Genomic DNA, 230,686 nt, shown 5'->3' with positions numbered 1-230,686 from the left:
ATCGGCGGCGTACGTCGCCAGTGGCGCAACGGCATTCGAGGGCGTTTCGACGAGCTGATCGAGCAGACCCGCGGGCGGTGGTCGCGCAGCGGTGAGATCGCGCACCGCGCCGAACCCGATCTCAAGAGCGGTCGCGGGGGACTGCGCGACGTTCAGTTGCTCGACGCCCTCTCCATCGCGCAGTTGACCGACGGTATGCCCGGGCTCGGACCCGAATCGCCGGGTGGCGGTTTGGCATTCGCACACGGACGCCTGCTGGACGTGCGCACCGAACTGCATCGCGTCGCCGGTCGAGCACGGGATCAACTGCGGGCACAGGACGCCGACGAGATCGGTGCCGCGCTGCGAATCGGTGACCGTTTCGATCTTGCTCGCGTACTGAGCGATTCGGCCCGCACCATCAGCTACTCGGTCGACGTCGGACTGCGTACCGCCGGCAATTCGCTTCCCCGAAAGGGTCTTTCACGCCTTCGTCGAGTCCCGGTCAGGCGGCCGCTGGACGAGGGGGTCGTCGAACACGGCGGCGAGGTCGTTCTCGCCCGCGACGCGCGGCCGAACAAGGATCCCGGTCTGATCATGCGCGTCGCCGCGGCATCGGCGCAGACCGGAATGCCGATGTCTGCCTCGACCCTGAACCGACTGTCCGACAGTGCGCCCGAGCTCCGGGAACCCTGGCCGAAGGAAGCCCTCAACGATCTGCTCGTGTTGCTCGGATCGGGTCGCAAAGCCATTGCGGCCATCGAAGCTCTCGATCGAACCGGACTGTGGGGCAGGCTTATTCCGGAGTGGGGTGCGGTACGCGATCTGCCGCCGCGAGATGCCGTGCACACGTGGACAGTCGATCGGCATCTAGTCGAAACTGCTGCCTACGCAAGCGCATTGACCACCCGAGTTGCGCGTCCGGACCTGTTGGTGCTCGGCGCGCTGATCCACGACATCGGCAAAGGACGCGGCGGCGACCACAGCGTCGTCGGAGCCGATCTGGCCATCCAGATCGGCAACAGGCTCGGACTGTGGCCGTCCGACGTGGCACTGCTGACGTCGATGGTGAGATACCACCTGCTGCTGCCGGAGACCGCCACCAGACGCGACCTCGACGACCCAGCAACCGTGCAAACCGTCGTCGACGCACTCGGTGCCGACACCATCCTGCTCGAGCTGCTTCACGCACTGGCCGAGGCGGATTCGCTCGCCACCGGACCCGGGGTGTGGGGCGATTGGAAGGCATCGCTCATCCGCGAGCTCGTGCGTCGCTGCCGATTGGTGATGGCGGGGGAGAGTCTGCCCTCCCCGGATCCACTCGACCCCGCCCACATCGAACTCGCAGCGAGGGGAGGCGTCCATGTCGACATCTCGCCGACCGACGGGCTGCACACCTTCGTCGTCACCGTCATCGCCCCCGACACGCCCGGGCTGCTCTCCGACGCTGCGGGAGTCCTCGCACTCCATTCGCTTCGTGTGCTCTCGGCCTCCCTCGGAAGTCACGAGGGGTCGGCGATCAACTCGTTCGACGTTGCGCCGCTCTTCGGATCTCCGCCACAGGCGGGTCTGTTGCGGCAGGAGATAATCCGCGCCCAGGCAGGCGAACTCGACCTCGTCGCCGTGCTCGACGCCAAGGAACGCGACGCCAGAGCCGAAACCGTCGAGGACGACGCCGAGGATTCGGCAGTCCCGGTTCTGTACGCCCAAGCTCCGCCTCGGGTGCTGTGGTTCGACGACAACGAACCAGGTCAGGTGGTGCTCGAACTACGAGCGGAGGACCGGCTCGGTCTGCTGTGCCGATTGGCCAGCGCGATCGAACAGCAGGGACTCGACATCCGATGGGCCCGCGTCTCGACCCTTGGCAGCTCGGTGGTCGACTCCTTCTGCATCGACCTGGCGGGAGCGGACAGCAGGGCGGTCCGCGAAGACCTCGAGCGTGCGATCCTCGCGGTCGTACCTGCCCCGGAACCGCCCAAGCCCCCGGAGAAGCCGGAAGGCACCTGACCGCGGGTCGGAAAGCGACAGCAGACCGACCCGCGCTGGTGACTATTCACGAACTTCCGGCCGACGGGTATGCCGCCGATGCCGATTTGTTACATTCGTCCCCGACGCAGAAACGACACTCTCAATCGTTCCTGCAGGCTCCACTCTGCTCGAACCACGTCGTTCCTGCAGGCTCCACTCCTGATCATTCGAGAGGCACGAACTGTGGGATCCCACCGACGGTCGACCGTCCACGTACCGACCGACATCGCAGCGCGTCCGACGCGCGGCAGACACCGCGCCGTTCAGGACACCCCCGACCTCGGTCGACGCGCGGCAACGATCGTCGCCGCGACCGGCGCGATCGTCGTCGGAGCGACGTCGATGGGTGCCGCAACTGCAGGGGCCGCGCCGATCCAGGAGGCACCAGCAGCCGGACTCCCGTTCGCGGTGCCCGAGGGTCTGCTCCCCGCGGGATTCGAGCTGCCCCAGTTCGAGCTTCCGCAGTTCGTACCCCCACAGTTCGCGCCCCCGCCCGCACCGTCACAGCCCGCACCGCCCGAGGCTGCACCTGCACCGGCACCGGCACCGGCTGCCGAGCCACTGGCCGCGTTCGGAGTCACCGATCCCGCTGCCGCCGCCCAGCAGTGGCTCGACGATGTGGGCTTGGGGCAGTTGGGTGCGCAGTCACCCCTCGACAGCCTGCGCTCGCTGAAGAAGGGCACAGTGCAGCCAGTGGCGGGGGTGTTGACGTCCAACTTCGGCTCGCGATGGGGCACTCAACACAGCGGCCTCGACATCGCGGCACCCATCGGGACGCCCATCCACGCCGCTGCCGACGGCACCGTGTCCGACGCAGGACCGGCATCCGGCTTCGGTCTCTGGGTCAAGGTGCGGCACGACGACGGCACCGAGACGGTCTACGGACACGTCAACGACTTCTCCGTCCAGCCAGGCCAGCGCGTGTCGGCCGGTGAGCAGATCGCCACCGTGGGCAACCGTGGCCAGTCGACGGGCCCACATCTGCACTTCGAGGTACACGACCCCTCCGGCATCAAGGTCGACCCCGCGCAGTGGCTCGCGACGCGGGGCGTGGCAGTGACGTGGAACGACTCCGCGCGCCTGGCCTGACCGCTCGACATCGCCGCGTTCGACACGACAGTCGAACGCCCCAGCGACGACGCGGCGTGCTGCCGCTAGTGTGGTGACCGTGCCGGATTCGGCTCGTTTTCGGTGATCGGCTAGCTCAGGAGTGCAATCGGTGTTCGAATCCCTTTCAGACAGGTTGACCGGGACTCTCAAGGACCTGCGTGGCAAAGGTCGACTGTCCGGCGCGGATATCGACGCCACCGCCCGTGAGATCCGTCTGGCCCTGCTCGAAGCGGACGTGGCACTGCCCGTCGTACGTGAGTTCATCAACCGCATCAAGGTCCGGGCCAAGGGTGCCGAGGTCTCCGGCGCGCTCAACCCTGCCCAGCAGGTAGTCAAGATCGTCAACGAGGAACTGGTCGGCATCCTCGGCGGCGAGACTCGCAGGCTCGTCTTCGCCAAGAACCCGCCCACGGTGATCATGCTCGCCGGTCTGCAGGGTTCGGGTAAGACGACGCTCGCGGGCAAGCTCGCGAAATGGCTCAAGGGCCAGGGCCACACCCCGCTGCTCGTCGCGTGCGACCTCCAGCGTCCCGGTGCCGTGAGCCAGCTGCAGATCGTGGGCGAGCGCGCCGGTGCCGCCGTCTTCGCGCCGCATCCGGGCACGTCCATCGGCGGCGGCGACAACGCGCTCGGCGTCTCGGCCGCGGATCCCGTCGAGGTCGCCCGGGCCGGCATCGCCGAGGCTCGGAGCAAGCAGTACGACGTGGTCATCGTCGACACCGCCGGTCGCCTCGGCATCGACACCGAGCTGATGAGTCAGGCCGCGGGAATTCGTGACGCGGTCCAGCCGGACGAGACACTGTTCGTTCTCGACGCGATGGTCGGCCAGGATGCCGTCAGCACCGCCGAGGCGTTCCGCGACGGAGTCGGCTTCACCGGCGTTGTGCTCACCAAGCTCGACGGCGACGCGCGTGGCGGCGCAGCACTCAGTGTCCGCGAGGTGACCGGACAGCCCATCATGTTCGCGTCGACCGGCGAGAAGCTCGAAGATTTCGACGTCTTCCACCCCGATCGTATGGCCAGCCGCATCCTCGGCATGGGCGACGTGCTGAGCCTGATCGAGCAGGCCGAACAGCACTTCGATGCCGAGCAGGCCGAGGCGACGGCCAACAAGATCGGATCGGGACAGCTCACGCTCGACGACTTCCTCGAGCAGATGATGGCCGTCCGCAAGATGGGGCCGATCGGAAACCTGCTGGGCATGCTGCCCGGTGCCGGCCAGATGAAGGAACTCGCCAACGTCGACGAGAAGCAGCTCGATCGCGTTCAGGCGATCATCCGCGGCATGACGCCGCAGGAGCGTACCGACCCGAAGATCATCAACGCATCACGTCGGTTGCGTATCGCGAACGGTTCGGGCGTGAAGGTCTCCGACGTCAATCAGCTGGTAGATCGGTTCTTCGAGGCTCGCAAGATGATGTCGGCCATGGCCGGTCGAATGGGCATGCCCGGTGCGCGCAAGCAGGTGCGGAACAACAAGAAGGGCAAGAAAGGCAAGAAGGGCGCTCGCGGTCCGACGCAGCCGAAGATCCGCGGTGGATTCCCCGGCATGCCGGGCGGAATGCCCGCAGGTATGCCCGACCTGTCGTCCATGCCCAAGGGTCTCGACCAGTTGCCGCCGGGGCTCGAAGGCATCGATCTGTCGCAGCTGAAACTGCCCAAGAAGTAAGCGCGTACACGTGTCGGCCATGCGGGTGCGGGGCCGCGGGCTGCCGGACGGGACCGAGATCGATCTCTGGATCGACGGCGGCGTTCTGTCGACCGAGCCGATCTCGGATGCAGAATTCGTGCACGACGGCGGCTGGATTCTGCCCGGTCTCGTGGACGCCCACTGCCATGTCGGAATCGAATACGGCGGGGGACACACCGACCTGAGCGGGTCGATCCGGCAGGCCGAGACCGAGCGAGGCGTCGGCGCTCTGCTGTTGCGCGACGCCGGGTCCCCGGTCGACACGCGCGCCCTGGACGAGTACGAGGACCTTCCTCGGATCATCCGAGCGGGCCGCCACATCGCATCACCCAAGCGATACATCCCGGGTCTGGCGATCGACATCGAGGACGAATCGCAACTGCCGGAGGCGGTGGCTCAGCAGGCTCGATTCGGAGATGGCTGGGTCAAGCTCGTCGGCGACTGGATCGACCGCTCGGTGGGAGATCTCCGCCCGCTGTGGAACGATTCGATCCTCGTCGACGCCATCGCGGCTGCCCACGCCGAGGGCGCGCGAGTGACCGCCCACGTATTCGGCGAGGATGCCCTGCCCGGACTGATCGCGGCGGGAATCGACTGCATAGAACACGGCACCGGCCTGACCGACGAGACCGTCGAGATGATGGTCGATCACGGCACCGCCCTGGTACCGACGCTCATCAACATCGAGACGTTTCCCGGAATCGCGGATTCGGCCACCCGATACCCCGTGTACGCCCGGCACATGCGGGCGCTGCACGAACGCGTCGCCGATACCGTCGGACGTGCTCACGACGCAGGCATTCCCATCTACGCGGGCACCGATGCAGGTGGTTCGATCGCGCACGGCCGCATCGCCGACGAGGTCGCCGCGCTCGCTGCCGTCGGACTCTCACCGACCGACGCGCTCGGTGCTGCCTGCTGGGACGCCCGGTCGTGGCTGGGTCGACGGGGGCTCGAGCGCGGCGCGCCCGCAGATCTCGTCGTCTACGCCGAAGATCCGCGCGGGGGACCGGATGTGCTGTCGAACCCGGAGCTGGTCATCCTGCGCGGACGCGTGACCGACCGGCGCGGTCGCACGAGGAGTGGAGCGGCGGCCCGAGGGTGACCGATCCGAGAAGCGCTGCAGGACAATCCGATCCGGACCGCCCCAGCTGGGCGGGAATGGCACCGATGAATCACGTTCAGCAGCAAGGATCGGGATTGTCCGAAACCTACTGGCGGGCCGAGCAGGCCGCGCTCGAACGCACGAGCGGTCAACGGTGGGGACTACCGGCCGCGGCGCTGGTGCTGGGGCTCAATCTCGCGGGATTCCTGATGCTCGGCGTCGTCGTGTCGTCGGACGCGTCGGCCGTCTTCGTGGTGGGCATCATGATTCCGAGCTTGCTCGCTGCCGGACTGGCGGTGGCCATCTCGAAGGCGCGGGGCAACGGACCCGTCGTCGACTTCGGCCTCCCCAGATCCACCCCCGAATTCCTCGGTCACCTCCGATCCGGGTTGGCGTGGGGTGGCGTCGCGGTGGTCGGTGGCATCGTGCTGGCTCTGATTCTGTTGTCCCGTATCGATTTCGACGACCCGACGCCGCTGGGCAACGTCACCGATACGGCCGTCGGATGGAAGATCGTTCTGGCACTATGGATCTGGATCGGTGCACCGATCTGCGAGGAAACGATGTTCCGCGGCATGCTGTGGGGAGCGCTCGAGAAACGCACCAGCCCCATGCCCATGGCCTGGTTGGGCAATAGATGGGTCGTGCTGGCGATCACCGCGGTGTTGTTCGCGATCTGGCACCGCGAGTGGTGGCGCTTCGTGGTACTGCTGTGGGGAGGGTTCGCGATCGGCATCGCTCGAATGCGCTCCGGTTCTATCGTCGCGTCGACCACGGCCCACTCGCTGAACAACACTCTCCCTGCCCTGGTGATTCTGCTGGCCTGACGGGAGCGGTTCTGCGGGCCCGATTCACCGATCGTGCTATCCGTCTGGCACAATGAACAGCTGTTCGCCCGTCATCCGGTTACGTACCGAGCGGCGGTCACAACAACCCTCAACGCAAAACCGGGTTCGCATGCCGTGCGGACCGCTGAATTGCGCCGTGACCAACTTTCGAAAGGCTTCACCAGAACATGGCTGTCAAGATCAAGCTCATGCGTATCGGCAAGATCCGCACCCCGCACTACCGCGTCGTCATCTCCGATGCCCGCACCCGTCGTAACGGCCGTGCGATCGAGACCATCGGCACGTACGAGCCCAAGCAGGACCCCAGCATCATCGAGATCAACTCCGAGCGGGCGCAGTACTGGCTGAGCGTCGGCGCACAGCCCACCGAGCCTGTCGAGGCACTGCTCAAGATCACCGGTGACTGGCAGAAGTTCAAGGGCCTCCCCGGCGCCGAGGGAACCCTCCGCCTCGCCGAGCCCAAGCCGTCCAAGCTCGACCTGTTCAACGCCGCACTGGCGCAGGCCGACTCCGAGCCCCAGGGCGAGGCCACCACCGCCAAGAAGAAGAAGGCTCCGAAGGCCGACGACGCCGCTGCGGAGACCACCGACGCTGCAGCAACCGAGACGGCAGACGCGCCGGCCGCCGAGGCTGCTGAGAAGTGAGTGCCGTTGTCGCCGATGCCGTCGAACATCTCGTTCGCGGCATCGTCGCCAATCCCGATGACGTTCGCGTCGAGATGATCACCGGCCGTCGTGGCCGCACCGTGGAAGTCCACGTGCACCCCGACGATCTGGGCAAGGTCATCGGCCGTGGCGGTCGCACCGCCACGGCACTGCGCACGCTCGTCTCGGGTATCGGTGGTCGCGGCATCCGTGTCGACGTGGTCGACACGGACCAGTAGGTCACACACCCATCATGGAGCTGGTCATCGGCCGTGTTGCGAAGTCGCACGGCATCAAAGGCGAAGTCGTCGTCGAGGTTCGCACCGACAACCCCGACGATCGCTTTGCCGAAGGAACCGTTCTCTCGGGCCGCAAGCCTCGATCGAACGCCGAACCAGCCTCGTACACAGTGGACGCCGTCCGGGAACACTCCGGGCGGCTTCTGCTGCGTCTGAACGGTATCGACGACAAGACGGCCGCCGACCAACTTCGGGGCATTCTGTTCGTCGTCGAATCCACCGACCTTCCGCCGTCCGACGACCCGGACGAGTACTACGACCACGAACTCGAAGGCCTCACGGTGATCCTGACCGACGGCACAGTCGTGGGAACGGTCCGCGAAGTCCTCCACTCCGCAGCGGGGGAGCTGCTCTCCATCACGCCGAGTCCGGGCTCCGGCGAAGCCACACGCACCGAGATTCTCGTGCCGTTCGTGGCGGCCATCGTGACGTCGGTGTCGTTGGCAGACAAGACGATCGAGATCGATCCGCCCGAGGGTCTGCTGGATCCGGAGTAGATCGTGCGCCTCGACGTCGTCACCATCTTCCCCGAATACCTCACGCCGCTCCGAACTGCGTTGCTGGGCAAAGCAATCGACCGCGGCCTCGTCTCGGTCGATGTCCACGATCTGCGGTCGTGGACGCACGACGTGCACAAGGCCGTCGACGATTCGCCCTACGGCGGCGGACCGGGAATGGTCATGAAACCGACTGTCTGGGGAGACGCACTCGACGACGTGCTGACAGACGATTCTCTCCTCGTCGTGCCGACGCCGGCCGGAGTGCCGTTCACCCAGCGGACGGCCGAGCGATGGTCCTCCGAGCAGCATCTCGTCTTCGCCTGCGGCCGATACGAAGGCATCGACCAACGCGTGTTCGACGACGCCGCACGTCGCGTCCGGGTCGAGGAAGTCAGCATCGGCGACTACGTGCTCATCGGCGGCGAGGCGGCCGTCCTCGTCATGGCCGAGGCCGTGGTGCGATTGATGCCGGGTGTCCTGGGCAATCAGCAGTCGCATCAGGAGGACTCGTTCTCCGACGGTCTGCTCGAAGGACCGAGTTACACGCGCCCCGCACAGTGGCGTGATCTCGACGTTCCGCAGGTACTTCTCTCGGGTGATCACGCCAAGATCGCTGCGTGGCGTCGACAGCAATCACTGGACAGGACCGCCGAGCGTCGTCCGGACCTGTTGCAGGACTGACGAATTCAGCTGACGGTGCCGGCGGGGAAGAGCATCGAGACGAAGCCGGTGAGAGTTTCCCGCGCATGCAGGGCGCTGGCGTCGTCGCTGACGTCGACGACGGCGGTGTCCGGATAGCGTTCCATGTCGTCTGCGTAGAAGATGTCCTCGCGTGACGACAGAGCCAGAACGTAGCGGTTGTCGACGCCGATCGTGCCTGTCGACAGGTGTACCCACCGATCGGACACACAGCACATCCAGCCCTGTTTCACAGCGTGCACGCTCTCGCCTGGCAGACCGTCGACGATCCCGAAATGCTGTTTGTAGCCGTCCGCGGCAATCGGTGCCGAACGCCGCAGCATGTCGATCACGACGTCCGTCGAGGCAGTCGTCAGACCGCCGCTACCGTTGAGCAACCCCGCGTAGTAACCGACCAGGTCGCTGGGCGTGGTCTCGGTGTTGTACCACTGGTCGTCACCGGGAGCCGTGGTGTTCGTCAAGCCGTAGCGAGCCGCGACCGTCCGCACGATCTCGGACGAGCCGTAGCGGTACCAGAGCGTGTATGCGGCGTTGTCGTCGGACAACTCGAGCATGCTGGTCATGGTGTCCAGGTCATCGGCGGAGACCGGACGGTTCTCCGACTGCGCGCGGAACAACACCTCGTCGGCGATGAAGAGTTTGGACACCGACGCGGTTTCGACCTGAACATCGGCATTGCTGCTGTAGAAAGAGCCCGTCTGACGATCCAACAGCGCGAAATCGACATCGGCACCACGGGACTCGGCCGACGCGATCGCCATCGGGATACGAGCTTCGAGAGCTACACCGTCGACCTTCTCCATATCGGGAAAGGGCGATGCCGACGTCTCTGCGGTTTCCTTCGAGGCGGAGTCACCGATCTGATCGTCGGGAGGAACCGAGCACCCGGCCAGAATCAGTGAGGCGCAGGCTGCAGCCAGGAACCGAGACCCCCTGACCATCCGCGTATCTCTCCCACACGTTGAACCGCTGACCGACTTGTCCCACAGTAGCGGTAGGGTCCATCGCCGTGACCACTGCTCTGAAATCTGTGAACAAGCGCATAGCCGAAGAACTCGACGTTCGTGAAGAACAGGTTCGTGCCGCCGTGGAACTACTCGACGGCGGGTCGACGGTCCCGTTCATCGCGCGCTACCGCAAGGAAGTCACCGGCACCCTCGACGACGCACAACTGCGTCAGCTCGACGAGCGGCTGCGGTACCTGCGCGAGCTCGACGAGCGCAGAGACGCCGTCATCGAGTCCATCCGCTCGCAGGGCAAGCTCGACGACGCGCTCGAGCAGTCGCTGATGCTGGCCGACACCAAGGCGCGCGTCGAGGACATCTATCTGCCGTTCAAGCCCAAGCGTCGCACCAAGGCTCAGATCGCGCGTGAGGCCGGGCACGAGCCCGTCGCCGACGCCCTGTTCTCCGACCCGAGCACCGACCCGGCCCAGTTCGATCAGGAGCAACTCGACGGCGCGCGGGCGATTCTCGTCGAGCGCTTCGCCGAGGACGCGGACCTGGTGGGCGAGCTGCGCGAACTGATGTGGACATCCGGCAAGCTCGTCGCGTCGGTTCGCAAGGGCAAGGAGGAGGAGGGTGCCAAGTTCTCCGATTACTTCGAGTTCTCGGAACCGTTCACGAGCCTGCCTTCGCACCGCATTCTCGCCACGCTCAGAGGCGAGAAGGAAGAGGTGCTCTCGCTCGGTTTCGAGCCCGAGCGCGACGAACCGACCCCCGGGGTGCCGAGCGTCTACGAGGGTCGGATCGCCACCAAGTTCGGAATAGCGAATCGTGGACGGCCGGCCGACAAATGGCTGCTCGACACCGTCCGATGGGCGTGGCGCACCAAGATGCTGGTGACCGTCTCCCTCGATACCAGGATGCGCCTGCGTCAGTCGGCCGAGAAGGACGCCGTCGACGTGTTCGCCAGCAACCTCAAGGACCTGCTGCTCGCCGCTCCGGCGGGCAACCGCACCACGATGGGCCTGGACCCGGGTTTCCGTACCGGCACCAAGGTCGCCATCGTCGACGCCACCGGCAAGGTCGTCGACTACGACACCATCTACCCGCACAAGCCGCAGGGCAAGTGGGATCAGGCGGTGGCCACCCTCGCGGGCCTGGCTGCCAAGCACAACGTCGAACTGATCGCCATCGGCAACGGCACCGCATCGCGTGAAACCGACTCGCTGGCAGCAGAATTGATCGCCAAGTTCCCTGCCGCCAACCTGACGAAGGTCGTGGTGTCCGAGGCCGGAGCGTCGGTGTACTCCGCGTCCGCGTACGCCTCGAGCGAGCTGCCCGAACTCGACGTCTCGATCCGCGGTGCCGTCTCGATCGCCCGCAGGTTGCAGGATCCGCTGGCCGAACTGGTCAAGATCGATCCCAAGTCGATCGGCGTCGGTCAGTACCAGCACGACATCTCCGAAACCCTGCTGGCCCGTTCCCTCGGGGCCGTCGTGGAGGACGCGGTGAACGCCGTCGGCGTCGACGTCAACACCGCGTCGGTACCGTTGCTCTCACGGGTCTCCGGTATCGCCGGCTCTCTTGCCGAGAGCATCGTTGCGCACCGCGATCAGAACGGTCCGTTCTCCAGCCGCAGCACACTCAAGGACGTACCGCGTCTGGGCCCCAAGGCTTTCGAGCAGTGCGCCGGATTCCTCCGCATCTCCGGGGGCGAGGATCCACTGGACCGGTCGAGTGTTCACCCGGAGGCATATCCCGTCGTGCGGCGCATCGTCGGCAAGGCCGGCGTCGGAGTGCGGGAGGTCATCGGCAACACGGCGCTGTTGCGCGGACTCGACCCCGCCGAATTCGCCGACGAGCGATTCGGTCTGCCCACCGTCACGGACATCATCTCCGAACTCGAGAAGCCGGGACGCGACCCTCGTCCGGAGTTCAAGACCGCGACCTTCGCCGCCGGAATCGAGAAGGTCGCCGACCTGAAGCCGGGCATGACGCTCGAGGGAGTCGTGACCAACGTGGCGGCGTTCGGGGCATTCGTCGACGTCGGTGTGCACCAGGACGGGCTCGTGCACGTCTCGGCGATGTCGCACAACTTCGTCAAGGACCCCCGCGAGGTCGTCAAGTCCGGGGACGTCGTGCGCGTCAAAGTGATGGAGGTCGACATCCCCCGTCAGCGCATCGGTCTGAGTCTGCGGCTGGACGACGACCCCGGTGCCGGTGGTGGCAAGGACGCCGCCCGCGGACAGCAGGATCGGCCTCGAGGTCAGGGACGGGCCCCGGGCGCGAACCAGGGTGGCCGCGGTCGAGACGCACGCCCGCAACGGGATCGCCGAACGGCCGGGGGCGCTGGCGCGGCGACACCGGCTGCCGGTTCGATGGCCGACGCGTTACGGAAGGCAGGATTCGGAAAATAGCGAGCGGTTCCTCGGTCGATGCTGCCGTGGGCGGTCCCGGACGCGAATAGTGTGAAACGCGTTCACCGGTCGTTCGGCCGTTCGGCAGGAAGGACGTGAGGCACACGTGAGGTGGTTGCAACACGGGGTCATCGATCACGGCCGCCTGCCGCTGCTGTGTTTCCTACTGGGACTGTTGGTGGGCTTCCTGCTGATCCGACTCAGCGTCAGGATGATTCGCGCAGATGTGAAGTGGTGGCCGGGAAACATCACGCCCGGTGGTCAGCACATCCACCATGTCGTGTTCGGAATCGTGCTGATGCTGCTGGCGGGTATCGGCTTGATCGCGGTGTACGTCGACGGTTCCGAGTCGGTCGGCGCGGTGCTGGCGGCGATCTTCGGTATCGGCGCCGCTCTCGTCCTCGACGAGTTCGCGTTGATCTTCTATCTCCGCGATGTCTACTGGTCCGAACAGGGGCGAACGTCGGTGGACGCCGTGTTCGCGGCAGTGGGCTTCACCGGCCTGCTGCTGCTCGGCTTCCATCCTCTGGAGTTGCTGAGCCCGGCCGGTTTCCGCGCCGATCCCGACCCGTGGGTGCGCGGCACCGTGGCGGTGTTGGCCCTTGCCAATCTTGCGCTCGGTGTCGTCGTGCTGCTCAAGGGAAAGATCTGGACCGGGCTGCTCGGGCTGTTCGTCCTGCCGATCCTCGTCCTGGCCGCAGTGCGGTTGAGCAGGCCGAGCGCCCCGTGGGCGAGGTGGCGCTACACCACCAGGCCGAAGAAGATGGAACGCGCTCTGCGCCGGGAGAAGCGGTGGCGACGGCCGATCATCCGGGCCAAGATCTATCTCCAGGACGCGATCGCAGGCAAGCCGAGCATCGTGCACGCACGTGAGGCCACCGAGCAGGAACTGGCGCGGACGGTACTACCTGCGCCGATGCCGAGCGGGACGGCTCCAAGCCGGGAAGCGCCGATTTCGTCGAACGCCTGATGGTCTGGCACAATGGTCGGGTTGCCTCTAGCAGGCACGGACCTCACTCGGAGTACGAACCAGTCGAGCCGTTGCATCAGCGAGCCGCTCGGTTCCTCTACTCATGCGCAGAACGCAAGGATGGCACAACCGATGAACACACTGGACTTTCTCGACAATCAGTCGCTGCGTGGCGACATCCCCGATTTCCGCCCCGGCGACACACTGAACGTGCACGTCAAGGTCATCGAAGGCTCGAAGGAGCGCATTCAGATCTTCAAGGGCGTCGTCATCCGACGTCAGGGCGGTGGCGTTCGCGAAACGTTCACGGTCCGCAAGGTCTCGTTCGGCGTCGGCGTCGAGCGCACCTTCCCGGTGCACAGCCCCAACATTGCGCAGTTCGAGGTCCTCACCCGTGGTGACGTCCGTCGCGCCAAGCTCTACTACCTCCGCGATCTGCGTGGCAAGGCCGCCAAGATCAAGGAAAAGCGCTGACCGGTTCCGCCCGGACACATCAGTTCACATCATGCCGCGTCGCCCGTCAGGGCGACGCGGCATGATGCGTTCTGCCCGCGATCGTCCCGCGTTCCACCCTGCCGACGGGCGGATCGAGAGCCGTGAACCGCCGATGCGCAGACCGTCCGGCCGTGTGGTCGACGGTTCCGGCTAACCTGATCACGTGACGCAGTCCCCACTGGATCCAACCGACGAGCCCGACGACGAGTCTTCACGGAAGAAGCGTCGGGAACGCAAGCCCCGATCGTTCTGGCGCGAGCTTCCCATTCTGATTCTGGTAGCGCTGGTGCTGAGTTTTCTGCTCCAGACATTCGTCGCTCGGGTGTATCTGATCCCGTCCGAATCGATGGAGCCGACCTTGCACGGCTGCACCGGCTGCACCGGTGACCGCATCGTGGTGGAGAAGATCGGATACAGATTCGGCGACCCGAAGCCCGGTGACATCGTCGTCTTCCGTGGCCCGGATTCGTGGAACGACGAGTTCGTGTCACAGCGGTCCGACAATTCGGTGATTCGTGGGGCACAGGAAGTCGGTTCGTTGATCGGAGTTGTCGCTCCCGACGAGAACGATCTGGTCAAGCGCGTCATCGCCACCGGCGGTCAGACGGTCGAATGCTGCGACGACCAGGGTCGAGTTCTCGTCGACGGACAGCCGTTGGACGAGCCGTACATACAGATGGACTTCCCCTTCACTCCCGGCACCATGACGTGCGACACCGAATTGAAGTCCGGGCGATGCTTCGATCCCATCACGGTGCCGGAGGGCAACATCTGGGTGATGGGCGACAACCGAAGTAATTCACGGGATTCCCGGTACCACATCGAGGACGAGTTCAAGGGCACCGTCCCGCTCGACAACGTGATCGGCAAGGCCGTGTTCATCGCGCTTCCACCGTCACGAACCGGCCTCCTGGATTCTCCCGGCATCCAGGGTCGATGACGGTATCCGGTCGCCGCGCGCCGCGCGCACGCGCCTCTCTGAAGCGGTCGTCGTGGCCGCCGCGTCCGATCATCCGACGAGCGGCCGGCTTGCGAACGATGGAATCGGCGCTGGAGCGGGGTGGTCTCGGGCCGGTCGCGGGAGTCGACGAAGCGGGACGAGGAGCATGCGCCGGTCCGTTGACGGTCGCGGCGTGTGTGCTCGGTGCGCGGGCTCATGCGGCTCTCGCGGACCTGGACGACTCGAAGAAGCTGACCGAGCGACGACGCGAGGAGCTCTTCCCCACGATTCAGAGGCTGGCACTGGCATGGAGCGTGGTGTCCATCGATGCGGCCGAGGTCGACCGCATCGGAGTCCACGTGGCGAACATCGAAGGAATGCGACGCGCGGTTGCCGGGCTCGGCATGACCCCGGGTTACGTACTCACCGACGGCTTCCGAGTACCCGGTCTTCCGGTTCCGTCGTTGCCGGTGATCGGCGGCGACGCCACCGCGGCGTGCATCGCCGCGGCGAGCGTGCTGGCGAAGGTCTCCCGGGACCGATGGATGGTGCAGCTGGACGAGACGATTCCCGGCTACGGGTTCGCCGTGCACAAGGGGTACAGCACGCGCGCGCATTCCGCCGCGATGACGGCACTCGGCCCGAGTAGGGAACATCGCATGTCGTACGCCAACGTCGCGGCAGCGGCGGCAGGCATGTCACGCGATTTGTCTGTGGGTCGTTCCGCAGGCTCCACTCCCGGGGTCGACGCCCTGGGGCGAATGGACTGCCCGGACGCACGTGCGCGATGATTGCCTCTCACGCCCGACTGGAGGATGAAAGAGACCGATGAGTGCCGAAGATCTCGAAAAGTACGAAACCGAGATGGAGCTCTCGCTGTATCGCGAGTACCGGGACATCGTGGGTCAGTTCAACTACGTCGTCGAAACCGAGCGTCGGTTCTATCTGGCGAACTCCGTCGAACTCATTCCGCACAACGCCGACGGTGAAATCTACTTCGAATTGCGAATGTCCGACTCGTGGGTGTGGGACATGTATCGCCCCGCCCGTTTCGTCAAGCATGTCCGGGTGATCACCTTCAAGGACGTCAACATCGAAGAGTTGGACAAACCAGATCTTCGTCTGCCGGAATAGCTCTCCTCGTCCGACGGTCCGGCGTGACGGAGTCGCCCGAGCGTCGGACGTCGGAGCAGCGAGCTGTGAACCGCCTGATTCGATGCGATCGCTGTTGTTCCGAGCGTAATGCCGCACGAAAAACTGGACACCCGGCCAAATCGGTCCGCATGTCCTGTTTTCGTGTCCGGTGTCACGGAAAAGCTGTGCTCGGTCGAATGATGCACGCGGGCTACGCGCGTGAAACCGACTGCGCAACAGCGATATTCGAATTCAGAGATTAGTCACCCGAAAAGCTGATCAATTTCTGCACCGATATTCGTCGATTCGACACGATGCGAAACGCCTGCAGTTCTTTGCGTGGATACGAGAATGGGTGGTAGAACTTGAATATCACATCCCCCAGACGTGTAAGAGGTACGAGATGGCACGCAAGACACTTGTGCAGATGATCGACGATGTGGACGGATCGGTCATCAAAGACGGCCAAGGTGAATCCATCGAATTCGGCATCGGTGGAAACCAGTACCGCATCGATTTGAATCTCAAGCATGCCAACGAATTGCACGAACAGTTGGCATTCTGGATCGAGCATGCCGAGAAGATTTCCGGACGCCGTACCCGTAAGGGCGGTGCTGCAGCAGCACCGGTTCGCGGCAAGGTCGATCTGCAGGACATTCGAGCATGGGCACGCGAGAACGGCCACGAGGTCAGTGCCCGCGGCCGCATCAGTCAGGATGTGCAGGCGGCCTACGAGGCTGCTCACTGACAGTCCTTCAAAACCGAGGCATGAAGTCTCGGCAGACGTTCTACGTATCGGTACTTTCGGGTTTCGGTACCGATACACCGCATCAGCTCCGTCCGATTTCATGAATCCGGACGGAGCTTTTTGCGTATCGGGTCTGCTCTCACCCGGCCGCTCGAACACGCTCGGGCCGTAGCACGGCGGTCCGACACAGCGGACCGATCGCCGCCGACAATCGGACCGTCGGTCCACAGTCGAGTAGTTGTCCACAGGGCAATTTCCCACCTGCACTTTCTTCGTTTCTCCTCTTTCGGGTCGTGCCACCGTCGAGACGACCGAATCGGCCGCAATACACGGTCGGAGAGTGGAGGAATGGCGGACATGGCAACCAACCAGGAGCTCGGTGCGCGCGGTGAGGAACTCGCGGTGCGCCATCTCGAGGACATCGGCCTGGATGTGATCGAGCGGAATTGGCGGCATCGGTCCGGAGAACTCGACATCATCGCGCGCGACGGCGACACCATGGTTTTCGTCGAAGTGAAGACTCGCTCGGGAATCGGTTACGGAACACCGGCCGAAGCGGTGACGTACGCGAAGCAGACGCGAATCAGAGGTCTCGCGCTGCGGTGGCTTTCGCTGCAGCAGGGACCGTGGGTACAGATCAGGTTCGATGTGATCGCAATAGTGGTCGGTCGTCACGAAGAACCGGTCATCACGCACGTTCGGTCCGCGTTCTGATGCCACTCGGAAGAGCGCATTCGGTTGCGGTCAACGGGGTCGACGGTGTGTTGGTGGAGATCGAAGCGGACATCGGGCAGGGCTTGCCCGGTACGCATCTGGTCGGGTTGCCCGATACTGCTCTGAACGAATCGCGTGATCGAGTCAAGGCTGCGGTGAAGAACTCGGGCGGAACGTGGCCGGACAGCCGGGTGATTCTCGCTCTGTCGCCCGCGACCCTGCCGAAGGGCGGATCGGTGTACGACTTGGCATTGGCGCTGTCGGTTCTCGACGCTGCCAAAGCGATTCCGCGTGGATGCCTGTCCGACACCGTGTTTCTGGGTGAGTTGGCACTCGATGGCAGGCTGCGCGCAGTTCGTGGGGTCCTGCCCGGGGTGCTCGCGGTCAAGAGTGCTGGCTGGCAGCGGGTGGTCGTTCCGCTGCAGTGTCTGCCCGAAGCGGGGCTGGTGGACGGGATCGAGGTGCTGGGTGCGGGTTCGCTCGGGGACGTGGTGGCCTGGCTACGTGGTGAGGAGGCCCTCGAATCACCCATCCCGACCGAATGGCACGAGGAGATCTACCCGGACCTCAGTGACGTTGCGGGACAGGCGGATGCGCGATGGGCTCTGGAGGTCGCCGCCGCAGGCGCACATCACATCATGCTGACCGGGCCACCGGGCATCGGAAAAACGATGCTCGCGCAACGTCTTCCGGGGATTCTGCCCCCGCTGACCGAATCGGAAGCGCTCGAAGTGACAGCGATCCACTCGGTGGCGGGCCTGTTGACCACGGCGCGGCCGCTCATCACGTCGCCGCCGTTCATCGCTCCACACCATTCGACCTCGGTGAGCGCCTTGGTAGGGGGCGGAACCGGAATGGCCAAACCGGGAGCGGTCAGTCGCGCACATCGAGGAGTCCTGTTTCTGGACGAGTGCGCCGAGATGAGCGTTCGGGTACTCGAGGCGTTGCGTACTCCGTTGGAGGACGGCGAGATTCGCATTGCTCGTCGCGACGGTGTCGCCAGGTATCCGGCCAGATTTCAGTTGGTTCTCGCAGCCAATCCGTGCCCGTGTGCGCCGGCGCGGCAGGTGGACTGCGTCTGCCCGCCCACAGCGCGACGCAAATATCTCGGCAAGCTGTCCGGGCCGTTGCTGGATCGCGTCGATCTGCGCATTCAGATGATGGGTGTCGCGACAGGTGCACTGGTCGACGAGGTGGGGGAGGGTACGAGCGAGATTCGCGCACGCGTGACCGGGGCCAGGGACGCCGCCGCGCAGCGGTGGCGGGAGTTCGGCTGGAGGACCAACGCGGAGGTTCCAGGACCCGCTCTGCGCCAACGATTTCGATTGGCGCGCTCGACGCTCGCTCCGGTCGAGCGCGCGTTGCGCAACGGATCGCTGACCGCGCGCGGCGCAGACCGCGCCATTCGGGTGGCGTGGACGCTGAACGATCTGGCCGGTGGTTCGGTCCCCGGTGCCGACGAGGTCGGAGCCGCGTTGGACTTCCGTGACAGGGGCGTGGCATGACGCACGACACGCGCCGACTCGCCTGGGCGTATCTCTCTCGCGTGGCGCAAGGCCCGCATCGGCCGGTGGTCGATCATGCTGCAGCTCACGGTCCCGAATCGACGGCAGACGCAGTGCGGGCGGGCAGGTTGGGGGAGAGGCTCGCGGTCCGCGCCCACATCGATACCGCGGCCGCGGATCTCGACCACATCGCTGCGCTCGGTGGCCGGTTGATCACGCCGGACGACGACGAATGGCCGGCGTGGCGCTTTCTCGGATTCGACGGACCGGGAATGACCGCAGGGGTGGACACCTGTCCGCCGATTGCGTTGTGGGCGCTGGGAACTCGACAGGTGGCAACCATCACCGAGCGATCGGTGTCGATCGTCGGGACTCGTGCATCGAGTCCTTACGGCGATCATGTGACGGCGGAGATATCCGCCGATCTGGCGCTCGACGGCTGGACCATCATCTCGGGAGCGGCTTTCGGCATCGACGCCGCGGCACATCGGGCGGCCCTCGGAGTCGAGGGTACGACGATGGCGGTGCTCGCCTGTGGCGTCGATCGTGCGTATCCGGCGGGCCATTCGCGGCTACTGCGGCAGATCGCTGCTCACGGGCTGGTTCTCAGTGAGTACGCGCCGGGCACGACGCCGGCGAAGCATCGTTTCCTCGCTCGCAACAGGCTCGTCGCGGCACTCGGATCGGCTGTGGTGGTCGTCGAGGCCGGGTGGCGCAGCGGTGCTCGCAACACGGCGGCATGGGCAGCGAAACTGGGTCGGCCGGTGCTGGCGGTCCCTGGGCCGGTCACGTCGCCTTCGTCCACCGGCTGTCACCGCATGATCCGGGACGGCGAGGCCGTGCTGGTGTCGAGCTCTCACGACGTGGTCGCCGAGGCGGGCGCTCTCGGGTCCTCGGAGGAGTCTCGGCCCGATCTCTTTCGTGAAACCGATGCGCTCTCGGACACGGCACTGTTGATCTACGACGCGTTGCCGGCATCCGGATCACTGTCGAGTCGAGAATTGTCCGAGCACTCCGGTGTGCCGTTGAGCAAGGTGCGCGCATCCCTGCCGGTAATGGAGATGGACGGATTCGTGGCCAGCGACGAGACCGGATGGTTCCGCGTGGTGCGTGGGTGAGCGCACTATCGTTCACGAGCTCGGACGGTAGGGTGTTAGGTAATGCTTAGTCGATGCATCGGGTATCGGCGTCGTTCGCTCGAAGAGGGGTCCGAAGTGCCACGCAAGAAAACCACCTTGTCCGTCCTGCGCACCGAAGCGCTCACCCCGCACATGCACCGGGTCTACCTGGGTGGGGCCAACTTCGACGACTTCGATGCGATCGACGAGACCGACGCCTACGTCAAGTTGTTCCTCGGTACCGAGGACGAACCGATCATGCGCACGTACACCGTTCGCTCGGTCGACACCGGCGCGCGGGAGATAGCCATCGACTTCGTGGTGCACGGAGACGAGGGAGTAGCCGGGCCGTGGGCCACCCGCGCGAAGCCGGGAGACGAGATGTCGTTCTTCGGCCCCTCCGGTGGGTACGCCCCGCGCCCCGACGCCGACTGGCACCTGTTCGCCGGCGACGAATCGGCGATTCCGGCGATCTCGGCTGCCGTCGAGGCGCTCCCGGAAGACGCCATCGCCAAGGTCTTCATCGAAGTCGCCGACCGGCACGACGAGATCTACATGGAGACGCTCGCCGTCGTCGATGTGACCTGGGTCCACCGGGGTGCCTCCTCGAACGAGGTCGGGGACGACCGGGCGGGAGACAACGCGCCGTTGATCGCAGCGGTGAAGGGAACCGAATGGCTGCCGGGGCAAGCGCAGGTCTTCGTACACGGGGAAGCGCAGGCGGTCATGCACAACATCCGGCCCTACATCCGCAAGGAGCGCGGGGTCGGTGCCGAGTGGGCCTCGATTTCGGGGTACTGGCGTCGCGGCCGAACCGAGGAGACGTTCCGCGTGTGGAAGCGCGAACTCGCACAGGCCGAATCCGGAGTCGATGCCTGATCCGGCGACAACCCAGCTCGGACGGCGTGTCCGGTTGTCGCGCGGCCGGCCAGCGCTCAAGCTGAGCCGATGACCGATTCGCTGCCGCCTCACCTCGGCGTTCACGTCGAGGAGTTCGCCGAGCATCTTCGACTCGGTCGAGAGCGATCCGAGCACACCATCCGGGCCTACGTCTCCGATGCTCGTTCACTGCTCGCGCACTTCGCCGAGTCCTCGCCGGATGCCACGATCGCCGACCTCGACCTCCGGGCAGTGCGTTCGTGGTTGGCCACGCACTCGGCGGCCGGATCGGCCAGAACGTCGATGGCGAGGCGAACCTCGTCGGCGAGGACGTTCGGGAAGTGGCTCGAGCGGGTGGGAGCAGTGACGGCGGCACCGGCAGAACGCCTGGCCGGTCCGGCCGGCCACCGCACGCTGCCCGGTGTTCTTCGCCACAGCCAGGCGGCACAGGCGTTGGCCGCTGCCGAATCGGGTGCCGCCGAGCTCGACCCCATCGCGCTGCGGGACAGGCTCATCGTCGAGTTGCTGTACGCGACCGGGGTGCGCGTGGGGGAGTTGTGTGGACTCGACATCGACGACGTGGACACCGAGCGCCGCCTGGTCCGCGTCATCGGCAAGGGAAACAAGGAACGCTCGGCTCCGTACGGTGGACCGGCAGCCCACGCGGTCGAGAACTGGCTGGTCAGCGGCAGACCCGAACTGGTCTCGGATCGATCCGGTGCGGCATTGCTGCTGGGACGTCGAGGTGGACGGCTCGACCAACGGCAGGCGAGAACGGCGGTACACGCCGTACTCGACACCGTCCCCGGTGGTCCCAGCCTCGGCCCACACGGCCTGCGTCATACAGCGGCAACTCACTTGCTCGAAGGTGGAGCCGATCTGAGGGTGGTGCAGGAGTTGCTCGGCCACGCCTCTCTGGCGACCACCCAGATCTACACACACGTGTCGGTGGAGCGGCTGCGTGCCGTGCACGATCAGGCTCATCCCCGAGCGTGAGCCGAGCGTCGGCAGCACAACGTTTGGTAGCGTCGTGTACCGACTGACAACACCGAATACGGGGGACCGTGGACCGCGACCGACCGCAAGGTACTTCGGAGACGTGGTCCATGCATGTCCGGAACGGCTCCGCCGCCGATCATCAGAGCTCCTCTGGTCGGTCGGACAGCGCACGCGACACTGCCGGCGGGCCCGTATCGTCGAATTCGATGTCCACTCCCCGCTCGACGCCTCGGCAGCCGCCACCCTGGCAGACACCCGACTCGGGCGACCGACAGCCGATGCCGCCGCGGTACAACCCGCCGGTGCCGGTCGAGCCCGGGCCTCCGGCCGTGCAGCCGGACCGATACCAGCCGGACCGATACCAGCCGGACCGATACCTGCCGGTGCCGCCGCACACCGAGGATTCTCGGACGCACCCCGATCGATGGTCGCCACAACCCTGGTCGGGGGCACCCAACGCCTATCGACCCAACAGTCAGGATCTGGGCGCGGACTCGCTGCTCAAGCGTCCCAAGCGAGCGTCGAACTCGGGCTGGCGGCGAGGCGTGCACCGGCTCACCGGCGGCGTCATCAACCCAGGCGAATCGACGGCCGAAGAGCGGTACCGAAACCAGGTCGAACGCATTCGGCAGCCGGTGCTCGGCGACTACCGGATCGCCTTCCTGTCGCTCAAGGGTGGCGTCGGTAAGACGACGACCACGCTGGGCCTCGGTTCGACTTTCGCATCGCTGCGCGGAGATTGCGTCATCGCGGTGGACGCAAATCCCGACTTCGGCACCCTGGGGGAGCGAGTTCCGCGTCAGACGGCGTCGACCGTGCGCGATCTGCTGGCCGCCGCACCCAACATTCGTCGCTACTCCGACATCCGCGAGCACACCTCGCAGGCGCCGAGTCGACTCGAAGTGTTGGCCGGCGAGCGCGACCCCGCCGCGTCGGAGATGTTCGGTGAAGAGGACTACCGCGCCGTCATCGACATGCTGCAGGTGTACTACAACCTGATCCTGACCGACTGCGGCACCGGGATCATGCACTCGGCGATGAACGGGGTGCTGCAACTGGCGAACGCGCTGGTTCTGGTCAGCTCGCCGGCAGTCGACGGTGCGCGCAGTGCTGCGGCGACGCTGGACTGGCTGGAGCTGCACGGCTACGGCCATCTGGTCGAACGGACCGTGGTGGTGATCAGCTCTGTCCGCCCGGGTTCGTCGGCGGTGGACATGAACTTGCTGCAACAGCACTTCCTCGAGCGCTGTCGCGCCGTGCTGGTGGTTCCGTTCGACGAGCACCTCGCCGAGGGTGCCGTGGTCGATCTCGACTTGTTGCGTCCCCAGACTCGAAGTGCGTTCGTCGAACTCGCGGCGATGGTCGCCGACGATTTTCCCGCGGCGTCCGGCAGACACTCCGGCCCACAGCGCTGACGATCATCTGCCGCCTTCGTCGAGGGGTTTCAACCTGATCGGAGTCGCGCGCACCGACGCCGTGGGATCGAGATAGTCGCGGCCACGTCTGATGCCCCAGTGCAGGCACGTTGACGTGCAGCTCTCGTGCCCCGAGGTCAACGAACCCAGCACGGTCCCTCGACGAACTCGCGCGCCGGCGGCAACCGAGGCCAGCACAGGTTCGTACGTCGATCTCAGTCCGCCCGGATGATCCACCGATACGACGGGCTTTCCCGCGACCGACCCAGAGAACACCACGGTGCCGTCGGCGACGGCCAGAACCGACTGGCCCTCCTGTGCGGCCAGGTCCACACCACGGTGGCCGGGCAGCCAGTTCTGCTCGGGACGGTCGAACGGGGTGACGACCTGCGGCCGCGGCTGCAGCGGCCAGGCGAACGTGCCTGGCTGCGCCGATGCGACCGGCGTCGAGAGAGCTACCGCCGTCGCGAGGCACACGGCGAGTGTGCGGCGCATGGGAGAGGTGTTCACCCGTCGACCATCTCCTGGATCGGAGCGATCGAACGGACCCGAGGGTGATTTGTGGACAAGTGATTTCTTTGTCCACAGGCCCCGGAATCTCTTGACAGTCGGGCCTGGTTATGACGGGGGCGGTGGCAGGTCTACACTCGTCACTTGCGGCCTGTGCGTGCACGGGTCGACTTCGCGCGTCCGCGTCATCGCATCGTCTGCTTCGATCAGAATCACCGATACGAGAACCGGTTGTCGGCGGTCCTGAGATCTTCGTGATGTCAGGTCCGGCAACTTCAGCGGGCGCCAGGGCAGAGGTCACCGACACTCTGCGTCAACCGCACCATCGAAAGAGAGTTCTTCAGCCATGGCTGTAGTAACAATGAAGCAGCTGCTCGACAGCGGCACACACTTCGGACACCAGACCCGTCGCTGGAACCCGAAGATGAAGCGATTCATCTTCACCGACCGCAACGGCATCTACATCATCGACTTGCAGCAGACTCTGACCTTCATCGACAGGGCCTACGAGTTCGTCAAGGAGACCGTTGCCCACAATGGCACGGTTCTGTTCGTCGGCACCAAGAAGCAGGCGCAGGAGTCCATCGCCGCTGAGGCAACCCGCGTGGGCATGCCCTACGTGAACCAGCGCTGGCTCGGTGGCATGCTCACCAACTTCCAGACGGTGCACAAGCGTCTGCTCCGCCTCAAGGAGCTCGAGGCCATGGAGCAGACCGGTGGCTTCGAGGGACGCACCAAGAAGGAAATCCTCATGCTCACGCGTGAGATGACCAAGCTCGACCGCACCCTCGGTGGCATCCGGGACATGTCCAAGGTTCCGTCGGCCATCTGGATCGTCGACACCAACAAGGAGCACCTCGCGGTTGCCGAGGCTCGCAAGCTGAACATCCCGGTCATCGCGATCCTCGACACCAACTGCGATCCCGACGTGGTCGACTACCCGATCCCGGGTAACGACGACGCGATCCGTTCCGCTGCGCTGCTGACCAAAGTCGTCGCATCCGCAGTCGCCGAGGGCGTGCAGGCGCGAGCGGGTCAGAACACTGCATCCGACGCCAAGCCCGAGGTCGGCGCAGGCGAGCCCCTCGCCGAGTGGGAGCTCGAGCAGCTCGCTCAGGCTTCACCGGCAGCAGAGGCTCCCGCAGCAGAGGCCCCCGCGGCGGACGCTCCGGCAGCAGAGGCTCCCGCAGCGGACGCTCCGGCAGCAGAAGAAGCACCGGCCGCTCAGGCTTGATCGAATTCGGTCCCGGTTCACCCTCAGGGGTGGGCCGGGGCCGCTTCGGTATGTCAGGGTTGTGGTCGTTACGGCTCCGCAGTGAGCCCGTCGATCCCGCCCTGTGAACAGCATTTTTCGTCAACGCCCGTACCCAGACTTTTGAGGAGGCTCGCCCACGATGGCGAACTACACTGCCGCCGACGTCAAGCGGCTCCGTGAGCTCACCGGCTCCGGAATGATGGACTGCAAGAACGCGCTCGCCGAGAACGACGGAGACTACGACAAGGCCGTCGAGTACCTGCGTATCAAGGGTGCCAAGGACGTCGGCAAGCGCGCCGAGCGCAACACCGCCGAAGGCCTCGTCGTCGCCGAGGGTGGAGTGCTCGTGGAGATCAACTCCGAAACCGACTTCGTGGCCAAGAACGACGAGTTCCAGACGTTCGCCGCGTCCGTCGCGGCGACGGCTGCAGCAGGCAAGCCGGCCGACGTCGATGCCCTCAAGGCGCTCGACCTGAACGGCAAGACGGTCGAAACGGCTCTGAACGAGCTGTCGGCGAAGATCGGCGAGAAGCTCGAACTGCGTCGCGTCGTGTCCTACGACGGCAACACCGCCACGTACCTGCACAAGCGCAGCGCGGACCTGCCGCCTGCCGTCGGCGTGCTGGTCGAGTACACCGGTGACGGCGATGCCGCAGGAGATGCCGCACGCGCAGCTGCGATGCAGATCGCAGCCCTCAAGGCCAAGTACGTCACGCGCGACGAGGTCCCCGAGGACCTCGTGGCCGCCGAGCGTCGCATCGCCGAGGAGACCGCTCGCGAAGAAGGCAAGCCGGAGCAGGCACTGCCGAAGATCGTCGAAGGTCGCGTGAACGGATTCTTCAAGGACGTCGTTCTCACCGAACAGAAGTCGGTGCAGGACGGCAACAAGACCGTCAAGGCCATTCTCGACGAGGCCGGCGTCACCATCACCCGCTTCTCTCGGTTCGAGGTCGGCGCCAGCTAGTCTGCGCACCGGTTCGGTCGAGGCGATGCCGTTCATTCGATTCCATCGAGTGGGCGGCATCGCTCGTGCGCGGGGCAGGTGGGTGTGCAGGACGGAGCCCTGTCCACCACCCGGGCATCGATAGGGCAGGATGATCCAAGAAGAAACCGTAGTGTTCGACGAGTACCGAGGAGAGCTATGACCGATCCGGCCCCTGACCGTCCCGGGTTCCGACGCGTGATGCTCAAACTGGGTGGGGAGATGTTCGGAGGCGGCCAGGTCGGTCTCGATCCGGATGTCGTGAACAACGTTGCCGAACAGATCGCCGAGGTGGTGGCCACCGGGGTTCAGGTCGCGGTGGTGATCGGCGGTGGCAATTTCTTCCGTGGTGCCGAACTGCAGCAGCGCGGCATGGACAGGTCTCGCTCGGACTACATGGGCATGCTGGGTACCGTGATGAACTGTCTTGCGCTGCAAGACTTTCTGGAGAAGCAAGGCGTTGCCACCAGGGTGCAGACCGCGATCACGATGGGTCAGGTCGCAGAGCCGTACCTCCCGCTGCGTGCGCGACGGCACCTGGAGAAGGGGCGCGTCGTGATCTTCGGAGCCGGCATGGGCATGCCGTATTTCTCCACCGACACCACGGCTGCCCAGCGCGCGCTGGAAATCGGTGCCGAGGTGTTGTTGATGGCCAAGGCGGTCGACGGCGTGTACTCGGCCGATCCGCGCCTCGACCCCGATGCCACGATGTTCGACACCATCACGCACCGCGAAGCCATCGAACAGGGACTCAAGGTTGCCGACGCGACGGCCTTCAGCCTGTGCATGGACAATCAGATGCCGATGCTGGTGTTCAATTTGCTGATTCAGGGAAATATCGCTCGCGCTGTGTCCGGTGAGAAGATCGGCACGCTGGTCACGTCGTGATCGTCGCCGACAGTGACGTGAGCGAATCGAAGACGAAGACGATGGAGGACAGATCGTGATTGACGAAGCTCTCTTCGATGCCGAAGAGAAGATGGAAAAGGCCGTATCGGTTGCACGTGACGATCTGTCCTCGATTCGCACCGGACGTGCCAACCCCGGAATGTTCTCCCGCATCGTCATCGAGTACTACGGTGCCCTGACGCCGATCACCCAGCTCGCCAGTATCAGCGTCCCCGAAGCGCGCCTCGTGGTCATCAAGCCGTACGAGTCCAATCAGCTCGGGCCCATCGAAACCGCCATTCGCAACTCCGACCTCGGTGTCAATCCCACCAACGACGGCAACCTCATTCGAATCGGAGTTCCGCAGCTCACCGAGGAACGGCGCCGCGAATTCGTCAAGCAGGCCAAGGGCAAGGGCGAGGACGCGAAGGTGTCGATTCGCAACGTCCGCCGGAAGACGATGGAAGAGCTCAAGCGAATCCAGAAGGACGGCGAAGCAGGCGAGGACGAGGTCGTCCGCGCCGAGAACGATCTCGACAAGACCACTGCGAAGTACACCGCCTCCGTCGACGAACTCGTCAAGCGCAAAGAGGGCGAGCTGATGGAGGTCTGACCCGACCTCGACAGCTGCTTTTCACGACGGACGACGATGAAATTCGAGGAGATGACGACAGTGGTGGGACCGGATCGGCAGGAGGGCAGCGGTACGCCCGCTGCCTCGTCCGGGGTCGCCGCAGCGAAGTCGACGGGCAAGGCAGGCCGTAATCTGCCCGCCGCGATCGGAGTCGGCGGGTCGTTGGGCATCGGTCTGATTCTCGTCCTCGTCTTCGTGCCGCTGGTGTGGATCGGGGTGGTGGCCGTCGCGCTGGCCGTTGCCACCTACGAGGTGTCGAAGCGCCTGCGCGAGGGTGGGGTACTGGTGCCCCGCATTCCCCTGATCCTCGGCGGTCAGGCGATGATCTGGCTCGGCTGGCCGTTCGGGGCGGTCGGTGTGCTCAGCGCTGCGGTGGGCACTGTCCTGGTGTGCATGGTGTGGCTGCTGCTGCGGCAGGGATTCGGCACCGCTCCGAAGAACTACCTCGAAGAACTTTCCGTCACCGTCCTCGTGGCATGTTGGTTGCCGCTGCTGGCCTCGTTCACCGTCCTGATGGTGCTGCAGGACAACGGCGCAGGCCGCATCCTGGTGTTCGTCATCGGCGTCGTGTGCTCGGACATCGGCGGTTACATCGCGGGTGTGTTGTTCGGAAAGCACCCGATGGCACCTGCCATCAGCCCGAAGAAGTCCTGGGAGGGGCTCGCCGGGTCACTCATCTTCTGCATCATCGGATGTCTGCTGACGGTCACGCTCATCCTCGAGGCCAACTCGATGATCGGCATCCTTCTCGGCGTGGTGCTGGTGGTGACCGGCACGTTGGGCGATCTGATCGAGTCGCAGGTCAAGCGTGATCTCCGCATCAAGGACATGGGCACCCTGCTGCCCGGCCACGGCGGCATCATGGACAGGCTCGACTCGCTGCTGCCCTCGGCTTTCGTGGCATGGCTCGTCTTCACCGTTCTCCTCTGAGCAGACTGCTCTCGGGCGTGCGCAGTGATGTCACCGGGGTGATTCCCAGCCCCAACATCTGGAACTGGCCACACCTGTACGAGGCGGAGAACCGCGCTCAGGACGTCGACGGTGCACTGTTCGATGCGATCCGGTCGGTTGCGGGCTGGTCGGCGAAGACTGTCGTCGACGTCGGCTGCGGAAGCGGCTTCCATCTTCCGATCTTCGCGGCCGACGCCGAACGAGTACTGGGAATCGAACCGCACGAACCACTCGCTGCCTCGGCGAGAGCACGAGTCGCGAACCTGCCGAACGTCGAGGTGAGGACGGCGCAGGCGGATTCCCTCCCGATCGGCGACGGCACCGTGGACGTCGTCCATGCGCGCACCGCGTACTTCTTCGGACCGGGCTGCGGGCCGGGAATCGTCGACGCCATGCGCGTGCTCGGGCCGGGCGGAGCGTTGGTCGTCGTGGATCTGGACGCCACCGCGTCGCCGTACGGGGATTGGATGCGGGCCGATCTACCGCACTACGACCCGTTCACGGTCGAGGCGTTCTTCGAGGCACAGGGTTTTGCACTGACCCGCGTCGACACGAGGTGGTCGTTCCCGAATCGACGCCTGATGCGCGATGTGCTGGGAATCGAGTTCGGCCCACGCGTTGCGCGTGATGCCATGAAGTCGGTGGACAGGGTGTCGTTCGATGTCCGGTATCGAGTCCACGTCCGATACAAGCCGACCGGAATCGAGTTGCGTTAGCGAGCCGGTGGGCCACGGCCGACGCACCTCGACTGCGGGGCTGTGTCAGGAGGCGGCAGAGATCCCGAAGATCTCCGCCAGTTCGTTGATCTTGAGTGCTTTCGCCAGACGAGGCAGATCGCTTCCGTCCTTGACGTGTGCTCCGTCGGCACCGAGGGCATCGATGACGTCACGGGCCCACGACACATCCGTGGGTGACGGGGCGAGCTCGCGGTTGACGATGGCAGCCTGCTCCGAATGCATGCACAGCTTGCCCGTCATGCCCATCGACAGGGTCAGAGCTGCATCGCGTCCGAGGATGCTGTCGTTGGCCGTCAGTGTCGGTCCGTCGATCGGCCCCGGGATGCGCGCTGCGCGTGAGGACACGACGAGGCGCGAGCGGGGGTATGCCATCGCCAGGGGGTCGTCGCTCATGCCCGTGTCGCGGCGGAAGTCGCCACTGCCGAAGGCGAGACGGAACGTCGAATCCGCGCGGGCGATCTCCGTAGCGGCTTCGAGGCCCATCGCCGACTCCACCAGTGCCAGGATCGGGGTGCCGGGTGCCAGGCGAGCAGCTGTTGCCTCGACCTGGCCGCCGCTCTCGGTCTTCGCGAGCATGACACCGACCAGTCCGGGTAGGCCGGACAGAGCGGCGAGGTCATCGGCCCAGTACGGGGTCGTTGCGTCGTTGATGCGGACCCATGCAGAGTTTCCTTCGCCGAGCCACCGCACGACGGCCTCGCGCGCGGCCGGCTTCTTGGCCGGCGCGACTGCGTCTTCGATGTCGAGGATGACGGCATCGACTCCCGACGCGACGGCGTCGCCGAAGGTTTCGGGCTTGGTGGCCGGTACCAGCAGCCAGGACCGTGCTCGGTCGGGGGCTACGCCGGATGCCACGGGTGTCTCCATGAAAGTTGTCACGTCATGCTCCTCGAGTGAAGTGGGGCACCCCAAGCCTGATCGATTCAGTCGATGCGCGCCACCTTCTGTACATAGTGTTCACGATCTGTGCTGCTGCTACTTCGTCTTCGCTGCGCGCCGGACCTGGAGGATTCGAGCTCCGCCGACCATTGCCATGACCAGTGCACCTGCGATCGCGGCCAGCAGCATGCTGATGCCCAGAGGCAGATCGAGCTGCCAGGCGAAGATCTGTACGGTGACGGAGTCGAGATTCTGCACGATGAACACGAGCAGAACGACCAGGACCACGGCCCCGACCACCAGGCCGGTCCACAGCGCAGCGGTGCGGGTGTGGGCGATGTCGGTCGAGCTGCCTGCCTGGGGATCCGGGACGAACTCGGGATCCGGCGCGGAATGACCGTCCGAATCCGGAGTCGTGATGGGAGCGAGGTCACCCGAGGCGCTGTGATCGCCGGGGTGAACCGCACCTGATGTGTCCAGCGATGTCTCGTGACTGTCGTCAGCTCTGGTGGCCATGTCGATGATCCTTCCGCACGTGAAGGCCGAATGCACGTGCATCCGGCCACGACCTCGATACCCATCGGGTAACGGACGGAAACCGGCGCGAATAGGACTGCGAGGCAATGAGGTGGACAATGGAAACATGCAGCGTCAGCGAAAGATGGGGGGTGGAGCATGAGTGACTCCGCCGAGGCAACGAACACGTCGACCGAGCAGAAGAGGCCCAATCTTCCCTTGGTCTTCACTGCGCCGCGTCGCGGCATGCCGTCGCGTCACCTCGCCGACCTGGACAAAGAGGGTCTGCGGGATGCGGTGAAGGCGCTCGGTCTCCCTGCGTTTCGCGCCGATCAGCTGGCCCGGCACTACTACGGGCGTCTGGAGGCCGACACCACCAAGATGACCGACCTTCCGGCCGAGGCCCGCGAGAAGGTCGGCGCCGATCTCTTTCCCACGTTGCTGACGCCGATCAAGCACCTGGCATGTGACGACGGTGACACTCGAAAGACCCTGTGGAAGGCCAACGACGGAACACTTCTCGAAAGTGTCCTGATGCGGTACCCGGATCGGGCGACTCTGTGCATCTCGAGTCAGGCCGGCTGCGGAATGGCCTGTCCCTTCTGTGCGACCGGCCAGGCCGGTCTGACGAGGAACCTGTCGACGGCCGAGATCGTCGACCAGGTCCGTTCGGCTGCAGCCGATCTGCGTGACGGCGTGGTTCACGGGGGCGAAGGACGACTGTCGAACGTGGTCTTCATGGGGATGGGCGAGCCCCTGGCGAACTACAAGAGGGTCGTCTCCGCGGTGCGCAAGATCGTCTCGCCCGCACCCGACGGACTCGGCCTCTCACAGCGATCGGTGACGGTGTCGACGGTCGGACTGGCACCGGCCATTCGGAAGCTGGCCGACGAGGGACTGTCGGTGACGCTGGCGGTGTCGTTGCACACGCCCGACGACGAGCTCCGCGACACGCTGGTTCCGGTCAACAATCGCTGGTCGGTGGCCGAAGTACTGTCGGCGGCCAGGTACTACGCCGATCAGACCGGTCGGCGTGTGTCGATCGAGTACGCGATGATCCGGGACGTGAACGATCAGCCGTGGCGAGCGGACATGTTGGGCAAGAAGCTGCACAAGGCGCTCGGCTCGCGGGTCCACGTGAACCTGATCCCACTCAATCCGACTCCGGGTAGCGAATGGGACGCCAGCCCGAAGCCGGTGGAGAGAGAATTCGTTCGTCGGGTGATCGCGCAGGGTGTCTCGTGCACCGTCCGTGACACCCGCGGTCAGGAGATCGCCGCGGCGTGCGGTCAGCTGGCAGCCGAGAACTGAATCGGTTGCTAGCGGGGCTTGCGGCGGACGATCACGTCTCGCACGACGAGCCCGACCAGCGTCGCCGCGAATCCGATCAACCACAGATCCTCGACCTTGCCGGTGTGGTTGCCGATCATCATGAACAGCAGGAACACGGCGACGACGATGGCGGCCACCCGCATCGCGCGATTCGACTCACCACTCCACCCCCACTCGGCGGACGGCACGTCCGGCACCTCGTGGCGGGTATCGACGACCTGGTCGTACGAAGCGGATTCCAGTTCGGTATTGGCCACCGGTCGGTCCTCTCGGGTGATGAATTCTCGAAGTCGTCCTTCACGGGGCGTCGAGCCTGCCGCGTTCGGACAATATTGGCATACGACCGCCCGTCGTAGCCATCAGGGTTGTGTGCTCATCCGGCGCGACAGCCGACTTCGATGAGAGACTGCGGCGGTGACGTCCGAGCGCCTTCCGCATCCGCTGACCCAGTTTCCGTTGAGCTACCCCCGAGACATGGTGGGGTACGGCCGCACGCCGCCGCATGCCCAGTGGCCGGGTGAGGCCAACATCGCTGTTCAGTTCGTCCTCAACTACGAGGAGGGTGCGGAGAACAACGTCCTCGACGGTGACACCAAATCCGAGACGTTCCTCTCGGAAATGATCGGGGCACAAGCCTTTCCGAACCGCCACATGAGCATGGAGTCGCTGTACGAGTACGGCTCGAGGGCCGGCGTGTGGCGGGTGCTGCGGGCGTTCGAGAAACGCGACCTACCCCTGACGGTGTTCGCTGTCGCGAAAGCCATGGAACGAAACCCGGAAGTGGTTGCCGCACTGGCGGAATTGGGCCACGAGATCGCCTGCCACGGTCTGCGGTGGCTGTCCTACCAGCAGATCGACGAGAACGTCGAGCGCGAGCACATGGCCGAGGCCGTGGCCATCCTTCAGGGCCTCACCGGCTCGGCCCCGCTCGGGTGGTACACCGGACGTGACTCTCCGAACACCCGGTCGCTCGTCGTCGAGCACGGCGGATTCGTGTACGACTCGGATTCCTACGCCGACGATCTTCCCTACTGGGAGAAGGTCTCTCGCGGCTCCGAGGTGGTCGATCATCTGGTGGTGCCGTACACCCTCGACACGAACGACATGAGATTCGCCTCGCCGGGCGGCTTCTCGACCGGGGACGAGTTCTATGCGCATCTGCGGGACGCGTTCGACGTGCTGTACGCCGAGGGGGAGAACGGCAGCCCCAAGATGCTCTCGGTCGGACTGCACTGCAGGCTGGTCGGCAGGCCGGCTCGCATCGCCGCCCTCGAACGTTTTCTCGATCACGTTCAGTCTCACGAGAAGGTGTGGGTGGCGAAGCGAATCGACATCGCCGAGCACTGGCGCGCCGTACACCCGCCCTCCTCCTGACTCAGCGCGGCGACCGGCACGCAGACTCCAGCGCGGCCAGATAGCGATCGGTGAACAGGGCCTGGACCCGCTTGCCCACCGGACCACCGAGCCTGGTGTACCAGCGGCCGGGGTTCGAGAACGCGGTGATGTGCGCGGAGACCGTCCCGTCCTCGGGGGAGTAGTCGACGTAGAACAGTTCCTCGCCGGACTCGGGATGGCCGTCGAGCGTGCCGTAGGCGAAGCCCTGTCGGTTGGCTTCGTCGATGACGTAGACGACCCGGCACGGGATGCGGACGGGCCCGAGGGTGAGCACGACCACGGCGTCGGGGACGGCGTTGTCGTTGCTGGAATGAACCTTCAGCCCGGTGCCGCGATGCATGTCCCAGCGCATCAGTGCGTCGGCTGCGGCAACGAAGTCGTCGACTCCGGATCCGATGACGCGCGACTTCTCGACGTGGTGGTAACCGGTCGGGAGCCTGCCGCTCGTTGCCCCTACGTCGGCGTAGTTGAACGATGCTGCGGTGTACTTCGAGACGTCCATGTCTTCCACCCTGCCAGCATCGGCGGAGCGCATAGGGGTTTCTCAGGCTCGGTAGGCAACAATGGACCGGTGTCAGACCATCGTGAGCGAACGACCACCTCGGATCGCCCCGAGCCGATTCGCGTGCTGCTGCTGGGGAGCACCGGCTCGATCGGAACCCAAGCGCTCGACGTCATCGCAGCAAACCCGGATCGCTTCGTCGTCGTGGGTCTTGCGGCCGGCGGCGGAAACATCGACCTTCTTCGTCGTCAGATCGCCGAGACCGGCGTTCGGCGTGTCGCTGTGGCCGACCCCGCCGCTGCCGCCGAGCTCGACCTTCCCGGGGTTCTGAGCGGGCCCCGTGCGGTGACCGAGCTCGTCGAATCGACGCAGGCCGACGTGGTGCTCAACGCGCTGGTGGGCTCGCTCGGTCTCGAACCGACGTTGGCGGCGCTGAAGACCGGAGCCCGGCTGGCGTTGGCCAACAAGGAATCGCTGGTGGCAGGCGGCGAACTCGTACTCGCTGCCGCCGCGCCAGGACAGATCGTTCCGGTGGACTCGGAGCATTCGGCGCTGGCGCAATGCCTGCGCAGTGGCCACCGAAGCGAGGTGGATCGACTGATCCTCACCGCATCGGGTGGACCGTTCCGAGGCTGGAGCGAAACGGAACTGAAGTCGGTGACGCCTACCCAGGCCGCGGCTCATCCCACCTGGTCGATGGGTCCGATGAACACGTTGAACTCGGCGACGCTGGTCAACAAGGGCCTCGAGCTCATCGAAGCGCATCTGCTGTTCGGGGTGCCGTACGAGAAGATCGACGTCACCGTGCACCGGCAATCCATCGTTCATTCGATGGTCACGTTCGTGGACGGATCCACCATTGCGCAGGCCAGCCCGCCGGACATGAAGCTGCCGATCGGGTTGGCGCTCGGGTGGCCGGAGCGAGTGCCCGACGTCGCGCGTGCACTCGATTTCACTGCAGCGTTCTCCTGGGACTTCGAACCACTCGACGATCGAGTGTTCCCCGCCGTTCAGCTGGCCCGCGAGGCCGGAATCATGGGCGGGTGCATGACGGCGGTGTACAACGCGTCCAACGAGATCGCTGCCGAGGCGTTCCTGGCCGGCAGCATCGAATTCCCCGAGATCGTGCACACGGTGCGGGCCGTTGTCAGCGACGGCGGAGGGGACTGGTCGGCGGTGCCGACTACCGTGGACGACGTCCTCGCGGCGGATTCCTGGGCTCGCGCACATGCGCGTGAGCTACTGAAACAGAAGGGCCTTTAGACTCACATGCTGTTCGCTCTGGGCGTGGTGCTGTTTGCCGTCGGCATCGGTGTGTCGATCGCACTGCACGAGGCAGGACACATGTGGACCGCGAAAGCGCTCGGCATGAAGGTTCGCCGGTACTACATCGGGTTCGGTCCCAAGATTTTCTCCTTCCGGCGCGGCGAGACCGAATACGGCCTCAAGGCGATCCCGGCCGGTGGCTTCTGCGATATCGCCGGAATGACGGCGATCGACGAACTCGCACCCGACGAGGTCGAGCGCGCGATGTACCGCCAGAAGACGTGGAAGCGGATCGTCGTCATGGTCGGCGGCATCGCGATGAACTTCGTACTCGGCATCGTGCTGGTCTATGCGCTGGTCCTCGGCTGGGGAACGGTCGACCGTGAGACACCGACGACGACGGTTCAGGGTGTCGTCTGTGTCGGGACGACGCAAACGGTCGACGGGGAGATCGCGGAGTGCACGGGTGACGGTCCGGCCGCGGCGGCAGGTCTGCGGCAGGGCGACATCATCACCGCGGTGGACGGCAAGCCCACGGAGGTCTGGTCCGACGCCGTGCTCGCCATCCAGGCGTCGTCGGGCTCGGTCGACCTGACAGTCGACCGTGACGGTGCTTCGCAGACGATCACGGTCCCGGTCACACAGGTTCAGCGATACGTCATCGATCCCGACACCGGCGCGAAGGAATCGACGACGGTCGGGGCGGTGGGTGTCACCGGAGGTCCGCCGCCGAACATCACGTACAACCCGATCGAAGCGGTGCCCGAGACGTTCGTCTTCACCGGAGAGATCTTCGTGCAGACCGGCAAAGCTCTCGTGCAGCTACCGACCAAGGTGCAGGCGCTGTGGGAGTCGATCTTCGGCGGCGAACGTGGCCTCGACACTCCGATGAGCGTCGTGGGTGCCAGCGTCATCGGTGGTCAGGCCGCAGAGACGAACAACTGGGCGACGTTCGTCGGACTGCTCGCGTCCTTGAACTTCTTCCTCGGAGCGTTCAACATCGTGCCGTTGTTGCCGTTGGACGGCGGCCATATCGCCGTGACCATCTACGAGCGGATCAGGAACATCTTCCGCAACCGTCGCGGCCTGCCCGACGGTGCGCCGGTGGACTACATGAAGCTGATGCCGGTCACCTACGTGGTCATCGTCGTTTTCATCGGGTTCTCCTTGTTGACACTCACGGCGGACATCGTCAACCCGATTCAATTGTTCTAAGTAGACTCGTCAGTCGTAGCTAGGAAAGAAGGCCACTGTGTCCGTGTCAGTCGGATTGGGAATGCCGGCACCGCCGGTGCCAGTACTCGCGCCGCGTCGAAAGACCAGGCAGCTCCAGGTCGGGTCCGTGGGGGTGGGCAGCGACAGCCCCATCTCGGTGCAGTCCATGTGCACCACCAAGACCCACGACATCAACGCCACGCTGCAGCAGATCGCCGAACTCACGGCATCGGGCTGCGACATCGTGCGTGTGGCATGCCCCACACAGGACGACGCGGATGCATTGTCGATCATCGCCAAGAAGAGTCAGATTCCGGTGATCGCCGACATCCACTTCCAGCCCAAGTACATTTTCGCCGCGATCGACGCAGGCTGCGCCGCGGTACGAGTGAACCCGGGCAACATCAAGGAATTCGACGGCCGGGTCAAGGAAGTCGCCAAAGCTGCCGGTGACGCGAACATCCCGATCCGCATCGGCGTCAACGCCGGATCGCTCGACCCTCGCCTGATGAAGAAGTACGGCAAGGCGACACCGGAGGCCCTGGTGGAGTCCGCGCTGTGGGAGGCGGGTCTGTTCGAGGAGCACGGGTTCGGCGACATCAAGATCTCCGTCAAGCACAACGACCCGGTCGTCATGGTCGCCGCGTACGAGCAACTCGCTGCGCAGTGCGACTACCCGCTGCACCTCGGCGTCACAGAAGCCGGTCCCGCGTTCCAGGGGACCATCAAGTCCGCGGTCGCCTTCGGCGCGTTGCTGTCCAAGGGGATCGGCGACACCATTCGCGTCTCCCTGTCGGCCCCGCCTGCGGAGGAGATCAAGGTCGGCAACCAGATTCTGCAGTCCTTCAATCTCCGCCCCCGCAAGCTCGAGATCGTCTCCTGCCCGTCCTGTGGACGGGCGCAGGTCGACGTGTACACCCTGGCCGACGAGGTCACCGCGGGACTGGAGGGCATGGAGATTCCGCTTCGCGTCGCCGTGATGGGATGTGTCGTCAACGGACCGGGCGAGGCGCGCGACGCCGACCTCGGCGTGGCGTCGGGCAACGGCAAGGGCCAGATCTTCGTCAAGGGCAAGGTCATCAAGACCGTGCCCGAGGCTCAGATCGTGGAGACCTTGATCGAGGAAGCAATGCGCATCGCCGAGGAATTCGACAAGGATGAGACTGCAGACGGTGGCGCACCGGTCGTGACGGTCAGCTGAGCAGGTTCGACCGGTTCGGTGTCCGGTTTGCCGCTCTGCCACCGGCGGAACAGGTTCTCTGGAATGATGCGGTACACGCTCGGTCGGTGTGTATGCGGTAGGTGGGTCAGGAGGTCGGTAGGTGCTCAAGCTCCTCGGTGCGAAGCCCCTCGGTAATCGGGACGTGGCGCACGTCCTGCGGGTGCTCGACGCCGACCCGGTCGCCACCTGCATGGTCGCCGCTCGGGTGCAGGAATCCGGACTGGATCCGAGATCGTTTCACGGTGAGATGTGGAGCCGAGGCGGCCCCGACGAGTCGTTGTGTTTCTACGGAGCCAACCTCGTTCCTCTGCTCGGATCCAGCGACGATCTGCGATCCTTCGCCGATCGCGCATGCCGCGGACCACGGCTGTGTTCCTCACTGGTCGGTCGAGCCGAACTGACGCTTCCGCTGTGGGAGATGCTCGAGACCGACTGGGGTCCCGCCCGCGAGGTCCGCGGTGAGCAGCCGCTGCTGGCCACGTCCGTTCGGTCGTCCATCACGCCCGATCCACACGTCCGCCTCGTTCGCCCCGAGGAGCTGGACGTGTATCTGACTGCGGCAGTGGCGATGTTCATCGAGGAAGTCGGTGTCGACCCGAGACAGAACGACGGCGGCCGCGGATATCGGCGACGGATCTCGAGTCTGATTGCCGCGCAGCGCGCGTGGGCTCGATTCGAGGACGGGCGCGTGGTGTTCAAGGCCGAGATCGGGTCGCAGTCGGCGACGGTGGGGCAGATCCAGGGGGTGTGGGTTCACCCCGATCGGCGCGGGCACGGTCTCGGCGCGTCCGGTACCGCCGCGGTGGTGAACTCGGTGGTCCGCCAGGGCCGCACCGCGAGCCTGTACGTCAACAGTTTCAACTACGTCGCCCGACGGGCCTACGCGAAAATCGGCCTGGCCCAGGTGGCGACCTTCACGACGGTGCTCCTCGACTAGTTCGAACGTCTCTCGATCGGGTTGTGGCGAACCGCGATTCGTTGCCGCAGCCGGAGGCAGCGCCCTATTACGATGGGGCGCAATGAGATCACGTGGTGCAACCGAAGTGCGGTATCGGGTCGGAGCGGTATCGGTGGTCGCAGCCGTCATTGCTGCCGCCCTCACCGGATGTACCCCCAAGCCCGACGGGCCCGAGCCGGCCGCCCAGGCATTTCTTGCCGCGTTCGAGTCCAACGACATCGCCGCCGCGGCGGCGGACACCGACAAGCCCGACGCGGCGGCCACGGCACTGACCGAGGCGTGGACCAATCTTCAGGCCGAAACCCTGGATGCCGAGACGACGTCGGTGCAGGTCGACGGCGACACCGCCACAGTCGGCTACACCTACACGTGGCGGCTGCCGAAGGATCGCGTGTGGACGTACGACGGCCAGCTGAACATGGGGCGCAGCGAGGGCGAGTGGGTGGTGCGCTGGACGGCGTCGGACATCCATCCCAAGCTCGGCGACACCCAGACGATGTCCCTGCGATCCACGGCGGCTCCGCGCGCACGAGTCAACGAGCGCTCCGGGACCGACGTGTTGGTGCCGGGCGTGGTGCACCGAATCAAGTTCGACGCGGCGAATGCGAACAACGTGGTGGCCTCGGCGACGGCGCTGTCGACGTTGCTGACGCCGTTCGATGCGTCCATCACCGCGCAGTCCATCGTCGAGTCCGCCACCTCGGTCGACGGCGACTACCCGGTGGCGTTGCTTCGAGACAGTGACTACCAGCCGATCTCGGCCGCACTGACCGAGATCCCGGGAGTCACCGCGTCCGACGAATCGGATCTCGTGTCCACCGACCCCACGTTCGCACCGGACCTCGTCGGCCAGGTCAAGAAGGCCGTCATCGACGAGGTCGACGGCAAGGCGGGGTGGAGTGTGGTGACCACGAACCGCAACGGCGTCGACATCGATGTCCTCACCGACACCCCGCCGGAGCCCTCTCCGTCGTTCTCGATCAGTCTCGATCGCAACATTCAGGTCGCGGCTCAGCGAGCGGTGAACGCGCGCACCGAGCAGGCGATGACGGTGGTCATCCAGCCGTCCACCGGTGCCATCCTGGCGGTGGCACAGAACCCGGCTGCCGATCGGGACGGACCGGTCGCGTCCGCCGGCCTCTATCCGCCGGGGTCCACGTTCAAGATCATCACTGCAGGTGCCGCGATCTCCAGCGGACTTGCGACTCCGGGCAGCACAGTCCCGTGTCCGGGTCGCATCGTGATCGGTGAGCGCAGCGTGCCCAACTACAACGAGTTCGCGCTCGGTGACGTGACGATGAGTACTGCGTTCACCCGATCGTGCAACACCTCGTTCGCCAAGCTGGCCAGCGAGATGTCGCCCGACGCGTTGACCGTCGCGGCGTCCCAGTTCGGCGTCGGCCCGGACTACGACGTCGTCGGACTGCCGACCGACTCCGGTTCGGTGCCACCGGCCGAGGAGCTCGTCCAACGCACCGAGGACGGCTTCGGTCAGGGCAGAGTGGTCGTGTCGACGTTCGGTATGGCCCTGGCCGCCGCGACTGTGGCTCATGGCTCGACGCCGGTGCCGAACCTCCTGGTCGGACGCGACACCGTGATCACCGGAGACCATCCGCCGATCGAGCCTGCGATGGTCGACGGGCTGCGCGGAATGATGCGTTCGGTGGTCACCAGCGGTACGGCCGAGCGCATCGCAGACCAGGGCGAGGTCTACGGCAAGACCGGTGAAGCAGAGGTCGACGGCGGCTCGCACTCATGGTTCGTCGGCTACCGCGGAGACATTGCGTTCGCCACCCTCGTGGTGCGGGGCGGCAGCTCGGACAACGCCGTCGCGGTCACCCGAGAGATGTTCGAGCAACTGCCGCCCGGGTACTGACCGCGCTGCGGTGTCCCTGGTTCAGGAGGGCAGCACGCCGAGTCGACGGCACGCGACCACGGCTTCGTACCGGGTGTGCGACTCGGTTTTGCGCATCACACTGCGCAGGTACGACTTGACCGTCTCGGCACCGATCGACAGTCGCGTAGCGACCTCGATGTTGGTGCAGCCCAAGGCAACCTGCGAGATCACGTCGATCTCGCGTGGTGTCAACGACTGCGACACCTCCTGGGCCCGTATGTCGTGGGGTATGTCCTGACCGAACGATGCGGCCACCCGCGCTGCGACTGCGTCGAGTCTGCGCCGGATCGTTGCGTCCCCGATCGACCGGGCGAGATCGGACAGTTCCTCGTGGACGCTGCGCAGTTCGGCCGTACGCGAGACATCCGAGTCGAGCATCGAACGGGTGGTGGCCAGCAGACGGACCCTGCGGTCGACCTCGTCACGCACGGAGATCTCCTGACCGAGACGCCTGGCGGCGGTCGTCATGATGTCGCCGACACGGTCTCCGAGGGGGCCGCGTTCGCGTAGCGCCGCGTACATCACTATTCGCGCGACACCCGCCACGACCACCGGCACCGCCAGTATCGATTTGAGGCCCTCGCCGAGCACCGGGCGATCGAAGTGATGGGTGATCGACATCGAGGCACCGTAATCGCTCACTGCCGCGGGCCTGCGCTGTTCCATGACCCGTCCGCCGAGGCCGGATCTGGGTGGGATGGCGAGTCCGTCCAGGCCGCGGGTTCTGGTCCCGTGGAACTCACTCAGGTGCAGGGTCTCCGACGAGACCTCACCGCCGAACACGACCGGCACGTCGGACATCGCTGCCACCTGGCGCAGTTCGGCGCGCAGAGCATCACCGTCACGGGGCCGCAACAGATTCGAATGGACCACGGTGCTTCCTTTCTCGTGTCGGCTGCACGAGCGACGAACGTGATCCGGATCATATCCGCAACGGCGTGCGCTGTTTCGACTGGTACGGGCACTGCGCTGCGGTTCGGAGCCGAATACGAGCCGACTACTGTGGACGCCATGTCTGTGACCGCCGAGAGCAAGCCCCGTCAGCCCCTCGTACCAGGCGTCGTATCGCCCGTCCTCGCGGTACCCAAGTCGATCGAGCGCCCCGAATACGCGTGGAAGTCGACCGTCGCCGAAGGTAGTGAGCCCTGGGTTCAGACCCCCGAGGTCATCGAGAAGATGCGGGTGGCGTCGAAGATCGCGGCCAGGGCGCTGCAGGAAGCGGGCCGGGCAGTGGCACCGGGAGTCACCACCGACGAGCTGGACCGAATTGCCCACGAGTACATGATCGATCACGGCGCGTACCCGTCAACGTTGGGCTACAAGGGCTTTCCGAAGTCCTGCTGCACCTCCCTCAACGAGGTCATCTGCCACGGCATCCCGGATTCCACGGTGATCGAAGACGGTGACATCGTCAACATCGACGTCACCGCGTACATTGACGGCGTCCACGGTGATACCAACGCAACCTTCTTGGCCGGCAACGTCTCCGAGGAAGCCCGCCTGCTGGTCGAGCGCACGCACGAGGCCACCATGCGTGCCATCAAGGCCGTCAAGCCGGGGCGCGCGCTGAACGTGATCGGCCGCGTCATCGAGTCGTATGCGCACCGGTTCGGGTACGGCGTGGTGGAGGATTTCACCGGACACGGCATCGGTACCACCTTTCACAACGGTCTCGTCGTTCTCCACTACGACCAGCCGTCGGTGGACACCGTCATCGAACCGGGAATGACGTTCACGATCGAGCCGATGATCAACCTGGGCACGATCAACGCCGAGATGTGGGACGACGGCTGGACGGTGGTCACGCACGACAAGAAGTGGACCGCGCAGTTCGAGCACACCCTGGTGGTCACCGAGACGGGCAGCGAGATTCTGACCCTGCCGTGAGCGGAGCCTGCGGAGTGAACAGAAATATGATGCCGTGAGTCCGAAAGGTGCCCTGCTGGTTGCGGGGACGACGTCGGATGCGGGCAAGAGTGTGTTGGTCGCCGGGCTCTGCCGGATGCTGGCGCGCCGCGGGGTGCGGGTGGCTCCGTTCAAGGCGCAGAACATGTCCAACAATTCGGTGGTCACGCTCGACGGCGGTGAGATCGGCCGAGCGCAGGCGATGCAGGCGGCGGCCTGTGGCCTCGAGCCGAGTGTGCGCTTCAATCCCGTGTTGCTGAAACCGGGAAGTGACCGGACCTCGCAGTTGGTGGTGCGCGGGCGTGCCGTGGCGCAGGTGAGTGCGAGCAACTACATCGAGCATCGGCAGTCGTTGCGCGCTGTGGTGGCAGACGAATTGGCCTCTCTGCGGACGGAATTCGATGTGGTGATCTGCGAGGGCGCAGGCTCGCCCGCCGAGATCAATCTGCGCGCAACGGACTTGGCCAACATGGGGTTGGCGACGGCGGCGTCTCTTCCGGTGATCGTGGTGGGGGATATCGATCGCGGGGGAGTGCTGGCTCATCTGTTCGGCACCGTGGCGGTGCTGTCTTCGGAGGATCAGGCGCTCGTCGCCGGGTTCGTGATCAACAAGTTCCGCGGTGATCCTGCTCTGCTGGCACCCGGTCTCGACCAGTTGCGCGCGTTGACGGGACGTCCGACGTACGGTGTCGTTCCGTTCGCCGACGGATTGTGGATGGACGCCGAGGACTCACTCGGAACCGTTCCCGATGCTCCGGTGGGGCGACCGCGTGCACCGCACGGCTCGCAGTGGCTGCGCGTCGCGGCGGTGCGTTTGCCGAGAATCTCCAACACCACCGATGTCGAGGCGTTGGCCTGCGAGCCCGGGGTGTCGGTGCATTGGGTCACCGAGCCGTCCCGGCTCGAGGACGTGGACCTGGTGGTCGTCCCGGGCAGCAAGTCCACCGTGTCTGATCTGGAGTGGTTGCGGCGCAACGGTCTTGCCGATGCGATCGCGGCACGCGGGGCTGCGGGCCTCCCGGTTCTGGGGATCTGCGGTGGATATCAGATGTTGGGCCGAACGATCGACGACACCGTCGAATCCGGAGCCGGTGCAGTCCGGGGTCTCGGTCTGCTCGATCTCTCGGTCGAGTTCGCGGCCGACAAAGTGCTCGCGCAGGTGGCGGGGCGATCGGTGCAGTTCGGCACGCATTCCGTGTCGGGCTACGAGATTCACCATGGGCAGGTTGTGCAGAACGGCGACGACGCGTTGTCGACCTCCGCGTCGGGTATCTCCGAAGGCAGCCTGCGCGGCAGCGTTCTCGGTACCCACTGGCACGGACTGCTCGAGTCCGACGATTTCCGTCGGTCGCTGCTCACCTGGGTGGCGGAGAAGTCGGGTCGCACGGGATTCGAGGTGGCATCCGACACGTCGGTTGCGGCGTTGCGCGAGCAGCAGTTGGACTTGCTGGCCGATCTGGTGGAGGACAACATGGACATCGACGCCGTCCTCGATCTCATCGAGCACGGCGTCGATCCGGGCCTCGACACGATCGTCAGCCGCGTGTCGTGAAAGGCCGGCGACTCACCGGTATGCCGACCAGGTCTTCGGTTCGTGAGTCGGTCGGTCGGGGGCCTGCTCTTCCTCCGCCTCGACCGCAGGCAGTACCGTCGTCCCCATGGAGTTCACGCATGTGAGTGCTGCGGGTGGGCAATGTTCGGTGCGAGTGGCAGGCCCGGACAGCAGGCACGCCGTTCTCTTGCTTCCCGATGCAGGCGATCCGGTGGATGTGTACGACGCCGTCAGTGAACGGCTGCACAATTCGGATCTGAAAACCGTTGCGCTGGAAAGCATCGACGGCGTCAGCGACGACGCGATCCTCACGGTTCTCGACGAGCTGAAACTGTCGTGGGTGCATCTGGTCGGCAGCGGAGCGGGTGCGGAGTCGGCATGGACGTTGGCTGCCAAGACCTTCGGGCGCTTCGCCAGTCTGATCGCGGTGAACCGTTGTCACCCCGCGATCGCGGACGAGCAGGGCACCGTGCGTGCCGCGGACTGCCCCCCGGTCGAGTTGCCGACGACACTGGTCGTCGGGTCCTCGCTGGGCCGCGCATCCGCCGACGCGAGCGGAAGGTTCGTCTACTCGGACTTCCGGGTGGTCCAACTCGACGGCGGCGCGAATGTCGTCGCCGACGAGCCGGCTGCGCTGGCCACCGAGATCGTGCTCCGCACCAGCCCCTGGTAGTCGGAACTACAGTTCGAGCCCCAGCAGGGCGTTCTCGACCACCTCGGGCAAGCCGGGGTGAATCCAGTACTGGCCACGTGCCATGTCCTGGGCCGACAACCCGAAGCTCATCGCCTGGATGAGGGGCTGAATCAGGGTCGGGGCCTGCGCACCGATGATGTGCGCGCCGAGGATCTTTCCGGTGCCCTTCTCGGCGATGATCTTGCACAGACCTTCGCTGTCCTCCATGGCCCAGCCGTAGGCGACATCTCCGTAGTTCTGGACCTTGACGGTGATGTCCAGGCCGGCGTCGCGGGCTTGCTCTTCGGTCATGCCCACCTCGGCGATCTGGGGATCGGTGAACACCGCCGCGGGAACGAACCGATGGTCGTTGGTTCGTAGGGCCGAGGTATCGCCGTGCCACGCGTCCTGCAGCAGGTTGTACTGGACGACCCGAGCTTCCTGGTTGGCCACGTGCTTGAGCTGGTACGGAGACGAGACGTCGCCGAGCGCGAACACACCCTCGGCCGTGGTGCGTCCGAATTCGTCCACCACGATGCGGCCGTCGTCGTCGAGCTCGATGCCTGCGGTGCCGAGATCCAGACGGTCACCGTTGGGCTCGCGGCCCACGGCGACGAGGAAGGCGTCGCCGAGAACCCTGGTGCCGTCGGCCAGTTCGACGCCGTGCAGCGCGCCCTCGGACACTGCGCGGGTATCACCGGAGTCGAGATGGACGTCCCACTTGGCGCGGGCGAGATCGGTGAACCGCTTCGAGATGTCGGCGTCCAATGCGCGGAGCAAGGTGTCCTTGCGAGCGACGAGCGAGACCTTCGAGCCGAGTGCCGAGAACACGTGCGCGAATTCTGCTGCGATGTAACCGGATCCGAGAATCACCAGATGCTCGGGGAGCTCGGGCAGACGCATCACATCGCTGTTGGTGTGGTACGTGACGCCCGAATCGGCGATGGACTGCGGCACCACCGGCCGCGATCCGGCGGCGATGACGACCTGGTCGGCGGTGATGACGGAACCGGTGCCGGTGTCGATGGTGCGTGGGCCGACGAAGGTGGCATGCCCCTCGAACAGGGTGACGTTGGGGCTGCCTTCGGCGCGGTAGCGCTTGCCGCCCTCCGAGATGGGGTCGATGCGGCCGAAGACGCGGTCGACGATGTCGGGCCAGCGCACGCCGTCCACGTGGGCGTCGACGCCGTATTTCGCGGAATCGCGCACCGTGCGAGCGACTTCGGCGGCGTAGACGAACATCTTCGTGGGAATGCACCCGACGTTGAGGCAGGTGCCGCCGAAGGTGGAATTCTCTTCGAGCAGAGCGATCTTCTTGTCCTCGAAGCGCGAATCGGCGATGGAGTTGCCCGATCCGGAGCCGATGATCGCGATGTCGAAATGCTCGGTCATGAAATGTGCCCGCTCTCGGTATGGTCTTTGCCCGACGCGTGGTCGGTGCTTTCGCTTCGATGCAACCACTCGATCCACTCGTCCATTTCCTCGAAGGCCCGCGCGCGCGGAGCCTCGGTGGACAGGAAGACGTCGTGCCGGGCTCCCTCGATGGGCACGATCGTGGTGCGGTCGCCCAGGCAGCCGGCCCACCGGGCGATCTGACGGACGTCCAGTACGGCGTCTGCGGCGTCGACTGCGGAACTGTACCGGCGTGAGAAGTGCGTCACTTTCGAGCGCAGAATCAGTGCCGGGATACCGATGTCGAGGCCGCGATGGAGTTCGGCATGACCGTGGCGCACGGCGCGGATCCAGCCGAAGGTGATGGGGAAGCCGGCGAGTGGTTTCCAGTCGAGGTCGTAGTCCCATTCGCCGTTCTCGGACGCAGCGAGCGACAGTCCGTAGGTGTCGAGGCCGCCGCCGGGGACCTGTGTCTTGGACCTGAATCGGCCGATGACGTCGATCGCTGCGGTGCCGACGCTGCGAATGGCGGGTGGGCCCTGCAGGTCGAACCAGGGGCTGTTAAGGACCACGCCTGCCAGGCCGAGACCGGCCGACCCGCCTTCCCGGCGGTTGAGACGGTTGAGCCACAGCGGCAACACGAGACCGCCGGTCGAGTGCGCCATGAGCAGCACCGGGGCACCTGCGCGTTCTGCGCGGACAAGGGCGAGAGCCTCGTTCAGCTCGGTGTCGTACATCGCCAGATCGGTCACGAAGTGTGCGGTCTGCCCTTCGCGGCGCGAGCGTCCGCACTTACGCAGGTCCAGTGCGTAGAACGCGTACCCCTTCGCGGCGAAGTGCTCGGCGATGTGTCGCTGGAAGAAGTAGTCGGTGAAACCGTGGACGTAGATCACCGCGCGGTCGAAATTCGCGGCACCCGACGGTTGATATCGCACGAGAGTGGCCTCGACCTGCCCCTCGCCGTCCGGATCGTCACCGAGTGGAATGGTCGTCTGTTCGTAGCCGTCGCCGAGGACATCGGGCACCCAGGTAGTCACAGATCACAACTGTAGTGGGCGCCGCGGACGGCGTCCGAGGAGCACAATCGAGACCGGGTTGACGTGGTGTCCGATGGGGTAGGCCCAGCTAGTAACCTGACCGCATCGGGTGAGTAGCCCTCTACAGCAGAGTTCTCCGGTCGATACCGCCACCGGCCGAGACCTCCACAGACAAGGAAGTCGATTCTCCAGTGTCCAAAGATGAGCAGGGTAAGCGGATCAAGACCGACGTCGTTCTGGTCGGTGCCGGAATCATGAGCGCCACCCTCGGTGCGTTGCTCCGTCAGCTCGAACCGAACTGGTCGATCGACGTCTACGAGCGGCTCGATGCGGCCGCGGCCGAGAGCAGCGACGCGTGGAACAACGCGGGCACCGGCCACTCGGCACTGTGCGAACTGAACTACACGCCGCAGAACAAGGACGGCAGCGTCGATATCGCCAAGGCGCTCAACGTCAACGAGCAGTTCCAGGTCTCGCGTCAGTTCTGGGCGCACGGCATCGAGACCGGCGTGCTCTCCGACGCCAAGAACTTCATCAACCCCATTCCGCACGTGAGCTTCGTGCACGGGGCCGAGAACGTGAAGTACCTGCGGGCGCGGTACGAAGCGCTCGTGGGCAACCCACTGTTCGCAGGCATGGAGTACATCGACTCCAAGGACGAGTTCTCGGCGCGACTGCCGTTGATGGCCAAGGGCCGTGACTTCTCCGACCCCGTGGCACTGAACTGGAGTCAGGAGGGCACCGACGTCGACTTCGGTGCGCTCACCAAGCAGCTGCTGAACTACCTGTCGTCCGCGGGCGGCACCGTGCACTTCGGACACGATGTGCGCAACATCACCAAGCAGTCCGACGGCAGCTGGGACGTGAAGGTCGCCAACCAGCGCACCGGCGTCAAGAAGACCGTCAACGCCAAGTTCGTGTTCGTCGGCGCAGGCGGCGGCGCACTGCACCTGCTGCAGAAGTCCGGGATCGCGGAGATCAAGGGATTCGGCGGCTTCCCGGTCAGTGGCGAGTGGTTGCGGTGCACCGATCCCGCACTGATCGAGCAGCACTCGGCCAAGGTGTACGGCAAGGCCTCTGTCGGCGCTCCTCCCATGTCGGTGCCGCACCTCGACACCCGCGTGATCAACGGCCAGCAGGGTCTGTTGTTCGGCCCGTACGCAGGCTGGTCGCCCAAGTTCCTCAAGCAGGGCAAGATCACCGACCTGCCCTCCTCGGTCAAGCCCGGCAACCTGATGTCGATGCTCGGAGTCGGCGTGACCGAGCTCGGACTCGTCAAGTATCTGGTCAGTGAGCTGGCTCAGTCGCAGGCGGATCGTGTCGAGACGCTGCGCGAGTTCGCGCCCTCGGTGCTCGGCGAGAACTGGGAGCTCGTCACCGCGGGTCAGCGCGTCCAGGTGATCCGCAAGAAGGGTCGCGGCGGCGTGCTCGAGTTCGGTACCGCCGTGGTCAATGCTGCGGACGGCACGATCGCAGGTCTGCTCGGTGCCTCTCCCGGCGCATCCACCGCCGTTCCGGCCATGCTGGACGTGCTGCAACGGTGCTTCGGAGACAAGTACGACGCCTGGCAGCCCAAGCTCAAGGAAATGGTCCCGTCGCTCGGTGTCAAGCTGGCTCAGAACAGCTCGTTGTTCGACGAGGTCTGGGGCTGGACGTCCAAGACTCTGGAACTCGAAAATGCTCGTGAGCTCGCACAGCCCACGGGTGTGTGATAGCAAAAGGTATGAATACGCAAGCAGCAGCTCTCAAACGATCATGGGCACTAGACCTGTCCAACAGCACGTTGTACGACCTGTTGAAGCTGCGTGTCGAGGTGTTCGTGGTCGAGCAGGCATGTGCGTACCCGGAGTTGGACGGGCGTGACCTGCTGACCGAGACACGGCACTTCTGGCTCGAACGGGACGGCGAAGTGGTGTGCACACTCCGCCTGCTCGAGGAGCACGACGACGGTGAGAAGGCGTTCCGTATCGGCCGGCTCTGCACGCAGCGCTCGGCCAGGGGACAAGGCCACACCACGCGGATTCTGCGAGCCGCGCTTGCCGAGGTCGGTTCGGCTCCATGTCGGATCAACGCTCAGAGCTACCTCGTCGACATGTACGCCAAGCACGGCTTCCTGCCCGACGGCGAAGAAGTTCTCGAGGACGGCATTCCGCACACGCCGATGCGTCGGGGCGGCGGCACTGCCTGGAGCGAGGCCTGACCTTCCGCAGTACTCGATCGACGAATGCCACACCCGGTCCATACCGTGTGTGGCATTCGTTCGTTCGGCGGTAGTGTTCGGTTCGAAGTCGGTCGCGGAGAAGTCCTGTGTCAATCAGGCGCGGTCCCGCCACTGTGTTCAGGGGATTCTTCGAGCAGAAGATTCCCCTGTCAGCCAGATCGCCGCTCGGCTTCGCGTATCTCGACCGAACGTCCGGCGCGGAACTCCGGGCACGAAGGGAATTGGCTGTGCAGCGAAGTGGGAGTGTTCCCGAACCGGGATATCCGTTCAGTGCGATCGTCGGTCAGGATCAGCTGAGGTTGTCGTTGATCCTGTGTGCCGTGCACCCCGGTATCGGCGGTGTACTGGTGCGAGGGGAAAAGGGCACCGCGAAATCGACGGTGGTGCGTGCCCTCGCGACACTGCTGCCCGCCGTGGAGGACGAGGACGGGTCGCGCCCGGCGAAGCTCGTCGAACTTCCGGTGGGAGCGACCGAGGATCGAGTGGTGGGGTCCATCGACCTCGAGAAGGTTCTGCGCGACGGCGAACGTGCGTTTCAACCCGGTCTCCTCGCGGCTGCGCACCGTGGTGTTCTCTACGTCGACGAAGTGAACCTACTGCACGATCATCTGGTCGACGTGCTGCTCGACGCGGCCGCGATGGGTCGTGTTCACGTCGAGCGTGACGGTGTATCTCATTCACACCCAGCGCAATTCGTCTTGGTCGGCACGATGAATCCCGAGGAGGGCGAGCTTCGTCCGCAGCTGCTCGACCGGTTCGGTCTCGCAGTGGAGGTGACGGCGTCCCGCGATGTGGACGTCCGCATGAACGTCGTGCGCCGCCGGATGAACTACGAGCGTGATCCGCATGCGTTCGCCGCCCGGTTCCGCGACGACGATATCGCTGTGGCCGAGCAGATTCTGGCCGCTCGGAAAATTCTCGACGACGTGGTGTTGAGCGACAAGGAACTTCGGCGTATTGCTGCCCTTTGTGCGTCGTTCGACGTCGACGGTATGCGCGCCGATCTGGTGCTGGCTCGTACCGCCTCCGCGCACGCCGCGTGGCGGGGCGCGAGCGAGGTGACCGAGGAAGACGTGCGGGTTGCCGCCGAACTGGCTCTGCCGCACCGGCGTCGGCGCGATCCCTTCGACGAGCCGGGCATCGACGACAAGCAGTTGGACGAGGCCATGCGGGACGCGGCCGAGCAGGCCGAGCAACAACCCGACCCGGAGCCCGACCCCGACGGCGGCGGGGGAGCGCCCGATCCCGAGGCTCCCGACGACGCCTCCCAGTCCCAGTCCCCGTCCTCCGACACGCAGTCCTCCGATTCGCACGACGAGTCGGCGCAACCACCGCCGTCCTCGGGGGCCGGCAGCGAGAAGCAGGCAGGTGGTCCAGGAGCGCAGTTCAGAGCACGATTGCTCGAGGTTCCCGGAGTGGGCGAGGGCGCGCCGGGTCGCCGCTCGCGGTCACGGTCCTCGCACGGACGGTCGGTACGGCCCACCGTCGAGGCAGGCAAGGGTCTGCACCTGGTGGGCACTCTGTTCGCCGCGGCCGAGCACCAGGTCGTCCGCGGCCGCACCTCCGGCCGGTTGAAGCTCGAGCCTGCGGATCTGCGGGGCGCGATCAAGGAGGGCCGCGAGGGCAACTTGATCGTGTTCGTCGTCGACGCCTCGGGTTCGATGGCTGCGCGAGATCGACTGTCCGCGGTGACCGGTGCGGTGCTGTCGCTGCTGCGCGATGCGTATCAGCGCCGCGACAAGGTCGCCGTGATCACCGTGCGCGGCACGGAAGCCGAGACGGTATTGCCGCCGACGTCCTCGGTTGACGTGGCCGTGACGCGATTGCGGAAGATGAAGACCGGTGGCAGATCGCCACTGGCGCAGGGCTTTCTGCAGGCACGTGAACTCGTTCTGCGAGAGCGTGTTCGGGACCCGCTGCGGCGCGCGCTGGTGGTCGCGCTGACCGATGGACGGGCCACCGGAGGTACCGACCCTGTCGGCCGGGCCCGGATCGCCGCGGGACGCATCGCGTCGGACAAGATCGCCTCCGTGGTCGTCGACTGCGAATCGGGAATGGTCCGCCTCGGACTCGCCGCAGATTTCGCGGCGTGCCTCGGCGGCGGTTACGTGGCCCTCGCGGATCTGTCGGCGGAGCAGGTCGCTGCCGTCGTTCGCGCAGCGGCGTAGGGGGTACGCGATGCCTCAGGGTGTACCGGCTCCCGGAACCGTTCCGCAGGACGGCCTCACGACGCGTCAGCGTCGCAATCTGCCCGTGCTCGCCGTGCACACCGGCCCGGGCAAGGGGAAATCGACCGCCGCATTCGGCATGGCGTTGCGGGCCTGGAATCAGGGTTTCGACGTCGGAGTGTTCCAGTTCGTCAAGAGCGCCAAGTGGAAAGTCGGCGAGGAAGCGGCATTTCGCACCCTCGGCGAATTGCACGAGAGCACCGGGGTCGGCGGAGCCGTCGAATGGCACAAGATGGGCGAGGGCTGGTCGTGGACTCGAAAGAAGGGCAGCGACGTCGATCATGCCGAGGCCGCGGCGGAGGGCTGGCAGGAGATCGCTCGACGAATCCAGCAGCAGTCGCACCGGTTCTACGTGCTGGACGAGTTCACCTATCCACTCAAGTGGGGGTGGGTCGACGTCGCCGAGGTGGTCGACGTCCTGACCCACCGACCGGGCAATCAGCATGTCGTCATCACCGGACGCGACGCGCCCCGTGAACTGATCGAGGCGGCGGACCTGGTCACCGAGATGGCCAAGGTCAAGCATCCGATGGACGCGGGACGCAAGGGTCAGCGAGGCATCGAATGGTGAACGCGTCCTGTCCCGCAGTGGTGATCGCGGCCCCCGCGTCGGGCAGCGGAAAGACGACGGTGGCCACCGGACTGATGGGTGCGCTGCGCAATGCCGGTCGCACCGTCGCACCGTTCAAAGTGGGGCCGGACTACATCGACCCCGGATATCACTCGCTCGCGGCCGGGCTCCCGGGCCGCAACCTCGACGCCGTGATGGTCGGTGCCGACCGCATCGGGCCCCTGTTCCGACACGGCAGTCGAGGATGCGACATCGCGGTCGTCGAGGGCGTCATGGGACTGTTCGACGGCAAGATCGACATGACCGGACCGGGGGAGGCCTCCGCCGAGGGATCGACCGCACGAGTGGCCGCGATGCTCGGTGCCCCGGTGATCCTGGTGGTCGATGCCCGCGGACACAGTCAATCGCTTGCCGCTGTGCTGCACGGCTTCTCGACGTTCGACGCCAGCGTCCGCATCGGCGGAGTGATTCTCAATCGCGTCGGCAGTCAGCGGCACGAGGACGTGTTGCGCCAAGCGTGCGAACGGGTGGGTGTTCCGGTACTCGGCGCGTTGCCGCGCATGAGCGAACTGGTCGTCCCGTCACGGCATCTGGGGCTGATCACCGCAGTCGAACACGGTGGTGCCGCAACCGATGCCGTCGACGCGATGAGCGCCCTCGTCTCCCGGTTCGTCGACATCGAGGCAGTGAGTGCCCTAGCGCGATCGTCGGTGACAGCACCGCAGTGGTCCCCGGAGAACGAGGTACACAGCTCCGATGGATCGCCCGTCGTCGCGGTTGCCGGTGGCCCCGCATTCACCTTCGGATACACCGAACACGTCGAACTGCTCCGCGCAGCCGGAGCCGACGTGGCCGTGTTCGATCCGCTGCGTGACGGATTGCCGCCCGGCACAGCAGGAGTCGTTCTTCCCGGTGGATTCCCGGAGGAGCATGCGGCCGCACTGTCGGCGAACGAACTACTGCTCGCGGACGTTCGAGCAGCGGCGGCCCAGGGATTGCCGATCCACGCCGAATGCGCCGGATTGCTGTATCTGGCACGGCGATTGGACGGTCATGCCATGGCCGGGGTCGTCGACGTGGACGCGGAATTCGGGAACACCCTCACTCTGGGATATCGCGACGCGGTTGCCCTCGAATCGTCGACACTGTTCGACGCGGGCACCCGCGTCACCGGCCACGAGTTCCACCGAACGAAGCTCGTCGCAGTGCGCGAGGCGGCGTCGGCTGCCTGGGGCTGGCACAAGCAGAGCCCCGACGGCAGAACCGCGGCGCGCGAGGGCTTCGTACAGGGCGGCGTCCACGCGTCGTACCTGCACACCCATGCCGCGGGCAATCCCGAGTCGATCACCCGATTCGTCTCCGCTGCCATCGACTACGCGCGCGTGTAGAGCCGGCCCAGAATGCGGGTGGTCGTCGGAATAGGTGCCCGAGCCGGCGTCGCTGCCACCGACGTCGTGGTCGCGATCTCCACAGTGCTGCAACCGGACTGGCATGTCGAGGCCATCGCCTCGATCGACCGAAAAGCAGAACTGGTGGCCGCGGTGGCGTCGAGCATGGGGGTTCGGGGCGTGACCTACTCGGCGAGTGAACTGTCGACCGTCGTCACGCCCACCGTGTCGGTCCGGGTTCTCCGTGCCGTCGGAAGTGCCAGCGTCGCCGAAGCAGCGGCGCTGCTGGCCGGTCGTTCGACGGAGTTGGCGGTACCCAGGTTCGGTCTGGACGGTGTCACCGTTGCCGTTGTCGCGCTCTGCCTTGACGGTGGACCGGGGGTTCGGGCCATCCTGTAGGTATGACCGAGACGATGAAAGCCGTTGCCTACACCCGCTCGCTTCCGATCGACGATCCCGCCAGCCTCACCGATGTGGTCATCGACGTGCCCACCGCGGGGCCGCGAGACCTGCTGGTCGACGTGAGAGCGGTGTCGGTGAACCCGGTGGACGTCAAGGTCCGTGCCGGCAGCGACCCGCAGGGCGTCCCGAAGGTCCTCGGGTTCGACGCCGCTGGTGTGGTGCGCGCCGTCGGTGCCGACGTCACCATGTTCGCACCGGGGGACGAGGTCTACTACGCGGGAGACATCGGCAGACCCGGGACCGACTCGCAGTTCCATGCGGTGGACGAACGCATCGTGGCGAAGAAGCCGACGACCCTCGATTTCGCACAGGCCGCGGCGTTGCCGCTCACCGTGATCACCGCCTGGGAAGGACTGTTCGACAAGCTCCGCATCACTGCCGAGACCACCGGAACATTACTGATGGTGGGAGCCACCGGAGGTGTGGGATCTGTTGTGCTGCAGCTTCTTCGGACCCTCGTTCCCGGCGTACGCGTGATCGCGACGGCAGCGGACGAGGACGCCGTGGAGTGGGTCCGTTCTCTCGGTGCAGCCGACGTCGTGAATCACCGCCGCGATCTTCGCGACGAAGTACGTCGAGTGGCACCGGACGGCATCGACTACGTGTTCACCGCCCATTCCTCCGGGCAGGTCGAGATCTACGCCGACCTGTTGACGCCGTTCGGACAGATAGTCGCGATCGACGATCCCGAGACGCTCGACGTTCTCCCGCTGAAGACGAAGGCGATCTCGTGGCACTGGGAGTTCATGTTCGCGCGTCCGATGCACGACACACCGGATCTGATTCGCCAGCACGAGCTGCTGACCAGGGTGGCCGAGCTCGTCGATGCGGGTTCGGTGCGCACCACCGCCACGACGGTTCTGTCTCCGATCGACGCCGAGCAGCTACGCGAAGCGCATCGGTTGGTCGAGGCCGGGCACGTACGGGGCAAGGTCGTGGTCGCTGCCCGCTCGTGAGAACCGATCCGCGCCACTGACTGGCGAAAGCGGGCCGACGCGGGCAATGTGGAACCAATGACTTCCGACAGCACCGTCCTACTCGGCCCGATCGTTCGGTACGTCGGTACCGAGACGGCGACCCTGTGGTTCGAGATGGCCGAATCGGCGACGATTTCGGTCGTCACCGACGCCGGCGTCCGGGGTTCCGAGCGGACGTGGGGAGTGCACGGCCACCACTACGCGCTGGTGCCGCTCGAGGGACTACCGGCCAACGCCACGGTGACCTACGAGGTGTTCGTCGAGGACCGTCGCGTGTGGCCGCCGGAGGGTCGGACGGCCGCCATCCACACCGTCGACGCCGAGGGACCTGTCACCCTCGCCTTCGGATCGTGTCGACGGGGCGACAACTACAGCGACGAATCCTTGAAGCAGATCGGGGCCGACGCCTTGGCCGGGCTGGGGAACGCGCTGATCGAGCAGGATCCGAGTCGGTGGCCGCAGGCGTTGCTGCTCCTCGGTGACCAGGTCTACGCCGACGACCCGTCGCCGGAGATCGTCGAACGGCTCCAGGCGCGCCGACGCTCGGGCGAGGGTCCCTCCAGTGCGATCGGGACCGACGCCGAGAACGAGATCTGCGATTTCGAGGAGTACTCCTGGCTGTACCGGGAATCGTGGGGACTCGAGCCGGTACGGACCCTGATGGCGAGTATCCCGTCGTGCATGATCCTCGACGACCACGATCTGCGCGACGACTGGAACTCGTCCGCTTCGTGGCGTCGCGACATCGTGACACGGCCGTGGTGGAACGATCGCGTGGTCGGCGCATATTCGTCGTACTGGGTGTACCAGCACCTGGGCAACCTCTCGCCCAAGGAGTTGGCGCAGGACGAGATGTACGCCGCGGTTCGGTCGGCCGACACCGACGCCGAACGAGAGAAGTTGTTGTCCGACTTCGCGATACGGGTCGACCGCAAGCCCGAAACCGGACGCTGGAGCTTCTATCGCGACTTCGGCGACACGCGGCTGATCATGATCGATTCGCGCTGCTCTCGAAACCTGGATCCGGACAACAGAGAAATGGTCGACGAGAAGGAGTGGGCGTGGGTACGCGACCGCGCACTCGAAGCCAGCCCCCGGCACCTGCTGTTCGGGTCGTCGTTGCCCTACCTCATGCTGCCCGCCCTGCATTACCTCGAACAGTGGAACGAGGCTGTGGCGCAGGGCAGTTGGGGGTCGATGCCGGCCAAGGTGGCCGAGAAGATGCGAATCGGCCTGGACCTGGAACACTGGGCTGCCTTCACCAACTCGTTCAACGACATGGCGGCGTTGACGCGTGAGCTCTCCCGCGGCGAGAACACACCCGCCTCGATCATGTGGCTCTCGGGCGACGTCCACTGCTCCTACGTGGCGAACGCGGACTTCGGGGTCGGCGGGCGCGCGGTACCGGCCACGTATCAGCTCACCATGTCGCCGTTCCGCAATCCGCTCGATCTGCCGATTCGTGCGGTCAACAAGTTGGCCATCAAGCGTCCCGCCGCCCGAATTCTGTCCAAGCTCGCGCGCGCGGCCCACGTGGGCCCGTCCGGTGTCGAATGGGAGGCCGAGGCCGGTCCGTGGTTCGCCAACGGCGTCATGCTGCTGACCCTGCACGGCGACTCCGCGCGGTTGCGGGTGCACCACGCCCACGTCGACGATGCGGGCAAGCAGGTGCTCACCGAGACGTCGACCCTGGCCCTCGCCTAGTGGTCGAGTAAACGATTGGCCATCGCCGGGCCGATGAGGTTGGCTGGTTCGTTGTGGCCCACCTCGAACTGAACGACATCGTCTACTTCCTGCCCGACGGACGGCAGCTGCTCAACGGTGTCGGGTTTCGGGTCGGCGACGGTGCCAAGACCGCCCTGATCGGGCCCAACGGAACCGGCAAGACGACGCTGACGCGGATCATCGCGGGTGACGAGACCCCGGACGAGGGGGCGGTGTCGAGCTCCGGTTCGCTCGGGGTGATGCGGCAGTTCGTCGGCCAGCTGCGCGACGACTCGACCGTGCGTGATCTGTTGCTGTCGGTCGCGTCCCCGGCCGTGCGAACGGCCGCGGCGGCATTGGACGCAGCCGAGAACACGATGATCGAGGTCGACGACGAGAAGACCCAGATGAAATACGCACAGGCCCTGTCGGATTGGGGCGATGTCGGCGGTTACGACCTCGAGCCGTTCTGGGACAAGGTCACCACGGCAGCACTCGGAATGCCGTTCGACCGCGCGAAGTGGCGCGCTGCGTCGACCCTCAGTGGCGGTGAGCAGAAACGCCTCGTACTCGAAGCGTTGTTCGCCGGCACCGACAATCTGTTGCTTCTCGACGAGCCGGACAACTACCTCGATGTGCCGGGCAAGCGCTGGCTCGAAGCGACCATTCGCGATTCCGACAAGTCCGTCCTGTTCATCAGCCACGACCGGGAGCTCATCGCCAACGCCGCGAATCGGATCGTGACGCTGGAACCGGGCGTCAGCGGTGCCACCTCGTGGGTGCACGGCGGCGGGTTCGCGACGTATCACGCTGCGCGTGAGGACCGGAATGCTCGGCTCGACGAACTGCGACGCCGGTGGGACGAGGAACTGGTCAAACTCCGGGCACTGGTGCTGCGCCTGCGGGAGAAGGCCAAGTTCAACGACGGGGTCGCTGCTCGCTACCACGCGTCCCAGACTCGGTTGGCCAAGTTCGAGGAGGCCGGACCGCCGGAAGCGGTGCCGTTGAAGCAGCACGTCACCGTTCGTCTGCGTGGCGGCCGAACAGCCAAGCGCGCATTGGTGTGTACGGCTCTGGAACTGACCGGACTGATGAAGCCCTTCGACACCGAGATCTGGTACGGAGACCGCGTTGCGGTGCTGGGTTCCAACGGTTCCGGCAAATCGCACTTCCTGCGGTTGCTCGCCAACGGTGGTACGGATCCGGAGAAGGAACACGAGCCGGTTCAGGAACTGGCCCTCGATCCGGTTCCACACACCGGCACCGCGGTGCTCGGCGCTCGTGTTCGGCCCGGCCTGTTCGCGCAGACCCACACTCGGCCGGATCTCGCGGGCAACACGCTCCTCGACATCTTGCACATGGGCAACGAACACCGCGACGGCATGGGCCGAGAGGCTGCCGGCCGGGCACTGGACCGCTACGGTCTGGCCCGCGCCGCCGAACAGTCGTACGACAATCTCTCCGGAGGCCAGCAAGCGCGCGTCCAGATTCTGCTGCTCGAACTCTCCGGTGCCACCCTGTTGCTGCTCGACGAGCCGACCGACAACCTCGACCTGATGTCCGCAGACGCACTCGAAGACGCGATCGCAGCGTTCGACGGCACCGTCATCGCCGTGACCCACGACCGGTGGTTCGCTCGCAGCTTCGACCGATTCCTCGTGTTCGGCAGCACCGGTCAGGCCTACGAATCCGATGAGCCCGTATGGGACGAAAAGCGGGTGCAGCGCGCGCGGTAGCGTTTCCTCTCGTGAACGCGACTGACTCTCCCTATCTGGTCGGCCTCAATCTGGAAGGTCGACGCGTCGTCGTGGTCGGTGGCGGCACCGTCGCGCAGCGTCGATTGCCGTTGCTGATCTCCTGCGGTGCAGAGGTACACGTCATCACCCGGGAGGCAACGCCCGCTGTGGAGGCGATGGCGACGGCCGGTCAGGTGAGCATGGAGTTGCGCGACTATCGCGAGGGCGACCTCGCCGACGCCTGGTACGCCGTCGCGTGCACCGACGAGGCCGAGACCAACATCGCCATCGTCGCCGAGGCCACCGCGTCCAAGATCTTCTGCGTGCGAGCCGACATCGCCAAGGACGGCACCGCGGTCACCCCGGCGTCGGCCGAATGGGACGGGCTGACCCTCGGTGTCCTCGCGGGCGGCGAACACCGTCGATCGGCCGCGGTACGCAATGCCGTCGTCGAAGCCCTGCAGTCCGGTGTGGTTGCCGACTCGGCCCATGCGCCGTTGACGGGCGTCGCGCTGGTCGGTGGCGGACCCGGCGATCCGGACCTCATCACGGTCCGCGGGCGCAGGCTGCTCGCCTACGCCGACGTCGTGGTGGCCGATCGGCTCGCACCGCCCGAACTGTTGGCCGAACTGGGTCCGCACGTGGAGGTCATCGATGCCTCGAAGATTCCGTACGGCCGCGCGATGGCGCAGGAAGCGATCAACCAGGCGCTGATCGACGGCGCGAAGGCAGGCAAATTCGTCGTCCGGCTCAAGGGCGGCGATCCCTACGTGTTCGGGCGGGGATACGAGGAGCTCGAAGCGCTGGCTGCCGAGGGAATCCCGGTGACCGTGGTGCCCGGTATCACCAGCGCCATCTCGGTGCCCTCGTCCGCAGGCATCCCGGTGACGCATCGCGCCGTGACTCACGAGTTCGTCGTCGTCAGCGGCCACGTGGCACCCGACCATCCCGATTCGCTCGTCGACTGGAACGCGCTCGCCAAGCTCAAGGGCACCATCGTGTTGCTGATGGCCGTCGAACGCATCGGGAAGTTCGCCGACGTTCTCATCGCCGGTGGCCGGCCGTCCGACACCCCGGTGATCGTCGTTCAGGAAGGCACCATGCGCACCCAGCGTGAAGTTCGCGCGACTCTGAGCACCGTCGCCGATGCGGTTCGCGATGCGGAGATCAGGCCTCCGGCGATCGTGGTCATCGGAACCGTTGCCGGTTTCTCTGTACACGCCGGTAACGTGAACGCCCGTGCCTGAATCATCGATGTCCGATACCTCCAGTACCGAGGTCAAGTACCCGGTGACGACCCGAGCGTTCGGGTTGGCGATCATCGTCCTGAGCGGCCTGCAGTTGATGGTGGTGCTCGACGGCACGGTCGCCAACCTCGCTCTGGCACCGTTGCAGGCCGATCTTGGTCTGTCCGATGCCGGACGCAACTGGGTGCTCACGTCGTATGCCCTCGCCTTCGGTGGGCTGATGCTCCTCGGCGGCAGACTCGGTGACGCCTTCGGCCGAAAGAAGATGTTCCTGGCCGGCGTTGTGCTGTTCACCGTCGCATCCCTGCTGTGCGGGCTCGCGGTCAACGAGGCGACGTTGGTAGCGGCGCGCGCTCTCCAGGGTGTAGGTGCCGCGGTGGCGTCGCCGACGGCGTTCGCGCTGGTGGCGACCACCTTCGCGCCGGGCCCGGTACGAAACCAGGCCATCGCGATCTACGCGGCCATGACCGGTGTCGGCTCCATCGCCGGGCTCATCATCGGCGGTGCGTTGACCGAGGTGTCGTGGCGGTGGATCTTCCTGATCAACGTGCCGATCGGTGTCGTCATCGTGGTGCTCGCGGTCGTGTCGCTGCAGGAGACGGTGGGGGCGAAGCTACCGCTCGACGTGCCGGGAGCGATTCTGGCGACGCTCGGCTGCACCGGCGTGGTGCTGGCATTGAGCGAGGGCACCGAACTGGGCTGGACCAATCCGATCGTCATCGTCTCGCTGATCGCCGGCCTGCTCTTCCTCGGGCTGTTCCTGATGGTGGAGCGACGCGCCGACAACCCGCTGCTCCCGTTCTCGCTGTTCGGCAGCCGAGACCGAGTGGCGACGTTCGTGGCCATCTTCTTCGCCGGTGGCGTGATGTTCTGCCTCGCCGCGTACGTGGCTCTGTTCGTTCAGGACATCCTGGGATACAGCCCCTTGCACGCGGGCCTGGCGTTCGTGCCGTTCGCCTTCGGGCTCGGTGCCGCCGCATTCCTGGCCTCGCAGCTGGTGACCCGCATCGCCCCACGGTGGCTGATTCTGAGCGGTGCCGTGATCATGGTCGGGTGGCTGATGGTGTCGGTCGCGACGATGAACGCGGATTCGTCGTACTTCCCCGGACTGTTCTTCCCCGTCATCGGCATCGGATTCGGCGTCGGCCTGACGGTCGTGCCACTCCCGCTGTGCGCCATCGCCGGAGTGAGCCCCACCGAGATCGGCCCGTTGACCGCTATCGCCCTGGTTGCTCAGACCCTCGGCGGGCCGCTCGCGCTGGCCGTCATCGGCGCGCTGGTGACCTCGCGCACCCTGTCCCTGGGCGGCATCTCGGGACCGGCGACGCTGATGAACGACACCCAACTCGATGCGTTGAGCTCGGGCTACATGTTCGCGTTGTTCTGCTGCGCCGTCTGCGCCGTGGTCGCGGGAATCGCTGCGGTGTTCATTCGTTTCACCCCGCAGCAGGTCGCTCAGGCCCAGGCTGCGCAGGAAAGCGCCCAGAAAGGCTGACGAGCAGGGCTGATCACACGCCCAGTACGGCCTTCGCGATGAGGAAGTAGACGATCAACCCCGTCGCATCGCAAAAGGTGGAGATGAAAGGCGTCGAGAAGACCGCCGGATCCACCCCGATCTTCTTCGCGATCAGCGGCATCGCGCCGCCGACCGTCGCCGCGAGCGTGCAGATCGACAGCAGCGTCGTTCCGATGACGACCCCGAGGTGCCAGTCGTAGACGAGCCCGGCGATGACGAAGCCCAAGGTGCCGAGCATCGCACCCATCGTCGCTCCGACCCGAACCTCGCGAAAGAGCACCGCGGCGATGTCCCGCGGTCGCACGTCACCCAGCGCGAGCGCCCGCGTGACAGTGGTCGCGGCCTGCGAGCCGGTGTTGCCGCCGGTTCCGGTCAGCAGCGGAATGAACAGCGCGAGAGTGACGACTGCGGCGAGCGCGTGCTCGAAGATCTCGAGAACCTGCACCGTGAGGATGGCCGACACCGCGAGCACCAGCAACCACACCACGCGAGAGCGAACGATGGACAGCACCGGCGTCGACAGATACGGCCGACGCAGCGGCTCGGAGCCACCCGCGCGAGCAGCGTCCTCGTCCTCGGCTTCTTCCAGGATTCGAGAGGACTGCTCGAGCGTGAGAATGCCGATCAGCCGTTGCTCGGAATCGACCACCACCACCGCAGGACTACGGTGCTCGAAGCACAGCCGTGCAGCCTCCTCCGCCGACGAATCGGCCTCGACCACCGGATGATCCGAGTACAGATCGCCGACCGGAGTGCTCGGTGCCGCTGTCGCCAGATCGGCGAGCGTCACCACCCCCAACAGAGTGCGGTGATCGTCGGTGATCGGCAACAGGTACACCGACTCGGCGTCCGAGCCGGTACGACGCACGGCATCGAGGGCGTCGCCGGCGGTCGCAGCGGTCCGTAGCCGAACGAACTCCGGACTCATGCGGCGGCCGACCGATCTGCGGTCGTATCCCAGCATGGGGGCGGTGAGTGCGCGTTCGTCGGGGGACAAGCCCACCAACAGTCGATGCGCGACGTTGGAGGGGAGTTCGTCGAGCAATTCGACACGGTCGTCCGGGTCGAGTTCCTCGAACAGAGCGATCACATCGTAGCTGCGAAGACTCTCGAACAACTCACCGCGAACGGTGGCGTCGAAGCGCTCGAAGACCGCCACCGCCTCGTCCTTGGGCAGAAGGCGAAACAACACCGCGCGTCGGGACGAGTCGACACGCTCGAGCACGCGCACCGCATCGGTCGTCGACAGCTCGGCCATCAGAGTGGACAGTGCGGCCATGTCACGGTCGGTCAGGAGTTCGGACGTTCGCGTCATGATGTCGTCGAGAGTTTCGGGCACAGAACCATTTTGCCTTGCGAACGGGCGGTCGACTCACATACCTCAGCGCGAGAGATCCGCACGATCCGCCGCGGCCTGGCCCGAATCCCATCCCTCGGCGTCCAGGCGTGGACCGCGCATCGGCTTCGCCGTAGGGAACAATCGATCGAATTCGGCTTCGACGGCGACGGTCTGCGCGGCGAGAATCGGTAGCAGATCACCTGATTCGTGACGCGCCTCCTCCAGGGCGTGCGCGTCGGCGTCGGTCAGACGGTCTCCGATACGGATGGCGTACGCGTACAGGAATGCCTTGCCGAACGCCGCCGATCCGGCCTTCTTGCGCTTCTTCGCCTGCGGCGAATGTCCGAGGGCGCGCGTTGCCTGAACCAGCAGAGAGGTGAACAGCAACTCGGTCTGTTCCACGTCCACCGGAGCTCCGACCAAGGTGGCGACGGCGAACTCCGGATCCCAGATCGCCTTGACGCGGTTGGCGGTTCCGACCACGTGCAACAGCTGCGCCTTGGCCGGGGCATGCGGACCGTCGACATGAACGCGTCGGCCGTGAATATCGATGTGGCCCTGGGAGAGCAACATGGTGTCGATGGAGTAGCGCGTCATCAACTCCTGCGCCTTGGCCGTGAGCGTCTCGGCCTCCTCCTCGAAGTCCGTGGCGTCGGCCTTGGCCAGTAGACCGCGAATCTTGCTCAGCATCTTGGTGTTCGGGGAGTCGGAGCCGGCGACACCCGACACCGTGGGACGAGTGCGCGGCCACTGGGACGGCTTGGGGCCGAGCTGAGGCCACCGGGGGAGTGTCTGCCATCGACCGAGCAGGGTGAGTACGTCGAGCCACTGATCACTGGCCGCGATGTAATCGGTCTTACCGGAGGACGTCAGGTACGCGGTCAGGAAATCGGGCGTGGCCTCGACCCGGGCCGCAACCTTCGGGAACTGCTCACAGACCGTGGACATCTGATCCACCCAGTCCTGTGGGGCCCGAGAGGCGGCGTCGGTGAGATCGGCCTGATGCAGCAATACCGCGGCAGCGAGATCGGCCACGGCCACCGTGTGCTGACGCCGCACGACGTGCACGAGATCCATGGGCTGCCAACCGTTTTCGTACATCGTCTCGATCATGTTCGTCAGCGCCCGAGAGCCGAGTTCGGTCGCGTCGAGCGAGACCAGTCGATCTGCGACGTCGTCGGCGACGCGTTGGCTCTTGGTCTTGCCGACCGAGGCGTCGGCACCGCGCCGGAGCAGTCCCGGAATCTCGCTCATTCGGTGAGCACGATCAATTCGGTGCTCGACGCCACTTCGACGCGCAGTCCGGCCTTGGACGCCACGCGCGCAACGGCTTTGACGTCCTTCGGCTCGGCGGTGGTCAGGGTCAACGCGCGCGCGAGCAGGCCCTTGTGATGCTTGTTGAAGTGGCTCACCACCGATCGGCTGCCGTCGGGCTTCTCGGTGAGCACCGTTGCGGTGATCGCGCCGGGGACGGGCCCGAGCTGCTGATAGGTGCCCGATCGGAGGTCGACGACGATCCCCTCGTCCTCGGCGTCGATGGCGTCGGAGAGTTCGGGCTTCCAGTGTGATCGCAGCGTCCCGAAGTTCGGCACGGTCGATCCACCGGAGAGTCGGTAGGACGGAATCGGATCGGAGGCACGCACGGCCCCGAACAGGGCCGAGCCGATCCACAGCCTCGCGTCCGCTCGGGCACGACCGGCCCGGGTGAACGACGCCGCGTCGAGGGCGTCGTAGAGCACGCCGGTGTAGCGCTGCAGCGCAGGTGTGGTGGGTGAGGTCCACAACCGAGCGTTGCGTTCGATCTCGTCCACCTGGGTGGGGCCGAGGCCGAGCGCCGCGATCGACGCGTCGACGTCGCCGGAGAGTTCCACCAGCGCATCGGCGAGCTTTCGGCGGAGCGGTGTCAACGTGGGCAACGACAGTCGGTCCAGATCGAGAGGTGCTCCGGAACCGCCGTCGGACTTCGTCTCGGAGGGAGGCAGCAGAATCAGCACGGGCTCGAGGCTACTCACTGTACGGCCGCCTGCTCACAGGCACTGCGGGAGCGACTAGTCTGACAACCCGTGATCACCCGTCTTTCGCAGTTGTTCCTTCGTACCCTTCGCGACGACCCGGCCGACGCCGAGGTCGACAGCCACAAGCTGTTGGTCCGCGCCGGCTACGTTCGTCGTATCGCTCCGGGCGTCTACTCCTGGTTGCCGCTGGGTCTGCGGGTGCTGCGGCAGGTCGAGCGTGTCGTGCGCGAGGAGATGAACGCCATCGGTGCGCAGGAGATATCTCTGCCCGCGCTGCTGCCGCGCGAGCCGTACGAGACCACCAATCGGTGGACCGAATACGGCGACGCGCTGTTCCGGTTGCAGGATCGCAAGGGCAACGACATGCTGCTCGGTCCCACCCACGAGGAACTGTTCGCGCTGACGGTCAAGGCCGAATACAACTCGTACAAGGACCTGCCGGTCACGCTGTACCAGATCCAGACCAAGTACCGCGACGAGGAGCGTCCCCGGGCCGGCATTCTGCGCGGCCGCGAGTTCGTGATGAAGGACTCGTATTCCTTCGACATGGACGAGGACGGACTGAAGAAGTCCTACGCCGCCCACCGCGAGGCGTACCAGCGCATCTTCGCCCGCCTCGGTGTCAGCTACGTCATCGTCGCCGCGACGTCCGGTGCCATGGGAGGCAGCGCCTCCGAGGAATTCCTGGCCGAGAGCGACATCGGTGAGGACACCTACGTGCGCTGCATCGAATCGGGATACGCCGCCAACGTCGAGGCCGTCACCACTCCGGCGCCTGCACCGCTGCCCATCGAGGGACAGCCCGCTGCCGTCGATCACGAGACCGGTGACACCCCCACCATCGCGACTCTGGTGGAGTGGGCCAACTCTGCGGATCTCGGACGCACCGTCACCGGCGCGGACACGCTGAAGAACATTCTGCTCAAGGTGCGTAACGCAGAAGGGGAGTGGGAACTGCTCGCCGTCGGCCTGCCCGGTGACCGCGAGGTCGACGAGAAGCGCCTCGAGGCGTCCCTCGAGCCTGCCGAGTTCGCTCTGCTGACCGACGCGGACTTCGCTGCCAATCCCTTCCTCGTCAAGGGATACATCGGGCCTCGCGCATTGCAGGCCAACGGGGTTCGCTATCTCGTCGATCCGCGGGTGGTCGACGGTACGTCGTGGATCACCGGCGCCGATGTCAAGGGCAAGCATGTGGTGAACCTCGTCGCCGGTCGCGATTTCGTTCCCGACGGCACCATCGAAGCAGCCGAGGTGCGTGACGGCGACATGTCTCCCGACGGTCGCGGGCCGCTGGTCAGTGCGCGCGGAATCGAGATCGGGCACATCTTCCAGCTCGGTTACAAGTACACCGATGCGTTCTCGGTCGACGTCCTCGGTGAGACCGGCAAGCCGGTTCGCCTGACTCAGGGTTCCTACGGTGTCGGCGTCTCGCGTCTGGTCGCTGTGATCGCCGAGCAGATGCACGACGACAAGGGTCTGCGGTGGCCGTCGGAGGTTGCACCTGCCGATGTCCACCTGGTGATCGCGAACAAGGACGACGCTGCTCGCGCGGGCGCGGAATCGATTGCGACGCAACTCGATACACAGGGCATCGAGGTTCTGTTCGACGATCGCAAGGCCTCGCCAGGAGTGAAGTTCAAGGACTCGGAACTGATCGGTGTTCCGCTGGTGGTCGTCATCGGCCGCGGCTGGGCCGACGGCAAGGTCGAGATCCGCGATCGTTTCACCGGAGAGAGTCGCGAACTCGACATCGACTCGGCGGTCGAGGAGATCGTGAAGGCTGTGCGGCACACACCGTAGGGGAGTCTCGCGATCTCTCTGCACTGTCGTTTACCCGCTGGTAGCTTCGGGTCAACGACTATGAGAGGTCACCACGTGTCTCACTATGCGCTGTTCGATCCAACAACGTTCGATCCGGCCGAGCTCGACGACGACTCTCGCCGACAGCTGCGCGCCTTGATCGAGTGGTTCGAGAATCGAGGCAAGACCAGGCTGCTCGCGGACGATCTCGATGCAGTCTGGCCCGCGGAGTTCATCGAGTTCGTCGCCGAGCAGAAGCTGTTCGCAACCTTCTCCACGCCCGCTGCCTATGCGGACGGATCGCCGAACACGCGCTGGGACGCTGCTCGTAATGCTGCGCTGAGCGAGGTTCTCGGGTTCTACGGTCTGGCCTACTGGTACACCTGGCAGGTCACCGTGCTGGGTCTCGGCCCCATCTGGATGAGTGCCAACGACGACGCCAAGCGCCGCGCAGCACGCGAGCTGGATCGCGGCGGTGTGATGGCGTTCGGACTGTCCGAGCGCGCACACGGAGCCGACGTCTACTCCACCGACATGCTGCTGACGCCCGCGCCCGAGGACTCCGAGCTCGAGTTCACCGCGTCGGGGGAGAAGTACTACATCGGGAACGGCAACGTTGCCGACATGGTCTCGGTGTTCGGGCGACGCACCGACGTCGACGGACCCGATGCGTACGTGTTCTTCGTGGCCGACAGTGCACACCCCGCGTATCAGCTGCGTGAGAGCGTCGTCCACGGGCAGATGTACGTCAGCACGTTCGCGCTCGAGAACTACCCCGTCCGGCAACAGGACATCCTGCACACCGGTGCCGACGCATTCTCGGCCGCGCTCAACACGGTCAACGTCGGGAAGTTCAACCTGTGCACCGGATCCATCGGCATCTGTGAGCACGCGTTCTACGAGGCGATCACACACGCGAACAACAGGATCCTGTACGGCAATCGCGTCACCGACTTCCCGCACGTCCGCAGTGCGTTCGTCGACGCATACTCCCGGCTGATCGCCATGAAGCTGTTCAGCGCGCGGGCGCTGGACTATTTCCGTGCCGCGGGACCCGAAGACCGGCGCTACCTCCTGTTCAACCCGATGACCAAGGCGAAGGTGACCTCCGAGGGCGAAACGGTCGTCCGTCTGTTGCACGACGTCATCGCGGCCAAAGGGTACGAGAAGAACACCTACTTCCGTGAAGCCGCCCAGCTGATCGGAACACTGCCCAAGCTGGAGGGCACGGTGCACGTCAACGTGGCGCTGATGCTCAAATTCATGCCTGCGTACATGTTCTCGCCCACCGACCACCCGGACGTCGGTACCCGAACCGAGCCGGTCGACGACAGCTTCTTCTTCGCGCAGGGGCCGGCCCGTGGTGCGAGCTCGGTCCGGTTCCACGACTGGAACCCGCTGTACAGCAAGCATTCCGGGATTTCCAACGTGGGACGGTTCTACGAGCAGGCACAGGCGTTCAAGTCGTTTCTCCAGGACTGTGCGCCCGACGAAGCGCAGCAGAAGGATCTCGATTTCCTTCTCGTGGTGGGGCACCTGTTCTCACTCGTCGTCTACGGCCATCTCGTGCTCGAGCAAGCCGACGAGATCTCGGCCGAGATGATGGACCAGATCTTCGACTTCCAGATACGAGACTTCTCCGGCTATGCCGTTGCGCTGTACGGAAAGCCGTCGTCGTCTGCGGCGCAACAGCAGTGGGCCCTGGACGCGATCCGCAAGCCGGTGGTCGATGCGGGTCGATTCGATGCGGTGTGGAACGAGGTCGCCTCCTACGACGGCCGGTACGAGATGCGTCCCTAGCGCCGACGCTCAGCCGGGATCGGCCGGAATCAGATTGGTTCCGAACGCGCACACCGTCATCTCGTGCAGTCCGGCGCTGTCGTTCGGATGCTCGAGCGCCTGCATCGACATCAGGACGTTGAGCAACATCCCGTGCGCGATGAACTGCCGTGCCTGGTCCTCGGAACAACCTGTGCCCTCACGTATCCGGCTGTAGATGGCACCCATTCCCTCCCGGGCTGCCCGGCCTATCTCGGGTACCGAGCCTGCGCCGAATCCGTGCATCATCACCATCAACAGGTCGCGATCGGCCACCAGATCGGCGTAGGCGGAACCGAGATCTGCCCAGGTGCCGTCGTCGTCGGGGTCGAGCGGGCCCGCCGCCAGCACGGCATCGAACGCGGCCATGATGCCGTCGACCGAGCGTTGGAACACCAGTCGAAACAACTCGACCTTGGTGCCGAACATACGGACCACATACGGCTGAGAGACGCCCGCTTCCTTCGCGACGGCGTCGGTACTGGTGCCGGCGTAACCCCCGCGCGCGAACGCGCGCATCGCCGCGTCGAGGACGAGCTCTCGGCGGTCGGCCGCATCCATGCGGGTGGCTTTGGGCTTGGGCGCTGACGGGTCGGACATGTTGACAGGTTATCAGTCGATAACTTACGGTCTCAGATAAGTAATCATTCGATGCTTACAAGCGTGAGACGGGACGACCGCAATGACCGCCACAGCCTCTCCACCAGCAATGCAGCCCGCCACTCGGAACGTTCCCGTGTGGCTCGGCATCCTCGCAGCTTCCCTGCCGATGTTCATGGCAACCCTCGACAATCTGGTGATGACCAGTGCACTCCCGGTCATCCAGCAGGACCTGAACGCCTCCGTCGGACAGCTGCAGTGGTTCCTCAACGCGTACACCCTCAGCTTCGCCACCTTCATGCTGACGGCGGCGACGCTCGGCGACAGATGGGGCAGACGCACGGTGTTCCTCGGTGGGATCACGGTTTTCACCGCCGCCTCCGTGGCCAGCGCGCTCGCTGCGAGTCCAGCGATGCTCATCGCGGCGCGTGCCGTGCAGGGAATCGGTGCAGCCGCGATCATGCCGTTGTCCCTTGCGTTGCTCGCCGCGGTGGTGCCGGTGGGTAAGCGCGCGATGGCGATCGGGATATGGGGTGGAGTCTCCGGACTCGGCGTCGCGTTGGGACCGGTGGTCGGCGGAGCCGTCGTCGACGGGATTTCCTGGCAGGCGATCTTCTGGATCAACGTTCCGGTGGCCCTCGTTGCAGTTCCGCTGGCGTACGTCGCGCTGAAGGAAACAGCAGGGCGCATCCAACCGCTCGATCTGCCCGGCGTTGTCCTCGCAGGCGGCGGTGTCTTCCTCCTGGTGTGGGCGGTGGTCCACGGCAACGACGACGGGTGGGCGTCGGCCACGGTGCTCGCCGGCTTCATCGGCTCGGCGGTGCTGCTCGTCGCGTTCGTCCTGCGCGCCTCGCGCAACCGGCACTCGGTACTGCCGCTCGCACTCTTTCGTTCGCGCAGCTTCACCCTGGCCAACATCATCGGAATCACGTTCTCGCTCGGCATGTTCGGGGCGGTGTTCCTCCGCGCGCAATACCTGCAGATCGTGATGAACTACACGCCGTTCCAGGCAGGCCTACGCACGCTGCCGTGGACTGCAGCACCGATGGTGGTCGCACCGATCGCAGGTCTGCTCGCCGAGCGCGTCGGACTGCGCGGCTTGTTGGTCGGCGGCCTGTCGCTGCAGTCGGTCTCGCTCGTGTGGATGGCGCTGATTCTGGGACCCGACACCGAGTATTCGTCGATGGTCCCGGCCCTGCTGATGGCGGGCGTGGGCATGGGGCTGACGTTCGCTCCGTCCGCCACCGCAGTGCTGCGGGACATGAAGGACGACGATCACGCCACCGCGAGCAGTGCGAACTCCACTGTGCGAGAGGTGGGTATCGCGCTCGGCATCGCTGTACTGACAGCGGTGTTCATCGGAGCCGGTGGATCACTGACACCCACCGGTTACACCGACGCCTTGGCACCCGCTCTGCTCGTCGGCGCTGGCGCAGTGGCGATCGGACTGGTGGCGGCGCTGTTCATGCCGGGGCGTTCCGTCGGACCGGAACAAGCGCTCACGGTTGGCCGGGAAATGCCGTCGACGACGGACTGACGCCCAGAATCTGCTGCCACGTCGCGAGGCGAACCGCGGCGTCGGTCAGCGCCTGCACCCCCATGTCGCGGGTCGCTCCCGACCGGCTGCGTTCGATCAGCGAACGCCACGCGATACTCGTGTCGATCTCGGCCTGTGCGGCCAACTGTGCAGCCGAGATCGCGTCGGTCACCGGGAACGGGGACGCATATGCCGGATCGGGCAGCGGCACTGTGACACTCGCCGCCTGGAGTGCATCGATGGTCGCGTCTCGGCGGGCGCGGTGAGCGGCAGTGTTCGACGCCACCACGTCGGCGCGCGTGGGGTTCGAGAACGCCGCGACGACGCCGTAGGCGAACACCGCCGCGTACTCGGCGTGGAGTGCATCGACGAGGCCTTGCTGTTCCGGGCCGAGATCGCTCATGCCAGAACCACCAGGGCCGAGACCGTGCACGAGGCACTGATGGAACCGAGAAGGCCTGCCCGGTAACCGCTTTCGTTACGAGCGGCATCTGCTGCGCTGCGAGCGGAGGAAGTCAACATCTCCCGTACGGCGGCGAGATCGGGCGGCGGCGTCGTGGGAGCGGGTGTCGTGGTGGCCGTCGCCGACGACGTCTCGGTCGAGGCGCCGGTGGCGCGCGCGATCTCGGTGTCGAGCGCTTCGGCGTGCTCGGTGCGCTGCGCCGCGACGATCCCCAGTGCGGCTGCGTAGTCGGTGATCACCGTCGCGGCCGCGGTGGCATCTGCGGCATCGGCGCGGGCAGCGCGCAACTGCGCTGTGAGGGTGTCGAGGGCAGGACCCGAGATCGTCTCCTGGCCGCAGGCCGCAACAGTCGACACGGTGGCCGCGGACAGAGCTGCGACACCGGCGAGTCGGAACAACCCGCGGCGATTGAGCGCGAAGGGGACGGTCGGCGTTGGCACTCCGATATCGTGCCAGACCGCAGCGCTCGCACGAGCCGCGCCCGCGTGTCGCGTCGGCCGATCGTGGTCACGAGCACTGTCTGCGGGGCGGTAGGCTGTTGGTTCACCAAACGCAGTCCGGCTGCCGTACGCCGGATCGCCCACAACTACACACGAGGAGTTCGCGACATGCCTGTTCCGTCCAAGGAAAGGGTTGTCGAACTGCTCGCCGACCTCGTTCGAGAACGGGGCTACGACCTCGAAGACGTGAACGTCGTCGCCGCAGGCAAGCACAGTGCAGTGCGGATCATGGTCGATCGCGAAGAGGGAATCGACCTCGACGCGCTCCCGGAACTGAGCCGCGAGATCTCCGACGCCTTCGATGCCGTGACGGATTTCGGGGAAGCTCCGTACACGTTGGAAGTCACCACACCCGGAATCGACCGCCCACTGACCGAGGCACGGCATTGGCGTCGGGCCCGCGGACGCAAGGTGCGCATCGAACTCGCCGACGCCAAGTTCGACGGTCGCGTCGGTGTACTCGACGACGATTCGGTCAACGTGGTGATCAAGGAGAAGGGTGTGCTGTCGACCCGCTCCGTCGCACTGTCCGATGTTGTGAAAGCTGTTGTGCAGGTGGAGTTCTCGCGGCCCAGCGCCGAAGAGATGGACCTGGCGGGTGGCGTGGTCGGCAGTAGGCCGTCACCCGCGAACACCGATGAGATCGTGGACGTGGAAGCACCGGAAGAAGGGTCGGACAAGTGAATATCGACATCGCCGCATTGCGTGCCATCGAGGCGGACAAGGGAATTCCGATCGAGATGGTGATCTCGACGATTCAGACCGCATTGCTGACGGCCTACCGGCACACCGAGGGGCATCAGTCCAACGCGTGGATCGACGTCGATCGCAAGACCGGCTCCGTTCGCGTGATGGCCAAGGAAATCGACGCCGACGGCAATGTGATCTCCGAGTGGGACGACACCCCGGAAGGCTTCGGACGCATCGCGGCGACCACGGCGCGTCAGGTCATCCTGCAACGCCTACGCGACGCCGAGCACGAGCGATCGTTCGGCGAGTACTCCACCCACGAGGGTGAGATCGTCAACGGTGTCATCCAGCGCGACACGCGGGCCAACGCCAAGGGCACCGTCATCGTCCGCATCGGCAGTGACGCCAACGGAGCCGACGGCCTCCTGCCGCCCGCCGAGCAGGTGCCGGGTGAAAGCTACGAGCACGGCGAACGCATCAAGTGCTACGTCGTCGGAGTCGCCCGGGGCAACCGGGGCCCGCAGATCACGCTGTCGCGCACCCACCCCAATCTGGTGCGCAAGCTGTTCGCCCTCGAAGTGCCCGAGATCGCCGACGGATCGGTCGACATCGTGGCAGTGGCCCGCGAGTCGGGGCACCGCTCCAAGATCGCCGTCGCGTCCACCGTGTCCGGTCTCAACGCCAAGGGCGCCTGCATCGGACCGATGGGGCAGCGCGTGCGCAACGTGATGAGCGAACTGGCAGGCGAGAAGATCGACATCATCGACTTCGACGAGGACCCGGCCACCTTCGTCGGGAATGCTCTGTCCCCATCGAAGGTTGTGTCGGTGACCGTCGTCGACGCAGCTGCTCGTGCGGCCCGTGTCGTCGTTCCCGAGTACCAGCTCTCTCTGGCCATCGGGAAGGAAGGGCAGAACGCTCGACTGGCCGCTCGGTTGACCGGTTGGCGCATCGACATCCGCAGTGATGCGGCGGCACCCGAGACGACCAGCGCGTAGGGCCGGAATGCGGAGTTCGGGGCAATACAGCGGTAGAGTGGTCGATGGTTCGGTAACGACCTCTTCGCTCAGAGGCATGAACGCGAGTATCCGGTAGTGACAAGCCGGCCGATTCGTACATGCATCGGGTGCAGGGAGCGAGTGCCGGCCACCGATCTGTTGAGGATCGTGGTTCGAGAAGCTGGTTCGCACGAATTCGCTCTCGTCCCCGACATCCGGCATTCGATGTCCGGTCGTGGTGCGTGGTTGCACTACAGCCGAGAATGCCTGCACAATGCGGAACGACGCCGAGTCTTCGGTCGCGCGTTTCGGATATCGGGAAATGTGGAATCGTCCGCAGTGACAGCCGTGCTCGACGAGCACGAACAGCTGCAGGCCGAGGACACGACAAGAGCAACACCCGTCGACAAGAACAGGCAACAGCACTGATGAGCACACCGTGAAGCACCAACGATGAACGTCCATCGGAGATAACCCGAGGTCGTGCGGGCACCAAGCCTCGCTCGGCCTCTCAGTGAGGAGAGCAGTGGCAGGCAAGGCCCGCGTGCACGAGTTGGCAAAAGAACTCGGTGTCACCAGTAAGGAACTACTCGCACGGCTCAAAGAGCAAGGCGAGTTCGTCAAGTCCGCATCATCCACAGTCGAAGCCCCCGTGGCACGTCGACTGCGTGAATCCTTCCCGTCCGAGAACGCGGACGCGTCGGCACCCGCCGCAGCTGCACCGAACGGTCGCGCAGCGGCCGATCGCGCAGCAGGCAGCACGGCGAAGCCGGGCGCAGCGAAACCGGGCGGACCCCGTCCCGGCCCCAAGCCGGTACCGCGTCCGGCAGAGCCGGAAGCACCCGCAGCACAAGCTCCCGTGGAGGCAGCACCGGCTGCACCCGCAACTCCGGCTGCCGCACCGGCTCCGGCCCCGGCCGCGCCCACCCCTGCGCCTGCAGCGCCGGCCGCTCCGGTCGAACAGGCTCCGGCCGCGTCGGCCACCACCAGCGACGCTGCACCCGCCCCGGCAGCTCCCAAGCCCGCAGGTCCCGGCCCCAAGCCCGGCCCGAAGGCTCCGCGTGTCGGTAACAACCCGTACTCCTCGGCTCCCGTGGAGCGACCGGCTCCCCGGCCCGCTCCCGGTGCTCCGCGTCCCGGTGGCGGACGACCCGCTCCCGGACAGGGTGGGCCTCGTCCCGCAACACCGTCCGGTGGCAGTCGTCCGGCTCCCGGTCAGGGTGGGCCTCGTCCCGCACCGGGCCAGGCCGGACCTCGTCCGAGCCCCGGCTCTATGCCTCCTCGCCCCAACCCCGGTGCCATGCCGACCCGTTCGGCACGTCCCGGCCCCGCAGCAGGTCGTCCCGGTCGTCCCGGCGGCGCTCCGGGTGGACGCCCAGGCGGCGGCGGTGGCGGTGGCTACCGCGGCGGCGGCGCTCCCGGCGCTCCCGGTGGTGCCCCCGCAGGCGGCGCTCCCGCAGGTGGTTTCCGCGGTCGTCCCGGCGGCGGTGGACGCCCCGGTCAGCGCGGCGCAGCAGCAGGTGCATTCGGTCGTCCCGGCGGAGCAGTTCGTCGTGGCCGCAAGTCGAAGCGGGCGAAACGCGCCGAGTACGAGAGCATGCAGGCTCCCGCAGTCGGCGGCGTCAGGCTGCCCCGCGGCAACGGTGAGACCATCCGTCTCGCCCGCGGCGCATCGCTGTCGGACTTCGCGGACAAGATCGACGCGAACCCGGCCGCACTGGTGCAGGCCCTGTTCAACCTCGGTGAGATGGTCACCGCGACGCAGTCAGTCAACGACGAGACGCTGGAGCTTCTCGGCGGCGAGATGAACTACGTCGTTCAGGTCGTCAGTCCCGAGGACGAAGACCGTGAGCTGCTCGACTCGTTCGATCTCACCTACGGCGAGGACGCCGGCGGCGAGGACGATCTGGAACAGCGTCCCCCGGTGGTCACCGTCATGGGCCACGTCGATCACGGTAAGACGCGACTGCTCGACTCGATTCGCAACACCACGGTGCGCGAAGGCGAGGCAGGCGGAATCACGCAGCACATCGGTGCTTACCAGGTGCTGACCGAGCTCGAAGGCAACGAACGTCTCGTCACGTTCATCGACACCCCCGGTCACGAGGCCTTCACGGCCATGCGTGCCCGTGGTGCCAAGGCCACCGACCTCGCGATCCTGGTGGTCGCAGCCGACGACGGCGTCATGCCGCAGACGGTGGAGGCCATCAACCACGCCCAGGCAGCCGACGTGCCGATCGTGGTCGCGGTGAACAAGATCGACAAGGAGGGCGCGAACCCGGACAAGATCCGGCAGCAGCTCACCGAATACGGTCTGGTCGCCGAGGAATACGGCGGCGAGACGATGTTCGTCGACATCTCCGCCAAGCAGGGCACCAACATCGATGCCCTCCTCGAAGCGGTGCTGCTGACGGCCGACGCGTCGCTCGACCTGCGCGCCAACCCGGACATGGACGCTCAGGGTGTCGCCATCGAGGCGCACCTCGACCGTGGTCGTGGCCCGGTCGCGACCGTGCTCATCGCTCGCGGAACACTCCGCGTCGGTGACTCGATCGTCGCCGGCGATGCATACGGACGTGTCCGTCGCATGGTCGACGAGCACGGCGAGGACGTCACCGAAGCGATGCCGTCTCGTCCCGTGCAGGTCATCGGCTTCACGTCGGTGCCCGGTGCAGGCGACAACCTTCTGGTGGTCGACGAGGACCGAATCGCTCGACAGATCGCCGACCGTCGAAATGCGCGCAAGCGCAATGCTCTGGCAGCCAAGAGCCGCAAGCGCATCAGCCTCGACGATCTCGATGCAGCTCTGAAGGAGACTTCGCAGCTCAACTTGATCCTCAAGGGTGACAACTCGGGAACCGTGGAAGCGCTCGAAGAGGCGCTGCTCGGTATCGAGATCGACGACGAGGTCGAACTGCGCGTGATCGACCGCGGTGTCGGTGGCGTGACGGAGACCAACGTCAACCTGGCGTCGGCATCCAACGCGATCATCATCGGCTTCAACGTTCGAGCGGAGGGCAAGGCCACCGAGCTGGCCAACCGTGAAGGCGTCGACATCCGGTACTACTCGGTGATCTACCAGGCAATCGACGAGATCGAGAAGGCCCTCAAGGGCATGCTCAAGCCGGTGTACGAGGAGGTTGCCCTCGGGCAGGCCGAGATCCGCGCGCTGTTCCGTTCCTCCAAGGTCGGAAACATTGCCGGTTGCCTCGTCACCTCCGGTACGATCCGTCGCAACGCCAAGGCACGACTCATCCGAGACAGTGCCGTTGTTGCGGAAACCGTCACGATCTCCTCGCTCCGCCGCGAGAAGGACGACGCGACGGAGGTCCGTGAGGGCTACGAGTGTGGTTTGACGGTGACGTACTCCGACATCAAGGTGGGCGATGTCATCGAGGCGTACGAACTCCGTGAAAAGCCGCGCGACTAGAACAGATGCGGAGCCACTCGGCTCCGCATCCGGTCGCGTCGGCTCGGTGGTGAAGCCAGGGGAGTGACACTGCGCTCCGACTTTCGAGCCGGTGGTGGTACGACATATGTACCACCACCGGCTTTGTCGTCGAAGCTGATCGAAGGACGTCAGCGTGTATCTGGGTGCTCTGGAGTTGGACGTGTTGTTGGGGGATGTGCGTTCGCTCGCCGAGAAGCGGTCGATGATGGAACCGGTCCTCGGTGATCTGCAACGGCTGGGTGTCTCGGCTGCCGAAACGGGTGAGCGAGAACGTATTCGGCGATCCCTACTGGGGGTTGCCGCAGCCGGTACCGATGTCGACCTGTTACACGACAAACTGGACGAGTGCGAACGGCATGTCGCCGAACGCCACGATCTGGAACTGTTGGCAGTACGCCGGAGAATCTTCGGACCCGAGGATTGATCCGGGATGTCCGCCGAGCACTGCTCGGCAGACGTGAAGTGCACAACCGCCGCTACGTCGTATCGAAATCGACGTTCGGCCATGAAAGAGGAGTGTGATTGTCGTGGTGGATCAGGCCAGGGCTCGTAAGTTGTCCAAGCGAATCGCCGCAATCGTTGCAACGGCGATCGATCACGAGATCAAGGATCCACGGCTGGCATTCGTGACCATCACCGACACCAAGGTGACGGCCGACCTGCACGACGCCACGGTGTACTACACCGTGATGGGTGAAGACCTCGATACGCCGCCCGATCTTCAGGCGGCCGCGGCAGGACTGGAGAAGGCCAAGGGCGTGCTGCGCTCGAAGGTCGGAGCCGGGACGGGTGTGCGGTACACACCGACCTTGACGTTCGTGACCGACACGGTGCCCGACACCGCGCGCCACATGGAAGACCTTCTCGAGCGTGCCCGCGTGGCCGACGAGGAACTGGCCCGCGCCCGTGCGAACGCCAAGCCCGCCGGGGATCCGGACCCGTACAAGGCTCCGCGCGAAGTCGCAGACACAGATGGTCATTCCGCAGGCTCCACTCCTGCAGACGTCGAGCCCGCCGAAGCCGACTGACATGTCCGATGGTTCGGGGTCGGTGTCGGAGACCGACGAGGATTTGGCGCAGGCGATCGAGATGCTCGAACGTGCATCCTCGGTGACCGTGCTGTGTCACGTCCAGCCCGATGCCGACACGATCGGCAGTGGGCTCGCGCTCGGTTCGGTGCTCGAACGTCGCGGCGCGACCGTCCAGGTGGCGTTCGCTGCACCGGCGTCCCTGCCGGAGTCGATGGACGAGTTGCCCGGTAGGCATCTTCTGGTCGACGCCGACCGGGTCACCGAGACCGTCGACCTGGTGGTCACGGTCGACGCCGGAAGTCGGGGTCGGTTGGGTTCGTTGGGCGACCGGCTCGATACGGCGTCGGCCAGCCTCGTCATCGATCACCACCGCAGCAACACTCGCTTCGGAACGCTGAACGTGGTGCATGCATCCGCCGAGTCCACCACCGCCGTGATCGCGCGTCTGCTCGACCGGTGGGGCGTCGAGATCGACGCCGATCTCGCCCACCTGCTGTTCGCTGGCTTGGTCACCGACACCGGTTCGTTCCGCTGGGTTCGCCCGGGTTCTCATCTGCTGGCCGAGAGACTGTTGGCCACGGGGATCGACGGCGCTCACATCGCCCGCAAGCTGCTCGACACCCACCCGTTCGACTGGCTGCCGATGCTCGGGTCCGTGCTCGGTTCGGCATCCTTGATTCCCGACGCAGCCGGCGGACGAGGGCTGGTGTACGCCGTCATCCGGAGCGAGGATTCCGCCGGACTGCGGTCCGAGGAAATCGAGAGCGTGATCGACATCGTGCGCACCACCTCCGAAGCAGAGGTGGCCGCAGTGCTCAAGCAGCAGGACTTCGGCTCGGTCTGGGTGGTCTCCCTGCGCTCGAAGACCGAGGTCGACGTTTCGGCGGTGGCATGCGAACTCGGCGGCGGCGGGCACCGCAACGCGGCCGGCTACACCGCGACCGGCGATCTGCCCGACGTGATCGAGGCGCTGCGCGGGGCACTCTCGGCGTCGTGAGCTCCACTCCGGTCACCGCTCGAAAGATTCTCGGCCTGTCGCTGCCCTCCCTCGGCGTCCTTGCCGCCGAACCCCTCTACCTGTTGTTCGACGCCGCCGTGGTCGGAAGGCTCGGTGCCTTGGCGCTCGCGGGTCTGGCGATAGGCGGACTCGTTCTGGCCCAGGTCAGCACCCAGCTCACTTTTCTGTCCTACGGCACGACCGCCCGTGCGGCTCGTATGCACGGTGCCGGTCGCGAACGTGATGCCGTCGGTGAGGGTGTGCAGGCAACCTGGTTGGCCTTCGCGATCGGCATCGTCATCGTCGCGGCGATGCAGCTCGCGGCCGAGCCCGTGGTGTCGGTACTGACCGGCGGCGGTGACATCGCCGCCGAGGCCGTCGCGTGGCTGCGGGTGGCTCTGCTCGGTGTGCCGTTCATTCTGGTGTCGCTGGCCGGAAACGGATGGATGCGCGGAGTCCAGAACACGGTGACACCACTGCGTTTCGTCGTGTTCGGCTTCGCAGTGTCGGCGGTGTTGTGCCCACTTCTGGTTCATGGGTTGCTCGGATTCCCACGGCTGGGGCTGGTGGGATCGGCTGTGGCGAACGTGATCGGTCAGGGCGTCGCCGGTGCGTTGTTCGTCGTCGCAGTCGTGCGGGCGAGCACCGAATTGCGACCGCGCTGGTCGGTGATGCGCGCGCAACTGGTGCTGGGCCGCGACCTGATCGTGCGGAGTCTGGCGTTTCAGGCCTGCTTTCTGTCCGCTGCTGCGGTGGCGTCGAGGTTCGGCGCGGCCTCGGTCGCCGCCAACCAGGTGGTACTGCACATGTGGAACCTGGTGTCGTTGATGCTCGATTCGCTGGCAATCGCCGCTCAGACCCTGGTCGGAGCGGCCCTCGGCGCGAGCAGGATCGAGGATGCGCGCGCCCTGGCGTGGCGATTGACGGCATGGTCGACGGTGTTCGCGGTCGTCCTCGCCTGCGTGTTCGCCGTCGGGCGATCGTTCGTCCCGGAGCTGTTCACCACCGACGCGTCGGTCATCGACGAGATGCACGCGATCTGGTGGATCTTCGTCGCGATCATCCCCATCGCCGGGGTGGTGTTCGCGTTGGACGGTGTGCTGCTCGGCAGTGGTGACGCTTGTTTTCTGAGGAACGCCACCATGGCCTGCGCCGTCGTGGGTTTTCTGCCGTTCATCTGGTCGGCTCTGGTGTTCGACTGGGGGTTGGTCGGGATCTGGACAGGGCTCGGCGTCTTCGTTGCCCTGCGCGTGCTCGCCGTCGCGGGCCGGGTGCTGTCCGGTAAGTGGCTGGTGATCGGCAGCGACCGCCAACTACGCCACTGACTATCGGTCGGGCTGGGACGGTAACGCGGGGTGCAGTGCCACCTCGTGGCTCTTGATGACGAAGAACACCCGGCGTCCGGGCTCGAGCCCGAGATCCGATACCGCTGCAGGGGTGATGTCGGCGGCCATGCCGGGAGACCCGTCGGGTTGCGGACGTGACCTGACACGGATGCCGGAGCCCTGTACCTCCATCTCCTCGATCACCACCTCGAACACGTTGCGGGGGCTGGCGTGTGGGGCAGTCGGGTGTACCGACACGGCGGCGGGGGAGAAGACCGCCACCAGTGGAGTTCCGGTGGCGTGCCGCCCGGAGCCGTGGACCGTCACTCCCCAATTCGTATTCAGGGAGGTCGAGTCGTCGGCGTCGACAGCCCGTCCCGAGAGCAGGTTCACCCCGGCGATGCGGGCACCGAATTCGCTGCGAGGCGCGGTCAGGACCTCGGTGACCGACCCGCGCTCGACGACGCGTCCACCGTCGACGACCACGACGGAATCGGCGAGTGCGACGACGTCGAGCAGATCGTGGGTCACGATCAAGGCCGTACGCCCGCTCTCGCGCAGCACCGTGCGCAGCACTCGCCGAATGCCCGGTGCCGTATCGACGTCCAGCGCGGCCAGGGGTTCGTCGAGCAACAGCAGTCGTGGATCGGCCGCAAGAGCGCGCGCGATGGCGATACGTTGAGCCTGACCGCCGGACAACTGTGCAGGGCGGCGGTCGGCCAGGTGGGAGGCTCCGACCGCGTCGAGCCAGGTATCGGCCACGGCTCGCGCGGTGGCGCGGTTCGCGCCGGTGCTCCGTGGTGCGAAGGCCACGTTCGCGCGAGCGTCCATGTGGGGAAACAACAGAGCTTCCTGAGCCAGGGTCGCGACGCCCCTGGCATGAATGGGCACGACGGTGTTCGAGGCGGTGTCGGTCAACACGTCCTCGCCGAGTCGGACGATTCCGTCGTCGGGTGCCACCACGCCGGCGACGATCTGCAGCAGTGTCGATTTGCCTGCCCCGTTCGGCCCGAGGACCGCGACCGTCTCTCCCTCCCTGGCGTCGAGTTCGAGATCGATTCCGCGGACGCCGAGGGTGGCCCGGAGGTACAGCGAGTTCACAGCGTTCCCGACGATCGAGTGCCGCGCGCGGTCACGACGACGAGTGCCGCGACGAGAATCAGAACCATCGACAGCGCCACGGCGGCATCGGGGTCGCTCTCGCGCTGCAGATAGATCTCCAGCGGCAGCGTCCTGGTCACGCCCTCCAGGGAGCCGGCGAAGGTCAACGTCGCTCCGAATTCTCCGAGTGCGCGAGCGAAGGCGAGAACGGTTCCTGATATCAGTCCGGGAAGTATCAGCGGAACGGTGACTCGCCGTAGGACGGTGGTGGGGGTGGCACCCAGGGTTGCAGCCACCACGTCGTAGCGGTCACCGGCCGTGCGCAACGCGCCCTCGACACTGACGACGAGGAACGGCAACGACACGAACACCTGCGCCAACACGACGGCCGAGGTGGTGAATGCAATCCGAATCCCGAACGCATCGAGATGTTCGCCGAGTAGCCCTTGGCGTCCGAAGGTGTAGAGGAGCGCGATGCCGCCGACCACCGGGGGCAGGACCAAGGGCAGTACGACGAGCGAGCGAAGGATCGAGAGCCCTCTGATCCAGCTGCGCGAGAGCACGATGGCCATCGGCACGCCGAGAAGCACGCACACCACGGTGCTTGCCGTCGCCGTCTTCAGGCTGAGAACCAGCGCCGCGACAGCGGATTCGGAGGTGACGAGGCCGAGAAAATTCGACCAATCGATGCGGGTGAACATCGCGGCCAGCGGCAACACGACGAGTAGTGCGCCCACGGCGGCCGGTGCGAATATCCACAGTGGTACTCCGACGGTCGGACGGGGCCCGGCCGAGGACCTTCCTCCTTTGGCGACTCGAGCGGTCACGGTGCGGCGAAGCCGGCTCGACCGAGTACGTCCCGTCCGACGGGTCCGGTGACGAACTCGGTGAAGGCGCGAGCTGTGTCCGGGTTGCCGGAACCGCTCAGTGTCGCGATCGGGTAGGTGTTGACGGCCTCGCTCGACTCCTCGAAGGGCACCGCGGTCACGGCCTCGCCTGCCCCGGCAGCGTCGGTGACGTAGACCAGCCCGGCATCGGCCTGCCCCGAGGTGACCTTGCCCAGCACGTCGGTGACCGAGGATTCTTCGCTCACGGCCGGGACGGAAGTGCCCGTTGCAGTTTCGACCGAGGCCGTCGCCGCGCCGCACGGCACTTGGGGTGCGCAGATCACCGTGAGAAGGTCGGGATTCGCGAGATCGGCGAACGATGTGATGCCGTCCGGGTTTCCGGGGGCGGTCACGATGGTCAGAGTGTTCGACGCGAAGTCGACGGGATCGCCCGCAACCAGGCCCTCGTCGACCGTCTCGGTCATGTTCTTGGTATCCGCGGAGGCGAAGACGTCGGCAGGAGCGCCGGAGATCAGCTGCGCGGCCAGATCGGATGAGCCCGCGAAGCTGAACTCCACCGAGGTGCCGGGGTGTTCGGCCTCGAATCGAGTACCGAGATCGGTGAACGTCGCGCGAAGCGATGCCGCGGCGAAGACCGTGATCTCTCCTCGGACCGCGCTACCGTCCGAGGGTCCATCGGGCGCGGTCGAATCGGACTGCGCACTGCACCCGACCAGAATCAGGGTGGCTGCAATCACGAGCGCGGATACCGAGTGCACTGTCTTCACGAACATCTCCTGCGTTCTAGGGTGTCTCGACGATGACGGTCGTGGCCTTGACGACGGCGGTGGTGACCTTGCCGGGCTCGAGCCCCAGTTCACGAACCGATCGGGTGCTCATCAGCGAGACGATCGTGAACGGCCCGCACTGCATGCTCACCTCGCTCATCACCGCGTCCGAGACGACCTCGGTGACCAACCCCACGAGTCGGTTGCGGGCCGAGCTGCCGCCCGGCGAGATCTCCGGTGGGGGGACGGCGTGTTCGCGTGCATAGTCGGCGAGGTCGCGGCCGGCGATGACCTTGCGCCCGGTCTCGTCCTCGAGCGCCGGGAGCGCTCCGCTGTCGATCCATCTGCGCACGGTGTCGTCACTGACACCGAGGAGTGCCGCGGCATCTCGAACGCGGACCGGGGGCACCGTCATCGAGACGCCACCCGAGCAATCATCCGCAAACAAGTCATGAACGGCACCATATACCCGAATCTGCGGGTGTTTCGACCCAATCCTGTTTTCGGTGAGCCGTACCGTCCCACCGTCGACCTCGGTGCCACTTCACCCCGCCCGGATACGTCGCGGAATCTGCATGGAGTATTGGACGTTGGTACGTTCTCGGACGGTTCTGGCGATTCGACGCCGGCGGCCGAGCGCATCGGAAGGAATTTTCAGTGGCAGCGAAGCTGTGGGCAGTGAGCGACATTCACGTCGGACATCGGGGCAACCGGCCCGTGACCGAGGACATCTTTCCCGAATCGCCCGACGACTGGCTGATCGTCGCCGGTGACGTGTCGGAGAAGACCGACGACATCAAGTGGGCGCTCGAACTGCTCCGTAGCCGTTTCGCGAAAGTCATCTGGGTTCCCGGAAACCACGAGCTGTGGACGACGGTGAAGGATCCCGTGCAGATCCACGGTGCTGCTCGATACGAGTACCTGGTGAACCTGTGCCGCGAGATCGACGTCGTCACCCCGGAGGACCCGTATCTGCGGTGGGAGGGGGAGGGAGGCCCGGCCACGATCGTGCCGATGTTCCTGCTCTACGACTACACGTTCCTGCCGCAGGGAGCGAGAGACAAGGAACACGGACTGGCGATCGCACGCGAGAAGAACGTCGTTGCCACCGACGAATTCCTGCTGTCCTCGCAGCCGTACGCGACGCGAGATGCCTGGTGCCACGCGCGGATCGACGCCACCCGGGAGCGTCTCGATGCGTTGGACACCTCCGTTCCGACCGTGTTGATCAACCACTTCCCGATGGTCCGGCAGCCCACCGAGGTGCTGTTCTACCCGGAGTTCGCGCTGTGGTGCGGGTCCACTCTGACGGCGGATTGGCACACGCGGTACAACGCGATCTGCTCGGTGTACGGGCACCTGCACATCCCGCGGACGACCTATTACGACGGCGTTCGCTTCGAGGAGGTGTCGGTGGGCTACCCGCGTGAATGGCAGCGCCGCGGCCTGCCGAAGAACGTTCTGCGCCAAATTCTTCCGGTCCCCGAGTACCCGCCGGGCGCGTTGAACAAGTGGGGCGGGCACTTCACGGTGACGCCCGAGATGGAGGCAGAGGTAGAGAAGATGAGGGCAGGCAAGTGATCGAATACATACTTCCCAACGGCGTCGTCTCGGCCGAATTGTTCGCGGACCCACCGGGTCTGACGCCGCATCCGCTCGAAGCCCCGCTGGTGGCCAAGGCGGTGGACAAGCGCAAGCGTGAGTTCACCTCGGCTCGACACTGCGCGCGGGTGGCGATGGAGAAGCTGGGTGTGGAGCCGGCACCGATCATGCGCGGTAAGTCCGGTGCCCCGCAGTGGCCGAAGGGTGTGGTCGGATCGTTGACGCACTGCGACGGCTATCGCGGTGCGGTGTTGGCCTATTCGATGCAGGTGCGTTCGGTGGGAATCGACGCGGAGCCGCACGGGCCCTTGCCCGATGGAGTACTCGGGGCAGTGAGCCTGGAGGCCGAACGCGAGTGGCTCGCGACCGTGGGCCGTGAAGACGTGCACTGGGATCGAGTCTTGTTCTGCGCCAAGGAAGCGACGTACAAGGCCTGGGAGCCGTTGACGGGACGCTGGCTCGGCTTCGAGGACGCACACATCACCTTCGAACGCACCGGCTCCGGTGACGACATTTCCGGAACGTTCCATTCCGAGCTGCTGGTGCCAGGAGACACGGTGTCCGGACCGCCGTTGCGGGCCTTCGACGGTCGATGGATGGTTGCGGGAGGCCTGGTGATGACCGCGATCTCGGTGATGTGACGACCCGTTCCGCGAGCCTGGCACAATGCTCTCTCGTGAGTGCTCGCGAAAAGATTTCGTCCGGTCTCGTCGGTGCCGGCCTGCTTGTGGTCGACAAGGGGCCGGGAGTGACGAGCCACGATGTGGTGGCGTCGTGCCGAAAACTGTTGCGCACCAGAAAGGTCGGCCATGCGGGGACTCTGGATCCCATGGCGACCGGCGTGCTCGTGCTCGGCGTGGAGCGTGCGACCAAGATGCTCGGATTGCTCTCGCTGACCACCAAGTCGTACACCGCAACCATCCGGCTCGGCCGGAGCACGACGACCGACGACGCCGAGGGTGACGTTCTGGCCGATGTCTCGGCCGCGCATGTCTCCGACCCCGAGATCTCGACCGCGATCGCCGCCCTGACCGGCGATATCGAGCAAGTGCCCGCCAGTGTCAGCGCCATCAAGGTCGACGGGCAACGTGCCCACAAATTGTCCCGCGCAGGTGAGGAGTTCACACTCGCCGCCCGCAAGGTCAGCGTCACCCGATTCGACGTGACGGCCAGGCGCGATGTGGTGGAGAACGAATCCGCGTTCGTCGACCTCGATGTCGAGGTGGACTGCACGTCGGGGACGTACGTGCGAGCCCTGGCTCGGGACCTCGGCGTGGCGCTCGGCGTCGGCGGCCATCTGACCGTGCTGCGCCGCACTCGTGTCGGACCCTTCACCCTCGAGCATGCCCGGACACTCGAAGATCTGGCCGAGGATCCGGCCGTGAGCCTGGACATCGACCAGGCGGCGCGAACGGCCTTTCCGCACCGGCAGATCGACGCGGGTGAAGCGGAATCGTTGAGCCAGGGACGGTGGCTGGATCCGGTCGGGATCGACGGGGTGTACGCGGCGGTCGATCCCACCGGTCACACCATTGCGCTGCTCCAGGAGAAGGGCAAGCGCGCCAGTTCGGTCATGGTCGTGCGGCCCGCGACCTTGCGAGGGCACTGACGCGATCCCGGCGATCAGGTAGCCGGAACCATCCAGATCGCCTCGGCGGCGCGGTGGCCGAGGTCGATGGAATCGGTGGCGTCGGTGCGGGCCAGCTCGATGGCGACGGTGCCGGCGTAGTCGCGTCGTTCGACCACGGTGATCGGCAGATCCAGCGTGATTCCGACGGAATCGAAGTAGCGGAGCATCGCCGGGTCGGAGTCGGAAATTCTGGCGACTCGGCCGGATTGTCCGTCGAGGTACTCGCTCAGGCGGGTCGCGGTCGGGGTCTCGATCGCACCGTCGACCGACGGAATCGGGTCGCCGTGCGGATCGCGTTCGGGGTGGCCCAATTTGGCGTCGATTCGATCCATCATCAGATCCGAGACGGCGTGTTCGAGGATCTCCGCCTCGTCGTGCACTTCGTCCCAGCCGTAACCCAGTTCGCGGACCAGATAGGTCTCGATCAGTCGGTGCCGACGCACCATGCCTATGGCAGCCAGGCGACCCTTCTCGGTCAGTGAGATGGCCCCGTAGCGGGCGTGGTCGACCATGCCCTGGTCGGCGAGCTTGCGAATCGCCTCGGACACCGTCGAGGCGGAGACGCCGATGCGTTCGGAGAGCATCTTGGTGCTGACGGAGTCCTCGCTCCATTCGCTGGCCGTCCAGATGACCTTGAGGTAGTCCTGCGCAACCGCGGACAGCTGGACGCCCTCGTCGGCCGGTGCGGGATCGGTTTTTTGTTGCGCCACGTCGCCGAGCTTAGGCAATCCAATGGAAAAAGACACCTCACCCGGCCGGAGCCGGCACCTGTCCGCGTTGCCGAAGGGCGCGAATGACGATGCCCTGTGACGGGCTGAAGAGGTAGGCAAGGACGAAGACCAGGCCCTGGGTGAGCACCACGCTGCCGCCGGAGGACACGTCGAGGTAGAAGCTGGCGTAGATCCCCACCAGCGCGCAACCCACCGAGACGATCGGTGCCAGCACGAGCATGCGGCCGAAGCTGTGCGTGAGCAGATAGGCGGACGCACCGGGAGTGATGAGCATCGCCACCACGAGGATGACGCCGACGGCCTGGAGCGCGACGACGGTCGTCAGGGCGAGCAGAGTCAGCATCACGGCCGAGATCACCGTCGGATTGATGCCGACGGCGCGGGCCTGGGTGCGGTCGAAGGCGAAGAGAGTGAAGTCGCGACGCTTGACGATCATGGCCACCAGCGCGATGCCGCCGAGGACGAACACCTGGACCATGTCGGCCTGCGAGACTCCGAGCAGATTGCCGAACAGGATGTGGTTGAGGTCGATCTGACTCGGAAACTTGGAGATCAGGACGACGCCGAGCGCGAACAAGGTGGTGAAGACGACGCCGATCGCGGCGTCCTCCTTGACGATGGTGGTGTTGCGGACCACTCCGATGGCACCGACCGCGATGAGGGCGAATAGCAGCGCACCGATCGCGAACGGTGCCCCGAACAGGTACGACAGCGCGACGCCTGGAAGAACTGCGTGCGAGACGGCGTCGCCCATCAACGACCACCCGATGAGGACGAGCCAGCAGCTCAGGACCGCGCACACGATCGAGGCGGTGACGGTCACCAGGAGGGCTCGCTGCATGAAGGTGTATTCGAGTGGGTCCACCAGAAAATCGATCAGATACACGGTTCAGCTCGCTTCTGTGGTTCGGGTGGCCGGAGTTCGGGTGCCCGCACCGAGTTGGTCGACCTTCGACGGGTCGATACCGAAGGCCAGCGCCAGGTTCTCCGGGCGCAGTACTTCGGCTGGACTGCCGTGCATGAGCACCCGTTGCTGCAGCAGGATCGCCTCGTCGCACAGCTCCGGTAGGGCATGGAGATCGTGCGTGGACACGAGAACCGACGCGCCGTGTGCTGCGAGTTCGCGGAGCAGGCGGGTGATGGTGGCTTCGGTCTTCTTGTCCACACCGGCGAAGGGCTCGTCGAGCAACAGCAGTGACGCCTCCTGGGCGATGGCGCGAGCGACGAACGCGCGCTTGCGTTGACCGCCGGAGAGCTGGCCGATCTGTCGGTTCGCGAGTTCGGCGAGGTCGACGCGCTGCAGAGCCTCGTCGACGGCCAGTCGATCGGCTGCCCGTGGAGTGCGGAGAAAATTCTGCTTCCCGTATCGGCCCATCATGACCACGTCGCGCACGCTGATCGGGAATGTCCAGTCGACGGATTCCGCCTGGGGCACGTAGCTGACCGTGCCGGCCTTACGCGCCTGGGCCGGGTCGCCGCCGAACACGGTGATCGAGCCGGAGTTGGGCTTGACCACTCCCATGACGGCCTTGAACAGCGTCGACTTGCCCGATCCGTTCATGCCGACCAACCCGCACACCCGGCCGGGTGCGAGGGTCAGGCTGGCATCGGTGAGGGCCACGACATCGCGGTATCGGACATTGACGGTATCGACCGTCAGCGCCGCCCCGTTCTCGTGCGGGGGCCTGTGGTGCTGGGTCCCAGTCTTCCGGGTCATCGTTCTCCTACCAGTGCGTCGGCGATCAACCGTGCGTCGTAGCGCAGTAGATCCAGGTACGTGGGGACGGGTCCGGCCGCATCGCTCAGTGAATCGACGTAGAGCTGTCCGCCGAACCGAGCTCCGGTGTCCTCGGCGACCTGGAGCTGGGCCTTGTCCGAGACGGTCGACTCGCAGAACACGGCGGGCACGTCGTTGTCACGAACGAAATCGATGGTGCGTACCACTTGCTTGGGAGTTCCCTCCTGCTCGGCGTTGACCGGCCACAGGTAGGCCTCCTGCAGGTCGAAGTCGCGGGCCAGATAACCGAATGCGCCTTCGCAGGTGACGAGCGCACGTTGACGAGCGGGCAGTCCGGAGAGATCTGTGGCCAGTTCGGCTCCGACCTCGCGGAGTTGTCCGATGTACGCGGTTGCGTTCGCTCGATAGTCGTCGGTGTTGGCGGGGTCCAGGGCGACGAACGCGTCGGCGATGTTCTCCACGTACGTCTCGGCCACGACGGGGGACATCCACGCATGGGGGTTCGCTTTCCCCGCGTAGGCGTCGTCACGGATGTAGATCGGGTCCACGTTTGCACTCACCACGGCGTGCGGTGCGGGGATGCGCTCGACGAACTTCTCGAACCAGGCCTCCAGCCCCAGCCCGTTGTCCAGGATCAACTCGGCCTGCTCTGCCGTGCGTAGGTCTCCGGGTGTCGGCTCGTAGCCGTGGATCTCGGCTCCGGCTTTTGTGATCGATTCCACTCGAAGGTGGTCACCGGCGACATTGGCTGCCATGTCGGCGAGGACGGTGAAGGTCGTCAGAACCAGGGGTCTGCCGTCGTCGAGCACAGTCGGATCGTCCTCTCCGACAGCCCGCGCGCAGCCGGTCGACGCTGCTACCAGTAGTCCCACCACGGCCCAGCTCGCGAGAATCCGCCGGGCGCGAGATCCGCGCTGGCGAAGAAATAAGTTAGGCACCCCGAAACATTTACCGTGGGGATACCTTTTTGTCCATACCTGCCGCGCGCGACACGCCTGGCCGAGAGTGACCGAGCGGCCGTCGGGCCGTAGGCTTCGCGGTGTGCAGAGATGGCGAGGTCTCGACGATGTACCTGCCGACTGGGGTCGGTGCGTGCTCACGATCGGCGTCTTCGACGGCGTTCATCGCGGACACGCACAACTGATCGGGAGAGCGGTGGCCGCTGCGAAGAAGCGCGGCGTTCCCAGCGTGCTCATGACGTTCGATCCCCATCCGATGGAGGTCGTGCGGCCGGGGAGCCATCCTGCTCAGTTGACGACACTGACGAGGCGAGCCGAACTTGCCGAGGAACTGGGAATCGACGTCTTCTGCGTGATGCCGTTCACGCCCGAGCTGATGAAGCTCACTCCCGAGCGATACGTGCACGAGATCCTGATCGAACGCCTGCACGTCGCCGAGGTCGTCGTCGGCGAGAACTTCACCTACGGGAAGAAGGCGCTCGGCACCGTGCCCATGCTGCGCAAGATCGGCGAGCGGTCCGGATTCGCAGTCGACGGGGTCAACCTGCTCGCCGAGCATGCCGTGACGTTCTCCTCGACGTACATCAGATCGTGCGTGGACGCAGGTGACGTCGCTGCGGCCACCGCCGCGCTCGGGCGACCGCACCGTGTCGAGGGTGTCGTTGTGCACGGAGACGGTCGAGGTCGCCAAATGGGTTATCCCACTGCCAATGTCGCGCCGCCCATGTACTCGGCCATCCCTGCCGACGGTGTGTACGCGGCATGGTTCACCGTGCTCGGGCCGGGTCCGATCATGGGGACGGTCACTCCGGGGGAGCGGCATCCGGCTGCTGTGTCGGTGGGCACCAATCCCACGTTCTCGGGTCGCACCAGAACCGTCGAGGCGTTTGTCCTCGACGGTGAGGCCGACCTGTACGGGCAGCATGTGGCAGTCGACTTCGTCGACCGACTGCGCGGCATGGAGAAGTTCGACTCGATGGAAGCACTCGTGGAGGAAATGGGGCGCGACGCCGAGCGGGCCCGCTCGATTCTGGCGGCGAGCACGGCCTGATAGGCTGGCCCCTCGGTGCTCGCTGCGGTCCGTGGCGGCTGTACCGGCTTCGATTCCGTGGTCTCGACCACAGGGTGCGTTGCTTCCTTTCACGCGGACGTCATTGATCAGGAGTAGTACCAGTGGCATTGACCACCGAACAGAAGAAGGCCGTTCTCGGCGAGTACGGCTTGCATCCCACCGACACGGGCTCGCCCGAGGCGCAGGTTGCAATGCTCACCAAGCGCATCGTCGACTTGACCGAGCACCTCAAGATGCACAAGCACGACCACCACTCCCGCCGCGGCCTGCTGCTGCTGGTCGGACGTCGTCGTCGCCTGCTCAAGTACATCGCGAAGGTCGACGTCACCCGCTACCGCTCGCTCATCGAGCGTCTGGGTCTGCGTCGATAATTCGCATCGACGCGAGGATGTCACCGATGCATGGTTCGACGCGCCGGTGCGCACCCGACTCGCAGCAATAGTGCAGTAGCCAACGAGGCAGTGCTTAGACTGTTCCTCGTTGGCTATCTGTGTTTGTACGCAAGAACAGTTACGTCAGCACGAGAAAGCGGATGCACGGCATCCGCACACCGCCGTGTATGCCTGTCACGCCGTGGTGACGGTCTTCGGTAGTGGCCTTTCGGATACGAGATCCGATGGGCTTCGATCGATGGCCGCCTCCGCGCAGCCGCGTCCCGAGAGAAGCTCTCGTCGGATGGACGGCACAGGTATGCCGCCACAGCCAGGAGGGCTCGTGGTGTGTCCGCGCGGGCACGGCAAAGACGAGAGGACGAGAAGAGAACCTATGACAGAGACAACGACCGTGGACGTCGAAGAAGGCGTCTACGAAGCAACTGCGATCATCGACAACGGCACGTTCGGCAAGCGGACCATCCGCTTCGAGACCGGCCGCCTCGCACAGCAGGCCGCAGGCGCAGTCGCCGCGTACCTCGACGAGGACACCATGCTGCTGTCGGCAACGACCGCAGGCAAGCACCCCCGTGAGGGATTCGATTTCTTCCCGCTGACGGTCGACGTCGAAGAGCGCATGTACGCCGCGGGCCGTATCCCCGGATCGTTCTTCCGCCGCGAGGGCCGTCCGTCCACCGACGCCATCCTCACCTGCCGCCTGATCGACCGGCCGTTGCGTCCGACGTTCGTCGACGGACTGCGCAACGAGATCCAGGTCGTCATCACGGTGATGAGCCTCAACCCGGCCGATCTGTACGACGTCGTCGCGATCAACGCGGCATCGGCCTCGACGCAGATCGCCGGACTGCCGTTCTCCGGCCCGATCGGCGGCGTCCGCGTCGCACTGATCGACAAGCAGTGGGTCGCGTTCCCGACCAACGAGCAGCTCGAGAAGGCCGTGTTCAACATGGTCGTCGCCGGCCGCATCGTCTCCGGCTCCGGTGCCGACGCAGACGTCGCGATCATGATGGTCGAAGCCGAGGCCACCGAGAACGTCATCGAGCTCATCGAGGGTGGTGCAACCGCCCCCAACGAGTCGGTCGTAGCCGAGGGCCTCGAGGCTTCGAAGCCGTTCATCGCAGCCCTGTGCACCGCACAGCAGGAGCTCGCGTCCAAGGCCGCCAAGCCGACCGGCGACTACCCGGTCTTCCCGGCGTACCAGTCGGACGTCTTCGAGGCCGTCGAGAACGCCGCGAAGATCCCGCTGAACGAGGCACTGACCATCGCAGGCAAGGCCGAGCGTGAGAGCAAGCTCGACGAGGTCAAGGCTCAGGTCCTCACGTCGGTCGGAGACAGCTTCGCCGGCCGCGAGAAGGAGATCGGTGCCGCATTCCGCGCACTGACCAAGAAGTCGGTTCGCCAGCGCATCCTCACCGATCACTTCCGCATCGACGGCCGTGGCATCACCGACATCCGGTCGCTGTCCGCCGAGGTCGCGATCATCCCGCGTACCCACGGATCGGCCCTGTTCGAGCGCGGCGAGACCCAGATCCTGGGCGTCACCACCCTCGACATGGTCAAGATGGCGCAGCAGGTCGACTCGCTCGGGCCCGAGACGTCCAAGCGCTACATGCACCATTACAACTTCCCGCCGTACTCCACCGGTGAGACCGGCCGCGTCGGTTCGCCGAAGCGTCGCGAGATCGGGCACGGCGCACTCGCCGAGCGCGCCCTGCTGCCGGTGCTGCCGAGCCAGGCCGAGTTCCCGTACGCCATCCGTCAGGTCTCCGAGGCACTGAGCTCCAACGGCTCGACCTCGATGGGCTCGGTCTGCGCATCGACTCTGTCGCTGCTCAATGCCGGTGTGCCGCTGCGTGCCCCGGTTGCCGGTATCGCGATGGGCCTCGTGTCCGACGAGGTCGACGGCGAGACCCGTTACGTCGCACTCACCGACATCCTCGGTGCCGAGGACGCGTTCGGCGACATGGACTTCAAGGTCGCCGGAACCAAGGACTTCGTCACGGCGCTGCAGCTCGACACCAAGCTCGACGGCATCCCCTCCAAGGTGCTCGCCGGCGCGCTGTCGCAGGCCAAGGATGCTCGCACGACGATCCTCGAGGTCATGGCCGAGGCCATCGACACCCCGGACGAGATGAGCCCGTACGCACCTCGCGTCACCGCGATCAAGGTGCCGGTCGACAAGATCGGCGAGGTCATCGGGCCCAAGGGCAAGATGATCAACTCCATCACCGAGCAGACCGGTGCCAACATCTCGATCGAAGATGACGGCACTGTCTACGTCGGTGCAGCGGACGGCCCGTCCGCACAGGCCGCGATCGACATGATCAACGCCATCGCCAACCCGCAGCTGCCGAAGGTCGGCGAGCGATTCCTCGGAACCGTTGTCAAGACAACGGCTTTCGGTGCATTCGTCTCGCTGCTCCCGGGCCGCGACGGACTGGTGCACATCTCCAAGCTCGGTAACGGCAAGCGCATCAACAAGGTGGAGGACGTCGTCAGCGTCGGATCCAAGTTGCGCGTCGAGATCGCCGATATCGACAACCGCGGCAAGATCAGCCTCGTTCCCGTCGAAGACGACAACGCTGCTGCTCCCGCCGACGCTCCCGAGGCTCCCGCCGAGGCCAGCGCTGAGTAAGAAGCAACCGAGCCGAACGGTACGTCCCCTCGGGACGTACCGTTCGGCCGTTCCAGAGAGCACCGGCATCGACACGGGCGTGCAACGCACCACTCTGCCCGGCGGTCTTCGGATCGTCACCGAGTTCGTGCCCGGCGTTCGCTCGGCTTCGGTCGGCGTGTGGGTCGGGGTCGGTTCACGGGACGAGCAACCCAGTGTTGCCGGTGCCGCACACTTCCTCGAACATCTGCTGTTCAAGTCGACTCCTACGCGCAGCGCGCTCGAGATCGCCCAGGTGATGGACGGTGTCGGGGGAGAGCTGAACGCGTTCACCTCGAAGGAGAGCACCTGCTTCTACGCGCACGTGCTCGACGAGGACGTGGCGCTCGCCATCGATCTCGTCAGCGATGTGGTGCTTCGTGGCCGGTGCCGCTCGGCAGATGTCGACGTCGAGCGACAGGTGGTCCTCGAAGAGATCTCCATGCGCGACGACGATCCCGAGGATCTGCTCGGAGATGCCTTCCTGGAAGCCATGTTCGGCGATCATCCGATCGGACGCCCGATCATCGGTTCCGTCGAATCCATCGAGTCGATGACCCGTGCGCAATTGCACTCGTTCCACGTTCGCCGCTACACGCCGCAGCGCATGGTCGTTGCCGTCGCGGGCAACGTCGATCACAAGCAGATCGTCTCTCTCGTGCGTCGAGCGTTCTCCGGCCATCTGGTCAAGGGCGCACGGCCGGCCGAACGACGCGGTGGCACAGCGCGATTGCGCAATGCTCCCACGTTGAGCCTGACCACTCGTGACAGCGAGCAGGCGCATCTGTGCCTGGGCGTACGGGCGTTCGGTCGACACGAAGGGCATCGCTGGGCGTTGTCCGTGCTGAACTCCGCAGTGGGAGGCGGGCTCAGTTCTCGTCTGTTCCAGGAGATCAGGGAAGAGCGTGGTCTGGCGTACTCGGTGTACTCGTCGGTGGATACGTTTGCCGACAGTGGTGCCTTCTCCGTCTACGCGGGTTGTCAGCCGGAGAACTTGGGCGAAGTGACCACGGTGATCAGGGAAGTGCTGGCCAAGGTTGCCGCCGAGGGGATCACCGACGCGGAGTGTGCGCGGGCCAAGGGTTCGTTGCGTGGCGGTTTGGTTCTGGGACTCGAAGATTCGGGCTCTCGGATGAACCGGATCGGTCGCAGTGAACTGAACTACGGCAATCACCGCGACATCACCGATACGTTGGCGAGGATCGACAGCGTCGGCAACGACGAGGTACGCGAGGTCGCTGCCGTGTTGCTCGACCGTCCTTTCGGTGCCGCGGTGGTCGGCCCCTACAAGAACGTCCGCCAGCTGCCGGCGTCGGTCAAGTCCCTGGTTCGGTAGCGTCGGCGATCACGTCGCGCACTGCGCGGCGGGTCAACTCCGTCACCGCCGACAGGTCGGTGACCGGCTCGAATGCGTGGGTGGAGTTGAGCGCCGCTATTCCGTGCACGGAGGTCCACAGTCGCAGGGCGGTGAACTGTGGATTCTCCGGCGCGACGGCACCGACCGCGGCGATCAAGGCCTCGAACAACGGACGCGAGGTGAGCCGCAGGTTCTCGCCCGAGCCCTCGAGTAGGTCGTGCCTGAAGATGAGGGCGAACATCGCCGGTCGCCGCGCCGCAAAGTCCACGTACGCGTCCGCTATCGCATTCAATGCTTCCTGCGGCGACGTCGATTGCTGCGTCGCGCGGTCCAGAGCCACCCCGATATCGACGAGACCGACCCGAGCGACGGCGGCGCACAGCGCACTCAACGTCGGAAAATAGCGTCTCGGCGCGCCGTGTGAGACGCCGGCTTCACGCGTGACCGCTCTGATTGTGAGCCCGCCCTGCCCTTCGCTTTCGAGCAGGCGGACACCTGCGTCCACCAGTCGAGTCCGTAGGTTGTCAGGCACGTAGACATTGTCTACTCTCGGCCGTGACGTTGTCCAGCCGAGAGGATTCATCGATGTGGTACTTGCTCTTCAAATATGTGCTGATCGGGCCGATCCTCCGCATTCTGGGTCGGCCGACGGTGGTCGGGATGGAAAATTTTCCGACGTCGGGACCGGTGATCGTCGCTGGAAATCACCTGACCGTCGTCGACTCGTTCTTTCTCGTCCTCATGGTTCGTCGCCGGGTCACCTTCATCGCGAAGAGCGAGTACTTCACCGGCCGGGGAATCAAGGGCGCGGCGCTTCGTTGGTTCTACAGCGCGACAGGTCAGGTTCCCGTCGACCGTCGCGGCGCGGACGCTTCTGCTCCGGCGCTCGACGCTGCGAAAAGCGTTCTGCGACAAGGGAAGGTGTGGGCGGTGTACCCGGAGGGCACGCGATCTCCCGACGGCCGGCTGTACAAGGGCAAGACCGGCCTTGCGAGAGTCGCGATCGAGACGGGTGCCCCCGTCGTGCCGGTGGTGATGCACGGAACGCGCACGGTCAATCCGGTCGGCTCGCGGATGTGGCGCCCGGGGAAGGTGCGCATGACAGTCGGCGAGCCGCTGGACTTCACGAGATATGCAGGGGGAGAGAACAGTAGGGCGATTCTGCGTGCGGCCACCGATGAGGTGATGGCGGGGTTGTCCACCCTGTCGGGTCAGGAATACGTCGACGTGTATGCCGCCACGGTCAAGGATGCAGCATGAACAGCGATGGGCGTACCGTCCTCGTCACCGGTGTGGGTCGACGTCTCGGTATCGGCTATGCCATCACCCGCAGGTTGCAGCAGGACGAGCGCGCCCGCGTTTTCGCGCAATCATGCGATGCCTACGACGTGAGCGAACCGTGGGGAGCGGGGACGCCGTGAGCAGTGCAGGTACTCACCGAGTTGTCCACTGCGCCAAGCAGACTCGGGCATCTGGACATCGATCTCTCCGATGTCGAAGCGCCTGCCGCCCTGTTCGATGCTGTCGAATCCAGGTTCGGTGCCGTCGACTCGTTGGTGATCAACCATGCGCGATCACAGCTGGGCGAACTGGGTTCTCTGACGGCAGAGAACCTCGACCTGACGTGGGCGGTGAACGTGCGCGCGTCGTTGCTTCTGGTGCAGGAATTTGCGCAACGGTACGTCGATCATCCTGACGGTGGACGCGTCGTGCTGTTCACGTCCGGGCAGGGAGAGGGGCCGATGCCGACCGAGATTCCCTATGCGGTGACCAAGGGTGCCATCGCCGCGATCACACCGACCGTGGCCGATTCCCTGATCGAACGTGGTGGAACTCACCGGACGAGGCCGCAGCGGTCGTGGCGATGTTGCTCTCGCCCGATTCGGGCTCGATCACCGGTCAGGTCATCGGCGCCGAAGGCGGATTCCGACGCTTCACGCCGTGATCACGGCGTGGCGCGCCTCGGTCAGAGCTTCTTCTTGTTCAGCAACAACTTCCAGGGCACCAATGCCGACTCGAGCTGAACCGACAGGCTCATCTTGGATTCGCCCTCGCTGCGCTCCTCGAAGGTGATCGGCACTTCGGCGAGAGTGAGGCCGTGCTTGACCGTTCGGTAGTTCATCTCCACCTGGAATGCGTACCCGTTGCTCTCGACCGAGGCCACGTCGATGGTGCGCAGGGTGCGCGCGTGCCACGCCTTGAATCCCGCTGTCGCATCCTTGACTCCGAGGCGCAGGATCGTGTTGACGTAGAAGTTCGCCCACGCCGAAAGGGCCTTGCGGTGCCAGGGCCAATCGGCGGCGACCGCTCCGCCGGGTACGTATCGCGATCCGAGCACCACGGCCGCGTCGGTGGCGTTCAGCTTGTCGATCATCGCCGGGATCACCTCGGTGGGGTGCGAAAGATCGGCGTCCATCTGAATGACGATGTCCGCACCCTCGTCGAGCGCTCGCGTCATGCCTGCGACGTATGCGCGTCCCAGCCCGTTCTTCTCGGTGCGGTGCAGAACGCTGACGTCGATGGGGCCGTCGATGGCCAACTTGTCGGCGACGTCGCCGGTGCCGTCGGGTGAATTGTCGTCGACGACCAACACACCGAGCCCCTCCACCTGCAACCCGGCCAGCAGCTCGACGAGCTTGGGGAGGTTCTCACGTTCGTTGTACGTCGGTACAACGACGGTGGTCTTCGGGGCGACTCGTTCCGTACTCACCACCGTATGATCCGTGATTAGGGGTTCCGATCCAAATATCGGACACGGTCGGCCGTGTCGGGTCGGCATCGTGGGTCGTTTTCGAGCGTCCGTCGCCTCATGACCGAGTCGCGTCGACGAATATGCCGTCGCGCAGAATCGGGACGCAGGAGCTCGAATCGACCTCGGCCGCAATGGCCACGTCTTCCGGGTGTCCCATCCCGGCCAGTTCGCGACCGGAGCCACATTGCCGCAGCTCCGAGCCCACGTCTCGCTCGACGGCTCGCCACGCGGCCGCGGCCGTTCTCGCCTCCGGGGAGGCATCGGTAGCTCCGGCATCGACGAGGGCGGCGATGATTGCACCGGCGCCCCACAGGTCCTCGACGGCAGGCCGGAGGGATCCGTCCGGCCACCGTTCTCCGGCCGCTATGACGGTCGTCACGGCATTTCGGTTGTCGGCACGTATCCACCGCGCTACCGCGGATGCGTTTCTCAGCGACGCTCCCACACACAGCGGGGCCGTGCTCGCGAGATCGTGGGCGATGGTGGACCCGTTCGGTGACGGCAGCACCAACCGTGCCGGGGCGGGCGCGGCCCGTACGGTGGCCGGGCACAAGCTGATCAGGCCCGGTGACGCGGCCGACCGCCCCACGGCGAGAACCGCGTCGAACTGCTCGGCCAACTGCGTGGCCCGGTCGTCGCGCCACCGACTGGGGATGACGTCGATGCCCGCGTCCACAGCAACCGTCAGAGTCGTCGTGAACGACAGGACGTCCACGACGACGGCGATGGCTGCGCCGTCGACGATGGCGTCGGCTCCACACAGGCCCCAGTCGAAGCGGAGACCGAATGCGTTCTGGGACAGTACGGGGTCGGCCGGCATTGCGGAACGGTATCAAGTCCGGTGCCGGTGATACCTTCGGCGCGGGATCGAGTGGGGGAGAGAGACATGCAGTTGGAGCCGGACACAAAGGTGATCGTCCTCGTGGCCGGTCTACTGCTGCTCTGGGCACTGGGGTTGGGGGTCGTCAAGTATCACCAGATGTCGACGTCGGCGGATGGCACCGCGCATCGTTATGTCGACATCGCTCATCGGGCAGCGTTGATGTACTCGTTCGCCGCCCTGGTTCTCGCTGCGCTGGCACAGTTCAGCGCGTGGTCGGTCACGGTGGATCTGATCGCCGCATCGGTGGTGCTGGTGTTCTTCGTCGCTGCCATCGTGAGCTACACCGTGCACGGGTTTCGTCGAGATACCGAGAACCAGTTCGTGAATCCCGTCCGGGGGACGCACCTGTTCATGGTGTCGTTGATCGTCGGCGAAATCGGCGGTACAGCGGTGCTGGTGGCCGGTTTCGCATTCGCGCAGTTCGGTCCGAGCTGAGAGAGCTACCGAGGATCCAGGTACAGCTCGGCAGTCTCGGTGGCGACCGCCGACACGGCAGCGGCAAGACCGGGCTCGAGGTCCAGCGCGGCTGTGAGTCGATCTCCGCGCAGCCCCTGCGTTCGGAGCAGCTCCCAGGCTTGTTCGACCAGGCGAACCGAGGTGGGATGGTCCAACTCGGGGCGGTTCGAGCGCAATGCGGTCGCAGCCCAGTCCGCGTCGAAAGTCCCGTTGGGCGGCCCGAACACACGCTCACCGGACGAATAGCTCTTCGGCTCCATACCCTCCGACGCTAGCAGGATCGGAGGGCGGCGCAATCGTGACCGAATCGGGTCGAGACAGCACTATCGAACCGATCGGTTTCTTCAGTACGGTATCGCAATGTACGACGGCTACCGCAGAGCTCGAGTCGCGCTCTCGGTCGTCGGATCACTGCTGTTCGGTGTGCTCGCGGGCTGCTCCGGCGCGGACGGCAGCGGCCGGGTCGACGATGTCCCGGCCGCCGCGAACTACACCACGGTCACGGGGTCGTTGGTGGTCGGTGATCCTCTATCCGGTCCGGGAACGCCCACCGAAGCGCCGACTGCGGTACTGCCGGTGGTACCGGAGCTCCCTGAGAGTCTCGACGGTGCGCGGTTCCCGAGCAGGTCGCCGGTCGGCGTCACCGACGTGGTGCTCGAAGGGGCGTCGACGGTCGTATTCAGGTTGGCAGGCAACGGCCCGGTGTCCTTCACGGTCCGGTATGTGGACGAGGCCATTCGCTACGGCACCAGTGAACCGCTGGCAGTGCCGGGGAGATCCGTGTTGCAGGTGGACCTGTCGGGTACGTCGACGGACTCCGACGACACATTCTCGCCGTATGCCGGGCCCGAGCGTGTCCGAGGCGGTGCTGATTCCGCTGTCGCCTCGGTCGATTTCCTGGCCGATCCCGGCGGTATCTCACAGTCCTTCATCGGAGTTGCGGCCGATCGACCCGAGTTCACGGTGACCACCACCGAAGAACCCGCCGCGGTGATCGTCACCGTCGAGTCCTGACCGGCGCTGGAACGTCGAATGCACTTCGGCCGTGGCTGTTTCGATCCGTTTACCGGGGAACCCGCGGTAGCATCGCGATGTGTCCGACGCCACAGCGGGAGAGAGCCCATCCGGGCGTGTGCGCGTGCTCGTCTACAGCAGCAATGCCGCGACCCGCGCCCAGGTTCGGTCTGCGGTGGGAACTCGACCGGATCCCGCACTCGGTGACATCGAGTACGTCGACATCGCCACGGCAGCCGTCGTCATCGAGCACATGGATGCAGGCGGTGTCGCGTTGGCAATTCTCGACGGCGAGTCCTCGCCCGTAGGCGGGCTGGGCCTGGCGAAGCAGCTGAAAGACGAGATCCTTCACTGCCCACCGGTGTTGGTGCTCATCGGACGTCCGGACGACGCATGGTTGGCCGAATGGTCGCGCGCCGAGGCTGCGGTTCCGCACCCGCTGGATCCGATCCGGCTCGGGCGCGCAGTGGTCGATCTGCTGAAGCAGCATTCGGTACGCGTCGGTGCCCGGGTCACTCGATCGCGGTAGATCAGACCGTTTTCTCCGATGCGGGCACCGTCAGCACGAATCGGTGGATCGAGCCGGCGATGACAGCACCGAGCACGGGGAACACCACGAACACCCACAGTTGTGACAGGGCAGGTCCGCCGGCGACGAGGGCTGGGCCGAGGGACCGGGCAGGGTTGACCGAGGTCGAGTCGATTCCGATGCCCAGTAGGTGAACCACAGTCAGGGTCAGGCCGATCGGGATGCCGGCCGCCACGACGGGGTGAACGGTGGGGGCCGTGGTGGCCAGCACGACGAGGACGAGCAAGCCGGTCGCGATGGTCTCGAACACCGCCACCGACACCAGCCCGTATTCTCCGGGCGAGGAGCTGCCGAATCCATTGGTGCCCAGACCGTCCGACGAGATGTCGTATCCGGGACGGCCGGACGCGACGAACAGTACGATCAGCGCGCCGATCACGGCACCGACGGCCTGGGCGGCGATGTAGAACGCAGCCTTGATCGGGGTGATCGCGCGAGCGATCAAGGCTCCGATCGTCACGGCCGGGTTGATGTGGCATCCCGAGATCGGGCCGATCGCGTAGACGAGGGTGAGCAGTGTGAGCCCGAATGCCAGGGCGATGCCCGGGGTTCCGACGGTGTCGCCCGCGATGACGGCGGTGCCGACGCCGAAGATCACGAGCAGGGCAGTTCCCAGTCCCTCGGCGGCGAGCGCCGAGACGGAAATCGACTTCATCATTTCTCCTGTTTCATGTCGGCGGCCTCGTTCGGCCGGCCGGAATCGTCGGGAGGTTTGTCGTTTTCCCCGGACCGGAGCGTATGGGGCGATCAAGTGATCTGAGTCACAGTTGGCCGGGTGGCCGGGATCGGGTGCCCCATGCGCGTCAACGGATTACGAAACTGGACTCCTCGAAATCCCGCGAGATCGACACCGAACCCATACTGTGTGGTTCAGGTCACATTGGTACGGCCGTCGCATTTACTACGCGCCGGCGCGGTAGTCGATCGAGGGAGCAGATGCCGGGATGAACGCCTACGTTCCGATCCTCGTTCTCGGTGCCATTGCGGTCGTGTTCGCGGTGTTCTCGGTGATGGTCGGAACGATGGTGGGACCCGCGCGGTACAACCGAGCCAAGTTCGACGCGTACGAGTGCGGCATCGAGCCCACGATGCATGCGCCTACGGGCCAACGATTTCCGGTGAAGTTCTACCTGACCGCCATGCTGTTCATCATCTTCGACATCGAGATCGTCTTTCTCTATCCGTGGGCCGTCCATCTCGATGTTCTCGGCGCGTTCGGGCTGGTTGCCATGGCGCTGTTCGTCGTCAACGTGTCGGTGGCCTACGTCTACGAGTGGCGGCGAGGCGGGCTCGGATGGGATTGACGTCCGAACACTGATCGGCGACGGCACGATGCACGGTTCTCACCTTCAGCGGATGCGGAAAGAGTGTGATCGATGGGACTCGAAGAGAAGCTACCCAGTGGATTTCTGCTGACCACCGTCGAGGGGCTGGCCGGCTACGCCCGCAAGGGTTCGTTGTGGCCCGCGACCTTCGGTCTCGCGTGCTGCGCGATCGAGATGATGGCCACCACGTCCGGCCGGTTCGATCTCGCGCGATTCGGCATGGAAGCGTTCCGGGCGTCTCCGCGCCAAGCGGATCTGATGATCGTCGCAGGCCGTGTCAGCCAGAAGATGGGGCCCGTACTGCGGCAGGTGTACGACCAGATGGCGGAACCGAAATGGGTCTTGGCCATGGGAGTCTGCGCGTCCTCGGGCGGGATGTTCAACAACTACGCGGTGGTTCAGGGTGTCGATCACATCGTCCCGGTCGACATCTACCTTCCCGGTTGTCCACCCCGACCCGAAATGCTGCTCAACGCAATCCTTGAGCTGCACAAAAAGATTCAGGAGATGCCGCTGGGTGTCAATCGAGAACAGGTGCGCGCGGCTGCCGAGGCTGCAGCGCTGGCCTCCACCCCGACCATCGACTTGAAGGGGCTGCTGCGATGACAGCGGACGGAACCCGTGGGATGTTCGGTGTCCGGGGGAGCGGTGACACCTCCGGCTACGGCCGGTTGCAGCCGCCGTTGGCATCGGCGGACACGGCTGTTCGGCCCTACGGCAGCTACTTCGACGCCCTGGTCGATCGATTGGCCACGGTTCTCGACACCGGTGACGCGGCCGTGCCGTTCGAGGACGCCGTCGAGCGTGCCGTGATCTTTCGTGGGGAACTGACGCTGCATCTCTCGCGGGAGCACGTGCCCGCCGTGGCCCGTGCTCTCCGTGACGACGAGGAACTGAGATTCGAATTGTGCACGGGGGCATCGGGTGTGCACTACCCGGATCAGGTCGGCCGGGAATTGCGTGCGGTCTACCATCTGGTGTCCATCACCCACGGACGCCGCCTCCGACTCGAAGTTGCTGTACCCGATGCAGATCCACACACGCCCTCGCTCTGCGCGGTGTATCCGACCAACGACTGGCACGAGCGCGAGGTGTACGACTTCTTCGGCATCGTGTTCGACGGTCATCCCGCACTCACGCGGATCGAGATGCCCGACGACTGGGTCGGTCACCCGCAACGCAAGGACTATCCACTGGGCGGAATTCCCATCGAGTACAAGGGCGCTCGGGTCGCGCCTCCCAACGAGCGCAGGTCGTACAACTGATGAGCGCAACGGACGAAACCATCTATGCAGTGTCGGGCCAGGACTGGGACGACGTGGTCGAACTGGCGCGCGGGTCGACCACGGAACGCATCGTGGTCAACATGGGTCCGCAACACCCGTCCACCCATGGTGTGCTGCGGTTGATTCTCGAGATCGAAGGCGAGACCGTCACCGAGGCCCGATGTGGAATCGGCTACCTGCACACCGGAATCGAGAAGAATCTCGAGTATCGCAACTGGACTCAGGGCGTCACGTTCGTCACTCGGATGGACTATCTGTCGCCCTTCTTCAACGAGACCGCGTACTGCCTGGGGGTGGAGAAGCTACTCGACATCACCGACGACATTCCCGAGCGCGCGACGGTCGTCCGGGTGATGTTGATGGAGCTCAATCGGATCTCGTCGCACCTCGTGGCATTGGCCACGGGTGGAATGGAATTGGGTGCCGTGACGGCGATGCTGTTCGGCTTCCGGGAACGCGAACTGATACTCGACGTCTTCGAGGCCATCACCGGACTTCGCATGAACCACGCCTACATCCGTCCCGGTGGCTTGTCTCAGGATCTGCCCGCCGACGCGATCGACAAGGTCCGCGAGCTGCTGCGGGTTCTTCCCGGACGGCTACGCGATCTCGAACTCATGCTCAACGACAACCCGATCTGGAAGGCCAGAACCGAGAACGTCGGCTACCTGGACCTCACCGGGTGCATGGCCCTCGGCGTCACCGGGCCGGTGCTTCGATCGACCGGACTTCCCTACGATCTGCGCCGGTCCGATCCCTACTGCGGGTACGAGAACTACGAGTTCGATGTCGTCACCGACACCGGATGCGACTGCTACGGGCGCTATCTGATTCGCGTCGAAGAGATGAAGGAATCGCTCAAGATCGTCGAGCAGACTCTCGATCGTCTGCGGCCAGGACCAGTGGTCATCGACGACAAGAAGATCGCCTGGCCGGCCGAACTGGTCTCCGGCCCCGATGGTCTCGGCAATTCTCAGGACCACGTGCGCACCATCATGGACACCTCGATGGAGTCGTTGATCCACCACTTCAAGTTGGTGACCGAGGGGATGCGGGTACCGGCAGGGCAAGTGCTGTCCACGGTGGAATCGCCGCGAGGCGAACTGGGTGTGCACATCGTCAGCGACGGCGGAACCCGGCCGTACCGAGTGCACTTCAGAGACCCCTCCTTCACCAACTTGCAGGCGGTCGCCGCCATGTGCGAGGGCGGCATGATCTCCGACGTCATCGCTGCCGTCGCGAGTATCGATCCGGTGATGGGCGGGGTGGACCGATGACCGCGCCACGCTCGGAGCCGGTGCTCGTCCAACTCGGAGCACGCCCCGAGGAAGCCGTACAACTTGTCGGCCCCGACGCACGCGCGTCCTATCCCGCCGACGTCCGTGCCCGCCTACGCGCCGACGCCGACATCGTCCTCGCTCGTTATCCGCAGGCCCGATCGGCGTTGCTACCGCTGCTGCACCTGGTGCAATCCGAGGACGGCTATCTGACGCCGGCCGGAATCGAATTCTGTTCCGACGTACTCGATCTCACCGGTGCAGAGGTGACCGCGGTCGCGACCTTCTACTCGATGTACCGCCGCGAGCCCACCGGCGACTACCGCGTCGGAGTGTGCACCAACACCCTGTGCGCCGTCATGGGCGGCGACGCCATCATGGACGCTCTGCGGGATCACCTCGAGATCGACCACGGCGAGACCACCGCCGACGGCAGCATCACCCTCGAGCACATCGAATGCAACGCCGCGTGCGACTTCGCGCCGGTGATGATGGTGAACTGGGAATTCTTCGACAACAGCACACCGGCGTCGGCGCGGGAATTGGTCGACGCGCTTCGTTCCGGTGCGCAGGTGACCCCGACCCGCGGCGCTCCGTTGTGCACGTTCCGCGAGACCGAGCGCATTCTGGCCGGGTTCGCCGACGACCGACCAGGGGCACTCGAATCGTCCGGCAGCGCAGGCGAAGCCAGTCTCGTCGGCCTGCGGTACGCCCGAGAGCACTCGATGTCTGCTCCCCAGGTCGTCACCGGCTCCCCGGACGGGCATCCCGACCTGGGTGCCGAGGCCGTGGCGGAGACGGTGCGCGAGAAACCGGCTCCGGCTCCCTCTGCGACCGTTCCACCGCAGCCGAACACCACCGAAACCGATCCATCGACGAAGGGGAAGTGACATGGCCCTGACGCCGGTGCTGAGCGAGTTCTGGGACGAGAAGGACTCGTGGACACTCGACACCTACCGCAGTCACGACGGATACCGGGGGCTCGAGAAGGCCCTTGCCATGGACCCCGACGATCTCATCGCATTCGTCAAGGATTCCGGCCTGCGCGGCCGTGGCGGCGCGGGATTCCCCACCGGAACGAAGTGGAGCTTCATTCCTCAGGGTGACGGGAAAGCTCACTATCTGGTGGTCAACGCCGACGAGTCGGAGCCGGGCACCTGCAAGGACATGCCCTTGATGATGGCGAGCCCGCACACGTTGATCGAAGGAATCATCATCGCGGCCTACGCAATACGTGCATCGCGCGCATTCGTCTACGTTCGCGGCGAAGTGGTACCGGTGCTGCGCAGACTGCAGGCCGCGGTTGCCGAGGCATACTCCGCGGGCTACCTGGGCAAGAACCTCCTCGAATCGGGGTTCGACCTCGAGCTGGTGATCCATGCCGGGGCCGGGGCCTACATCTGCGGCGAGGAGACGGCGCTACTCGATTCGCTGGAAGGGCGACGAGGTCAACCCCGACTGCGTCCACCGTTTCCCGCGGTTGCAGGCCTGTATGCGCGCCCAACGGTGGTCAACAACGTGGAATCGATAGCCAGCGTCCCGGTGATCCTGCGCAAGGGAATCGAATGGTTCCGATCGATGGGAAGCGAGAAGTCACCCGGCTTCACCCTCTACTCGATGTCCGGCCACGTATGTCGGCCCGGCCAGTACGAGGCCCCGCTTGGCATCACCCTGCGGGAGCTGCTGGGCTACGCGGGTGGCATCCGTCCCGGCCACGAGCTGAAATTCTGGACACCGGGAGGATCGTCGACGCCGATGTTCACCGGCGAGCACCTGGACGTGCCACTCGACTACGAGGGCGTCGGCGCCGCCGGATCGATGTTGGGTACCAAGGCCTTGCAGATCTTCGACGACACGACGTGCGTCGTGCGAGCGGTGCTGCGATGGACGGAGTTCTACGCACACGAATCCTGCGGCAAATGCACGCCGTGCCGCGAAGGAACCTACTGGCTGGTGCAGATACTGCGCCGCCTCGACGGCGGAACCGGCACCGAGGCGGACCTCACGACACTGCTCGACATCGCAGACGGCATCGCTGGAAAGTCGTTCTGCGCGTTGGGAGACGGAGCCGCAAGCCCGATCGTGTCCTCGCTGAAGTACTTCCGCGACGAATACATCCGACATGTCACCGAACAGGGATGCCCATTCGATCCACACCGATCGACCCTGATGGCAAAGGAGCTGACGGCATGACGGCACCAGCAGATGGTCGTTCCGCAGGCTCCACTCCTGCACCCTCTGGTCGTTCCGCAGGCTCCACTCCTGAACCGTCTGGTCGTTCCGCAGGCTCCACTCCTGCCCCTGAACAGTCGGTCACTCCGGTCGACATGGTGACACTGACCATCGACGACCACGAGATCAGTGTTCCGAAGGGCACGTTGGTGATTCGAGCCGCCGAGCTGATGGGCGTGCAGATTCCGCGCTTCTGCGATCACCCGTTGCTCGATCCGGTGGGGGCGTGCCGGCAATGCCTCGTCGATGTCGAGGGTCAACGCAAGCCGTTGGCGTCCTGTACCACGACCGTGGCCGAGGGCATGATCGTGCGCACTCAGGTGACGTCGGAGTCGGCGGAGAAGGCGCAACGCGGCGTGATGGAGTTGCTGCTGATCAATCATCCGCTCGATTGCCCGGTGTGCGACAAGGGCGGTGAGTGTCCGTTGCAGAATCAGGCGATGGCTGCGGGTCGGTCCGAATCCAGATTTGTCGAGACCAAGCGCACGTATCCCAAGCCGATTCCCTTGTCGGCCGAGATTCTGCTCGACCGCGAGCGGTGCGTCCTGTGTGCGCGATGCACTCGTTTCGCCGCCCAAGTGGCCGGCGACCCGTCCATCGACCTCCTCGAACGTGGTGCCGTTCAACAGGTCGGCATCTTCGGTAACGAGCCGTTCGACTCCTACTTCTCGGGCAACACCGTTCAGATCTGTCCGGTCGGTGCGCTGACCAACACCGAGTATCGGTTCCGGGCGCGTCCGTACGACCTCACCTCGTCGCCGAGCGTGTGCGAGCACTGCGCAGGGGGCTGCGCTCAACGCACGGACCATCGACGCGGCAAGGTCCTTCGCCGGCTGGCGGGGGACGACCCGCAGGTCAACGAGGAATGGAACTGCGACAAGGGAAGGTGGGCGTTCAAATACGCCACCGAACCCGATCGCATCACCGCGCCGATGATCCGCGACGAATCGGGGAAGTTGATCGAGACGTCGTGGTCGGCTGCGCTGGCTGCCGCGGCGGCCGGACTGGCCGGATCGGTCGGCCACGCCGCGGTACTCGTGGGCGGACGATCGACTCTCGAGGACTCCTACGCGTACGCCAAGTTTGCTCGAACAGTGCTGCACACCAACGATATCGACTTCCGAAATCGCAGCCACAGCGCCGAGGAAGCGGATTTCCTGGCCGGTCGAATCGCGGCGACCGGGTTGGGGGTCACCTACACCGACCTCGAGAACGCCCCGGTGGTGGTGCTCGTCGGCTTCGAGCCCGAGGAAGAGTCACCACTGGTGTTCCTGAGGCTTCGGAAGGCGCACCGCACGAGCGCAGTGGTGGTGGCCTCGATCGCGCCGTTCTCCACTCGGGGCCTACGAAAGCTCGACGGCGTCCTGCTGCAGTCGATTCCCGGTGACGAGCCGGGGTGGCTCGATGCGTTGCACGTCGGCGATCGTGGCACCGAATCGATTGCACACCTCCTCCGAGAGCCCGGTGCGATCGTTCTCGTCGGTGAGCGGCTCGGCTCCGTTCCCGGGGGTCTGGCGGCGGCGTCGAAACTGGCGGACGACACCGGGGCGAGCCTGGCCTGGATTCCGCGACGTGCCGGCGAACGCGGTGCGCTCGACGCAGGGGCGCTGCCGAACGTTCTGCCCGGCGGGCGTCCGGTGGCCGATGCGGCTGCGCGCGCCGAGGCGGCCGCGGTATGGGGAGTGCCCGAGCTACCGGAGGAGGTGGGCCGCGACACCGCTGCGATCCTCGCCGACGCAGGACCGAATCGCGCCCTGGTCACTGCCGGAATCGATCTCGACGATCTTCCGGACCCCCAGGAGGCGCTCGACGCCGTGGACAAATCGGCGTTCGTGGTGAGCCTCGAGCTGCGCCACAGTGCGGTCACCGAGCGGGCCGACGTGGTGTTCCCGGTGGCACCGGTGGTCGACAAATCGGGAACTTTCGTCGACTGGGAAGGACGACCTCGCGCGTTCGACACTGCACTCGGTGCCGGCGCGGTGATGCCGGATCAACGCATCCTCGACGCCATCGCCGCGCAGATGGGCGTCGCACTGGCCGTGCCCGACGCGGCGGCGGCACGCGCCGAGCTGGCTCGCCTCGGTGTGTGGAACGGCCCGCGCACCGCGGTGGCCCGGGTTGCACACCGCACGGAAGTTCCGACCCTCGGGCCAGGTGAGGCGATTCTGACCACGTGGCGGATGCTCATCGATGCGGGACGGATGCAGGACGGCGAGGACAACCTCGCCGCGACCGGCCGCACGCCCACGGTTCGGTTGTCGGCGACGACGGCCTCGTCCATCGGAGCGGAGACCGGCGACCTGGTGAGTGTCGTGACCGACCGAGGTTCGATCACGTTGCCGCTGACGATCACCGACCTGCCCGACACCGTGGTGTGGATACCGATGAACTCGCCCGGTTCGGCGGTGTACCGCTCGCTGGGGGTGCAGTCGGGCGCGGTTGTGCGACTTCGTCGTGGTTCTGCGGAACGACCCGAAAATTCAGGAGTGGAGCCTGCGGAACGACCCGAAAATTCAGGAGTGGAGCCTGCGGAACGACCCGAAAGTGGGCAGTCATGATCGTGGCCGCGCCGACCGATCTGTCGATGTTCGGCAACGACCCGTGGTGGTTGGTCGTCGGGAAGGCCTTGGCGGTCTTCGTCTTCCTGGTGCTGACGCCGCTGGTCGCGATCTACGCCGAACGCAAGATCATGGCGTGGATGCAGATGAGGGTGGGGCCCAACCGGGTGGGCCCGTGGGGTCTGCTGCAGTCGCTCATGGACGGGATCAAGCTGGCACTGAAGGAGGGGATCACTCCGACCGGCGTCGACAAGCCGATTTACGTTTTGGCTCCGATCATTTCGGTGGTTCCTGCGTTCATGGCCTTCGCCGTGATTCCGTTCGGTCCCGAGGTGTCGGTGTTCGGTACGACGACACCGCTGCAGATGACCGACCTGCCGGTGGGGGTTCTGTACATTCTCGCGGTCACGTCGGTGGGTGTGTACGGGATCGTGTTGGCGGGGTGGGCGTCGGGCTCGACGTACCCGCTGCTCGGTGCGCTGCGTTCGACGGCGCAGGTGATTTCCTACGAGGTCGCGATGGGCCTGTCGTTCGCGGCGGTCTTCGTGTACGCGGGGACCATGTCGACGTCCGGAATCGTTGCTGCGCAACAGAACACCTGGTACGTGTTTCTGCTGCTGCCCTCGTTCCTGGTGTACGTGACAGCGATGGTCGGCGAAACCAACCGCGCTCCGTTCGATCTGCCCGAGGCGGAGGGCGAGTTGGTGGGCGGATTCCACACGGAGTACTCGTCCCTTCGTTTCGCCATGTTCATGCTCGCCGAGTACATCAACATGGTCACCGTGTCGGCACTCGCGACCACGCTGTTCCTCGGCGGCTGGCAGGCTCCGATTCCGCTGAGTCTGTGGAGCGGTGCCAATTCGGGGTGGTGGCCGGTGCTGTGGTTCACCCTCAAGGTCTGGGTGTTCCTGTTCGTGTTCATCTGGCTGCGTTCGACACTGCCGAGGCTGCGCTACGACCAGTTCATGAACTTCGGCTGGAAGATTCTCATTCCGGTTGCCCTGATCTGGGTCATGGTGATCGCGACGGTGCGGGTACTCGGGGCCGATCGGTACGACGTACCGCTGGTCACGTTCGGCGTGTCGATGATCTTCGCGGTGGCCGTGCTGGGTGCGCTGCTGCTGATGGTGCGCAGGCGTGCACGGGAACGGAACGTGCCGCCTCCTGCGCCCGTCGCCGAGTTCGATGCTGTGGCAGGCGGATTCCCGATACCTCCAATCCCCAAGCAGGGCTCGACTTACCCGAGCCGGCACGCCGGTGTGCGCTCACCCGCCGCCAGGTCACCGAAGGAGAACGCCGATGCCTGAATTTCTCGGTCCCATAGCCGGTTTCGGGGTCACGTTCGCCACGATGTTCAAGAAGGCCGAGACGGAGCTGTACCCGGAGGAGAAGAAGCCGACCGAGGTTCGCTACCACGGTCGTCATCAGCTCAATCGGTACGCCGACGGTCTCGAGAAGTGCATCGGCTGCGAGCTCTGCGCGTGGGCCTGCCCGGCCGACGCCATCTACGTCGAAGGAGCCGACAACACCGAGACCGAGAGGTTCTCTCCGGGCGAGCGCTACGGCGGGGTCTATCAGATCAACTACCTCCGGTGCATCGGGTGCGGCCTGTGTGTTGAGGCCTGTCCGACACGCGCTCTGACGATGACCAACGAGTACGAGCTGGCCGGTGACAACCGTGCCGATCTGATCTACGAGAAGGACGCGCTGCTGGCACCGCTGGAGCCGGACATGACGGCACCGCCGCACGCGATGGCACCGGGCCTGTCGGCAGAGGATTACTACCGCGGAACCGTCACCGGCCACGAGTCACCGGCCGAGTCCCCAGCCGAACCCGAGGGCGGTTCGGTGCGATGAGGGCACAGGATGCTGCTGTGCAGCTCGCCCTCGATGCCACGTCCACCGGTGAGGCCGTGCAGTTCTGGACCCTGGGTGTCGTTGCCGTCATCGGTGCGCTCGGCGTGGTGATGAGTACCAAAGCCGTCTACTCGGCGTTGTTCCTCGCCGCCACGATGGTGGTACTGGCGACCTTCTACATGGCGCAGGGTGCGTTGTTCCTCGGTGTCGTGCAGATCGTCGTCTACACCGGCGCGGTCATGATGCTGTTCCTGTTCGTTCTGATGCTCGTCGGAGTCGACACCTCGGAGTCGCTGACCGAAACCTTGCGTGGGCACCGCATCGCGGCCGTCGTCATCGGAATCGGCTTCGGACTGTTGATCATCGGGGTACTGCTTCGCGATGCGGCCCAGGGTGGTCGGCTCGACTTCGCCGGTCTCGACGCCGTCAACTCCGCCGGAAACGTCGAGGGCCTGGCAGAGCTGATCTTCGTCGAGTACGTGTGGGCGTTCGAGTTGACCGGGGCACTGTTGATCACTGCCACCATCGGGGCGATGATCCTGGCGCACCGGGAAGCTCTGGGGCCGGTCAAGGGTCAGCGAGAGATGGCGCAGGATCGATTCCGCGACGGTTCGAGGGTGACGCCTCTGCCGAGCCCAGGGGTGTACGCCAGACACAACGGGGTCGATCGCCGCGCTCTGTTGCCCGACGGAACCGAATCCGAGTCGTCCGTCAACGCCATGTTCGCCGATCAACGGAGCCAGTACAGGGTGGACGGGGGTGACGAGCGATGAACCCGGAGAACTATCTCTACCTGTCCGTTCTGCTGTTCACGATAGGCGCGGCAGGCGTCATCGTCAGGCGCAACGCCATCATCGTGTTCATGTGCATCGAATTGATGCTCAACGCAGTCAATCTCGCGTTCGTCACCTTCTCCCGCATGCACGGCAATCTCGACGGACAGTTGTTCGCGTTCTTCACCATGGTGGTCGCCGCCGCCGAGGTGGTGGTGGGCCTGGCCATCATCATGGCCATATTCCGTTCTCGTCGGTCGATTTCGATGGACGAGAACTCCCTGATGAAGAATTGACGGGGGCGCAGAAATGATGTCGATACTGTGGCTTCTTCCGGCTCTGCCGGCGTTCGGTGCGGCGTTCCTGCTGCTCGCCGGCAGGCGCACCGACGGGTGGGGGCATCTCGTCGCGACGGCAGCGACAGTGTCCTCGTTCGTGGTGGCCGCGGTGGTGTTCGCATCGATGCTGGGCCGTGCAGAATCGGGCCGGGCCCTCACCCAAACCCTGTTCCGATGGGTTCCGGTCGACGAATTGCAGGTCGAGTTCGGCTTGCGCGCAGATCAATTGTCGATCTGCTTCGTCCTGCTGATCACCGGGGTCGGGTCGCTCATTCACGTGTACTCCATCGGCTACATGAGCCACGACGCCGAGCGGCGACGCTTCTTCGCGTACCTCAACCTGTTTCTGGCAGCCATGCTGCTGCTGGTCCTGGCCGACAACTTCCTGGGCTTGTATCTGGGGTGGGAGGGTGTCGGACTGGCGTCGTATCTGCTCATCGGCTTCTGGCAGCACAAGCCGTCGGCTGCGTCGGCTGCCCGAAAAGCGTTCGTGGTCAACCGAGTCGGCGACATCGGCCTGGCCGTTGCGCTGATGATCATGTTCGTGAACTTCGGCTCCGTGCAGTACGACGACGTGTTCGCCGGAATCGGCGAGGCGAGCGAATCGGTGGCCACCGCCATGGCGCTGATGCTGCTTTTGGCGGCGTGTGGAAAGTCGGCGCAGGTGCCGCTGCAGTCCTGGCTCGGTGACGCCATGGAGGGCCCGACACCGGTGTCGGCATTGATTCACGCGGCCACGATGGTCACGGCAGGGGTGTACCTCATCGTGCGCTCCGGACCGGTGTTCGAGGCGTCGCCCACCGCCCGCGCGGCCACCGTCACCGTCGGGGCGGTCACCTTGCTGTTCGGTGCCGTCATCGGTTGTGCGAAGGACGACATCAAGAAGGCGCTCGCGGCGTCGACGATGAGTCAGATCGGGTACATGCTGCTCGCGGCCGGGCTCGGCCCCTCCGGATACGCCTACGCCATCGTGCTGTTGATCTCGCACGGCTTCTTCAAAGCGGGCTTGTTCCTGGGCGCGGGCTCGGTGATGCACGCGATGAACGACGAGACCGACATGCGACGGTTCGGTGGGCTCCGCGCCGCGATGCCGATCACGTTCGTCACGTTCGGCCTCGGCTATCTCGCCATCATCGGACTGCCGCCGTTCTCCGGCTTCTTCGCCAAGGACCCGATCATCGAGGTCGCATTCGCCGCCGAAGGAGTGGCAGGTCCGATTCTCGGCTGCGTGACATTGCTCGGTGCCGGCCTGACGGCCTTCTACATGACTCGCGTGATGCTGTTGACCTTCTTCGGTCCGAAACGCTGGTCCGCGCAAGCACATCCGCACGAGGCTTCGGCGACGATGACTGCCCCGATGATCGTGTTGGCCGTCGGCTCGGTGGCGTCGGGAGCTTTCCTTGCGGTGGGCGGACGCCTCGAGACGTGGCTGGAACCCGTCGTGGGGTCGGCACCCGAGGAGCACGCGATTCCGGCCTGGGTGGTCACCGTCGCCGTCCTGGTGGTCGTGCTGGTCGGCGCGAGCGTCGCCTACCGTAAGTACATCGCGAACGAGGTTCCGCCGACACCACCCGACGATGTGTCGCCCCTGACCCGAGCTGCACGTGCCGATCTCTACGGAGATGCCGTCAACGAGGCCGCATTCATGCGGCCGGGACAGACACTCACGCGCGCATTGGTGCACGCCGACAACGGGATCGACGCCGTCGTGGACGGGGTGGGGAGCTCGATCGGAGGCGCATCGACGCGGTCTCGGCGACTGCAGACGGGCTACGTGCGGTCGTACGCGTTGGCGATGTTCGCGGGAGCCGTTCTCGTCGTACTGATGGTGGTGGCTTTGTGACGACTCCCTGGTTGACCGTCCTGTGGGTACTCCCGATGCTCGGTGCGATCGTGGTCGCCCTGGTGCCCGCCGCTCGCCCGACCGCCGCGCGCAGTGTCGCAGTGGGCTTCGCTGCCGGGACCTTGGCCGTGTCGGTCGCACTGGCGGTGTCGTTCGACTCCGGTGGTGATCGGTACCAGTTCGTCGAAGACCATTCGTGGATAGCGGCTTTCGGTGCGCGGTACACCCTCGGTCTGGACGGAATCGGCCTCGTCCTGGTGTTGCTCACCACCGTTCTCACGCCCTTGCTGCTCGTCGCGGGCTGGTACGACGGCAGTCGCGTCGCGAACTACGGCTCCCGTCGGGTGTCGCACACGTACATGGCGTTGATTCTGGTGGTCGAGTCGATGGTGCTCGTCTCGTTCCTCGCGTTGGACGTGTTGTTGTTCTACATCTTCTTCGAGGCGATGCTGATTCCGATGTACTTCCTCATCGGTGGCTTCGGGGGAGTGAATCGCACGCGCGCCGCGGTGAAGTTCCTGTTGTACAACCTGTTCGGCGGTCTGATCATGTTGGCTGCCGTCATCGGCCTCTACGTGGTGACCGCGCGACCCGGCGGGCCGTTCGACGGCGGGACGTTCGATCTGCGCGCGATCGCCGACGCGGCGTCATCGGGCGGACTCGGTGTGGATCCGATGGTTCTGAACGCACTGTTCCTCGGCTTCATGTTGGCGTTCGCGATCAAGGCACCGTTGTGGCCGTTCCACTCGTGGCTACCCGACGCCGCAGTGCAGTCCACACCCGCGACTGCGGTGCTGATGATGTCGGTGGTGGACAAGGTCGGCACGTTCGCAATGCTGCGGTTCTGTCTCGAACTCTTTCCCGGCTCGTCGCAGACGTTCGCGCCGTGGATCATCGCTCTTGCGGTCATCGGCATCGTCTACGGCGCCATACTGGCGATCGGCCAGACCGACATGATGAGACTGATTGCCTACACGTCGATTTCGCACTTCGGATTCATCATCCTCGGCATCTTCGCCATGACCGGTCAGAGTCAGGCCGGTGCCACGCTGTACATGGTCAACCACGGAATCTCCACGGCCGCACTGTTCTTGATCGCGGGCTTCCTCGTGTCGCGTCGAGGGTCACGAGCGATCGCCGACTACGGCGGTGTGCAGAAGGTGGCACCGGTACTTGCCGGAACGTTCTTGATCTCGGGGCTTGCCACGCTCTCGCTACCCGGCCTCGCCCCGTTCGTGAGCGAATTCCTCGTGCTGATCGGCACGTTCGGTCGATACGGAGTCGCCGCGATCGTGGCCGCTGGAGCCCTTGTGCTGTCGGCGATCTACATACTGTGGCTCTACCAGCGCGTCATGACCGGGCCGATCCGGGAGGGCAACGAGACGGTGCCCGATCTCGTTCGCCGCGAGCTGGCCGTGGTGGTGCCGTTGATCGCGTTGCTGATCGTGCTCGGGGTGTATCCGAAACCCGCGCTCGATGTCATCACTCCGGCAGTGCAATCCACGATGGTCGACAGTTCAGGAGGTCAGCGATGACCACACCCGAGGTGCAATACGGTCTGCTGGCACCGATGCTGATCGTGTTCTCGGTCGCAGTTCTCGGTGTTCTCGTCGAGGCGTTCGTGCCGCTGCGGGCCCGCCGGAGCACGCATCTGGGCCTGGCTCTCGCGGGACTGGTGGCGGCACTGGCGGCAATTCTCGGTCTGGCCGGCACCGAGGCGTCGGCGATGTCCGGCGCGGTCGCGATCGACGGACCCACCCTGTTTCTACAGGGAACCATTGTGCTGGTGTCGATTCCGGCCATCGCATTGATGGCCGAGCGCACCGTTGCAGTCACCTCGGCCGGTGCCGAGCGTCGCATCGATTCGTTCACCCCGCAGGCATCGACCACTCCGGGCAGCGTGGCGGAGAAGGAGGCCATCGACGCAGGCGTCGCCCAGACCGAGGTGTTTCCTCTCGCGATGTTCGCGATCGGTGGCATGTTGCTGTTTCCGGCGGCCACGGATCTGCTGACGATGTTCGTGGCGCTGGAAGTGCTGTCCTTGCCGCTGTATCTGCTCTGCGGACTGGCCCGACGACGGCGCTTGCTCTCGCAGGAAGCAGCCCTCAAATACTTTCTGCTGGGCGCGTTCTCGTCCGCGTTCTTCCTGTTCGGGGTCGCGTTCCTGTACGGATACGCCGCAACCGTTCGGTTGGACGGCATCGCCGACGCCATCGCGGCTGACGGTCAGGGCAGATCGCTCGCGCTGATCGGAACCGCCTTGCTCGCGGTGGGTCTGCTGTTCAAGGTCGGTGCCGTGCCGTTCCATTCGTGGATTCCCGATGTCTACCAGGGTGCCCCTACGCCGGTGACGGCACTGATGGCCACAGTGACCAAGGTTGCGGCGTTCGGTGCGATTCTGCGCATCTTCGGGATGGCGCTGCCCGGTCTCGAATCGAGTTGGCGACCGATGCTGTGGGTCGTCGCCATCGCGACGATGGTGGTGGGATCGGTTGTCGCGGTGACGCAGACCGATGTCAAACGGATGCTGGCGTACTCGTCCGTTGCGCACACCGGATTCATCCTCACCGGAGTGACGGCACTGGGTGATTCGGGTGCCGTGGGTGATTCGGGTGTGTCGGCCACGATGTTCTATCTGTTGGCGTATGCCTTCAGCACTCTCGGGGGGTTCGCGATCATCGGGTTGGCGAGAGACGAACGCGGCGAGGTGAGCGATCTGGAACGGTGGGCCGGAATAGGTCGTCGGTCACCGCTGGTGGCGGCGGTGTTCGGGTTGTTCCTGCTCTCGTTCGCCGGCATTCCGCTCACCAGTGGGTTCATCGGCAAGTTCGCGGTGTTCAGCGCTGCCTCGGGTGCCGGGGGAGCGGCGCTGGTCGTGGTTGGGGTGGTGTGCAGCGCGATCGCAGCGTTCTTCTACGTACGGGTGATAGTGCTGATGTTCTTCACCGATCCGGGAGAGCGGACCGCCACGATCGTGCGCCCGACGGCGTCGGTGTCGTGCGCGATCGGGGTCTCGGTGGTGGTCACCGTGGCTCTCGGAGTCTTCCCGCAGCCCGTTCTCGACCTTGCTGCGCGTGCCGGAGCCTTCCTGTAGCCGTCGAGCCGTTACTGCGCGGACTTCATTCGCTGCTTCCACGTATGCGAGCCGGTCCCGACCGGGAGTCCACCGATGGCTCCCGCGAGTCCGAACGTAGGCATGTTGACGTAGATCGCCTCACTGTTTCGTGCTGTCGCTGTGTAGGTCTCGTGCCATACGCCGACATGGCGGGTTGCAGCCACCGATCGGTTGAAGGCGCGCCAGGCCGGTGCGTGTGGTGCATCGGGATCGGAGGCGAATCGCGTCAGGTCCTCGGCAGTGCGCCAATAGCTGACCAGCATGGTGGTTCGCCCCAGCCACGAGTGGTAGCCGAGCAGTCCGGAGGCGGGATCCCTCTCGAGATGGCCGAGCATCCGCGGCATCGCGCGCACCGCGGGTAGCCAGGAGCGAACGGCCACCGGATTGTTGATGCGCATCCCGATGAGGAAGATCGTGACGGTGTCGCGGTCGGCCTCGACCGTGGTGCGGCCGTCGATGATGGGTGGCATGGGGAGTCCTTACTGGTTCGAGGGCTGGAACAGACTTACATGACACTGTTATAAAACACCGTTGTGGTAGGTTCCGCAAGTGGCGAGACCAAGAATTCACGATGCGGAGTTGCGCACCCGGCTCCTCGAGGCCGCGGCCGAAACCGTTGCGCACCAGGGTGTCGACTCGTTGTCACTGCGCAAACTCGCGGCCGCGCAGGGCACCTCGACGACAGCGATCTACTCGCTGTTCGGCGGACGTGCCGAGTTGCTCGTAGCTCTGTTCTCCACGTCGTTCGCGAGTTTCGGGGACGCGCAGCGCCGGGTTCCGGTCAGCGGCGATCCGGAGGTCGATCTGCGGGAACTCGCCGCCTCGTACCGAGACTGGGCACTACGTAATCCGCATCTGTACGCGGTGATGTTCGGCGGTGTGCTCGGTTCGGTCGATGTATCCGAAGAAGCGCAACGTGCTTCCGCAGCGATGGACCCGCTGCGGTCAGCGGTGGCGAGCGCAGTCGCGGCGGGAACCATGGCCGGGGCGTCGGTCGAGTTGATCAGCCACTCGTTCTGGGCGATCGTGCACGGGTTGGTGTCGCTGGAGTTGGCGATGCCCACCGCCAACGACGACGAGATTCGTCGGGCGATGTTCGATGCCGGGACGGAGTCGGTGCTACGCGGGTGGATGCGTCAGTAGGTGCGCGGTATCCCGAGGATCTTGGTGGCGTCGACGGTCATACCCAGCCGTGCTGTCGGAGCGAGCGCAGGTAGGTCCGGGAGATCGTCGGGAGTGGATGGGGCAGCACCGATCACGTCGGCACCGGCGATCTCGAAGTCGGAGATCGCTCGCCGCAGGTGACTGGAAGTCGTGGCCAGAACCAGATTCTCGACGTCGATCTCCGCTGCCAGCGCGGTGGTGCGCTGTGCGTTCTGCACCGTCGAATTCGCGGTCGTTTCGGTGTGAATGCGGTCGGCCGCGATGCCGTCGTCGACGAGCCACTGCTGCATCGCGTCGGCCTCGGTGATGCCGCTCTGCGGGTTCCCACCGGTGACGATGATGGGGGACTCGGGGGAGCGCTCCGCCGCGGCTACGGCCGAGCGGAGACGTGCCACCAACTCCGGGGCCATACTGCCGTCGCCGTTCAGGCCCAGACCGAGTACCACGATCGCAGTGCGGGGTCCGTCGGTGGTCGGTGCGAAATCGATTGTCTCCGTTGCGGCGTCGTCGATGACTGCGATCGCTCGATCGACTGCGTCGGCGAGGGTGGGAGACAGGGTGCGTAGACGAGCCGAGTGTTGCGCACGGGCATCGGCGTCAGCGGTCGCGTTGGCATAGAACGTCTGCAGCGCTGCCACATTGGCGTCGTCCGGGGCGGCGGTAGCGAGCGCGTCGAGGGCAGCGAAACCGTCGTCGTAGCGACCCTTCACCAACGCATCCTGCGCGTCGTTGTACTGCTCTGCGTCGGCCGACCGGACCGACTCGGCGACGGTTACCGGGGCCGACGCCGCGGGCTCGGCCATCGCCGTGATCGAGCCGAAACCGACAGTCAGCGCAGCGGCACAGGTCACGACAGCACCGCGAACGGTCGGGTGTACTCGGCCTTGTCGCACTACTGACGTCCTTCCGAGCGGTGACGGGTTTCCGCCACCCTAGCTCAGTTCGGTGCCAGTGTGACTGGTGTGACAGAGTTGTTCGAGTTACATGAATGTACTTCTGAGCAGGGACTCTCCCGTCGTCACAGAGTGACGGGGGCACGTCCGCGATCGGCGGGTTCGATAGTTACCTCGGCATCGGGAAGGAAAACCCGCTCGGTCGTTGTGGTTCCGTCGACGCCATCGGTCACCGTCACCGCTACGCTCTCGGCAACTTGGCCTGCGCTTTCGATGAACCCGGTCGCGACGCCCTCTTCGATGAGCAGGTGATCGCCCACCAGGAGAAGAAGCTCGTCCGCCGTCACCGTTCGTCTGCCGCCCACATCTTCGATAGTCATGTTTCCCACCGTAATGCGCTGCGCTGCACAGTGCCGTCGCATGTTCGACAATCGCAGCACGAAATGTGCGGGGCCGATACCGCACGTCGGCGAGGACGACAGTTCTGTGTGATGTCCCGCAGCAACACGCGGTTCGCGAACGGATCGATGGAGTCATCGGCCGCTGAGGGCATAGCGTAGACACACGACCCGACCCCCAGACGGAAGAAGGAGTTTCAGTGACCGACTCCGATGCAGTATTCGACCCGACCTCGCTACGGCCGTCGTTGTTCGTCGACGGGCAGTGGCAGGGATCCGGTGACGGCGGAACCCGAGACATCGTGAACCCCGCGTACGGCAGCACGGTTGCCGTCGTGGACGAGGCCACGCCGGACGACGCTCTGCGCGCGGTGGCCTCGGCGCGGGCGGCGTTCGACGACGGGCCGTGGCGCTCGGTGACGGTGACCGAGCGCAGCGATCTGCTGAACCGCATCGCAGATCTGCTCCAGAGGGACAAGGCCGAGCTCGCGCGTATCGAGACTCTCGATACCGGAAAGACGTTCGGCGAGAGCGAAATCGACATCGACGATGTCACGTCGGTCTTCCGCTTCTACGCCGATCTCGCAGTGGTGCAGGCAGATCGCCTGATCGACGTCGATCGACCCGAAATCCTCAGCCGCGTGGTCCACGAGCCGATCGGCGTCTGCGTGATGATCGCACCGTGGAACTATCCGCTGCTGCAGATCTCGTGGAAGATCGCCCCCGCTCTGGCGGCCGGCTGCACGATGGTGCTCAAGCCGAGCGAGGTGACTCCGCTGAGCACCATCGCGTTCACCAAGCTGGTGGAAGAAGCCGGAGTGCCGGCCGGTGTGGTCAACTTGCTGCAGGGCAGCGGGGCGGTTCTCGGGGACGCGCTCACCAGGAACCGTGACGTCGACTTCATCTCGTTCACCGGCGGACTGGCGACGGGCCGGCACATCTTGGCCGCTGCGGCCGAGAATGTCACCAAGGTGGCCGTCGAACTCGGTGGCAAGAATCCACACATCGTGTTCGCCGACGCGGTGGCCGACGATCAGGCATTCGCAGACTCCGTCGACAACGTCCTGACCGGAGTCTTTCTGCATTCGGGTCAGGTGTGTTCGGCCGGCACTCGACTCATCATCGAAGAATCGGTCGCCGACCGCTTCGTCGCAGCCGTGGCCGAACGCGCGAAGACCATCGTGATCGGTCCTGGGATGGACCCGGCGAGCGAGACCGGTCCACTGGTGTCGCAGGCGCAGCGCGAGAAGATCGAAGCTTTCGTCGCGGGCGGCATCGAGGAGGGCGCAACACTGGTCATCGGCGGAACGAAACCGGACAATTCGGCTCTGGACGAGGGTAGCTATTTCCTACCGACGATTTTCGACCACTGCAATCGGTCCATGAATATCGTGCAGGAGGAGACATTCGGGCCCATACTCACTGTGGAGCGCTTCGACACGGAGGCCGAAGCACTGCTGTTGGGCAACGATACGAATTACGGTCTCGCCGCGGGAGTTCGGACATCCGATGCCGCACGAGGCGAAAGAATGGTACGTGGGCTGCGCCATGGCACGGTGTGGCTCAACGACTTCGGTGTTTACACGGCGGCCGCGGAATGGGGCGGCTTCAAACAGTCCGGGAACGGACGCGAGCTCGGCCCGTCCGGAATGTCCGAATATCAAGAAGCGAAGCATATTTGGCACAACACCTCACCCACGGCGGCGGGGTGGTTCGGTACCCGATAGAGCACGATGGGAAAGGCCACAGGCATGGCAATACTGAACGACAACTCGAGCGGGATGGACGATTTCGGCTACAAGGAGTCACTCGATCGAAGTCTCGGCAAATTTGCCAGCTTCGCCGCGGGCGTCAGCTACATCTCCATTCTCACCGGCACGTTCCAGCTGTTCTACTTCGGTTTCGGGACCGCCGGGCCGGCGTACCTGTGGTCGTGGCCTGCGGTCTTCGTCGGTCAGCTCTGCGTGGCACTGTGCTTCATGGAGCTGGCCGCGAAATACCCGGTGGCGGGATCGGTGTACAACTGGGCGAAGCTGTTGGGCCGCAGGATCGTCGGTTGGTCGGCGGGCTGGTTGATGCTCACGGCATCGATCGTGACACTGGCCGCCGTTGCCCTCGCTCTACAGCTGAATCTGCCACGCATCTGGAGCGGATTCCAGATCATCGGTGACGGCTCGGGTGCCACCGACTTCGCGGCCAACGCAGTGCTGCTGGGTGCGATCCTGATCGCCATCACCACCACGATCAACGCGCTCGGCGTTCGGCTGATGGCGATGATCAACAGTGCGGGTGTGTTCATCGAACTCATTGCGGCCGTCCTCATCGCGATCCTGCTCGCGGCCAACATCACTCGCGGGCCCGAGGTGTTCTTCTCCTCCAACGGCTACGGTGCCGGTGAGAGCGGCGGTTACCTGGGTGCCTTCCTGGTCGCGTCGCTGGCGTCGGGCTACGTCATGTACGGATTCGACACCGCGAGCTCGCTCGGGGAAGAAACAGTCGAACCTCGCCGCACCGCCCCCAAAGCGATCTTTCGCGCCATCCTCGCGTCGTTCGTCATCGGCGGAGCCATCCTGGTGTTCGCCGTCATGGCCGCGCCGGACCTGAACGATCCTTCGCTCGGCAGCCCCGACGGCAGCCTGCAGTCGATCGTCGAATCGGTGATGTGGGGCCCGCTGGGCACCGTCTTCCTCATCTGCATCGTCATCGCGGTCTTCGTCTGCTCACTGGCAGTGCACACCGCGGCGATCCGGCTCACGTTCGCCATGGCGCGAGACAACGCGTTGCCCTTCGGCGAGAGTCTGGCCAAGGTGAACCCGAAGACCCAGACCCCGGTAGTGCCCGCAGTGACCATCGGCGTGCTGGCCATCGTCATTCTCGTCGTCAACATCGGTCAGCCGCAGATCTTCACGGTCCTCACCTCGATCGCGATCATCATGATCTACCTCGCGTATCTGATGGTCACCGGGCCGCTGTTGGTCAAACGAGTCAAGGGTGAGTGGCCGCCGGCAGATCTGAAGCCCGGCGGGTACTTCACGATGGGCAGGTGGGGCCTGCCGGTCAACATCGCGGCAGTGGTGTGGGGCGCAGGGATGGCGATCAACCTCGCATGGCCACGCGAGGCCGTGTACGGAACCCCCTGGTACAACACGTTCGGTGCGTTCGTCTACATCGGCGGCATCCTGGGCGTAGGCCTGCTGTGGTACGCAGTCAAGGGACGCAAGCACATCGGCACTCTGAAATCACATGCCTCCACGGGCGACTAGAAGGAGCGTGCAGTGACAGACACCCAGTTCGATTACGTCGTCGCAGGTGGCGGGACGGCGGGGTGTGTCCTCGCTGCGCGGCTGAGCGAGGACCCCTCCGTCAGTGTCTGCCTCGTCGAAGCAGGTCCGACCGACGTCGGCGACAAGGCAATTCTCGAACTGGTGGAGTGGATGCATCTGCTCGACTCCGGCTACGACTGGGACTATCCCGTCGAACCGCAGGAGCGCGGCAACAGCTTCATGCGGCATGCGCGGGCGAAAGTGCTCGGTGGCTGCTCCTCGCACAACTCCTGCATCGCCTTTCACCCGCCTGCCGAAACCCTCGACGACTGGGCCGCTGCGGGCGCGACGGGGTGGGGCGCGTCGGACATCCTGCCGTTCGTCGCGCGAGTGGAGAACAACGACACCGGCCGTGGCCACGACGGCCCCGTGCGAATCCGCGACGTGCCACCGAACGATCCGTGCGGTGCGGCAGTGCTCGAATCGGCCGCCGGGATAGGTCTTCCCACGGTCGCATTCAACCGCGGAACGCCCGTACTCAACGGTGCCGGTTGGTTCCAGATCAATGCGGGTGAGGACGGCTCGCGGATGTCGACCTCGCATGCGTACCTGCACCCGATCATCGGCTCGCGCCCGAACCTGGAGGTGCGTACGGACTGCTGGATCAGCGAGATTCTGATCGACGAATCGCTGACTGCGACCGGAGTTCGGTACCAACGTCCCGATCTCACCGGCTACGACACGGTGTCCGCGCGCCGCGAGGTGATCGTGACCGCCGGAGCCATCGACACGCCGAAGCTGTTGATGCTCTCCGGAATCGGACCGGCAGACCAGCTCCGCGAGATGGGCATCACGGTGCGAGTCGACTCGCCCGGAGTGGGTGAGAACCTCGACGACCACGTCGAAGGGCTGGTGTTCTGGGAGGCGAGCAAGCCCATGGTCACCACGTCCTCGCAATGGTGGGAAATCGGTGTGTTCGCGCAGACCGACTCCTCACTGAACTATCCCGACGTCATGATGCATTACGGCAGTGTGCCGTTCGACATGAACACCCTCCGATGGGGCTACCCGACCACCGACAACGGATTCTGCCTCACGCCCAACGTGACCCAGGGGCGCTCGCGTGGCACTGTTCGCCTGCGCAGCAGAGACTTTCGTGATCGGGCGAAGGTGGACCCGCGCTACTTCACCGACCCCGACGGCCACGACGACGCGGTGATGCTTGCCGGTCTGAAGCTGGCTCGTCGAATAGCAGCCGACGGACCGATGGCCGAGTGGATCGAACGCGAACTCGCCCCCGGACCCGAGGCCGTCACCGACGACGACCTGCTCGACTACGTGCACAAGACGCACAACACGGTCTATCACCCGGCAGGCACTGCCCGGATGGGCTCGGTGGACGACACCATGGCCGTGCTGGATCCCGAGTTGCGCGTCAAGGGCATCTCGAACCTACGAGTGGTCGACGCGTCGGCGATGCCGAAGCTGCCGTACGTCAATCCCAACATCACGGTGATGACCATGGCGGAGAGATGCGCCGACCTGATCCGTGGCGGATAGACAGGAGACGGCCGATTTTCTCGGCGCGCATCCACCGTTTCAGGGCGCGCCACCGGCAGTGCTGGCCGAGATGGCCGCAGCAGCCGTCGAACGCGAGTACGGCAGTGGCGCATGGGTTGTGGACCGTCCACAGATGGACGCCTCGGCCGATGCCGACACCGTGTGGGTGGTGCGTACCGGACGCGTGGTGATCACGCACCCGGACGACACCTCGCGCACCGACGTTCCCATCGACACGATAGGTCCCGGTGGGGTGTTCGGATTCTCGGCTCTGCTCTCGGGTGGAACCGTCGAATTCTGCGCGCGGGCAACCGAACCGACTGTCGTCCTGCAGTTGCCCGGTGCGCTGGTTCGGCCGTTGTTCGCAACGCCCACCGGTCTGGCGTTCCTGGCCGATGCCGTCAACTCCTCCTCTGCATACCGTGGGGGACCGGTGGAGGGCAGTGCCGGCCGGACCGTCGGTGAATTGGTCTCTACGCCTGCGGTGTTCACGCCCGTCGGAACCACGGTCCGAGATGCCGTTCGGCACATGACCGAGCAGGGCAGCTCGTACGTTCTGATTCCGCTCCGGGGATCGCGCCTCGGCATCTTCACCGACCGCGACCTCCGAATTCGTGTGGTGGCCGCCGGTATCGGCGTCGATACTCCGATCGAGCAGGTCATGACGTCGCCCGCCGAGACCGTCACGGCGGACCGGTTGGCCGGCACCGTGCTGATGGACATGCTCGAGCGAGGCTTGCGGCACATGCCGGTGGTGTCGACCCGCGGTGAGGTACTCGGCGTCGTCGAGGATTCGGATCTGCATGCCGCATCCACCCGACGCAGTTTTGTGGTCCGCCGAGCTGTGGCATCGGCGTCGACCCCCGCCGAACTCGCCGACGCAGGCAGACTCGTGCCCCGCCTGGTGGTGGATCTGTTCAAGGGCGGAACCGATGCGATGGCGGTGAGCGCGATTCTCTCCGTCGTGGTCGACAGCCTCGTCCGCCGGGCCGTCGAGATCGAATGGACCGCACGTCCGGACGTGCCGCGTGACCACTTCGCCTGGATCACTCTCGGCAGCGTGGCACGTCGAGAAGCCATGCCCTCCTCGGACGTCGACAGTGCATTGACCTGGGCGGATGCCACCGCCGACCCGGATGTACGAGGAAAATCGAACGCGGTGTCGTGGACCCGCGACGAGGCGCTGATGGACTTGGCCACTCGCGTCCACGTGAGCCTCGACGCTGCCGGACTACCGTCGGACAGCAACGGCGCGGTTGCGAGCTCGCCCCGATTCGCACGCTCTGCCGGTCAATGGGAAAGGGCCGCGGCCCACTGGCTCAGCAACCCCTTCGGTGAACGTGGCAATCCGGCAGAGGACTCAGGCCTCATCATGTCCTCGCTGATGATCGACGGCAGAGTGGTGTGGGGCCCGAGGGAACTGCACACCGTGCCCGAGGCCTACCGTCGACTCCTGCTCGATCACCCCGACGCATTGCGGTTGCAACTGCGTGACGCGCTCGCCGGCCGCGCCCGATTGCGTTCGCTGCGAGACGTGCTGGCTCGGCGAGGCGGGACGTTCGACCTCAAGGCCCATGCACTGACTCCCATCGTCAACCTCGCTCGGTGGGGTGGGTTGTCGGTCGGCATCGCCTCGTCCTCCACCCCCGCGCGGCTCGCCGCGGCGTCGGGCAACGGCATGCTCTCCGAACGCGATGTCGCCACACTGACCGAAGTGTTCGCCCTGTTGCAGCGGCTCCGACTGTCGCATCAGATCGACCAGATCACAGCGGGCCACCGCCCCGGCGACGTGCTGATCATGGCCGATCTGTCGCCGCTGGAACGGAGTCTTCTCACCGACGGGATCCGCGAGATCGCCGCGGTGCAGCGCCGCGTCGGATACCTTGCGGCCAATGTCGGCGTGCATCGCTGACCGCCAACGACCAGACTGTGTGCTGTGACCACCAATCCCGTGAGCGTTCCCACCCCGTCGACCGTCGAACACAATCGGTTGGCCGAATCGCCCGGAGTCAGCGGCCCGTGGCGTCAGTGGGGTCCGTACCTGGCGGGACGGCAGTGGGGCACAGTGCGCGAGGACTACTCGGAAGACGGAAACGCCTGGGCGTCGTTCCCGTTCGATCAGGCACACAAACGGGCATACCGCTGGGGCGAGGACGGTATCGGGGGAATCTGCGACCGCTTCGGGTTCCTGAATTTTTCGTTCGCACTGTGGAATCGCAAGGATCCGATCCTCAAGGAACGGTTGTTCGGTCTCGCCAACGAAGAGGGCAATCACGGCGAGGACGTCAAGGAGTACTTCTGGGCGGTCGACGGAACGCCGACGCACAGCTGGATGCAATGGCTCTACCGCTATCCGCACGCGGAGTATCCCTACGCTCACCTGCGAGAAGAGAATGCCCGGCGCGGGCGTGACGACCGCGAATACGAGCTGGCCGACACCGGTATTCTCGACGAGAACAGATTCTTCGACGTCCAGGTCACGTACGCCAAGGCCTCACCCGACGACATCTGCATCACCATCTCGATCACCAACCACGGCCCCGAGGCGGCGTCGGTCGACCTTCTGCCGCACCTGTGGTTGCGCAACACCTGGTCCTGGGGACGCGACGAGCGGGGCGGAACACTGGCGCAGCTGAGCCCGCCGGACCTCATGGCAGGTGGACTCGAAGCCATCGCCGTCGACCACGGATTTCTCGGTCGCTACTACCTCAGCGCCGAAGGAACGCCGGCAGTTCTGTTCTGCGACAACGAAACCAATGCCGAAGCACTGTGGGGGCAGGAGAACATCTCGGCCTACCCCAAGGACGGCATCGGCCGCCGAGTCGTCGACGGGGAGCTCGATGCGGTCAACCCCGAGCAGACCGGTACGAAGGCTGCGTTCTGGTACCGCTTCGACGACATCGCCTCCGGTGCAACGGAATCGGTCCGACTGCGTTTGTCGCCCAACCGACCGGACGAGCAGACGTTCGGTGCCGGATTCGATGCCGTCAACGTCGATCGCGAGACCGAGGCCAACGAGTTCTACGGCGCCGTGATCGGCTCCGACCTCACCGACGTCGACCGGCACGTGGCGCGGCGCGCCTACGCGGGCTTGCTGTGGACCAAACAGCTCTATCGATACGACGTGGAGGAATGGATCGAGGGCGACAAGGTCGGTGCTCCGGCACCGGACTCGAGGCAGAACCCGGGTGGGCGCAATGCGCACTGGCGTCACCTGGCGTTGGCCGACGTCATCTCGATGCCCGACGAGTGGGAGTACCCGTGGTTCGCGGCCTGGGACCTGGCCTTTCATGCGATTCCGTTGGCGCACGTGGATGCCGATTTCGCGAAGGAGCAGTTGGTGCTCATGTGCCGGGAATGGGCCATGCACCCCAACGGCCAGCTGCCCGCGTACGAGTGGGAGTTCGGTGACGTCAACCCACCCGTGCACGCATGGGCGGCATGGCACGTCTACCGCATCGACGGCTACCGGGATCGCGAGTTCCTGGTGCGGGTGTTCACCAAGCTGCTGCTCAACTTCGCCTGGTGGGTCAACCGCAAGGACTCGGAGGGCTCGAACATCTTCGAGGGTGGATTCCTCGGTATGGACAACATCGGGTTGTTCAACCGATCGGCACCGCTGCCTCCCGGCTTCCGGCTCGAGCAGTCCGACGCGACGAGTTGGATGGCGTTCTACTGCCAGCAGATGTTCAAGATCGCACTGGAACTCGCGCGGCACGACAGCGCCTGGGACGACGTCGCGACCAAGTTCTTCTCGCACTTCCTCTCGATCGCGAAGGCGGTCAATTCGTTCGGTTCTCAACACATTTCGCTGTGGCACGAGGAGGACGGCTTCTTCTACGACGTCCTCGTGCAACCCGAGGGCGATGCGGTACCGATGCGGGTTCGGTCGATGGTGGGTCTGCTTCCGATTCTCGGGGCGACCGAGATCCCGCCGTGGGTCGAGGAGGAATGCCCTGACCTCACCGCCCGCCTGCGTTGGATTCAGCGTCGACGGCCGGAGATGGTCAGCCCGCTGCTGGCTCGGCGTGAGGGTGGCGAGGTGCGCATGCTGCTGACGCTCGTCCAGCCCGAGCGGCTCAAGCGCATCCTGGCCCGCATGTTCGACTCCGAGGAGTTCTTGTCGCACTTCGGGATTCGTTCGCTCTCGGCCTCGTACCGAGAACCGGTCACGTTCGACGTCGACGGCCGTAGCCTGTCCATCGAATACGAGCCGGGGGAGTCGCGCACCGGCATGTTCGGCGGCAACTCCAACTGGCGCGGGCCGGTGTGGTTCCCGGTGAACGTGCTGCTCGCCGACAAGCTCCGCGCCTACGGCCGGTACTACGGCGACTCGTTCACCATCGAGATCCCCACCGGCTCGGGCAACCACCGCACCCTCACCGACGCCGCCGATCTGATCGACAACGGTCTCGCCGGACTGTTCCGACCGGTCGACGGCAAGAGACCCGCGGACGGCGAGCGCATCGAATCCAGCCTCGACCCACTGTGGAGCAGGCATCCCAGTTTCAACGAGTACTTCGATGGGGACACCGGCGAGGGACTCGGGGCCACGCACCAAACCGGGTGGACGGCACTGGTTGCGCACCTGCTCAGGCCGCGTCTGCCGCTGTAGTGCGCTACGCGCAGTGGTGCGGTTGAGTGCCCCCCACGGCACTTTTCCACACCACTGCAGCGGAGCCGCATAGTCTGGTGGGATGAAGATTCGCGGCGCAGTACTCGAAGAAATCGGCCGATCTCGTCCCTTTGCGGACTCGCATCCCATCACCGTCTCCGACCTCGAGCTCGGCTCGCCCGGAGACGGCGAACTGCTGATCCGGATCGAAGCCGCGGGGCTGTGTCACTCGGATCTGTCGGTGGTCGACGGCAATCGAGTTCGTCCGGTCCCGATGCTGCTCGGCCACGAGGCCGCAGGCCGCGTCGAGGAAGTCGGCCCCGGTGTCGACGACATCGCGGTCGGCACTCGTGTCGTCATGACGTTCCTCCCGCGCTGCGGCGAATGCGCCGGGTGCGCCACCGACGGCCAGATGCCCTGCATCACCGGCAGTGCGTCGAACAATGCCGGGACACTGCTCGGCGGCGGCATCAAGTTGCACCGTGACGGGGAAGAGGTCAAGCATCACCTCGGAGTCTCCGGATTCGCCACCCACGCGGTGGTCAGCCGAAAGTCGGTGGTGCCGGTCGAGGACGACATCCCGGCCGACATCGCAGCAGTCCTCGGTTGTGCGGTACTGACCGGCGGCGGCGCGGTGCTCAACGCCGGTACTCCGAAGCCCGGGCAGTCGGTGATGGTGGTGGGCCTCGGCGGCGTCGGCATGGCAGCTGTTCTTACGGCCGTATCGGTGGGTGCCGGTGAGGTGATCGGAGTCGACGGGGTCCCGGACAAGCTTTCCACCGCAACCGATCTGGGTGCAACGCAGGTATATTCGCCCGCCGAGCTCGCCGAGAAGGGAATCAAGGCCGATATCGTCATCGAGGCCGCCGGCAACGCCCGAGCCTTCGAAACTGCCGTCGCTGCAACGGCTCCCGGCGGCAAGACCATCACCGTCGGTCTCCCCGCACCCGACGCCCGATCATCCATCTCGCCGCTGGGCCTGGTGGCGGAGGCGCGCACGATCATCGGCAGCTACCTCGGCTCGGCGGTGCCTGCACGCGACATCCCGACGTACGCCCAGATGTGGCGTGAGGGACGGCTTCCCGTCGAGAAGCTGATCTCGTCGAGAATCACGTTGGACGAGATCAACCGCGGCATGGACGAATTGGCCGACGGTAACGCGATCCGTCAGGTCATCGTCTTCGACTGAGTTTCAGCTGTCTTCGACCGAGCATCAGCGGTGGGCCGCCGTGGCGACCCACCGGCCGCGTTGCTTCGAGATCTCGATGGGATGGTCGAAACACTCACTGATGTTCTCTGTGGTCAGCACCGCGTCGACGGCTCCCTGCGTCTGCACTCTTCCGTCACGGATGAGCAGGGCGTGGGTGGTCGAGGTCGGGATTTCCTCGAGGTGATGAGTCACCAGAATGCTGGCCAAAGTCGGGTGTTCGGCGCGCAGCGAGTCGAGTGCACTCAGGAGTTGTTCGCGGGCAGCGAGATCGAGCCCGGTGGCGGGCTCGTCGAGCAGCAGCAGCGCCGGGTCGGGAAGTAGAGCGCGCGCGATGAGCGCTCGGCCCCGCTCGCCCTGCGAGAGCGTGTGCCACGACGCGTCGAGTCGATGGGCGACACCGAGGGACTCGACGAGTCGGTGAGCGCGCGCAATCTGGTCCTCGGTGGCCGACCATCTCGGGATCAGATCCGGTGTGTTGGTCAGTCCGGTCAACACGACCTGGAAGAGCGTCAGCGGAGCCTCGACCCTCAGTCGTGGATCGACGTGGCCGATGTGCGTCCGCAACTCGCGCATGTCCACACGCCCGAGGCGATGGCCCAGAACGTGCACGGAACCGTGAGTGGGATGAACGAGCGCGCCGAGCAAGCTGAGCAGGGTGGATTTGCCCGCGCCGTTGGCGCCGAGCAAAACCCAGTGCTCGCCCTCCTCGACCCGCAGCGTTGCATCACTGAGCAGGTATCGGCCACCGCGGACGAGATCGACTCGGTCGGCGAACAGGACGCTGGATGTCACCGGACGACCGTAGCGGCCGGGGCGGACCGTGGAGAAGTAGGCTCTGAAGTCGGTAGAAGCGACAAGACGACGACGAAACGAGTGTGGGTACGACGTGAGTGCAACGGCACCTGTTCGAGTAGGGGTACTGGGGTCACGCGGCAAGGTAGGTCAGGCCATCTGTGCCGCCGTCGAGGCAGCCGACGATCTCGAGCTCGTGGCGACCGTCGACCAGGGCGATCCGCTGGCGAACTTCGTCGACGCGAACGCCCAGGTGGTCGTCGATTTCACCCATCCCGACGTGGTGATGGACAACCTGCAGTTCCTGATCGAGCAGGGCATCCATGCAGTGGTCGGCACCACCGGATTCGATGAGCAGCGCCTCGAACAGGTTCGCGAATGGCTGGCGGGATCTCCGCAGACGGGTGTGCTGATCGCGCCGAACTTCGCCATCGGAGCGGTGCTGTCGATGCGGTTCGCACAGCAGGCCGCCCGGTTCTTCGACTCGGTCGAGGTGATCGAACTGCACCACCCCAACAAGGCCGATGCGCCGTCGGGAACGGCGTACCGGACTGCCGCGTTGATTGCCGAGGCACGCGCCGCCGCAGGCACTCCGCCGAGCCCCGACGCGACGACGACCGAACTCGACGGCGCACGTGGTGCCGACGTGGACGGAGTGCGTGTGCACTCGATCCGGCTCGCGGGACTCGTTGCGCATCAAGAGGTTCTGCTGGGCACCCAGGGGGAGACGCTGAGTATTCGGCACGACTCGCTCGATCGCACGTCCTTCGCGCCTGGAGTCCTTCTCGGAGTTCGCGAGATCGCCGGGCGACCCGGGTTGACCGTCGGTCTCGATCCGCTGCTGGATCTGTGAGCTGATCGACGGTGAACAAAACGACGAAGGTGCTCGCCATCATCACGGTGATGGTGCTGATTCTCGGCTTCTACTTCTTCCTGCTCGGCCAGCGCGGTGTGACGCTGATCCAGAACGGCGGCGTGGCCAGTATCTCCTTGGGGATCGGGGTCCTGCTGCTGCCGATACTCGGGTTGTGGATCGTGTGGGCCACCCTCAAAGCCGGCTTCGACCACCAGAGGCTGGCCTCGCGCATCCACGAGGAGGGCCTCGAACTCGACGTCGCGGATCTTCCGCGTAGGCCGTCGGGACGGATCGAACGCGATGCCGCAGACGAGTTGTTCCAACAGGTCAAGACCGAATGGGAGAAGGATCCGGACAACTGGCGAAACTCCTATCGTCTGGCTCGTGCCTACGATTACGCCGGTGACCGCGGGCGGGCCCGCGAGACGATGAAACGTGCTGTGGCACTGGAACGCGCAGAGAACTGACACCGGTGACGCGCACCCTTCTGGTCGTTCATCACACCCCGAGCCCGCTCACTCGTGAGCTGCTCGAGACAGTTGTCGACGGCGCGCACGACCCCGAGATCACCGGCGTGGATGTGCGCAGTGTGCCTGCTCTCGGCGCGACCGTTCCCGATGTGCTTGCCGCAGATGGGTTTCTGTTCGGAACACCGGCGAATTTCGGATACATGAGCGGAGCTCTGAAACACTTCTTCGACACCGTGTACTACCCGTGCCTCGGTGCCGTTGCCGGAAAGCCCTACGCCGCTTGGGTTCACGGCAACGACGACACCGTGGGCGCCGGACGGGCCATCGAGAAGATCGCGACGGGTTGGGGCCTCGAGAAGGTCTTCGGCACCGTGCACCTCGCCGAGAGCGGCAAGCCCGCACGTGAACGCTGCTACGAACTCGGCGGAACTGTCGCAGCGGGGCTGTCGGTCTGACGGATACCGTGTGCATGGACGTCGACCGATATGCCCGATTCCTGCCCGAGCAGTATCGGCCAATACCAGGGGAGAAGCCCGAGTCGACGTTCTGGATGTGGCGCGACACGCGCGTTCACATCGCCCGCGCTGCGCGGCCCGAATCGAAGGTCCGTGTCATGGCCCTGCACGGTGCCGGGGGTTACTCCGGTCTGCTGTGGCCGTACGCCGCTGTCGCCGTTCGAGAGGGCGTCGAGGTGATGTGCCCCGACCTGCCTCTCTACGGAGATACCGTCGTCTCGGACCCCGCGTCCGTTCGCTACCGCGACTGGATCGATCTGCTGTGCGAGCTCGTGGTTGCCGAGAAGTCTCGCGACGGCCGTCCTCTCGTCCTGTTGGGCGCAAGCATGGGAGGCATGCTCGCGTACGAGGTAGCGCACCGAACGGGGCTGGTGGACAGGGTGATCGCCACCTGTCTGCTCGACCCGGCCGATCCCGGCGCCCGCCGTGCTGCGGCGAGATTCGACGTGCTCGGCGGGCCCGCACCACAGCTGCTTCGGCTGCTCGCCGCCGTCGCGAGCCGAGCACGCATACCCGTCAGATGGATGGCCGACATGGCGAACATGAGCCTGGACGCGGAGCTGTCCGGCCTGTGTGCACGTGACCCCAGAGGCGGCGGAGTGCGTGTTCCGATCGGCTTCCTCGCGAGCTTCTTCGGCTACTCGCACACCCGACCCGAGGACTACGACGGTCCGCCGATACTGCTGACCCACCCCGCCGACGACCGGTGGACGCCACCGGAGGTCAGTATCCGCTTCCTGGAACGCATTCGGGCCGACACCGAGATCGTCATGCTCGACGGGTGCGGTCACCTGCCCGTCGAGGAACCCGGGCTGACCCAACTTGCCGACACCATGAGGTCCGTTCTGGGACGCTACTGACTCAATCGGAATTCTCGGGGGAGTCCGGGCGCAGAATGTCATCGGCCGGGATCGGTAGCGGAATTTCGAGCAGGCGTTCCGGCCAACTCGGATATGCGGGCCGAATCCACACCCGGTTGTCGTCGAGTTGCGTCATCAGCACCCGCCGCCACGGCCAATCCTCTTGCGGTGCAGACAGATCGGTCTCGGATTCCAATGGCAGGGGTGCCTTCGTCCAGTGTGGAGCCGACAGCGATGCCAGACCGCGATCCTCGAGGTGCGCGATGGCGGTCTCGATCGGAACGCCCTGCGCAACGGTGATTCCGGCGGGATTGACGGCATCGACCACATAGCCGTCGTCGTACTCGTCCTGCGCACTCGTGCCGTGCCCGACGGTCCACCCGATCACCTCGCCGTCGGAGGCTCGTCTCACCGGCAATCTGCTGCGCCACCGCTCGATATCCACTGCCTCGAGGATACGCGGGTCAGAATGTGAGTTCGGTGAAGAAACTATTCGCGGTTGTGAGCGAGTAGAGCGGTGGCCGTGTTTGACTGCAGGGGATAGTGCAATTTAGTACCGAATTCTATCGCAAGGGATTTCGATGACCCTCCGCATTCTCGACCGCTCTGCCATCGTCGCGACACCAGAGTGGAGCCGCTGGTTGATACCACCGGCCGCGCTGTCCATTCACCTCGCGATCGGGTCCGCCTACGCGTGGAGCGTGTTCAAGAACGCCATCTCGCAGCCCGACGCACTCGGGCTCAGCGGCACCGTCACCGCCATTCCGTTCCAGCTCGCCATCGTGATGCTCGGCCTGTCCGCGGCGATCTTCGGGACCCGCGTCGAGAAGAACGGCCCACGATGGGCCATGGCCGTCTCTCTGGTCTTCTTCGTCTCCGGACTGCTGCTGTCCGCGCTCGGCATGGCCCTCGGACAGTTCTGGCTGGTGATCTTCGGCTACGGATTCGTCGGCGGTATCGGCCTCGGAATCGGCTATATCTCACCCGTCTCGACCTTGATGAAATGGTTCCCGGACAGGCCGGGAATGGCCACCAGTATCGCCATCATGGGATTCGGCGGCGGCGCACTCATCGCGTCCCCGCTCACCAGCCAGCTGATGGTGAACTTCGGCGGTTTCACCGACGGTTCGATCGCCAAGACGTTCCTCACGCTGGGCGTCGGATACGCGGTGTTCATGGCGCTGGGAGTCGTTCTCATTCGAGTGCCCGCCGAGGGGTGGACACCGGCAGGGTGGACCCCGCCCGCGTCGTCGTCGATGATCTCGACGCACAACGTCTCGGCCGCGAACGCAGTGAAGACACCGCAGTTCTGGCTGCTGTGGGTCGTCCTGTGCTTCAACGTCACTGCCGGAATCGGCATTCTCGAACGTGGATCGGGCATCTATCAGGACTTCTTTCCCGACGCCACCTCGCCCGAATCGCTCGCCGCGGCTGCGGCCGGTTTCGTCGCGTTCCTCTCCCTGACCAACATGATCGGACGGTTCGTCTGGTCTTCGGTATCCGATGTGGTGGGGCGTAAGAACATCTATCGGATGTACCTCGGTATCGGTGCACTGCTGTACCTCTACATCGCCTTGTTCACCAACACCAACAAGATCCTGTTCATGGTCTCGGCCCTGCTGATTCTCTCGTTCTACGGTGCGGGTTTCGCGACGGTTCCGGCCTACCTCAAGGACCTCTTCGGTACGTATCAGGTGGGCGCGATCCACGGACGACTCCTCACCGCGTGGTCGGTGGCCGGTGTGCTGGGGCCGCTGATCGTCAATGCCATCGCCGACGCCGGAGAGCCCGGCACCACCGGCCGATACCTGCCGGCGTTCTACGTGATGATCGGTCTGCTGGTGGTCGGGTTCCTGGCCAACGAAGCCATCAAGCCGGTTGCATCGAAATACCACGAAGCCGATCCGGCGAAGGCCGCGACGACCACAGGAGCGAAAGCATGAGCGGCGGACAGAGGCAGGTCACGATGGCGGTCGCATGGGCCTGGGTTGCCGTGCCGTTCGCCTACGGGCTGTACGAATTGATCCTCAAGGCGGCGAACCTGTTCAGCACCTGAGTCGATGTGTCGGTGGGCCGTGACAGGCTGATCCGATGCAGGAGATGAGTGCCGCCGCCGCTCGTCGTACCGCGCTGGCCGCCCAAGGGCTGGCATCGAGACGGTCGCGTACTCGGCCGGCGAGCAAGACCGCAGTTCACGCAGCCATCGACACCACCGGGTTGTTGCAGATCGACTCGGTGTCGGTGGTGGTGCGCGCGCACTACGCACCGGTGTTCAGTCGTGTCGGTGCCTACGACCGCACGATCGTCGACGACGCCGCATGGACCGACACCGCGCGTCGGCCTCGTCGATTGGTGGAGTACTGGGCCCACGAGGCCGCACTGCTGCCCGTCGAGGACTGGCCGCTGATGCGGTGGCGAATGGAGTTGTATCGACACGGGCGGTGGGGCGGAGCCGCCCACATTCTCGATCGCGAACCGACTCTCGTCGACGACGTCCTCGCGGTGATCGGCGACAACGGTGCGGCCAGCGCCGGTGACATCGAGAAGCACCTCGAGGTGGACACACCCGGTCGTAAAGGGCCCTGGTGGGATCGCAGCGATGTCAAGGTCGTCTGCGAACAGCTGTTCGCGGCAGGCGTGGTGACCGTGCCGGCACGGACGGGATTCGTGCGCCGGTACGAGCTCAGTGAACGAGTGATCCCGGAGAACGTTCTGCACAGGCGCGTCGACGAACCGGAGGCGGTACGTCGACTCATCGAAAAGTCCTCTCGGGCACTGGGAATCGGTACCGAGCCGGATCTGAGGGACTACTACCGGCTCTCGCAGAAGCAGGCGAAGGCGGCGATCGGCGAACTGGTCGAGGACGGTGTGCTCGACCAGGTGACCGTCCGAGGCTGGAACGCACCGGCATACCTGCACCGCGAGGCGAGAACACCGCGAACGGCCACCGCCGCCGCACTGCTGTGCCCGTTCGATCCGATGATCTTCTACCGGCCGCGCGTGCAGCGAATTTTCGATTTCCACTACCGAATCGAGATATACACCCCACAGCACAAGCGAGTTCACGGCTACTACGTGTTTCCCTTTCTGCTCGACGGGCATCTGGTGGCCCGCGTAGATCTCAAGGCAGTGCGAGCGCAGTCCGAACTGCACGTGATCGCGGCGTACGTCGAGGGCGACCGCAACGCCGGTGACATCGCGCCTCGACTACGAGAGGTGCTGCGAGAGATGGCGGATTGGCTCGAACTCGAACGCGTGGTGGTGGGGGACCGGGGAGACCTCGTCGCCGCATTGCGTTGACGCCTGCCGGCCGGGTCGAATCCCGCCGAAGTGCACTCGGGCAGGATCGGTGCCACTATTCGAACCGTGACTTCACGCCGGACGGACACCGCCACGGAACTCCCACCCCAGGTCGTCGTCCTGTTCGGGGCGACAGGAGACCTGGCCAAGCGAAAACTGCTGTCCGGGATGATGCATCTGGCGCTGTCCGATCTCGCGCCGAACATCCGGGTCGTCGGCACATCGCTGGAAGAGCTGTCGACCGACGAATTCCGCGCTCTCGCTCGCGAATCGATCAACACCCACTCGAGTCGCAAGGTCGGCGACGAGCAATGGAGTCGTTTCGCCTCGCGACTGACCTACGTGTCGCAGAAGGCAGGACCGGCGGCGCTGGGGGAGGCCGTGGCCGAGGCCGAGATCGAGCTCGGAGGAAGCGCCAAACGGCTGCACTACTTGTCGGTTCCCCCGAGAGCTGCTCTGGCAGTGGTGGATACGCTCGCGTCGGCAGATCTGGTGAAGCGCTCCCGGATCATCATGGAGAAGCCGTTCGGCACCGACCTCGAGAGTGCGATCGCACTGAACGCCCGGGTTCACGAAACGTTCGACGAGGATCAGATCTTCCGAATCGATCACTTTCTCGGCAAGGAACCCGCGCAGAACATCCTGGCCTTCCGCTTCGCCAACGGGTTGTTCGAGCCGATCTGGAACCGCAACTTCATCGATCACGTCCAGATCGACATCCCGGAGAAGCTCGCCCTGGACGGGCGCGCCGGATTCTACGAATCCACCGGTGCGTACAGGGACATGGTGGTCACCCACCTGTTCCAGGTGCTGGCGTTCATGGCGATGGAACCGCCGACGGCGCTCGAACCCCGCGCCATCAGCGAGGAGAAGAACAAGGTCTTCCGATCCATGATGCCGCTGGACCCGAAAAACGTTGTGCGAGGCCAGTACACGGGCTATCGCTCGGAGGAGGGGGTGGCTGCCGATTCCGACACCGACACCTTCGTGGCACTCAAGTGCGAGATCGACAATTGGCGCTGGGCCGGAGTGCCCTTCTACCTGCGCAGCGGAAAACGCCTCGCCGAGGGGCAACGCATCATCTCGATCGCCTTCAGGGAACCACCGAAGAGCATGTTCCCGGTCGGCTCGGGCGTGGGTGCGCAAGGTCCCGACCACCTGACCTTCGACCTTGCGGACGCCTCGAAGGTGTCACTGTCGTTCTACGGTAAGCGCCCCGGTCCCGGAATGCGCCTGGACAAACTCAGCATGCAGTTCGCAGTTCACGAAACCGAACGAGTCGGCGACGTCCTCGAAGCGTACGAACGGCTGATTCTCGACGCCATGTACGGCGACCACACGCTGTTCACCACGGCCGAGGGCATCGAGCGGCTGTGGAAAGTGTCCGAACCGCTGCTCGCCGACCCGCCCCCGGTTCGCCTGTATGCACCGGGCTCGTGGGGGCCCAACGCCATTCATCAACTCATCGCTCCACACGCATGGCGGTTGCCGTTCGAGCGGGAGTGGCGCGAGAAGAAGTAGGGCCGATCAGTTGTTCCAGCCGCGATCCTTGCGCATCTGATCGCGCAGTGCGCCCTGAACCGCTTGCGACAACCACGAATTGAGTGACACTCCGCTGTTGTTCGCGGCGTCCTCGGCACGTTCCTTGATCTGTTCGACCAGTCGCAGCGTCACCCGTCGGACCTCACCGGACACGTCGTCCATGGTCGGGTAGTCCTCGGTGACGGGCTCCGCCGGATCGCCGTCGTGCAGGCCGGGAACGGGGCTTTCGCGTCGAACATCCGCGTGCGCCTGCGTACCGTCGAGGCGAACGGTGACCGTATGTCCGTCCAGGTCGTTCGATACCTCTGCTGCGAAGTCCGACAGCGCCGTGAGCAGCATCAATCTGGCCGAGGCTTCCGCCGTCTTGCCGAGTGCTTCGGCCGTCTGGCGGGTGTGCTCGTCTCCCAGAGCGGCCGCCGCGAGTAGATCCGTGCGTAGCGACGCGGTGTACTTGTCCAGTTCCATGACGCCAGTGTGACGTCATGGTTGACGTCGGTCAAGCACCCCTGGTGACGTCAAGCGGCAGCGTCGTGACGTCATCGTTCGCCGGGCATCGGTGCCGCGTTTAGGGTTGTGCGGTGTCAGCAGAAAACGAAGGTAGAGCTGTGCCGCGGACGGTTGCGCTGAGAGTGCAACTGGTCGCCCGAACCGAGTTCGTTCCGCCGGTCGACATTCCCTGGGAAACCGATGCGGACGGTGGGCAGGCGTTGGTCGAGTTCGCCGGACGTGCCTGCTACCAAAGCTGGTCCAAGCCCAATCCCCGGACCGCGACCAATGCGTCGTATCTGCGTCATCTGCTCGATGTCGGACACCTCTCGGTTCTCGAACACGCGAGCGTGAGCTTCTACATCACCGGAATCTCGCGATCGTGCACGCACGAGCTGATCAGGCACCGGCACTTCTCCTACTCGCAGCTCTCGCAGCGATTCGTTCCCGAGCACGACGCCAACGTGGTTCTTCCGCCGGCTGTCGAGGGTGATCCCGAGCTCGAGGCGTTGTTCGCGTCGGCGACCGAGGCGAGCCGGGCGGCGTACACCGAGCTGCTCGGTGCGCTGGAGGGAAAGCTGGAATCGGTCACCAATGCCGCCCTGCGGGGCAAACAGGCGCGGCAGGCGGCCCGGTCGGTGTTGCCGAACGCGACCGAGACGCGCGTGGTGGTGAGCGGAAACTACCGTGCATGGCGGCATTTCGTGTCGATGCGTGCCTCGGAGCACGCAGACGTGGAAATTCGCCGTGTTGCCGTCGAATGTCTGCGTAAGCTCGTGGGAGTGGCTCCGGACGTGTTCGGCGACTTCGAGATCTCGACGCTGCCGGACGGCACGGAAGTGGCCCGCAGTCCGTTCGTGACCGAGGTCTGACGGCGAGGTTCGGTTGCGGCCGAGACCGGGTACACGTGGCGAGTGTCGGCGGGGAGTCCCGCTGCGCGAGAGTGGGTAAAGCACCGGGTAATCTGCTGCCATGACCTACGGTGACGCCGCTCCTTCCGTTGCGCCTGTGTTCGGTACGGTGCTCACCGCCATGGTGACCCCGTTCACAGCGGACGGTAAGTTGGATATCGATGCGGGCGTTCGGCTGGCACATCATCTCGTCGAGCAGGGCAACGACGGCCTGGTTCTGGCCGGAACGACGGGCGAATCGCCCACCACCACCGAGAACGAGAAGCTCGAACTGCTCCGCGCGGTGATCGCTGCGGTCGGCCATCGAGCTCGCATCATCGCGGGGGCCGGCAGCAACGACACCGCGCACAGCGTCGAACTCGCTCGTGACGCCGCCCGTGCAGGCGCACACGGTCTCTTGGTGGTCACCCCGTACTACTCCCGGCCACCGCAGGCCGGCTTGTACGCACACTTCACCGCGGTCGCGAACGCCACCGACCTGCCCGTGATGCTCTACGACATTCCGCCGCGGTCGGTAGTCCCCATCGAGACCGAGACGTTGCGTCGGCTGGCCGAGCATCCGCGGATCCTCGCGGTCAAGGACGCCAAGGGCGATCTGAACGCCGGTGCCGAACTGATCGCGTCGACCGGATTGCAGTTCTACTCCGGCGACGACCCGCTGAACCTGCCCTGGCTGTCGGTCGGGGCAACCGGCTTCGTCAGTGTCATCGGCCACCTCGTTCCGGCTCGTCTCCGTGAGCTGCACACCGCGTTCATGATGGGCGATATCGCGCGTGCACAGGCGATCAACGTCAGCCTCATTCCGGTCATTCGTTCGGTCGCGCGCCTCGGTGGCGTCAGCGCATCGAAGGCCGGCCTTCGCCTCATCGGAATCGATGTCGGCGAACCACGACTTCCCCAGGTGCCTCCGAGCATCGACCACCTCGAATTGCTCGCAGCAGAGCTGCGGGCGGCAGGAGTTCTTGTATGACACGACCGAACAGATCGCGCGGACGCGCAACCCGAAACGCCGGACCCCCCTCCGAGCGTCCGGCCCCGAAGCAGGGCCAACCGGCAGGGGCCAGGCAGGGCAAGCCGATGGTGCAGAACTCGGCGCGCACTCAGCGTCCCGACAAACGTCGTGAATTCGACCCGACGGAGCGTCTGGGCACACCGCCGAAGGCCCCGTTCAAGGGCCTGCGAGTGGTCGCGCTCGGTGGCATCGGGGAAATCGGTCGCAACATGACGGTGTTCGAGCATCAGGGCAAAATGCTGATCATCGACTGCGGCGTGCTCTTCCCCGAGGACCAGCAGCCGGGTGTCGACCTGATCCTGCCCGACTTCCGGCACATCGAGAACCGCATGGCCGACGTCGAGGCCGTGGTTCTGACACACGGTCACGAGGACCACATCGGTGCTGTCCCGTTCCTGCTTCGCCTGCGTCCCGACCTGCCCGTCGTCGGATCCAAGTTCACCCTCGCGCTCGTCGCGGCGAAGTGCCGTGAGCACCGGTTGCGGCCGAACCTCGTCGAGGTCATCGAAGGTCAGCACACGCAGCACGGACCGTTCGACTGCGAGTACTTCGCGGTGAACCACTCGATTCCCGACGCGCTCGCCATTGCCATCAGAACCGACGCCGGTCTGGTGCTGCACACGGGTGACATCAAGCTCGATCAACTGCCACTCGACGGCCGGCTGACGGACCTGGCCGGCTTCTCGCGGCTCGGCGACGAGGGCGTCGACCTGTTTCTGGTCGACTCCACCAATGCCGAGGTGCCCGGATTCGTCACGCCCGAACGTGAGATCGGCGGAGTGCTCGACACCGTCATCGGCAAGGCGAAGCAGCGCGTCATCGTCGCGTCGTTCGCCAGTCACGTGCATCGCATCCAGCAGGTCATCGATGTCGCCGAGCGGTACAACCGTCGGGTGGCATTCGTCGGTCGGTCGATGGTCCGCAACATGCAGATCGCTCAGGATCTCGGCTATCTGCGTGTGCCCGACGGCCTCGAGGTCAATGTCGACACTGCCGCAACGCTTCCCGACGACCGGTTGGTACTGATCTCCACCGGTTCGCAGGGCGAGCCGCTGTCGGCGCTGTCCCGGATGGCTCGCGGCGAGCATCGCCAGATCAACGTCAAGGCGAACGATCTCGTGGTGCTGGCGTCCTCGCTCATCCCGGGCAACGAGAACTCGGTGTTCGCGGTGGTGAACGGCCTCGCCAAGCGTGGTGCGACCGTTGTGACGCAACAGAATGCGAAGGTTCACGTCTCGGGCCACGCCTCGGCCGGTGAGCTGCTGTACCTGTACAACGCGGTTCGACCCACCAATGCCATGCCGGTACACGGCGAGTGGCGTCACCTGCGCGCCAACGCGGCACTGGCCAAGGCGACGGGTGTCCCCGAGGAGCGTGTGGTGCTGGCCGAGGACGGCGTGGTCGTCGACATGGTCGACGGTCTCGCCGAGATCGTCGGACAGGTGCCCGTGGGGCATGTGTACGTCGACGGCCTCTCGGTCGGTGACGTCGGCGATTCGACGCTGTCCGATCGACTCGTACTGGGCGAGGGCGGATTCATCGCGATCAGCGTCGCCGTCGATTCGGCCACCGGACGTGCAGTGACCGCACCCGAGGTGTCCGGTCGCGGATTCTCCGACGATCCGGCCGCACTCAAGGAAGCCGGTCAGCTCGTCGAGTCGGAGTTGCAGCGTCTGGCGTCCGACGGCGTGTCCGATACGCACCGCATCGCGCAGGCAGTGCGTCGTGTCGTCGGTCGGTGGGTGGCGGACAAGTATCGCCGCAAGCCGATGATCGTTCCGACGATCATCGCGGTCAAGCCGCAACCGCAGTCCAACTAGGCGCGCCCGCAGCCGAACTGGACGCGATCGTCTAGACGAGTAGTCGCCAGAGTCCGATCAGACCGAGAACGACGATGGCACCACGCAGGGCCGCCGGCGAGAGCCGGCGGCCGTAGCGTGCTCCGACGGCTCCACCGATCAGGGAGCCGACCGCGATCAGTCCGGCTGCCTGCCAGCTGATGTCGTCGAATCGAAAGATTGTGTACGTCACCGCTGCAACGACATTGACGACCAGCGACAACAGATTCTTGGCTGCGTTCATCCGCTGCATCGTTTCGGGGAGCAGTGCCCCCATCACCCCGATGAGCAGAATGCCCTGTGCCGCAGTGAAATAGCCGCCGTAGATTCCCACCAGCAGAGTGCCGCCGGTGACCAAGGCCATCCTGGTCCGGCTGATGTGGTTCGCGGCCTTGCCGGCGGCCTCCGATCGCCGCTTGGCCCAGGCCTGGATTCTCGGTTGTGCGACAACGAGAATCAGCGCACCGATGAGCAACACCGGAACCACTGCGGCGAAGACGGTTTCGGGTAGATGCAACAGCAGCCAGGCCCCGCCGAGCGCTCCGAAGAAGGAGGCGGGCAACTGCCACCGCAGTCGATGCCACTGTCCGCGCAGTTCGCGGCGATAGCCCCACGTGCCCGAGACGCTTCCCGCGACCAGTCCCACCGCGTTGGACATGGTGGCGACCACCGGGGGGTAGCCGAATGCGACCAACGTCGGAAACGTGATCAGCGTCCCGGAACCGACGACGGCGTTGATTGCTCCGGCTCCGAGTCCGGCGAGGAGGATGACGAGAATTTCCGATACCGGCACTGTTGGGAGGCTACCGACGCCTCGGGCGCGTCGAACATCGGGGAGTGTGGGGCCGGCGGGATGCCGTCGGTCGGCTCGGGACGTACCGTGGTCGGTGTGAGCCTTGCCCAGGATGAACGTTCTCAGCTGGTCCAGACCCTTCTCGACGTGGGTCCCGATGCGCCGACGCTGTGCGGTGAGTGGACAGCGGCAGATCTCGCAGCGCATCTCGTCGTCCGCGAGCGACGCCTGGACGCATCGCCTGGCATTTTTCTTTCTCCGCTCGCGGGGTACACGGAACGCGTCCAGCGTTCCGTGGCGAACAAGCCGTTCACGACAGTGGTGGAGGACGTGCGGACGGGGCCGCCTATCTGGTCGCCGTTCGCACTGCTGGATCCGCTGATCAATCTCGGCGAGATGTTCGTTCATCACGAGGATCTGCGCCGGGCAGGCGAGAACTGGACTCGGCGAGTGTTGCCCAGTGCGGTGGAGACCCGGCTCTGGCCACAGGTTCGTCTGGTGGGTCGGGGCGGTCACCGCTCCTCGCCCGTACCTGTCCACGTGCGCACTCCCGATGGCCGACGGGCCACGTTCAAGGGCGGCTCGGGCCCCGGCGTGACCGTGGTGGGGGAGCCGTCGGAACTACTGCTCTACGCGTTCGGACGCGACCGGATCGAGGTGCTGTACGAGGGTTCGGCAGACGACGTCGCTGCTGTGAAGGCGCTCGATCTGAGCTTCTGACACATTCACCTCCGCTGTTACTGGTGTTGCGGATGGTTTCGACGGGGCTGTTGCGACTAGCCTGGGGGCATGGCAGGAAAGACCAGCACCTCCACCGCCAGGGCCGGGTCCAGCGGATCCGGCTCCGCGCGCGCGTCCGGCACCGCCCGTAAATCCGGTGGCGGCCGTACCGCGCGCACCGTCACGACGCCGAAGAAGCCCACCGCGCCGCGCAACCCGGCGACGTCCCGCGCGAACGCATCCTCGCGTGGCAAGGCCCCAGCCAGGGGCGCGTCGACGGCTCGGCGGCCTGCGGCGAAGAAGAAGTCACGCGGTGCGCTCGACGCGATCGGGCGGGGCATCGCGTCCACCTGGTCGATGGCGGCGCGCGGAGTCGGTGCCACGACTCGGACGGTGAGCAAGGCCGCCGACATCGAACACGGTCACCGGCGGGACGGAATTGCCCTCGGACTCATCGCCGTCAGTGTTGTCGTCGCCGCGAGTGTGTGGCTGAGCGCCGGGGGACCGGTCGGCGAATGGATCGAGGTAGGCATCCGCGCCGTGATCGGTGAAGCCGGTTACGTCGCGCCCGTGCTCGGTGTCGCAATCGCTGTCGTTCTGATGCGCTCCGAACCGCATCCCGAGGTACGGCCGCGCCTGGTCCTGGGATCGATTCTGCTCGGCCTGCCGATCCTCGGACTGTGGCACATGGCCGCTGGTTCACCGACCGATGCCGCCGGCCGATCCGAGGGCGCAGGCTTCGTCGGATACGTGGCGGGTGGGCCCATCGCCGACGGCCTCACCGTATGGCTGGCCGTGCCGTTGTTGCTGCTCGCCGGGCTGTTCGGAGTACTCCTGCTCACCGGCACCACCGTCCGCGACGTACCCGATCGGATGCGTGCACTGTTCGGCACCGACAGTCGCGGCGACGAATACGACGAGTACGACCCGGCCGACTTCGGTTCCGAGTTCGGTGACGAGGGCTACGGCGACTACGACAGCAACTTCGACGCCGACGGCTATCCGGTCCACGGCGGCGCGGACCCGTACGACAACTATCCGACCGAGGAATACATCCCGGTCGCCAAGCCGCCACGCGCGCGCAAGACCCCGCCGCCCGAGGCCGCCACCGAGGTCATCACGCCTGCCGCCGCCGTTCCCACACCTGCCCCCGAGCCGGTCGCGCCCCCGCGGCCCAAGCCGAAGCCCATCGTGAAGGCAGCCGAACCGAAACAGGCAACCGAGGACGACAAGATCGTCGTCGATCGCGTCGTCGACGGGGATTACACGCTTCCGTCGCTGTCGCTACTGATCGACGGCGACCCGCCCAAGACCCGCAGCCAGGCCAACGACGCCATGATCGAGGCCATCTCCGAGGTACTCGAGCAGTTCAAGATCGATGCCGCGGTCACCGGTTTCACCCGCGGGCCCACGGTCACTCGCTACGAGGTGGAGCTGGGTCCCGGCGTCAAGGTCGAGAAGATCACCGCACTCGCACGCAACATCGCCTATGCGGTCGCGACCGACAACGTGCGCCTGTTGGCACCGATCCCGGGGAAGTCTGCGGTCGGTATCGAGGTGCCCAACTCGGACCGTGAGATGGTCCGCCTGGCGGACGTGCTGACTGCGCCGTCGACGCGAAAGGATCACCATCCGTTGGTGATCGGACTCGGTAAGGACATCGAGGGCGACTTCGTCAGTGCCAACCTCGCGAAGATGCCTCACTTGCTGGTGGCCGGATCCACCGGTTCCGGTAAGTCCAGCTTCGTGAACTCGATGCTCGTCTCGCTGCTCGCACGGGCGACGCCGGACGAGGTCCGGATGATCCTGATCGACCCGAAGATGGTGGAGCTGACGCCCTACGAGGGCATTCCCCACCTCATCACCCCGATCATCACGCAGCCCAAGAAGGCTGCCGCGGCGCTGGCGTGGCTCGTCGAGGAGATGGAGCAGCGCTACCAGGACATGCAGATCAACAAGGTTCGTCACATCGACGACTTCAACAAGAAGGTGCGCTCCGGCGAGATCACCGCACCCCTGGGCAGCGAACGGGTGTATCGGCCGTACCCGTACATCCTCGCGATCGTCGACGAGCTGGCCGATCTCATGATGACCGCTCCCCGGGACGTCGAGGAAGCCATCGTGCGGATCACGCAGAAGGCGCGCGCAGCCGGCATCCACCTGGTGCTCGCCACCCAGCGTCCCTCCGTCGACGTCGTCACCGGTCTGATCAAGACGAACGTGCCGTCGCGTCTGGCCTTCGCCACCTCGTCGCTGACCGACTCCCGCGTCATCCTGGACCAGCCGGGCGCGGAGAAGCTGATCGGCATGGGCGACGCGCTCTTCCTGCCGATGGGTGCCGGTAAGCCGACGCGTCTGCAGGGTGCGTTCATCACCGACGAGGAAATCGCTGCCGTCGTCGACTTCGCCAAGAACCAGGCCGAGCCCGAGTACAACGACACCGTCACCGCAGCGAAGGTCTCGGACAAGAAGGACGTCGACCCCGACATCGGTGACGACCTCGACGTGCTGTTGCAGGCGGTCGAGCTGGTAGTGACGAGCCAGTTCGGTTCGACGTCGATGCTGCAGCGCAAGCTTCGAGTCGGCTTCGCCAAGGCCGGGCGATTGATGGACCTGATGGAGAATCGCGGAGTCGTCGGCCCGAGTGAGGGATCGAAGGCCCGCGAGGTGCTCGTCAAACCGGACGAGCTCGACGGTCTGCTGTGGTCGATCAAGGGCGGCGACCCGGACGAGCAGCCCGCGTCGGACGAGTTCTGACGCTCCCGGTCGGGGTGAATGGACCATTGCAGCCGTCTCGGCGGTGCAGTGGTCCATTCACCCGAACCGGGTGATCGGAAAGATCAGGACGTGAAGGTGCCCATGACGGGCGTCCACTCGTGGAACGTCGCCGACTCGATCAGGTTCTCCACCGCGAACGGGTCCTGTGCGAACAGCGTTTCGACGGTGGCGGCATCCGGGCCGTCCACCAGCAGCAGCGCCCCGCTGCCGTCGGCGTACGGTCCGCTCGACACCAGGGTCTTCTGCTCGAGCAGATCGGCCAGCCAGGCGCGGTGGGCTGCGCGATGGGTGTCGCGTCCGTCCGTGGTGGCGGGTGAGTAGGTGTAGCTGACGGCGATCAGGGGCATGGAGCTCTCTTCCGGATTCGAGGGGTGATCCAAGAATTCTGTCAGAGCGACAGCAGCATCCGCGTGTTGCCCAGAGTGTTCGGTTTGACGTAACTCAGGTCGAGGAACTCCGCCACGCCGGTGTCGTACGAACGGCACATCTCCGCGTAGACCTCGGCCGTCACGGGGGTTCCGTCGATCTCGGCAAACCCGTGTCGGGAGAAGAAGTCCACCTCGAACGTCAGCACGAACACCTTCTGCAGCGCCAGATCACGAGCGACCTCGATCAGTTTGGCGACGATCAGGTGGCCTGCACCGTGCCCCTTCGCGGCCGGATCGACCGCGACCGTGCGAACCTCGCCGAGATCGGCCCACAGCACGTGCAACGCACCGCAGCCGATGATTTCGCCGTCACGCTCGGCGATCCAGAATTCCTGCACCGCCTCGTACAGGGTGACGAGATTCTTCTCGAGCAGAATGCGTCCGGCGTAGATGTCGATCAAACGCTTGATCTCGGGGATGTCGGAGGTCCTGGCGCGACGCACGACGAGGGTGCCGTCGCCGGCGGAGCCACGGTCCGCGATGTCGGAATGCACGTCGGATTCGGGGTCTGCGATGTCGCGACTCGCCCGATTCGGCCCAGAAGTCATGGGGTGAACAGTAGTCAGTACCTCAACCGATAAACTTTTCGTGTGTCGCTTCGTGAGCTGTGTCCCCGTCTCGGCGGATCGGTGCTGCGCAAAAGCCGACACACCGACCGGTACGTCTTCGACGGTTCGCGGGTGTGCCGATGAGTGGGCCGGTTGCGCCTGGTCACGGCGTTCCATCCAGTGGTGAGATCCCGAACGATCGGGCCTCCGGCACAGGGGAGACTCCGCGCAAGTCGGGGCTGCCCCACGGCAACGCCGTCTCCGGTGGACCGGACGAAGTGCCGTTGCTCAACATCGCGAACGTTCTCACGGTGCTCCGAATCGCATTGGTTCCGGTTTTTCTCGCAGCGCTGTTCGTCGGCGACGGCCAGGACACGTCGTGGCGACTGGCGGCAACCGCGATCTTCGCCGCTGCTGCCATCACCGACCGGATCGACGGTCAGTTGGCCCGCAAGTACGGTCTCGTCACCGATTTCGGGAAGATGGCCGACCCCATCGCGGACAAGGCGCTGATCGGTGCCGCGCTCGTCGGACTGTCGATGTTGGGCGATCTGTCTTGGTGGGTGACGGTGATCATCGGGGTGCGGGAGATCGGTATCACCGCCGTGCGGTTCGCCGTCATCCGGCACGGCGTCATCCCCGCAGGCCGCGGCGGCAAGGTGAAGACTCTGGTGCAGACGTTCGCGATAGGGGTGTACCTGTGCCCGCTGCCGAGCGTCGTGGACCCGGTGGCGGTTGCGTTGATGGCGCTGGCGGTACTGCTCACGGTGTACACCGGCCTGGACTACGTGGTGCAGGCCGTTCGCCTGCGCCGAGGCGTGACCTCGACGTGAATCGTCCCGACGTGACCTCGACAGCGGCCATGTCGAACGGGAGCGAGCAGGCCGACGATTCGGCGAGATACAGTCTTGGCAGCCGTGTCGGAGCAACTTCGGCGCGTGTTGGAGTGAACGGGCATATAGGGTCGGGAACCAATCGGACCGGCTGGGACGTTGAACATCGTGACGGCTCCGGACGAACGAGATATGAACGTTGTCGTCTCGACGGCACAGACGTCGGCACGAACACCAACGAGGAGGAGCGAGATGGCGCTGCTATTGCGTGAAGCACTCGGCGACAGTTTGCGGCGTACTCGCGTCGCACAGAGCCGAACCCTGCGTGAAGTCTCGAACACCGCACGCGTCAGCCTCGGATACCTCTCCGAGGTGGAACGCGGTCGCAAGGAGGCGTCGAGCGAACTCCTCGCCGCGATCTGCGACGCCCTCGCCGTCCCGCTCTCGGACGTCATGAGCGATGTCAGTGTGACACTGTCCGACGCCTCCACCGCCGCCGCGCGGCTCGACGAGGCGGCGGTCGCCACCCGCATCGACGGCGATACTCGCGTCGTGATTCCGGCACCTGCTGCCAGAGCTCTCGCCGCCGCCTAAGATCGGAAAAGTACTCAGTTTCCACTCCTGACCCAGACCACGCACCCGACTTTCACAGCACGGACAGGTTCATTTCGGTCACTGCGAGAGCAGCCGACCCGTACGCGGCCACCGCGGCGCAACAGATGGAGGCAGGACCACCCCATGGCTAATCCTTTCGTCAAAGCCTGGAAGTACATGATGGCGCTCTTCAATTCCAAGATCGACGAGAAGGCCGACCCCAAAGTTCAGATCCAGCAGGCGATCGAAGACGCGCAGCGGCAGCATCAGGCGCTGTCCCAGCAGGCCGCGTCCGTCATCGGTAATCAGCGCCAGCTCGAGATGAAGCTCAGCCGGCAGCTGGACGAGGTCGAGAAGCTCAACGCCAACGCACGGCAGGCGGTGACGCTGGCCGATCAGGCCGCCACCGCGGGCGACATCGAGAAGGCCACGCAGTACACGAACGCAGCCGAGGCCTTCGCCGCGCAGTTGGTGACCGCCGAGCAGAGCGTCGAGGACCTGAAGGTCCTGCACGACCAGTCTCTTCAGGCGGCCACTCAGGCCAAGAAGGCCGTCGAGCAGAACGCCATGGCTCTGCAGTCGAAGGTCGCAGAACGCACCAAGCTGCTCAGCCAGCTCGAGCAGGCGAAGATGCAGGAGAAGGTCAGCGAGTCCCTGCGGTCGATGGACAGCACCCTGTCCGCGCCCGGAAACACCCCGAGCCTCGACGCCGTACGCGACAAGATCGAGCGTCGCTACGCCGATGCCCTTGGATCGGCGGAGCTGGCTCAGAACTCGGTCTCCGGTCGCATGATGGAGGTCCAGCAGGCATCCGTGCAGATGGCAGGCCACAGCCGCTTGGAGCAGATCCGCGCTTCGATGGCAGGCGACTCGCTGCCGTCCGGCAACGCCGCGGCGAAGCCCTCGATTGCCAAGTCCCCGGACGCGACGCCCGAGCCTCCGGCTCAGGCGTAGATCGACCTGACGAACAGCTCGGTCGTCCGACAAGAGCGTCGACATGGGTAGAAGAGAACACGAATCCGGCCGGTCGCGTAAGCGGCCGGCCGCTTCGCTCGATCGAGAGGCCGTGACCTCAGCCGTCACCGAGTCCGGCGCGGTGGTGAGGTCTCTGGCGGAATCCGCTCGTAGTGTCGGTACCTCGATTCTCGACGCCGCCGGACGTCGAAGAGACCCGCGCGTCAAGCATCTGAAGAAGATTCGCCGCGCCAGACGACGCGGAATCAGGTTCGGTGCCGCGTCCACGACGACCGCGGTGGGAACTGCGGGGATGGCCGTGCTGTCGGCCCCGGAGTGGACTTTGTTCGTGGGCGGCGGTAGCGCTGCCCTGATGGCCGTACCTGCGGCATTCGCGGTGACGCGGTTGCGGCATCTTCGAGCCCAACCGGTCCCCGTTGGCCTACCGACCAAGCGTGTGTCGCCGCAGCGCGGATCCGTCGCGTACGAGTCGATGACTCGACTGGCCGGTGCCGAGCAGAGTCTGTTCGAGTTGTTGGGGATCCTGGCGAGGTCCGAGACGATCGGTGCCGACGACGTCGAGGAGATGATCGGTGTGACGTCCGATGCAGCCCGCGGTCTCGAAGGAGTGGCCGTGGACATCGCCGCTCTGGAACGTGCGGGGGCAGCGAGCGCTGTGACCCGCGAGCATCTGCGCGGCGGAATAGCCTCGGCTGCAGCCGAACTCGCTACCGGGGTCGATCAGTACGAGCAGCTCGTCGCTGCGGCCGCGCGGATGACCGGACCGGCCGGATCGGTGTCGGCGACGGTCGTGGAATCGCATCGACGCGAGCTGCTGTCGGCGACGGATCGATTGCAGGGATGGGCCGAGGCGCTCACCGAGATCGACGCTATCCGGGCCCGACACCGCTGAGACAATTCAGGGTTCACCCCGATGTGCTCGTCGCGCTCGGGTGCCAGTATCGAAGTACGCGATACGACACGGTGCGCGGCGACACGGTAGGAGCACTCATGTTCTGGAAAGTACTGGGATTCATCGTTCTGATCTGGATTGCGCTTGCGCTTCTGGGCACCATCATCAAGGGTGTCTTCTGGCTCGTGGTTGCAGGCGCGATCGTGTTGGGGCTGGTGTGGCTGTACAAGGCGATCTCCTCGAACGACGACCGTTCGTCGCTGAAGTTCTGACCCAGCGGTCAGGTTCACCCTCGAGGTGCAGAACCCCGATCGACGAACACTCGAAGTGCCCGCGGTGCGCAGCGAGCGGTGACAGGTAGTTCCGCGACGCGCTCACCGTCCGCGTAGGCGATGATTCCGTCGCACCGCAGGGTGACCTGCGTCGAGGTGTATGTATCGACCTCGGGCAGGTCGATGTGTGTTCCCCGATAGAGAGTCGGCGACAGAGTGAGCAGTCGCGTCCGACTCACCCCGCGAACGACGGTGACATCGAGCAGACCGTCGTCCACCCGCGCGGCAGGGCACACGACCATGCCGCCTCCGTAACTCCTGCCGTTTCCGACCGCCACCAAGGTGGCGTCCAGACGAAGCTCGGCATCGTCCAGTTCGATGACGTACGGGAGCTTTCGGAGTGACGCCAGCTGCAGCATCATGGCCGCGTTGTACCGGAGAGGTCCACGCGGCCAGCGCAGTCGCATGGCCCTCTCGGTGACCAGCGAGTCGAAACCACTGGAGAGGACGGTGGCGAACCAGCGCTCGCCTGTTCGTCCGAGATCGATTGCGCGCGTGACATTGTCGGCAACGATGTCGGCTGCGCGAGCAGGATCGTCGAGAGGCAGTCCCAGGGTTCGTGCCAGATCGTTGCCGGTGCCGGCCGGGATCAGGCCCATCGGGACATCGGTGTCGGCGAGCACTTGAACGACGAGATTGACGAGCCCGTCGCCGCCGACCGCGACCACGGCCTCCGTACCGCTGCCGACGGCCTTCTCCAGCAATGTCAACGCGTCCCCGGGGGTGCGGCCCTCGATGGTCGTCACGTGCAGTTCCCGCTCCCGCAGTCGCGCCACGGCGCTCCGTCCGGCATGCCCTGCCCGCCCACCGCCGGCCATCGGATTGGTCAACACCGTCACCGATCGGGTCATGGCCGCACCGATTCGTCTGTCACATCGATCAGCTTGCCAGGGTTGACGATTGCCGTGGTGGTGACCGAGGCGATTGGTGGCCGAATGCCTCCGGCATGCATCGCGCATGCGTGATATCGGTGACTTTCGGGCCGAATGTGCGTGTAACCGTGAGGTACTGTAACGAAAGAGACTGTTGTCGCTTGAAGTTCAGTACTTTTGTCCGAATTGCGAAGGGTGGCACGTGATCGAGCAGCCGGTGTCGAGTCTTGCCTCGTCCGAGCCCCCCCAATCGTCTTCCCGAACCGATGCTCCCGAGAAATCGGTCGAAGACACCGTTCTCGACGCGGCCAAGTCCTGCATCCTCGAACACGGAGTGAAGCGCACGACCTTGGCAGAGATCGCGCGTCGCGCCAAGGTCAGCAGGCCCACCGTGTACCGGAGATGGGCCGATACACGAGCAGTGGTGTCGAGCCTGCTCACTCGTGAGATCGGTGCCCTGATCCCGAGTTTCGACGCCACCGCGTCGGCTCGCGATCAGCTCGTGACTGCCGTCGGTGAAGTAGCGGACCGCATTCGGCTCCATCCGCTGTTCGTCAAGATTCTGCGTTCCGATTCCGACGTACTCGCCACCTACATTCTGCATCGACTCGGAACCAGTCAGGCGCTGATCATCGACGCACTGTCTTCCTTGGTCGTTGCCGGACAACGTGATTCCTCGATCCGTGCGGGGGATCCCACCACCCTGGCCACGCTGGTGCTCCTGATGGTGCAGTCCGCGGTGCAGTCCGCGGAGATGGTGTCCGAGCGCGTCTCCGGTAGCGAGGTGACCCGCCAGATGGCGTATGCAGTGGACAGTTACCTCCGGCCCGAGACTGCGTGAACGAGGCTGCGTCGACCTGATCTCGGCACCCGTCGAGCAGGACGGCTCGAGTGTGGCACGCTGGGTTCGTGCGAATAGCAGTGGTGGCCGGGCCCGATCCGGGGCATGCCTTTCCGGCAATCGCGCTGTCTCTGCTCTTCCGGGCGGCGGGCGACGAACCGATCCTGTTCACCGGTAGCCGGTGGGTACCCGACGCGCACGCCGCGGGGCTACGTGCGCTTCCTTTGGGTGGTCTTGCGCCGCGGCCGGAAGACGACGATCTCGATGCCGGACAACGTATCCACTCACGGGCGGCGTTCGTCTCGACCGAGTTGCTGCCCGACCTCGAGCGGGAGAACGTCGATCTCGTCGTGTCCGACATCCTGACCGCAGGGGGCGGCATGGCGGCCGAGCGGCTCGGTATCCCCTGGGTCGAGCTCTCGCCCCATCCACTGTATTCGCCCTCGAAAGGGTTGCCTCCCATCGGAAGTGGCCTGGCTCCGGGTACCGGTGTTCGTGGCAGGCTGCGCGATACCGTGATGCGTGCGTTGACGGCACGCTCGATTGCTCAGGGGCGAGCTCAGCGGTCCACAGCGCGGACGAGCATCGGACTGCCTGCCGAGGATCCGGGCCCGGCGGCTCGGCTCGTCGCCACGATCCCGGCGCTCGAGGTGCACCGCCCCGACTGGCCGAAGGACGCACACGTGGTCGGCCCTCTGCTGTGGGAACCGACGGACGACCTGCTCGATACTCCGGACGGCTCGTCACCGCTGGTGATGGTCGCGCCGTCGACAGCGTTCACCGGAGCGGAAGGAATGCTCGAGATGGCGCTGAAAGGGTTGGACGGCAGGGGAGTCCGGGTCGTTGCCTCCGTTCTCGACGGCGGCCCCGACGTACTCCCGAGCTGGGCGAACGCAGGTCTGGGCCGGCAGGACGAACTGCTGCGCCGTGCCGATGTGGTGGTGTGCGGCGGTGGTCACGGCATGCTGGCCAAGGCGCTCATTCACGGTGTTCCGGTGGTGACCGTGCCCGGCGGTGGTGATCAGTGGGAGCTGGCGAATCGGGCTGCCCGGCAGGGGAGTGCCGTCATCGTGCGGCCCCCGACGCCGACCTCGATCGCCGACGCGGTGGCCACCGTACTGTCCGATCCGCGCTTCTCCCGGGCGGCGGCGACGGCGTCGGACGGGGCGAAGTCCGTCGAGGATCCGGTGTCCGTCTGTCATCGGGTGCTCGCCCGCAGCACTCCAGGGCGCGGGCGTTAGGGTTGTCGTTGTGCGTATGACCGAATTTCGTGAACTGCTCACCGAGGAGTTCGGCTCCGTTCGAGGCAATTCCTTGCTGACCGATCATGTGCTGTCCGGGATCGGACGGACCGGGGCTCAGGCCATCGAGGAGGGCGTCGACCCGAGAGAAGTGTGGCGCTCGATCTGCTACGAGTTCGACGTTCCGAAAGAACGCTGGTAGCTCCGTAGGTCGGATCGAGTTCGATCGGCGTGTCGAACGTCGCGGTAGTTGACTCGAACACGTGTTCCCCTATGCTGGTGTCAACGGTTGCTGAGCGGTCCAGAGAAACTTCTTGTCGGTACCCCGTTCTAGCGTTACCGACGACAAAGCTGATCGACACGACACAGCTGAACGACACGACACAGGGAGCTCACGATGGCTGCATACGATCGCGACAAAGCGCTCGATCTCGCACTCGCGCAGATCGACAAGAACTTCGGCAAGGGTTCGGTGATGCGCCTCGGTGACGAAGTCCGCCAGCCCATCGCCGTCATCCCCACAGGATCGATCGCGCTCGATGTGGCACTCGGCATCGGAGGGTTGCCGCGTGGACGTGTCATCGAGGTCTACGGCCCGGAGTCCTCGGGTAAGACCACCGTTGCCTTGCACGCGGTGGCCAGTGCTCAGCGGGCAGGCGGCATCGCTGCCTTCATCGACGCGGAGCACGCACTGGATCCGGACTACGCGAAGAAGCTCGGTGTCGACACCGATGCACTGCTGGTTTCACAGCCCGATACCGGCGAGCAAGCCCTCGAAATTGCCGACATGCTGATCCGTTCGGGCGCACTCGATATCCTCGTGATCGACTCGGTGGCCGCACTCGTACCGCGCGCCGAGATCGAAGGCGAGATGGGCGACAGTCACGTGGGTCTGCAGGCTCGCCTGATGAGCCAGGCGCTGCGCAAGATCACCGGCGCGATGAGCAACTCCGGTACCACCGTGATCTTCATCAACCAGCTGCGCGAGAAGATCGGCGTCATGTTCGGCTCTCCCGAAACCACCACCGGTGGTAAGGCATTGAAGTTCTACGCCTCGGTTCGCCTCGACATCCGCCGCATCGAGACCCTGAAGGACGGAACCGATGCCATCGGTAACCGCACCCGTGTCAAGGTGGTCAAGAACAAGGTCGCGCCGCCGTTCAAGCAGGCCGAGTTCGACATCATCTACGGCAAGGGCATCAGCCGCGAAGGCTCGTTGATCGACATGGGCGTCGAGCACGGCTTCATCCGTAAGTCGGGTTCGTGGTTCACCTATGAGGGCGATCAGCTCGGCCAGGGCAAGGAGAACGCTCGCAAGTTCATGCTCGAGAACCCCGATGTGCGGGACGAGATCGAGAAGAAGATCATGGAGAAGCTGCAGATCGGCGCGGACGTCACCGCAGAGGATCCCGCAGCTGCTCCGGTCGACTTCTAGCCTGTCGTCGCTGTGCAGCAGCGAGACGAAGGCGGCGGCACCGAAGCGCAGGCGAAAGATGTCTGCCTTCGGTTGCTGACCGACCGAGCGCGTAGCAGGCACGAACTCGAAGCCAGCCTGGCCAAGAAGGGATTCACCACCGAGATCGCCAACGCCGTTCTCGACCGGCTCGAGAAGGCCAAATTGGTCGACGACGAGTCGTTCGCGCAGCAGTGGGTCCAATCTCGGCACAAGTACTCCGGCAAGGGAAAACGTGCACTGAGCATGGAGCTCCGCAACAAGGGAGTCAGCAACGAACTCGCAGTGCACGCACTCGATCTGATCGATGCCGACGACGAGCGCCACCGTGCAGGTGAACTGGTACGCAAGCGATTCCGCACGCTGCAGCTGCCGAACCCGAGTGGGCCGGATGCCCGCGCTGAGCGGGACAAGGTGGTCCGAAAACTGGTCGGTATGCTCGCGCGCCGTGGCTACTCGCAAGGAATGGCATTTGCGGTGGTCAAAGAAGAACTCGACCGCGCAGGTGCAGACACCGAAGACTTCGACGGCCCCGACACGATGTGATCGTCCACTTCGAGCCGGTGCCGTCGAGAAACAGTAAGGCCCGCAACACCATCGGTGTTGCGGGCCTTACTCGTCGAAGGCTTACTCAGTTGCCGCCGACGCGAGGTCAGGCTGCCTGACCACCGTCGAGAGCCGGCACAACAGCAGTCGCCCCCGCCTTGCGCTTACGAGAACGCAGGCGTCGCTCGACCACAGTTGCCAACTTGGTCAACGCAGAGTTGATGATGATCATGATCACGGCGACGATGATCAGCGACGGCAGGTAGTTGCTGTAGAACGCACCCACCTGTTGACCCGACCTCACCACTTCGACGTAACCGATCACGTAGCCCAACGCCGAGTCCTTCAGCGCGACCACCATCTGCGAGATGATCGCAGGCAACATCGCGGTGACGGCCTGGGGGAGCAGAACCAGCAACATGACCTGGCTCTTGCGCATTCCGAGAGCCGACGCTGCTTCCCGCTGACCCTTGGGCAACGAATTGACACCGGCACGCACGATCTCTGCGATGACGGAACCGTTGTACAGCGTCAGGCCCGTGACCACTGCAGCCAAGGCAAGGTACTTGACCTTGAAGACCTCGTAGTCGGCGTACACCGCGTACAGGAAGATCATCAGAATCAGCACGGGGACAGCGCGGAACAATTCGACGATCGCGCCGCTGACGATGCGTACCGCGCGGTGATCCGAGAGGCGGCCGATGCCGAGGACAGCACCGAGAATCAAAGCGAACACGATCGACAGCGCGGCCGCGACGAGAGTTCCCTGAATGCCGGGCAACAGATACGTTGTCCACGTGGTCGATTCGAGGAACGGATCCCACTTCTCCGCGGTCAACTGCCCTTTGGAATCGAGTGCCCGGTAGATCAGAAACGCGATTCCCAGTGAGACGACGGCAACGACCACGGTCAGAATGCGGTACCGCAGTACTGCTTTCGGCCCTGGAACGTCGTACAGAACTGCTACTGCATCACTCATCATGACACCGCCAATCGCTTGCTGATGTAGCCGAACAGCAACCCGGTCGGGAGCGTCAGGATCATGAAACCGAGCGCGAAGATGCCGCCGACCACGAAGATCGCGGCCTCGTTCTCGATCATGTTCTTCATCAGGAACGACGCCTCGGCGACGCCGATGACCGATGCGATGGTCGTGTTCTTGGTCAACGCGATCACGACGCTGCCGAGAGGTCCGACCACGGCTCGGAATGCCTGTGGGAGAACGACGATGGAGATGTTCTGGGTGAACGTCATGCCCAGCGATCGGCCCGCTTCGGCCTGACCGACCGGGACGGTGTTGATTCCCGACCGCAGAGATTCGGCGACGAACGATGCGGTGTAGATGCTCAGACCGAGGACTGCCAGACGAAAGTTGTTGTCGTCGAGGCCCGTCGGGGACGACTGAGATGCCAGAGAGACACCCATCGTCTGGAACAGGCCGAACGAGGTGAAGAGGATGACCAGGGTCAACGGGGTGTTACGAAAGATGGTGACGTACGTCGCGGCTATGCCACGTGCGATCGGGATGGGAGACACCCGCATCGCGGCAACGATCGTTCCGATGACCAGCGCGCCGACGAGGGAGGCCAACGTCAGGTAGATGGTCGAGAGGAACGCGTCGATCAATTGATCGCCGTACTTGCTCAATAGGTTCACGGTGCTTGTTGATCCTCACGGCTCGGCGAGATCGAACCGTCGTGTTCCGCGTGCACGCGCACGCGGAACACGACGACAGGGTCGATCAGTAGCGGTCGACGGTGGGCGGGGTCGGCAGCGGGTAGCCCGACGCGCCCACGGTGTCGTTGAACGCCTGCTCCCAGGCACCGCTCGAGACCATCTCTTCGATGGCGTCGTTGATCTTGTTGCGTCCGTCGGTGTCGTCCTTGTTCAGGCCGATGCCGTAGTTCTCGGTCGTGAACGGCTCGCCGACCACCTTGAACTGACCCGGAGACTGCGCGGCGTAGCCCGCGAGGATGATGTCATCCGTGGTGACGGCGTCGACAGTGCCGTTGCGCAGTGCTTCCACACAGGCGGAGTAGGTGTCGAACGGCTGGAGCTGCACACCCGGGTACTCGTCGGCGATGTTCTGGGCCGGGGTGGAGCCGGTGACGGAGCACAGACGCTTGCCCTCGAGCGAATCGGCACCGGTGATGTCGGTGTTGTCCTGGCTGACCAGCAGCGACTGGCCCGCTACGAAGTACGGTCCGGCGAAACCGACCTTTTCCTTGCGGGTGTCGGTGATCGAGTAGGTGGCGACGATGTAGTCGACCTCACCGTTTTCGATCAGCGTCTCGCGCTGAGCGGAGGGAGACTCCTTGAATTCGATGTTGGCCTCGTCGACACCGAGCTGACCGGCGACGTACTTGGCCACCTCGACGTCGAATCCGCTGAACGTGCCGTCCGGATTGCGGAGACCGAGGCCGGGCTGGTCGAATTTGATGCCGACGATGAGGTTGCCGGATTCGGCGCTGGTCGAGATGGTGCGTGCTTCCTCGCCGCCGCCGCAGGCAGTGGCGACGATGGAAAGAGCGGCGATGGCGACACCGAAGCGAAGCGGTCGGGTGATTCTCACAGTGGATGTCCTTCGGTTGAGTCGTGCGTACGGGGACGAGCGGTGAATCGGGTCAGTGGCCGAGGATCTTGCCCAGGAAGTCCTTGGCTCGCTCGGACTTGGGGGATTTGAAGAACGTCTCCGGATCGGTGTCCTCGACGACGGCTCCGTCGGCCATGAAGATGACGCGGTCGCCTGCCTTGCGGGCGAAGCCCATCTCGTGGGTGACGACGAGCATCGTCATGCCCTCCTTGGCGAGCGAGGTCATCACGTCGAGTACCTCGTTGACCATTTCGGGGTCGAGTGCCGAGGTGGGCTCGTCGAAGAGCATCACCTTGGGATTCATGGCGAGTGATCGCGCGATGGCGACACGCTGCTGCTGACCACCGGACAGCTGAGCGGGATACTTGTCTGCCTGGTTGGCGATGCCCACGCGCTCGAGGAGGGCCAGGGCGCTCTTCTCTGCCTCGTCCTTCTTCTGCTTGCGCACCTTCATCGGCGCGAGCATGACGTTCTGCAGAATGGTCTTGTGCGCGAACAGGTTGAACGACTGGAACACCATGCCCACGTCGGCACGCAGTGCGGCCAGGGCCTTGCCCTCGGCGGGGAGCAGGTCTCCGTCGACTTCGATGGCACCGGAGTCGATCGGCTCCAACCGGTTGATCGTCCGGCACAGGGTCGACTTGCCCGATCCGGAAGGACCAACGACGATGACGACCTGTCCGGCCGGCACTTCCAGGTTGATGTCCTTGAGGACGTGCAGATCACCGAAATGTTTGTCGACGGATTTGAGCGAGATCATCGAGGGTGCGCCCGGCGGGGGTGTCGATGCCGGCGCGTCGGTGGCGTGCGTCATAGATCGAAACCCTATGCGTAGTTTCCTCGCTGACCGGTGTTTTCGCCCGTCATCTTCGATTATGTAATGGAAACTTTACTGACGGTCTGCATCGGCCCTGGAGAGTCTCCGGTGGGGCTCTCGACCCCGGCGTGTCGGTCGGTGCGATGGACGTACCCTGGAGGGGTGCAAACGAGTGTTTATCCGACCGTGGACGTGACCGAGCACGGGGTGTCCGAGCCCGTACCGTTCACCGACGGGTCGGCGACGAGTCCCCGCAGCTACGAGGTGCGTACGCACGGTTGCCAGATGAACGTCCACGATTCGGAGCGGTTGTCCGGGTTGCTCGAGGAAGCCGGCTACGTTCCTGCGGACGCAGGGACCGACGCAGATCTGGTCGTGTTCAACACGTGCGCGGTGCGCGAGAACGCCGACAACAAGCTGTACGGCAACCTCGGTATGTTGCGGCCCGCGAAGACGCGGAACCCCAACATGCAGATCGCCGTGGGCGGTTGCCTGGCGCAGAAGGACCGCAACACCGTCGTCGAGAAGGCACCGTGGGTCGACGTCGTCTTCGGTACCCACAACATCGGGTCGCTGCCGGTACTGCTCGAGCGCGCCCGGCACAACGAACAGGCGCAGGTCGAGATTCTCGAATCCCTCGAGGCCTTCCCGTCCACCCTGCCCGCGAAACGAGAATCGACATACGCGGGTTGGGTGTCGATCTCGGTGGGCTGCAACAACACCTGCACGTTCTGTATCGTTCCGGCCCTGCGCGGCAAGGAGATCGACCGCAGGCCGGGCGACATCCTGGCCGAGGTACAGGCATTGGTGGATCAGGGCGTGCTCGAGGTGACGCTGCTCGGCCAGAACGTCAATGCATACGGTGCCTCGTTCGCCGATCCGGACATGCCCCGTGATCGCGGCGCGTTCGCCTCGCTGCTGACCGCATGCGGTTCGATCGAAGGTCTCGAGCGCGTGCGCTTCACGTCTCCGCACCCGGCCGAGTTCACCGACGACGTCATCGAGGCGATGGCGTCGACCCCGAACATCTGCCCCACCCTGCACATGCCGCTGCAGTCCGGATCGGACCGAATCCTGAAGGCGATGCGCAGGTCCTACCGGCAGAGCAAGTTCATGGGCATCATCGACAAGGTCCGCGAGGCCATGCCCCACGCGGCTGTCACCACCGACATCATCGTCGGTTTCCCGGGTGAGACAGAAGAGGACTTCCAGCAGACCCTTGATGTGGTGCGCCGGGCCGAGTTCGCCAACGCCTACACCTTCCAGTACTCCAAGCGTCCGGGCACCCCGGCCGCCGACATGCCCGACCAGGTACCCAAAGAGGTTGTGCAGGAACGGTATCTACGCCTGATCGCGTTGCAGGAAGAGATCGTTCTCGCTGCCAACCAGGCGCTGATCGGTACCGAGGTCGAACTGCTCGTCGCCACCGGTGAAGGCCGGAAGAACGCGGCAACGCATCGGATGAGCGGCCGAGCACGGGACGGTCGACTCGTACACTTCGCCGTCGACGCCGACAGGGCGAGCGGGATTCGCCCGGGTGACGTCGTCACGACCACGCTGACGGCCGCCGCTCCGTACCACCTCATCGCCGATGCCGGCGTGCTCACCCACCGCCGTACGGCAGCTGGAGACGCCCACGAACGCGGAGTGATGCCCAAGACGGCACCGATCGGCGTCGGCCTCGGACTTCCCTCGATCGGCGCACCGGCGCCGCCACCGGTAGAGACAGGATGCACCGCATGACCAACACAGACGGACCCGATCGCGTCGTACCCTCTCGATCCGCAGAGGAACTCGGACGAACGGAAAGAGCGGTGATGACCGAGCTGGACCCGGGAGCCCGGGCCATGGTAGTGGCCGGGCTGGTGCTGGTCCTGCTGGTCACGTTCGCGTTGCCGCACACCGGATCGGCCAGCGGGTTCGACGTGCTCACGGGCAGCGATGCCGCAGTTGCAGAATCCATCGCGCTGCCGTCGCGCGTCTTCGTGATGCTGGTGCTGACGTTCGGCGTGGTGATGTCGGTGCTCGCGCTCGTCACCCGTATATGGGCGCTGGCCTGGGCCGCCCTCGCTGGGTGTGCGGTGTCGTCGGTGTACGGAATGTTCTCGATCTGGACGCGGCAGACCGTGCCGGACAACCTGCAGGGTGCCGGACCGGGGATCGGCCTGATCATCGCGTGGATCGCCGTCATCGCACTGACGTTCCACTGGCTCAAGGCCGTGTGGAACAAGACGAACGCCCAGCTCGCCGCTCAGGAGCAGCGGCGCATCGCCGCAGCGTCGGGTGAGCAGAAGTTGCGACTGTGGGACGGCCACTCGGCCCCGTAGGCCCGAACGGCCGCCCCCGGCCAGGAGTGGAGTCAGCGAAACGACTCCGGCCGAATCGAGCGCGACCGGCGAATCACAACTCGTCGACGGCGCTCTCGGCTGCGTCGGCCCACTCGCGCCACTGCTGCGCCTGTGCAAGCGCACGCTCGGCGTCCTTGGTCTTGCCTGCTGCAGTCGCCTTCGCGGCCTGATCCTCGAACTGAGCCACCCGCTCGCGGAACTGCGCGGCGCGGGCGACGGCCTCCGGGTCGGAACGACGCCACTGCGACTCGACCGCGTCGTGGACGGACTTCTCGATCGCCCTCAGCTTGCCTTCGAGTTCCTGCATCTTCTCGCGCGGAACCTTGCCGATGGCATCCCACTTGTCCTGCAGGTCGCGCAGTGCCGAACGAGCAGCATCGAGGTCCTTGCTCGGATCGATGTGAGTCTTGGCCAGCAGGGCTTCCTTGGCCTCGGCGTTGGACTCGAACTCGGCGTCCCGCTCGGACGCCGCAGCGTTGCGGGCAGCGAAGAACACGTCCTGCGCGGCCTTGAAGTTCTTCCACAGTGCGTCGTCGGCATCGCGTGGGGCACGACCGGATGCCTTCCATTCCACCAGTAGATCGCGGAACGCGGCTGCGGTGGGACCCCAATCCGTGGACGACGACAAGGCCTTGGCCCGCTCGACCAGTTCTTCCTTGCGGGTCTTGGCCGCACCGCGCTCACGATCGAGATCGGCGAAGTGTGCGCCGCGGCGACGGTTGAAGTTCTCCCGTGCCTTGGAGTAGCGCTTCCACAGAGCGTCGTCGATCTTACGGTCGACCCCGCGGATCGTCTTCCACTCGTCGAGGATTTCACGTAGTCGATCTCCCGCGTGCTTCCACTGGGTCGATTCGCTGCCGATCTGCTCGGCTTCGACTGCAAGTGCTTCCTTGCGTGCAGTGTGCTCGGCGCGTTCGAGCTCCTTCTCGTGCTTGGCCACCGCTGCTGCAGCATCCGAATGCTCGACGACCGCGTCGAGTCGCCTGGCGAGCAGATCGAGGTCGCCGATCACCGCCGCAGTGGGCAGGCTCTCCAGGAGTGCGGACGCTGCGGCCTTGGTCTTCTTGGCATCGCCCGTACCGGAGGTCAATCGGGCTTCGAGCAGACCGACCTCGGTGGCCAGATCGTCGTAGCGCCGACCGAAATGCGCGAGTCCTTCCGCTGCGTCTCCGGCCTGCCAGGACCCGATCTGCCGTTCGCCGTCGGAGGTGGTCACCCACGCGGTGCCGTCGTCGTCGACTCGGCCGAACTTGCTGGGATCACTCGCCGGGGCGACCGTCGGGATCGCGGTGGGGACGTGGGAGGGGGTCGGGTGAGGTTTGGCACCGGCCGAACCACCGGGACGCGGAGCGCCTGCACCAGGGCCGCCGGGCTTGGGTCCACCACCTGGCTTCGGTCCACCGCCCGGCTTGGGTCCACCTCCGGGCCTTGGTCCGCCGTGGCTCACCGCATCGGGCGCGGTGGCACCGGGGTTCTGGGCGGGTGCGTCCGAGGGTGCAGCCTCGGGGGTGGTGGGGGTGCCGGCGTTCGGGTCGGTCATTGTTCCTCATCTCTGCCGCGCGTCACGGCTGCCTCAATCGCGATCTGGACACCATTGAACTAGGTGACGACCGATCGGACCATTGAAACAGCTCAGACGACTCGAGGTGGACTCGTCCGGCCAAGTCGCGTCACCGACTAGCGTGGTGCTCGTGTTTCGTGTCGCGGCCCTGGTGCCCTCTCCACCGTTGCTGGTCCCCGAATTGATGGGCGCGAGGGCGGCCGAAACAGCCGATCTTCGGACCGCCGCCGTCGGCGCGACGACACACCTGGCGTCGACGGTCGACCGCTGGATGGCAATCGGCGTCGATCGCACGTCCTCCACGTACGGCGAGGGCACGATCGGCACGTTGCGGGGCTTCGGAGTCGACGTGGTGGTGGGACTGTCGGGCGGCACAGCGCAGACTGCAGCAGACCCGGATCTGCCGCTGGCCGTTCTGATCGCCGGGTGGCTACGTGGAGTGGCTGCGCCCGACGATGCGGTCGAGGTCCGCACGATCCCGGCCGATGCGAGTACCGGGTGGTGCGCCGAGTTCGGCGAGGAGCTGAGCCGAGAGCTCGACGCATCGGCGGAGAGCTGGGGCGTTCTGGTGCTGGCAGACGGGGCGAACACCCTGACTCCGAAGGCCCCCGGATCGTTCGACGAGCGCGCGGAGGAGCTCCAGCGCAGCATCGACGATGCCCTCGCGACGGCCGACGTCGATACTCTGGCGGGTCTGGATGTGGACCTGTGCGCATCGCTCGGTGTCGGCGGCCGAGCGGCGTGGCAGGTGCTGGCAGCGCTCGCCGGAACCGGTGCGACCACGACGACCGAGCTCTACCGCGGTGCGCCCTTCGGGGTCGGATACTTCGTGGGGACCTGGTCTCGTGACTGACGGGGCGAGCGATCGTGCCACGACTCCGATCGCGATCATCGGGCCGACGGCCACGGGAAAATCCGATCTGGCTCTCGATCTGGCCGAGGAATTCGGCGGCGAAATCGTCAACATCGACGCAATGCAGCAGTACCGGGGGATGGACATCGGCACCGCGAAACTGCCCGTCGCGGAGCGGCGAGGAATTCCGCACCATCAACTCGATGTGCTCGAGGTCACCGACATCGCTACCGTCGCGCGGTATCAAGAAGCTGCGGTCGCCGACGTCGGAGACATCAGATCGCGCGGATTGCGACCGATCGTCGTCGGCGGATCGATGATGTACGTGCAATCGCTGCTCGACGAGTGGGCCTTTCCGGCCACCGACCCCGTCGTCCGAGCGAAATGGGAAGCAGTCCTCGAACGCGACGGTGTCGAGGAGATCCATCGCGCGTTGACGGCGGCCGACCCCGAAGCCGCCGCGTCCATTCTGCCCACCGACGGTCGTCGCATGGTCCGCGCGCTGGAGGTGGTGGAGCTGACGGGGCAGCCGTTCGCGGCGTCGGCACCGAAAATCGGTGAACCACGTTGGGGCACGGTGATATTGGGTGTCGATCGCGACACCGTCGAACTGGACGAGCGGATCGCCGAGCGCACTCGGCTCATGTTCGAGACCGGACTGCTCGACGAGGTGGACGGGCTGCTCGCCCTGGGACTGCGTGAGGGCGTCACCGCGTCGCGCGCGATCGGGTACGCGCAGGCTCTCGACGTGTTGGCGGGGGAGTACGACGTCGAGTTCGCTCGCGAACGGACGTTCATCGGAACCAGACGCTACGTGCGACGCCAACGATCGTGGTTTCGCCGCGACGAACGCGTCCGTTGGCTCGACGGCACCTCGCCCACGCTGATGTCGGACGCCCTGTCCGCGATCGACCCCTCGTAGTCGAGACCACGTAGACTCGCGGCCATGGAATTCGCCAAAGGCCACGGAACTCAGAACGACTTCGTCGTACTGCCGGATCCGGCAGCCGAGCTCGAACTCACCAGGTCGGCGGTCTCGGTGTTGTGCGATCGACGCCAGGGTCTCGGTGCCGACGGCATTCTGCGCGTCGCGCGGACCGGTGTGCTCCGAGATGCAGGCGTACTCGATCGAATTCCGTCGGGTGTCGAGCCCGACGACTGGTTCATGGACTACCGCAACGGCGACGGCACCATTGCCGAGATGTGCGGCAACGGTGTCCGTGTGTTCGCGCACTACCTTCGGGTGCACGATCTCGAACAACGCGACCAATTCGTGGTGGGTTCGCGGGCCGGCGCACGCGCTGTGACCGTCCACTCGTTCGACGACACCGACGCCGATGTCACCGTGGCGATGGGCGACGTCACGCTGATGGGCTCGAGCTCGGTGACGGTTGCAGGCGGAACGTACGAGGGCGTCGGAATCGACGTCGGGAATCCTCATCTGGCCTGTGTCGACGGTGCGTTGACGCGCGAATCTCTCCGCGCTCTCGACTTGTCCGCTCCGCCGACACTGGACTCCGAGTTCTTTCCCCACGGTGCAAACGTCGAGATCCTGACCAGGCTCGACGACGGCAGCGTCGAGATGCGCGTGTTCGAGCGCGGTGTCGGGGAGACGCGATCGTGTGGCACCGGAACAGTGGCGGCGGCCGCGGCCGCTCTGTCCTTCGAGGGCCTCGAGACCGGTGAGGTGAGTGTCGGTGTGCTCGGCGGTCGGGTACGTGTGAACATCGATCACGTCGGCGCCACCCTGCGCGGACCATCGGTGCTGCTGGCCCGCGGTGAGATCGACGACCGGTGGCTGAAGGCGCAGTCCTGACGATCGCACGGACCTCGGTCTGGGCGTGGACCGAAACCCGCGTGCATACGCTGGGGTTTTCGTGGATCATGGAGCTCGTATGACGAACTCACATGAAACATCCCCTGCGGGCGAACCGGTCGACGACAGTCGCGACGAGGTCGACGGTGCTCCCGATACCGAATCCGCCTGGACTCGCGAAGAGTCCGACGCGTGGTCGAGGCGACTGGCTCGGTCTCCGCTGAACGACGAGAACTCGCCATCCTCCGGCGACATGCAGCTCGAAGACCGCACCGCGCTACGTCGAGTGGCCGGACTGTCCACCGAGCTCACCGACGTCACCGAGGTCGAGTACCGGCAGTTGCGCCTCGAACGCGTCGTATTGGTCGGAGTCTGGACGACCGGCACGGCCGCGCAGGCCGAGTCCAGCATGACCGAACTGGCTGCTCTGGCAGAGACCGCCGGCTCGGAGGTACTCGAAGCGCTGATGCAGCGACGCGACAAGCCCGATGCCGCGACGTACATCGGTTCCGGTAAGGCCAAGGAGGTACGCGACATCGTCCTCGCGACCGGTGCCGACACGGTGATCTGCGACGGTGAACTGACGCCTGCTCAGCTCAATGCGCTGGAGAAGGTGGTCAAGGTCAAGGTCATCGACCGCACCGCGCTGATCCTCGACATCTTCGCCCAGCACGCGACCTCGCGAGAAGGCAAGGCGCAGGTCGCCTTTGCGCAGATGGAATACATGTTGCCCAGGCTTCGCGGCTGGGGCGAATCCATGTCGCGGCAGGCCGGTGGACGCGCAGGCAGCAACGGTGGTGTGGGTCTGCGCGGACCGGGTGAGACGAAGATCGAGACCGACCGTCGACGCATCCGTGAGCGAATGGCCAAGCTGCGCCGCGAGATCAAGGGCATGAAGCAGGCCCGCGACACCAAACGCGAACAGCGCCTGAGCGGTACGGTGCCGTCCATCGCGATCGTGGGGTACACGAACGCAGGCAAATCCAGTCTGTTGAATGCGCTGACCGGATCCGGAGTGTTGGTTCAGAACGCATTGTTCGCCACCCTCGATCCCACCACGCGCAAGTCGACGCTCGAAGACGGCCGCGAGATCGTGCTGACCGACACCGTCGGCTTCGTTCGGCATCTTCCGACTCAGTTGGTCGAAGCGTTCCGCTCGACGCTCGAGGAAGTCACCGACGCAGATTTGCTGCTGCACGTGGTCGACGGATCGGATCCTCTTCCTATCGATCAGATCAAGGCCGTGCGCGAGGTGATCACCGAGGTGGTCCGCGAGCAGGATGCGAAGATGCCGCCGGAGTTGTTGGTGGTCAACAAGATCGACGCTGCCGATCCGGTGCAGCTGACCCAGCTGCGTGGACTGCTCGACGGCGCGCGGTTCGTCTCGGCCAAGACCGGCGAGGGAATCGACGCCCTGCGCGATCACCTGGCCGAGATCCTCTCCGAGCCGGACGTGCTGGTCGACGTCCTCGTGCCCTACACGCGTGGTGATCTGGTCGCGCGAATCCACACCGACGGCCGGATCGTGAAATCGACCCATGAGGAAGAGGGCACGCGCGTGGAAGCTCGTGTGCCGCAATCGCTTGCGGCAGCTCTCGTCGAGTTCACGGCGACCGTTCCCAGCGTCTGAACTCGGTGGGGCCACGGCTGGTGGTGTGCGGAGCGGCCGCGGCTGCGGTCGCTACGACGATCGCGTTCTCGGGAACTGCCTTCGCTGCGCCGATCGAGACCGAAACGTACTGTCGACCAACCGATCCTGGCCTTGCCGAGTTGTCGGGGCTGACCTCGATCGACGAGGTCCTCTACGCAATCGGAGACAGCGGAGCCGATGATCGGGTCGCTGTGCTCGGTGCCGACTGCGCCGTCGAGCGATGGATCGACGTTCCCGTCGACCCGTACGACGTGGAGGACCTGACTTCGTACGACGGCTCGCTGTGGTTGGCCGACATCGGCGACAATCAGATGCGCCGCGACACAGTGGCACTGACGCGGATGGACCCGGCATCGGGTGCGGGCGAGCTGTACCGACTGACCTACCCCGACGGCCCGCACGACGCCGAGACGATACTGATCGAGCCCGGTGGTAGGCCGGTGATCGTCACCAAGGAGCTCTCGGGCGTGAGCGGGGTGTACGTACCTGCCGGCGACGAGTCCGTCGCCGATCTGGACAGCCCCGGGCCGACGCCGATGCGCAAGGTCGGAAATCTGGCGTTCACCGCAACGGACACGGTCGGTGGGCCGCCGTTCGTGGTCGGCTCGATCCTGGCGACCGGGGGAGCGGTGAGCGCCGACGGCACCGTCGCCGCAGTGCGCACCTACACCGACGCCTACCTGTTCCGCCCGTCGGACGGGGACATCGCATCGGCATTGGTCGATCCGACAGCGTCTCGTGCCGTGGTGCCACTGCCCGATCAGCCGCAGGGCGAGGCAATGGTGTTCACCGACGACGGTTCCTTGCTGATCGCATCCGAGGCAGGATTCGGCCCCACAGAGGCTGCGCTTCCGCCCATTCTGAGGATCCCCGACGCGGTAGCACTCGATATGTCCGCCCCCGAACCCGTTGCCGTGGTTCCGGTATCGCCGACCGTCGTTCCCGAACAGCCGGCGCAGACGCCGACAGCGACGGACTACTCGGAATGGGGATTCCGAGCGGCCGTCGCTGCCGGGGTGGTGCTGATCGTCGGAGCGGTGGGATTCACCGTCCGGCGATCGATGCGTTCTCGTTAGGCGTCCAAGTCTGCTTCGACGAGTGCGACCACCTTGTCGAGTGCTGCCTGGTCGTCGCTGGTGACCGTGACTTCGGTGCCCTTGGTGGCTCCGAGCGTCATGATCATCAGGGCCGAACCTGCATCCACCGGCTCCGAGTCGGCCACTGCGAGGGTGACGTCTACTCCGGCTTCGGCGACGGCGTCGGCGATCAGTGCTGCGGGGCGGGCGTGCAGACCGATCGAGGATCCGACGGCGACTGTGGTGCTGGGCATGGTGCTCCTTCGTAGTGGGGTTGTTGCGATCGTAGCGAGTGTCAGACGGTGGCGAGTGCGGGATCGAGTTCGGCGTCCGACGGGGCGTTCTTACCCTTGACGAACTGCTTGGCCGAGACGACCAGGAACGCGGAGACGATGGTGCCCGCTGCCAGCGAAAGGACGAACCACAGGATGTTGCCGATCGCGAAGAACACGAAGATACCGCCGTGGGGTGCGCTGAGGGTGACGTCGAACGCCATGATCATCGCGCCGGTCACGGCGCCGCCGGCCATCATCGAGGGGATGACGCGGAACGGATCGGCCGCGGCGAACGGGATTGCGCCCTCGGAGATGAATGCAGCTCCCAGGAACCATGCAGCCTTGCCGTTCTCGCGCTCGGCTTCGGTGAACAGGCGTGCGCGAACGGTCGAGGCGAGTGCCATGGCCAGTGGCGGCACCATTCCTGCGGCCATGACCGCTGCCATGATGCGGAGCGATGCGGTGTCGGTGACCGACAGGCCCGCCGTTGCGAATGCGTAGGCTGCCTTGTTGACCGGTCCGCCGAGGTCGAAGCACATCATCAGGCCGAGAATGATGCCGAGGATGATGACCGAGGAACCGCTGAGGCCGTTGAGCCAGTCGGTGAGTCCACTGGTGATCGCGGCGAGTGGCTTGCCGAGCAGCAGGAACATGATTGCGCCGACGATGAGTGTGGCGAACAGCGGAATGATGACGACCGGCATGAGGCCGCGCAGAACTGCGGGGATCTTCCACTTGCTGATCCAGAGTGCGACGAAGCCGGCGATCAGACCACCGACGAGACCGCCGATGAAGCCTGCACCCACGAGTACGGCCACCGCTCCTGCGGTGAATCCTGGTGCCAGACCCGGTCTGTCGGCAATGGCGTAGGAGATGTAGCCGGCCAGTGCCGGCACCAGGAAGCTGAAGGACAGCGCGCCGATCTGGAAGAGCACGGCACCGAGGTAGGCGGCGATTCCACCTTCGGGCAGCGAGGTGATGGAGTTGTTGACGACGATGTCCTCGGCAACTCCGGAGATCTCGTATCCGCCGAGCAGGAAGCCGAGAGCGATCAGCAGACCACCGGCAGCGACGAACGGGATCATGTAGCTGACGCCGGTGAGCAGGATCTGGCGGATGCGAGTGCCCCAGCCGAGTTCACCTGCGGAGTCGTTCGAGCCGGCGGCCACTGCGGTACCTCCGACGCGAGCGGCGTCCGGGTTCAGTGCAGCGCGCAGGGCTTCGGTGAGCATGACGTCGGGCTCGTTGATGGCGCGCTTGACGCCGGAGGAGATCACGGGCTTGCCGGCGAAACGCTCGCGGCCCTTGACGCCCACGTCGGTGGCGAAGATGACTGCTTCGGCTCCGGCGATGATCGAGGGGTCCAGCGGCGTGCTGCCGCTCGAGCCCTGGGTCTCGACGTGAACGGTGACTCCGGCGCGCTCGCCTGCGGCGACGAGCGAGTCGGCAGCCATGTAGGTGTGCGCAATTCCGGTGGGGCAGGCGGTGACTGCGACGATGTGCTTGGGGGCAGTCGACGCCGACGCCTCGGCCGGGGTGGCGGCAGCGCTGTGCTTGGCGGTGGACACAGGGGCTGCTGCTGCCGGAGCCGCCGCGGCGGGCTTTGCAGCGGGGTTGATGACGCCGTCGACGAGCGAGACGATCTCGGCTGCCGAGGACGCGTTGCGCAGCGAGGTGACGAACTCCGGCTTGACCAGTGCGCGCGCCAGGCTCGAGAGCAGCTTCATGTGGGCCGAACCGGCACCGGCCGGCGCTGCGATGAGGAAGACGAGGTCGGCGGGGCCGTCGGGGGCACCGAAATCGACCTTGGGGTTCAGGCGGGCGAAGCCGAGCGAAGCGCTCGTGACCGCTTCGGAGCGGCAGTGCGGGATGGCGATGCCGCCGGGCAGGCCTGTTGCCGACTGCGCTTCGCGGGCCAGAGCGGCGTCGCGCAGAGCATCGGTCTCGGTTGCGCGACCCGCGGAAGCCAGAACGCCTGCGAGGCGTTCGATGACGGCTTCCTTGGATTCGCCGAGATCGGCGTCGAGGAGGATCAGATCCTCGGCGATGATCTGCTGATCTTCGGTGGGGGTGGACATTGCAGACTCCTAGAGACGATTCGAAGAAGGGGAGAGCGTGGATGGGGTGACGGACGTGGGGATGTCGAGCGCACGGACCGTCACCGAATTCGGGTGGGTCTGCTCGGGCAGTGGAAGCGTGGTGCCTGGAAGCGCGGTGGCTGCCGTTCCGTAGGCGACGGCGCGGCGAAGTTTGTCTGCGTCGGAGCAGTTCTCGGCATCGGCGAGGATGTAGCCGGCGAGCGAGGAATCGCCTGCGCCGACCGTGCTGACCGCGGTGATCGGGGGCGGGCTGGCGTACCAGGAACCGTCCTCGGTGACCAGTACGGCTCCGGCACTGCCGAGAGTGGCCAGTACCGCGCCGACGCCTCGGCCGAGAAGGATTGTGCTGGCGGCGATTGCGGCAGTGGGGTCACCCTGTGCTGCAGCGCTTTCCAGCTCCTCGGAATCGTAGCCGGTCAGTTGGGCAAGTTCCTCGGAATTGGGTTTTATCAAGTCCGGAGCAGATGCCGGGAACGCCGCCGCGAGAGCGAGGAGCGGCTCGTCGGAGGTGTCGACGGCGACCTTCGCAGAGGTGGCCCGCAGTGCAACGACGAGCTCGGCGTACCAGTCGAGGGGCAGACCGGGCGGAAGCGAACCGGAGAGCACCACCCATTCGGCATCGACTGCGAGAGAAAGGATTCGCTCCCGCAGCTCGGCGCGGGTCTGTTCCGACACCGTCGCACCGGGCTCGTTGATCTTGGTGGTGGTGCCACCGACCTCGCTCACCGTGATGTTGGTCCGTGCCGGCCCCGACGTCGGAACCGCGGAATACCGCACTCCCTTCGCGGCCATCGCGTCGAGCAGGGGGTCGCCGACGTTGGCAGGGAGAACGGCCAACGCCTCGACTCCCGATCCACCGAGGACGCGAGCGACGTTGACGCCCTTGCCGCCCGGATCGGTGGCCGACGTCGATGCGCGGTGTACTCCACCGCGGACGAGCGGTGCGTCGAGTGTGACCGTGCGGTCCATGCTCGGGTTGGCCGTGAGTGTGACCATCATGCGATCACCACCTCGATTCCTTTGTCGCTGAGATTCTTACGGTCGTTTGTCGAGATGTCGCTGTCGGTGACGATGACGTCGATGGATCCAACTCGGGCGAAGCTCACCAGATGCTCGCGTCCGATCTTCGACGAATCTGCGAGCACCACAACATGGTTGGCCGCTTCGACCATGGCACGTTTGACAGCTGCCTCGTCACTGTCGGGTGTGGACAATCCGTGTCCGACGCTGATGGCATTGGTGCCGATGAACGCCACGTCCACGCGGAGCCATTCGAGGGCGCTCAGAGCTTCGTCGCCGACGGCGGCCTGGGTGGTACCGCGTACACGCCCGCCGAGCAATCGCAGGCTGACGTTCGACATCGTCGCGGCGCGAGCGGCGATCGGGACCGAGTTCGTCACCAACGTCAGCTCACGATCGTGGGGAAGCAAACCGGCGAGCCTGCCCGTTGTGGTGCCGGCATCGAACACGGCGCTACCGCCGATGGGAGGCAGGAAGGACAACGCCGCGGCTGCGATCGCGTCCTTCTGATCCGCGCGGGTGAACTCTCGCTCCGAGACGCCGGGCTCGAGTGTGGTCAGTGCGGATGCGGGTACTGCTCCACCGTGGACGCGACGGACGACTCCCATTCGGTCGAGAGTGGCGAGGTCGCGCCGCACGGTTTCGGTGGTGACGCCGTACGTGGCGGACAGATCGTTGACGGAGACGCGGCCGTGCGTACTGATCAGTTCGGCAATCGCGTGCTGTCGTTCTTCGGCGTACACCTGCGTCTCCTTCCCGGTTGATGTTGCTTTATGTTGTTTTACGCCCGTGTGTGTTGACATGTCAAGGCTTTGGAGTAATCTCGGTCACAACACAGGCAAGCAATTGAGTGCGCCACAGCTCGCAGAACAGATGCGATGACCTTTTGTTCACGCAGGATTCGAGGAGGACCACATGACGGGATCGGTTAGCACCGCGTCGACCGGACACGCAGACAAGACAGTCGACGCTGCCGGGACCGGATCAGCGCAGACGACACTGCGCGGCACGCCCGTCGTGCCCGGTGTCGGATACGGTCCCGTCATTCGTCCCGGTGCCCGTCCGTCCATTCCCGCCGATACCGGCGAGGTTGCCGAGGCCGATCGGGAGTCGGAGAAGGCTGTGTTCGATGCCGCGGCAAACGCCGTCGCCACCCGATTGCGCGGCCGAGCAGAACTCGCGACCGGCGCTGCTTCGGAGGTTCTGTCCGCCAACGCCGCGATGGCAACCGATCGCGGGTGGCTCGGTGCCGCTCGCTCCTCGATCGCCAAGGGCAGTTCTGCCGTCACCGCAACCGCTGCGGCCACCGAAAAATTCGCTGCCATGTTCACCCAGCTCGGCGGTCTGATGGCCGAGCGAGTGACAGACCTACGCGACATCCGCGACCGCGTCATCGCCGAGATCCTGGGTGTACCGGAGCCCGGTGTTCCCGTGCCGGACGCACCGTCGATCCTGTTCGCGGACGACCTTGCGCCGGCCGACACCGCGGGCCTCGACCCCACCCTGATCGTCGGACTGGCGACCTCGCTCGGAGGTCCGACCAGCCACACCGCGATCATCGCCCGCCAGCTCGGCATCCCGTGCATCGTCGCCGTGGCAGGGCTCGACGACATCGCTGCCGGTACGAACGCATCGGTCGACGGAACCAGCGGCCGCATCGACCTCGAACCCGATGCCGACTCGGCCCGCGCTGCCGTCGTGTCTGCCCGCGACGAGCTCGACCGGGTATCGCAGTGGGTCGGTCCCGGTACCACCGCCGACGGCCATGCAGTCGACATTCTCGCCAACGTCCAGGACGGTGCCGGTGCTCGCGCAGCGCGGTCCAGCGCAGCGGACGGCGTCGGACTGTTTCGTACCGAACTGTGCTTCCTCGACCGCGACTCCGAACCCACCGTCGACGAGCAGGCCGAGATCTATGCCCAGGTACTCGACGCGTTCGCAGGCAAGAAGGTCGTCGTGCGGACTCTCGACGCCGGCTCGGACAAGCCGCTGAGGTTCGCCACCCATCCCGACGAGGCCAATCCGGCCCTCGGCATTCGCGGCATCCGTATCGCCGAGGCCGACCGCGGGATTCTGTACCGCCAACTCGACGGCATCGCAGCAGCCGCGAAGGCGACCGATTCCTCCCCGTGGGTGATGGCTCCGATGATCGCAACCGCGCTGGAGGCGAAGGATTTCGCCGCCGACGTCCGTGAACGAGGACTGACGCCCGGCGTCATGATCGAGGTGCCCGCAGCCGCGCTCCTCGCTGAGCACATCCTCGAGCACGTGGACTTCCTGTCCATCGGCACCAACGACCTGGCGCAGTACACGATGGCCGCCGACCGCATGTCTGCACAGCTCGCCGGTCTCACCGATCCGTGGCAGCCGGCCGTGCTGGCACTGGTGGCCCACACCGCTGCCGCGGGTGCCAAGGCAGGCAAGCCGGTCGGAGTCTGCGGCGAGGCCGCTGCCGATCCACTGCTGGCCTGTGTGTTGGTCGGGCTCGGCATCACCTCTCTGTCTGCAGCGTCGGCCGCCGTCGCGCATGTGGGTTCCAAATTGGCCACGGTCACGCTTGCTCGGTGCAAGGAAGCGGCCGCCGCAGCGCTGAAAACGGACAGCACCGCCGCTGCCCGTGAGGCAGTGAGCGCGATCCTCGGCTGACGCAATAGTCTTTTCCCATCATGAGAAATCTGGGTTGGACGCTGCACGGAAACGGAAAGACCGTCGAGGCCGGAGCGGTGGTGGCACCGGACGAGCGATTGACGTGGCCGCGCACCGTCGGCATCGGGATGCAGCACGTCGTCGCCATGTTCGGTGCCACGTTGCTCGTTCCGACGATCACCGGCTTCCCGGTGTCGACGACTCTGCTGTTCTCGGGCATCGGAACGGTGCTGTTCCTGATCATCACCCGGGGGCGGGTGCCGAGCTACCTCGGATCGTCCTTCGCATTCCTGGCTCCGCTCGGTGCCACCCAGGCGAACGGCCCGGCCGCGCAGCTCGGTGCCGTTCTGTGCGTCGGTCTCGTGCTCGCGGCCATCGGCGTCGTGGTCAAGATCGCCGGTCGGCGCGTACTCGACGCCGCCATGCCGCCCGTGGTGACCGGTGCCGTGGTCGTGTTGATCGGGTTGAATCTGGCCCCGGCCGCGACGACGTCGTTCGAGGCGCAGCCGCTCATCGCCGCAGTCACGCTGGTCGCCATCCTGTTGGCCACGGCGATCGGACCCGGACTGCTCGGGCGACTGGGAATTCTGGTCGGTGTCGTCGTCGGTTGGGTGTTCGCCGCTGTCACCGACGGAATCGCGCAACCACGCCTCGACGCGCTGAGCGCGGCGAGCTGGATCGGCCTGCCCGAGTTCCGTGGACCGTCGTTCGAGCTGTCGGTGATCCTGGTGGCGCTACCGGTGGTGATCGTCCTGGTCGCCGAGAACGTCGGACACGTCAAGGCCGTCGCGGCGATGACCGGCAAGAACCTCGACGACGTGGCCGGTGACGCACTGATCGCCGACGGGTTGGCGACCACCCTGGCCGGAGCCGCCGGTGGCTCGGGCACCACCACGTACGCCGAGAACATCGGGGTCATGGCCGCCACCCGCGTCTATTCGACGGCCGCGTACTGGGTCGCGGCCATCACTGCGATAGTGCTCGCGTTCTCGCCCAAGTTCGGAGCCCTGATCTTCACCGTGCCCGACGGCGTCATCGGGGGAGCAACCCTGGTGCTGTACGGACTCATCGGGCTACTGGGCGTTCGTATCTGGACCGACGCGAAGGTCGACTTCACCGATCCGGTCAATCTCATGGTGGTCGCTGCGGCGCTCGTCGCCGGCATCGGTGACCTGACACTGGCTGTCGGATCGGTCGAGCTCGGCGGTATCGCGTGGGGTTCGGTCGGCATCCTCGTCGGCTACCCGATCGTCTCGGCGCTCGCGAGGAGTGCAGGCAAACGAGGTCGTTAGCGGGGTCGGTCACGGATCGCGCGCGTTTTGGTCATCGACCGCCTCGACACCGCGGACGTAGTGTTTGCCTGTGACGTCAGTCGTACCGGCGACCGAGATCCGTAGAGATTTCGCGTGGTCGCTGTCGGTATGCACCGAACAAGGAGACATTCGTGGAACGCACACTTTTCGAGCCCGAGCACGAGCTGTTCCGGGAGTCGTACCGGAAATTTCTCGATCAGCACGTGGCACCGAACCACGCGAAGTGGGAAGAGCAGAACATCGTCGATCGCGGTGTCTGGGTCGAGGCCGGTAAGCAGGGCTTCCTCGGAACGGCAGCGCCCGAGGAATTCGGCGGCGGCGGAGTCAAGGACTTTCGCTACAACGCCATCGTCACCGAGGAAACCACTCGCGGCGGCTACAGCGGCATCGGCTTCACCCTGCACAACGACGTCGTCGCGCCGTACCTGATCGAGCTGGCCAACGACGAGCAGAAGCAGCGTTGGCTCCCCGGATTCTGTTCGGGTGAGCTGATCACCGCGATCGCCATGACCGAGCCAGGTACCGGAAGCGACCTGCAGGGCATCAAGACCAAGGCCGTTCGCGACGGCGACGACTGGGTATTGAACGGCTCGAAGACGTTCATCACCAACGGAATCAACGCCGATCTGATCATCGTCGTAGCCTGCACCGACCCCGAGAAGGGTGCCCAGGGCTTCAGCCTGCTGGTCGTCGAGCGCGACATGCCCGGTTTCGAGCGTGGCCGCAATCTCGACAAGATCGGTATGAAGGCCCAGGACACAGCCGAACTCAGCTTCACCGACGTTCGCGTGCCCGCGGCCAACCTGCTCGGTGAAGAAGGCATGGGCTTCATCTACCTCATGCAGAATCTTCCTCAGGAACGGCTCTCGATCGCTGTTGTCGCCGCTGCGGCCATGGAATCTGCGCTGGACATGACGATCCAGTACTGCCGCGGTCGCAAGGCCTTCGGAAAGTCGATCGGCAAGTTCCAGAACACCCGATTCGTGTTGGCGGAGTTGGCGACCGAGACCACCGCCACCCGCATCATGGTGGACAAGTTCATCGAACTGCTCAACGCGGGCACCCTGACCGTCCAGGAAGCCGCGATGGCGAAATGGTGGACCACCGAGAATCAGGTCAAACTGATCGACCGGTGCCTGCAGCTGCACGGCGGCTACGGCTACATGAAGGAATACCCGATCGCCAAGGCGTACATGGATTCTCGTGTGCAGACCATCTACGGCGGCACCACAGAAATCATGAAGGAGATCATCGGCCGCGGATTGAATCTGTGATCCGCTGATCCGAAGAACACGCGAAGGGCCGCAGCACACTGTGCTGCGGCCCTTCGCGTCTGTCTTCGGTGACGATCCCTACAGCTTGCGCATCACGGTGACGACCTTGCCGAGGATCGCGGCGTTGTTGCCCGGAATCGGCTCGAACAGCGGGTTGTGCGGCAGCAGCCACACCTCGCCCTTGGACCGCTTGAACGTCTTGACGGTGGCCTCGCCGTCGATCATCGCAGCGACGATGTCGCCGTTGTCGGCCACGGACTGCTGACGAACCACCACCCAGTCACCGTCGCAGATGGCCGCGTCGATCATCGACTCGCCGACCACCTTCAGCAGAAACAGTGAACCCTGACCGACCAGCTCGCGGGGGAGTGGGAACACGTCCTCGACGGCTTCCTCGGCCAGAATGGGACCGCCTGCGGCGATCCGGCCCAGTACCGGAACGAACGTCGGGGTCGGCAACCGATCCTGTTCCTCGGACGCCGACGAACCGTCGACCGCGGCGGCAGCCTGATCGGCCTGCACCTCGTCGAGACCGCGGACGTCGACGGCTCGGGGACGGTTGGCGTCGCGCCTGAGGAAGCCCTTGCGTTCGAGGGTGCGCAGCTGGTGGGCAACGGAGGAGGTCGAGGTCAAACCGACCGCGTCTCCGATCTCCCGGATGCTCGGCGGGTAGCCGCGCTCGGTGACCGACGCGCGAATGACCTCGAGTACCTTCCGCTGCCGCTCGGTCAGACCCGCACTGATATCGGTGCCGACCTCCATGGCCTTGGAGGTCGGTTCCGCGGCCGGCTTTCCCGCCGCGGCCTTGGTGGCGGTGGCCTTGGCTCCGGTCGTCCTGGAACCCGTCGTCGTGGAACGCGTGGTCGACCTCGTCGAGGTCTCGTCCTTCATGCTGTCGGCCTCCTGCTGGTGTCCTGGGATCCGGTCTGCGTGGTAGGTCTGCGCGGACTGGAGTTGATGGTGTCGACTCGTGTGGCGTGTGGTTTCTGACACGAATCTAGCGTGTATCAGCTGTTGAATCAAACATCTGTTCGACTCGTGTCGCGTTTTCTGCAGACTTTGTCGGAGGCTCGTGATAGAACTTCGAACAAGCGTCCATCGAACGCCTGATCGAACAATCGATCCAACGAGCGAAGTCGAGGTTCCGATGACCATCATCACCGATCGCCCCACCGCCGCCGGTGTCCGTGCCCGGTCCACTGTCGTCGAGCGTCGTCGCCGGGCGCGTCCCGTTCTGCAGAGTCCCATCGGGATGCACGGCGTCACGGCACCCCGTACACAGAGCGCACCGTGCCTTCCGGTCCTCGATCCGTCGTGGTCCGACGTCACCGATCGCGAGGAGGCCGATCGTGAGTTCGACGCGACCTCCGCGCACTTCGCGGGCCAGCCGGTTCGGCTGCGATCGCTCGTGCTGACGGTGTTGGCGGTCCTGGTCGTCGCAGGTGGCCTGATCGGCATCGCGAACCTGCGGGCGGCTGCTCCCGATGCAGGTGCGCAGCCGGTCGGTGTGGTCGAAGTGCACGACGGAGCTCTCGTCGAGTACACGCCCGGCAGATGACCACCGGCCCCGTCGGGTTCGCGAGGACTGAGTATCCTCGACAGACTGCCCCGATGTGCGTGCTCGTCGTCGGAGCATCGGCTACGACGGAGGACCCCTCATGCATTGCCCGTTCTGCAGGCATCCCGACTCACGCGTGGTCGACTCGCGTGAGATGGACGAGGGCCAAGCAATCCGGCGTCGTCGCTCCTGCCCGGAGTGCGGCCGTCGATTCACCACCGTCGAGGCCGCAGTGTTAGCGGTCGTGAAGCGCAGCGGCGTGACCGAGCCGTTCAGCCGCGAAAAGGTCGTCAAAGGAGTCCGACGCGCCTGCCAGGGCAGAGATGTCGACAACGATGCGCTGAACCTGCTGGCGCAGCAGGTCGAGGACGCCATCCGTGCAGCGGGATCCGCGGAGATCCCCAGCAACGAAGTGGGGTTGGCCATTCTCGGTCCGCTCCGTGATCTCGACGAAGTGGCCTACCTGCGCTTTGCTTCGGTCTACCGCTCGTTCAGTTCGGCCGAGGACTTCGAGAAAGAAATCCACGAACTGCGCAAGCACCGCGAGTCCGCCGACATCGACTGACAGTTCCGTCCGTCAGCGACTCTGGTCCGAGATCGCCTTCTCGATGCGCTTCTCCGAGACCGGATACGCCGTACGAATGCCTTGGGCGAACAATCCCACCCGCAACTCCTCGATCATCCAGAACAGTTCCTGTACCCCGGAACTGTTCTTTCTGCTTTCCGGAAGCGAATCCAACAGTCGTCCGTACGACGCGTACACCCGATCGAGTACATCCATCGCCGCCGCATCACGGCCCGCGCTGCTCGGCAGGGTTGCCAAACGCTTCGTCGCAGCCGCGAGGTAGCGCGGTAGGTCTGCCAATCTGCGAGAACCGAACTCGGTGACGAACCCGCGAAAGATCAAGCCGTCGAGCTGTTCCCGAACATCGTCGGCCGGCTCACCCGAGGAGGACTGGAGTTGCGCGGACAGTGCCAGGGCAGCGGTCAGCACAGGGCGAACCAGGGCGAGCACCGCGGCGGTGCGCTGCGGAACCTCCGCGTGGACGAGCGCCCTGAGCTTGTCGAAAGCCTCGGGATCTCGAACCGGTCCACCGTGCGCATCCATTGCCTCCTCGACCGCGAGAACCCGGCATTCCTCGAGGAGCGGATCGACTCCGCCGTACGGATTCTGGCCGAGGGCAAGACGTTCGGCGGTCGGCAGCCCGGCCAGCAGTGCCTTGGTTCCCTTCGGTGCCGTCGACAGCAGCAGAGCTCTGGTTCCCGACCTCATCGCTGCTCGCTGTTGGGCGGGGGTGCTCAGGACTCGAACCGCGACGCCCGGTCCTTCCGGCACCAATGCCGGGTACCCGGTGACCTTCTGTCCGCCCACATCACGGGTGACGGTCGACTCCAACCGCCCCAGAGTGCTCGAGGTCCATGCCAGGGACGGCGCACGCTCCGCGTCACCGACCGCGCTCGCGACCTGGCGACCGACCTCCCCGGACAATCCGGTGCGTAGAGCAGCGAGATCTTTGTTGCTGCCCAACACCTTTCCGGACGGATCGACGGCCGCGAACGTCATCTTCAGGTGCTCGGGCAGTGCCGCACCATCGAAGTCCTTCGCAGTGATGTGGCACTGGGCAGCCCGCGAGAGTTCACGTGCCAGGGCCGTCATCAGGGTTTCCGCGCGTGGCTTCATGACGGCCAACGCCGCGGCGGCGAAGTCCGGTGCCGGAACAACATTGCGCCGCAAGGCTTTCGGCAGTGTCTTGATCAGTGCCGTGACCAGCTCCAGTCGCATCCCGGGAACCAGCCAGTCGAAGCCCACCGGCTGTACCTGAGCGAGGAGGGCAATCGGAATCCGCGCGGTGACACCGTCGGCCGCAGTGCCGGGCTCGAACTGATAGGTCAGGGGGAATTGGATCTCGCCCTGTCGCCATGCGTCGGGATATGCACCGGTGAGGACAGAGGCCGCGTCGGAGTTGACGACGGTGTCGGTGGTGAAGTCGAGTAGGTGCGGGTCCTGTCTGCGGGCCTTCTTCCACCAGGTGTCGAAGTGCCGTGCCGAGACGGCCTCCGGGGCGATGCGGGCGTCGTAGAAGTCGAACAGAGCGTCGTCGTCGACGACGATGTCGCGCCGTCGAGCGCGATGCTCGAGTTCGCCGACGTCGTCGAGCAGCGCCCTGTTCTTGTGGAAGAAGGCATGCTGGGTCTTCCATTCGCCCTCCACCAGCGCGTGTCTGATGAACAGCTCTCGGGACGCTTCTGCGTCGATGCGGTGGTAGTTCACCGGGCGCTGCGTCACCAGGGGAATGCCGTACAGCGTCACCCGTTCGTAGGCCATCGCCGATTCGCGCTTGATCGACCAATGCGGTTCCGAGTAGGTCCGCTTGACCAGGTGGGGTGCGAGTCGTTCGGCCCATTCCGGTTCGATGCGGGCGGCCATGCGGCCCCACAGGCGTCCGGTCTCGACCAGTTCGGCGGCCATGACCCAGCGCGGCGGCTTCTTGAACAGACCCGAGCCCGGGAAGATTGCGAAGTGCGCACCGCGCGCGCCGAGGAACTCTCGCTTGTCACCCTCCCTGAGCCCGACGTGCGAGAGCAATCCGGACAGCAGCGACTGATGCAGGGCGGTCTCGGTGGAGTCGGCATCGGGCACCGTCCACCCGAGTCCACGGGTGATCTGACGTAGTTGGCCGTGCAGATCCTGCCACTCGCGAATACGAAGGTAGTGCAGGAACTCTGTTCGGCACATGCGTCGGAACTGGTTGGAGGACAACTCGTTCCGTTGCTCTCGCAGATAGGTCCACAACTTCACGTACGCGAGGAAGTCCGAGTTCTCCACCGCGAAACGCGCATGTTTCTCGTCCGCCGCCTGCTGATGCTCGGCGGGGCGCTCCCGAACATCCTGAATGGACAGCGCCGCCACGACCACCAACGCGTCGCGAAGAGAGCCGTTGCCGTTGGCCTCGACCAGCATCCGCGCCATCCGCGGATCGACCGGCAGTGCCGAGAGTTCCCGGCCGATCGGGGTCAGTTCTGCAGTGCCCTCCCTGGTGGCCGGCTTCAGCGCCCCGAGTTCTTCCAGCAGTCCGATGCCGTCTCTGATGCTGCGCGGATCGGGCGGTTCGACGAACGGGAACGCGTCGATCTTGCCCAGCCCGAGGGCGGTCATCTGCAGGATGACCGACGCCAGGTTGGTACGCAGAATCTCCGGCTCGGTGAACTGCGGCCGCGACTCGAAATCCTCCTCGGAATACAACCGGATGCAGATGCCGTCGGCGACGCGGCCACAGCGGCCGGCCCGCTGCCGCGCCGATGCCTGTGAGATCGGCTCGATGGGGAGGCGTTGAACCTTGGTGCGCAACGAGTATCGCGAGATTCGGGCCGTACCCGGGTCCACCACGTAGCGGATGCCGGGGACCGTCAGCGATGTTTCCGCAACGTTCGTCGAGAGCACCACGCGTCGGCCCGAGTGTGGTGAGAACACTCGATGCTGTTCGGCCGCAGAGAGTCTCGCGTACAGCGGAACGATCTCGGTGTTGCGGAGGTTGCGGTCGTTCAGAGCATCGGCGGTGTCGCGAATCTCGCGTTCACCGGACAGGAAGACCAGAATGTCCCCGTCGCCCTCGGCCATGAGTTCGTCGACCGCCTGACAGGTCGCGTCGACGGGGTCGAGATCGATCGTCGTGTCCCCGGCGTCGACGGTCAGTGGTCGATAGCGCATTTCGACCGGGAACGTGCGGCCCGAGACCTCGATGATCGGCGCGGGCACGCCGTCCCGCGCGAAATGTTGGGCGAACCGTTCGGGATCGATCGTCGCCGAGGTGATGACGATCTTCAGGTCAGGACGTCGGGGGAGAAGCTGCGCGAGGTAGCCGAGGATGAAATCGATGTTGAGGCTGCGCTCGTGGGCCTCGTCGATGATCAGGGTGTCGTACTGGCGCAGCAGTCTGTCTCGCTGGATCTCCGCCAGCAGGATGCCGTCGGTCATCAGCTTGACGAGCGTCGAATCCGAGGACTGATCGGTGAATCTCACCTTGTAGCCGATGGATTCACCCAGGGGCTCGCCGACCTCCTCGGCGATGCGCTCGGCCACCGTGCGCGCTGCGAGCCTGCGTGGTTGGGTGTGACCGATCGACCCGCGAATTCCGCGACCGAGTGCGAGACAGATCTTCGGAATCTGAGTGGTCTTACCCGAGCCGGTCTCACCGGCGACGATGACGACCTGATGTTCGGCGATGGCGGCAGCGATGTCGTCCTTGCGGAGACTGACCGGAAGCGACTCGGGAAACTCGAGGGTCGGCACCGCGGCCCGGCGGTTGGCCACAACCGTCTCGGCACGGGCGACATCGCGTTCGAGGGCTGCGAACGCGTCGTCGGTGCGGGCCTTGTCCAATCGACGCCGCAGCCGGTTCTCGTCGCGGATGGTGACGTCTGCCAGACGTGTGGCGAGAGATTTTCGCTGACCGGACGGATTCGAGGTAGACATACTCACATCAGGATATCGGTATCGACGCAACCGTCGTGAATGCCGGCCGCGACTGTGCCAGGATCGCCGGATGAGCATCTCGCACGATGTCACTGCCGAGCCGCGTACGCCGGTACCGATCAGGACGCTGCGGGTGCTGTTCGCGGCGCTCACCGCCGCGGCGCTCGTCTCGATCGTCGTGGACGGACTTGCCACCCCGACGTTCTCGTTGGTCAACTACTTCAGCTACTTCACCGTGATCAGCAACGTCCTGACGGTGCTCGTGCTCACGATCGGCGGCGTGATCGATCCGCGGTCTTCGGGATGGCAACTCTTCCGTGGGGCGGTGACGCTCTACATGGTGATCACCGGGATCATCTACGCGGTGTTGCTCTCGAACATCGATGTCGGTGTGGCGGATCCGTGGACCAACAACGTGGTGCATCGCATCATCCCCGTGGTTCTCCTGCTCGACTGGATCCTCGCTCCACCGCGGCGGCACATCTCCGAGTCACGCAGCCTGACATGGTTGCTCTTCCCGCTGCTCTACGGGATCTACACCCTGATCCGCGGACCCGTCGTCGACTGGTACCCCTACCCGTTCCTCGATCCGCGCTCGCAGGGATACCTCGCGCTCGTCATCGGTCTGATCGTGCTGACCGTCGCTTTCGCGCTGATGGCGCTGGCAGTCAACGCTCTCGGACGGCTCGCAGGACGGTGGAGGTACGGATCGGACTCGATCGAATCGGACTCCACTACTGTGTAGCGCATGTCTTCCGACCTGGATCCCGCCGCCACCACACACTCCTCCGCGCTGTGGCACGGCTTCGCCGACATGGGCGCCGTCACCGCCAGTGGCCCGTTCGTCGTCTCGCGAGGCGAGGGCGCGTACATCTTCGACAACGAGGGAACGAAGTATCTCGACGCGACCGCCGGTCTGTGGTTCACCAACGTCGGTCACGGCCGCCGCGAGATCGCCGATGCCGTTGCCACACAGCTGAGCTCGCTCGCCCACTACTCGAACTTCGGCGACTTCGTTCCCGAGACCACGCTGGCCTTGGCCGATCGTCTCGCCGCCATCGCGCCGGTGCCGGGCAGCAAGATCTTCTTCACCTCGGGTGGTTCGGACTCCATCGACACCGCCGCGAAGCTCGCGCGCCGCTACTGGGTCGAAATGGGACAACCGGCCAAGAAGATGATCGTCGGCCGGCAGAAGGCCTACCACGGCATGCACGTCGCCGGCACCGCGCTGGCCGGTATCCCGGTCAACAAAGAGAACTACGGCGAGCTGATGCCCGACGCCAGGACAGTGGCATGGGACGACGCGAAGTCACTGCTGGCGCTGATCGAGGAGGTCGGTGCAGAGAACGTGGCTGCCTTCTTCTGCGAGCCGGTGATCGGAGCAGGCGGAATCTACTTGCCGCCGGAGGGCTACCTGCGCGAGGTTCGGCAGATCTGCCGCGACAACGACGTGCTGTTCGTCGCGGACGAGGTCGTCACCGGATTCGGCCGCATCGGCGGCAGCTGGTTCGCCTCCACCCGATTCGAGCTCGAACCCGACCTGATGACGACAGCCAAGGGGCTGACGTCCGGGTATGTACCGATGGGTGCTGTCTTCATCGCCCCGAAGATCGCCGAGCCCTTCTTCGCGGGCGGCGTCTGGTGGCGGCACGGATACACCTACGGCGGTCACGCAGGCGCGGCCGCCGCGGCGATGGCAAACCTCGACATCATCGAGCGCGAGGAGTTGCTCTCTCACTCCAAGCGCATCGAAGCGGCGTTGCACACCCACCTCGCGCCCTTGGCCGCACACGAACGAGTCTCGGAGATTCGCAGCGGGATCGGTGCTGTTGCCGCCGTGCAGCTCGCCGATCCGGCCGAGGCACTGCCCTTCGTCAAAACGCTTCGAGCACACGGGGTCTCCGGCCGCGCGGCCGGTCAGGGTGCGATGCAGATCTCGCCGGCATTCGTCATGACGGACGCCGAGATCGAAGAGCTGGCCGCGCGGATCCTCAGCGCGCTCGGCTGAACCGAAGTCTGCCGAGCAGCTGCTTCCCCCGCGAGGGCGGGGGAGCAGGTGCCGGTACGGGCTCGTCGGAGACGGCTGCGAAACGTCGATGCAACTGCTCGCGGACTTCCTCGGGCGCATAGGCACGACGCTTGCGCTCGGATCGAACCACCAACGCCCCGGTGGCCGCGACACCGACCATCCCGGCGAGACCGAGAGCCTTCCACACGTTCATCCGGCCACCGTACCGTCACGAGATCTAGGGTGTGGACCATGAATCCGTCGCGAATCAGCCTCGATACCGCAGTCGAGGCCACCAGAACGGGCGACATCTGGATCTTCCGCGGCCAGTCGAGCTCCGATCGGGCAATCCAGGCACTGACCAACAGTCCTGTCAATCACGTCGGAATGGCCGTCGTGATCGACGACCTGCCGCCGCTGATGTGGCACGCCGAACTGGGAAAGTCGTTGCAGGACATGTGGACCGGAAACTTCCAGCGCGGCGTGCAGCTCCACGACCTGCGTGCGGCCGTCACCCAGTGGTCCACGAAGTACCAACAGCGTTGTTGGCTGCGGCAATTGGGCGGAGACCTGGATCGTTCCGCAGGCTCCGCTCCGGCAGTGACGAAGGAGCAGGAAGACGCCTTGCTGCGCACCATCGCCCGCATGGACGGAACAGCCTTTCCGACGACGGCGGCGCTCGCCGGTCGATGGTTCCGGGGCCGAGTCCCCGCACTGCGGCGCAGCGAACGCGAGGAAGCAGCCCTCGAAACCGCCTACTGCGCTGAGGTGGTCGCCATGACCTACGACGCGATGGGTCTGCTCACGGGCAACAAGAAAGCCAACTGGTTCGACCCGGGAAAGTTCTGGAGCGGCGACCGGCTCCCACTCGCCGCCGGTGTGCGTCTGGGCGAGGAAATCGAAGTGGACGTGCCCGTCACACGCTGATCGACGCGTCCGCCGCGGTGCGTCCGCCCAATTCAACCCAGTCGCCGTCGATGGTGGTGCGCAATCGAGATCCGGCTCCCTGCACGATGTTCAGGCTCCGACCGAGTTCGCCGGTCAGCCGGACGGCGGCAGCACCGGTCGCTTCGTCCTCGACGATACCCATCATCGGTGCGAACATGCGCGATCGCAGCGCGCCGTGCTCTTCGTCGGTCCAGGCCCAGACGTAGTGGTGCCCGCTGTCGTACGCACTCGGGTCTGCTGCCGCCACCTCGGCCGCATCGCGGACCTGATGGAAGGTGAAGTGCGGAGTCCACTCCGCACGGGCGCGAACCCAGGTGTGGTCCTCGTCGTAGCGGATGTCCAGCGGTGCGGCAGGGACGGTGAGGACATCGACCGGGTGTCCCTGCTCGCGCAGCCACCACGAGAGTCCGACCGTGGGATGCCCGGCGAAGGGCAGCTCGACGGCGGGGGTGTAGATGGATGCCGAGGCCGTACCGGATTCGCTGCGATCGACGAACACCGTCTCGCTGAAGCCGAGCTCGGCGGCGAACTGCTGCCTGTCCGCCTCGTCGACGTCATCCGCGGTCACGATGCCGAGGGGGTTGCCGAATCTGCCTTCGGCATCGGTGAACACTCGGACGACGGACACGTCGGTAGCCATGCCTGGACGCTACCAAACGCCGAACGAGGGACCCGCGACCGCGAATCCCTCGTTCGACGTACAGGTCGAGTCGACGCTCAGACGGCGGCACCGTCGAGGATTCGTCCTGCTTCGATCGCCTGCGCGACACCCGCGACGATCGACGCGGCGCGGATGGCCTCGAAGATCTTCTCGCGGTCGACGCCCTCGGCGCGCAGAGTCTTCTCGTGTGCCTCCAAGCAGTGGTTGCACCCGTTGACGGCCGACACCGCGAGCGACCACAGCTCGAAGTCGGCCTTGTCCACACCGGGGTTGCCGATGATGTTCATGCGCAGACCGGCGCGAAGGTCGTCGTACTTGCCGTCCAGGTATCCCTTGGTTCGGTAGAAGACGTTGTTCATGCCCATGATCGACGCGGCACCGAGGGCCGCGTTGTACGCCTCGGCCGACAGCGAATCGGCTGCGTCCTCGGCGATCTCCTTCAACGTCGTCGCGGACTTCGACGCTGCGGCCACCGACAGCAGGGTGCCCCACAGCTGCTGCTCGCTGAGCACCGTGGAACGGGCGATGGAACCGAGATTGAGCTTGAGGTCCTTGGCGTACTCGGGTACGGCGTTCTTCAGGTTGTCGATCGTCATGTCAGACGCTCGCCGTCAGCAGTTCGCCTGCGTCGATGGTGGGATCACCCTTCTTCCAGTTGCAGGCGCACAGCTCGTCGGACTGCAGGGCATCGAGAACTCGCAGGACCTCGTCCACGTTGCGCCCCACCGATCCTGCCGTGACCGACACGAACTGGATCTCGTTGTTGGGGTCGACGATGAACGTGGCGCGATCGGCAACGCCGTCGGCATTGAGAACGCCCGTGGCAGCAGCCAATTCGCGCTTGAGATCGGACAGCATGGGGAAGGGGAGCGTCTTGAGCTCGTCGTGCTGCGCCCGCCACTGGAAGTGAACGAACTCGTTGTCGACGGACGCGCCGAGGACCTGTGCATCGCGGTCCTCGAACTCCTCGTTCAGCTTGCCGAACGCGGCGATCTCGGTGGGACAGACGAACGTGAAGTCCTTGGGCCAGAAGAAGACGATGCGCCACTTGCCTGCGTGATCGTCACTGGTGACGGTGGTGAAGTAGTCGTCGGGCTGCTGTGCGTTCACCTTGGACAGATCTCCGCCGATGACGGCGGTGAGGTTGTATGAAGGGAACTGATCGCCAATTGTCAGCAGTGCCATGTGTTCTCCTCGTGTCGAATGACTGTGTCGGTTTCGTATGTGGGCGGTCCGGTGGCGTGTGAACAGCCGTGCGGGCCCGGCCGACCGGTACGAGTGTGCCAAAAATGTCGTGAAAGGTAAACGTGATGAGTGGCACTAGACTGATAGGCGTGACCGATCGAAGCTATCAGCCGACCCTGTCGCATCTGCGAGCCTTCGTGGCGATCGCGCAACATCGCCATTTCGGCACTGCGGCAACACGATCGAACATCAGTCAGCCGTCTCTGTCGCAGGCCCTCGCTGCGCTCGAGCAGGGACTGGGGGTGCAGTTGATCGAACGCAGCACCCGCAGGGTGTTGCTGACGTCGGCCGGCAGTCAGTTGCTCGGTCGTGCGACTGCGGCACTCGACGCCGTGGACGGATTGGTCGCTGCCGCAGCGGGATTGGGCGGCCGTCTGACCGGTGGCCTGCGGCTCGGGATCATTCCGACGGTGGCACCGTACGTGTTGCCGACGGTGCTTCCTGCCATGCGGGCCGAGTTTCCGGACCTCGTGCCCCGAATCGTCGAGGATCACACGGCCAGACTGCTCGACGCACTCCGGTCCGGTGCGATCGACGTCGCCGTTCTCGCTCTCCCCATCGCCGATCCGGGCATGATCGAAATATCCATGTACACCGAGGATTTCGTGCTCGCGCTACCTGCCGAGCATCCCCTCTCGGGGCGCCGGGATCTGACGGTCGCCGACCTCCGCGGCCTCCCTCTGCTCCTGCTCGACGAGGGGCACTGCCTGCGCGAGCAGACCCTGGACCTGTGCCGCTCGGTCGACATCGCGCCCGATGCGAGCGATACGCGGGCAACGTCGTTGACCACGGTGGTGCAGTGCGTTGCAGGAGGGCTGGGCCTGACGTTGCTGCCGCGCCGCGCCGTCGATGTCGAGGTCGCTCGCGCGGGCCTGTCCACCGCCGAGTTCGCACACCCTGCTCCCGGCCGCACCATCGGTCTCGTGTACCGAGCCTCGAGTGCGCGCTCGGCCGAATACAGTGCGCTGGCAGGTCTTCTCGCCGCAGAGGTTCTCACCGACAACGCAGGTGGCCTCAGCCGGGCGTGATCACGATCTCGTCGAACACGATCTCGCCTGCCGCGTCGGACTCCGGCACATCGACGACTGCGTCGAGCGACCAGCCGTGGTCACCGTCGGGATCTTCCAACACCTGACGCACCGTAGTGGACTCCGCACCGACGCTCAGGGTGAACAACGCAGGGCCCCGGGCCGACGGGCCCGTTCCGATCGAGCCGTACTCGGCGAAGAACGGTTCCAGTTCCGCCTCCCAGTCGGGGCCGTCGTCGAGGTCGTCGAGAGTATTCCACTGTCGGCGCGCCGCCAGGTCCACCCGGCGGAAGATCGCGTTGCGCGCGAGAATTCGGAAGGCCCGCGGGTTGGCCGAGATCGGACGTGGCACATCGGATCCGTACGCCTCCACGAGCGCTTCCGGCTCGGCACCGGGGTCCGTCAGGTTCTCCCACTCGTCGAGCAGGCTCGAATCCACCTGCCGGACGAGTTCACCCAGCCACTCGGTGATGTCCTGTACCTCTTCGGTTCGAGACTCGGGCGGAACCGTCTGGCGCAGTGTGCGATAGGCGTCGGCGAGATAACGCAGGACGAGTCCCTCGGACCGCATCAGGCCGTAGTGGCTGATCAACTCTGCGAACGTCATCGCGCGCTCGACCATGTCTCGTACCACGGACTTGGGGGAGAGGCCGACCTCGGAGAGCCACGGATGGGTGCCACGATAGATCTCGAACGCCGGAACGAGCAGCTCTGCAAGAGGTTTCGGCCACGTGACCTCCTCGAGCAATTCCATTCTCTCGTCGTACTCGATGCCGTCGGCCTTCATCTGCGAGACCGCTTCGCCGCGCGCGGCGTGCTGCTGCGCCATCAGGATCTGACGCGGATCGTCGAGGGTCGACTCGATGATCGACACCACATCGAGGGCGTGGGTCGGTGATTCGGCGTCGAGCAGATCGAAGGACGCGACCGCGAACGTCGACAGCGGCTGATTGAGCGCGAAGTCCGGTTGCAGGTCCACCGTCAGTCGAGCATGTCGACCGTCGGCGTCCGGCTCGTCGAGTTGCTCGACGATGCCCGCATCGACGAGACCGCGGTAGAGCGAGAGTGCTCGCAGGATGTGCTTGCGCTGAGCGGGCCGGGTCTCGTGGTTGTCCTCGAGCAGGTGGCGCATGGCATGGAAGCAATTGCCGGGCCGGGCAATGACATTGAGCAGCATGGCGTTGCTCACCGAGAATCGGGACGTGAGCGGCTCCGGACTCGCGGCGATGATCCGCTCGAACGTCGGCTCGCCCCACGAGACGAAACCGTCGGGTGCCTTCTTGCGCTGCACGCGCTTGAGCTTCTTCGGATCGTCCCCGGCCTTGGCCACCAGACGCGCGTTCTCGATGTCGTGTTCGGGGGCCTCGACCACAACGGTCCCGAGGGTGTCGTAGCCGGCCCGTCCCGCACGACCGGCGATCTGATGGAACTCGCGGGCCCGTAGCTTGCGAGTGCGAATGCCGTCGTACTTGGTCAGTCCGGTGAACAGCACGGTGCGAATCGGGACGTTGATTCCCACACCGAGGGTGTCCGTTCCACAGATCACCTTCAGCAGTCCGTCCTGCGCCAGCTTCTCCACCAACCGTCGATATTTGGGCAGCATGCCCGCGTGGTGCACGCCGATGCCGTGCCGAACCAACCTCGACAGGGTCTTACCGAAACCGGTGGTGAAGCGGAAGTTGCCGATGGCCTCGGCTATCTCGGCCTTCTCTTGCTTGGAGGCGACGTTGACGCTCGTCAGCGCCTGGGCTCGTTCGAGTGCCGCGGCCTGCGTGAAATGCACGACGTACACCGGCGCGAGATGCGTTTCCACCAGTTCTTCGATGGTCTCGCTGATCGGAGTGGTGACATACGAGAACATCAGCGGAACCGGACGCTCGGTGCCCGAGACGACAGTGGTCGTTCGTCCGGTGCGTCGGGTCAGATCGTCCCGGAAGAACGAGACATCGCCCAGGGTCGCAGACATCAACAGGAACTGGGCGTGTGGCAGCTCGATCAACGGCACCTGCCAGGCCCACCCTCGATCGGGCTCGGAGTAGTAGTGGAACTCGTCCATGATCACCTGGCCGATGTCGGAGCCGGCACCCTGACGCAGGGCGAGGTTCGCGACGATCTCGGCGGTGGCGCAGATGATCGGGGCCCCGGAATTGACCGACGCGTCGCCGGTCATCATGCCGACGTTCTGCGCACCGAAGATCTCGCACAGGGCGAAGAACTTCTCGCTGACGAGTGCCTTGATCGGCGCGGTGTAGAAACTACGAATGCCTGCGGCCATCGCGGCGTAATGGGCTCCGATGGCCACCATCGACTTGCCCGATCCCGTCGGCGTCGCCAGGATGACGTTGGAGCCGGAGACCAGCTCGATGAGAGCTTCCTCCTGTGCGGGATACAGGGTGAGACCGCGATCGGCAGTCCAGGTGGTGAACGTGTCGAACAGGACATCCGGATCCACGCCGTCGGACCGATCGGCGGAGGCATCGGGAATCAGTTCGGTGAGAAGCACCTCTACAGGCTATGTGGAATGGACGGCCGGACCCGCATCGACACCGAGCGTCCGGTGCCGAGTCGACGCGTCAGGTGGCGCTGCGCTCGTCCGAACCCATCGCACCGAGAACGGCCATCCGGGTACTGGCGCTTCCGGTGATCATGTCCTCACCGACACCGGTGATGAGCAGGTTGCGCCACCGCACCTCGTCGAAGGCAAGCGACGGTGTGGAATCGATGAAGTCCTCGACGACCTGCAGGAAGCGCATCGGATCGTCCCGGAACGGGAAGTGTCCGGAATTCTCGAACACCTCCAACGTGGAACCGGGCATGGCCGAGTGCGCGAGGCGCGCATGACTGACCGGGATCACCGAGTCCTGATCACCCCAGACGAGCAGGACGGGAAGGTTCTCGGTGAGATAACACCGATCCAGCATCGTGACCACCTGGCCACGCCAGTCCACGACGGCGCGCAGGGTCCGCAGATACGCCTCGTACGTCGTCGGGGCCGGGAGCTCGCTCAGCACTCGGATCAGATCCGGAGTGTCGTGCAGAAGCGAACCGGGCCGCAGGGGAGAGCTGTGCAGTTTGCTCAGGAGGCCGCCTGCCAACTTCACCGCGGGGATCGCGCCGGGCAGGCGGAGCAGTTTGACCGCCTCGCTGAGGAACGGCATGGACGCCAGTCGAAGAATGGGGTGTACGTCCTTGGTGACGCCACCGGAGGACACCAGAGCCAACCTGTCGACCATGCCCGGGAACTGGTAGGCGAACTGCATGGCGACGCCGCCGCCCAGTGAGTGCCCGACGACGGTGACGTGCTCGATGCCCAGCACCGACAGCAGGTCACGCATGCCGTTGGCATACGCGGCGACGGAGTAATCCGCACGCGGCTTGTCCGAGCGACCGTGCCCCAGCAGATCCGGAGCGATGACGGTGTAGTTCTTCGCCAGGTGTGGGATGACTTCGTTCCACGTCTCGGAGTTGTCGCCGATACCGTGGATCAACAGCAGAACGGGACCTTCGCCGGCCATGCGGAATGCCCGCCGGTATCCGTGAATGGTCCGGAAGATCAGCCGTGGTTCTTCGTCGGGAACCGGGCGGAGCTTGCGACTGCGCGGATTGGTGCTCACCTGCGCCTCCTGAAATTCCCTGGTGCACCGCGCGCGGCGGCGCAGAACGGCGACGCCGTGCACGAGTGTGTAGACGTACGTACCGGAGTACGTGTTGCTACGACTCTTGCACGAGATCGCGCTCGGGGCAGAACATCGAGCGTATTTGCGGTTACAGGTATGTTTCGATCGGCCCGGGCTGTCCGATATGCCCGCCGAAGCGATCGAGTTCTGTGACCACTCACACTGTTACCGCTCGGTGGTGTCCTCTCCCTCGTCGAGACCTGCCTGCTCGGCAAGGAAGCGCTCGAACTCTGCGCCGAGCTCGTCGCCGCTGGGCAGTGGTTCGTCACTGGCCAACAACGTCGACTGCTGCTCCTGCGCGGCGACGTAGGTGTCGTACTGACGCTCGAGCGCCTGCACCACCGACTGCACTTCCTCGTTTCCGGTGATGTGCTCGTTCACCTGTTCCCGGACTCGCGCCGCGGCCTCACCCAACGCGGCCAGCGGGAGATCCAACTCGGCGGCCTCACTGACGTTCTCGAGCAACGTCTCGGCTGCGCCGGGGTAGTCCGTCTGGGCGAGGTAGTGCGGGACGTGCACCGAGAAGCCCATCGACTCGTGACCGTGCTGCGCCATCCGAAGCTCGAGCAGGGAGGAGGCGCTGCCGGGAACCTGCAGGTCGCCTGCCCAGCTGTTGCCTTCCTTGACCAGCTCCTTGTCGCTGGCGTGGGCCGTCACACCGAGTGGCCGGGTGTGCGGAATGGCCATCGGGATCGAGCCGAGGCCGATGGTCCGACGAACGCCGAGCTGCTCGGCCAGCAGGCGCACAGCGGTGGTGAACTTCTCCCACCGCAGATCCGGTTCCATACCGGCCAGCAACAGGAACGGGGTGCCGGTTCGGTCCTTGACGGCATAGAGGTTCAGCTCGGGAGCGTCGTAGTCCGAGAAATGGTCGGACTTGAACGTCATCGTGGGCCGTCGGGACCGGTAGTCGATCAACTCGTCGACGTCGAACGACGCGACCAGCTCCGATTCCAGGCTCTCGCGCAGATGAGTCGTCGCCAATTTGACCGCGTGACCTGCGTCGGAGAAGCCCTCCAGGCCGTGCACGAGGACGGGTCCGACGCCGTCGTCGGAGAACGTTTGCGGTGCCGGAAACTCCAGCTCGTACATCTTCGACTGTTCGGTCATGGCCGGGCCCCTTTCGGATCGACTCGTCGGTACCTCGACGCGAGATTCGAGCCAGAATACGCCGACCCTCGGCTCGCGCCGTGTACGCGCCGACGTCGAACGTGGCGAATCACTACCCGAGAAGAACAACCGGTTGCCCGCGGTTCATTCCCCGACGGTCGTTCGAGCTGCCGTCGCGTCGCTGCTCGGTGACACCGAGACGATCAGCGGTCGAAGTTCGCCAGCGCGCGGATCTTGTTGGTGACGTCGAGAGCTGCGACCTTGTAGGCCTCGGACAGCGTCGGGTAGTTGAACACGGCATCGACGAGGTAGTCGACGGTGCCGCCGCACCCCATCACCGCCTGACCGATGTGCACCAGATCCGTCGCACCCGACCCGAAGATGTGCACGCCCAGAATGGAGCGGTCCTCGGTGGAGACGAGCAACTTCAACATTCCGTACGAGTCGCCGGCGATCTGACCCCTGGCGAGTTCGCGGTACCTCGACACCCCGACCTCGTAGGGGACCGATCCCTTCGTCAGGTCGACCTCCGTGGCTCCGACGTACGAGACCTCGGGGATGGAGTAGATGCCGATGGGCTGCACGTCGGTCAGCTTGGCGCTGGACTCGCCGAACGCGTGGTACGCCGCCAACCTGCCCTGGTCCATCGACGTCGCGGCCAACGCCGGAAAGCCGATGACGTCGCCGACCGCGTAGATGTGATCGACCTTGGTCTGGAAATGCTCGTCGACGAAGATGCGGCCTCGCGCGTCGGCCTCGAGACCGGCGTTCTCGAGATCGAGTGCAGTCGTCAACCCCTGACGCCCGGCCGAGTACATCACCGTCTCCGCAGGGATCCGCTTGCCACTGGCAAGCGTCGTCACCGTTCCGTTCGGGCCGACGTCGACCGCGGTCACCGCCTCCCCGAATCGGAACGTCACCGCGAGATCGCGAAGATGGAACTGCAACGACTCGATGATCTCGCGATCGCAGAAGTCGAGCATCGAATCACGCTTCTCGACGACGGTGACCTTCGTGCCCAGGGCTGCGAACATCGATGCGTACTCGATTCCGATGACACCGGCCCCCACGACCACCATGGATGCCGGAATGAACTCGAGGTTGAGGATTCCGTCCGAGTCGAGCACTCGATAGTCGTCGAACGCGATGTCGGCCGGACGGGCGGGAGCGGTGCCGGTGGCGATCACCACGTTGGCGGCCTTGACCGTGATGCGTTCTCCCCGCATCTCGTCTTCGATCACGATGGTGTGCGCGTCGAGGAACTTGCCGACGCCGGTGATCAACTCGATGCGGTTGCGCAGCAGTTGCGAACGCACCACCTCGATCTCCTTGCCGATCACGTGCTGGGTTCGGGCCAGCAGATCGGCCGGAGTGATATCGGCCTTCACTCGGTAACTCGCCCCGTACAGCTCACGTTGATTCATGCCCGTGAGATACAGAACGGCCTCGCGCAGCGTCTTGGACGGAATGGTGCCGGTGTTGACGCAGACCCCGCCGAGCATGTGGCCCTTCTCCACGATCGCCACCCGCTTGCCGAGCTTCGCAGCCGCAATGGCCGCCTTCTGGCCACCGGGGCCGGAGCCGATGACCACCAGGTCGTACTCCATGGGTTCAGACATTCGTCATAGGTACCGCTCGTACGCAAAGACTGCGTGCCCGCCCGGTCACAACCTTGTGAACTCCGCGATTCGAAGCATCGAACCCATGCAGATGTCGCCACGTGCTGATGCGTTGTGCGAGGCTGAACAGAGCACGAAACACCCGATTTACAGTGGAGGAACACATGCCGCAGCAGGTCCGCGCCGTCGTCGCCAAGAGCAAGGGCGAGCCCGTCTCCATCGAGACGATCACCATCCCCGATCCCGGGCCCAACGAAGTCGTCGTGAAGATCCAGGCCTGCGGGGTGTGTCACACCGACCTGCACTACCGCGAGGGCGGCATCAACGACGAATTCCCGTTCCTGCTCGGACACGAGGCAGCCGGAATCGTCGAGACCATCGGCGACCGCGTCGAGCACGTCGAGGTCGGAGACTTCGTCGTGCTGAACTGGCGCGCAGTGTGCGGTGAATGTCGAGCCTGCAAGCGCGGCACCCCGTGGTACTGCTTCGACACCCACAACGCAGCACAGAAGATGACCCTGGAGGACGGCACCGAGCTGACACCGGCGCTGGGCATCGGAGCCTTCGCCGAGAAGACCCTGGTGCACGAGGGCCAGTGCACCAAGGTCGCCGCAGACGCCGATCCCGCTGTCGTCGGACTGCTCGGCTGCGGAGTGATGGCCGGGCTGGGCGCAGCGATGAACACCGGCCACGTCTCACGCGGAGATTCGGTGGCCGTGATCGGCTGCGGCGGTGTCGGTGATGCCGCGATCGCCGGAGCACGCCTGGCCGGCGCATCGACGATCATCGCGGTCGACCGTGACCCGGGCAAGCTCGAATGGGCACTCGGTCTCGGAGCCACCCACACCGTCGACTCCTCGCAGGTCGACGCCGTCGAGGCCGTCCAGGAGCTCACCGGAGGCTTCGGCGCCGACGTGGTCATCGATGCGGTCGGCCGTCCGGAGACCTGGAAGCAGGCGTTCTACGCCCGCGACCTCGCCGGAACCGTGGTGCTCGTCGGCGTGCCGACACCCGAGATGACCCTCGAGATGCCGCTGATCGACTTCTTCTCCCGCGGCGGATCGCTGAAATCGTCCTGGTACGGAGACTGCCTACCCGAGCGCGACTTCCCGCAGTTGGTGGATCTGTACCAGCAGGGCCGTCTGCCGCTCGAGAAGTTCGTCACCGAACGCATCACCATCGACGACGTCGAAGCCGCGTTCGAGAAGATGCATCAGGGCACCGTCCTGCGTTCGGTGGTGGTCCTGTGAGCGGGACCTTCCGCGTCCAGAACGTCGTCACCTCCGGAACCTTCAGCCTCGACGGTGGCACCTGGGACGTCGACAACAACATCTGGCTGATCGGTGACGACGACGAGGTGGTCATCGTCGACGCAGCGCACACCGCGGCCCCGATCGTCGACGCGGTCGCCGGCCGCACCGTCAAGGCGATCGTCTGCACCCACGGACACAACGATCACGTGACCGTCGCCCCCGAACTCTCGGACACCCTCGACGCGCCGATCCTGCTGCACCCCGCCGACGACATGCTGTGGCAGCAGACGCACCCGGGCGTCGGGCACTCGACTCTCGAGGACGGTCAGCGCATCACCGTCGCCGGTACCGACATCCTGGCGCTGCACACGCCGGGGCACTCACCGGGATCGACGTGCCTGTACCTGCCCGAAGCGGGGGAGTTGTTCAGCGGCGACACCCTTTTCTCCGGCGGCCCGGGAGCCACCGGACGGTCGTACTCGGATTTCCCGACCATCATCGGGTCCATCCGCGACCGGCTCTTCGCCCTTCCCGTCGACACCCGAGTCAACACCGGCCACGGTGACGGGACGCGCATCGGTGACGAAGCACCGCACCTCGAGGAGTGGATCGCCCGCGGCAGCTGAATTCACGACACCGCGGCGGGTCGCCTGCCGCGTTCGAGGTGGTCGGAATGAGACAGTGGTGGGACGCCGGAGCGTGTGCTGCGGCGTCCCACCGACCCGAAGAGGACGTCTTGTGAGCCCCGCCGCACGCAGAACCCGCCTGTCCATCGCCGCGACCTCGGCAGCGATCGCAGCTCTCGTGCTGGTCGGCTGCAGTTCCACGGTCACCGGCACTCCCGAGCCAAGCGCGGGTACCCCCACTTCGCCGTCGCAGTCCGGCGTGGATCTGAACACGTTGCTGATCGACCCGTCCAGCTTCCCGGCCCCGTACGACGCCCTGGTGCTGCCCCAGCAGGCGATCTCGCAGGCCGCACCCGATCTCAGCGGAATACCTGCCGGTGCCGAGGTCAGCCCGGCGGGCTGCAAACCCGCCGACCAGGATTTCGGCCCGACGGGCACGGCCATGATCGTCGGCACCGACAACGACAGTCGGTCGACCATCTCGATCGAATTGACCGCAGTGGACGAACCGCTCTCGGCGCGCAAGGAGCAGCTCGAACAGTGCGGCGAGGTCACCGCAACCAAGTCCGGCGCGACCTCGACGGTGACCTCCACTCTGACGCCTGCACCGCCCATCGATGCGGACGACACCTTGGCCGTCCGGCAGACCGTTGCATCGGGGGCCGGCGGCGACGCCGTCACGCAGTCGATGCTGACGTTGATGGCCCAGATCGACGGAGTGCGCGTGTCGGCCACGTTCATGTCGTTCGGCTCGGGCACGCCCGATGCGATGACCCTCGACGAGCTGTTCACCGCGGCAGTCCAGAAGGTCGGCCAGAGCTGACGCGGCTCTAGCAGACGGCACCGACGCGAATCGGTCGTCCACAGCTCCGGCGACACGATCGATCCACAGCAGGGCGGTTCTCCACAGGGCAGTACGAAAGCCCAGGTCGAGACGCGATCGGTCGTCGGAACCCCGGCCAGGATTCTTCGGTATGTACACACCGACGAATTCTCACGACAACTTCGACTCGCGCCATCGCGTGCGCCTCGGCCACGCGAGCGACCTGATGGCAGCCGTACCGGCCATGCTCGGGTTCCACCCGCATCGATCGATGGTGCTCATCGCGGTCAAGGACGGCGGTGCCAGCGTGGGACCCACGATGCGTCACGACCTCGTCCTGGCAGGCGAACACGTCGATCGGCGCGCCGGCGGTCACACCCGCGCGACCCCGGAGATGCTCGACGTCATCGGCTACCTGGCCGGGTACTGCGCTACGGAGAACATCCCCGCGGTCATGGCGGTGTTCGTCGACGACAGGCTCGATCGAACCGTCAGAACGCCGCATCTGCTCGACGTGGAAGCGTTGGTGATCGAACTCGACGCCACACTCGCATCGTTCGGAGTGCAGCTCAGCGAGGCCCTCGCGGCATCGGAGATCGCCGATGCCGCCGACTGGTGGTCGTTGCGCGGACCGCAGCGGCACGGCCTGATATCGGATCCGTCGGCGTCGCCGATGACCGTCGCCCGCGTGCTCGACGGCTACTCCGTCCGACGGTCCAGGTGCGAGCTGGCCGAGACCGTAGCGCCGGGCCCCGACGCGACCGTGCGGGCCGTTGCGGCCGAGATCTCGCGACTACGACGGGACGGCGGCCGGTCTCGTGGCGACGAGCTGACGTCGGTGCTGTCGTACGTCGCGCGGGGACCGTACGACACCGAATTGGACCCGACCGACATCGCTCGGATCGCGCTCGCGATCGGCCACGTCCAGGTGCGTGACGCACTGCTGGCTCTGACCCTCGGCGACGACGCGGGATTCGTCGAAGAGTTCTGGGCGACGATGTCCCGCGTCCTGCCGAAGTGCGAACGCGCCATCGCCGCAACACTTCTGGCCTTCAGTGCCTACGTGCGCGGAGATGGGCCGATGGCCCGTATCGCGATCGATGCGGCACTGGAAGCCGACGAGACCTACTCGTTGGCGCGACTGCTGGACAGATCGCTCAGCGCAGGCGCAGGTCCCGAACTCGTTCGCGAAGTGGCCGAGAGCGGCTTCGCATGTGCACGTGCCTGCGGAGTTCGGCTGCCCGGCGACCCGTTCGGTCGACGGTGACGGCCCGTTCGCAGCAATGATGATCGGCCGCAGACGTGGGTCAGCGCGCTGCGTGCGACCGATCGCCGAGGTGCTGGAGGAATGCCCACGCGTCGGCCACGATCCGATCGAGATCGGTCAGCTCCGGCGACCACTTCAGTTCCTCCATTGCTCGCGCGCTGGAGGCGATCAGGACGGCCGGATCCCCGGCGCGACGGGGTGCGTGTTCGACGGCGATGGGCAGGCCGGTGACGCGCTCGCAGGACGAAATGACCTCGTGGACGGAGAATCCGGTGCCGCTGCCGAGGTTGTAGATGGTGTGCTCGCCCGGTTGTGCCGCGTCGACGGCGAGGATGTGCGCCTCGGCGAGGTCGGCGACGTGGATGTAGTCGCGCACAGCCGTACCGTCCGGAGTGGGCCAGTCGGTACCGAACACCGAGATCTTCTCGCGCTGTCCGAGAGCGACCTGAAGCACGAGCGGAATCAGGTGGGTCTCGACGACGCGATTCTCGCCGAAACCGTTGTAGGCACCGGCGACGTTGAAGTACCGGAGGCTGGTGGCGGCAAGGCCGTAGGCGGCGGCGTACGACGTGATCGCATGATCGATCGCGAGTTTGGTGGCGCCGTAGGGATTGGTGGGGCGGGTGGGCGCGTCCTCGGTGATGGGAGTCTTCTCCGGCTCGCCGTACGTGGCGGCGGTCGAGGAGAACACCAGCTTCGCGGTGCCGGATGCTCGGATGGCATCGAGCAACGCCAGCGAGGTGACGACGTTTCCGCTCCAGTACTTGTCGGGCGAGACCACCGACTCGCCCACGAGAGATTGCGCGGCGAAGTGCAGGACGGCGTCGAAGCCGCCGCCGATCAGCACGTCCGCGGCCACGTCCTTGATGTCACCTTCGACGAAGGTGGCACCACCGGGCACGGCGTCCCGGTTACCGGTGGACAGGTTGTCCACGACGACGACCTCGTGACCACGCTCGACGAGCACGGCCGCGCAGACGCTGCCGACGTATCCCGCACCACCGGTAACCAGAAGCTTCACTGTTCGTTCTCCCTCACACGCGTCCAACGCCGTCGTCGGTGTGAGGTCAGACCTTCTTCACCTGGACGGCGTGCGCCATTTCTTCGGATATGTCGACACCGCTGTGTCCTGGCACCGTGATCGTGACCGATCCGGGCTTGGCCTCGACTGTAACCCGAGCATCGGGGACCACGCCCGCTTCGCGAAGCTGCGCGATGACCTCGGGGTCGGACTGAACGTGCTCGGCGAGGCGTCGCACGACCACCGCAGTCGGCTGGCCCACAGGCACATCGGTGAGGCGGATGAGAGCCTCCGGTGCCAGAGTCGACCGGCCGAGACCGAGTTCCTCGAGACCGGGGATCGGGTTGCCGTACGGCGAGGTGGTCGGGTTGTTCAGCACGGTGACCAGACGCCGCTCGACTTCCTCGCTCATCACGTGTTCCCAGCGGCATGCTTCGGCGTGCACGTCTTCCCAACGCAGACCGATGATGTCCACGAGCAGACGCTCGGCCAAGCGGTGCTTGCGCATGACCGCAACCGCCAGGCTTCGGCCCTTCTCTGTCAGCTCCAGGTGTCGGTCGCCCGCGACGGACAACAGCCCGTCGCGCTCCATCCGAGCAACGGTCTGGCTGACGGTGGGACCACTTTGTTCCAGTCGTTCGGCGATTCGCGCGCGGAGCGGAATCACGCCCTCTTCTTCCAAATCGTAGATCGTCCGGAGGTACATCTCCGTGGTGTCGACCAGATCCTTCACACTCAACCCCTTCGTCGGGTTCGATCCTACCGTCAGCGCCCCGAAATAGGCGCTGCACCCAGACGCAGCGGGCGCGGCGCACCACAACGGTGGACGTCGTTTCCCATGGCTTCTCACAAGGGGACTCTCGGGACAACACCGGAACCCGGCAACACCATCCCGCCCGACAACGTAGTTTTGTCCTATGTCTGATCAGGCGACACGCGCCGCCGCGTCCATCCCGAACCGCCCCGAGGACATCGTCGTGTGGAGCGCGGACTACCTCGGCTACCGGTGGAGCGACGACCACCCGATGAACCCGACTCGACTCGATCTGACGATGGCGCTCGCCACCGACATCGGCCTGCTCGAGGGCATCGAATTGGTCGAGCCTGCCGCTGCACCGGATTCCGAGCTCCTCCGGTTTCACACCAGCGCCTACATCGAGGCAGTCAAACAGGCACCGTCCCAGGGCCCGGCCCTGCGCGATCCCGACGCCGTCGTCCACGGACTCGGTTCCGACGACAACCCGGTGTTTCCGCAGATGCACGAGGCGAGCGCCATGCTCGCCGGTGGCTCGCTGGCCGCCGCTCGCGAAATCGCGTCGGGTCGTGCCCGACGGGCAGTGAGCATCGGTGGCGGCATGCACCACGCGATGGCCGACTGGGCCTCGGGCTTCTGCGTCTACAACGACGCCGCGATCGCCATCTCGTGGTTGCTGGACAACGGGTTCGACCGCATCGCCTACATCGACGTCGACGCTCACCACGGTGACGGCGTTCAAGCGGCCTTTCTCGGTGACCCGAGAGTGCTCACCGTCTCGTTGCACCAACATCCGGCAACGCTGTGGCCGAACACCGGATGGTCGACCGAGGTGGGAACCGAACGCGGTGAGGGAACCTCCATCAACGTTCCGCTGCTTCCCGGCACCGCAGATCGGTTGTGGTTGCGCGCGTTCCACGCGATCGTGCCCGGCGCGATCGGCGCGTTCAGGCCGCAGATCATCGTCAGTCAATGCGGTGTCGACAGCCACCGCGAGGATCCTCTCGCGGATCTGGCGCTGACCGTCGACGGCCAGAACGCTGCGTTCCTGGCCATGCGTGATCTGGCGGACCAACATTCCGAAGGTCGGTGGTTGGCCGTCGGCGGTGGCGGGTACGGCTTGGTGCGCGTCGTTCCACGGTCGTGGACGCACCTCATCGCTGCCGCTCTCGGTCGCGACATCGACCCGATGTCGGCGCTGCCGGACACGTGGCGCGAGCGAGTAAGGACCATGGCGCCGAGTGTCGACCTGCCGCAGACCATGGGTGACGGGGGAGACGTCGACTATCCCGCCTGGGACGGACCCGGAGGATCTCTCGCCGGGACCGACGGCACCGACAGGGCGCTCGAACGCGTCGACTCGGCGATCATCGCCACCCGTCGAGCAGTGTTTCCACTGCTCGGACTCGATCCGGAGGACCCGCGTGACTGATCCGACCGACAGCCCCTCGGCCGAAGAGCCGGCCGTCGCGGCGTCGGACCCGACCGACAAGGACCTGGCCCGAGAGCGAGCCGAGACATCCTTTCCGCGGCACTGGGTTGCGGACGTCCTGACCTCCGACGGCGGTGTGGTGCACCTACGCCCCATCGTCCCGTCGGACTCCGAGCGCATCGTCGCGTTCCACGGCAGGCTGTCCGAGCGCACGAGATACCTGCGATATTTCGGTCCCTACCCCACGATGCCCCAGCGCGACGTGCTCAATTTCACCACGGTCGACCACCACGACCGGGTGGCGTTCGTTGCGGTGCTCGGTGACGACATCATCGCGGTCGGCCGATACGAACGACTGCCTGAGGGGGACGGCAACTCCGCTGAGGTGGCCTTCGTCGTCGCCGACGCGCACCAGGGCCGCGGTCTGGGGCCGATCCTGCTCGAACACCTTGCGGGAGCGGCCGCCGAGAACGGGGTGAACATGTTCGTCGCCGAGGTGCTCGCCGAGAACCGGAACATGGTCACCGTCTTCCGTGAAGCGGGGTATCAGGTCAGCAGGTCCTTCGAGGGTGGTGTGCTGCGACTGGAGTTCGCCATCGACCCGAGCGAAGCTCTGCTGTCGGTACGCAATTCGCGTGAGCGTGCCGCCGAGGCCCGCAGTGTGCGCAACGTGCTCAGCCCACGATCGGTGGCCGTGATCGGTGCATCGACGGACAGCTCGAAGGTGGGCAACGCGGTTCTCGCGAATTTGCTGGCCGGCAACTTCACCGGCCCGGTCTATCCCGTCAACGCCGACCATCGTTCCGTCCGCGGGGTCCGCGCCTACGCCACGGTGCACGACATCCCGGATCCGGTCGATCTGGCGATCGCCGCGGTACCGGCCGATGCGATCGACGCGGTACTCGACGACTGCCTCGACAAGGGCGTCAAAGCGCTGCTGGTGGTGTCGGGTGGGTTCGGCGAGACCGGACCCGCGGGGCAGGAGAGCGAGCGCAGGCTGGTGCTCGCCGCGCGGGCACACGGTATGCGGCTGATCGGGCCCAACGCGCTCGGTGTGGCGAACACCGATCCCGAGTTCGGCCTGAACGCCACGCTGGCTCCGCATCTGCCCACTCCGGGCAACGTCGGGTTCTTCTGTCAGTCCGGTGCCCTCGGCATCGCCATCCTGGACGAGGCCGCCAACCGTAGGCTCGGGCTGTCGACGTTCGTCTCGGCCGGTAACCGCGCCGACGTGTCCGGAAACGACCTACTGCAGTACTGGGATTCGGACCCGGCCACCGAGGTCATTCTGCTGTACCTCGAGAGCTTCGGTAATCCCAGGAAGTTCACCAGGATCGCCCGACGGGTGGCGCGCACCAAGCCCATCATCGCGGTCAAGAGCGGCCGTGGGGCCGTGCCGCCCGCACACGCGATCGGTGCCGACATCGACGACTCGATCGTGCGCGCACTGTTCGCGCAGGCCGGGGTCATCCAGGTCGACACCATCTCCGAACTGTTCGACTGCGCCGTCCTGTTCGGAAATCAGCCTCTTCCGGTCGGCCCGAGGGTTGCCGTGGTGGGAAATTCGACGGCTCTGGGTGTGCTGGCAGTGGACGCGGCGCGAGCCAAGGGCCTGCATGCGAGCAATCCGACCGATGTCGGCCCGCAGGCGGGACCCGAGGAATTCGCCGCAGCCGTGTCGTCGGCGCTGGCCGCGTCCGACATCGACGCCGTCATCGTCGTGTTCGTGCCACCGGTCGCGGTCGAGGTCGAACCGTTCGCGGCCGCGCTCGGCAACGCCGTCCGTGGATCCGACAAGCCCGTATTGTCAACGTTCCTCGCCACCGAGGGCATTCCGGACGTCCTGGCGGTCCGCGGACCGGGGGGACATCCCGTCCGTGGTTCGGTGCCGTCGTACTCGAGTCCGGAGCGTGCCGTTGCGGCACTCGCCGCGGCGTGGCGTTACTCGTCGTGGCGTTCGCGGCCGGTGTCGAATCTCGTCCGTCCCAAGAGCATCGACTCCGACCGCGCCAAGCAGTTGGTCGAGGGATGGCGTTCGACAGGCAGTCACGGACGGTGGCTGTCGGACTTCGAGACCGCAGAATTGCTGGGCTGCTACGGCCTCGACGTGGTGGCCTTCCGGACCGTGACCGACGAGGACGAGGCCGTCGCCGCAGCAGACGAACTGGGCTATCCGGTGGCGGTGAAGGCGACCGGCGAACGGTGGCGGCACCGGCCGGATCTCGGCGGAGTACGCCTGGACATGGCCGACGCGTCCGCGGTGCGGGTGGCGTATCGGAATCTGGCGGCGGACTCGGGCGAGCCGCTACTGCACGTACAACGCATGGCGGTCAAGGGAATCGGCTGCGTCGTACGCGTGCAGGACGATCCGTCGTTCGGATCGCTCATCTCGTTCGGCCTGGCCGGAGTGATCTCGGACTTGTTGGGCGATCGTGCCTACCGGGTGCTGCCGCTGACCGAGGACGAGGCCGCGCAGCTGATCGATGCGCCGAAGGCGGCTCCGCTGCTGTCCGGGTATCGCAACGCGGTGCCCGTCAACAAGAATGCCCTGATCGACCTGGTTCAGCGGATTTCCGCACTGGCAGAAGACATTGCGGACATTCGCGAGATCTCGTGCGAGCCGGTTCTGGCGTCCGCCCACGGAGCACAGATCACCGATGCGCGGGTGCGCATCGGGCCCGAACCGACCAAAGCCGACCTGGGTCCACGGCGCTTGCGCTGAGCCCGCATCGGACCGGATGCAGAAATGCGGCAGCCGAGTCGACGTCCCGAGGGGGAGAGAACGTCGGCTCGGCTACCGCGTGAGGTGGCGCGAACAGGGATGGTCACTGCTGCTCCACCGGTCGGTGGCTGTACTCAGCTGGCGTAGGACCGCAGCTTCTCGGCGCGGTCGCCCTGCCGAAGCTTGACCATCACCTCGCGCTCGATCTGACGAACACGCTCGCGGGAGAGCCCGAAGAGCTTGCCGATCTGATCGAGGGTGCGGGGCTGTCCGTCGTCCAGGCCGTAGCGGAGACGGATGACCTGCTGCTCCCGCTCGTCGAGAGTGCCGAGGACGACGCGGACATCGCTGTGCAAAAGACCGGCGATGACGGCATTCTCGGCGGACGTCGCCTCGGAATCCTCGATGAAGTCTCCGAGAGGTGCTTCCTCGTCGCTGCCCACCGGCATGTCCAGGCTGACCGGGTCGCGGCTGTGGTCGAGCAGATCGGCGATCTTCTCCACCGCGATACCCGATTCGCTCGACAGCTCCTCGTCCGTGGCCTCGCGGCCGAGCTGCTGATGCAACTCACGCTTGATCCGAGCCAGCTTGTTGACCTGTTCGACCAAGTGGACGGGCAGCCGGATCGTGCGGCTCTGATCTGCCATACCGCGGGTGATGGCCTGGCGAATCCACCACGTCGCGTAGGTCGAGAACTTGAAGCCCTTGGCGTAGTCGAACTTCTCCATCGCGCGGATGAGCCCGAGGTTGCCCTCCTGGATCAGATCGAGCAGGGGCATCCCCCGACCGGTGTAGCGCTTGGCGAGAGAGACGACCAGGCGAAGGTTCGCTTCGAGCAGGTGGCTGCGCGCCGCACTGCCGTCGCGGACGATGATGGCGAGATTGCGCTTCTTGACCGCGCTCAGCCGCTTCGTGTTCTCGAGAACCTGCTTCGCGTAAAGACCAGCCTCGATTCTCTTGGCCAGATCGACCTCTTCGGCAGCCGTCAGCAACGCGGTGCGGCCGATGCCGTTGAGGTACACGCGAACGAGATCGGCTGCTGGGCTCTGGGCGTCCAGATCGGCATCGGTGGGCCGTGGACGAATCGTGGTGCTGGGGCTGGTCATGACTTGCCTCCTGGTCGGTGGTGTCTCACAGGGTTCAACGCTCGGGAGACTCCGATAAGTTCCCACGCCGATCCTGGAGATACCCGCGTGACCAGCGATTACGTCATGTTCGTCCTGAGAAGTTGCTGAGAAGTGAAGCCGCCGGGAACGGTCGCTCTCGTGGGGCGATGTCGGGGACTCATCGGGCCGGCAGAACCAAGCCGTGCCGGACGAGACCCTGCATCATCGTCACCGCATGCATTGCCAGTTCCTCGGCGTCCTCGTCGTGCGCTGCAGCGAGCAACTCCGCCAGTTCACCGACCGGCAGGCCATCGGGTCGGAGCCCGGCGAGCAGAGCCGCACCGAGTTCGTCGACGTCGTGCTGCCACTGCGGGCCGTTCCCTCGATGAACTCGTACCGCCACCGGAGCCCAGCCCGCGTCGCCGGGTAGGTAGACGCGTTCGAGTGCGGTGTTCGGGTCGAGAGTGAGCACCGAGTCGAGGATGTCGTGCTCCCGCAGCCAGTCGAGCCGCTCGAAGTACCCGATCGATTCGTTGCCCAGGGGGTCGGAGAAGCCGTGTGTGAGCTCCTCGGCGAGAAGATCGGTCGACGCATCCGTTCTACGGAGATAGACGAACCCGAAGCCGATTCCCTCCACGTCAGCGGCGGCGAAGTGGTCGAGCCAGGACTGTGCCACCGCGGCCGCGTCGGGATCGCGGGGATCGAGTCCGCCGTCGCGCATCCATGTACCCACGTAGAGAGCGGGATCGGCCACGTCACGCTCGACGACCCAGGCGTCGACTCCGTGCGCGGGAAGCCACGACGCCACCCGCGCGCGCCAGTCCTCACCGCGGACGTGCACCCACGACGCCAGGATGGCAGCGGTGCCGCCGAGCGTCAGGTGGTCCGGGGCCCCGCCGATCATCAGAGCGCTCGCTCCATCGAGATCGAGCCCGGAATCGCGGTAGGAGTGCAACACTTCGGCGCGGCCGACGACGAACGGCGGGTTCGCGACGATGCGATCGAATCGACGCCCGGCAACCGGCTCGAACCACGAACCGTGCAGCAACTCGACGTCGAGGCCGTTGAGCGCCATCGTCGCCGCCGCGAGGTCCATCGATCGCGGGCTGATGTCGGTAGCGGTCACCTGCGCCGCGTAGCCGCAGGCGTGGACGGCCTGGACACCGCAGCCGGTACCGACGTCGAGAACGCTGGTCACCGGGGACGTGGGTGTTCCGCGCAACAGCGACAACGAGGCCTGCCCGACGCCGAGCACGTGGTCGGGAGCAGTCTCGGCGGCGCGCATGCTGCCGTCCGGATCCGAGACGATCCACCGGGTTCCGTGCCCGGCGTCGAGCGGTCGAATGTCGAGCAGCGTCCGTACTGTCGATCCCGACCGGGTGAGAATCCCGGCTGCGACGGCGTCGGCCACCGACAGGGGCGCGATGGCGTCGGCGACATCGGATTCGGGGCAGTCGTCGACGAGGAGGAACAGGCGTACCAGTACGCCCAGCGCACCCCCGTCCCTACTGGCGTTGCGTACCGGCACCGGCTCGCTGCGACCCAGGGCAGCGTGGGCGTCGTCGCCGAGCAGTGTCAGTACACCGTCGGCGTCGTACCCCGCCCGCTCGAAGGCATCACGAAGAGCGAAGCAGGCGACGACGAGCGGGGACGTGGAATCGGGTGCAGTCACGACGCAAGTGTCGCATCGGCGACATCCACGGGGTCAGTCGTCGCCCGGTTCGATCACCCGGTGGTTGCTCGATTCCAGCTGCGGCCTGTCCACGGTTCGGTAGTCGTATCGACTCATCTCGTCCTTGGTACGGGGCGGCCGATCGTTGGCGATCAGCACCGCCATCCATGGCAGTGGGATGGACGCTCCGACTATCGCCATGGAGATCCACGGATTCATCCACATTCCGTACGCGATGGCAGCCAACACCAACGCCGGGATGCGGAACGACATGATGAACATGTATTTGCGGACGCGAGCTTTGTGCTGCTCCTCGACCGACTGTTGCGCCTCGGTGATCAGGACGGGCCCATCCGGCGAGTCGCTGTACGCGCTTCCGTCGAACCCTGGGGTTCTCGTCATACCTCCACTGTGGCACTACTGCTCACAGAATGCATACGACGAGCTGTGGAACCGGTTACCCCTCGCTGTGGATGTTCGGATTAATCTGTGTTCATGAGCACTCAGACGAAGGACCGTCCCGAAATTGCACCGGACGAAACCACCGAGGACGACCGGCCGAAGTTCTTCCACTACGTGAAGAAGAACAAGATCGCCGAGAGCGCGGTGATGGGTACGCACGTCGTCGCACTGTGCGGCGAGGTGTTTCCGGTCACCAAGTCCGCGAAGCCCGGATCACCGGTGTGCCCGGACTGCAAGAAGGTCTACGAGGGCCTGAAGAAAGGCGACTGACCGCCGTCTCCCTGGTGTCGGTCGGGGGTCGGTTCCGGGTGATCCGAACGGGCTCGGTCGCCGGACAGTTTGATCGGCCCCGTGGCGAGCCGCCGGGCAACAGCGGTCACCGGCCCCGACGGCTTGTCGTCGGTGGCGGCCTGCGCCGCGATCCACTCCCGCATCTGGTCCAGTCGTGTGGCCCGAGCGGGCGAGAACTCCTGGATCGTCGCGTTGAACTCGGCACCGAGAACGATGGCGAAGCCGAGAAAGAACGTGAACAGCAGAAACGCGATCGGCGTCGCCAGCGCGCCGTAGGTGTACCCGGTGCTCGTCACCCAACCGAGGTACCGGCGCAGCACCGCGCTCGCGATCATGAAGAACACCCCGGCCAGCAGAGCTCCACCGAGCAGGCGATGCCACGGCAGCGAGGTGTGCAAGGCCACCTTGTACAACGTGGTCAAACCGACGATCAGCAACAGCCCGACGGCCGGGTAGTAGAAGAAGTCGACGACTTCGCTGCCGACGGTGATCCACGAATCCGGCAGAATCTGCTGGACGTACACCGGGCCGAGTGCGACGAGCGGAAGCACGAATACGGCGATCACGAGGAAACCCACGTAGAGCAGCAGCGCGAAGAACCTCTGCCAGACGGGATGTCGCGCGTCGGCCTGCCCGTGCGCTTCGACGATGGAGTCGACGAACGTCGAGATCGCAGACGACCCGGCCCACAACGAGAGCAGAAAGCCCACGGACACGATCTCGCCGCTGCCCTGGGCGAGTACGTCCTTGACCGTCGGAGCGATGATCTGGTCCACGACGCTGCCGCTGAAGAGGGTGTTGCTGAAGGTGATGATCTTGGACTCGATGATCTCGACGGTGTTGGGACCGAACCAACCGCCGACGAGTCCCAGACTGCCCAGCACACCGAGCAGCAGTGGTGGCAGCGACAGCGTCTGCCAGAACGCGGCGGTTGCTGCCTTGCTGAAGATCGAGTCGTCCCACGCTTTGCTCAGAGTGCGCAGAGTCACTTTCCACACCGCATGTAGCGGCCTTCTCGCCGACAACCGTTCCGGTGGTGGAGTTCCGCCTGCAGACTCGCTCATGGTTCCTCCAGCATTCCTGACGAAAGGCGACTTCGCCTAACAGCCGACTCGCCGTGTCGCATCCGACTCACCCCAGCGATGCGGGATCGGTCGGTGCGGAGCGATAGGCTCCTCCGCGGACACTGCAGGGCTACCGAGAGCGCGAGGAATTTACATCGATGCCAGGAACCGGCGGCCAGTGAGCGCTGACATGTTCGATCCGACACCACCATCCACCGAGCAGACCCCCGCTCCCGCGAGCGGGGGAGCACCGCTGCGCGCATGGCAGCGACGGGCGCTGACGAAGTACCTCGTCGCCTCGCCCAAGGACTTCCTCGCGGTCGCGACGCCCGGCGCAGGCAAGACGACCTTCGCGCTGCGGGTGGCTGCAGAACTGCTCGCCCATCGGACTGTCGATCAGGTCACCGTCGTCGCGCCCACCGAACACCTCAAGCACCAGTGGGCGGAGTCGGCGGCCAGGGTCGGCATCGCGTTGGACTCGCGCTTCTCGAACTCGACCGGTCAGACCTCGAGTGACTATCACGGCGTGGTCGTGACGTATGCGCAGATCGCCTCGCACCCGTTCAAGCATCGGGTGCGCACCGAATCGCGCAAGACCCTCGTGATTCTCGACGAGATTCACCACGGCGGCGACGCGAAGAGCTGGGGTGAGGGAATTCGCGAGGCGTTCGGAGACGCCACCCGACGTCTCGCACTGACCGGTACGCCGTTCCGCAGCGACGACAGTCCCATTCCGTTCGTCAACTACGAACCGGATCAGGACGGGTTGATGCGGTCCAAGGCCGATCACGCGTACGGCTACTCCGACGCTCTTGCGGACGGCGTCGTCCGTCCGGTCGTGTTCCTCGCGTATTCCGGTGAAGCGCGCTGGCGAGACAGTGCCGGTGAGGAGTACACCGCTCGGCTGGGTGAGCCGCTCAGTGCCGAACAGACCGCGCGGGCATGGCGCACCGCACTGGATCCGCAGGGTGACTGGATGCCCGCAGTGCTGCTGGCCGCCAACACGCGGCTCGCTCAGCTGCGTGCAGGCGGCATGCCCGATGCCGGCGGTCTGGTGATCGCAACCGATCAGACGGTGGCTCGGGCCTACGCGAAGTTGATCGAGGTGATCACGGGGGAGACGCCGGCGATCGTGCTGTCGGACGACCCCACGTCCTCGGCTCGGATCGCCGAGTTCGGCAAGAGCGATCAGCGTTGGATGGTTGCCGTTCGCATGGTGTCCGAGGGCGTCGACGTTCCGCGTCTGGCCGTCGGGGTCTACGCGACGAGTGCGTCGACCCCGCTGTACTTCGCGCAGGCCATCGGCCGCTTCGTGCGGTCTCGGCGCAAGGGTGAGACGGCGAGCGTCTTCCTGCCGTCGGTACCGGTGCTGTTGGATCTGGCGTCGCAGCTCGAGGCGCAGCGCGACCACATCCTCGGCAAGCCGCACCGGGAGAAGGACGGCTTCGACGACGAGTTGTTGGCCGACGCCAACAAGCAGAAGGACGAACTGGGCGAGGAAGAGAAGGCGTACACCTCGCTGGGTGCGGATGCAGAACTGGACCAGGTGATCTACGACGGTTCCTCGTTCGGTACCGCGACGTTCTCGGGCAGCGACGAGGAAGCCGACTATCTCGGTCTGCCCGGCTTGCTCGACGCGACGCAGATGCGCGACCTGCTCCGCCAACGCCAGCAGGAGCAGATCGACAAACCGCCTGCAGGCCCGGCGGTTCCGGCACCTGCAGTCGTCAACGACAGGGCCACCAGTGCGGGCCAGCTGGCCGGCCTGAGGCGTGAACTGAACAGTTTGGTCGCGGTGTACCACCACCGCACCGGGAAGCCGCACGGGGTGATTCACGGCGATCTGCGACGTATCTGTGGTGGCCCACCGACGGCGATGGCGTCGGCCGATCAGTTGGGTGAGCGAATCGCGCAGTTGCGCAAGATGTAGAACTCTCCGGGTGGATCCGGGCACGAAAAAGACGGATGGTCAGGTGACCGTCCGTCTTCTTCGTGTTGTTCGTCGATCGCGGCGAACCTGTTTCCCCCGACCCGAAAGGTGGGCTACACCGTGGAGTCCGATTCGGTCATCACCGTTGCGTTCACTTCACGCAAACGGGCTTCGTGCTCGGTGGCGTGGTGACCGCAGAAGAGAAGTTCTCCACCGGTCGAGAGCACGACACGCGCGCGAGCCCCTGCACCGCACCGGTCGCACCGGTCCGCTGCTGTCAATTGTGGGCTGGTCAATGTTCCGGGCATGACTCCTCCGTACTGGCTTGCGGGTTGTCCCGTTCGCCTGGGGCCGGTCCGCCGCGTCGGTATGGCGCGGTTCGTTCACTCTGTCAGACGTATGGCGGTCACGCGTTGTTCCCGAGCGCGTTTCTTTGTGTTGTCACTAACACGAAACATGCCTCACGAGCTGGAACGTCGTGAAATCTGTTCGCTGAGAGCAGACACGGTTCGCCGTGAGTCGCGGCAGTAGGGTTCCCTGTGTGGCTTCGACTTCTACTTCGCTCTCCGGCGCATCGAAGCTGGGTATTCCGTCGTTGTTCGTGATCGGCGCGGTGTGCATGTACGTCGGTGCGGCGATCGGTGTGTTCTTGTTCGACACCGTCGATCCGGCCGCGGTGGCGTGGCTGCGCGGGTTCGGTGCGGCGCTGGTGTTGGTGCTCTGGCGACGGCCGTGGCGGCACCGCGCCGGTGCGGGCGGCGCGTGGACCGTGCGACGGGTGATCACGGCTGCCGCGTTCGGCGGTGCGACGATCGGTATGAACGCGATGTTCTACGAGGCGATCGCCAGGCTGCCACTCGGCGCGGCGGTGGCCATCGAGTTTCTCGGGCCGATCGCGGTCGCTGCTGCCGGGTCCAGAAAGCCTGCCGATGTGTGCGCGCTGCTCCTGGTGGTGGCCGGCGTCGGTGCCATCGCTTCCGCGCAGTTCGAGGGCGGCGAGGTGGGCCTCGTAGGAATCGCATTCGCGCTGGGCTCGGCGGCCTTGTGGGCCGCCTACATCGTCCTGGGCAAGTCCGTTGCCGACGCAGGCCAGGGGCTCGACGACATGGCTGCCGGGTTCGCAATCGCGTCCGTTCTACTGGCCGTTCCGCTGTTCGGACCGTTCGCGGCCGCGCACTCGGATGCATTGGGAGACTGGCGGATCTGGGTTCTCGGATTGGGCGTCGGGCTGCTGTCGAGTGTGGTTCCCTACGTTCTCGATCAGTACGTCCTGGTGCGAGTGGGCCGGGCCCGCTTCGCGTTGCTGCTGGCTCTGCTCCCGGCGACGGCGACGGTGGTCGGTGCCGTGGTGCTGACCCAGATTCCGACGGCCCTCGAGGCTCTCGGAATCGTGGCCGTCATCGCGGCCGTTGTGGTCGGCGGCCTGCCGGCGCGCAGAGATCGCGGCGTTGCCGACATTCCACCGCCCTGACGCGCACTCGACACTGCAGAATGGAACTGTGACCAGCAAGCAGGACGACCTCGTTCACATCTGTACGGCAGGGGAGTGGCTCGCGATGCGTGGTCGGGCCGACTACACCCCCGACTCGTACGATTCCGTGGGGTTCGTGCACCTGTCCACACCCGAGCAAGTGCACTTGCCCGCGAATCGGCTCTTCTCCGGCCGCACCGATCTGGTGTTGCTGCGCGTGGATCCGGCTCGTCTGACCGCACCCGTTCGGTGGGAGCCCGGGGTGCCGACCGATCCGGAGTCCATGCTCTTCCCACATCTGTACGGACCGCTGCCGATCGCGGCCGTCACCGCTGTCCTCGACTATCGGCCGGGGCCGGACGGAACGTTCGGGGTGCCGCAGGTGTGACGGCATCGACGAAGCACAGAACAACGACCGCCGATCACTGTGATCGGCGGTCGTTGTTCGAGATGAAGCGAACGAATCAGTCCAGGTAGTCGCGCAGTACCTGAGAACGCGACGGGTGACGCAGCTTGGACATGGTCTTGGACTCGATCTGACGGATTCGCTCGCGCGTCACACCGTAGACCTGACCGATCTCGTCGAGGGTGCGGGGCTGACCGTCGGTGAGGCCGAATCGCAGACGAACCACGCCCGCCTCGCGCTCGGACAGCGTCTCGAGTACCGACTGCAGCTGATCCTGGAGCAGCGTGAACGACACGGCGTCCACGGCGACGACTGCCTCGGAGTCCTCGATGAAGTCACCGAGCTGGCTGTCGCCCTCGTCACCGATGGTCTGGTCGAGCGAGATGGGCTCACGCGCGTACTGCTGGATCTCCAGCACCTTCTCCGGCGTGATGTCCATTTCCTTCGCGAGCTCTTCGGGGGTGGGTTCGCGACCCAGATCCTGGAGCAGCTCACGCTGGATGCGTCCGAGTTTGTTGATGACCTCGACCATGTGCACCGGGATACGGATGGTGCGAGCCTGGTCGGCCATGGCCCGGGTGATCGCCTGACGGATCCACCACGTGGCGTACGTGGAGAACTTGTAGCCCTTGGTGTAGTCGAACTTCTCGACCGCGCGAATCAGACCGAGGTTGCCCTCCTGGATGAGGTCCAGGAACGCCATGCCACGGCCGGTGTAGCGCTTGGCCAGGGAGACGACGAGTCGAAGGTTCGCTTCGAGGAGGTGGTTCTTGGCGCGGTTGCCGTCACGGCAGATCCACGTCATGTCGCGACGCTGCGCAACGGGGAGCTTTTCGCCCTTCTCCGCGGACTCGCGCATCTTCTCGACCGCGAAAAGGCCTGCCTCGATGCGCTTGGCCAGTTCGACTTCCTCTTCGGCGTTGAGGAGGGCGACCTTGCCGATCTGCTTGAGGTACGCGCGGACGGAGTCGGCGGATGCGGTGAGCTCGGCATCCTTGCGGGCCTGGCGGAGCGCCTCGGATTCCTCTTCGTCCCAAACGAAATCGCCGGACGCCTTGTCCTCGGCAGTCGGCTCGGCGGTGGCGTCTTCCTCGGTGTCGTCACCTGCGGCGACCACCTCGACGACATCGTTGGCGGCAGCGGCGAGGTCGCCCTCGGAGATGTCGATGTCTTCGATCCCGGGAGTGCTCTCGTCGGCATCGTCCCCGGACGCCGGTGTTGCTGCTGTCTTCTTGGCTGCGGCCTTCTTCGCCGGTGCCTTCTTGGCCGCGGCGCGCTTGGCCGGTGCCTTCTTTGCCGGTGCCTTCGCAGCGGGTGCCTTGACAGCAGGTGCAGGTGTCGCAGACTCGGTTTCGGAATCTACGGTCTGACGGATATCGGTGGCTGCCACGTACGCCCTTTCGTGACGAAGTCGTGCGGCGTCACGCCAGAGTTGTTTCCGGCGGAGAGGTCTTCGGATTCGGCCGGCTGCGTACCGGCACACACCATTGTAACGACCTCTCAGGAGTTTGTTACCGACCCTCGCCATACGCAGGTGGCAAGCCGCGTGTCAGTCCCTCGATCCCGCGGACGTACCGGTCTCGGCGGAGGGCACGGCGGAGTCCGCTGCGAGTGCGGCACCGACGATCCCGGCAGTGTTCAGCAGGGTTGCCGGAACCACGGGGGTGCGATTGGTCAGGTGTGGAATCCACTTCTCGCTCTTGCGGCTGATGCCGCCGCCTGCGATGAAAAGATCCGGCCACAGCAGCGCCTCGAACGTCTCGAGAACCTTCGAGACCTCCTTGGCCCACTCCTTGTAGGACAGCCCCTGGTTCTCCTTCACCGACGATGCCGCACGATGCTCGGCTTCCTTGCCGCCGATCTCCATGTGGCCGAATTCGGTGTTGGGAAGCAGAACTCCGTTGTGCAGCACGGCAGAACCGATTCCGGTGCCGAACGTCAACAGCACGACGACGCCGTCCTTGCCCTTGCCGCCGCCGTACTTGTCCTCGGCGACTCCGGCCGCATCCGCGTCGTTGAGCACGGTGACGTTCTCGGTGCCGATGGCCTCGGCGAACAGCGCGCGGGCGTCGGTGTCGATCCAGGACTTGTCGATGTTGGCGGCCGAGCGAGCGACACCGTTGGTCACCACGGCAGGCAGTGTGACGCCCACCGGGCCGGTCCACTCGAAGTGCGCGACGATCTCGGCCACGGTGCGCGCGACAGCATCGGGGGTCGACGGCTGCGGCGTCTCGATCTTGTGGCGGTCGCCCACGAGCTCTCCGGTGCTCAAGTCCACGATTCCGCCCTTGATGCCGCTGCCGCCGACATCGACGCCGAACCCGTGGCGCGCTGCCGCTGCGGTGGTGTTGTCCGAACCTGCCTGTGTCATGTGGATGCCGCTCCTGGCGTGATCGAATCCGTGTGGTGCCGTCGCTTCCGAACAATAGTGCGTTTCGGCGTTTGCGGGACGGTGACGTCACCGTCGGTCGCTGCGGTGGTGCTCGGACGCCGGTGTGTGTTGCGATGTACGCGTGCCGAAACCAGATGGATCGCAGACCGACACCGCCAGTACACAATTGCCGGAAGAGCCGGTGGCAGCAGAGGGATCGACCACACGCGAGGTGGGCGTGCTGCGCGAGGTCGCCGTACGGGTCGCGACGCGAGCCGCCGAGCACGTCAGGCGGCGTCGCCCGGAGGTCTTCGGCGGCGATTCGAGCGGGGGTGACGGCGCGGTGCAGTCCAAGAGCACGCCGACCGATCCGGTGACCGTCGTGGACACCGAGACCGAGCGTGTCCTACGCGAGATGCTGGCGCAGCTGCGGCCCGAGGATGCGATTCTCGGAGAAGAGGAAGGCAGCGAGAACGACTCGCTCGACGGCGTGCGATGGGTGTTGGACCCGATCGACGGAACCGTGAACTTCATGTACGGAATCCCGGCGTACGCGGTCTCGGTCGCGGTCCAGATCGACGGTGTCAGTGTTGCCGGGGCCGTGATCGATGTCGCCCGCGAGCTCGTCTACTCGGCCGCTCTGGGACGTGGGGCGACGGTGGAGCGGGCGGACGGTACCCAGGAGCAGCTGCACTGTTCCGGTGTCACCGATGTGTCGATGACGTTGTTGGCCACCGGATTCGGCTACGGATCCGGGCGTCGCGCGGTGCAGGGCGCGATCATTTCCGAACTGCTGCCTCAGGTGCGCGACATCCGCCGGATCGGTTCGGCCGCTCTCGATCTGTGCATGGTCGCGTCCGGAGTGGTCGACGCTCACTTCGAGCACGGGCTCAGTCCGTGGGATTGGGCGGCGGGTGCGCTGATCGCGGCCGAGGCAGGCGCAGTGATCAGGCTGCCTGCTGCCAACAGCACCAGTGCGCAGGGTGCGGTGACGGTGGCAACTGCCCCGGGGGTCGCGGACGCCTTCGTGGCCGTACTGCGCAGCGCGGGTGCCCTGGATCCGATTCCGGGCTGACGCGGAGCTACTGCGTCAGCAACGCGATTCGCGTGCTGCCGAGAGCAGATCGGCATCGAGTGGCGCAGGCGCGGCACCGGGTGCGGCTCCGGCGAGCGTGCGCAGCACTTCCTCGGCGTCGTCGTTGGGCTGGATCTCACTGAAGTAGGTACCGAGTGCCAGATCGACCGAGTCGTCGGTGCGGGCATCTTGGATGAGTTCGGCGCATGGCGCGACCAGTGACACCGCACTCGCTGCCGCCAGGCCGGCCGGGCCGAACCGAATCTGGCCCTGGCACTGCATGTTCTGATCGACGTAGACCGGATCGTTGCCGACCTGGACGTCCGGTGCGCTGGCGAAGCCGTAATCGATGAGCTGGGCCGCGACCAGAGCCGCCTGTCCGCGCTCACCGTTCGCGTTGAAGACACGCACCTTCGTTGCGGACAGGGCAGCAGGCTCGACGTCGAGCAGCGTCGTCGGGTCCACTTCCTCGCCGAGCGCTACGGGCTGCGTACCGTCTGTCGCGGCGGTGGTGGTGGGCACATTGCATTCGGCCGTTGCCGAGGTGGCCTCGGAGGTGGTGAACACCTTGACCCACACCAGCACTCCGAGCAGAGCCAGCACCGAGAAGACAGCGATGATCGGAAACGCGCGGCGGCGACGGAACGGACGACCTCGACCGTCGACCGAATGGCCTTCGGTGATCAGAGAAACCACAGTTGATCTTCGCCTTTCCGTCGGCAGTCGCCGAGACCGGTCCACAGAGTCGGTTCACACCGACGCGGTGCCTACTGTAGATGGCCGCGGTGCGCGGGGGCGGCACACTCGGCCGGACCCTTCTTCGATCGAGTGCGCGATGCCCGATTCGGGTCCCGAAACCGGCGGCGAGAATTGTTCGGTGACGCGCGGAATGAAGCCGACCATCGCGGTGTTGATGCGGCGTGCACCCGGGTGATGGACGTGTCGGCGATTCGGTTTCTGCTTTGCGACCGGCTTCGGCTATTGTCTGGCGGCCGCGGTGCTTCGAGAATAGGACGCCGGTGCATCAATCGATCTGGTGAGCGAGGTCTCGATCGGGTTTCAACCGGCGAGTTCTGGGAACTACCCGGTGTAGTTTCGGGCACCGCGCGACGACGAACGATTTTCGAACAGATACGAACTCGGTGGGAGCGAGCAAGCGCCCTCTTCACAGCCGACGGCCACAAGCCGACCACACCGGCAGCTTCCACCACACACACGCACGAAGATGAGGGGTACGAAGACAATGGCAACCGACTACGACGCACCGAGAAGAACAGAATCCGACGACGTGTCGGAGGACTCGTTGGAAGAATTGAAGGCCCGACGCAACGAGGCCCAGTCCGCCGTGGTGGACGTGGACGAATCCGACACCGCGGAGTCCTTCGAGCTCCCGGGTGCAGATCTGTCCGGCGAGGAGCTCTCTGTTCGAGTGGTTCCCAAGCAGGCCGACGAGTTCACCTGCTCCAGCTGTTTCCTGGTCCATCACCGCAGCCGACTGGCCAGTGACGCCAACGGTGTACTGATGTGCCGCGACTGCGCGGCGTGACCTTCTCCGCACAGACCTGATCGATCGCGTCAGGTCTGTGTCGACGGTTTCGACCGTCGACCCAGCGGTAGGTCAGCGCGCTTCGACGCCGTGCGCGGTCAGCACCGCCAACAGCTCCTCGGGGTGTTTGGTGCTGATCAGCCAATAGGGCGTCGGGTCGTTCGCGTCGTCGAGGACCACGATCACCATCTGCTTCACCCAGGTGCGGTGCTGCACGAAGGCCAGCGGATCGAGCTGCCTTCCCAGCGCCGCACTTTTTGCTGTCGCGGGAACGACGGCAGCCTTGGATGCCACGTCGAGTGGCAGATGAGCAGACCCGACGCGTAACTCGGCACCGGTGGTACCGGCGACCACCTCGACGCGCAGCCTGCTGAAGGCGAACAATGCCCACGCGATCAGCGGGAGCAGCACGACGTAGGGGAGCCAGGCACGGATGCCGGGCGCACCCATGTGGATCTCTGCAGCCAGCAACACCGCCACGGCCGCGCCGGCCGCCCACCACCAGATCGGCACCCAGAGTCGCTCGGAGTACAGCACCGAGTTCGCGGGTGCTGTGGAACTCGTGTGGGGAGTGGAGTCGCCGGACTCCGACGCGTGTTCGGCCTGTCGATCTGCAGTCACGGGTCCCAGGGTAGTCGCCACACCGAGACGGAAGCCGGCCAGCGTAGTCTCGTTCGACGTGAGCGACGAAGTCACCGAGTCCGGCAACGAACCGTCCGTCGACAGACCCCCCGCCCCGCGCGGGCCCTCCGATCCGTTGTCCGAGGTCCGGGTGCGCCGACTCGACCCCGAGCTTCCGGTGCCGACGCGTGCGCACGAGGGTGACGCCGGCGTGGATCTGCGAATCACGGCTCCGGTGACGATTGCGCCGGGCGAACGCGTACTGGTGGGCACCGGAATTGCGATCGCTCTCCCGTTGGGAACCGTCGGGCTGGTGCATCCGCGTTCGGGTCTGGCAGCGAAGTCGGGCCTGTCGGTGGTCAACACCCCTGGCACGATCGATGCCGGCTATCGCGGCGAGATCAAGGTCTGTCTGATCAACCACGACCTGCACACTCCGATCGAGCTCGAGCGAGGCGACCGCGTTGCCCAATTGATCGTGCAGCGAGTCGAACTGGTGACGTTCGTCGAGGTCGACGAGTTGGACGACACCGTTCGAGGGGCCGGTGGTCACGGTTCGACCGGTGGCCATGCGAGTCTGAAGCAGTGAGTTCCGCCACGACGTTCGCCGGTGGCAGGCACAGTGGAAGCAACCGAGAAGAAGAGAGCTGAACATGTTCGGACGGCGTAAGAAGAACGACGCCGGCAGTGCCTCCGCGCCCGGTGCGGAGCCATTCGTCGACAGCGTCGAAGACGAAGACGACGATGTCGAGGCCGCGGACACGACCGCCGACGGGCCCCACGATCTCGCGGACCTCGACGACGATCGCGAGGCCGTCGCCAAGACGCGACTCGACCTCGGTTCGGTGCTGATTCCACTGCCGGAGGGCGGACAACTCCAGGTCGAGATGTCGCAGGCAGGCAGCCCACAGGCAGTGCACATCGTCACGCAATTCGGACGTATCACCATCGCTGCCTACGCGGCACCGAAATCGCCCGGTCAGTGGCGCGAGGTGGCAACCGATCTGGCGACGTCTCTGCGCAACGACAAGGCCGAGACGACGGTCGAGACGGGTCCGTGGGGACGCGAACTGCTCGGTGTCACGGCCAACGCCGACCTGCGCTTCATCGGCATCGATGGCTATCGCTGGATGGTCCGTTGCGTGCTGGCGGGTCCGTCGGGTGCGGTGGGCGAGGGTCAACCGCTCGTCCAACTGGCACACACGATCCTTCGGCAGACCGTGGTGGATCGAGGCACCGACCCGCATCCCGTTCGGACGCCGCTACCGGTGGTGTTGCCGCAGGTTCTGGCCGAACAACTTGCTGCAGCTGCACAGCAGCAGGCAGCTGCGCAGCAACAGGCGGCGGCTCAGCAGAGCGCACCGCAACAGGCTGCGCAGCCCCAGGCTGCGGCACCCGCTGTGGAACCTGTTGCACCGCAACAGGATTCGACTCCGCAGCCGACCGCTGCCGAGCGTGATCGAGCACCGCGTCGGGGCGCGTCGGGATCGGCGATTCAGCAGCTGGGCGGCTGAGCCGACCGCTGATCGAGACCGTCGACGGCCGCTCGGCCGAGGCATCCCGGGTCGCTCCCGATGCCGTCCAGGGTCACGGTGCGCAGCGCGCAGTTCGGCAGCGCCCGTGCCCACTGTCGAGCCACCTCGATCGGATGGACGGCGTCGTCCACTGCTCCCACGACAACGGCGGGCAGCTGTATTCGAGCGAGCTCGTCGAGTCCGAGGCTGTGATGGCGAGCGGCCTCGTCCAGCGCATCGGGAAGGTCGGGCCATTGGGCGGCCCACGACCTCTGCAGAGTGCGCGCGAGCCACGGCGGGCTCGACGCTGCCATTGCCGCGGTGACGGAGTCGAGCCCCTGTTCACGCAGGCTTCGGGCGGTGAACTCCGCGCTCAGGGCCGCGGGGGAACCGGCCGGGTCTCCGGTCCACGCCGGCAGCGCGAGTGCAAGAGCTGCGGTGTTCGATGCGTGGTCGGTGGCCCATCGAACCGCGACGGCGGCACCGAGGGATATCCCTGCGACCACGAGGCGTCCGTGTCGATCGGCCGCTTCGTCGAGGGCGGACAGGTAGCTCTCGATCACATCGGCCGGGTCGGGTTCGACCGCGATGGTGGTCAATCCCACACTGTCGAACGCAGCAGAGAACGCGTCGGCGGCGAACCGGGCATCGGACCCCGTCCCCGGTAGAACGATCGCGGTGCGAGTGTCGAATCGGCTGTGCACGACACGATTGTGCACGCCCTCCGACACCGCGGTAGCAGCGGTTGGTTTGCGTGACACTTCGGGTCTACAGTGGCGAAGTACCCACCCGACGAGGGAACGACCCACATCTCTGGAGCGCACAATGGCACCCGCTGCCGCAGGATACTTTCGCCGTTTGACGCGGAAGTTGACAGAGGACATCGATCAACTCGATGCCGAGGAGATGGCCGAAACCTCCGAAGCCTCCGGAGCTCGCCGGGCGTGCGACTGCTCGCGAGGCGAGGAAGTCACGATGCTCGGTCGTTTGCGCAGCGTCGAAGCCTGCTCCAAGGCGGCCAACGCCAACATCGAGGCCGAGTTCTTCGACGGCACCGACACGGTGACGCTGCTCTGGATCGGGCGCCGCAAGATCGCCGGAATCGAGCCCGGCAAGACTCTGCTCGTTCGCGGACGCGTCGGCGAACGCGACGGACGCAAGATCGTCTACAACCCCTATTACGAACTGCGCGACGACAGCTGATCGTCCCCGGTATGGCACTCTCGTTGTCGTGACCAACAGCGACGATTCCGTGCCGCCCCCGCCGACATCGAACACGCCGGAACCCACCACCGACGCGTCGACCACGGCCGGCGTCGAGAAGGTGGCTCCCACCGTCCTCGAACAGCTCGGCGGTCTGAGCGGGCTCGTCTACTCGACCTTGCCCGTCCTCGTTTTCGTTCCGGTGAACAGCTACGTCAACCTGGCCGTCGCCCTGTGGTCCGCGCTGGGAGTCGCCGCCGCCGTGTTGGTGTGGCGGTTGGTTCGTCGCAGCCCGATTCAGCCGGCCATCTCGGGATTCTTCGGGGTCGGGATCTGCGCGTTCATCGCATACCGGACGGGAGATGCCAAGGGCTACTTCCTGTTCGGCATCTACACGTCGCTCGCCTACGGCGCGGCGTTCGTGTTGTCGGTACTCGCCCGTTGGCCGTTGGTCGGCATCATCTGGGGGTACCTCAACGGCACCGGGACGTCGTGGCGCAGGGACCGGTCGGCCGTGCGCTACTACGACGTGGCCACGATCGCCTGGGCGTCGGTGTTCGGTGCGCGATACATCGTTCAGTCACAGCTCTACGACTCCGACCAGACGGGCTGGCTCGCCGTTGCCCGTATCGGCATGGGCTGGCCGCTGACGGGAGTGGCACTGTTGGTCACGCTCTGGGCCGTGCGTGCGGCCGATCGCGCGCTCGACGCAGCATCGAGCGCGGACCGCAGCCGGAATCAGCTGCCGTCAGATCAGTCCGACAGCGGAGCGTAGTTCGTTCTCCACCTCTTTCGCCGCGACGAACAGCAGCTCGTCGCCGCCCTCCAGCGGATCGTCGTGCTGGGGAACGATCACTCGACCGCCGCGCAGAATCGTGACCAACGCTGCGTCCCTTGGCAACTGGAGCTTGCGGACCGGCTTGCCCGCCAGGGGAGTGTTCTCCGGCAGCGTGATCTCGACGAGGTTGGCCTGACCCTTGCGGAACGTCATCAGGTGAACGAGGTCGCCCACCGATACGGCCTCCTCGACCAGGGATGCGAGCATTCGCGGCGTCGACACTGCAACGTCGACACCCCAGGCAGCGTCGAACAGCCATTCGTTGCGCGGATCGTTGACCCGGGCCACCACGCGGTTGACGCCGAACTCGGTCTTGGCCAGCAGGCTGAGCACCAGGTTCGCTTTGTCGTCTCCGGTGGCAGCGATCACCACGTCGTACTCCTCGAGGTGCGCGGCTTCGAGCAGACTCAACTCGCACGCGTCGGCCAACACCCATTCCGCTTCCGGGATGGCGGCCTGATCGACGTGATCGAGTTTGCGTTCGAGGAGCATCACATCGTGTTCGCTGCGGATCAGCTCGCGTGCGATGGATCTGCCGACTGCGCCGGCTCCGGCGATAGCGACTTTCATGGCTTCCCGTTCGGGTCGATGGGGGAGGTGGGGAACGTGCGCTCGTGCATCAGTCGTCCGAGGGCGGCGGGTTGCCGGCCAGCGCAATGGCTTCGGCGACGGTTCCCGATACCGCGGCGACGTACACCTCGTCACCGGCTTGGATCACGGTTCGCTTGTCCGGTAGCAGTCCGCTGCCGAACCGGATGACGAACGCGGCCCGCGAGTTGGTGGCCTCTTCGAGTACCGAGAGCTTCTTGCCGATCCAGGCGTCGTGGAAGTCGAGCAGGACGACGGCGACGCTGCCCGACGGATCGCGCCACTTGGTGGTGGGGTCGTCGCGCAACAGGTTGTGCAGAAAACGATCGGTGGCCCAGGGGACGGTGGCGACCGTCGGGATGCCGAGGCGTTCGTAGACGGCCGCGCGCTTGGCGTCGTAGATCCTTGCGACCACTTTGTCGACGCCGAACGTCTCACGAGCGACGCGGGCGGAGATGATGTTGGAGTTGTCGCCGGACGACACGGCCGCGAAGGCCTCGGCCTTCTCGATTCCCGCGCTCACCAACACATCTCGGTCGAAACCCATGCCGACGACGCGATGCCCGGCGAAGTCGGGGTCCAGGCGCAGAAAAGCTGTTTCGTCGCGGTCGATGATCGCGACCTCGTGTCCGATGCGTTCGAGCGCCCCGGCCAGCGATGCGCCGACGCGGCCACATCCCATCACAACTACGTACAACGCCCAGCTCCGTCCCGATCTCGATGGTCGACCACTGCCGACCGACACTGCCACGACCGGCAGGCGTGCACCAACGTATCGGGGGATCGGTCACCGCACCGACCGAGGGTGCGCTCCGACGCAGTTTCGGGCGCGTGGTTGAGACGTCCGCAGGAGGACGGCCTACGCTTCTGTGCGTGTCCAAGGTCTCGACTGCCGCCAAGCGGCTAGTGCTCGGTAAGCCGTTCCGCAGCGACAAGCTCGGTCATACGTTGCTTCCCAAGCGGATCGCGTTGCCGGTGTTCGCCTCGGACGCCATGTCGTCGGTTGCCTATGCACCGGAAGAGATCTTCCTGGTGCTGTCGGTGGCGGGCATCTCGGCAGTCGCCTTCACCCCGTGGATCGGTCTCGCCGTCTGCGTGGTGATGGCCGTCGTCGTGGCCAGCTATCGACAGAACGTGCACGCTTATCCGTCCGGCGGCGGCGACTACGAGGTCGCGACCACCAACCTGGGCCCCGCGGCCGGATTGACGGTCGGCAGCGCACTGTTGGTCGACTACGTGTTGACCGTGGCGGTGTCGATCTCGGCGGCGGCGTCGAACATCGGATCTGCGGTTCCGTTCGTGGCCCAGCACAAGGTGCTGTTCGCCGTCGTGGCCATCGTCCTGGTCACCTCCGTCAATCTTCGAGGCATCCGCGAGTCCGGGGCTGCGTTCGCGATCCCGACGTATGCCTTCATGGGTGGCATGTTCCTGATGTTGGCGTACGGCCTGTTCCGGGTCTACGTTCTCGGCGACGACATTCACGCAGAATCGGCAACCTTCGATCTGAAGGCAGAGGATTCGCACCTGTACGGCATCGCGTTCGCGTTCCTCATCGCGCGCGCCTTCTCTTCCGGTTGTGCGGCGCTGACCGGGGTGGAGGCCATCAGCAACGGGGTACCCGCATTCGAGAAGCCGAAGTCGCGTAACGCCGCCACCACACTGTTGCTGCTCGGAGCCATCGGCATCACATTGCTGATGGGCATCATCGTGCTCGCACAGAAGATCGGCATCAAGTACGCCCTGGATCCCGATATTCAGCTGATCGGCGCGCCGGAGGGGTACCAGCAGAAGACGTTGATCGCGCAGCTCGCGGAGGCGGTGTTCAGCGGATTCCCCGCTGGATTCTTCTTCATCACGACCGTCACGGCCCTCATCCTGGTACTTGCGGCCAACACCGCGTTCAACGGCTTCCCCGTCCTCGGTTCGGTTCTGGCCCAGGACCGGTACCTGCCTAGGCAGCTGCACACTCGTGGCGACCGTCTTGCCTTCAGCAACGGCATTCTTTTTCTGTCCGGAGCTGCGATCGTCTTCGTCGTCGCCTTCGGTGCCGAGGTCACCAAGCTCATTCAGCTCTACATCGTCGGGGTGTTCGTCTCGTTCACCCTCAGTCAGACCGGCATGGTTCGGCACTGGACGCGGCTGTTGGCCACCGAGACCGATCCCGAGCAACGGCGGCGCATGCACCGCTCACGGGTGGTCAACGGAGTCGGTCTCGGCATGACCGGAACGGTGCTGGTCATCGTGTTGATCACCAAGTTCGCCGCCGGCGCGTGGATCGCGATCGTGGCGATGGTGGCGATCTTCGTCCTGATGCGCATGATCAGAAAGCACTACGACACCGTGGCGCGCGAGCTCGAGAACGAGGAATGGGACGGAGTTCTGCCCAGCCGCACACACTCGATCGTGTTGGTCTCGAAGCTCCACATGCCGACCCTGCGCGCGTTGGCGTACGCCCGAGCAACCAGGCCCGACACCCTCGAGGCCGTGACCGTCAACGTCGACGAAGCCGATACTCGCGCACTGGTTCGGGAGTGGGAGGCCAGTGACGTCTCGGTGCCGCTCAAGGTCGTCGAGTCGCCCTACCGAGAAGTCACCAAACCTGTCCTGGACTACGTGAAACGGGTTCGCCGCGACTCGCCTCGGGACGTCGTCACGGTCTTCATTCCCGAGTACGTGGTCGGTCACTGGTGGGAGCAGGTTCTGCACAATCAGAGCGCGTTGCGACTCAAGTCTCGCCTGCTGTTCCAGCCGGGCGTGATGGTCACCAGCGTGCCGTGGCAGCTTCGGTCGTCCGAGAAGGCCAAGCGTGAGGTGCTCGGCAACGCGCCCGGTGCGTCGCGACGCGGCTACGAGCCTCCGGCGGGCAAGTGAGCGAGAGCTGGTTCGGGCTGCTGCTCGAGGTCGAACTGGGCGCGCCGGGGCACGGTGGGTTCTGTGTGGCCCGCCACGACGGCCGGGTGATGTTCGTGCGTCACGGATTGCCCGGTGAACGGGTCGTGGCCAAGGTGACCGAAGATCGGGGCGGGTCGTTCTGTCGCGCCGATGCAGTCGAGATCCTGTCGGCGTCTCCGGACCGGGTGGACGCGCGCTGTCCCATCTCCGGACCCGGCGGCTCGGGCTGCTGCGACTACTCCCACGCCAGTGCCGAAGCCGGACGGCGACTGAAGTCCTTCGTCGTCGCCGAACAGCTTCGCCGCGTCGCCGGAATCGAGCGCGAGGTGCGCGTGGAGGAACTGCCGGGGTCCGGTGACGGCACCGGGTGGCGAACCCGAGTGCGACTCGCCGTCGACTCCGGTGGACGGCCGGGCTATCACCGCTATCGCAGCAGCTCGATCGTCACCGAACTGACCTGTCCGCAAATGGATTCCGCGGCCTTCGAGGGTCTGCCGGATCAGCAATGGCGGCCGGGTGCCGAGCTGCAGGTGGTGCTCGACGGTGACGGTGAGCGGCACGTGGTGGAGATCGCGCCGGCGCAACTCTCGCCCACCGGACGCCGATCTCAGGGTCGTCGTGGGGCGTCCGCGCGTCGGGCGGCGTCGTCGCGGTCCCGGCCCGAGAAGGCCGTGATCGGATCGGGTCGCGCGACCGAATACGTCTCGAACAGGGCGTGGACCCTCGACGCCACCGGGTTCTGGCAGGCCCACCGCGGTGCGCCGCAGGTGTACACCGATGTGGTGTCGGAGTGGGCGGACGCCTCTCCCGGTGACGGTGCATGGGATCTGTACGGCGGTGTCGGTGTGTTCGCTGCGGCCCTCGCCGCCGGTGTCGGATCGGACGGACATGTGACCAGCGTCGAGTTCTCCCGGCGTGCAGCCGAGGACGGCCGCTCGGCTCTGCACGACTTGCCTCAGGTGTCGTTCGTGCCGGGACGCGTCGAGCGTTCGATCGATGCGTTGGCCGACCCGGTGTCGGTCGCGGTCCTCGATCCACCTCGGGCGGGGGCAGGCCGGGACGTGATCGACGCCCTCGTCGTCAGGTCTCCCCGCTCGGTGGTGCACATCGGATGCGATCCGGCCTCGTTCGCGCGGGATGTGAGCGTGTATCGAGCTGCGGGATACGAGCTCGACGACATGCGCGCGTTCGATGCGTTTCCCCTGACCAGTCACGTCGAATGCATCGGCCGTTTCGTTCGTCGGTAACGGCTGCCACGACCGATCAGGCCCGGTGCGCAACTTCGGCGACCGGGGAGAAGGTGTGCGTGGGAACGGTCACGATGCGCTGGGCCCCGCACCGGCAGCCCTGATAGCCGACGAGTCCCTCGCTCGTGTTGTGGGTGGAGTGGGTGGTCCAGGTGTGTGTGGTGTGTTCGGTGTACATGTCACCATCGTGATGTAATGGTCTTGTGCACATCAACCCTTACGGCGAATATGCGGTGAAACTCGGTATCGACCTGCTCAATTCACCGCCCACGTCGGCGACCGAACTGGGTGCCCGCTGCGTGGACGCCGGCCTCGTACCGGACTGGACCGCAACCGATGCCGATCTTCTCGACACCCTCCAGTTCCTGCGTGACTGGGCGCGGGTGGTGGACGCGACAACCGAAAACGACCGGGCCGACGAGCTCAATGCTCTGCTGGCACAGGCGTCGGCCTACCCGCGGTTGACCAACCACGCCGACGACGGCTGGCACATGCACTACCGCGACCCCAACATCGAACTCGGCGGCGTCATCAGGGCCCTGGTGAGCGTCGGCACAGCGTTGCATCTGACCGGCCGCGGAATGTCTCGCCTCGATCGCTGCGCCGCCGCCGACTGCACACTCGCGTTCGCCGACACCTCGAGAACCGGTAGACAGCGATATTGCGGAACGGTGTGCTCCAATCGCGACGCGGTACGCAGACATCGAGCACGCGCAGCCTCGTGATCGAGGCGATGCGCACCGTCCGCTAGGACTTTCGGTTGTACAGGCGCATGGTTATCGGTCCGAACACCGCCAGCAACACCGCACACATCACCAGTGTCACTCCCAGGTGACCTGTGTCGACATCACCCTGCATCAGGCCGCGCAGTGACGTGACCAGGAAACTGACCGGGTTGGCGTCCACGAACGCGCGCAGCCAACCGGGCATCGTGCTGGGGTCGACGAAGATGTTGCTCGCGAACGTGAGCGGAAACAGGATGAACATCGACACGCCCATCACCGCAGCCTCGGTGCGCACGATCATCGCGATCATGGTCCAGATCCAGGACAGGCAGAACGAGAACACCAGCAGCAGAGCGATGGAGGCCACGACGCCGACGACGCCACCCTGCGGCCTGAAGCCGAGGACCAACCCGAGGATCAGCACGATCACCGAGGCCAGCGTGTAGCGAACGACGTCACCGAGCAGCGCACCGACCAGGGGAGACGGACGCCAGATGGGCAGCGAACGGAATCGGTCGAACACGCCCTTCTCGATGTCCTTGTTCATGGTCACGCCGGTGTACATCGTGATCATCACCACGGTCTGCACGAGGATGCCGGGGAGCAGGAACTGGATGTACGCCTGGGTCGACCCGGCCAATGCGCCACCGAACAGGTAGGTGAACAGCAACGTGAACATGATGGGAAAGGCCGTCACGTCGAACAACTGCTCGGGAACGTGCTTGATCTTCAGCAGCGCTCGCCACCCGAAGCTCAGCGACGTCGACAACGACGACGGACGCGCCGGACGCGGCCCGGCCGCACCGAGCACATCGATGATGGTCGACGCTTGTGGCGTCGACTGCTGGGCTTCCGCGGTCATGACGCAACCTCCTTCTCGGAATCGATTGTGGCGCCGGCCTGATGGGTCGTTCCCGCAGGCTCCACTCCCGCCCCTTGGGTCGTTCCCGCAGGCTCCACTCCCGCCCCATGCCCGGTGAGGGCGAGAAACACCTCGTCCAAGCTCGGTTGTCCCAGCGTGAACGACGCGATGGGGATGCCTGCGGTCTCGAGTGCAGGCAGCACGGGTGCGGCCTGTGCCGGGTTGTCCAACCGTGCGGTGACGGTCGACGGATCCGGATCCTCGGTGACGTTGCCGCCGACCAGCTCTCGCAGGATCTGCGCGGCGGCCGTTCGCTGGGACGCCTCGAGAACTCGCAGGTGCAGTGAGTTCGATCCCACCGACGCTTTCAGCTCACCCGTCGTCCCCTCGGCGATCACCTTGCCGCGATCGATGACCGCGACACGCCCGGCCAGCTGATCGGCCTCGTCCAGATACTGTGTCGTCAGTAACACCGTCGTTCCGCCCGCGACCAACGCACGAACGATTTCCCACACGTGGTTTCGGCTGCGGGGGTCGAGCCCGGTGGTGGGCTCGTCGAGGAAGATCAGTTCGGGAGTGACGATGATGCTGGCGGCGATGTCGATGCGACGGCGCATGCCGCCGGAGTAGGTCTTGACCTGTCGGGGGCCGGCGTCGGCGATGTCGAACGCCGTCAGCAACTGCTCGGCTCGTGATCGGGCGGCGGGCCGAGAGTAGCCGAGCAGTCGAGCGAGCAGCACCAGATTCTCCGTACCGGTGAGATCCTCGTCCAGAGAGGCGAATTGTCCTGTCAGAGCGACTTTCTGCCGTACGGCCTCCGGTTCGCTCGCCACGTCGTGACCCAGGACCCGGGCACTGCCTCCGTCGATCGGAAGGAGGGTGGCCAACATCCGGATGGTCGTCGTCTTCCCTGCGCCGTTCGGCCCGAGTACGCCGTAGACACCACCGGACGGGATCGAGAGGTCGACTCCGTCGACAGCGATGTTCGTGCCGAAACGTTTGACCAGACCGTGTGTCTCGATCGCCGCCATGTCTCTCGTTTCCTCCGGTGGGCCGGTTGCCC

General features: G+C 65.4%; 226 protein-coding genes (1 of these 226 cut by a window edge). 152 read left to right on the top strand and 74 right to left on the bottom strand.

From position 1 onward, the window contains the following. The 9 genes from CH295_RS24250 to trmD all read left to right on the top strand — a co-directional run. On the top strand, positions 1-1,986 hold the 3' portion of the coding sequence (locus tag CH295_RS24250) for a [protein-PII] uridylyltransferase (protein ID WP_037190176.1). It extends 546 nt beyond the left edge of the window; only the last 1,986 of its 2,532 coding nucleotides appear in the window; the start codon falls outside the window, past its left edge; its stop codon occupies positions 1,984-1,986. A 204-nt stretch (positions 1,987-2,190) separates the two neighbouring features. Next, a complete protein-coding gene (locus tag CH295_RS24245; RefSeq protein WP_094742087.1) occupies positions 2,191-3,096 on the top strand; it encodes a M23 family metallopeptidase in 906 nt (301 codons plus the stop codon). A 130-nt stretch (positions 3,097-3,226) separates the two neighbouring features. After that, positions 3,227-4,786, top strand: a complete 1,560-nt coding sequence (ffh, locus tag CH295_RS24240) for a signal recognition particle protein (protein WP_037190175.1) — start codon at positions 3,227-3,229, stop codon at positions 4,784-4,786. Between the two features lie 19 nt (positions 4,787-4,805). Beyond that, entirely contained in the window at positions 4,806-5,912 is a 1,107-nt protein-coding gene (locus CH295_RS24235; protein WP_502694530.1) for an amidohydrolase family protein, read from the top strand. Next, the gene (locus tag CH295_RS24230; RefSeq protein WP_170946042.1) at positions 5,909-6,739 is read left to right on the top strand and encodes a CPBP family intramembrane glutamic endopeptidase; all 831 of its coding nucleotides are present in this window, start codon (positions 5,909-5,911) and stop codon (positions 6,737-6,739) included. Before CH295_RS24235 ends, CH295_RS24230 begins: the two co-directional genes overlap by 4 nt. 188 nt (positions 6,740-6,927) lie before the next feature. Then, positions 6,928-7,404, top strand: a complete 477-nt coding sequence (rpsP, locus tag CH295_RS24225; protein ID WP_037189654.1) for a 30S ribosomal protein S16 — start codon at positions 6,928-6,930, stop codon at positions 7,402-7,404. Next, positions 7,401-7,643 carry an RNA-binding protein gene (locus CH295_RS24220; RefSeq protein WP_027496687.1) on the top strand — a complete coding sequence of 81 codons (243 nt, stop codon included), beginning with the start codon at positions 7,401-7,403 and terminating at the stop codon, positions 7,641-7,643. The genes rpsP and CH295_RS24220 overlap by 4 nt, the downstream gene beginning before the upstream one ends. Before the next feature lie 14 nt (positions 7,644-7,657). Continuing rightward, the gene (gene rimM / locus CH295_RS24215; RefSeq protein ID WP_037189653.1) at positions 7,658-8,200 is read left to right on the top strand and encodes a ribosome maturation factor RimM; all 543 of its coding nucleotides are present in this window, start codon (positions 7,658-7,660) and stop codon (positions 8,198-8,200) included. Positions 8,201-8,203: 3 nt separating this feature from the next. Then, positions 8,204-8,884 (top strand): tRNA (guanosine(37)-N1)-methyltransferase TrmD, encoded by a 681-nt coding sequence (trmD, locus tag CH295_RS24210; RefSeq protein ID WP_094742085.1) that lies wholly within the window; start codon positions 8,204-8,206, stop codon positions 8,882-8,884. 5 nt (positions 8,885-8,889) lie between these two features. Here trmD and CH295_RS24205 read toward each other — a convergent pair whose 3' ends face one another. Next, positions 8,890-9,843 (bottom strand): serine hydrolase family protein, encoded by a 954-nt coding sequence (locus CH295_RS24205; RefSeq protein WP_094742084.1) that lies wholly within the window; start codon positions 9,841-9,843, stop codon positions 8,890-8,892. 68 nt (positions 9,844-9,911) lie between these two features. Between CH295_RS24205 and CH295_RS24200 the strand changes: the two genes are divergently transcribed. From CH295_RS24200 to CH295_RS24140, 13 genes are all read left to right on the top strand, one after another. Next, on the top strand, positions 9,912-12,263 hold the full coding sequence (locus CH295_RS24200; RefSeq protein ID WP_094742083.1) for a Tex family protein: 2,352 nt from the start codon (positions 9,912-9,914) through the stop codon (positions 12,261-12,263). A gap of 115 nt (positions 12,264-12,378) precedes the next feature. Continuing rightward, positions 12,379-13,233 carry a hypothetical protein gene (locus tag CH295_RS24195; RefSeq protein ID WP_094742219.1) on the top strand — a complete coding sequence of 285 codons (855 nt, stop codon included), beginning with the start codon at positions 12,379-12,381 and terminating at the stop codon, positions 13,231-13,233. A gap of 132 nt (positions 13,234-13,365) precedes the next feature. Further along, positions 13,366-13,707: a 50S ribosomal protein L19 gene (gene rplS / locus CH295_RS24190; protein ID WP_032378188.1), complete on the top strand. Its 342-nt coding sequence runs from the start codon at positions 13,366-13,368 to the stop codon at positions 13,705-13,707. A gap of 199 nt (positions 13,708-13,906) precedes the next feature. Further along, on the top strand, positions 13,907-14,668 hold the full coding sequence (gene lepB, locus CH295_RS24185) for a signal peptidase I (RefSeq protein WP_252342178.1): 762 nt from the start codon (positions 13,907-13,909) through the stop codon (positions 14,666-14,668). Then, positions 14,665-15,459 carry a ribonuclease HII gene (locus CH295_RS24180; protein WP_094742081.1) on the top strand — a complete coding sequence of 265 codons (795 nt, stop codon included), beginning with the start codon at positions 14,665-14,667 and terminating at the stop codon, positions 15,457-15,459. Before lepB ends, CH295_RS24180 begins: the two co-directional genes overlap by 4 nt. Positions 15,460-15,496: 37 nt before the next feature. Next, entirely contained in the window at positions 15,497-15,802 is a 306-nt protein-coding gene (locus CH295_RS24175) for a DUF2469 domain-containing protein (protein WP_008717288.1), read from the top strand. A 403-nt stretch (positions 15,803-16,205) separates the two neighbouring features. Next, on the top strand, positions 16,206-16,550 hold the full coding sequence (locus tag CH295_RS24170; protein WP_037189646.1) for a histone-like nucleoid-structuring protein Lsr2: 345 nt from the start codon (positions 16,206-16,208) through the stop codon (positions 16,548-16,550). A 357-nt stretch (positions 16,551-16,907) separates the two neighbouring features. Then, on the top strand, positions 16,908-17,264 hold the full coding sequence (locus CH295_RS24165) for a YraN family protein (protein ID WP_094634544.1): 357 nt from the start codon (positions 16,908-16,910) through the stop codon (positions 17,262-17,264). Beyond that, a complete protein-coding gene (locus tag CH295_RS24160) occupies positions 17,264-18,769 on the top strand; it encodes a YifB family Mg chelatase-like AAA ATPase (protein ID WP_094634218.1) in 1,506 nt (501 codons plus the stop codon). Before CH295_RS24165 ends, CH295_RS24160 begins: the two co-directional genes overlap by 1 nt. After that, on the top strand, positions 18,766-19,887 hold the full coding sequence (gene dprA, locus CH295_RS24155; protein WP_094742080.1) for a DNA-processing protein DprA: 1,122 nt from the start codon (positions 18,766-18,768) through the stop codon (positions 19,885-19,887). The genes CH295_RS24160 and dprA overlap by 4 nt, the downstream gene beginning before the upstream one ends. A 96-nt stretch (positions 19,888-19,983) precedes the next feature. Continuing rightward, positions 19,984-20,766 (top strand): siderophore-interacting protein, encoded by a 783-nt coding sequence (locus CH295_RS24150; RefSeq protein WP_094742079.1) that lies wholly within the window; start codon positions 19,984-19,986, stop codon positions 20,764-20,766. Positions 20,767-20,835: 69 nt separating this feature from the next. After that, positions 20,836-21,762 (top strand): tyrosine recombinase XerC, encoded by a 927-nt coding sequence (locus tag CH295_RS24145; RefSeq protein WP_037189641.1) that lies wholly within the window; start codon positions 20,836-20,838, stop codon positions 21,760-21,762. A 209-nt stretch (positions 21,763-21,971) separates the two neighbouring features. After that, a complete protein-coding gene (locus tag CH295_RS24140; protein ID WP_306437408.1) occupies positions 21,972-23,180 on the top strand; it encodes a MinD/ParA family ATP-binding protein in 1,209 nt (402 codons plus the stop codon). Positions 23,181-23,183: 3 nt separating this feature from the next. Here CH295_RS24140 and CH295_RS24135 read toward each other — a convergent pair whose 3' ends face one another. Then, on the bottom strand, positions 23,184-23,675 hold the full coding sequence (locus tag CH295_RS24135; RefSeq protein ID WP_094742218.1) for a M23 family metallopeptidase: 492 nt from the start codon (positions 23,673-23,675) through the stop codon (positions 23,184-23,186). 361 nt (positions 23,676-24,036) lie between these two features. On the opposite strand from CH295_RS24135, the gene rpsB reads away from it, so the two are divergent. The 6 genes from rpsB to CH295_RS24105 all read left to right on the top strand — a co-directional run bounded on the left by rpsB (position 24,037) and on the right by CH295_RS24105 (position 29,116). Next, positions 24,037-24,924: a 30S ribosomal protein S2 gene (gene rpsB / locus CH295_RS24130; RefSeq protein WP_037189638.1), complete on the top strand. Its 888-nt coding sequence runs from the start codon at positions 24,037-24,039 to the stop codon at positions 24,922-24,924. 160 nt (positions 24,925-25,084) lie between these two features. Next, the gene (tsf, locus tag CH295_RS24125) at positions 25,085-25,909 is read left to right on the top strand and encodes a translation elongation factor Ts (RefSeq protein ID WP_037189637.1); all 825 of its coding nucleotides are present in this window, start codon (positions 25,085-25,087) and stop codon (positions 25,907-25,909) included. 177 nt (positions 25,910-26,086) lie between these two features. Continuing rightward, positions 26,087-26,815, top strand: coding sequence for a UMP kinase (pyrH, locus tag CH295_RS24120; RefSeq protein ID WP_032397808.1), 729 nt, complete (start codon positions 26,087-26,089; stop codon positions 26,813-26,815). 55 nt (positions 26,816-26,870) lie between these two features. Then, a complete protein-coding gene (gene frr / locus CH295_RS24115; RefSeq protein WP_037189636.1) occupies positions 26,871-27,428 on the top strand; it encodes a ribosome recycling factor in 558 nt (185 codons plus the stop codon). A gap of 51 nt (positions 27,429-27,479) precedes the next feature. Continuing rightward, complete coding sequence (locus CH295_RS24110) at positions 27,480-28,379, top strand: phosphatidate cytidylyltransferase (protein ID WP_231893823.1); 900 nt, start codon at positions 27,480-27,482, stop codon at positions 28,377-28,379. Positions 28,380-28,417: 38 nt separating this feature from the next. Beyond that, positions 28,418-29,116, top strand: coding sequence for a class I SAM-dependent methyltransferase (locus tag CH295_RS24105; protein WP_252342176.1), 699 nt, complete (start codon positions 28,418-28,420; stop codon positions 29,114-29,116). Between the two features lie 45 nt (positions 29,117-29,161). Here CH295_RS24105 and CH295_RS24100 read toward each other — a convergent pair whose 3' ends face one another. Continuing rightward, the gene (locus CH295_RS24100) at positions 29,162-30,004 is read right to left on the bottom strand and encodes an HpcH/HpaI aldolase/citrate lyase family protein (RefSeq protein ID WP_037189633.1); all 843 of its coding nucleotides are present in this window, start codon (positions 30,002-30,004) and stop codon (positions 29,162-29,164) included. A 108-nt stretch (positions 30,005-30,112) separates the two neighbouring features. Next, entirely contained in the window at positions 30,113-30,532 is a 420-nt protein-coding gene (locus CH295_RS24095) for a LapA family protein (protein WP_094742217.1), read from the bottom strand. A 159-nt stretch (positions 30,533-30,691) separates the two neighbouring features. Here CH295_RS24095 and rlmN point away from each other — a divergent pair, with 159 nt between their 5' ends. After that, a complete protein-coding gene (gene rlmN, locus CH295_RS24090; protein ID WP_052047521.1) occupies positions 30,692-31,843 on the top strand; it encodes a dual-specificity RNA methyltransferase RlmN in 1,152 nt (383 codons plus the stop codon). Positions 31,844-31,851: 8 nt separating this feature from the next. On the opposite strand, the gene CH295_RS24085 is transcribed toward rlmN, so the two are convergent. Continuing rightward, positions 31,852-32,121 carry a DUF2631 domain-containing protein gene (locus CH295_RS24085; RefSeq protein WP_037189628.1) on the bottom strand — a complete coding sequence of 90 codons (270 nt, stop codon included), beginning with the start codon at positions 32,119-32,121 and terminating at the stop codon, positions 31,852-31,854. 217 nt (positions 32,122-32,338) lie between these two features. On the opposite strand from CH295_RS24085, the gene puuE reads away from it, so the two are divergent. Then, positions 32,339-33,238, top strand: coding sequence for an allantoinase PuuE (gene puuE, locus CH295_RS24080; protein WP_037190161.1), 900 nt, complete (start codon positions 32,339-32,341; stop codon positions 33,236-33,238). A gap of 1 nt (position 33,239) precedes the next feature. On the opposite strand, the gene CH295_RS24075 is transcribed toward puuE, so the two are convergent. Continuing rightward, on the bottom strand, positions 33,240-33,761 hold the full coding sequence (locus CH295_RS24075; RefSeq protein ID WP_037189627.1) for a DUF1990 domain-containing protein: 522 nt from the start codon (positions 33,759-33,761) through the stop codon (positions 33,240-33,242). Positions 33,762-33,830: 69 nt separating this feature from the next. On the opposite strand from CH295_RS24075, the gene dxr reads away from it, so the two are divergent. The 5 genes from dxr to CH295_RS24050 all read left to right on the top strand — a co-directional run bounded on the left by dxr (position 33,831) and on the right by CH295_RS24050 (position 40,298). Beyond that, a complete protein-coding gene (dxr, locus tag CH295_RS24070) occupies positions 33,831-35,024 on the top strand; it encodes a 1-deoxy-D-xylulose-5-phosphate reductoisomerase (RefSeq protein WP_252342157.1) in 1,194 nt (397 codons plus the stop codon). A 6-nt stretch (positions 35,025-35,030) separates the two neighbouring features. Then, entirely contained in the window at positions 35,031-36,242 is a 1,212-nt protein-coding gene (locus tag CH295_RS24065) for a M50 family metallopeptidase (RefSeq protein WP_037189626.1), read from the top strand. A gap of 37 nt (positions 36,243-36,279) precedes the next feature. Then, positions 36,280-37,443: a flavodoxin-dependent (E)-4-hydroxy-3-methylbut-2-enyl-diphosphate synthase gene (gene ispG, locus CH295_RS24060; RefSeq protein ID WP_037189624.1), complete on the top strand. Its 1,164-nt coding sequence runs from the start codon at positions 36,280-36,282 to the stop codon at positions 37,441-37,443. A gap of 121 nt (positions 37,444-37,564) precedes the next feature. Beyond that, the gene (locus tag CH295_RS24055) at positions 37,565-38,401 is read left to right on the top strand and encodes a GNAT family N-acetyltransferase (protein ID WP_094742077.1); all 837 of its coding nucleotides are present in this window, start codon (positions 37,565-37,567) and stop codon (positions 38,399-38,401) included. Positions 38,402-38,483: 82 nt separating this feature from the next. Further along, positions 38,484-40,298, top strand: coding sequence for a penicillin-binding transpeptidase domain-containing protein (locus CH295_RS24050; RefSeq protein WP_037189621.1), 1,815 nt, complete (start codon positions 38,484-38,486; stop codon positions 40,296-40,298). Positions 40,299-40,319: 21 nt separating this feature from the next. Here the strand turns inward: CH295_RS24050 and CH295_RS24045 are convergent, their stop codons facing one another. Then, the gene (locus tag CH295_RS24045) at positions 40,320-41,192 is read right to left on the bottom strand and encodes a helix-turn-helix transcriptional regulator (protein WP_170946040.1); all 873 of its coding nucleotides are present in this window, start codon (positions 41,190-41,192) and stop codon (positions 40,320-40,322) included. Positions 41,193-41,330: 138 nt separating this feature from the next. On the opposite strand from CH295_RS24045, the gene map reads away from it, so the two are divergent. The 3 genes from map to CH295_RS24030 all read left to right on the top strand — a co-directional run bounded on the left by map (position 41,331) and on the right by CH295_RS24030 (position 44,449). Next, a complete protein-coding gene (gene map / locus CH295_RS24040) occupies positions 41,331-42,206 on the top strand; it encodes a type I methionyl aminopeptidase (RefSeq protein WP_052047578.1) in 876 nt (291 codons plus the stop codon). Positions 42,207-42,240: 34 nt separating this feature from the next. After that, positions 42,241-43,776 (top strand): cobyric acid synthase, encoded by a 1,536-nt coding sequence (locus tag CH295_RS24035; RefSeq protein ID WP_094742076.1) that lies wholly within the window; start codon positions 42,241-42,243, stop codon positions 43,774-43,776. Between the two features lie 106 nt (positions 43,777-43,882). Next, positions 43,883-44,449, top strand: a complete 567-nt coding sequence (locus tag CH295_RS24030) for an alpha/beta fold hydrolase (RefSeq protein WP_094634225.1) — start codon at positions 43,883-43,885, stop codon at positions 44,447-44,449. 6 nt (positions 44,450-44,455) lie between these two features. Here CH295_RS24030 and mtr read toward each other — a convergent pair whose 3' ends face one another. Together mtr and CH295_RS24020 are read right to left on the bottom strand one after the other, a co-directional pair. Further along, on the bottom strand, positions 44,456-45,841 hold the full coding sequence (gene mtr, locus CH295_RS24025) for a mycothione reductase (RefSeq protein WP_094742075.1): 1,386 nt from the start codon (positions 45,839-45,841) through the stop codon (positions 44,456-44,458). Beyond that, on the bottom strand, positions 45,838-46,878 hold the full coding sequence (locus CH295_RS24020) for an alpha/beta hydrolase (protein ID WP_170946039.1): 1,041 nt from the start codon (positions 46,876-46,878) through the stop codon (positions 45,838-45,840). The genes mtr and CH295_RS24020 overlap by 4 nt, the downstream gene beginning before the upstream one ends. Positions 46,879-47,069: 191 nt before the next feature. On the opposite strand from CH295_RS24020, the gene mqo reads away from it, so the two are divergent. From mqo to CH295_RS23965, 11 genes are all read left to right on the top strand, one after another. After that, positions 47,070-48,590, top strand: a complete 1,521-nt coding sequence (gene mqo / locus CH295_RS24015) for a malate dehydrogenase (quinone) (RefSeq protein ID WP_037189608.1) — start codon at positions 47,070-47,072, stop codon at positions 48,588-48,590. 11 nt (positions 48,591-48,601) lie between these two features. Further along, positions 48,602-49,078: a GNAT family N-acetyltransferase gene (locus CH295_RS24010; RefSeq protein ID WP_027496727.1), complete on the top strand. Its 477-nt coding sequence runs from the start codon at positions 48,602-48,604 to the stop codon at positions 49,076-49,078. A 242-nt stretch (positions 49,079-49,320) separates the two neighbouring features. Next, positions 49,321-51,267, top strand: coding sequence for a magnesium chelatase subunit D family protein (locus CH295_RS24005; protein WP_170946038.1), 1,947 nt, complete (start codon positions 49,321-49,323; stop codon positions 51,265-51,267). A gap of 10 nt (positions 51,268-51,277) precedes the next feature. Continuing rightward, positions 51,278-51,898: a cob(I)yrinic acid a,c-diamide adenosyltransferase gene (cobO, locus tag CH295_RS24000; protein ID WP_094742073.1), complete on the top strand. Its 621-nt coding sequence runs from the start codon at positions 51,278-51,280 to the stop codon at positions 51,896-51,898. Continuing rightward, positions 51,892-53,286: a cobyrinic acid a,c-diamide synthase CobB gene (locus CH295_RS23995; RefSeq protein ID WP_037189602.1), complete on the top strand. Its 1,395-nt coding sequence runs from the start codon at positions 51,892-51,894 to the stop codon at positions 53,284-53,286. Before cobO ends, CH295_RS23995 begins: the two co-directional genes overlap by 7 nt. Before the next feature lie 12 nt (positions 53,287-53,298). Continuing rightward, complete coding sequence (locus CH295_RS23990) at positions 53,299-53,685, top strand: cobalamin biosynthesis protein (RefSeq protein ID WP_094742072.1); 387 nt, start codon at positions 53,299-53,301, stop codon at positions 53,683-53,685. A gap of 2 nt (positions 53,686-53,687) precedes the next feature. Continuing rightward, positions 53,688-54,704 (top strand): zinc-binding alcohol dehydrogenase family protein, encoded by a 1,017-nt coding sequence (locus CH295_RS23985; protein WP_037189600.1) that lies wholly within the window; start codon positions 53,688-53,690, stop codon positions 54,702-54,704. A 57-nt stretch (positions 54,705-54,761) separates the two neighbouring features. After that, positions 54,762-56,429: a DUF7800 domain-containing protein gene (locus CH295_RS23980; protein ID WP_037189599.1), complete on the top strand. Its 1,668-nt coding sequence runs from the start codon at positions 54,762-54,764 to the stop codon at positions 56,427-56,429. A 53-nt stretch (positions 56,430-56,482) separates the two neighbouring features. Then, positions 56,483-58,165: an ABC-F family ATP-binding cassette domain-containing protein gene (locus tag CH295_RS23975; RefSeq protein ID WP_094742071.1), complete on the top strand. Its 1,683-nt coding sequence runs from the start codon at positions 56,483-56,485 to the stop codon at positions 58,163-58,165. 11 nt (positions 58,166-58,176) lie between these two features. Continuing rightward, positions 58,177-59,412, top strand: a complete 1,236-nt coding sequence (cobA, locus tag CH295_RS23970) for a uroporphyrinogen-III C-methyltransferase (RefSeq protein ID WP_037190154.1) — start codon at positions 58,177-58,179, stop codon at positions 59,410-59,412. 7 nt (positions 59,413-59,419) lie between these two features. Further along, complete coding sequence (locus CH295_RS23965; RefSeq protein WP_037189596.1) at positions 59,420-60,907, top strand: MFS transporter; 1,488 nt, start codon at positions 59,420-59,422, stop codon at positions 60,905-60,907. Between the two features lie 13 nt (positions 60,908-60,920). Here the strand turns inward: CH295_RS23965 and mgtE are convergent, their stop codons facing one another. Genes mgtE through yaaA form a run of 3 tightly spaced genes read right to left on the bottom strand, consistent with a single transcriptional unit; the run spans position 60,921 to position 64,261 of the window. Beyond that, complete coding sequence (gene mgtE / locus CH295_RS23960) at positions 60,921-62,267, bottom strand: magnesium transporter (RefSeq protein ID WP_094742070.1); 1,347 nt, start codon at positions 62,265-62,267, stop codon at positions 60,921-60,923. A 42-nt stretch (positions 62,268-62,309) separates the two neighbouring features. Next, entirely contained in the window at positions 62,310-63,521 is a 1,212-nt protein-coding gene (locus CH295_RS23955; RefSeq protein WP_094742069.1) for a DUF2786 domain-containing protein, read from the bottom strand. Then, the gene (gene yaaA / locus CH295_RS23950) at positions 63,518-64,261 is read right to left on the bottom strand and encodes a peroxide stress protein YaaA (RefSeq protein ID WP_037189594.1); all 744 of its coding nucleotides are present in this window, start codon (positions 64,259-64,261) and stop codon (positions 63,518-63,520) included. The genes CH295_RS23955 and yaaA overlap by 4 nt, the downstream gene beginning before the upstream one ends. A 69-nt stretch (positions 64,262-64,330) precedes the next feature. On the opposite strand from yaaA, the gene CH295_RS23945 reads away from it, so the two are divergent. Together CH295_RS23945 and CH295_RS23940 are read left to right on the top strand one after the other, a co-directional pair. Further along, entirely contained in the window at positions 64,331-66,082 is a 1,752-nt protein-coding gene (locus CH295_RS23945; protein WP_037189593.1) for a proline--tRNA ligase, read from the top strand. Between the two features lie 75 nt (positions 66,083-66,157). Further along, positions 66,158-67,882, top strand: a complete 1,725-nt coding sequence (locus CH295_RS23940; RefSeq protein WP_170946037.1) for an acyl-CoA dehydrogenase family protein — start codon at positions 66,158-66,160, stop codon at positions 67,880-67,882. Between the two features lie 9 nt (positions 67,883-67,891). On the opposite strand, the gene CH295_RS23935 is transcribed toward CH295_RS23940, so the two are convergent. After that, positions 67,892-68,500 (bottom strand): TetR/AcrR family transcriptional regulator, encoded by a 609-nt coding sequence (locus CH295_RS23935; protein WP_037189591.1) that lies wholly within the window; start codon positions 68,498-68,500, stop codon positions 67,892-67,894. An 82-nt stretch (positions 68,501-68,582) separates the two neighbouring features. On the opposite strand from CH295_RS23935, the gene CH295_RS23930 reads away from it, so the two are divergent. Then, entirely contained in the window at positions 68,583-70,037 is a 1,455-nt protein-coding gene (locus CH295_RS23930; protein ID WP_094742067.1) for an MFS transporter, read from the top strand. On the opposite strand, the gene CH295_RS23925 is transcribed toward CH295_RS23930, so the two are convergent. Further along, on the bottom strand, positions 70,000-70,440 hold the full coding sequence (locus CH295_RS23925) for a ferritin-like domain-containing protein (RefSeq protein ID WP_037189590.1): 441 nt from the start codon (positions 70,438-70,440) through the stop codon (positions 70,000-70,002). The two genes, CH295_RS23930 and CH295_RS23925, sit on opposite strands and share 38 nt — an antisense overlap. Next, positions 70,437-70,940, bottom strand: coding sequence for a hypothetical protein (locus tag CH295_RS23920; protein ID WP_094742066.1), 504 nt, complete (start codon positions 70,938-70,940; stop codon positions 70,437-70,439). The genes CH295_RS23925 and CH295_RS23920 overlap by 4 nt, the downstream gene beginning before the upstream one ends. Positions 70,941-71,108: 168 nt before the next feature. Between CH295_RS23920 and rimP the strand changes: the two genes are divergently transcribed. The 8 genes from rimP (at position 71,109) to CH295_RS23880 (ending at position 79,492) form a co-directional block, all read left to right on the top strand. Further along, the gene (rimP, locus tag CH295_RS23915; RefSeq protein WP_094742213.1) at positions 71,109-71,684 is read left to right on the top strand and encodes a ribosome maturation factor RimP; all 576 of its coding nucleotides are present in this window, start codon (positions 71,109-71,111) and stop codon (positions 71,682-71,684) included. Beyond that, the gene (nusA, locus tag CH295_RS23910) at positions 71,681-72,688 is read left to right on the top strand and encodes a transcription termination factor NusA (RefSeq protein WP_037189588.1); all 1,008 of its coding nucleotides are present in this window, start codon (positions 71,681-71,683) and stop codon (positions 72,686-72,688) included. The genes rimP and nusA overlap by 4 nt, the downstream gene beginning before the upstream one ends. A 96-nt stretch (positions 72,689-72,784) precedes the next feature. Then, positions 72,785-73,117 (top strand): YlxR family protein, encoded by a 333-nt coding sequence (locus tag CH295_RS23905; protein ID WP_170946036.1) that lies wholly within the window; start codon positions 72,785-72,787, stop codon positions 73,115-73,117. Positions 73,118-73,214: 97 nt separating this feature from the next. Beyond that, on the top strand, positions 73,215-76,118 hold the full coding sequence (gene infB / locus CH295_RS23900; protein ID WP_094634239.1) for a translation initiation factor IF-2: 2,904 nt from the start codon (positions 73,215-73,217) through the stop codon (positions 76,116-76,118). A gap of 154 nt (positions 76,119-76,272) precedes the next feature. After that, complete coding sequence (locus CH295_RS23895) at positions 76,273-76,563, top strand: DUF503 domain-containing protein (protein WP_032377081.1); 291 nt, start codon at positions 76,273-76,275, stop codon at positions 76,561-76,563. 103 nt (positions 76,564-76,666) lie between these two features. Beyond that, positions 76,667-77,167 (top strand): 30S ribosome-binding factor RbfA, encoded by a 501-nt coding sequence (rbfA, locus tag CH295_RS23890; RefSeq protein WP_094742212.1) that lies wholly within the window; start codon positions 76,667-76,669, stop codon positions 77,165-77,167. A 1-nt stretch (position 77,168) separates the two neighbouring features. Then, positions 77,169-78,167 carry a DHH family phosphoesterase gene (locus CH295_RS23885; protein WP_094742065.1) on the top strand — a complete coding sequence of 333 codons (999 nt, stop codon included), beginning with the start codon at positions 77,169-77,171 and terminating at the stop codon, positions 78,165-78,167. Then, positions 78,164-79,492 carry an MATE family efflux transporter gene (locus tag CH295_RS23880; protein WP_094742064.1) on the top strand — a complete coding sequence of 443 codons (1,329 nt, stop codon included), beginning with the start codon at positions 78,164-78,166 and terminating at the stop codon, positions 79,490-79,492. The genes CH295_RS23885 and CH295_RS23880 overlap by 4 nt, the downstream gene beginning before the upstream one ends. On the opposite strand, the gene CH295_RS23875 is transcribed toward CH295_RS23880, so the two are convergent. Genes CH295_RS23875 through CH295_RS23860 form a run of 4 tightly spaced genes read right to left on the bottom strand, consistent with a single transcriptional unit; the run spans position 79,493 to position 82,623 of the window. Continuing rightward, complete coding sequence (locus CH295_RS23875) at positions 79,493-80,593, bottom strand: sulfate/molybdate ABC transporter ATP-binding protein (protein WP_094742063.1); 1,101 nt, start codon at positions 80,591-80,593, stop codon at positions 79,493-79,495. Then, complete coding sequence (locus tag CH295_RS23870) at positions 80,590-81,420, bottom strand: ABC transporter permease (RefSeq protein ID WP_094742062.1); 831 nt, start codon at positions 81,418-81,420, stop codon at positions 80,590-80,592. The genes CH295_RS23875 and CH295_RS23870 overlap by 4 nt, the downstream gene beginning before the upstream one ends. Next, complete coding sequence (gene modA, locus CH295_RS23865) at positions 81,417-82,214, bottom strand: molybdate ABC transporter substrate-binding protein (RefSeq protein ID WP_094742061.1); 798 nt, start codon at positions 82,212-82,214, stop codon at positions 81,417-81,419. Before modA ends, CH295_RS23870 begins: the two co-directional genes overlap by 4 nt. A gap of 10 nt (positions 82,215-82,224) precedes the next feature. Next, positions 82,225-82,623 (bottom strand): TOBE domain-containing protein, encoded by a 399-nt coding sequence (locus CH295_RS23860; RefSeq protein WP_094634245.1) that lies wholly within the window; start codon positions 82,621-82,623, stop codon positions 82,225-82,227. Between the two features lie 242 nt (positions 82,624-82,865). On the opposite strand from CH295_RS23860, the gene CH295_RS23855 reads away from it, so the two are divergent. From CH295_RS23855 to truB, 3 genes are read left to right on the top strand one after another with little or no spacing between them, the layout of a single operon-like run. Beyond that, positions 82,866-83,789, top strand: a complete 924-nt coding sequence (locus tag CH295_RS23855; protein WP_032397841.1) for a metallophosphoesterase family protein — start codon at positions 82,866-82,868, stop codon at positions 83,787-83,789. Next, positions 83,786-84,451, top strand: coding sequence for a 4'-phosphopantetheinyl transferase family protein (locus CH295_RS23850; protein WP_037189580.1), 666 nt, complete (start codon positions 83,786-83,788; stop codon positions 84,449-84,451). The genes CH295_RS23855 and CH295_RS23850 overlap by 4 nt, the downstream gene beginning before the upstream one ends. Positions 84,452-84,486: 35 nt before the next feature. Next, complete coding sequence (gene truB / locus CH295_RS23845) at positions 84,487-85,419, top strand: tRNA pseudouridine(55) synthase TruB (RefSeq protein WP_094742211.1); 933 nt, start codon at positions 84,487-84,489, stop codon at positions 85,417-85,419. A 14-nt stretch (positions 85,420-85,433) separates the two neighbouring features. Here the strand turns inward: truB and CH295_RS23840 are convergent, their stop codons facing one another. The 4 genes from CH295_RS23840 to CH295_RS23825 are packed head-to-tail and all read right to left on the bottom strand — an operon-like array spanning position 85,434 to position 88,847. Then, on the bottom strand, positions 85,434-86,150 hold the full coding sequence (locus CH295_RS23840; protein ID WP_094742060.1) for a metal-dependent transcriptional regulator: 717 nt from the start codon (positions 86,148-86,150) through the stop codon (positions 85,434-85,436). Positions 86,151-86,187: 37 nt separating this feature from the next. After that, positions 86,188-87,057, bottom strand: coding sequence for a metal ABC transporter permease (locus tag CH295_RS23835; protein ID WP_094742059.1), 870 nt, complete (start codon positions 87,055-87,057; stop codon positions 86,188-86,190). 3 nt (positions 87,058-87,060) lie between these two features. Further along, positions 87,061-87,888, bottom strand: coding sequence for a metal ABC transporter ATP-binding protein (locus CH295_RS23830; protein WP_094742058.1), 828 nt, complete (start codon positions 87,886-87,888; stop codon positions 87,061-87,063). Next, complete coding sequence (locus tag CH295_RS23825) at positions 87,885-88,847, bottom strand: metal ABC transporter substrate-binding protein (RefSeq protein ID WP_502694529.1); 963 nt, start codon at positions 88,845-88,847, stop codon at positions 87,885-87,887. Before CH295_RS23825 ends, CH295_RS23830 begins: the two co-directional genes overlap by 4 nt. Before the next feature lie 103 nt (positions 88,848-88,950). Between CH295_RS23825 and CH295_RS23820 the strand changes: the two genes are divergently transcribed. From CH295_RS23820 to CH295_RS23805, 4 genes are all read left to right on the top strand, one after another. Beyond that, complete coding sequence (locus CH295_RS23820) at positions 88,951-89,919, top strand: bifunctional riboflavin kinase/FAD synthetase (protein WP_170946035.1); 969 nt, start codon at positions 88,951-88,953, stop codon at positions 89,917-89,919. Between the two features lie 122 nt (positions 89,920-90,041). Further along, positions 90,042-90,311: a 30S ribosomal protein S15 gene (rpsO, locus tag CH295_RS23815; RefSeq protein WP_027496764.1), complete on the top strand. Its 270-nt coding sequence runs from the start codon at positions 90,042-90,044 to the stop codon at positions 90,309-90,311. Positions 90,312-90,705: 394 nt separating this feature from the next. Beyond that, positions 90,706-92,967 carry a polyribonucleotide nucleotidyltransferase gene (locus tag CH295_RS23810; RefSeq protein WP_037189574.1) on the top strand — a complete coding sequence of 754 codons (2,262 nt, stop codon included), beginning with the start codon at positions 90,706-90,708 and terminating at the stop codon, positions 92,965-92,967. A gap of 67 nt (positions 92,968-93,034) precedes the next feature. Further along, positions 93,035-94,321: a M16 family metallopeptidase gene (locus CH295_RS23805; RefSeq protein ID WP_052047575.1), complete on the top strand. Its 1,287-nt coding sequence runs from the start codon at positions 93,035-93,037 to the stop codon at positions 94,319-94,321. Here the strand turns inward: CH295_RS23805 and CH295_RS23800 are convergent. After that, on the bottom strand, positions 94,302-94,874 hold the full coding sequence (locus CH295_RS23800; RefSeq protein ID WP_252342155.1) for a TetR/AcrR family transcriptional regulator: 573 nt from the start codon (positions 94,872-94,874) through the stop codon (positions 94,302-94,304). The two genes, CH295_RS23805 and CH295_RS23800, sit on opposite strands and share 20 nt — an antisense overlap. 53 nt (positions 94,875-94,927) lie before the next feature. On the opposite strand from CH295_RS23800, the gene CH295_RS23795 reads away from it, so the two are divergent. The 3 genes from CH295_RS23795 to CH295_RS23790 are packed head-to-tail and all read left to right on the top strand — an operon-like array spanning position 94,928 to position 96,366. Next, on the top strand, positions 94,928-95,602 hold the full coding sequence (locus CH295_RS23795; protein WP_094742056.1) for a lysophospholipid acyltransferase family protein: 675 nt from the start codon (positions 94,928-94,930) through the stop codon (positions 95,600-95,602). Further along, complete coding sequence (locus CH295_RS28150) at positions 95,599-95,763, top strand: hypothetical protein (RefSeq protein WP_212556204.1); 165 nt, start codon at positions 95,599-95,601, stop codon at positions 95,761-95,763. Before CH295_RS23795 ends, CH295_RS28150 begins: the two co-directional genes overlap by 4 nt. Before the next feature lie 3 nt (positions 95,764-95,766). Further along, positions 95,767-96,366: an SDR family NAD(P)-dependent oxidoreductase gene (locus CH295_RS23790; protein ID WP_212556203.1), complete on the top strand. Its 600-nt coding sequence runs from the start codon at positions 95,767-95,769 to the stop codon at positions 96,364-96,366. Here CH295_RS23790 and CH295_RS23785 read toward each other — a convergent pair. Both CH295_RS23785 and CH295_RS23780 read right to left on the bottom strand, forming a co-directional pair. After that, positions 96,309-97,052 carry a polyprenol monophosphomannose synthase gene (locus CH295_RS23785; RefSeq protein WP_094742055.1) on the bottom strand — a complete coding sequence of 248 codons (744 nt, stop codon included), beginning with the start codon at positions 97,050-97,052 and terminating at the stop codon, positions 96,309-96,311. The genes CH295_RS23790 and CH295_RS23785 overlap by 58 nt on opposite strands. A 97-nt stretch (positions 97,053-97,149) precedes the next feature. Next, positions 97,150-97,914, bottom strand: coding sequence for a 2-phosphosulfolactate phosphatase (locus CH295_RS23780; protein ID WP_094742054.1), 765 nt, complete (start codon positions 97,912-97,914; stop codon positions 97,150-97,152). Between the two features lie 66 nt (positions 97,915-97,980). On the opposite strand from CH295_RS23780, the gene CH295_RS23775 reads away from it, so the two are divergent. Then, a complete protein-coding gene (locus tag CH295_RS23775) occupies positions 97,981-98,412 on the top strand; it encodes a hypothetical protein (RefSeq protein WP_037189569.1) in 432 nt (143 codons plus the stop codon). A gap of 5 nt (positions 98,413-98,417) precedes the next feature. Here CH295_RS23775 and CH295_RS23770 read toward each other — a convergent pair whose 3' ends face one another. Then, entirely contained in the window at positions 98,418-98,693 is a 276-nt protein-coding gene (locus CH295_RS23770; protein WP_037189568.1) for a hypothetical protein, read from the bottom strand. Between the two features lie 100 nt (positions 98,694-98,793). Between CH295_RS23770 and CH295_RS23765 the strand changes: the two genes are divergently transcribed. Further along, positions 98,794-99,447 (top strand): AMIN-like domain-containing (lipo)protein, encoded by a 654-nt coding sequence (locus CH295_RS23765; protein WP_094742053.1) that lies wholly within the window; start codon positions 98,794-98,796, stop codon positions 99,445-99,447. Positions 99,448-99,526: 79 nt separating this feature from the next. Beyond that, positions 99,527-99,976 carry a hypothetical protein gene (locus CH295_RS23760; protein WP_094634253.1) on the top strand — a complete coding sequence of 150 codons (450 nt, stop codon included), beginning with the start codon at positions 99,527-99,529 and terminating at the stop codon, positions 99,974-99,976. A gap of 1 nt (position 99,977) precedes the next feature. Here CH295_RS23760 and CH295_RS23755 read toward each other — a convergent pair whose 3' ends face one another. Then, on the bottom strand, positions 99,978-100,691 hold the full coding sequence (locus tag CH295_RS23755; protein ID WP_094742209.1) for an aquaporin: 714 nt from the start codon (positions 100,689-100,691) through the stop codon (positions 99,978-99,980). A 289-nt stretch (positions 100,692-100,980) separates the two neighbouring features. Between CH295_RS23755 and CH295_RS23750 the strand changes: the two genes are divergently transcribed. The 14 genes from CH295_RS23750 (at position 100,981) to nuoN (ending at position 116,619) form a co-directional block, all read left to right on the top strand. After that, a complete protein-coding gene (locus CH295_RS23750; protein ID WP_032397854.1) occupies positions 100,981-101,340 on the top strand; it encodes an NADH-quinone oxidoreductase subunit A in 360 nt (119 codons plus the stop codon). A gap of 72 nt (positions 101,341-101,412) precedes the next feature. Beyond that, positions 101,413-101,967: a NuoB/complex I 20 kDa subunit family protein gene (locus tag CH295_RS23745; protein WP_032397855.1), complete on the top strand. Its 555-nt coding sequence runs from the start codon at positions 101,413-101,415 to the stop codon at positions 101,965-101,967. Further along, positions 101,964-102,626 (top strand): NADH-quinone oxidoreductase subunit C, encoded by a 663-nt coding sequence (locus CH295_RS23740; protein ID WP_094742052.1) that lies wholly within the window; start codon positions 101,964-101,966, stop codon positions 102,624-102,626. The genes CH295_RS23745 and CH295_RS23740 overlap by 4 nt, the downstream gene beginning before the upstream one ends. Beyond that, positions 102,626-103,924 (top strand): NADH dehydrogenase (quinone) subunit D, encoded by a 1,299-nt coding sequence (nuoD, locus tag CH295_RS23735; RefSeq protein ID WP_037189564.1) that lies wholly within the window; start codon positions 102,626-102,628, stop codon positions 103,922-103,924. Before CH295_RS23740 ends, nuoD begins: the two co-directional genes overlap by 1 nt. Continuing rightward, on the top strand, positions 103,921-104,814 hold the full coding sequence (gene nuoE / locus CH295_RS23730; RefSeq protein WP_094742051.1) for an NADH-quinone oxidoreductase subunit NuoE: 894 nt from the start codon (positions 103,921-103,923) through the stop codon (positions 104,812-104,814). The genes nuoD and nuoE overlap by 4 nt, the downstream gene beginning before the upstream one ends. Position 104,815: 1 nt before the next feature. Then, the gene (nuoF, locus tag CH295_RS23725) at positions 104,816-106,117 is read left to right on the top strand and encodes an NADH-quinone oxidoreductase subunit NuoF (RefSeq protein WP_094634257.1); all 1,302 of its coding nucleotides are present in this window, start codon (positions 104,816-104,818) and stop codon (positions 106,115-106,117) included. Next, positions 106,114-108,714 (top strand): NADH-quinone oxidoreductase subunit G, encoded by a 2,601-nt coding sequence (locus tag CH295_RS23720; RefSeq protein WP_094742050.1) that lies wholly within the window; start codon positions 106,114-106,116, stop codon positions 108,712-108,714. Before nuoF ends, CH295_RS23720 begins: the two co-directional genes overlap by 4 nt. Further along, on the top strand, positions 108,711-110,021 hold the full coding sequence (gene nuoH, locus CH295_RS23715) for an NADH-quinone oxidoreductase subunit NuoH (RefSeq protein WP_094742049.1): 1,311 nt from the start codon (positions 108,711-108,713) through the stop codon (positions 110,019-110,021). Before CH295_RS23720 ends, nuoH begins: the two co-directional genes overlap by 4 nt. Then, entirely contained in the window at positions 110,014-110,571 is a 558-nt protein-coding gene (gene nuoI, locus CH295_RS23710) for an NADH-quinone oxidoreductase subunit NuoI (protein WP_094742048.1), read from the top strand. Before nuoH ends, nuoI begins: the two co-directional genes overlap by 8 nt. Next, positions 110,568-111,344 carry an NADH-quinone oxidoreductase subunit J gene (locus tag CH295_RS23705; protein ID WP_094742047.1) on the top strand — a complete coding sequence of 259 codons (777 nt, stop codon included), beginning with the start codon at positions 110,568-110,570 and terminating at the stop codon, positions 111,342-111,344. Before nuoI ends, CH295_RS23705 begins: the two co-directional genes overlap by 4 nt. Further along, entirely contained in the window at positions 111,341-111,640 is a 300-nt protein-coding gene (gene nuoK / locus CH295_RS23700; protein ID WP_008717020.1) for an NADH-quinone oxidoreductase subunit NuoK, read from the top strand. Before CH295_RS23705 ends, nuoK begins: the two co-directional genes overlap by 4 nt. Before the next feature lie 13 nt (positions 111,641-111,653). Beyond that, entirely contained in the window at positions 111,654-113,525 is a 1,872-nt protein-coding gene (gene nuoL, locus CH295_RS23695) for an NADH-quinone oxidoreductase subunit L (protein ID WP_170946034.1), read from the top strand. A 35-nt stretch (positions 113,526-113,560) separates the two neighbouring features. Continuing rightward, positions 113,561-115,060, top strand: coding sequence for an NADH-quinone oxidoreductase subunit M (locus CH295_RS23690; protein WP_252342174.1), 1,500 nt, complete (start codon positions 113,561-113,563; stop codon positions 115,058-115,060). Beyond that, the gene (nuoN, locus tag CH295_RS23685) at positions 115,057-116,619 is read left to right on the top strand and encodes an NADH-quinone oxidoreductase subunit NuoN (protein ID WP_094742045.1); all 1,563 of its coding nucleotides are present in this window, start codon (positions 115,057-115,059) and stop codon (positions 116,617-116,619) included. Before CH295_RS23690 ends, nuoN begins: the two co-directional genes overlap by 4 nt. Positions 116,620-116,630: 11 nt before the next feature. On the opposite strand, the gene CH295_RS23680 is transcribed toward nuoN, so the two are convergent. Continuing rightward, the gene (locus tag CH295_RS23680) at positions 116,631-117,110 is read right to left on the bottom strand and encodes a DUF4188 domain-containing protein (protein WP_094742044.1); all 480 of its coding nucleotides are present in this window, start codon (positions 117,108-117,110) and stop codon (positions 116,631-116,633) included. Positions 117,111-117,189: 79 nt separating this feature from the next. Between CH295_RS23680 and CH295_RS23675 the strand changes: the two genes are divergently transcribed. Continuing rightward, the gene (locus CH295_RS23675; protein WP_037189553.1) at positions 117,190-117,783 is read left to right on the top strand and encodes a TetR/AcrR family transcriptional regulator; all 594 of its coding nucleotides are present in this window, start codon (positions 117,190-117,192) and stop codon (positions 117,781-117,783) included. Here the strand turns inward: CH295_RS23675 and CH295_RS23670 are convergent. Beyond that, positions 117,777-118,655 carry a YdcF family protein gene (locus CH295_RS23670; protein WP_141217075.1) on the bottom strand — a complete coding sequence of 293 codons (879 nt, stop codon included), beginning with the start codon at positions 118,653-118,655 and terminating at the stop codon, positions 117,777-117,779. The genes CH295_RS23675 and CH295_RS23670 overlap by 7 nt on opposite strands. A gap of 167 nt (positions 118,656-118,822) precedes the next feature. Then, entirely contained in the window at positions 118,823-119,077 is a 255-nt protein-coding gene (locus CH295_RS23665) for a hypothetical protein (protein WP_032378219.1), read from the bottom strand. A 266-nt stretch (positions 119,078-119,343) separates the two neighbouring features. On the opposite strand from CH295_RS23665, the gene CH295_RS23660 reads away from it, so the two are divergent. The 6 genes from CH295_RS23660 (at position 119,344) to CH295_RS23635 (ending at position 129,722) form a co-directional block, all read left to right on the top strand. Continuing rightward, entirely contained in the window at positions 119,344-120,822 is a 1,479-nt protein-coding gene (locus CH295_RS23660) for an aldehyde dehydrogenase family protein (protein ID WP_502694542.1), read from the top strand. A 24-nt stretch (positions 120,823-120,846) separates the two neighbouring features. Beyond that, positions 120,847-122,358 (top strand): APC family permease, encoded by a 1,512-nt coding sequence (locus CH295_RS23655; protein WP_037190132.1) that lies wholly within the window; start codon positions 120,847-120,849, stop codon positions 122,356-122,358. 12 nt (positions 122,359-122,370) lie between these two features. Then, on the top strand, positions 122,371-123,918 hold the full coding sequence (locus CH295_RS23650) for a GMC family oxidoreductase (RefSeq protein WP_094742041.1): 1,548 nt from the start codon (positions 122,371-122,373) through the stop codon (positions 123,916-123,918). Between the two features lie 70 nt (positions 123,919-123,988). Next, entirely contained in the window at positions 123,989-125,830 is a 1,842-nt protein-coding gene (locus tag CH295_RS23645; RefSeq protein ID WP_170946065.1) for a putative nucleotidyltransferase substrate binding domain-containing protein, read from the top strand. A gap of 24 nt (positions 125,831-125,854) precedes the next feature. Then, positions 125,855-128,533, top strand: a complete 2,679-nt coding sequence (locus CH295_RS23640; RefSeq protein ID WP_252342154.1) for an MGH1-like glycoside hydrolase domain-containing protein — start codon at positions 125,855-125,857, stop codon at positions 128,531-128,533. An 82-nt stretch (positions 128,534-128,615) separates the two neighbouring features. Further along, the gene (locus tag CH295_RS23635) at positions 128,616-129,722 is read left to right on the top strand and encodes an alcohol dehydrogenase catalytic domain-containing protein (protein WP_094634269.1); all 1,107 of its coding nucleotides are present in this window, start codon (positions 128,616-128,618) and stop codon (positions 129,720-129,722) included. A gap of 24 nt (positions 129,723-129,746) precedes the next feature. Here the strand turns inward: CH295_RS23635 and CH295_RS23630 are convergent, their stop codons facing one another. After that, positions 129,747-130,535: an ABC transporter ATP-binding protein gene (locus CH295_RS23630; protein WP_094634270.1), complete on the bottom strand. Its 789-nt coding sequence runs from the start codon at positions 130,533-130,535 to the stop codon at positions 129,747-129,749. 94 nt (positions 130,536-130,629) lie between these two features. On the opposite strand from CH295_RS23630, the gene dapB reads away from it, so the two are divergent. From dapB to CH295_RS23610, 4 genes are read left to right on the top strand one after another with little or no spacing between them, the layout of a single operon-like run. Next, a complete protein-coding gene (gene dapB / locus CH295_RS23625) occupies positions 130,630-131,388 on the top strand; it encodes a 4-hydroxy-tetrahydrodipicolinate reductase (protein WP_037189548.1) in 759 nt (252 codons plus the stop codon). Positions 131,389-131,438: 50 nt separating this feature from the next. Beyond that, positions 131,439-131,858, top strand: coding sequence for a hypothetical protein (locus CH295_RS23620; RefSeq protein ID WP_052047573.1), 420 nt, complete (start codon positions 131,439-131,441; stop codon positions 131,856-131,858). A 5-nt stretch (positions 131,859-131,863) separates the two neighbouring features. Continuing rightward, the gene (locus tag CH295_RS23615; protein ID WP_094742039.1) at positions 131,864-132,316 is read left to right on the top strand and encodes a flavodoxin family protein; all 453 of its coding nucleotides are present in this window, start codon (positions 131,864-131,866) and stop codon (positions 132,314-132,316) included. A gap of 14 nt (positions 132,317-132,330) precedes the next feature. Next, positions 132,331-133,236, top strand: coding sequence for an alpha/beta hydrolase (locus CH295_RS23610; protein WP_094742038.1), 906 nt, complete (start codon positions 132,331-132,333; stop codon positions 133,234-133,236). Position 133,237: 1 nt separating this feature from the next. Here the strand turns inward: CH295_RS23610 and CH295_RS23605 are convergent, their stop codons facing one another. Next, positions 133,238-133,681 carry a hypothetical protein gene (locus CH295_RS23605; RefSeq protein WP_230596221.1) on the bottom strand — a complete coding sequence of 148 codons (444 nt, stop codon included), beginning with the start codon at positions 133,679-133,681 and terminating at the stop codon, positions 133,238-133,240. Positions 133,682-133,817: 136 nt separating this feature from the next. Between CH295_RS23605 and CH295_RS23600 the strand changes: the two genes are divergently transcribed. From CH295_RS23600 to zwf, 4 genes are all read left to right on the top strand, one after another. Next, positions 133,818-135,179 (top strand): OFA family MFS transporter, encoded by a 1,362-nt coding sequence (locus CH295_RS23600; RefSeq protein WP_094742036.1) that lies wholly within the window; start codon positions 133,818-133,820, stop codon positions 135,177-135,179. Continuing rightward, positions 135,176-135,292: an MFS transporter small subunit gene (locus CH295_RS28615; RefSeq protein WP_441347073.1), complete on the top strand. Its 117-nt coding sequence runs from the start codon at positions 135,176-135,178 to the stop codon at positions 135,290-135,292. The genes CH295_RS23600 and CH295_RS28615 overlap by 4 nt, the downstream gene beginning before the upstream one ends. A 35-nt stretch (positions 135,293-135,327) precedes the next feature. Next, positions 135,328-136,536, top strand: coding sequence for a winged helix-turn-helix domain-containing protein (locus tag CH295_RS23595; protein ID WP_037189538.1), 1,209 nt, complete (start codon positions 135,328-135,330; stop codon positions 136,534-136,536). 66 nt (positions 136,537-136,602) lie between these two features. Beyond that, positions 136,603-138,057: a glucose-6-phosphate dehydrogenase gene (zwf, locus tag CH295_RS23590; protein ID WP_037190126.1), complete on the top strand. Its 1,455-nt coding sequence runs from the start codon at positions 136,603-136,605 to the stop codon at positions 138,055-138,057. Between the two features lie 6 nt (positions 138,058-138,063). Here zwf and CH295_RS23585 read toward each other — a convergent pair whose 3' ends face one another. Beyond that, entirely contained in the window at positions 138,064-138,543 is a 480-nt protein-coding gene (locus tag CH295_RS23585; RefSeq protein ID WP_094742035.1) for a hypothetical protein, read from the bottom strand. A gap of 140 nt (positions 138,544-138,683) precedes the next feature. Between CH295_RS23585 and thyX the strand changes: the two genes are divergently transcribed. From thyX to CH295_RS23570, 3 genes are all read left to right on the top strand, one after another. After that, the gene (gene thyX / locus CH295_RS23580; protein ID WP_037189533.1) at positions 138,684-139,436 is read left to right on the top strand and encodes an FAD-dependent thymidylate synthase; all 753 of its coding nucleotides are present in this window, start codon (positions 138,684-138,686) and stop codon (positions 139,434-139,436) included. A gap of 100 nt (positions 139,437-139,536) precedes the next feature. Beyond that, positions 139,537-140,445 (top strand): 4-hydroxy-tetrahydrodipicolinate synthase, encoded by a 909-nt coding sequence (dapA, locus tag CH295_RS23575; protein WP_094742034.1) that lies wholly within the window; start codon positions 139,537-139,539, stop codon positions 140,443-140,445. A gap of 107 nt (positions 140,446-140,552) precedes the next feature. Further along, positions 140,553-142,307, top strand: coding sequence for a ribonuclease J (locus tag CH295_RS23570; protein ID WP_037189531.1), 1,755 nt, complete (start codon positions 140,553-140,555; stop codon positions 142,305-142,307). A 31-nt stretch (positions 142,308-142,338) separates the two neighbouring features. On the opposite strand, the gene CH295_RS23565 is transcribed toward CH295_RS23570, so the two are convergent. Continuing rightward, the gene (locus tag CH295_RS23565) at positions 142,339-143,118 is read right to left on the bottom strand and encodes a sulfite exporter TauE/SafE family protein (RefSeq protein WP_037189530.1); all 780 of its coding nucleotides are present in this window, start codon (positions 143,116-143,118) and stop codon (positions 142,339-142,341) included. 96 nt (positions 143,119-143,214) lie between these two features. On the opposite strand from CH295_RS23565, the gene CH295_RS23560 reads away from it, so the two are divergent. Together CH295_RS23560 and CH295_RS23550 are read left to right on the top strand one after the other, a co-directional pair. Next, positions 143,215-143,838, top strand: a complete 624-nt coding sequence (locus CH295_RS23560; RefSeq protein ID WP_037190125.1) for a TIGR03085 family metal-binding protein — start codon at positions 143,215-143,217, stop codon at positions 143,836-143,838. A gap of 69 nt (positions 143,839-143,907) precedes the next feature. Further along, complete coding sequence (locus tag CH295_RS23550) at positions 143,908-146,595, top strand: DNA translocase FtsK (RefSeq protein ID WP_170946033.1); 2,688 nt, start codon at positions 143,908-143,910, stop codon at positions 146,593-146,595. An 83-nt stretch (positions 146,596-146,678) separates the two neighbouring features. On the opposite strand, the gene CH295_RS23545 is transcribed toward CH295_RS23550, so the two are convergent. Continuing rightward, complete coding sequence (locus CH295_RS23545; RefSeq protein ID WP_094634276.1) at positions 146,679-146,963, bottom strand: YciI family protein; 285 nt, start codon at positions 146,961-146,963, stop codon at positions 146,679-146,681. Between the two features lie 41 nt (positions 146,964-147,004). Continuing rightward, on the bottom strand, positions 147,005-147,592 hold the full coding sequence (locus tag CH295_RS23540; RefSeq protein ID WP_230596219.1) for an amino-acid N-acetyltransferase: 588 nt from the start codon (positions 147,590-147,592) through the stop codon (positions 147,005-147,007). Positions 147,593-147,732: 140 nt separating this feature from the next. On the opposite strand from CH295_RS23540, the gene pgsA reads away from it, so the two are divergent. The 5 genes from pgsA to CH295_RS27935 all read left to right on the top strand — a co-directional run bounded on the left by pgsA (position 147,733) and on the right by CH295_RS27935 (position 151,158). Next, entirely contained in the window at positions 147,733-148,425 is a 693-nt protein-coding gene (gene pgsA / locus CH295_RS23535) for a CDP-diacylglycerol--glycerol-3-phosphate 3-phosphatidyltransferase (RefSeq protein WP_373453571.1), read from the top strand. Positions 148,426-148,677: 252 nt separating this feature from the next. Continuing rightward, positions 148,678-149,019 (top strand): helix-turn-helix domain-containing protein, encoded by a 342-nt coding sequence (locus CH295_RS23530; protein WP_032397883.1) that lies wholly within the window; start codon positions 148,678-148,680, stop codon positions 149,017-149,019. 144 nt (positions 149,020-149,163) lie between these two features. Further along, positions 149,164-149,973 carry a PspA/IM30 family protein gene (locus CH295_RS23525; RefSeq protein ID WP_037189526.1) on the top strand — a complete coding sequence of 270 codons (810 nt, stop codon included), beginning with the start codon at positions 149,164-149,166 and terminating at the stop codon, positions 149,971-149,973. Positions 149,974-150,085: 112 nt separating this feature from the next. Then, positions 150,086-150,886: a phage shock envelope stress response protein PspM gene (gene pspM / locus CH295_RS23520; RefSeq protein WP_212556202.1), complete on the top strand. Its 801-nt coding sequence runs from the start codon at positions 150,086-150,088 to the stop codon at positions 150,884-150,886. A gap of 98 nt (positions 150,887-150,984) precedes the next feature. After that, a complete protein-coding gene (locus tag CH295_RS27935; protein ID WP_037190120.1) occupies positions 150,985-151,158 on the top strand; it encodes a hypothetical protein in 174 nt (57 codons plus the stop codon). A gap of 14 nt (positions 151,159-151,172) precedes the next feature. Here the strand turns inward: CH295_RS27935 and CH295_RS23510 are convergent, their stop codons facing one another. Then, a complete protein-coding gene (locus CH295_RS23510; protein ID WP_094742032.1) occupies positions 151,173-152,069 on the bottom strand; it encodes a diacylglycerol kinase in 897 nt (298 codons plus the stop codon). A 223-nt stretch (positions 152,070-152,292) separates the two neighbouring features. Here CH295_RS23510 and CH295_RS23505 point away from each other — a divergent pair, with 223 nt between their 5' ends. The 5 genes from CH295_RS23505 to CH295_RS23485 all read left to right on the top strand — a co-directional run bounded on the left by CH295_RS23505 (position 152,293) and on the right by CH295_RS23485 (position 156,171). Then, positions 152,293-152,931 (top strand): TetR/AcrR family transcriptional regulator, encoded by a 639-nt coding sequence (locus tag CH295_RS23505; protein WP_230596218.1) that lies wholly within the window; start codon positions 152,293-152,295, stop codon positions 152,929-152,931. 68 nt (positions 152,932-152,999) lie between these two features. Beyond that, the gene (locus CH295_RS23500; RefSeq protein ID WP_141217074.1) at positions 153,000-154,172 is read left to right on the top strand and encodes a glycosyltransferase; all 1,173 of its coding nucleotides are present in this window, start codon (positions 153,000-153,002) and stop codon (positions 154,170-154,172) included. Positions 154,173-154,182: 10 nt separating this feature from the next. After that, on the top strand, positions 154,183-154,374 hold the full coding sequence (locus CH295_RS23495) for a DUF3046 domain-containing protein (protein ID WP_094742031.1): 192 nt from the start codon (positions 154,183-154,185) through the stop codon (positions 154,372-154,374). A gap of 195 nt (positions 154,375-154,569) precedes the next feature. Next, complete coding sequence (recA, locus tag CH295_RS23490) at positions 154,570-155,607, top strand: recombinase RecA (protein ID WP_037189523.1); 1,038 nt, start codon at positions 154,570-154,572, stop codon at positions 155,605-155,607. Between the two features lie 12 nt (positions 155,608-155,619). Next, positions 155,620-156,171, top strand: a complete 552-nt coding sequence (locus tag CH295_RS23485) for a regulatory protein RecX (RefSeq protein WP_037189522.1) — start codon at positions 155,620-155,622, stop codon at positions 156,169-156,171. A 106-nt stretch (positions 156,172-156,277) separates the two neighbouring features. On the opposite strand, the gene CH295_RS23480 is transcribed toward CH295_RS23485, so the two are convergent. From CH295_RS23480 to CH295_RS23465, 4 genes are all read right to left on the bottom strand, one after another. Continuing rightward, the gene (locus CH295_RS23480) at positions 156,278-157,150 is read right to left on the bottom strand and encodes an amino acid ABC transporter permease (RefSeq protein WP_094742030.1); all 873 of its coding nucleotides are present in this window, start codon (positions 157,148-157,150) and stop codon (positions 156,278-156,280) included. Continuing rightward, the gene (locus CH295_RS23475) at positions 157,150-157,827 is read right to left on the bottom strand and encodes an amino acid ABC transporter permease (protein WP_094649903.1); all 678 of its coding nucleotides are present in this window, start codon (positions 157,825-157,827) and stop codon (positions 157,150-157,152) included. The genes CH295_RS23480 and CH295_RS23475 overlap by 1 nt, the downstream gene beginning before the upstream one ends. Positions 157,828-157,912: 85 nt before the next feature. Continuing rightward, the gene (locus tag CH295_RS23470; protein ID WP_094742029.1) at positions 157,913-158,743 is read right to left on the bottom strand and encodes a glutamate ABC transporter substrate-binding protein; all 831 of its coding nucleotides are present in this window, start codon (positions 158,741-158,743) and stop codon (positions 157,913-157,915) included. Between the two features lie 52 nt (positions 158,744-158,795). Next, the gene (locus CH295_RS23465) at positions 158,796-159,524 is read right to left on the bottom strand and encodes an amino acid ABC transporter ATP-binding protein (RefSeq protein WP_170944851.1); all 729 of its coding nucleotides are present in this window, start codon (positions 159,522-159,524) and stop codon (positions 158,796-158,798) included. A 264-nt stretch (positions 159,525-159,788) separates the two neighbouring features. On the opposite strand from CH295_RS23465, the gene miaB reads away from it, so the two are divergent. Both miaB and CH295_RS23455 read left to right on the top strand, forming a co-directional pair. Further along, the gene (miaB, locus tag CH295_RS23460) at positions 159,789-161,324 is read left to right on the top strand and encodes a tRNA (N6-isopentenyl adenosine(37)-C2)-methylthiotransferase MiaB (RefSeq protein ID WP_094742205.1); all 1,536 of its coding nucleotides are present in this window, start codon (positions 159,789-159,791) and stop codon (positions 161,322-161,324) included. Beyond that, positions 161,321-161,908, top strand: coding sequence for an Rv2732c family membrane protein (locus CH295_RS23455; RefSeq protein ID WP_037190114.1), 588 nt, complete (start codon positions 161,321-161,323; stop codon positions 161,906-161,908). Before miaB ends, CH295_RS23455 begins: the two co-directional genes overlap by 4 nt. Positions 161,909-161,981: 73 nt before the next feature. Here CH295_RS23455 and CH295_RS23450 read toward each other — a convergent pair whose 3' ends face one another. Further along, the gene (locus tag CH295_RS23450; protein WP_252342153.1) at positions 161,982-163,469 is read right to left on the bottom strand and encodes a DUF349 domain-containing protein; all 1,488 of its coding nucleotides are present in this window, start codon (positions 163,467-163,469) and stop codon (positions 161,982-161,984) included. A gap of 151 nt (positions 163,470-163,620) precedes the next feature. Here CH295_RS23450 and CH295_RS28145 point away from each other — a divergent pair, with 151 nt between their 5' ends. From CH295_RS28145 to CH295_RS23425, 5 genes are all read left to right on the top strand, one after another. Beyond that, the gene (locus tag CH295_RS28145) at positions 163,621-164,343 is read left to right on the top strand and encodes a class III extradiol dioxygenase subunit B-like domain-containing protein (RefSeq protein WP_094742203.1); all 723 of its coding nucleotides are present in this window, start codon (positions 163,621-163,623) and stop codon (positions 164,341-164,343) included. Then, positions 164,336-165,265 carry a tRNA (adenosine(37)-N6)-dimethylallyltransferase MiaA gene (gene miaA, locus CH295_RS23440; RefSeq protein WP_094742028.1) on the top strand — a complete coding sequence of 310 codons (930 nt, stop codon included), beginning with the start codon at positions 164,336-164,338 and terminating at the stop codon, positions 165,263-165,265. Before CH295_RS28145 ends, miaA begins: the two co-directional genes overlap by 8 nt. Positions 165,266-165,289: 24 nt before the next feature. Next, positions 165,290-166,159 (top strand): diaminopimelate epimerase, encoded by an 870-nt coding sequence (gene dapF / locus CH295_RS23435; protein WP_094742027.1) that lies wholly within the window; start codon positions 165,290-165,292, stop codon positions 166,157-166,159. A gap of 79 nt (positions 166,160-166,238) precedes the next feature. Beyond that, positions 166,239-167,789 (top strand): GTPase HflX, encoded by a 1,551-nt coding sequence (gene hflX, locus CH295_RS23430; protein WP_037189515.1) that lies wholly within the window; start codon positions 166,239-166,241, stop codon positions 167,787-167,789. 5 nt (positions 167,790-167,794) lie between these two features. After that, positions 167,795-168,886 (top strand): hypothetical protein, encoded by a 1,092-nt coding sequence (locus CH295_RS23425; protein WP_094634284.1) that lies wholly within the window; start codon positions 167,795-167,797, stop codon positions 168,884-168,886. On the opposite strand, the gene CH295_RS23420 is transcribed toward CH295_RS23425, so the two are convergent. The 4 genes from CH295_RS23420 to CH295_RS23405 are packed head-to-tail and all read right to left on the bottom strand — an operon-like array spanning position 168,883 to position 173,023. Then, entirely contained in the window at positions 168,883-169,140 is a 258-nt protein-coding gene (locus CH295_RS23420) for an HPr family phosphocarrier protein (protein WP_032377711.1), read from the bottom strand. The genes CH295_RS23425 and CH295_RS23420 overlap by 4 nt on opposite strands. Positions 169,141-169,181: 41 nt before the next feature. Beyond that, positions 169,182-171,239, bottom strand: coding sequence for a PTS fructose transporter subunit IIABC (locus CH295_RS23415; RefSeq protein ID WP_094634285.1), 2,058 nt, complete (start codon positions 171,237-171,239; stop codon positions 169,182-169,184). Positions 171,240-171,248: 9 nt separating this feature from the next. Next, positions 171,249-172,259, bottom strand: coding sequence for a 1-phosphofructokinase family hexose kinase (locus CH295_RS23410; RefSeq protein WP_094634286.1), 1,011 nt, complete (start codon positions 172,257-172,259; stop codon positions 171,249-171,251). Then, on the bottom strand, positions 172,256-173,023 hold the full coding sequence (locus tag CH295_RS23405; protein WP_094634287.1) for a DeoR/GlpR family DNA-binding transcription regulator: 768 nt from the start codon (positions 173,021-173,023) through the stop codon (positions 172,256-172,258). Before CH295_RS23405 ends, CH295_RS23410 begins: the two co-directional genes overlap by 4 nt. Positions 173,024-173,195: 172 nt before the next feature. On the opposite strand from CH295_RS23405, the gene ptsP reads away from it, so the two are divergent. From ptsP to CH295_RS23390, 3 genes are all read left to right on the top strand, one after another. Beyond that, complete coding sequence (gene ptsP, locus CH295_RS23400) at positions 173,196-174,926, top strand: phosphoenolpyruvate--protein phosphotransferase (protein WP_094742026.1); 1,731 nt, start codon at positions 173,196-173,198, stop codon at positions 174,924-174,926. Between the two features lie 20 nt (positions 174,927-174,946). Further along, a complete protein-coding gene (locus CH295_RS23395; protein WP_170946031.1) occupies positions 174,947-176,218 on the top strand; it encodes a uracil-xanthine permease family protein in 1,272 nt (423 codons plus the stop codon). A gap of 152 nt (positions 176,219-176,370) precedes the next feature. Continuing rightward, positions 176,371-177,513 (top strand): acyl-CoA dehydrogenase family protein, encoded by a 1,143-nt coding sequence (locus CH295_RS23390; protein WP_094742024.1) that lies wholly within the window; start codon positions 176,371-176,373, stop codon positions 177,511-177,513. 78 nt (positions 177,514-177,591) lie between these two features. On the opposite strand, the gene lexA is transcribed toward CH295_RS23390, so the two are convergent. Continuing rightward, positions 177,592-178,275 (bottom strand): transcriptional repressor LexA, encoded by a 684-nt coding sequence (gene lexA, locus CH295_RS23385; RefSeq protein ID WP_037189497.1) that lies wholly within the window; start codon positions 178,273-178,275, stop codon positions 177,592-177,594. A 385-nt stretch (positions 178,276-178,660) separates the two neighbouring features. On the opposite strand from lexA, the gene CH295_RS23380 reads away from it, so the two are divergent. Beyond that, positions 178,661-179,071, top strand: a complete 411-nt coding sequence (locus CH295_RS23380; protein ID WP_094634290.1) for a hypothetical protein — start codon at positions 178,661-178,663, stop codon at positions 179,069-179,071. A gap of 100 nt (positions 179,072-179,171) precedes the next feature. After that, positions 179,172-179,636, top strand: a complete 465-nt coding sequence (gene nrdR, locus CH295_RS23375) for a transcriptional regulator NrdR (RefSeq protein ID WP_008716872.1) — start codon at positions 179,172-179,174, stop codon at positions 179,634-179,636. Positions 179,637-179,648: 12 nt separating this feature from the next. Here the strand turns inward: nrdR and hrpA are convergent, their stop codons facing one another. After that, complete coding sequence (hrpA, locus tag CH295_RS23370) at positions 179,649-183,545, bottom strand: ATP-dependent RNA helicase HrpA (RefSeq protein ID WP_094742023.1); 3,897 nt, start codon at positions 183,543-183,545, stop codon at positions 179,649-179,651. A gap of 70 nt (positions 183,546-183,615) precedes the next feature. Here hrpA and CH295_RS23365 point away from each other — a divergent pair, with 70 nt between their 5' ends. Together CH295_RS23365 and CH295_RS23360 are read left to right on the top strand one after the other, a co-directional pair. Further along, on the top strand, positions 183,616-184,290 hold the full coding sequence (locus CH295_RS23365; protein WP_094742022.1) for a Pr6Pr family membrane protein: 675 nt from the start codon (positions 183,616-183,618) through the stop codon (positions 184,288-184,290). Between the two features lie 3 nt (positions 184,291-184,293). Beyond that, a complete protein-coding gene (locus CH295_RS23360) occupies positions 184,294-185,553 on the top strand; it encodes an aminotransferase family protein (RefSeq protein WP_094634293.1) in 1,260 nt (419 codons plus the stop codon). Here CH295_RS23360 and CH295_RS23355 read toward each other — a convergent pair. After that, positions 185,537-185,767 carry a hypothetical protein gene (locus CH295_RS23355; protein WP_037189492.1) on the bottom strand — a complete coding sequence of 77 codons (231 nt, stop codon included), beginning with the start codon at positions 185,765-185,767 and terminating at the stop codon, positions 185,537-185,539. The genes CH295_RS23360 and CH295_RS23355 overlap by 17 nt on opposite strands. A gap of 38 nt (positions 185,768-185,805) precedes the next feature. Between CH295_RS23355 and CH295_RS23350 the strand changes: the two genes are divergently transcribed. After that, positions 185,806-186,480, top strand: a complete 675-nt coding sequence (locus CH295_RS23350) for a hypothetical protein (RefSeq protein ID WP_037189491.1) — start codon at positions 185,806-185,808, stop codon at positions 186,478-186,480. On the opposite strand, the gene CH295_RS23345 is transcribed toward CH295_RS23350, so the two are convergent. From CH295_RS23345 to CH295_RS23335, 3 genes are all read right to left on the bottom strand, one after another. Next, positions 186,470-187,141: a PhzF family phenazine biosynthesis protein gene (locus CH295_RS23345; protein ID WP_094742021.1), complete on the bottom strand. Its 672-nt coding sequence runs from the start codon at positions 187,139-187,141 to the stop codon at positions 186,470-186,472. The genes CH295_RS23350 and CH295_RS23345 overlap by 11 nt on opposite strands. A gap of 77 nt (positions 187,142-187,218) precedes the next feature. Further along, positions 187,219-187,758 carry an alkylhydroperoxidase, AhpD family gene (gene ahpD, locus CH295_RS23340; protein WP_037189489.1) on the bottom strand — a complete coding sequence of 180 codons (540 nt, stop codon included), beginning with the start codon at positions 187,756-187,758 and terminating at the stop codon, positions 187,219-187,221. Between the two features lies 1 nt (position 187,759). After that, positions 187,760-188,347, bottom strand: coding sequence for a peroxiredoxin (locus tag CH295_RS23335; RefSeq protein ID WP_032397906.1), 588 nt, complete (start codon positions 188,345-188,347; stop codon positions 187,760-187,762). A 149-nt stretch (positions 188,348-188,496) separates the two neighbouring features. Here CH295_RS23335 and CH295_RS23330 point away from each other — a divergent pair, with 149 nt between their 5' ends. Continuing rightward, on the top strand, positions 188,497-189,435 hold the full coding sequence (locus CH295_RS23330) for a hydrogen peroxide-inducible genes activator (protein ID WP_052047504.1): 939 nt from the start codon (positions 188,497-188,499) through the stop codon (positions 189,433-189,435). Here the strand turns inward: CH295_RS23330 and CH295_RS23325 are convergent. From CH295_RS23325 to sthA, 4 genes are all read right to left on the bottom strand, one after another. After that, a complete protein-coding gene (locus tag CH295_RS23325) occupies positions 189,422-191,938 on the bottom strand; it encodes a DEAD/DEAH box helicase (protein WP_037189487.1) in 2,517 nt (838 codons plus the stop codon). The genes CH295_RS23330 and CH295_RS23325 overlap by 14 nt on opposite strands. Positions 191,939-192,008: 70 nt before the next feature. Continuing rightward, a complete protein-coding gene (locus CH295_RS23320) occupies positions 192,009-192,992 on the bottom strand; it encodes an alpha/beta fold hydrolase (RefSeq protein WP_094742202.1) in 984 nt (327 codons plus the stop codon). A gap of 285 nt (positions 192,993-193,277) precedes the next feature. Next, on the bottom strand, positions 193,278-194,222 hold the full coding sequence (locus tag CH295_RS23315) for a proteasome assembly chaperone family protein (protein ID WP_037190100.1): 945 nt from the start codon (positions 194,220-194,222) through the stop codon (positions 193,278-193,280). A gap of 203 nt (positions 194,223-194,425) precedes the next feature. Continuing rightward, positions 194,426-195,841 (bottom strand): Si-specific NAD(P)(+) transhydrogenase, encoded by a 1,416-nt coding sequence (gene sthA / locus CH295_RS23310; protein WP_037189486.1) that lies wholly within the window; start codon positions 195,839-195,841, stop codon positions 194,426-194,428. Between the two features lie 164 nt (positions 195,842-196,005). On the opposite strand from sthA, the gene CH295_RS23305 reads away from it, so the two are divergent. From CH295_RS23305 to CH295_RS23290, 4 genes are all read left to right on the top strand, one after another. Next, a complete protein-coding gene (locus CH295_RS23305) occupies positions 196,006-197,091 on the top strand; it encodes an S-(hydroxymethyl)mycothiol dehydrogenase (protein WP_037190098.1) in 1,086 nt (361 codons plus the stop codon). Continuing rightward, positions 197,088-197,720 (top strand): MBL fold metallo-hydrolase, encoded by a 633-nt coding sequence (locus tag CH295_RS23300; protein ID WP_037189484.1) that lies wholly within the window; start codon positions 197,088-197,090, stop codon positions 197,718-197,720. Before CH295_RS23305 ends, CH295_RS23300 begins: the two co-directional genes overlap by 4 nt. Positions 197,721-197,832: 112 nt before the next feature. Further along, on the top strand, positions 197,833-198,543 hold the full coding sequence (locus CH295_RS23295) for a DUF5642 family protein (protein WP_141216606.1): 711 nt from the start codon (positions 197,833-197,835) through the stop codon (positions 198,541-198,543). Positions 198,544-198,694: 151 nt separating this feature from the next. Beyond that, a complete protein-coding gene (locus tag CH295_RS23290; RefSeq protein WP_094634301.1) occupies positions 198,695-199,810 on the top strand; it encodes a DUF4192 domain-containing protein in 1,116 nt (371 codons plus the stop codon). A gap of 40 nt (positions 199,811-199,850) precedes the next feature. Here the strand turns inward: CH295_RS23290 and galE are convergent, their stop codons facing one another. Beyond that, positions 199,851-200,831: a UDP-glucose 4-epimerase GalE gene (gene galE, locus CH295_RS23285; RefSeq protein ID WP_094742020.1), complete on the bottom strand. Its 981-nt coding sequence runs from the start codon at positions 200,829-200,831 to the stop codon at positions 199,851-199,853. A 46-nt stretch (positions 200,832-200,877) separates the two neighbouring features. Further along, a complete protein-coding gene (locus CH295_RS23280) occupies positions 200,878-201,564 on the bottom strand; it encodes an iron-dependent transcriptional repressor DtxR (protein ID WP_037189481.1) in 687 nt (228 codons plus the stop codon). Between the two features lie 184 nt (positions 201,565-201,748). Here CH295_RS23280 and CH295_RS23275 point away from each other — a divergent pair, with 184 nt between their 5' ends. Together CH295_RS23275 and CH295_RS23270 are read left to right on the top strand one after the other, a co-directional pair. Continuing rightward, positions 201,749-203,017, top strand: a complete 1,269-nt coding sequence (locus CH295_RS23275; protein ID WP_052047503.1) for an acetoin utilization protein AcuC — start codon at positions 201,749-201,751, stop codon at positions 203,015-203,017. Positions 203,018-203,081: 64 nt separating this feature from the next. Beyond that, positions 203,082-205,739, top strand: a complete 2,658-nt coding sequence (locus CH295_RS23270) for a bifunctional acetate--CoA ligase family protein/GNAT family N-acetyltransferase (protein WP_094634565.1) — start codon at positions 203,082-203,084, stop codon at positions 205,737-205,739. Positions 205,740-205,873: 134 nt separating this feature from the next. On the opposite strand, the gene CH295_RS23265 is transcribed toward CH295_RS23270, so the two are convergent. The 3 genes from CH295_RS23265 to CH295_RS23255 all read right to left on the bottom strand — a co-directional run bounded on the left by CH295_RS23265 (position 205,874) and on the right by CH295_RS23255 (position 208,919). Beyond that, complete coding sequence (locus CH295_RS23265) at positions 205,874-206,845, bottom strand: sigma-70 family RNA polymerase sigma factor (RefSeq protein ID WP_032377730.1); 972 nt, start codon at positions 206,843-206,845, stop codon at positions 205,874-205,876. Positions 206,846-207,023: 178 nt separating this feature from the next. Continuing rightward, positions 207,024-208,517, bottom strand: coding sequence for a N5-glutamine methyltransferase family protein (locus CH295_RS23260; protein WP_094742019.1), 1,494 nt, complete (start codon positions 208,515-208,517; stop codon positions 207,024-207,026). A 33-nt stretch (positions 208,518-208,550) separates the two neighbouring features. Continuing rightward, positions 208,551-208,919 (bottom strand): DUF3099 domain-containing protein, encoded by a 369-nt coding sequence (locus tag CH295_RS23255; protein WP_032397916.1) that lies wholly within the window; start codon positions 208,917-208,919, stop codon positions 208,551-208,553. Between the two features lie 93 nt (positions 208,920-209,012). Here CH295_RS23255 and CH295_RS23250 point away from each other — a divergent pair, with 93 nt between their 5' ends. After that, positions 209,013-209,249: a DUF3039 domain-containing protein gene (locus tag CH295_RS23250; RefSeq protein WP_037189478.1), complete on the top strand. Its 237-nt coding sequence runs from the start codon at positions 209,013-209,015 to the stop codon at positions 209,247-209,249. On the opposite strand, the gene CH295_RS23245 is transcribed toward CH295_RS23250, so the two are convergent. Further along, positions 209,222-210,334, bottom strand: a complete 1,113-nt coding sequence (locus CH295_RS23245; RefSeq protein WP_052047502.1) for a YihY/virulence factor BrkB family protein — start codon at positions 210,332-210,334, stop codon at positions 209,222-209,224. The genes CH295_RS23250 and CH295_RS23245 overlap by 28 nt on opposite strands. Positions 210,335-210,524: 190 nt before the next feature. Between CH295_RS23245 and CH295_RS23240 the strand changes: the two genes are divergently transcribed. Beyond that, complete coding sequence (locus CH295_RS23240) at positions 210,525-212,264, top strand: DEAD/DEAH box helicase (protein WP_037189477.1); 1,740 nt, start codon at positions 210,525-210,527, stop codon at positions 212,262-212,264. Positions 212,265-212,377: 113 nt separating this feature from the next. Here CH295_RS23240 and CH295_RS23235 read toward each other — a convergent pair whose 3' ends face one another. Beyond that, positions 212,378-212,572: a DUF7455 domain-containing protein gene (locus CH295_RS23235; protein WP_027496884.1), complete on the bottom strand. Its 195-nt coding sequence runs from the start codon at positions 212,570-212,572 to the stop codon at positions 212,378-212,380. A 233-nt stretch (positions 212,573-212,805) separates the two neighbouring features. Between CH295_RS23235 and CH295_RS23230 the strand changes: the two genes are divergently transcribed. Then, positions 212,806-213,735, top strand: coding sequence for an EamA family transporter (locus CH295_RS23230; RefSeq protein ID WP_037189476.1), 930 nt, complete (start codon positions 212,806-212,808; stop codon positions 213,733-213,735). A gap of 28 nt (positions 213,736-213,763) precedes the next feature. Then, positions 213,764-214,123, top strand: a complete 360-nt coding sequence (locus CH295_RS23225; RefSeq protein ID WP_037189475.1) for a DUF952 domain-containing protein — start codon at positions 213,764-213,766, stop codon at positions 214,121-214,123. 76 nt (positions 214,124-214,199) lie between these two features. Here the strand turns inward: CH295_RS23225 and CH295_RS23220 are convergent, their stop codons facing one another. Together CH295_RS23220 and ppgK are read right to left on the bottom strand one after the other, a co-directional pair. Further along, complete coding sequence (locus tag CH295_RS23220; RefSeq protein WP_037189474.1) at positions 214,200-215,531, bottom strand: RNA polymerase sigma factor; 1,332 nt, start codon at positions 215,529-215,531, stop codon at positions 214,200-214,202. A 159-nt stretch (positions 215,532-215,690) separates the two neighbouring features. Beyond that, entirely contained in the window at positions 215,691-216,512 is an 822-nt protein-coding gene (ppgK, locus tag CH295_RS23215) for a polyphosphate--glucose phosphotransferase (RefSeq protein WP_094742018.1), read from the bottom strand. Positions 216,513-216,714: 202 nt separating this feature from the next. Here ppgK and CH295_RS23210 point away from each other — a divergent pair, with 202 nt between their 5' ends. Further along, on the top strand, positions 216,715-217,587 hold the full coding sequence (locus tag CH295_RS23210; protein WP_502694541.1) for an inositol monophosphatase family protein: 873 nt from the start codon (positions 216,715-216,717) through the stop codon (positions 217,585-217,587). Positions 217,588-217,602: 15 nt separating this feature from the next. Here CH295_RS23210 and cei read toward each other — a convergent pair whose 3' ends face one another. After that, the gene (gene cei, locus CH295_RS23205; RefSeq protein ID WP_037189472.1) at positions 217,603-218,283 is read right to left on the bottom strand and encodes an envelope integrity protein Cei; all 681 of its coding nucleotides are present in this window, start codon (positions 218,281-218,283) and stop codon (positions 217,603-217,605) included. A 547-nt stretch (positions 218,284-218,830) separates the two neighbouring features. Between cei and CH295_RS23200 the strand changes: the two genes are divergently transcribed. Continuing rightward, positions 218,831-219,133: a DUF4193 domain-containing protein gene (locus CH295_RS23200; protein WP_027496891.1), complete on the top strand. Its 303-nt coding sequence runs from the start codon at positions 218,831-218,833 to the stop codon at positions 219,131-219,133. A gap of 72 nt (positions 219,134-219,205) precedes the next feature. Here CH295_RS23200 and CH295_RS23195 read toward each other — a convergent pair whose 3' ends face one another. Beyond that, complete coding sequence (locus tag CH295_RS23195; protein ID WP_037190090.1) at positions 219,206-219,670, bottom strand: DUF3093 domain-containing protein; 465 nt, start codon at positions 219,668-219,670, stop codon at positions 219,206-219,208. A 220-nt stretch (positions 219,671-219,890) separates the two neighbouring features. Here CH295_RS23195 and dut point away from each other — a divergent pair, with 220 nt between their 5' ends. Together dut and CH295_RS23185 are read left to right on the top strand one after the other, a co-directional pair. Further along, positions 219,891-220,343, top strand: coding sequence for a dUTP diphosphatase (dut, locus tag CH295_RS23190; RefSeq protein WP_094615351.1), 453 nt, complete (start codon positions 219,891-219,893; stop codon positions 220,341-220,343). Between the two features lie 64 nt (positions 220,344-220,407). Continuing rightward, positions 220,408-221,268: a DUF3710 domain-containing protein gene (locus tag CH295_RS23185; RefSeq protein ID WP_094634305.1), complete on the top strand. Its 861-nt coding sequence runs from the start codon at positions 220,408-220,410 to the stop codon at positions 221,266-221,268. Here CH295_RS23185 and CH295_RS23180 read toward each other — a convergent pair. Next, positions 221,250-221,972 carry an alpha/beta fold hydrolase gene (locus CH295_RS23180; RefSeq protein WP_252342152.1) on the bottom strand — a complete coding sequence of 241 codons (723 nt, stop codon included), beginning with the start codon at positions 221,970-221,972 and terminating at the stop codon, positions 221,250-221,252. The genes CH295_RS23185 and CH295_RS23180 overlap by 19 nt on opposite strands. 121 nt (positions 221,973-222,093) lie before the next feature. On the opposite strand from CH295_RS23180, the gene CH295_RS23175 reads away from it, so the two are divergent. Both CH295_RS23175 and CH295_RS23170 read left to right on the top strand, forming a co-directional pair. Further along, positions 222,094-222,471, top strand: coding sequence for an OB-fold nucleic acid binding domain-containing protein (locus CH295_RS23175; RefSeq protein WP_032397922.1), 378 nt, complete (start codon positions 222,094-222,096; stop codon positions 222,469-222,471). A 121-nt stretch (positions 222,472-222,592) separates the two neighbouring features. Then, positions 222,593-223,246 (top strand): DUF3159 domain-containing protein, encoded by a 654-nt coding sequence (locus CH295_RS23170; RefSeq protein WP_094742199.1) that lies wholly within the window; start codon positions 222,593-222,595, stop codon positions 223,244-223,246. On the opposite strand, the gene CH295_RS23165 is transcribed toward CH295_RS23170, so the two are convergent. Further along, entirely contained in the window at positions 223,220-223,879 is a 660-nt protein-coding gene (locus tag CH295_RS23165) for a potassium channel family protein (protein WP_037189469.1), read from the bottom strand. The genes CH295_RS23170 and CH295_RS23165 overlap by 27 nt on opposite strands. Positions 223,880-223,928: 49 nt before the next feature. Further along, on the bottom strand, positions 223,929-224,594 hold the full coding sequence (locus CH295_RS23160; RefSeq protein WP_037190085.1) for a potassium channel family protein: 666 nt from the start codon (positions 224,592-224,594) through the stop codon (positions 223,929-223,931). 176 nt (positions 224,595-224,770) lie between these two features. On the opposite strand from CH295_RS23160, the gene CH295_RS23155 reads away from it, so the two are divergent. After that, positions 224,771-226,768, top strand: coding sequence for an APC family permease (locus CH295_RS23155; RefSeq protein WP_037190084.1), 1,998 nt, complete (start codon positions 224,771-224,773; stop codon positions 226,766-226,768). After that, positions 226,765-228,036, top strand: a complete 1,272-nt coding sequence (locus tag CH295_RS23150; RefSeq protein WP_094742017.1) for a class I SAM-dependent RNA methyltransferase — start codon at positions 226,765-226,767, stop codon at positions 228,034-228,036. Before CH295_RS23155 ends, CH295_RS23150 begins: the two co-directional genes overlap by 4 nt. A gap of 16 nt (positions 228,037-228,052) precedes the next feature. On the opposite strand, the gene CH295_RS27930 is transcribed toward CH295_RS23150, so the two are convergent. Then, positions 228,053-228,214, bottom strand: a complete 162-nt coding sequence (locus CH295_RS27930; protein WP_170946030.1) for a hypothetical protein — start codon at positions 228,212-228,214, stop codon at positions 228,053-228,055. 25 nt (positions 228,215-228,239) lie between these two features. On the opposite strand from CH295_RS27930, the gene CH295_RS23145 reads away from it, so the two are divergent. After that, positions 228,240-228,761 carry a CGNR zinc finger domain-containing protein gene (locus CH295_RS23145; RefSeq protein ID WP_170946029.1) on the top strand — a complete coding sequence of 174 codons (522 nt, stop codon included), beginning with the start codon at positions 228,240-228,242 and terminating at the stop codon, positions 228,759-228,761. Positions 228,762-228,783: 22 nt separating this feature from the next. Here the strand turns inward: CH295_RS23145 and CH295_RS23140 are convergent, their stop codons facing one another. Together CH295_RS23140 and CH295_RS23135 are read right to left on the bottom strand one after the other, a co-directional pair. Further along, positions 228,784-229,623, bottom strand: a complete 840-nt coding sequence (locus tag CH295_RS23140; protein WP_094742016.1) for an ABC transporter permease — start codon at positions 229,621-229,623, stop codon at positions 228,784-228,786. After that, complete coding sequence (locus CH295_RS23135; RefSeq protein ID WP_094742015.1) at positions 229,620-230,654, bottom strand: ATP-binding cassette domain-containing protein; 1,035 nt, start codon at positions 230,652-230,654, stop codon at positions 229,620-229,622. Before CH295_RS23135 ends, CH295_RS23140 begins: the two co-directional genes overlap by 4 nt. Between the last annotated feature and the right edge of the window lie 32 nt (positions 230,655-230,686).

It is taken from the genome of Rhodococcus sp. 14-2483-1-2 (assembly GCF_002259405.1).
Taxonomy (GTDB): Bacteria; Actinomycetota; Actinomycetes; order Mycobacteriales; family Mycobacteriaceae; genus Rhodococcoides.
The sequence above is the reverse complement of the archived record's forward strand: the minus strand, read 5'-3'. Positions and strand labels throughout refer to the sequence as shown.

Bases quoted from the DNA above. Each gene is read 5' to 3' on its own strand.
- CH295_RS24165 (WP_094634544.1), top strand. From the start codon at position 16,908: ATGGCAACCAACCAGGAGCTCGGTGCGCGCGGTGAGGAACTCGCGGTG.
- nuoN (WP_094742045.1), top strand. From the start codon at position 115,057: ATGACCACACCCGAGGTGCAATACGGTCTGCTGGCACCGATGCTGATC.
- CH295_RS23595 (WP_037189538.1), top strand. From the start codon at position 135,328: ATGCAGGAGATGAGTGCCGCCGCCGCTCGTCGTACCGCGCTGGCCGCC.
- CH295_RS23620 (WP_052047573.1), top strand. From the start codon at position 131,439: ATGGTGCTGATTCTCGGCTTCTACTTCTTCCTGCTCGGCCAGCGCGGT.
- CH295_RS23810 (WP_037189574.1), top strand. From the start codon at position 90,706: ATGACAGAGACAACGACCGTGGACGTCGAAGAAGGCGTCTACGAAGCA.
- CH295_RS23545 (WP_094634276.1), bottom strand. From the start codon at position 146,963: ATGCCCCTGATCGCCGTCAGCTACACCTACTCACCCGCCACCACGGAC.
- CH295_RS23290 (WP_094634301.1), top strand. From the start codon at position 198,695: ATGTACACACCGACGAATTCTCACGACAACTTCGACTCGCGCCATCGC.
- CH295_RS23990 (WP_094742072.1), top strand. From the start codon at position 53,299: ATGCGGGTGGTCGTCGGAATAGGTGCCCGAGCCGGCGTCGCTGCCACC.
- puuE (WP_037190161.1), top strand. From the start codon at position 32,339: ATGGTGGGGTACGGCCGCACGCCGCCGCATGCCCAGTGGCCGGGTGAG.
- nrdR (WP_008716872.1), top strand. From the start codon at position 179,172: ATGCATTGCCCGTTCTGCAGGCATCCCGACTCACGCGTGGTCGACTCG.
- CH295_RS27935 (WP_037190120.1), top strand. From the start codon at position 150,985: ATGTTCTGGAAAGTACTGGGATTCATCGTTCTGATCTGGATTGCGCTT.
- CH295_RS24170 (WP_037189646.1), top strand. From the start codon at position 16,206: ATGGCACGCAAGACACTTGTGCAGATGATCGACGATGTGGACGGATCG.
- CH295_RS27930 (WP_170946030.1), bottom strand. From the start codon at position 228,214: ATGTACACCGAACACACCACACACACCTGGACCACCCACTCCACCCAC.
- CH295_RS23860 (WP_094634245.1), bottom strand. From the start codon at position 82,623: ATGACGGTGCCCCCGGTCCGCGTTCGAGATGCCGCGGCACTCCTCGGT.
- CH295_RS23770 (WP_037189568.1), bottom strand. From the start codon at position 98,693: ATGGAGCCGAAGAGCTATTCGTCCGGTGAGCGTGTGTTCGGGCCGCCC.
- CH295_RS23980 (WP_037189599.1), top strand. From the start codon at position 54,762: ATGACTTCCGACAGCACCGTCCTACTCGGCCCGATCGTTCGGTACGTC.
- tsf (WP_037189637.1), top strand. From the start codon at position 25,085: ATGGCGAACTACACTGCCGCCGACGTCAAGCGGCTCCGTGAGCTCACC.
- CH295_RS23925 (WP_037189590.1), bottom strand. From the start codon at position 70,440: ATGAGCGATCTCGGCCCGGAACAGCAAGGCCTCGTCGATGCACTCCAC.
- CH295_RS23235 (WP_027496884.1), bottom strand. From the start codon at position 212,572: ATGCCCGGAACATTGACCAGCCCACAATTGACAGCAGCGGACCGGTGC.
- rpsB (WP_037189638.1), top strand. From the start codon at position 24,037: ATGGCTGTAGTAACAATGAAGCAGCTGCTCGACAGCGGCACACACTTC.
- CH295_RS24175 (WP_008717288.1), top strand. From the start codon at position 15,497: ATGAGTGCCGAAGATCTCGAAAAGTACGAAACCGAGATGGAGCTCTCG.
- CH295_RS23410 (WP_094634286.1), bottom strand. From the start codon at position 172,259: ATGATGGTCACACTCACGGCCAACCCGAGCATGGACCGCACGGTCACA.
- rpsP (WP_037189654.1), top strand. From the start codon at position 6,928: ATGGCTGTCAAGATCAAGCTCATGCGTATCGGCAAGATCCGCACCCCG.
- CH295_RS24100 (WP_037189633.1), bottom strand. From the start codon at position 30,004: ATGGAGACACCCGTGGCATCCGGCGTAGCCCCCGACCGAGCACGGTCC.
- CH295_RS23175 (WP_032397922.1), top strand. From the start codon at position 222,094: ATGGCACCCGCTGCCGCAGGATACTTTCGCCGTTTGACGCGGAAGTTG.
- CH295_RS23665 (WP_032378219.1), bottom strand. From the start codon at position 119,077: ATGACTATCGAAGATGTGGGCGGCAGACGAACGGTGACGGCGGACGAG.
- CH295_RS23240 (WP_037189477.1), top strand. From the start codon at position 210,525: ATGTTCGATCCGACACCACCATCCACCGAGCAGACCCCCGCTCCCGCG.
- CH295_RS23250 (WP_037189478.1), top strand. From the start codon at position 209,013: ATGAGCACTCAGACGAAGGACCGTCCCGAAATTGCACCGGACGAAACC.
- CH295_RS23315 (WP_037190100.1), bottom strand. From the start codon at position 194,222: ATGACCGAACAGTCGAAGATGTACGAGCTGGAGTTTCCGGCACCGCAA.
- CH295_RS23345 (WP_094742021.1), bottom strand. From the start codon at position 187,141: ATGGCTACCGACGTGTCCGTCGTCCGAGTGTTCACCGATGCCGAAGGC.
- CH295_RS23380 (WP_094634290.1), top strand. From the start codon at position 178,661: ATGACCATCATCACCGATCGCCCCACCGCCGCCGGTGTCCGTGCCCGG.
- CH295_RS23935 (WP_037189591.1), bottom strand. From the start codon at position 68,500: ATGTCCGACCCGTCAGCGCCCAAGCCCAAAGCCACCCGCATGGATGCG.
- nuoL (WP_170946034.1), top strand. From the start codon at position 111,654: ATGATGTCGATACTGTGGCTTCTTCCGGCTCTGCCGGCGTTCGGTGCG.
- CH295_RS23255 (WP_032397916.1), bottom strand. From the start codon at position 208,919: ATGACGAGAACCCCAGGGTTCGACGGAAGCGCGTACAGCGACTCGCCG.
- nuoI (WP_094742048.1), top strand. From the start codon at position 110,014: ATGCCTGAATTTCTCGGTCCCATAGCCGGTTTCGGGGTCACGTTCGCC.
- rlmN (WP_052047521.1), top strand. From the start codon at position 30,692: ATGAGTGACTCCGCCGAGGCAACGAACACGTCGACCGAGCAGAAGAGG.
- CH295_RS23415 (WP_094634285.1), bottom strand. From the start codon at position 171,239: ATGTCCACCCCCACCGAAGATCAGCAGATCATCGCCGAGGATCTGATC.
- CH295_RS23765 (WP_094742053.1), top strand. From the start codon at position 98,794: ATGTACGACGGCTACCGCAGAGCTCGAGTCGCGCTCTCGGTCGTCGGA.
- hrpA (WP_094742023.1), bottom strand. From the start codon at position 183,545: ATGTCTACCTCGAATCCGTCCGGTCAGCGAAAATCTCTCGCCACACGT.
- nuoD (WP_037189564.1), top strand. From the start codon at position 102,626: ATGAGCGCAACGGACGAAACCATCTATGCAGTGTCGGGCCAGGACTGG.
- CH295_RS23185 (WP_094634305.1), top strand. From the start codon at position 220,408: ATGTTCGGACGGCGTAAGAAGAACGACGCCGGCAGTGCCTCCGCGCCC.
- CH295_RS23635 (WP_094634269.1), top strand. From the start codon at position 128,616: ATGAAGATTCGCGGCGCAGTACTCGAAGAAATCGGCCGATCTCGTCCC.
- map (WP_052047578.1), top strand. From the start codon at position 41,331: ATGTCTGTGACCGCCGAGAGCAAGCCCCGTCAGCCCCTCGTACCAGGC.
- CH295_RS23480 (WP_094742030.1), bottom strand. From the start codon at position 157,150: ATGAGTGATGCAGTAGCAGTTCTGTACGACGTTCCAGGGCCGAAAGCA.
- ahpD (WP_037189489.1), bottom strand. From the start codon at position 187,758: ATGACGATCGACAACCTGAAGAACGCCGTACCCGAGTACGCCAAGGAC.
- CH295_RS24075 (WP_037189627.1), bottom strand. From the start codon at position 33,761: ATGGACGTCTCGAAGTACACCGCAGCATCGTTCAACTACGCCGACGTA.
- rimP (WP_094742213.1), top strand. From the start codon at position 71,109: ATGCCTGTTCCGTCCAAGGAAAGGGTTGTCGAACTGCTCGCCGACCTC.
- CH295_RS24010 (WP_027496727.1), top strand. From the start codon at position 48,602: ATGAATACGCAAGCAGCAGCTCTCAAACGATCATGGGCACTAGACCTG.
- CH295_RS23965 (WP_037189596.1), top strand. From the start codon at position 59,420: ATGTCCGATACCTCCAGTACCGAGGTCAAGTACCCGGTGACGACCCGA.
- CH295_RS23885 (WP_094742065.1), top strand. From the start codon at position 77,169: ATGTCCGATGGTTCGGGGTCGGTGTCGGAGACCGACGAGGATTTGGCG.
- CH295_RS23720 (WP_094742050.1), top strand. From the start codon at position 106,114: ATGACGGCACCAGCAGATGGTCGTTCCGCAGGCTCCACTCCTGCACCC.
- CH295_RS23955 (WP_094742069.1), bottom strand. From the start codon at position 63,521: ATGAGCGAGATTCCGGGACTGCTCCGGCGCGGTGCCGACGCCTCGGTC.
- ppgK (WP_094742018.1), bottom strand. From the start codon at position 216,512: ATGACACAGGCAGGTTCGGACAACACCACCGCAGCGGCAGCGCGCCAC.
- recA (WP_037189523.1), top strand. From the start codon at position 154,570: ATGGCTGCATACGATCGCGACAAAGCGCTCGATCTCGCACTCGCGCAG.
- CH295_RS23455 (WP_037190114.1), top strand. From the start codon at position 161,321: ATGACCAACACAGACGGACCCGATCGCGTCGTACCCTCTCGATCCGCA.
- lexA (WP_037189497.1), bottom strand. From the start codon at position 178,275: ATGGAGGTCGGCACCGATATCAGTGCGGGTCTGACCGAGCGGCAGCGG.
- CH295_RS23775 (WP_037189569.1), top strand. From the start codon at position 97,981: ATGCAGTTGGAGCCGGACACAAAGGTGATCGTCCTCGTGGCCGGTCTA.
- CH295_RS23610 (WP_094742038.1), top strand. From the start codon at position 132,331: ATGGACGTCGACCGATATGCCCGATTCCTGCCCGAGCAGTATCGGCCA.
- CH295_RS23450 (WP_252342153.1), bottom strand. From the start codon at position 163,469: ATGACCGACCCGAACGCCGGCACCCCCACCACCCCCGAGGCTGCACCC.
- CH295_RS23140 (WP_094742016.1), bottom strand. From the start codon at position 229,623: ATGACCGCGGAAGCCCAGCAGTCGACGCCACAAGCGTCGACCATCATC.
- CH295_RS23830 (WP_094742058.1), bottom strand. From the start codon at position 87,888: ATGACCCGGAAGACTGGGACCCAGCACCACAGGCCCCCGCACGAGAAC.
- dapF (WP_094742027.1), top strand. From the start codon at position 165,290: ATGGAATTCGCCAAAGGCCACGGAACTCAGAACGACTTCGTCGTACTG.
- CH295_RS23200 (WP_027496891.1), top strand. From the start codon at position 218,831: ATGGCAACCGACTACGACGCACCGAGAAGAACAGAATCCGACGACGTG.
- CH295_RS23585 (WP_094742035.1), bottom strand. From the start codon at position 138,543: ATGGAACTGGACAAGTACACCGCGTCGCTACGCACGGATCTACTCGCG.
- mtr (WP_094742075.1), bottom strand. From the start codon at position 45,841: ATGACCGAGCATTTCGACATCGCGATCATCGGCTCCGGATCGGGCAAC.
- CH295_RS28615 (WP_441347073.1), top strand. From the start codon at position 135,176: ATGAGCGGCGGACAGAGGCAGGTCACGATGGCGGTCGCATGGGCCTGG.
- CH295_RS24145 (WP_037189641.1), top strand. From the start codon at position 20,836: ATGACCGATTCGCTGCCGCCTCACCTCGGCGTTCACGTCGAGGAGTTC.
- CH295_RS23930 (WP_094742067.1), top strand. From the start codon at position 68,583: ATGACCGCCACAGCCTCTCCACCAGCAATGCAGCCCGCCACTCGGAAC.
- CH295_RS23510 (WP_094742032.1), bottom strand. From the start codon at position 152,069: ATGACCCGATCGGTGACGGTGTTGACCAATCCGATGGCCGGCGGTGGG.
- ptsP (WP_094742026.1), top strand. From the start codon at position 173,196: ATGACGGGATCGGTTAGCACCGCGTCGACCGGACACGCAGACAAGACA.
- CH295_RS24135 (WP_094742218.1), bottom strand. From the start codon at position 23,675: ATGCGCCGCACACTCGCCGTGTGCCTCGCGACGGCGGTAGCTCTCTCG.
- CH295_RS23135 (WP_094742015.1), bottom strand. From the start codon at position 230,654: ATGGCGGCGATCGAGACACACGGTCTGGTCAAACGTTTCGGCACGAAC.
- CH295_RS23780 (WP_094742054.1), bottom strand. From the start codon at position 97,914: ATGCCGGCCGACCCCGTACTGTCCCAGAACGCATTCGGTCTCCGCTTC.
- CH295_RS23745 (WP_032397855.1), top strand. From the start codon at position 101,413: ATGGGACTCGAAGAGAAGCTACCCAGTGGATTTCTGCTGACCACCGTC.
- nuoK (WP_008717020.1), top strand. From the start codon at position 111,341: ATGAACCCGGAGAACTATCTCTACCTGTCCGTTCTGCTGTTCACGATA.
- CH295_RS24140 (WP_306437408.1), top strand. From the start codon at position 21,972: ATGTCCACTCCCCGCTCGACGCCTCGGCAGCCGCCACCCTGGCAGACA.
- CH295_RS23350 (WP_037189491.1), top strand. From the start codon at position 185,806: ATGAATCCGTCGCGAATCAGCCTCGATACCGCAGTCGAGGCCACCAGA.
- CH295_RS23540 (WP_230596219.1), bottom strand. From the start codon at position 147,592: ATGACTTCTGGGCCGAATCGGGCGAGTCGCGACATCGCAGACCCCGAA.
- CH295_RS23525 (WP_037189526.1), top strand. From the start codon at position 149,164: ATGGCTAATCCTTTCGTCAAAGCCTGGAAGTACATGATGGCGCTCTTC.
- CH295_RS23985 (WP_037189600.1), top strand. From the start codon at position 53,688: ATGACCGAGACGATGAAAGCCGTTGCCTACACCCGCTCGCTTCCGATC.
- CH295_RS23995 (WP_037189602.1), top strand. From the start codon at position 51,892: ATGGTGAACGCGTCCTGTCCCGCAGTGGTGATCGCGGCCCCCGCGTCG.
- CH295_RS24030 (WP_094634225.1), top strand. From the start codon at position 43,883: ATGGAGTTCACGCATGTGAGTGCTGCGGGTGGGCAATGTTCGGTGCGA.
- CH295_RS24065 (WP_037189626.1), top strand. From the start codon at position 35,031: ATGCTGTTCGCTCTGGGCGTGGTGCTGTTTGCCGTCGGCATCGGTGTG.
- CH295_RS23420 (WP_032377711.1), bottom strand. From the start codon at position 169,140: ATGCCCAGCACCACAGTCGCCGTCGGATCCTCGATCGGTCTGCACGCC.
- hflX (WP_037189515.1), top strand. From the start codon at position 166,239: ATGACGAACTCACATGAAACATCCCCTGCGGGCGAACCGGTCGACGAC.
- CH295_RS24095 (WP_094742217.1), bottom strand. From the start codon at position 30,532: ATGGCCACCAGAGCTGACGACAGTCACGAGACATCGCTGGACACATCA.
- CH295_RS23680 (WP_094742044.1), bottom strand. From the start codon at position 117,110: ATGCCACCCATCATCGACGGCCGCACCACGGTCGAGGCCGACCGCGAC.
- sthA (WP_037189486.1), bottom strand. From the start codon at position 195,841: ATGTCTGAACCCATGGAGTACGACCTGGTGGTCATCGGCTCCGGCCCC.
- CH295_RS23245 (WP_052047502.1), bottom strand. From the start codon at position 210,334: ATGAGCGAGTCTGCAGGCGGAACTCCACCACCGGAACGGTTGTCGGCG.
- CH295_RS23530 (WP_032397883.1), top strand. From the start codon at position 148,678: ATGGCGCTGCTATTGCGTGAAGCACTCGGCGACAGTTTGCGGCGTACT.
- CH295_RS24180 (WP_094742081.1), top strand. From the start codon at position 14,665: ATGACGGTATCCGGTCGCCGCGCGCCGCGCGCACGCGCCTCTCTGAAG.
- CH295_RS23305 (WP_037190098.1), top strand. From the start codon at position 196,006: ATGCCGCAGCAGGTCCGCGCCGTCGTCGCCAAGAGCAAGGGCGAGCCC.
- CH295_RS23750 (WP_032397854.1), top strand. From the start codon at position 100,981: ATGAACGCCTACGTTCCGATCCTCGTTCTCGGTGCCATTGCGGTCGTG.
- CH295_RS24110 (WP_231893823.1), top strand. From the start codon at position 27,480: ATGACGACAGTGGTGGGACCGGATCGGCAGGAGGGCAGCGGTACGCCC.
- pgsA (WP_373453571.1), top strand. From the start codon at position 147,733: ATGAGTGGGCCGGTTGCGCCTGGTCACGGCGTTCCATCCAGTGGTGAG.
- CH295_RS24160 (WP_094634218.1), top strand. From the start codon at position 17,264: ATGCCACTCGGAAGAGCGCATTCGGTTGCGGTCAACGGGGTCGACGGT.
- rplS (WP_032378188.1), top strand. From the start codon at position 13,366: ATGAACACACTGGACTTTCTCGACAATCAGTCGCTGCGTGGCGACATC.
- dapA (WP_094742034.1), top strand. From the start codon at position 139,537: ATGACCTACGGTGACGCCGCTCCTTCCGTTGCGCCTGTGTTCGGTACG.
- CH295_RS23645 (WP_170946065.1), top strand. From the start codon at position 123,989: ATGGCCGCAGCAGCCGTCGAACGCGAGTACGGCAGTGGCGCATGGGTT.
- nuoF (WP_094634257.1), top strand. From the start codon at position 104,816: ATGGCCCTGACGCCGGTGCTGAGCGAGTTCTGGGACGAGAAGGACTCG.
- CH295_RS23355 (WP_037189492.1), bottom strand. From the start codon at position 185,767: ATGAACGTGTGGAAGGCTCTCGGTCTCGCCGGGATGGTCGGTGTCGCG.
- nuoH (WP_094742049.1), top strand. From the start codon at position 108,711: ATGATCGTGGCCGCGCCGACCGATCTGTCGATGTTCGGCAACGACCCG.
- rimM (WP_037189653.1), top strand. From the start codon at position 7,658: ATGGAGCTGGTCATCGGCCGTGTTGCGAAGTCGCACGGCATCAAAGGC.
- CH295_RS23265 (WP_032377730.1), bottom strand. From the start codon at position 206,845: ATGACCAGCCCCAGCACCACGATTCGTCCACGGCCCACCGATGCCGAT.
- modA (WP_094742061.1), bottom strand. From the start codon at position 82,214: ATGTTCGTGAAGACAGTGCACTCGGTATCCGCGCTCGTGATTGCAGCC.
- CH295_RS23360 (WP_094634293.1), top strand. From the start codon at position 184,294: ATGTCTTCCGACCTGGATCCCGCCGCCACCACACACTCCTCCGCGCTG.
- CH295_RS23755 (WP_094742209.1), bottom strand. From the start codon at position 100,691: ATGAAGTCGATTTCCGTCTCGGCGCTCGCCGCCGAGGGACTGGGAACT.
- CH295_RS23740 (WP_094742052.1), top strand. From the start codon at position 101,964: ATGACAGCGGACGGAACCCGTGGGATGTTCGGTGTCCGGGGGAGCGGT.
- CH295_RS23275 (WP_052047503.1), top strand. From the start codon at position 201,749: ATGTCTGATCAGGCGACACGCGCCGCCGCGTCCATCCCGAACCGCCCC.
- CH295_RS23395 (WP_170946031.1), top strand. From the start codon at position 174,947: ATGAGAAATCTGGGTTGGACGCTGCACGGAAACGGAAAGACCGTCGAG.
- CH295_RS23365 (WP_094742022.1), top strand. From the start codon at position 183,616: ATGAGCATCTCGCACGATGTCACTGCCGAGCCGCGTACGCCGGTACCG.
- CH295_RS23655 (WP_037190132.1), top strand. From the start codon at position 120,847: ATGGCAATACTGAACGACAACTCGAGCGGGATGGACGATTTCGGCTAC.
- pyrH (WP_032397808.1), top strand. From the start codon at position 26,087: ATGACCGATCCGGCCCCTGACCGTCCCGGGTTCCGACGCGTGATGCTC.
- CH295_RS23690 (WP_252342174.1), top strand. From the start codon at position 113,561: ATGCTCGGTGCGATCGTGGTCGCCCTGGTGCCCGCCGCTCGCCCGACC.
- CH295_RS24205 (WP_094742084.1), bottom strand. From the start codon at position 9,843: ATGGTCAGGGGGTCTCGGTTCCTGGCTGCAGCCTGCGCCTCACTGATT.
- CH295_RS23705 (WP_094742047.1), top strand. From the start codon at position 110,568: ATGAGGGCACAGGATGCTGCTGTGCAGCTCGCCCTCGATGCCACGTCC.
- CH295_RS24050 (WP_037189621.1), top strand. From the start codon at position 38,484: ATGAGATCACGTGGTGCAACCGAAGTGCGGTATCGGGTCGGAGCGGTA.
- nuoE (WP_094742051.1), top strand. From the start codon at position 103,921: ATGACCGCGCCACGCTCGGAGCCGGTGCTCGTCCAACTCGGAGCACGC.
- CH295_RS23795 (WP_094742056.1), top strand. From the start codon at position 94,928: ATGTGGTACTTGCTCTTCAAATATGTGCTGATCGGGCCGATCCTCCGC.
- CH295_RS23335 (WP_032397906.1), bottom strand. From the start codon at position 188,347: ATGGCACTGCTGACAATTGGCGATCAGTTCCCTTCATACAACCTCACC.
- CH295_RS23570 (WP_037189531.1), top strand. From the start codon at position 140,553: ATGGTGCAGAACTCGGCGCGCACTCAGCGTCCCGACAAACGTCGTGAA.
- cobO (WP_094742073.1), top strand. From the start codon at position 51,278: ATGCCTCAGGGTGTACCGGCTCCCGGAACCGTTCCGCAGGACGGCCTC.
- CH295_RS23465 (WP_170944851.1), bottom strand. From the start codon at position 159,524: ATGATCTCGCTCAAATCCGTCGACAAACATTTCGGTGATCTGCACGTC.
- CH295_RS24235 (WP_502694530.1), top strand. From the start codon at position 4,806: ATGCGGGTGCGGGGCCGCGGGCTGCCGGACGGGACCGAGATCGATCTC.
- CH295_RS28150 (WP_212556204.1), top strand. From the start codon at position 95,599: ATGAACAGCGATGGGCGTACCGTCCTCGTCACCGGTGTGGGTCGACGT.
- dprA (WP_094742080.1), top strand. From the start codon at position 18,766: ATGACGCACGACACGCGCCGACTCGCCTGGGCGTATCTCTCTCGCGTG.
- CH295_RS23600 (WP_094742036.1), top strand. From the start codon at position 133,818: ATGACCCTCCGCATTCTCGACCGCTCTGCCATCGTCGCGACACCAGAG.
- CH295_RS23165 (WP_037189469.1), bottom strand. From the start codon at position 223,879: ATGAAAGTCGCTATCGCCGGAGCCGGCGCAGTCGGCAGATCCATCGCA.
- CH295_RS23550 (WP_170946033.1), top strand. From the start codon at position 143,908: ATGGCAGGAAAGACCAGCACCTCCACCGCCAGGGCCGGGTCCAGCGGA.